This is a genomic window from Kitasatospora azatica KCTC 9699, from assembly GCF_000744785.1.
Lineage (GTDB): Bacteria > Actinomycetota > Actinomycetes > Streptomycetales > Streptomycetaceae > Kitasatospora > Kitasatospora azatica.
Genome location: NZ_JQMO01000003.1, coordinates 2,288,069 through 2,516,325 on the forward strand (window position 1 = coordinate 2,288,069; position 228,257 = coordinate 2,516,325).

205 protein-coding genes, 1 tRNA gene, 2 pseudogenes and 1 riboswitch (1 of these 209 cut by a window edge) are annotated in these 228,257 nt (G+C 71.8%); of the genes and pseudogenes, 121 read left to right on the forward strand and 87 right to left on the reverse strand.

Annotation, left to right across the window (positions count from 1 at the left end; translation table 11 throughout):
- The first annotated feature begins 166 nt into the window (after nt 1-166).
- Both mfd and BR98_RS20875 read left to right on the forward strand, forming a co-directional pair.
- Nucleotides 167-3,781, forward strand: a complete 3,615-nt coding sequence (mfd, locus tag BR98_RS20870) for a transcription-repair coupling factor (RefSeq protein WP_035846785.1) — start codon at nt 167-169, stop codon at nt 3,779-3,781.
- A 115-nt stretch (nt 3,782-3,896) separates the two neighbouring features.
- Nucleotides 3,897-4,583, forward strand: a complete 687-nt coding sequence (locus BR98_RS20875) for a spermidine synthase family protein (RefSeq protein WP_035846788.1) — start codon at nt 3,897-3,899, stop codon at nt 4,581-4,583.
- Between the two features lie 76 nt (nt 4,584-4,659).
- Here BR98_RS20875 and BR98_RS20880 read toward each other — a convergent pair whose 3' ends face one another.
- Entirely contained in the window at nt 4,660-4,845 is a 186-nt protein-coding gene (locus BR98_RS20880; RefSeq protein WP_035846791.1) for a hypothetical protein, read from the reverse strand.
- Between the two features lie 141 nt (nt 4,846-4,986).
- On the opposite strand from BR98_RS20880, the gene BR98_RS20885 reads away from it, so the two are divergent.
- The 3 genes from BR98_RS20885 to BR98_RS20895 all read left to right on the forward strand — a co-directional run bounded on the left by BR98_RS20885 (nt 4,987) and on the right by BR98_RS20895 (nt 7,374).
- Nucleotides 4,987-5,457: a hypothetical protein gene (locus tag BR98_RS20885; RefSeq protein WP_157537860.1), complete on the forward strand. Its 471-nt coding sequence runs from the start codon at nt 4,987-4,989 to the stop codon at nt 5,455-5,457.
- A gap of 108 nt (nt 5,458-5,565) precedes the next feature.
- Complete coding sequence (locus BR98_RS20890; RefSeq protein ID WP_051969998.1) at nt 5,566-6,198, forward strand: SurA N-terminal domain-containing protein; 633 nt, start codon at nt 5,566-5,568, stop codon at nt 6,196-6,198.
- Between the two features lie 180 nt (nt 6,199-6,378).
- Complete coding sequence (locus tag BR98_RS20895) at nt 6,379-7,374, forward strand: MazG family protein (RefSeq protein ID WP_035846794.1); 996 nt, start codon at nt 6,379-6,381, stop codon at nt 7,372-7,374.
- Between the two features lie 200 nt (nt 7,375-7,574).
- Here the strand turns inward: BR98_RS20895 and BR98_RS36510 are convergent, their stop codons facing one another.
- On the reverse strand, nt 7,575-7,991 hold the full coding sequence (locus BR98_RS36510; RefSeq protein WP_157537861.1) for an SDR family NAD(P)-dependent oxidoreductase: 417 nt from the start codon (nt 7,989-7,991) through the stop codon (nt 7,575-7,577).
- Nucleotides 7,992-8,136: 145 nt separating this feature from the next.
- On the opposite strand from BR98_RS36510, the gene BR98_RS20905 reads away from it, so the two are divergent.
- From BR98_RS20905 to BR98_RS20935, 7 genes are all read left to right on the forward strand, one after another.
- Nucleotides 8,137-9,411, forward strand: coding sequence for a cytochrome P450 family protein (locus BR98_RS20905; RefSeq protein WP_035846796.1), 1,275 nt, complete (start codon nt 8,137-8,139; stop codon nt 9,409-9,411).
- Nucleotides 9,412-9,622: 211 nt separating this feature from the next.
- Nucleotides 9,623-9,788: riboswitch (cyclic di-AMP (ydaO/yuaA leader) on the forward strand.
- Between the two features lie 3 nt (nt 9,789-9,791).
- Nucleotides 9,792-10,490, forward strand: a complete 699-nt coding sequence (locus BR98_RS42360; protein ID WP_035846799.1) for a transglycosylase family protein — start codon at nt 9,792-9,794, stop codon at nt 10,488-10,490.
- A gap of 216 nt (nt 10,491-10,706) precedes the next feature.
- Nucleotides 10,707-11,993, forward strand: a complete 1,287-nt coding sequence (gene eno / locus BR98_RS20915; RefSeq protein ID WP_035846800.1) for a phosphopyruvate hydratase — start codon at nt 10,707-10,709, stop codon at nt 11,991-11,993.
- Nucleotides 11,994-12,081: 88 nt separating this feature from the next.
- Nucleotides 12,082-12,525, forward strand: coding sequence for an FtsB family cell division protein (locus BR98_RS20920; RefSeq protein WP_051970000.1), 444 nt, complete (start codon nt 12,082-12,084; stop codon nt 12,523-12,525).
- 13 nt (nt 12,526-12,538) lie between these two features.
- Nucleotides 12,539-13,171 carry a DUF501 domain-containing protein gene (locus BR98_RS20925; RefSeq protein ID WP_035846805.1) on the forward strand — a complete coding sequence of 211 codons (633 nt, stop codon included), beginning with the start codon at nt 12,539-12,541 and terminating at the stop codon, nt 13,169-13,171.
- Complete coding sequence (locus tag BR98_RS20930) at nt 13,168-14,109, forward strand: Ppx/GppA phosphatase family protein (RefSeq protein ID WP_035846808.1); 942 nt, start codon at nt 13,168-13,170, stop codon at nt 14,107-14,109. The genes BR98_RS20925 and BR98_RS20930 overlap by 4 nt, the downstream gene beginning before the upstream one ends.
- Before the next feature lie 431 nt (nt 14,110-14,540).
- A complete protein-coding gene (locus BR98_RS20935; RefSeq protein ID WP_035846810.1) occupies nt 14,541-15,920 on the forward strand; it encodes an NAD(P)/FAD-dependent oxidoreductase in 1,380 nt (459 codons plus the stop codon).
- Nucleotides 15,921-16,145: 225 nt separating this feature from the next.
- On the opposite strand, the gene BR98_RS20940 is transcribed toward BR98_RS20935, so the two are convergent.
- Both BR98_RS20940 and BR98_RS20945 read right to left on the reverse strand, forming a co-directional pair.
- Nucleotides 16,146-18,707: an ABC transporter permease gene (locus BR98_RS20940; RefSeq protein ID WP_035846812.1), complete on the reverse strand. Its 2,562-nt coding sequence runs from the start codon at nt 18,705-18,707 to the stop codon at nt 16,146-16,148.
- On the reverse strand, nt 18,707-19,477 hold the full coding sequence (locus BR98_RS20945; protein WP_035846817.1) for an ABC transporter ATP-binding protein: 771 nt from the start codon (nt 19,475-19,477) through the stop codon (nt 18,707-18,709). The genes BR98_RS20940 and BR98_RS20945 overlap by 1 nt, the downstream gene beginning before the upstream one ends.
- Nucleotides 19,478-19,792: 315 nt before the next feature.
- Here BR98_RS20945 and BR98_RS20950 point away from each other — a divergent pair.
- Both BR98_RS20950 and BR98_RS20955 read left to right on the forward strand, forming a co-directional pair.
- Nucleotides 19,793-19,877, forward strand: a tRNA-Leu gene (locus BR98_RS20950).
- Between the two features lie 44 nt (nt 19,878-19,921).
- Nucleotides 19,922-20,302 carry a hypothetical protein gene (locus BR98_RS20955; protein WP_035846819.1) on the forward strand — a complete coding sequence of 127 codons (381 nt, stop codon included), beginning with the start codon at nt 19,922-19,924 and terminating at the stop codon, nt 20,300-20,302.
- 129 nt (nt 20,303-20,431) lie between these two features.
- Here the strand turns inward: BR98_RS20955 and BR98_RS20960 are convergent, their stop codons facing one another.
- The 3 genes from BR98_RS20960 to BR98_RS20970 all read right to left on the reverse strand — a co-directional run bounded on the left by BR98_RS20960 (nt 20,432) and on the right by BR98_RS20970 (nt 24,096).
- Nucleotides 20,432-21,397: a hypothetical protein gene (locus tag BR98_RS20960; protein WP_035846822.1), complete on the reverse strand. Its 966-nt coding sequence runs from the start codon at nt 21,395-21,397 to the stop codon at nt 20,432-20,434.
- 376 nt (nt 21,398-21,773) lie between these two features.
- Entirely contained in the window at nt 21,774-22,994 is a 1,221-nt protein-coding gene (locus tag BR98_RS20965; RefSeq protein ID WP_035846824.1) for an acetyl-CoA C-acetyltransferase, read from the reverse strand.
- A 46-nt stretch (nt 22,995-23,040) separates the two neighbouring features.
- Nucleotides 23,041-24,096 (reverse strand): SGNH/GDSL hydrolase family protein, encoded by a 1,056-nt coding sequence (locus BR98_RS20970; RefSeq protein ID WP_035846826.1) that lies wholly within the window; start codon nt 24,094-24,096, stop codon nt 23,041-23,043.
- Between the two features lie 158 nt (nt 24,097-24,254).
- Between BR98_RS20970 and BR98_RS20975 the strand changes: the two genes are divergently transcribed.
- The 9 genes from BR98_RS20975 to BR98_RS21015 all read left to right on the forward strand — a co-directional run bounded on the left by BR98_RS20975 (nt 24,255) and on the right by BR98_RS21015 (nt 34,261).
- On the forward strand, nt 24,255-25,655 hold the full coding sequence (locus BR98_RS20975) for a cystathionine beta-synthase (RefSeq protein ID WP_035846828.1): 1,401 nt from the start codon (nt 24,255-24,257) through the stop codon (nt 25,653-25,655).
- Nucleotides 25,656-26,196: 541 nt separating this feature from the next.
- The gene (locus BR98_RS20980; RefSeq protein WP_035846830.1) at nt 26,197-26,529 is read left to right on the forward strand and encodes a hypothetical protein; all 333 of its coding nucleotides are present in this window, start codon (nt 26,197-26,199) and stop codon (nt 26,527-26,529) included.
- 276 nt (nt 26,530-26,805) lie between these two features.
- A complete protein-coding gene (locus BR98_RS20985; RefSeq protein WP_083976786.1) occupies nt 26,806-28,005 on the forward strand; it encodes a L,D-transpeptidase in 1,200 nt (399 codons plus the stop codon).
- 77 nt (nt 28,006-28,082) lie between these two features.
- Nucleotides 28,083-28,568, forward strand: a complete 486-nt coding sequence (locus BR98_RS20990) for a DUF1203 domain-containing protein (protein ID WP_035846834.1) — start codon at nt 28,083-28,085, stop codon at nt 28,566-28,568.
- Nucleotides 28,569-28,744: 176 nt separating this feature from the next.
- Complete coding sequence (locus BR98_RS39485; RefSeq protein ID WP_035846836.1) at nt 28,745-29,797, forward strand: LPXTG cell wall anchor domain-containing protein; 1,053 nt, start codon at nt 28,745-28,747, stop codon at nt 29,795-29,797.
- A 159-nt stretch (nt 29,798-29,956) separates the two neighbouring features.
- Complete coding sequence (locus BR98_RS21000) at nt 29,957-31,111, forward strand: cystathionine gamma-synthase (protein WP_035846838.1); 1,155 nt, start codon at nt 29,957-29,959, stop codon at nt 31,109-31,111.
- Nucleotides 31,112-31,171: 60 nt separating this feature from the next.
- On the forward strand, nt 31,172-32,383 hold the full coding sequence (ilvA, locus tag BR98_RS21005) for a threonine ammonia-lyase (protein ID WP_035846840.1): 1,212 nt from the start codon (nt 31,172-31,174) through the stop codon (nt 32,381-32,383).
- 43 nt (nt 32,384-32,426) lie between these two features.
- Entirely contained in the window at nt 32,427-33,401 is a 975-nt protein-coding gene (locus BR98_RS21010) for a daunorubicin resistance protein DrrA family ABC transporter ATP-binding protein (RefSeq protein ID WP_035846848.1), read from the forward strand.
- Nucleotides 33,398-34,261, forward strand: coding sequence for an ABC transporter permease (locus BR98_RS21015; RefSeq protein WP_035846851.1), 864 nt, complete (start codon nt 33,398-33,400; stop codon nt 34,259-34,261). Before BR98_RS21010 ends, BR98_RS21015 begins: the two co-directional genes overlap by 4 nt.
- 61 nt (nt 34,262-34,322) lie before the next feature.
- Here BR98_RS21015 and greA read toward each other — a convergent pair whose 3' ends face one another.
- The gene (gene greA, locus BR98_RS21020) at nt 34,323-34,820 is read right to left on the reverse strand and encodes a transcription elongation factor GreA (protein WP_035846853.1); all 498 of its coding nucleotides are present in this window, start codon (nt 34,818-34,820) and stop codon (nt 34,323-34,325) included.
- 214 nt (nt 34,821-35,034) lie between these two features.
- A complete protein-coding gene (locus BR98_RS21025; RefSeq protein ID WP_035846856.1) occupies nt 35,035-35,454 on the reverse strand; it encodes a DUF4307 domain-containing protein in 420 nt (139 codons plus the stop codon).
- A gap of 120 nt (nt 35,455-35,574) precedes the next feature.
- Between BR98_RS21025 and mca the strand changes: the two genes are divergently transcribed.
- The gene (mca, locus tag BR98_RS21030) at nt 35,575-36,471 is read left to right on the forward strand and encodes a mycothiol conjugate amidase Mca (protein WP_035846859.1); all 897 of its coding nucleotides are present in this window, start codon (nt 35,575-35,577) and stop codon (nt 36,469-36,471) included.
- 69 nt (nt 36,472-36,540) lie between these two features.
- Nucleotides 36,541-36,735, forward strand: coding sequence for a hypothetical protein (locus BR98_RS21035; RefSeq protein WP_051970001.1), 195 nt, complete (start codon nt 36,541-36,543; stop codon nt 36,733-36,735).
- A gap of 82 nt (nt 36,736-36,817) precedes the next feature.
- Here BR98_RS21035 and BR98_RS21040 read toward each other — a convergent pair whose 3' ends face one another.
- The 4 genes from BR98_RS21040 to BR98_RS21055 are packed head-to-tail and all read right to left on the reverse strand — an operon-like array spanning nt 36,818 to nt 41,264.
- Entirely contained in the window at nt 36,818-38,158 is a 1,341-nt protein-coding gene (locus BR98_RS21040) for a GH1 family beta-glucosidase (RefSeq protein WP_035846861.1), read from the reverse strand.
- Between the two features lie 35 nt (nt 38,159-38,193).
- Nucleotides 38,194-39,036 (reverse strand): carbohydrate ABC transporter permease, encoded by an 843-nt coding sequence (locus BR98_RS21045; RefSeq protein WP_035846863.1) that lies wholly within the window; start codon nt 39,034-39,036, stop codon nt 38,194-38,196.
- Nucleotides 39,029-39,952 (reverse strand): carbohydrate ABC transporter permease, encoded by a 924-nt coding sequence (locus tag BR98_RS21050; RefSeq protein WP_051970002.1) that lies wholly within the window; start codon nt 39,950-39,952, stop codon nt 39,029-39,031. The genes BR98_RS21045 and BR98_RS21050 overlap by 8 nt, the downstream gene beginning before the upstream one ends.
- Nucleotide 39,953: 1 nt before the next feature.
- Entirely contained in the window at nt 39,954-41,264 is a 1,311-nt protein-coding gene (locus tag BR98_RS21055) for an ABC transporter substrate-binding protein (RefSeq protein WP_035846865.1), read from the reverse strand.
- A gap of 178 nt (nt 41,265-41,442) precedes the next feature.
- On the opposite strand from BR98_RS21055, the gene BR98_RS21060 reads away from it, so the two are divergent.
- Entirely contained in the window at nt 41,443-42,702 is a 1,260-nt protein-coding gene (locus BR98_RS21060; RefSeq protein ID WP_035846867.1) for an ROK family transcriptional regulator, read from the forward strand.
- A gap of 230 nt (nt 42,703-42,932) precedes the next feature.
- Nucleotides 42,933-45,476 (forward strand): discoidin domain-containing protein, encoded by a 2,544-nt coding sequence (locus tag BR98_RS21065; RefSeq protein WP_157538192.1) that lies wholly within the window; start codon nt 42,933-42,935, stop codon nt 45,474-45,476.
- A 95-nt stretch (nt 45,477-45,571) separates the two neighbouring features.
- Here BR98_RS21065 and BR98_RS21070 read toward each other — a convergent pair whose 3' ends face one another.
- Nucleotides 45,572-46,063 (reverse strand): Lrp/AsnC family transcriptional regulator, encoded by a 492-nt coding sequence (locus BR98_RS21070; RefSeq protein WP_157537862.1) that lies wholly within the window; start codon nt 46,061-46,063, stop codon nt 45,572-45,574.
- A 111-nt stretch (nt 46,064-46,174) separates the two neighbouring features.
- Between BR98_RS21070 and BR98_RS21075 the strand changes: the two genes are divergently transcribed.
- Together BR98_RS21075 and BR98_RS39490 are read left to right on the forward strand one after the other, a co-directional pair.
- Entirely contained in the window at nt 46,175-47,791 is a 1,617-nt protein-coding gene (locus BR98_RS21075; RefSeq protein WP_051970003.1) for a PLP-dependent aminotransferase family protein, read from the forward strand.
- Nucleotides 47,792-47,918: 127 nt separating this feature from the next.
- On the forward strand, nt 47,919-48,086 hold the full coding sequence (locus BR98_RS39490) for a hypothetical protein (protein WP_157537863.1): 168 nt from the start codon (nt 47,919-47,921) through the stop codon (nt 48,084-48,086).
- A gap of 80 nt (nt 48,087-48,166) precedes the next feature.
- Here BR98_RS39490 and BR98_RS21080 read toward each other — a convergent pair whose 3' ends face one another.
- Nucleotides 48,167-48,598 carry a hypothetical protein gene (locus BR98_RS21080; protein WP_157537864.1) on the reverse strand — a complete coding sequence of 144 codons (432 nt, stop codon included), beginning with the start codon at nt 48,596-48,598 and terminating at the stop codon, nt 48,167-48,169.
- A gap of 207 nt (nt 48,599-48,805) precedes the next feature.
- Complete coding sequence (locus BR98_RS21085) at nt 48,806-51,733, reverse strand: helix-turn-helix transcriptional regulator (RefSeq protein ID WP_035846871.1); 2,928 nt, start codon at nt 51,731-51,733, stop codon at nt 48,806-48,808.
- A gap of 213 nt (nt 51,734-51,946) precedes the next feature.
- On the opposite strand from BR98_RS21085, the gene lanL reads away from it, so the two are divergent.
- The 14 genes from lanL to BR98_RS21105 all read left to right on the forward strand — a co-directional run bounded on the left by lanL (nt 51,947) and on the right by BR98_RS21105 (nt 61,940).
- On the forward strand, nt 51,947-54,667 hold the full coding sequence (gene lanL / locus BR98_RS21090) for a class IV lanthionine synthetase LanL (protein WP_157537865.1): 2,721 nt from the start codon (nt 51,947-51,949) through the stop codon (nt 54,665-54,667).
- On the forward strand, nt 54,664-56,484 hold the full coding sequence (locus BR98_RS21095) for an alpha/beta hydrolase family protein (RefSeq protein ID WP_035846873.1): 1,821 nt from the start codon (nt 54,664-54,666) through the stop codon (nt 56,482-56,484). Before lanL ends, BR98_RS21095 begins: the two co-directional genes overlap by 4 nt.
- Nucleotides 56,485-56,490: 6 nt before the next feature.
- The gene (locus tag BR98_RS40400; protein WP_198042253.1) at nt 56,491-56,622 is read left to right on the forward strand and encodes an ALQxL family class IV lanthipeptide; all 132 of its coding nucleotides are present in this window, start codon (nt 56,491-56,493) and stop codon (nt 56,620-56,622) included.
- A 100-nt stretch (nt 56,623-56,722) separates the two neighbouring features.
- Nucleotides 56,723-56,857, forward strand: a complete 135-nt coding sequence (locus tag BR98_RS40405; protein ID WP_198042254.1) for an ALQxL family class IV lanthipeptide — start codon at nt 56,723-56,725, stop codon at nt 56,855-56,857.
- 48 nt (nt 56,858-56,905) lie between these two features.
- Nucleotides 56,906-57,040: an ALQxL family class IV lanthipeptide gene (locus tag BR98_RS40410; protein ID WP_198042255.1), complete on the forward strand. Its 135-nt coding sequence runs from the start codon at nt 56,906-56,908 to the stop codon at nt 57,038-57,040.
- Between the two features lie 45 nt (nt 57,041-57,085).
- Nucleotides 57,086-57,223 (forward strand): ALQxL family class IV lanthipeptide, encoded by a 138-nt coding sequence (locus BR98_RS39495; protein ID WP_157537866.1) that lies wholly within the window; start codon nt 57,086-57,088, stop codon nt 57,221-57,223.
- Between the two features lie 48 nt (nt 57,224-57,271).
- On the forward strand, nt 57,272-57,409 hold the full coding sequence (locus tag BR98_RS39500; protein WP_157537867.1) for an ALQxL family class IV lanthipeptide: 138 nt from the start codon (nt 57,272-57,274) through the stop codon (nt 57,407-57,409).
- A gap of 45 nt (nt 57,410-57,454) precedes the next feature.
- Nucleotides 57,455-57,589: an ALQxL family class IV lanthipeptide gene (locus tag BR98_RS40415; RefSeq protein WP_198042256.1), complete on the forward strand. Its 135-nt coding sequence runs from the start codon at nt 57,455-57,457 to the stop codon at nt 57,587-57,589.
- A 47-nt stretch (nt 57,590-57,636) separates the two neighbouring features.
- Nucleotides 57,637-57,759 carry an ALQxL family class IV lanthipeptide gene (locus tag BR98_RS40420; RefSeq protein ID WP_198042257.1) on the forward strand — a complete coding sequence of 41 codons (123 nt, stop codon included), beginning with the start codon at nt 57,637-57,639 and terminating at the stop codon, nt 57,757-57,759.
- Between the two features lie 44 nt (nt 57,760-57,803).
- On the forward strand, nt 57,804-57,929 hold the full coding sequence (locus tag BR98_RS40425; protein WP_198042258.1) for an ALQxL family class IV lanthipeptide: 126 nt from the start codon (nt 57,804-57,806) through the stop codon (nt 57,927-57,929).
- Nucleotides 57,930-57,979: 50 nt separating this feature from the next.
- Complete coding sequence (locus BR98_RS40430) at nt 57,980-58,096, forward strand: ALQxL family class IV lanthipeptide (protein ID WP_198042259.1); 117 nt, start codon at nt 57,980-57,982, stop codon at nt 58,094-58,096.
- Nucleotides 58,097-58,150: 54 nt separating this feature from the next.
- The gene (locus BR98_RS40435; RefSeq protein WP_198042260.1) at nt 58,151-58,267 is read left to right on the forward strand and encodes an ALQxL family class IV lanthipeptide; all 117 of its coding nucleotides are present in this window, start codon (nt 58,151-58,153) and stop codon (nt 58,265-58,267) included.
- Nucleotides 58,268-58,440: 173 nt separating this feature from the next.
- Nucleotides 58,441-60,177, forward strand: a complete 1,737-nt coding sequence (locus BR98_RS21100; RefSeq protein WP_051970005.1) for an ABC transporter ATP-binding protein — start codon at nt 58,441-58,443, stop codon at nt 60,175-60,177.
- Complete coding sequence (locus BR98_RS21105; RefSeq protein ID WP_051970006.1) at nt 60,159-61,940, forward strand: ATP-binding cassette domain-containing protein; 1,782 nt, start codon at nt 60,159-60,161, stop codon at nt 61,938-61,940. Before BR98_RS21100 ends, BR98_RS21105 begins: the two co-directional genes overlap by 19 nt.
- 12 nt (nt 61,941-61,952) lie before the next feature.
- On the opposite strand, the gene BR98_RS37105 is transcribed toward BR98_RS21105, so the two are convergent.
- Together BR98_RS37105 and BR98_RS21115 are read right to left on the reverse strand one after the other, a co-directional pair.
- Nucleotides 61,953-67,427: an AAA family ATPase gene (locus BR98_RS37105; protein WP_063774817.1), complete on the reverse strand. Its 5,475-nt coding sequence runs from the start codon at nt 67,425-67,427 to the stop codon at nt 61,953-61,955.
- Nucleotides 67,428-67,755: 328 nt separating this feature from the next.
- Nucleotides 67,756-70,200: an ATP-binding SpoIIE family protein phosphatase gene (locus tag BR98_RS21115; RefSeq protein ID WP_051970007.1), complete on the reverse strand. Its 2,445-nt coding sequence runs from the start codon at nt 70,198-70,200 to the stop codon at nt 67,756-67,758.
- Between the two features lie 147 nt (nt 70,201-70,347).
- Between BR98_RS21115 and BR98_RS38210 the strand changes: the two are divergent.
- From BR98_RS38210 to BR98_RS21135, 5 genes and pseudogenes are all read left to right on the forward strand, one after another.
- Nucleotides 70,348-70,479, forward strand: a pseudogene (locus BR98_RS38210) (DUF255 domain-containing protein); the annotation flags it as partial.
- 300 nt (nt 70,480-70,779) lie between these two features.
- The gene (locus tag BR98_RS21120) at nt 70,780-71,211 is read left to right on the forward strand and encodes an SRPBCC family protein (RefSeq protein WP_232247474.1); all 432 of its coding nucleotides are present in this window, start codon (nt 70,780-70,782) and stop codon (nt 71,209-71,211) included.
- Between the two features lie 160 nt (nt 71,212-71,371).
- Nucleotides 71,372-71,797, forward strand: coding sequence for a Uma2 family endonuclease (locus BR98_RS21125; protein WP_083977546.1), 426 nt, complete (start codon nt 71,372-71,374; stop codon nt 71,795-71,797).
- Nucleotides 71,798-71,928: 131 nt separating this feature from the next.
- A complete protein-coding gene (locus BR98_RS21130) occupies nt 71,929-74,007 on the forward strand; it encodes a thioredoxin domain-containing protein (protein ID WP_051970010.1) in 2,079 nt (692 codons plus the stop codon).
- Nucleotides 74,008-74,047: 40 nt separating this feature from the next.
- On the forward strand, nt 74,048-74,953 hold the full coding sequence (locus BR98_RS21135; RefSeq protein ID WP_035846877.1) for a GNAT family N-acetyltransferase: 906 nt from the start codon (nt 74,048-74,050) through the stop codon (nt 74,951-74,953).
- Here the strand turns inward: BR98_RS21135 and BR98_RS21140 are convergent.
- On the reverse strand, nt 74,934-75,899 hold the full coding sequence (locus BR98_RS21140) for a hypothetical protein (protein WP_035846878.1): 966 nt from the start codon (nt 75,897-75,899) through the stop codon (nt 74,934-74,936). The genes BR98_RS21135 and BR98_RS21140 overlap by 20 nt on opposite strands.
- Nucleotides 75,900-76,179: 280 nt before the next feature.
- Between BR98_RS21140 and BR98_RS21145 the strand changes: the two genes are divergently transcribed.
- The 3 genes from BR98_RS21145 to BR98_RS21155 all read left to right on the forward strand — a co-directional run bounded on the left by BR98_RS21145 (nt 76,180) and on the right by BR98_RS21155 (nt 78,456).
- Nucleotides 76,180-76,884 carry a papain-like cysteine protease family protein gene (locus BR98_RS21145; protein WP_083976797.1) on the forward strand — a complete coding sequence of 235 codons (705 nt, stop codon included), beginning with the start codon at nt 76,180-76,182 and terminating at the stop codon, nt 76,882-76,884.
- A 10-nt stretch (nt 76,885-76,894) separates the two neighbouring features.
- A complete protein-coding gene (locus BR98_RS21150; protein ID WP_232247475.1) occupies nt 76,895-77,812 on the forward strand; it encodes a hypothetical protein in 918 nt (305 codons plus the stop codon).
- A 209-nt stretch (nt 77,813-78,021) separates the two neighbouring features.
- Nucleotides 78,022-78,456 carry a hypothetical protein gene (locus tag BR98_RS21155; protein WP_157537868.1) on the forward strand — a complete coding sequence of 145 codons (435 nt, stop codon included), beginning with the start codon at nt 78,022-78,024 and terminating at the stop codon, nt 78,454-78,456.
- On the opposite strand, the gene trhA is transcribed toward BR98_RS21155, so the two are convergent.
- The gene (trhA, locus tag BR98_RS21160) at nt 78,352-79,041 is read right to left on the reverse strand and encodes a PAQR family membrane homeostasis protein TrhA (protein ID WP_035846882.1); all 690 of its coding nucleotides are present in this window, start codon (nt 79,039-79,041) and stop codon (nt 78,352-78,354) included. The genes BR98_RS21155 and trhA overlap by 105 nt on opposite strands.
- Before the next feature lie 289 nt (nt 79,042-79,330).
- Here trhA and BR98_RS21165 point away from each other — a divergent pair, with 289 nt between their 5' ends.
- Nucleotides 79,331-81,151 carry a phosphoenolpyruvate carboxykinase (GTP) gene (locus BR98_RS21165; protein WP_407639472.1) on the forward strand — a complete coding sequence of 607 codons (1,821 nt, stop codon included), beginning with the start codon at nt 79,331-79,333 and terminating at the stop codon, nt 81,149-81,151.
- Nucleotides 81,152-81,388: 237 nt separating this feature from the next.
- Here the strand turns inward: BR98_RS21165 and BR98_RS21170 are convergent, their stop codons facing one another.
- The 3 genes from BR98_RS21170 to BR98_RS21180 all read right to left on the reverse strand — a co-directional run bounded on the left by BR98_RS21170 (nt 81,389) and on the right by BR98_RS21180 (nt 87,371).
- A complete protein-coding gene (locus tag BR98_RS21170; RefSeq protein WP_035846885.1) occupies nt 81,389-82,603 on the reverse strand; it encodes a pyridoxal phosphate-dependent aminotransferase in 1,215 nt (404 codons plus the stop codon).
- 71 nt (nt 82,604-82,674) lie between these two features.
- Complete coding sequence (locus BR98_RS36515) at nt 82,675-84,960, reverse strand: protein kinase domain-containing protein (protein ID WP_051970012.1); 2,286 nt, start codon at nt 84,958-84,960, stop codon at nt 82,675-82,677.
- A 110-nt stretch (nt 84,961-85,070) separates the two neighbouring features.
- Nucleotides 85,071-87,371: a protein kinase domain-containing protein gene (locus BR98_RS21180; protein WP_035846887.1), complete on the reverse strand. Its 2,301-nt coding sequence runs from the start codon at nt 87,369-87,371 to the stop codon at nt 85,071-85,073.
- A 78-nt stretch (nt 87,372-87,449) separates the two neighbouring features.
- Here BR98_RS21180 and BR98_RS40440 point away from each other — a divergent pair, with 78 nt between their 5' ends.
- Nucleotides 87,450-88,160: a prepilin peptidase gene (locus BR98_RS40440; protein WP_063774818.1), complete on the forward strand. Its 711-nt coding sequence runs from the start codon at nt 87,450-87,452 to the stop codon at nt 88,158-88,160.
- A 43-nt stretch (nt 88,161-88,203) separates the two neighbouring features.
- On the opposite strand, the gene BR98_RS21190 is transcribed toward BR98_RS40440, so the two are convergent.
- Entirely contained in the window at nt 88,204-88,662 is a 459-nt protein-coding gene (locus BR98_RS21190) for a carboxymuconolactone decarboxylase family protein (RefSeq protein WP_035846889.1), read from the reverse strand.
- A 178-nt stretch (nt 88,663-88,840) separates the two neighbouring features.
- Between BR98_RS21190 and BR98_RS21195 the strand changes: the two genes are divergently transcribed.
- Nucleotides 88,841-89,695: an SGNH/GDSL hydrolase family protein gene (locus BR98_RS21195; protein ID WP_051970014.1), complete on the forward strand. Its 855-nt coding sequence runs from the start codon at nt 88,841-88,843 to the stop codon at nt 89,693-89,695.
- A gap of 12 nt (nt 89,696-89,707) precedes the next feature.
- On the opposite strand, the gene BR98_RS21200 is transcribed toward BR98_RS21195, so the two are convergent.
- Together BR98_RS21200 and BR98_RS39510 are read right to left on the reverse strand one after the other, a co-directional pair.
- Nucleotides 89,708-89,905, reverse strand: a complete 198-nt coding sequence (locus tag BR98_RS21200) for a hypothetical protein (protein ID WP_035846891.1) — start codon at nt 89,903-89,905, stop codon at nt 89,708-89,710.
- Between the two features lie 174 nt (nt 89,906-90,079).
- Nucleotides 90,080-90,250, reverse strand: a complete 171-nt coding sequence (locus BR98_RS39510) for a hypothetical protein (protein ID WP_157537871.1) — start codon at nt 90,248-90,250, stop codon at nt 90,080-90,082.
- A 196-nt stretch (nt 90,251-90,446) separates the two neighbouring features.
- Here BR98_RS39510 and BR98_RS21210 point away from each other — a divergent pair, with 196 nt between their 5' ends.
- Both BR98_RS21210 and BR98_RS21215 read left to right on the forward strand, forming a co-directional pair.
- Nucleotides 90,447-91,289 (forward strand): helix-turn-helix domain-containing protein, encoded by an 843-nt coding sequence (locus BR98_RS21210; RefSeq protein ID WP_035846894.1) that lies wholly within the window; start codon nt 90,447-90,449, stop codon nt 91,287-91,289.
- Nucleotides 91,279-91,485: a DUF397 domain-containing protein gene (locus BR98_RS21215; RefSeq protein ID WP_035846895.1), complete on the forward strand. Its 207-nt coding sequence runs from the start codon at nt 91,279-91,281 to the stop codon at nt 91,483-91,485. Before BR98_RS21210 ends, BR98_RS21215 begins: the two co-directional genes overlap by 11 nt.
- Nucleotides 91,486-91,541: 56 nt before the next feature.
- Here BR98_RS21215 and BR98_RS21220 read toward each other — a convergent pair whose 3' ends face one another.
- Complete coding sequence (locus BR98_RS21220; RefSeq protein ID WP_035846897.1) at nt 91,542-91,955, reverse strand: hypothetical protein; 414 nt, start codon at nt 91,953-91,955, stop codon at nt 91,542-91,544.
- A 193-nt stretch (nt 91,956-92,148) separates the two neighbouring features.
- Between BR98_RS21220 and BR98_RS21225 the strand changes: the two genes are divergently transcribed.
- Both BR98_RS21225 and BR98_RS21230 read left to right on the forward strand, forming a co-directional pair.
- A complete protein-coding gene (locus BR98_RS21225; RefSeq protein ID WP_035846898.1) occupies nt 92,149-93,408 on the forward strand; it encodes a sensor histidine kinase in 1,260 nt (419 codons plus the stop codon).
- Nucleotides 93,393-94,040 (forward strand): response regulator transcription factor, encoded by a 648-nt coding sequence (locus BR98_RS21230; protein ID WP_035846900.1) that lies wholly within the window; start codon nt 93,393-93,395, stop codon nt 94,038-94,040. The genes BR98_RS21225 and BR98_RS21230 overlap by 16 nt, the downstream gene beginning before the upstream one ends.
- On the opposite strand, the gene BR98_RS42595 is transcribed toward BR98_RS21230, so the two are convergent.
- Together BR98_RS42595 and BR98_RS21240 are read right to left on the reverse strand one after the other, a co-directional pair.
- Entirely contained in the window at nt 94,037-94,579 is a 543-nt protein-coding gene (locus BR98_RS42595; protein WP_407639474.1) for a Uma2 family endonuclease, read from the reverse strand. The two genes, BR98_RS21230 and BR98_RS42595, sit on opposite strands and share 4 nt — an antisense overlap.
- Nucleotides 94,474-96,072: a chitinase gene (locus tag BR98_RS21240; RefSeq protein ID WP_035846902.1), complete on the reverse strand. Its 1,599-nt coding sequence runs from the start codon at nt 96,070-96,072 to the stop codon at nt 94,474-94,476. Before BR98_RS21240 ends, BR98_RS42595 begins: the two co-directional genes overlap by 106 nt.
- On the opposite strand from BR98_RS21240, the gene BR98_RS39515 reads away from it, so the two are divergent.
- The 7 genes from BR98_RS39515 (at nt 96,071) to BR98_RS21270 (ending at nt 103,612) form a co-directional block, all read left to right on the forward strand.
- Nucleotides 96,071-96,256 carry a hypothetical protein gene (locus BR98_RS39515; RefSeq protein WP_157537872.1) on the forward strand — a complete coding sequence of 62 codons (186 nt, stop codon included), beginning with the start codon at nt 96,071-96,073 and terminating at the stop codon, nt 96,254-96,256. The genes BR98_RS21240 and BR98_RS39515 overlap by 2 nt on opposite strands.
- Nucleotides 96,257-96,435: 179 nt before the next feature.
- Nucleotides 96,436-97,230 (forward strand): isoprenyl transferase, encoded by a 795-nt coding sequence (locus tag BR98_RS21245; protein WP_198042261.1) that lies wholly within the window; start codon nt 96,436-96,438, stop codon nt 97,228-97,230.
- Between the two features lie 183 nt (nt 97,231-97,413).
- Complete coding sequence (locus BR98_RS21250; RefSeq protein WP_035846904.1) at nt 97,414-98,748, forward strand: PhoH family protein; 1,335 nt, start codon at nt 97,414-97,416, stop codon at nt 98,746-98,748.
- A gap of 392 nt (nt 98,749-99,140) precedes the next feature.
- On the forward strand, nt 99,141-99,860 hold the full coding sequence (locus tag BR98_RS21255; protein ID WP_035846907.1) for an aggregation-promoting factor C-terminal-like domain-containing protein: 720 nt from the start codon (nt 99,141-99,143) through the stop codon (nt 99,858-99,860).
- 210 nt (nt 99,861-100,070) lie between these two features.
- A complete protein-coding gene (locus BR98_RS21260) occupies nt 100,071-101,546 on the forward strand; it encodes an AI-2E family transporter (RefSeq protein WP_063774819.1) in 1,476 nt (491 codons plus the stop codon).
- A 9-nt stretch (nt 101,547-101,555) separates the two neighbouring features.
- Nucleotides 101,556-102,884, forward strand: coding sequence for an AAA family ATPase (locus tag BR98_RS21265; RefSeq protein WP_035846910.1), 1,329 nt, complete (start codon nt 101,556-101,558; stop codon nt 102,882-102,884).
- Nucleotides 102,881-103,612 (forward strand): HNH endonuclease family protein, encoded by a 732-nt coding sequence (locus BR98_RS21270; RefSeq protein WP_035846913.1) that lies wholly within the window; start codon nt 102,881-102,883, stop codon nt 103,610-103,612. The genes BR98_RS21265 and BR98_RS21270 overlap by 4 nt, the downstream gene beginning before the upstream one ends.
- A 15-nt stretch (nt 103,613-103,627) precedes the next feature.
- On the opposite strand, the gene BR98_RS21275 is transcribed toward BR98_RS21270, so the two are convergent.
- Nucleotides 103,628-104,161, reverse strand: coding sequence for an alkyl hydroperoxide reductase (locus BR98_RS21275; RefSeq protein ID WP_035846914.1), 534 nt, complete (start codon nt 104,159-104,161; stop codon nt 103,628-103,630).
- 5 nt (nt 104,162-104,166) lie between these two features.
- Nucleotides 104,167-104,718: a peroxiredoxin gene (locus tag BR98_RS21280; RefSeq protein WP_035846916.1), complete on the reverse strand. Its 552-nt coding sequence runs from the start codon at nt 104,716-104,718 to the stop codon at nt 104,167-104,169.
- Nucleotides 104,719-104,859: 141 nt separating this feature from the next.
- Between BR98_RS21280 and BR98_RS21285 the strand changes: the two genes are divergently transcribed.
- From BR98_RS21285 to BR98_RS21310, 6 genes are all read left to right on the forward strand, one after another.
- Nucleotides 104,860-105,813 carry a LysR substrate-binding domain-containing protein gene (locus BR98_RS21285; protein ID WP_035846918.1) on the forward strand — a complete coding sequence of 318 codons (954 nt, stop codon included), beginning with the start codon at nt 104,860-104,862 and terminating at the stop codon, nt 105,811-105,813.
- 185 nt (nt 105,814-105,998) lie between these two features.
- Complete coding sequence (locus tag BR98_RS39520; RefSeq protein WP_035846920.1) at nt 105,999-107,252, forward strand: phosphodiester glycosidase family protein; 1,254 nt, start codon at nt 105,999-106,001, stop codon at nt 107,250-107,252.
- A complete protein-coding gene (locus BR98_RS39525) occupies nt 107,249-108,190 on the forward strand; it encodes a decaprenyl-phosphate phosphoribosyltransferase (RefSeq protein WP_051970016.1) in 942 nt (313 codons plus the stop codon). The genes BR98_RS39520 and BR98_RS39525 overlap by 4 nt, the downstream gene beginning before the upstream one ends.
- Nucleotides 108,187-109,509, forward strand: a complete 1,323-nt coding sequence (locus BR98_RS21300; protein ID WP_035846922.1) for an FAD-binding oxidoreductase — start codon at nt 108,187-108,189, stop codon at nt 109,507-109,509. The genes BR98_RS39525 and BR98_RS21300 overlap by 4 nt, the downstream gene beginning before the upstream one ends.
- A gap of 17 nt (nt 109,510-109,526) precedes the next feature.
- Nucleotides 109,527-110,279 (forward strand): SDR family NAD(P)-dependent oxidoreductase, encoded by a 753-nt coding sequence (locus BR98_RS21305; protein WP_198042263.1) that lies wholly within the window; start codon nt 109,527-109,529, stop codon nt 110,277-110,279.
- A gap of 68 nt (nt 110,280-110,347) precedes the next feature.
- Nucleotides 110,348-111,916: an IS1182 family transposase gene (locus BR98_RS21310; protein WP_051969118.1), complete on the forward strand. Its 1,569-nt coding sequence runs from the start codon at nt 110,348-110,350 to the stop codon at nt 111,914-111,916.
- Nucleotides 111,917-112,017: 101 nt separating this feature from the next.
- Here BR98_RS21310 and BR98_RS42080 read toward each other — a convergent pair whose 3' ends face one another.
- The 3 genes from BR98_RS42080 to BR98_RS21325 all read right to left on the reverse strand — a co-directional run bounded on the left by BR98_RS42080 (nt 112,018) and on the right by BR98_RS21325 (nt 118,154).
- The gene (locus tag BR98_RS42080; RefSeq protein WP_035846925.1) at nt 112,018-113,916 is read right to left on the reverse strand and encodes an ATP-binding SpoIIE family protein phosphatase; all 1,899 of its coding nucleotides are present in this window, start codon (nt 113,914-113,916) and stop codon (nt 112,018-112,020) included.
- A gap of 38 nt (nt 113,917-113,954) precedes the next feature.
- Nucleotides 113,955-114,716 carry a class I SAM-dependent methyltransferase gene (locus BR98_RS21320; RefSeq protein WP_232247476.1) on the reverse strand — a complete coding sequence of 254 codons (762 nt, stop codon included), beginning with the start codon at nt 114,714-114,716 and terminating at the stop codon, nt 113,955-113,957.
- A gap of 465 nt (nt 114,717-115,181) precedes the next feature.
- Nucleotides 115,182-118,154, reverse strand: a complete 2,973-nt coding sequence (locus tag BR98_RS21325) for an AfsR/SARP family transcriptional regulator (RefSeq protein ID WP_035846928.1) — start codon at nt 118,152-118,154, stop codon at nt 115,182-115,184.
- Nucleotides 118,155-118,366: 212 nt separating this feature from the next.
- On the opposite strand from BR98_RS21325, the gene BR98_RS21330 reads away from it, so the two are divergent.
- The gene (locus BR98_RS21330) at nt 118,367-118,594 is read left to right on the forward strand and encodes a hypothetical protein (protein WP_035846930.1); all 228 of its coding nucleotides are present in this window, start codon (nt 118,367-118,369) and stop codon (nt 118,592-118,594) included.
- 301 nt (nt 118,595-118,895) lie between these two features.
- Nucleotides 118,896-119,219 carry a hypothetical protein gene (locus BR98_RS21335; RefSeq protein ID WP_035846931.1) on the forward strand — a complete coding sequence of 108 codons (324 nt, stop codon included), beginning with the start codon at nt 118,896-118,898 and terminating at the stop codon, nt 119,217-119,219.
- A gap of 7 nt (nt 119,220-119,226) precedes the next feature.
- On the opposite strand, the gene BR98_RS21340 is transcribed toward BR98_RS21335, so the two are convergent.
- Nucleotides 119,227-120,102 (reverse strand): LLM class F420-dependent oxidoreductase, encoded by an 876-nt coding sequence (locus BR98_RS21340; RefSeq protein WP_035846932.1) that lies wholly within the window; start codon nt 120,100-120,102, stop codon nt 119,227-119,229.
- A 101-nt stretch (nt 120,103-120,203) separates the two neighbouring features.
- On the opposite strand from BR98_RS21340, the gene BR98_RS21345 reads away from it, so the two are divergent.
- Entirely contained in the window at nt 120,204-121,502 is a 1,299-nt protein-coding gene (locus BR98_RS21345) for an Ig-like domain-containing protein (RefSeq protein WP_157537873.1), read from the forward strand.
- Nucleotides 121,503-121,568: 66 nt separating this feature from the next.
- On the opposite strand, the gene BR98_RS21350 is transcribed toward BR98_RS21345, so the two are convergent.
- On the reverse strand, nt 121,569-123,263 hold the full coding sequence (locus BR98_RS21350; RefSeq protein WP_035846938.1) for a fumarate hydratase: 1,695 nt from the start codon (nt 123,261-123,263) through the stop codon (nt 121,569-121,571).
- A gap of 139 nt (nt 123,264-123,402) precedes the next feature.
- Between BR98_RS21350 and BR98_RS21355 the strand changes: the two genes are divergently transcribed.
- Together BR98_RS21355 and BR98_RS21360 are read left to right on the forward strand one after the other, a co-directional pair.
- Nucleotides 123,403-124,062 carry a DUF1707 SHOCT-like domain-containing protein gene (locus BR98_RS21355; protein ID WP_051970019.1) on the forward strand — a complete coding sequence of 220 codons (660 nt, stop codon included), beginning with the start codon at nt 123,403-123,405 and terminating at the stop codon, nt 124,060-124,062.
- Nucleotides 124,063-124,381: 319 nt separating this feature from the next.
- Entirely contained in the window at nt 124,382-124,705 is a 324-nt protein-coding gene (locus tag BR98_RS21360) for a WhiB family transcriptional regulator (protein WP_035853301.1), read from the forward strand.
- Nucleotides 124,706-124,760: 55 nt separating this feature from the next.
- Here the strand turns inward: BR98_RS21360 and glpX are convergent, their stop codons facing one another.
- Entirely contained in the window at nt 124,761-125,801 is a 1,041-nt protein-coding gene (gene glpX, locus BR98_RS21365) for a class II fructose-bisphosphatase (RefSeq protein WP_035846940.1), read from the reverse strand.
- Between the two features lie 233 nt (nt 125,802-126,034).
- Here glpX and BR98_RS21370 point away from each other — a divergent pair, with 233 nt between their 5' ends.
- Nucleotides 126,035-126,544 (forward strand): DUF4245 domain-containing protein, encoded by a 510-nt coding sequence (locus BR98_RS21370; protein WP_035846942.1) that lies wholly within the window; start codon nt 126,035-126,037, stop codon nt 126,542-126,544.
- A 117-nt stretch (nt 126,545-126,661) separates the two neighbouring features.
- Here the strand turns inward: BR98_RS21370 and BR98_RS21375 are convergent, their stop codons facing one another.
- From BR98_RS21375 to BR98_RS21390, 4 genes are all read right to left on the reverse strand, one after another.
- Nucleotides 126,662-127,264 (reverse strand): malonic semialdehyde reductase, encoded by a 603-nt coding sequence (locus BR98_RS21375; protein ID WP_035846944.1) that lies wholly within the window; start codon nt 127,262-127,264, stop codon nt 126,662-126,664.
- 147 nt (nt 127,265-127,411) lie between these two features.
- A complete protein-coding gene (locus BR98_RS21380) occupies nt 127,412-127,648 on the reverse strand; it encodes an exodeoxyribonuclease VII small subunit (RefSeq protein WP_035846947.1) in 237 nt (78 codons plus the stop codon).
- A 4-nt stretch (nt 127,649-127,652) separates the two neighbouring features.
- Nucleotides 127,653-128,903 (reverse strand): exodeoxyribonuclease VII large subunit, encoded by a 1,251-nt coding sequence (gene xseA, locus BR98_RS21385; RefSeq protein WP_051970020.1) that lies wholly within the window; start codon nt 128,901-128,903, stop codon nt 127,653-127,655.
- A gap of 10 nt (nt 128,904-128,913) precedes the next feature.
- The gene (locus BR98_RS21390; protein WP_035846950.1) at nt 128,914-130,257 is read right to left on the reverse strand and encodes an APC family permease; all 1,344 of its coding nucleotides are present in this window, start codon (nt 130,255-130,257) and stop codon (nt 128,914-128,916) included.
- Between the two features lie 97 nt (nt 130,258-130,354).
- Between BR98_RS21390 and BR98_RS21395 the strand changes: the two genes are divergently transcribed.
- On the forward strand, nt 130,355-131,332 hold the full coding sequence (locus tag BR98_RS21395) for a 4-hydroxy-3-methylbut-2-enyl diphosphate reductase (protein WP_035846952.1): 978 nt from the start codon (nt 130,355-130,357) through the stop codon (nt 131,330-131,332).
- Nucleotides 131,333-131,410: 78 nt separating this feature from the next.
- Nucleotides 131,411-132,175, forward strand: a complete 765-nt coding sequence (gene ppgK / locus BR98_RS21400) for a polyphosphate--glucose phosphotransferase (protein ID WP_232247478.1) — start codon at nt 131,411-131,413, stop codon at nt 132,173-132,175.
- An 85-nt stretch (nt 132,176-132,260) separates the two neighbouring features.
- On the opposite strand, the gene BR98_RS21405 is transcribed toward ppgK, so the two are convergent.
- The gene (locus BR98_RS21405) at nt 132,261-132,848 is read right to left on the reverse strand and encodes a DUF6542 domain-containing protein (protein WP_157537874.1); all 588 of its coding nucleotides are present in this window, start codon (nt 132,846-132,848) and stop codon (nt 132,261-132,263) included.
- A gap of 202 nt (nt 132,849-133,050) precedes the next feature.
- Between BR98_RS21405 and BR98_RS21410 the strand changes: the two genes are divergently transcribed.
- Nucleotides 133,051-134,634 (forward strand): DUF4153 domain-containing protein, encoded by a 1,584-nt coding sequence (locus BR98_RS21410; protein WP_051970022.1) that lies wholly within the window; start codon nt 133,051-133,053, stop codon nt 134,632-134,634.
- A gap of 76 nt (nt 134,635-134,710) precedes the next feature.
- Entirely contained in the window at nt 134,711-135,784 is a 1,074-nt protein-coding gene (gene ychF / locus BR98_RS21415; RefSeq protein ID WP_035846955.1) for a redox-regulated ATPase YchF, read from the forward strand.
- 45 nt (nt 135,785-135,829) lie between these two features.
- Here ychF and BR98_RS21420 read toward each other — a convergent pair whose 3' ends face one another.
- The 6 genes and pseudogenes from BR98_RS21420 to BR98_RS21450 all read right to left on the reverse strand — a co-directional run bounded on the left by BR98_RS21420 (nt 135,830) and on the right by BR98_RS21450 (nt 139,236).
- Nucleotides 135,830-136,087, reverse strand: coding sequence for a Txe/YoeB family addiction module toxin (locus BR98_RS21420; RefSeq protein ID WP_035846957.1), 258 nt, complete (start codon nt 136,085-136,087; stop codon nt 135,830-135,832).
- A complete protein-coding gene (locus BR98_RS21425) occupies nt 136,084-136,341 on the reverse strand; it encodes a type II toxin-antitoxin system Phd/YefM family antitoxin (RefSeq protein ID WP_035846959.1) in 258 nt (85 codons plus the stop codon). Before BR98_RS21425 ends, BR98_RS21420 begins: the two co-directional genes overlap by 4 nt.
- Nucleotides 136,342-136,419: 78 nt before the next feature.
- A complete protein-coding gene (locus BR98_RS21430; protein WP_035846961.1) occupies nt 136,420-136,773 on the reverse strand; it encodes a DUF488 domain-containing protein in 354 nt (117 codons plus the stop codon).
- Between the two features lie 14 nt (nt 136,774-136,787).
- Nucleotides 136,788-137,441: an HAD-IA family hydrolase gene (locus BR98_RS21435; protein ID WP_035846963.1), complete on the reverse strand. Its 654-nt coding sequence runs from the start codon at nt 137,439-137,441 to the stop codon at nt 136,788-136,790.
- A gap of 46 nt (nt 137,442-137,487) precedes the next feature.
- Nucleotides 137,488-138,602 (reverse strand): annotated as a pseudogene (locus tag BR98_RS38225) (dihydrofolate reductase family protein).
- 52 nt (nt 138,603-138,654) lie between these two features.
- Nucleotides 138,655-139,236, reverse strand: coding sequence for a pyridoxamine 5'-phosphate oxidase family protein (locus tag BR98_RS21450; RefSeq protein ID WP_035853319.1), 582 nt, complete (start codon nt 139,234-139,236; stop codon nt 138,655-138,657).
- A 76-nt stretch (nt 139,237-139,312) separates the two neighbouring features.
- Between BR98_RS21450 and BR98_RS21455 the strand changes: the two genes are divergently transcribed.
- The 6 genes from BR98_RS21455 (at nt 139,313) to BR98_RS21475 (ending at nt 148,522) form a co-directional block, all read left to right on the forward strand.
- Nucleotides 139,313-140,134 (forward strand): methyltransferase domain-containing protein, encoded by an 822-nt coding sequence (locus tag BR98_RS21455; protein ID WP_035846970.1) that lies wholly within the window; start codon nt 139,313-139,315, stop codon nt 140,132-140,134.
- An 87-nt stretch (nt 140,135-140,221) separates the two neighbouring features.
- Nucleotides 140,222-141,442, forward strand: coding sequence for a DUF4190 domain-containing protein (locus BR98_RS36520; protein WP_051970023.1), 1,221 nt, complete (start codon nt 140,222-140,224; stop codon nt 141,440-141,442).
- A 644-nt stretch (nt 141,443-142,086) separates the two neighbouring features.
- On the forward strand, nt 142,087-142,254 hold the full coding sequence (locus tag BR98_RS40445) for an SPOR domain-containing protein (protein WP_198042264.1): 168 nt from the start codon (nt 142,087-142,089) through the stop codon (nt 142,252-142,254).
- A 41-nt stretch (nt 142,255-142,295) separates the two neighbouring features.
- Complete coding sequence (locus BR98_RS21465; RefSeq protein WP_035846972.1) at nt 142,296-142,691, forward strand: (deoxy)nucleoside triphosphate pyrophosphohydrolase; 396 nt, start codon at nt 142,296-142,298, stop codon at nt 142,689-142,691.
- A gap of 137 nt (nt 142,692-142,828) precedes the next feature.
- Nucleotides 142,829-145,564 (forward strand): SpoIIE family protein phosphatase, encoded by a 2,736-nt coding sequence (locus BR98_RS21470; RefSeq protein ID WP_051970024.1) that lies wholly within the window; start codon nt 142,829-142,831, stop codon nt 145,562-145,564.
- 270 nt (nt 145,565-145,834) lie between these two features.
- Nucleotides 145,835-148,522, forward strand: a complete 2,688-nt coding sequence (locus BR98_RS21475; RefSeq protein ID WP_083976813.1) for a SpoIIE family protein phosphatase — start codon at nt 145,835-145,837, stop codon at nt 148,520-148,522.
- On the opposite strand, the gene BR98_RS21480 is transcribed toward BR98_RS21475, so the two are convergent.
- From BR98_RS21480 to BR98_RS21490, 3 genes are read right to left on the reverse strand one after another with little or no spacing between them, the layout of a single operon-like run.
- Nucleotides 148,519-149,328, reverse strand: a complete 810-nt coding sequence (locus tag BR98_RS21480) for a succinate dehydrogenase/fumarate reductase iron-sulfur subunit (RefSeq protein ID WP_051970025.1) — start codon at nt 149,326-149,328, stop codon at nt 148,519-148,521. The genes BR98_RS21475 and BR98_RS21480 overlap by 4 nt on opposite strands.
- Nucleotides 149,318-151,180, reverse strand: coding sequence for a fumarate reductase/succinate dehydrogenase flavoprotein subunit (locus BR98_RS21485; RefSeq protein WP_035846975.1), 1,863 nt, complete (start codon nt 151,178-151,180; stop codon nt 149,318-149,320). Before BR98_RS21485 ends, BR98_RS21480 begins: the two co-directional genes overlap by 11 nt.
- A gap of 14 nt (nt 151,181-151,194) precedes the next feature.
- The gene (locus BR98_RS21490) at nt 151,195-151,965 is read right to left on the reverse strand and encodes a hypothetical protein (RefSeq protein WP_035846978.1); all 771 of its coding nucleotides are present in this window, start codon (nt 151,963-151,965) and stop codon (nt 151,195-151,197) included.
- Between the two features lie 122 nt (nt 151,966-152,087).
- Here BR98_RS21490 and BR98_RS21495 point away from each other — a divergent pair, with 122 nt between their 5' ends.
- The 7 genes from BR98_RS21495 to BR98_RS21525 all read left to right on the forward strand — a co-directional run bounded on the left by BR98_RS21495 (nt 152,088) and on the right by BR98_RS21525 (nt 161,602).
- Nucleotides 152,088-153,662, forward strand: coding sequence for an ABC transporter family substrate-binding protein (locus tag BR98_RS21495; protein WP_051970026.1), 1,575 nt, complete (start codon nt 152,088-152,090; stop codon nt 153,660-153,662).
- 132 nt (nt 153,663-153,794) lie between these two features.
- The gene (gene typA / locus BR98_RS21500; protein WP_035846981.1) at nt 153,795-155,663 is read left to right on the forward strand and encodes a translational GTPase TypA; all 1,869 of its coding nucleotides are present in this window, start codon (nt 153,795-153,797) and stop codon (nt 155,661-155,663) included.
- Nucleotides 155,664-155,845: 182 nt separating this feature from the next.
- Nucleotides 155,846-157,465 carry a peptide ABC transporter substrate-binding protein gene (locus BR98_RS21505; protein WP_035846984.1) on the forward strand — a complete coding sequence of 540 codons (1,620 nt, stop codon included), beginning with the start codon at nt 155,846-155,848 and terminating at the stop codon, nt 157,463-157,465.
- 78 nt (nt 157,466-157,543) lie between these two features.
- A complete protein-coding gene (locus BR98_RS21510) occupies nt 157,544-158,470 on the forward strand; it encodes an ABC transporter permease (RefSeq protein ID WP_035846987.1) in 927 nt (308 codons plus the stop codon).
- Nucleotides 158,471-158,552: 82 nt separating this feature from the next.
- A complete protein-coding gene (locus tag BR98_RS21515) occupies nt 158,553-159,467 on the forward strand; it encodes an ABC transporter permease (protein ID WP_157538196.1) in 915 nt (304 codons plus the stop codon).
- A gap of 19 nt (nt 159,468-159,486) precedes the next feature.
- Nucleotides 159,487-160,506: an ABC transporter ATP-binding protein gene (locus BR98_RS21520; RefSeq protein WP_051970027.1), complete on the forward strand. Its 1,020-nt coding sequence runs from the start codon at nt 159,487-159,489 to the stop codon at nt 160,504-160,506.
- Entirely contained in the window at nt 160,496-161,602 is a 1,107-nt protein-coding gene (locus BR98_RS21525) for an ABC transporter ATP-binding protein (protein WP_051970028.1), read from the forward strand. Before BR98_RS21520 ends, BR98_RS21525 begins: the two co-directional genes overlap by 11 nt.
- A gap of 266 nt (nt 161,603-161,868) precedes the next feature.
- On the opposite strand, the gene BR98_RS21530 is transcribed toward BR98_RS21525, so the two are convergent.
- The 9 genes from BR98_RS21530 to BR98_RS21570 all read right to left on the reverse strand — a co-directional run bounded on the left by BR98_RS21530 (nt 161,869) and on the right by BR98_RS21570 (nt 172,838).
- Entirely contained in the window at nt 161,869-162,966 is a 1,098-nt protein-coding gene (locus tag BR98_RS21530) for an ABC transporter ATP-binding protein (RefSeq protein WP_035846996.1), read from the reverse strand.
- Nucleotides 162,967-162,994: 28 nt separating this feature from the next.
- Complete coding sequence (locus tag BR98_RS21535; protein WP_035846999.1) at nt 162,995-164,065, reverse strand: ABC transporter ATP-binding protein; 1,071 nt, start codon at nt 164,063-164,065, stop codon at nt 162,995-162,997.
- A 55-nt stretch (nt 164,066-164,120) separates the two neighbouring features.
- Complete coding sequence (locus BR98_RS21540) at nt 164,121-165,101, reverse strand: ABC transporter permease (protein ID WP_035847002.1); 981 nt, start codon at nt 165,099-165,101, stop codon at nt 164,121-164,123.
- A gap of 161 nt (nt 165,102-165,262) precedes the next feature.
- The gene (locus BR98_RS21545; RefSeq protein WP_232247479.1) at nt 165,263-167,002 is read right to left on the reverse strand and encodes an ABC transporter substrate-binding protein; all 1,740 of its coding nucleotides are present in this window, start codon (nt 167,000-167,002) and stop codon (nt 165,263-165,265) included.
- Between the two features lie 170 nt (nt 167,003-167,172).
- A complete protein-coding gene (locus BR98_RS21550; protein ID WP_035847006.1) occupies nt 167,173-168,198 on the reverse strand; it encodes an ABC transporter permease in 1,026 nt (341 codons plus the stop codon).
- Between the two features lie 553 nt (nt 168,199-168,751).
- Nucleotides 168,752-171,169, reverse strand: a complete 2,418-nt coding sequence (locus tag BR98_RS21555; RefSeq protein ID WP_035847009.1) for a hypothetical protein — start codon at nt 171,167-171,169, stop codon at nt 168,752-168,754.
- Between the two features lie 139 nt (nt 171,170-171,308).
- Nucleotides 171,309-171,740 (reverse strand): DUF6113 family protein, encoded by a 432-nt coding sequence (locus BR98_RS21560; RefSeq protein ID WP_232247480.1) that lies wholly within the window; start codon nt 171,738-171,740, stop codon nt 171,309-171,311.
- Entirely contained in the window at nt 171,737-172,612 is an 876-nt protein-coding gene (gene mshB / locus BR98_RS21565; RefSeq protein ID WP_035847012.1) for an N-acetyl-1-D-myo-inositol-2-amino-2-deoxy-alpha-D-glucopyranoside deacetylase, read from the reverse strand. The genes BR98_RS21560 and mshB overlap by 4 nt, the downstream gene beginning before the upstream one ends.
- 31 nt (nt 172,613-172,643) lie before the next feature.
- Complete coding sequence (locus BR98_RS21570; protein WP_035847014.1) at nt 172,644-172,838, reverse strand: hypothetical protein; 195 nt, start codon at nt 172,836-172,838, stop codon at nt 172,644-172,646.
- 242 nt (nt 172,839-173,080) lie between these two features.
- On the opposite strand from BR98_RS21570, the gene BR98_RS21575 reads away from it, so the two are divergent.
- Nucleotides 173,081-174,835: a DPP IV N-terminal domain-containing protein gene (locus BR98_RS21575; RefSeq protein ID WP_051970029.1), complete on the forward strand. Its 1,755-nt coding sequence runs from the start codon at nt 173,081-173,083 to the stop codon at nt 174,833-174,835.
- Nucleotides 174,836-174,939: 104 nt separating this feature from the next.
- Here the strand turns inward: BR98_RS21575 and BR98_RS21580 are convergent, their stop codons facing one another.
- Nucleotides 174,940-175,842, reverse strand: coding sequence for a hypothetical protein (locus BR98_RS21580; RefSeq protein WP_035853337.1), 903 nt, complete (start codon nt 175,840-175,842; stop codon nt 174,940-174,942).
- Nucleotides 175,843-175,994: 152 nt separating this feature from the next.
- Here BR98_RS21580 and BR98_RS21585 point away from each other — a divergent pair, with 152 nt between their 5' ends.
- Together BR98_RS21585 and BR98_RS21590 are read left to right on the forward strand one after the other, a co-directional pair.
- Complete coding sequence (locus tag BR98_RS21585; RefSeq protein WP_035847016.1) at nt 175,995-177,170, forward strand: Glu/Leu/Phe/Val dehydrogenase dimerization domain-containing protein; 1,176 nt, start codon at nt 175,995-175,997, stop codon at nt 177,168-177,170.
- Between the two features lie 346 nt (nt 177,171-177,516).
- Nucleotides 177,517-177,774 (forward strand): DUF3073 domain-containing protein, encoded by a 258-nt coding sequence (locus BR98_RS21590; RefSeq protein ID WP_035847017.1) that lies wholly within the window; start codon nt 177,517-177,519, stop codon nt 177,772-177,774.
- 138 nt (nt 177,775-177,912) lie between these two features.
- Here BR98_RS21590 and purM read toward each other — a convergent pair whose 3' ends face one another.
- The 3 genes from purM to BR98_RS21605 all read right to left on the reverse strand — a co-directional run bounded on the left by purM (nt 177,913) and on the right by BR98_RS21605 (nt 181,645).
- Complete coding sequence (gene purM / locus BR98_RS21595; protein ID WP_035847020.1) at nt 177,913-178,986, reverse strand: phosphoribosylformylglycinamidine cyclo-ligase; 1,074 nt, start codon at nt 178,984-178,986, stop codon at nt 177,913-177,915.
- Between the two features lie 68 nt (nt 178,987-179,054).
- Complete coding sequence (gene purF / locus BR98_RS21600; protein WP_035847022.1) at nt 179,055-180,635, reverse strand: amidophosphoribosyltransferase; 1,581 nt, start codon at nt 180,633-180,635, stop codon at nt 179,055-179,057.
- 176 nt (nt 180,636-180,811) lie between these two features.
- A complete protein-coding gene (locus tag BR98_RS21605; protein ID WP_063774820.1) occupies nt 180,812-181,645 on the reverse strand; it encodes a diacylglycerol kinase catalytic domain-containing protein in 834 nt (277 codons plus the stop codon).
- A 126-nt stretch (nt 181,646-181,771) separates the two neighbouring features.
- Between BR98_RS21605 and BR98_RS21610 the strand changes: the two genes are divergently transcribed.
- Together BR98_RS21610 and BR98_RS21615 are read left to right on the forward strand one after the other, a co-directional pair.
- The gene (locus tag BR98_RS21610; protein WP_035847025.1) at nt 181,772-183,055 is read left to right on the forward strand and encodes an adenylosuccinate synthase; all 1,284 of its coding nucleotides are present in this window, start codon (nt 181,772-181,774) and stop codon (nt 183,053-183,055) included.
- A 141-nt stretch (nt 183,056-183,196) separates the two neighbouring features.
- Nucleotides 183,197-183,793, forward strand: a complete 597-nt coding sequence (locus BR98_RS21615; protein ID WP_035847026.1) for a GNAT family N-acetyltransferase — start codon at nt 183,197-183,199, stop codon at nt 183,791-183,793.
- Here the strand turns inward: BR98_RS21615 and BR98_RS21620 are convergent.
- The gene (locus BR98_RS21620) at nt 183,780-184,736 is read right to left on the reverse strand and encodes an NADP-dependent oxidoreductase (protein ID WP_232247482.1); all 957 of its coding nucleotides are present in this window, start codon (nt 184,734-184,736) and stop codon (nt 183,780-183,782) included. The two genes, BR98_RS21615 and BR98_RS21620, sit on opposite strands and share 14 nt — an antisense overlap.
- A 95-nt stretch (nt 184,737-184,831) precedes the next feature.
- Between BR98_RS21620 and BR98_RS21625 the strand changes: the two genes are divergently transcribed.
- Nucleotides 184,832-185,296: a winged helix-turn-helix transcriptional regulator gene (locus BR98_RS21625; protein WP_063774821.1), complete on the forward strand. Its 465-nt coding sequence runs from the start codon at nt 184,832-184,834 to the stop codon at nt 185,294-185,296.
- Here BR98_RS21625 and BR98_RS21630 read toward each other — a convergent pair.
- Nucleotides 185,209-185,691: an LURP-one-related/scramblase family protein gene (locus tag BR98_RS21630; RefSeq protein ID WP_035847031.1), complete on the reverse strand. Its 483-nt coding sequence runs from the start codon at nt 185,689-185,691 to the stop codon at nt 185,209-185,211. The two genes, BR98_RS21625 and BR98_RS21630, sit on opposite strands and share 88 nt — an antisense overlap.
- 75 nt (nt 185,692-185,766) lie before the next feature.
- Here BR98_RS21630 and BR98_RS21635 point away from each other — a divergent pair, with 75 nt between their 5' ends.
- Nucleotides 185,767-187,587 (forward strand): NHL domain-containing thioredoxin family protein, encoded by a 1,821-nt coding sequence (locus BR98_RS21635; RefSeq protein ID WP_035847034.1) that lies wholly within the window; start codon nt 185,767-185,769, stop codon nt 187,585-187,587.
- Nucleotides 187,588-187,652: 65 nt separating this feature from the next.
- Here the strand turns inward: BR98_RS21635 and BR98_RS21640 are convergent, their stop codons facing one another.
- Together BR98_RS21640 and BR98_RS21645 are read right to left on the reverse strand one after the other, a co-directional pair.
- Nucleotides 187,653-188,960 (reverse strand): M18 family aminopeptidase, encoded by a 1,308-nt coding sequence (locus BR98_RS21640; RefSeq protein WP_035847035.1) that lies wholly within the window; start codon nt 188,958-188,960, stop codon nt 187,653-187,655.
- Between the two features lie 121 nt (nt 188,961-189,081).
- The gene (locus BR98_RS21645) at nt 189,082-189,543 is read right to left on the reverse strand and encodes a helix-turn-helix domain-containing protein (RefSeq protein WP_083976817.1); all 462 of its coding nucleotides are present in this window, start codon (nt 189,541-189,543) and stop codon (nt 189,082-189,084) included.
- A gap of 221 nt (nt 189,544-189,764) precedes the next feature.
- Between BR98_RS21645 and BR98_RS21650 the strand changes: the two genes are divergently transcribed.
- On the forward strand, nt 189,765-190,118 hold the full coding sequence (locus tag BR98_RS21650) for a beta/gamma crystallin domain-containing protein (RefSeq protein ID WP_035847038.1): 354 nt from the start codon (nt 189,765-189,767) through the stop codon (nt 190,116-190,118).
- An 88-nt stretch (nt 190,119-190,206) separates the two neighbouring features.
- Nucleotides 190,207-191,127 (forward strand): hypothetical protein, encoded by a 921-nt coding sequence (locus BR98_RS21655; protein WP_035847040.1) that lies wholly within the window; start codon nt 190,207-190,209, stop codon nt 191,125-191,127.
- A gap of 73 nt (nt 191,128-191,200) precedes the next feature.
- On the opposite strand, the gene BR98_RS21660 is transcribed toward BR98_RS21655, so the two are convergent.
- Nucleotides 191,201-193,030, reverse strand: a complete 1,830-nt coding sequence (locus tag BR98_RS21660; RefSeq protein WP_035847042.1) for an acyl-CoA dehydrogenase — start codon at nt 193,028-193,030, stop codon at nt 191,201-191,203.
- Between the two features lie 208 nt (nt 193,031-193,238).
- Between BR98_RS21660 and BR98_RS21665 the strand changes: the two genes are divergently transcribed.
- The 3 genes from BR98_RS21665 (at nt 193,239) to BR98_RS21675 (ending at nt 195,574) form a co-directional block, all read left to right on the forward strand.
- Complete coding sequence (locus BR98_RS21665; RefSeq protein ID WP_035847044.1) at nt 193,239-193,787, forward strand: SseB family protein; 549 nt, start codon at nt 193,239-193,241, stop codon at nt 193,785-193,787.
- 169 nt (nt 193,788-193,956) lie between these two features.
- Nucleotides 193,957-194,907 carry a pirin family protein gene (locus tag BR98_RS21670; RefSeq protein WP_035847046.1) on the forward strand — a complete coding sequence of 317 codons (951 nt, stop codon included), beginning with the start codon at nt 193,957-193,959 and terminating at the stop codon, nt 194,905-194,907.
- An 82-nt stretch (nt 194,908-194,989) separates the two neighbouring features.
- A complete protein-coding gene (locus BR98_RS21675; protein ID WP_035847048.1) occupies nt 194,990-195,574 on the forward strand; it encodes a TetR/AcrR family transcriptional regulator in 585 nt (194 codons plus the stop codon).
- Here the strand turns inward: BR98_RS21675 and BR98_RS21680 are convergent.
- A complete protein-coding gene (locus tag BR98_RS21680) occupies nt 195,559-196,380 on the reverse strand; it encodes a protein phosphatase 2C domain-containing protein (protein ID WP_035847050.1) in 822 nt (273 codons plus the stop codon). The genes BR98_RS21675 and BR98_RS21680 overlap by 16 nt on opposite strands.
- A gap of 365 nt (nt 196,381-196,745) precedes the next feature.
- Between BR98_RS21680 and BR98_RS21685 the strand changes: the two genes are divergently transcribed.
- Nucleotides 196,746-196,970 carry a DUF5302 domain-containing protein gene (locus BR98_RS21685; protein WP_035847052.1) on the forward strand — a complete coding sequence of 75 codons (225 nt, stop codon included), beginning with the start codon at nt 196,746-196,748 and terminating at the stop codon, nt 196,968-196,970.
- An 88-nt stretch (nt 196,971-197,058) separates the two neighbouring features.
- On the opposite strand, the gene BR98_RS21690 is transcribed toward BR98_RS21685, so the two are convergent.
- Together BR98_RS21690 and BR98_RS21695 are read right to left on the reverse strand one after the other, a co-directional pair.
- On the reverse strand, nt 197,059-197,703 hold the full coding sequence (locus BR98_RS21690; RefSeq protein WP_051970031.1) for a TIGR03086 family metal-binding protein: 645 nt from the start codon (nt 197,701-197,703) through the stop codon (nt 197,059-197,061).
- Between the two features lie 66 nt (nt 197,704-197,769).
- Entirely contained in the window at nt 197,770-198,411 is a 642-nt protein-coding gene (locus BR98_RS21695) for a TetR/AcrR family transcriptional regulator (RefSeq protein ID WP_035847054.1), read from the reverse strand.
- Nucleotides 198,412-198,514: 103 nt separating this feature from the next.
- On the opposite strand from BR98_RS21695, the gene BR98_RS21700 reads away from it, so the two are divergent.
- Nucleotides 198,515-199,684: an acyl-CoA dehydrogenase family protein gene (locus BR98_RS21700; RefSeq protein ID WP_035847055.1), complete on the forward strand. Its 1,170-nt coding sequence runs from the start codon at nt 198,515-198,517 to the stop codon at nt 199,682-199,684.
- Here the strand turns inward: BR98_RS21700 and BR98_RS21705 are convergent.
- The 5 genes from BR98_RS21705 to BR98_RS21725 all read right to left on the reverse strand — a co-directional run bounded on the left by BR98_RS21705 (nt 199,675) and on the right by BR98_RS21725 (nt 203,441).
- Nucleotides 199,675-200,322 (reverse strand): FtsX-like permease family protein, encoded by a 648-nt coding sequence (locus tag BR98_RS21705; RefSeq protein ID WP_035847057.1) that lies wholly within the window; start codon nt 200,320-200,322, stop codon nt 199,675-199,677. The genes BR98_RS21700 and BR98_RS21705 overlap by 10 nt on opposite strands.
- Before the next feature lie 201 nt (nt 200,323-200,523).
- On the reverse strand, nt 200,524-200,760 hold the full coding sequence (locus BR98_RS21710) for a hypothetical protein (protein WP_051970032.1): 237 nt from the start codon (nt 200,758-200,760) through the stop codon (nt 200,524-200,526).
- Nucleotides 200,761-200,804: 44 nt separating this feature from the next.
- Nucleotides 200,805-201,866, reverse strand: coding sequence for an allantoicase (alc, locus tag BR98_RS21715; protein WP_051970033.1), 1,062 nt, complete (start codon nt 201,864-201,866; stop codon nt 200,805-200,807).
- 38 nt (nt 201,867-201,904) lie between these two features.
- Nucleotides 201,905-202,807, reverse strand: a complete 903-nt coding sequence (locus BR98_RS21720; protein ID WP_035847061.1) for a LysR family transcriptional regulator — start codon at nt 202,805-202,807, stop codon at nt 201,905-201,907.
- Nucleotides 202,808-202,817: 10 nt separating this feature from the next.
- The gene (locus BR98_RS21725; RefSeq protein WP_035847063.1) at nt 202,818-203,441 is read right to left on the reverse strand and encodes an ATP-binding protein; all 624 of its coding nucleotides are present in this window, start codon (nt 203,439-203,441) and stop codon (nt 202,818-202,820) included.
- 240 nt (nt 203,442-203,681) lie between these two features.
- On the opposite strand from BR98_RS21725, the gene BR98_RS21730 reads away from it, so the two are divergent.
- From BR98_RS21730 to BR98_RS21770, 9 genes are all read left to right on the forward strand, one after another.
- Nucleotides 203,682-204,536 carry a hypothetical protein gene (locus tag BR98_RS21730; RefSeq protein ID WP_051970034.1) on the forward strand — a complete coding sequence of 285 codons (855 nt, stop codon included), beginning with the start codon at nt 203,682-203,684 and terminating at the stop codon, nt 204,534-204,536.
- A 98-nt stretch (nt 204,537-204,634) separates the two neighbouring features.
- On the forward strand, nt 204,635-205,378 hold the full coding sequence (locus BR98_RS21735; RefSeq protein WP_083976821.1) for a YcnI family copper-binding membrane protein: 744 nt from the start codon (nt 204,635-204,637) through the stop codon (nt 205,376-205,378).
- A 70-nt stretch (nt 205,379-205,448) separates the two neighbouring features.
- Nucleotides 205,449-206,138, forward strand: a complete 690-nt coding sequence (locus BR98_RS21740) for an SCO family protein (protein WP_035847065.1) — start codon at nt 205,449-205,451, stop codon at nt 206,136-206,138.
- Nucleotides 206,138-206,620 carry a copper chaperone PCu(A)C gene (locus BR98_RS21745; protein ID WP_035847068.1) on the forward strand — a complete coding sequence of 161 codons (483 nt, stop codon included), beginning with the start codon at nt 206,138-206,140 and terminating at the stop codon, nt 206,618-206,620. The genes BR98_RS21740 and BR98_RS21745 overlap by 1 nt, the downstream gene beginning before the upstream one ends.
- A 7-nt stretch (nt 206,621-206,627) precedes the next feature.
- Nucleotides 206,628-208,673, forward strand: coding sequence for a copper resistance CopC/CopD family protein (locus tag BR98_RS21750; RefSeq protein WP_035847070.1), 2,046 nt, complete (start codon nt 206,628-206,630; stop codon nt 208,671-208,673).
- Between the two features lie 78 nt (nt 208,674-208,751).
- Nucleotides 208,752-209,966 (forward strand): iron uptake transporter deferrochelatase/peroxidase subunit, encoded by a 1,215-nt coding sequence (gene efeB, locus BR98_RS21755; protein WP_035847072.1) that lies wholly within the window; start codon nt 208,752-208,754, stop codon nt 209,964-209,966.
- Between the two features lie 119 nt (nt 209,967-210,085).
- Nucleotides 210,086-211,021 carry a prephenate dehydratase gene (gene pheA, locus BR98_RS21760; RefSeq protein ID WP_035847078.1) on the forward strand — a complete coding sequence of 312 codons (936 nt, stop codon included), beginning with the start codon at nt 210,086-210,088 and terminating at the stop codon, nt 211,019-211,021.
- Nucleotides 211,022-211,534: 513 nt separating this feature from the next.
- Complete coding sequence (serS, locus tag BR98_RS21765; protein ID WP_083976823.1) at nt 211,535-212,809, forward strand: serine--tRNA ligase; 1,275 nt, start codon at nt 211,535-211,537, stop codon at nt 212,807-212,809.
- Nucleotides 212,806-213,609: an HAD family hydrolase gene (locus tag BR98_RS21770; protein ID WP_035847085.1), complete on the forward strand. Its 804-nt coding sequence runs from the start codon at nt 212,806-212,808 to the stop codon at nt 213,607-213,609. The genes serS and BR98_RS21770 overlap by 4 nt, the downstream gene beginning before the upstream one ends.
- 50 nt (nt 213,610-213,659) lie before the next feature.
- Here the strand turns inward: BR98_RS21770 and BR98_RS21775 are convergent, their stop codons facing one another.
- On the reverse strand, nt 213,660-215,453 hold the full coding sequence (locus tag BR98_RS21775) for an LCP family protein (RefSeq protein WP_157537875.1): 1,794 nt from the start codon (nt 215,451-215,453) through the stop codon (nt 213,660-213,662).
- 284 nt (nt 215,454-215,737) lie between these two features.
- Here BR98_RS21775 and BR98_RS21780 point away from each other — a divergent pair, with 284 nt between their 5' ends.
- Entirely contained in the window at nt 215,738-216,472 is a 735-nt protein-coding gene (locus BR98_RS21780; protein WP_035847086.1) for a FadR/GntR family transcriptional regulator, read from the forward strand.
- A 54-nt stretch (nt 216,473-216,526) separates the two neighbouring features.
- Nucleotides 216,527-217,765: a CynX/NimT family MFS transporter gene (locus BR98_RS21785; protein WP_035847088.1), complete on the forward strand. Its 1,239-nt coding sequence runs from the start codon at nt 216,527-216,529 to the stop codon at nt 217,763-217,765.
- Nucleotides 217,766-217,857: 92 nt separating this feature from the next.
- Here BR98_RS21785 and BR98_RS21790 read toward each other — a convergent pair whose 3' ends face one another.
- The 9 genes from BR98_RS21790 to BR98_RS21830 all read right to left on the reverse strand — a co-directional run bounded on the left by BR98_RS21790 (nt 217,858) and on the right by BR98_RS21830 (nt 226,671).
- On the reverse strand, nt 217,858-218,574 hold the full coding sequence (locus tag BR98_RS21790; protein WP_035847090.1) for an ABC transporter permease: 717 nt from the start codon (nt 218,572-218,574) through the stop codon (nt 217,858-217,860).
- Between the two features lie 49 nt (nt 218,575-218,623).
- Entirely contained in the window at nt 218,624-219,541 is a 918-nt protein-coding gene (locus BR98_RS21795) for an ABC transporter ATP-binding protein (protein ID WP_035847092.1), read from the reverse strand.
- 9 nt (nt 219,542-219,550) lie between these two features.
- Nucleotides 219,551-220,438 carry an ABC transporter permease gene (locus tag BR98_RS21800; protein WP_035847094.1) on the reverse strand — a complete coding sequence of 296 codons (888 nt, stop codon included), beginning with the start codon at nt 220,436-220,438 and terminating at the stop codon, nt 219,551-219,553.
- Complete coding sequence (locus BR98_RS21805) at nt 220,431-221,357, reverse strand: ABC transporter ATP-binding protein (protein ID WP_035847096.1); 927 nt, start codon at nt 221,355-221,357, stop codon at nt 220,431-220,433. The genes BR98_RS21800 and BR98_RS21805 overlap by 8 nt, the downstream gene beginning before the upstream one ends.
- A gap of 180 nt (nt 221,358-221,537) precedes the next feature.
- Nucleotides 221,538-222,797 carry a hypothetical protein gene (locus BR98_RS21810; protein ID WP_035847097.1) on the reverse strand — a complete coding sequence of 420 codons (1,260 nt, stop codon included), beginning with the start codon at nt 222,795-222,797 and terminating at the stop codon, nt 221,538-221,540.
- Complete coding sequence (locus BR98_RS21815) at nt 222,794-223,696, reverse strand: hypothetical protein (protein WP_035847099.1); 903 nt, start codon at nt 223,694-223,696, stop codon at nt 222,794-222,796. Before BR98_RS21815 ends, BR98_RS21810 begins: the two co-directional genes overlap by 4 nt.
- Entirely contained in the window at nt 223,693-224,637 is a 945-nt protein-coding gene (locus BR98_RS36525; protein WP_051970035.1) for a hypothetical protein, read from the reverse strand. The genes BR98_RS21815 and BR98_RS36525 overlap by 4 nt, the downstream gene beginning before the upstream one ends.
- 43 nt (nt 224,638-224,680) lie before the next feature.
- Nucleotides 224,681-225,577, reverse strand: coding sequence for a hypothetical protein (locus BR98_RS21825; RefSeq protein ID WP_035847101.1), 897 nt, complete (start codon nt 225,575-225,577; stop codon nt 224,681-224,683).
- A 203-nt stretch (nt 225,578-225,780) separates the two neighbouring features.
- Nucleotides 225,781-226,671 (reverse strand): LLM class flavin-dependent oxidoreductase, encoded by an 891-nt coding sequence (locus BR98_RS21830; RefSeq protein ID WP_035847103.1) that lies wholly within the window; start codon nt 226,669-226,671, stop codon nt 225,781-225,783.
- Between the two features lie 85 nt (nt 226,672-226,756).
- On the opposite strand from BR98_RS21830, the gene BR98_RS21835 reads away from it, so the two are divergent.
- Entirely contained in the window at nt 226,757-227,068 is a 312-nt protein-coding gene (locus tag BR98_RS21835) for a hypothetical protein (protein WP_035847105.1), read from the forward strand.
- On the forward strand, nt 227,035-228,257 hold the 5' portion of the coding sequence (locus tag BR98_RS21840; protein WP_232247483.1) for a hypothetical protein. 109 nt of this gene lie beyond the right edge of the window; the window shows 1,223 of its 1,332 coding nt (coding positions 1-1,223); its start codon is at nt 227,035-227,037; the stop codon falls past the right edge of the window. The genes BR98_RS21835 and BR98_RS21840 overlap by 34 nt, the downstream gene beginning before the upstream one ends.

A 228,257-nucleotide genomic window follows, 5' to 3' on the forward strand; every position in this document is an offset into this window, starting at 1 on the left:
GACGGCGGCCGTGGCTGGCCGCGTCAGCGTCTGCCGCTCGGCGTACGCTGGACCCCTGACCCGGCCCCTGTGCACCGCGTGCCGGGCACATCAAGCTGCCCGGCCGCAGGAGCTGCTTCCGGTGCCGGGCGCGCCGCCGCGACGCCAACGGGACGAAGAAGATCGCATGAGTCTGACCGGTTTGCTCGATGTCGTGGTCCGCGACCCCGCTCTCGCCGAGGCGATCGAGGCGGCGGCCGGCGGACACCGTCCGCATCTGGATGTCGTCGGACCGCCCGCCGCCCGGCCGTTCGTGATCGCCGCGCTGGCCCGCTCGCTGGCGGACGGCTCCGCCACCGGCGGCCGCCCGGTGCTCGCGGTGACCGCGACCGGACGGGAGGCCGAGGACCTCGCCGCGAGCCTGCGCTCGCTGCTGCCGCCGGATGCCGTCGCCGAGTTCCCGGCCTGGGAGACCCTGCCGCACGAGCGCCTCTCGCCGCGCTCGGACACCGTCGGGCGGCGGCTCGCGGTGCTGCGCCGGATCGCCCACCCCGCCGCCGACGACCCGGCCGCCGGGCCGGTCCAGGTGGTCGTCGCGCCGGTCCGCTCGGTGCTGCAGCCGCAGGTCAAGGGGCTGGCGGAGCTGGAGCCGGTGGCGCTGCAGCGCGGTGGGTCGCACGATCTGGAGGAGGTGGCCCGCCGGCTCGCCGCGGCCGCCTACGCCCGGGTCGAACTGGTCGAGAAGCGCGGCGAGTTCGCGGTTCGTGGCGGCATCCTGGACGTCTTCCCGCCGACCGAGGAACACCCGCTGCGGGTGGAGTTCTGGGGCGACGAGATCGAGGAGATCCGCTACTTCAAGGTCGCCGACCAGCGCTCGCTGGAGATCGCCGAACACGGCCTGTGGGCGCCGCCCTGCCGCGAGCTGCTGCTGACCGATCAGGTCCGGGCCCGAGCCGCGGAGTTGGCCGAGGCCCACCCCGAACTGGCCGAGATCCTGGACAAGATCGCCCAGGGGATCGCGGTCGAGGGCATGGAGTCGCTGGCGCCCGTGCTGGTGGACGACATGGAGCTGCTGCTCGACGTGCTGCCGGCCGGCTCGGTCACGGTGGTCTGCGACCCGGAGCGGGTCCGCACCCGGGCCGCCGACCTGGTGGCGACCAGTCAGGAGTTCCTGCACGCCTCCTGGGTGGCGGCGGCCGCCGGCGGGGACCGGCCGATCGACGTGGAGCAGATCGACGTCTCGGCGGCCTCGCTCTGGTCGCTGGCGGACGTGCGCGAGCACGCGCAGCAGATCGGGCTGCCCTGGTGGTCGGTGAGCCCGTTCGCCACCTCGGACTCCGAGGTCAGCACGATTCTCGAATTCGACTCCAACACGCTGACCCTGGGCATGCACGCCGTCGAGGCCTACCGCGGCGACACCGCGCGGGCCATCGCCGACGCCAAGGAACGCCTCGCCGCCGACTGGCGGGTGGTCATGGTGACGGAGGGCCAGGGCCCGGCCTCCCGCCTGGCCGAGGTGCTCGGCAACGAGGGCATCCCGGCCCGGCTGGTGCACGACCTCGCCGAGCCGCCCACCCGCGACGTGGTCTACGTCAGCTGCGGCTCGATCGAGCACGGCTTCGTGGACGAGGCGCTCAAGCTCACCGTCATCACCGAGACCGACCTGTCCGGCCAGCGCTCCTCCACCAAGGACATGCGCCGGATGCCGTCGCGGCGGCGCAACGCGATCGACCCGCTGGCCCTGGCGGCCGGCGACTACGTGGTGCACGAGGCGCACGGCGTGGGCCGCTACGTCGAGATGGTGCAGCGCACCGTGCAGGGCGCCACCCGCGAGTACCTGGTGCTGGAGTACGCGCCGGCCAAGCGCGGCCACCCCGGCGACCGGCTCTTCGTGCCGACCGACCAGCTGGACCAGGTGACCAAGTACGTCGGCGGCGAGGCCCCGACGCTGCACCGGCTCGGCGGCGCGGACTGGGCGAAGACCAAGCAGCGGGCCAAGAAGGCGGTCAAGGAGATCGCCGCCGACCTGATCAAGCTGTACAGCGCCCGGATGGCCGCCCCCGGCCACTCCTTCGGCGCCGACACGCCCTGGCAGCGCGAGCTGGAGGACGCCTTCCCGTACGCGGAGACGCCGGACCAGCTGACCACCATCGCCGAGGTCAAGTCGGACATGGAGAAGTCGGTCCCGATGGACCGGCTGATCTGTGGTGACGTGGGCTACGGCAAGACCGAGATCGCGGTCCGCGCGGCCTTCAAGGCGGTGCAGGACGGCAAGCAGGTGGCGGTGCTGGTGCCGACCACACTGCTGGTGCAGCAGCACTTCTCCACCTTCGCCGAGCGGTACGCCAACTTCCCGGTGGTGGTCAAGGCGCTCTCCCGGTTCCAGACCGACAGCGAGGCGAAGGCCGTGCTGGAGGGGCTGTTCGACGGGTCGGTGGACGTCGTCATCGGCACCCACCGGCTGTTCTCCAGCGAGACCAGGTTCAAGGACCTCGGCCTGGTGATCGTCGACGAGGAGCAGCGGTTCGGCGTCGAGCACAAGGAGCAGCTGAAGAAGCTGCGGGCCAACGTCGACGTGCTGACCATGTCCGCCACCCCGATCCCGCGCACCCTGGAGATGGCGGTCACCGGCATCCGCGAGATGTCCACCATCACCACCCCGCCGGAGGAGCGGCACCCGGTGCTGACCTTCGTCGGACCGTACGACGAGAAGCAGATCTCGGCCGCGATCCGGCGCGAACTGCTGCGCGAGGGCCAGGTCTTCTACATCCACAACCGGGTCGAGTCGATCGACAGGGCGGCGGCCCGGCTGAAGGACCTGGTGCCCGAGGCCCGGGTGGCCACCGCGCACGGGCAGATGGGGGAGACGGCACTCGAGAAGGTGGTGGTCGACTTCTGGGAGAAGGAGTTCGATGTGCTGGTCTCCACCACGATCGTGGAGTCGGGCATCGACATCTCCAACGCCAACACGCTGATCGTGGAGCGCGGCGACACCTTCGGCCTCTCCCAACTGCACCAGCTGCGCGGCCGGGTCGGCCGCGGCCGCGAGCGCGGCTACGCCTACATGCTGTACCCGCCGGAGAAGCCGCTCACCGAGACCGCGCACGAGCGCCTGGCCACCATCGCCCAGCACACCGAGATGGGCGCCGGTATGTACGTGGCGATGAAGGACCTGGAGATCCGCGGCGCGGGCAACCTGCTCGGCGGCGAGCAGTCCGGGCACATCGCGGGCGTCGGCTTCGACCTCTACATGCGGATGGTCGGCGAGGCGGTGGCCGAGTTCCGCGAGTCGCTGGAGGCCGGCGGCGGCGAGCCGGAGGAGGAGCCGCTGGAGGTGAAGATCGAGATCCCGGTGGACGCCCACGTGCCGCACGACTACGCGCCCGGCGAGCGGCTGCGGCTGCAGGCCTACCGCTCGATCGCGGCGGTCAACTCGGAGGAGGACATCGAGCAGGTCCGGGCCGAGCTGACGGACCGTTACGGCAAGCTGCCGGAGCCGGTGGAGAACCTGCTGCTGGTGGCCGCGCTGCGGCTGTACGCGAGGCGCTGCGGGGTCGCGGACATCACGCTGCAGGGCGCCAACGTGCGGTTCGGGCCGGTGGAACTGCGCGAGTCGCAGCAGCTGCGGCTGAACCGGCTGTACCCGCGCAGCCAAGTGAAGGCGGCCACCCGGCAGGTGCTGGTGCCGCGGCCGAGCACCGCGCGGATCGGCGGCAAGCCGGTGGTCGGGCGGGAGCTGCTGGCCTGGTGCGGGACCTTCCTGACCACCATGTTCGAGGAGCTGGCGGCCGCGAAGAAGTAGTCCGGCGAGGTCTGTTGGAGGGGCGGTCGGCCGGGTGGCCGACCGCCCCTTGGACTAGAGTCGGTGGTCCACGATCGATGTCCACACCGCTACCGCTCACCAAGGGGGACGGCAGATGTCCGCGCTGCCCATCCGGGACCACACCGCCGAGGCCGTCGTGCTCGATCGGCGCGAAGGACCGTACGGGGAGGTGGTGTTGCGGCAGCGCGGCGGCGACTACGAGATCATCGCCAACGGCTGCTTCCTGATGGACACCGCCGACGGCCGCTCGGAGCGCCTGCTGATCGATGCCGCGCTGGACCGACTGACCGCCGAGCGGCCCGCGGTGCTGATCGGCGGCCTCGGGGTGGGCTTCTCGCTCGCGCATGCGGCCGCGCAGCCGCGCTGGGGGCGGATCGCCGTCGCCGAGCGGGAGGGCGCGATCATCGACTGGCACCGGGACGGGCCGCTCGCCGGCCACACCGCCGGGGCGTTGGCCGATCCGCGGGTGACCGTGCTGCACACCGACCTGGTCGAGTACCTCGCCACCACCGAGGACCGCTACGACGCGCTCTGCCTCGACATCGACAACGGCCCCGACTGGACGGTCAACGACGCCAACGACGCGCTCTACGGCCCGGCCGGCCTGGCTGCCGCCCGCAGCCGGTTGACCCCCGGCGGGATCCTGGCGGTGTGGAGCGCCCAGCCCTCCCCGTCCTTCGAGGAGGCGCTGCGCGCGGCCGAGTTCACGGACGTCCACACCCTGGAGGTGTCGGTCAGCCGGGGCGTACCGGACGTGGTGCACCTGGGCCGGCGGCCCTAGGACCGTCCGGCGCCGGGACCGTCCGGCCCCCAGGGTCTGTCCGGTCCTAGAGTCCGGCCCCAAGGCCTGCCCGGCCTTAGAGTCCGGCGGATCCGTCCCACTGCGGTCCGGAGAAGTTCTCGCCGGGGGTGCCCCCGCGCAGCAGGCCCAGCTCGATCGGCGACAGCGGGCGGTGGGCCCGCCCGCGGACCGGATGCCGGCCCGGCCAGAACCGCAGCGCCGCAGCCGTCAGGATGAGTAACCAGGCTGCCCCGGTGGTCACTTCAACGATCATCAGGTCTCGACCAGTCCCCCCTGCCCCGAGCCGCCGGCCCAGCACCGAGGCTACTCCCGGGTCGGGCGGGCGACCAGGGCGGTACGGTGACGGCCGTACCGCTGTCGCGTCGCCTGGGGGAGCACACCGATGACAGTCCGAACACCCGGGCCGCTGGGGGTGGGTACGAAGGTGCTGCTCTGCCTGCTGGTGGTGCTGACGGCGGGGCTGCTCGGGTTCGTGCCCGCGGGCGTGCTGGCCGTTCGGCGCAAGGCCGGGGTGGACCTGGCCGGGGCGGCGGTGGTGGGCGCGCTCTCGGTGCTGATGGTGGTCTGCGCGGTGGTCGCGGGTGCCGACAGGAGTGCCACGGCGGTCAGCGTGCTCGGCGAGGCCACCATGGCGCTGCTGGTCTTCGGGGCGCCGACGCACTACCTGCTGATGGACCGTCGCTCGGTCTGGGGCCGGCTGCGGCCCGCTCGGCAGTCGCCGCTGCTTCCCGGGCACCCGACCCCGCAGTCCGCGCAGTCCGCGCAGTCCGCGCAGTCCCCGCAGTCCCAGCAGTCCTGGCAGTCCCAGCAGGCGTGGCAGCGGACGCCCGGTGCCGGTCGCCCGTCCGGGTGACCTGTTCGGTTCAACCTCTGGGCAACCGGCGGCAGGGCTCCCTATTCTCGTGTCCCGTCAGGAGTAGGACGTCGTCACCGCAGCCCCATCCGGTCCGGGAGGCCCCGCGTGATCCGCAACAGCTCCATCCGCCGTACTCTGCCCGCCCTCGGCGCCCTGCTGGCCGCCCTCGCGCTGAGCGCCTGCGGAAGTCAGCCCGCGCACCCCGGCGCGGCGGCGGTGGTCGGCCAGGACCGGATCACCGTGGCGGCGGTGCAGGCGCGAGTGGCCGAGTTCCGGGCGCAGGCGGCGAGCCTGCCCACCGGGCAGTACCAGGAGCAGGCCGGACTGGTGGGCGCCACCGTCTCCGGGATGGTCTTCGGCGCGGTGGTGGACCACGCGCTGGCCTCGCACGAGCTGGCCGTCTCCGACTCCGAGGTGGCCCAGCTGCGGGCCCAGCAGGTGCAGGCCTGGGGCGGCGAACCGGCGCTGGAGCAGATGCTGCTGCTCAAGCACGCGGTGCCGGCTCCCGAGATCGACGCCTTCTACCGGCAGCAGCTCGGGCTGCAGAAGCTGGCCGCGCTGAACGGGCAGCAGATCGGCACCACGGAGGGCAACAAGACGGTCCATCAGCTGCTGGCGCAGGCCTCCGACGAGCTGAAGGTCACGGTCAACCCGCGGTACGGCAGTTGGGATCCGCAGCAGGCGGTGCTGGACAGCCCGACCGAAGCCTGGCTGCCCCAGTCCGGCGCGGCGGCCTGAGCGGCAGCGGCGTCTGACCGGACCGGTGATGGCCTGAGTGGTGATGGCCTGACCGGTGATGGCCTGAGTGGTGATGGCCTGACCGGTGATGGCCTGAGTGGTGATGGCCTGAGTGGTGATGGCCTGGCCGGCGGTGGGCTGGCCGGTCGGGGCCGTCCCGGGGGGCGGTAGGTTCGAGGGGTGGAGACTCCGAAGCTGACCCTGCTGACCACCACCCATCGGATCGCCCCCGGCCTGCTCAGCTGGCCCGCCTGGCAGGCGCTGCAGGCCGCGCCGCTGGTGCTGGCCGCCGATCCGGCGCATCCGCAGTTGGCCGCGTTGGCCCAGGCCGGTGTGGCGGTGGAACAGGTCGGTGGGCAGACCGCGCCGGCGCTGGCCCGGCTGCTGGTGCAGCGGGCGCCGCTGGTCTTCCTGGGCAGTCCGGACGGTGACCCGGGGCTGACCGACGCACTGGCCCGGATCGCGGTGGAGGAGGCCGGCGAGGCGCCCGAGATCGAGCTGCTGCCCGGCTCCTACGACCTGCCGGGCGCCCGGTTGCTGGACCTGGTGTCGGTGATGGACCGGCTGCGCTCGCCGGGCGGCTGCCCGTGGGACGCCGAGCAGACCCATGCCTCGCTGGTGAAGTACCTGGTGGAGGAGGCGTACGAGCTGGTCGAGGCGATCGAGGAGGGGGACCGGCAGACGCTGCGCGAGGAGCTCGGCGACGTGCTGCTGCAGGTCTTCTTCCACTCCCGGATCGCCGAGGAGCACGCCGACGACCCGTTCTCCATCGACGAGGTGGCCGGGGACATCGTGGAGAAGCTGATCTACCGGCACCCGCATGTCTTCGCGGACTCCGATGCGGCCACCACGGACCAGGTGGAGGCGAACTGGGAGGCGCTGAAGGCGGCCGAGAAGCAGGATCGCGAGTCGGTGCTGGACGGGGTGCCGAGTGGGCTGCCGGCGCTGGCGTACGCGGCCAAGCTGGTCTCCCGGGTGCGGCGCGCGGACTTCGACAAGGTGCCGGACGCGCCGTACGCGCTGCCGGGCGAGCTGACCGAGGAGACGGCCGGCGCGCTGCTGCTGGCCGTGGTGCAGCGCGCGCACGACGCAGGGGTGGATCCGGACGCGGCGCTGCGCGCGGCCGCACGGGCCTACCGCTCGGCGGTTCGCTCGGCGGAGGGGCTGGCTGACTGAGCGCTTGCTCGGGGAGACGAGGGGCTGGCTGACTGAGCGCTCGCTCAGGGCGGCGGAGGGGCTGGCTGACTGAGCGCTCGCTCAGGGCGACGGAAAGGTCGGCTGACTGAGCGCTCGCTCAGCGGGGCCGAGGGGCTGCCTGGGCGAGCAAGCGCTTGCTTAGTGAAAGCGAGGGGCCGGCTGGGTGAGCAAGCGCTTGCTCAGCGCGGCAAGCCCGCTGCGGGAGCCCTCCGCTGGGCCGGCAGCACCTCGCCGATAGCCTCGCCCAGCGGGTCGAGCAGCTCGGCCAGCCGGTCCAGGTCACCGGGGAGGTCGGCCAGCGCGACGATCCGCTCGCCGTCGGGGCCGGCCACGCAGAACAGGTCGATCCGGCCCAGGTGCTTCTCAGCGGTGTCGACCAGGGCGGCGATGTCGCTGGGCTGGTGGATGTCGGAGCTGACCCCGATCACCGGGCAGCCGGTCCGGTCCAGCGCGGCGGCCAGGTCCTCGGCCACTCCGGGACGCGGGTCGGCCACCAACAGACCGGCTGCACCCGCCGCGGTGAACCGACGGGCCGGCCCGTCCCCGTCGCCGCCGTCGAGTACTGCGATGACCACCACTGCCCCGGCTACTCGCATGGCCTGCTCCTCCCTGGGGGCGCGACCGCACCGTCGCCCACCAACACGTATCGGAGGATCGTAGGCGTCTCCTGACCCTCCGCAACAGGGATTACCCGTCAGGTGACCAGACTCACTCCTCCCGGCGACCGGATACCGTCAGGACATGCCGGACCAGCCCCAGAGCCCCCTCCAGCCCCCGATGCCGCCCCTGTTCAGCTGGGAGTTCGCGGCCGACCCGTACCCCGCGTACGCCTGGCTGCGCGAGCACGCCCCGGTGCACCGCACCACGCTGCCCAGCGGGGTGGAGGCCTGGCTGGTGACCCGGTACGCGGACGCCCGGCAGGCGCTGGCCGACGCCCGGCTCTCCAAGAACCCCACGCACCACAACGCGCATGCGCACCGCACCGGCCGGGTGGGCATCCCGGGCGAGCGCCAGGCGAACCTGATGACGCACCTGCTGAACATCGACCCGCCGGACCACACCCGGTTGCGCCGGCTGGTCTCCAAGGCCTTCACCCCGCGCCGGGTGGCCGAGTTCGAGCCGCAGGTGCAGCGGCTGACCGACCGGCTGGTGGACTCCTTCGCGGGGCGCGGTTCGGCGGACCTGATCCACGAGTTCGCCTTCCCGCTGCCGATCTACGCGATCTGCGACCTGCTCGGGGTGCCGCCCGAGGATCAGGACGACTTCCGCGACTGGGCCGGGATGATGATCCGACATGGCGGCGGCCCGCGCGGCGGGGTGGCGCGCGCGGTGAAGAAGATGCGGGCGTACCTGCTGGAGCTGATCCACCGCAAGCGCGGCGAGTTGGGCGAGGACCTGATCTCCGGGCTGATCCGGGCCAGCGACCACGGCGAGCACCTGACCGAGAACGAGGCCGCCGCGATGGCCTTCATCCTGCTCTTCGCCGGGTTCGAGACGACGGTCAACCTGATCGGCAACGGCATGTACACCCTGCTGAACCACCCGGAGCAGCGGGCCCGGCTGCAGGAGTCGGTGCAGCGTGGCGAGACCGCGCTGCTGGCCACGGCGGTGGAGGAACTGCTGCGCTACGACGGTCCGGTGGAACTGGCCACCTGGCGGTTCGCGACCGAGCCGCTGACCGTGGGCGGGGTGCGGATCCCGGTCGGCGACCCGGTGTTGGTGGTGCTGGCGGCGGCCGACCGCGACCCGGCCCGGTTCGCCGGGGAGAACACCCTGGACCTGGCCCGCCGGGACAACCCGCACCTGGGCTTCGGGCACGGCATCCACTACTGCATCGGGGCGCCGTTGGCCCGTTTGGAGGGCCAGCGGGCGCTGGCCGCCCTGCTGACCCGGCTGCCCGACCTCCAGCTCGCTGCCGAGCCGGAGGAGTTGCGTTGGCGCGGCGGTCTGATCATGCGTGGGCTGCGGGAATTGCCGGTCTCCTTTACGCCGGAAGTCGGCTCGGTCGATCTCTGACGGCGTGTCGCCAACCCTTGCCCGCAGGCGATCTGAATGCTCATCAATCAGGACAAACCTGATCCGTTAGTAGGCGATCCACAGTGGACCGTAATTCTCATGTGATGTAGGCGATATGAGCTTGTGATTGGTCTTCCTATCTGCCTACTCTCCCTGAAGTTCGCGGATGCGAACCCCGAGCGCGGTAACGCCGAATCCTGCCCACCGCGTCGCGGGACATCGACTCAACCCCGGGCAGGGGCGGGGGACCCAGGATTTTCTGCCGTCTCCCACGGCTAGGGGTGAAGCCGACCGCCGGAGCGATCCGGGCGGCCGGCCGGGCCATCCTCACCGGTCCGAACCCGACAGCTCACCTCGCAGGCGTGCGGAGAGGGACATCAATGCTGTTCTCAGGAACTGGCCGTCACCGTCGTCGCACCAATACCGAGAAGGCCATCGCCATCGCCGGCGTGGCCGGAGTCGGGCTCGCGATGCCGCTGCTCACCGCGACCGGCGCGCACGCCGCCTCGGTCTCCGTCTGGGACAAGGTCGCCAACTGCGAGAGCACCAACAACTGGTCGATCAACACCGGCAACGGCTTCTACGGCGGCCTGCAGTTCACCTCCTCCACCTGGGCCGCGTACGGCGGCACCCAGTACGCGGCGCAGGCCAACCAGGCGAGCAAGTCGCAGCAGATCGCGGTGGCCGAGCGGGTGCTGGTGGACCAGGGCCCGGGTGCCTGGCCGGTCTGTTCGGTCAAGGCGGGCCTGACCCGCGGCGGCGCCCCGGCGGTGGTGGACACCGCGGCCCCGGCCGGCGGCGCGCCGGAATCCCAGGCCACGCCCAAGGCCCAGCCCAAGCCGACGCAGCCCAAGGCCCAGCCCGCGCCGGCCCAGCCCACGCAGCCCCAGCCGCAGTCGCCGGCGACGCCGTCGACCGGCGCGCAGGACTACACCGTCAAGTCCGGCGACACGCTCTCCAATATCTCCCAGGCGCAGCGGATCCTCGGCGGCTGGCAGGCGCTCTACCAGGCCAACCGGTCGACGGTGGGCGGGGATCCGAACCTGATCCTCCCTGGCCAGGTCCTGCACCTGAGCTGACGCGCAGCTGACCCGCCGGCAGCACGCGCGGGGCAGCACCGGGGTGGTGCCAGGTGGCCCCGCGCGTGCATTCAGGTGAACTACCGGCAGGTAGCAGAGCCACACCGTGAGACGGTGCCGAGGCCCGGGTGGCTGGACCGGCCGGTGCGGTTAGGCTCTGGTCGTAACGCCTCCGTCATCCCTGTCCGCAGGACCGCTTCCGCAAGGAGATGCATAGTGCCGTCCATTGATGTCGTCGTAGCCCGTGAGATCCTCGATTCGCGCGGCAACCCCACGGTCGAGGTCGAGGTCGGCCTCGACGACGGCAGCACCGGCCGTGCCGCTGTCCCGTCCGGCGCATCCACCGGTGCCTTCGAGGCTCTGGAGCTGCGTGACGGCGACAAGAGCCGCTACTTCGGCAAGGGCGTGGAGAAGGCCGTCCTCGCCGTCATCGAGCAGATCGGCCCGGAGCTGGTCGGCTACGACGCCACCGAGCAGCGCTTGATCGACCAGGCGATGCTGGACCTGGACGCCACCCCGGACAAGTCCTCGCTCGGCGCCAACGCCATCCTGGGTGTCTCGCTGGCCGTCGCGCACGCCGCCTCCGAGGCCTCCGACCTGCCGCTCTTCCGCTACCTCGGCGGTCCGAACGCGCACGTGCTGCCGGTCCCGATGATGAACATCCTCAACGGCGGTTCGCACGCGGACTCCAACGTCGACATCCAGGAGTTCATGATCGCCCCGATCGGCGCGGAGTCCTTCTCCGAGGCCGTCCGCTGGGGCGTCGAGGTCTACCACACGCTCAAGGGCGTGCTGAAGGAGCGGGGCCTGTCCACCGGCCTGGGCGACGAGGGCGGCTTCGCGCCGAACCTGGACTCCAACCGCGAGGCGCTGGACCTCATCACCGAGGCCATCAAGAAGGCCGGCTACGTGCCCGGCAAGGACGTCGCGCTGGCCCTGGACGTCGCCGCCTCCGAGTTCTACAAGGACGGTGCCTACCAGTTCGAGGGCAAGGCGCTGACCGCCGCCGAGCTGAGCGCCTACTACGCCGACCTGGTCGCCAACTACCCGCTGGTCTCGATCGAGGACCCGCTGGACGAGTCGGACTGGGACGGCTGGAAGGCCCTCACCGACGAGCTGGGCGCCAAGGTGCAGCTGGTCGGTGACGACCTGTTCGTGACCAACCCGGTCCGCCTGGCCAAGGGCATCGAGACCGGCACCGCCAACGCGCTGCTGGTGAAGGTGAACCAGATCGGTTCGCTGACCGAGACCCTGGACGCCGTCGAGCTGGCCCAGCGCAACGGCTACCGCTGCATGATGTCGCACCGCTCCGGCGAGACCGAGGACGTCACCATCGCCGACCTGGCCGTCGCCACCAACTGCGGCCAGATCAAGACCGGCGCCCCGGCCCGCTCCGAGCGCGTGGCCAAGTACAACCAGCTGCTGCGCATCGAGGAGATCCTCGACGACGCTGCCGAGTACGCGGGCCGCGCCGCTTTCCCGCGGTTCAAGTACGAGGGCTGAGCCCAGCCGCATGGCATGACCGGTGCCCCGGCTCCCGCCCCGTAGGGTGGAGGCCGGGGCACCGGTGCGACGGAGGGGCGAAGAGAACATGGCAGCGTGGAAGTTCCCGGGCCGGCCGCGGTTCACCAGCCGGGCCACCGTCCTGGTCCTGGTGCTCTGCTCGCTGGTGGCGATCCTGGCCTATCCGACCCGGCAGTACATCAACCAGCGCGCCGAGCTCAACGCCCAGCGGGTCAAGGCCGAGCAGGCCCGCCAGCAGGTGGAGCGGCTGCGCACCGAGCGGGCCCGCTGGCAGGACCCGGAGTTCGTCAAGGCCCAGGCCCGCACGCGCCTGCACTACGCGATGCCGGGGGAGACCCCGTTCGTCGCCGTCGACCCCGCCCCGCCGCCCGGCGCCACCCCGCCGGTGGCCGGCTCCGCGCCGCAGTCCGCCCAGGCAGCCCAGGCAGTCAAGGCAGTCAAGCCCTGGTACGCCACCGTCTGGGACTCGGTGGACGCGGCCGCCGCCCCAACCCCCGCCCCCGCTCCCTGAGAAGACAGCACTGATGAGCACTGAGAACCAGCCCGTCGCCGACCGCGACCTGGCCGCCGTGGCGGCCCAGCTCGGCCGTGTCCCGCGCGGCACCCGGGCGGTCGCGCACCGCTGCCCGTGCGGCAACCCCGATGTGGTGGAGACCGCCCCGCGTCTGCCGGACGGCACGCCGTTCCCCACCCTCTACTACCTGACCTGCCCCAAGGCCGCCTCGCTGATCGGCACCCTGGAGGCGGACGGGGTGATGAAGGAGCAGACCGCTCGGCTCGCCGAGGATCCGGAGCTGGCCGCGGCCTACCAGAAGGCGCACGAGGACTACATCGCCCGCCGGGACGCGATCGAGGTGCTGGAGGGCTTCCCGAGCGCCGGCGGGATGCCGGACCGGGTGAAGTGCCTGCACGTGCTGGTCGGCCACTCCTTGGCGGCCGGCGAGGGCGTGAACCCGCTGGGCGACGAGGCGTTGGCGATGCTGCCCGAGTGGTGGCGCAAGGGCCCGTGCGTCAGCGAGCAGGACATCGAGGAGGGGGTGGCGGCGCTGCAGGCGCAGCGGGCCGAGGCCGCCGACCACGCCGCGGTGATCGCCGAGAAGGAGCGCAAGACCGCCGAGCGGGCGGCCAAGCGCGCCGCCGAGGAGGAGCAGAAGTGACCGCCACCCGGGTCGCCGCGATCGACTGCGGCACCAACTCGATCCGCCTGCTGATCGCCGACCTCGACCCTGAGACCGGCGAGATCGTCGACCTGGACCGGCGGATGCTGATCGTCCGGCTCGGCCAGGGCGTGGACCGCACCGGCCGGTTGGCGCCCGAGGCGCTGGAGCGCACCTTCGCGGCCTGCCGGGAGTACGCGGCCGTCATCGCCGAGCACGGGGTGGGCCCGGAGCGGACCAGGTTCGTGGCCACCAGTGCCTCCCGGGACGCCGAGAACAACGCGGAGTTCACCAAGGGCGTGCGCGAGATCCTCGGCGTCGAGCCCGAGGTGGTCTCCGGCGACGAGGAGGCCCAGCTCTCCTTCACCGGCGCCACCAAGGAGTTGACGGGCACTTCGGTGGCCGCCCCGTACCTGGTCTTCGACCTGGGCGGCGGCTCGACCGAGTTCGTGCTCGGCGGCCAGACGGTGCACGCCGCGCGCTCGGTGGACATCGGCTGCGTCCGGCTGACGGAGCGGCACTTCGCCGACTCCGAGGTGCCGACCCCGGGTCAGGTCGCGGCGGCCCGGGCGGACATCGAGACGGCGCTGGACCTGGCCGCCGAGGCGGTGCCGCTGACCGAGGCGGCCTCGCTGGTGGGCCTGGCCGGGACGGTCACCACGGTGGCCGCGATCGCGCTCCGCCTGACCGCCTACGACTCGGCGGCGATCCACCACTCGCGGCTCTCGCTGGCCCAGGTCCGCGAGGTGACCGAGCGCTTGCTCGGCGCCACCCACGCGGAGCGGGCCGCGATCCCGGTGATGCACCCCGGGCGGGTGGACGTGATCGGCGCCGGCGCCCTGGTGCTGCTCTCGATCATGGAGCGGACCGGCGCCCAGGAGCTGGTGGTCAGCGAGCACGACATCCTCGACGGCATCGCCTGGAGCATCGCCGGCTGAGCCCGGCGCGGACTGCAGGTCGACCCCTTCCGCACCCCGTCGCGGGGCCCGTTCCGGGGCCCTTCGGCGGGGTGTCGGCAGAAAGTTCGTGAATTTCTTCACATGGCGATCCGCCCGTTCTCAGTACCTCGGGGACCGCTTCGTCCGGAATACGGGACCTAAGGTCGCCCACCGCGCTCAGTCGATGGATCCCAGGCGGTGCTCCGGGCCGGCCGATGGAATCGAAACAATGCTCGGGGAACCCCGGTCGTGCCAGGATCGTTGCTGCTCAACCGGGCTGTGTCCGCCCAAACCTCGGCGTGCCGCCGTGATCGGTCCGGGAGTGACGCTCAGGCGGCCAAAGTGTGGCCGGGCAGTGTAGCAGGCCCTGTCCAGAGTCTTGTGACGGGCCTCACGAAGGGTGCTCCGAGGGGTGCTGGATACTTTCGGATATGAGCACCATGGAGCGTCCTCGCATCCTCATTGTCGGCGGTGGTTACGTCGGCCTGTATGCCGCGATGCGCATCCTCAAGAAGATGCGTTACGGCGAGGCGACCGTCACGGTCGTCGACCCGCGGTCGTACATGACGTACCTGCCCTTCCTTCCCGAGGCGGCCGGCGGCAACGTCGCGCCCCGCAACCTCGTCGCACCGCTGCGCAGCGCCCTGAAGAAGGCGGAGGTGCTCACCGGTCACGTGACCGGCGTGGACCACGCCCGCAAGGTCGCCACCATCGCGCCGCTGGCCGGCGACTCCTACGAGCTGCCCTTCGACTACCTGGTCGTCGCCACCGGCTCGGTCTCCCGCACCTTCCCGATCCCCGGCCTGGCCGAGCACGGCATCGGCATGAAGACGGTCGAGGAGGCGATCAGCCTCCGCAACCACGTCATGCAGCAGCTGGACAAGGCCGAGTCGACCGCGGACGAGAACGTCCGCCGCAAGGCGCTCACCTTCGTGGTGATCGGCGGCGGCTTCGCCGGCGTCGAGACGATCGGCGAGATCGAGGACATGGCCCGCGACGCGGCCAAGATCTACAAGACCGTCAGCCGTGACGACATGCGCTTCATCCTGGTGGAGGCGGCCAACCGCATCCTCCCGGAGATGGGCCCCGACCTCGGTCTGTGGACCAAGGAGAAGCTCGAGGAGCGTGACATCGAGGTCTTCATCGAGACCTCGATGGAGTCCTGCGTCGACCAGCACGTGGTGCTGAAGAACGGCGTCGAGGCCGACGCGTCCACCATCGTCTGGACCGCGGGCGTCAAGCCCAACCCGGTGCTGGCCAACTTCGGCCTGCCGCTGGGCCCGCGCGGCCACGTGGACACCGCCCCGACCCTGCAGGTGCACGGCTTCGACTACGTCTGGTCGGCCGGCGACAACGCCCAGGTGCCGGACCTCGCCGTCGGCGAGGGCGCCTGGTGCCCGCCGAACGCCCAGCACGCGGTGCGCCAGGCGCTCGTGCTCGGCGACAACGTGATCTCCGGCATGCGGGGCTTCCCGCAGCAGGAGTACAAGCACAAGAACCTCGGTGCGGTCGCCAGCGTGGGCCTGCACAAGGGCGTGGCGATCCTCTTCAACAAGTACAAGTTGAAGGGCCGTCCGGCCTGGTGGTTCCACCGCCTGTACCACGGCAGCCGGGTGCCGACCATGAACCGCAAGGTCCGGGTCTTCACCGACTGGACGCTGGCGATGTTCCTGAAGCGCGAGACCGTCGGCCTCGCGGAGATGGAGAAGCCGTTCGGCGCCTTCCAGGAGGCGGCCGCGCCGGCTCCCAAGCCGGTCGCCACCGTCCCCGCGCCCGCCGCCGAGGCGGACAAGGCGCTCGCGAGCAAGTAACCCAGCAGGAAGCGACTGACCCCGGCTCCCCTCATGCCGGGGTATGAGTCGGAGGCCCTCCGCCCGGCAGCGTCGCCGGACCACGACCTCCGTGGTGCTCAGCCGGTTGTGCGAACCGGGCGGAGTACAAGAACGAATGACGAAAGGGCCTCGGCCCGGTGGTGAGGACCCACCGGGCCGAGGCCCTTTCGGTTGCGCCGCTGACGCTCCGTCAAGCGCTCCTGATCAGCCGCTCTTGATGCTGTCCAGGATGTCCAGCCCGGCGGCCCGACGCGAGGGCCAGATCGCGGCCACCAGGCCGACCAGCCCGGCCAGGCCCAGGAAGAGCAGCAGCTTGGCGTAGGGCAGCACGGTGGTCAGACCCTCGATGCTGCTCTTCAGCGTGCCGTTGACCGCCCAGGCCAGGAAGCAGCCGAGCCCGAGGCCGAGTGCCGCCCCGAAGAGCGAGATCACCACCGACTCCAGTCGGATCATCCGCTTGATCCCGCTGCGGGCCAGGCCGATCGCCCGCAGCATCCCGATCTCGCGCTTGCGCTCGAACACCGACATCGCCATGGTGTTGACCACGCCCAGCACGGCGACCAGCACCGACATGGCCAGCAGGCCGTACATCATGTTCAGCGCGAAGGCGATCTGCGAGCTGACCTTGTCCCGCAGGTCCTGCTTGGTCTGCACCGTGATCAGCGGGTTGTCCCCGCCGGCGTCCACCAGCGCCTGCCGCAGTGCGCCGTCCTCGCCGGCCGCACCCCGGATCAGCACCGCGTTGGTGCTCGGTTCGGCGCCGTGCTGGACCAGCGCGGCGTTGCTCAGCACCAGCGGCTTGACCAGCTTGTTGTCGGCGTAGACACCGCCGACCGTCAGGGTGCCGCTACTGCCGTCCGGGAAGCCGGCCGCCACCTTGCTGCCGACGCTCAGCTGGTTGGTCCTGGCGAGGTCGGCGTCGACCAGCAGCTGCCCCTGGGCGAGCGCCGCCGTGGAGCCGCTGGTCATGCTCAGGTGCAGCACCTGGTCGACCGGGGCCGCGTCGATCCCGGTGACGACGCGCTTCTTGCCGGCGATCTCGAAGGAGGACTCGGTCAGCGAGGCGGCGGCCGTGACCCCGGGGGCGTGGGCGGCCCGGGCGGCGATCTCGGGGGAGACGCTCATGCCGTTGGAGAGCTCGATCGCGTAGTCGGCCCGCATGGTGTCGGTGACCGCCCGGTCCAGCACCCCGTTGATCGAGGCGCCGAGCACGGTGAGCGCGCTGACCAGGGTCAGGCCGATGGTGAGCGCGGCGGCCGTGGCGGCGGTGCGGCGCGGGTTGCGCACCGCGTTCTGCCGGGCCAGCTTGCCGGAGATCCCGAACAGCCGGCCCATCGCCGGGCCGATCAGCGCGATCACCGGCCGGGAGAGCAGCGGGATCAGGATGAAGGTGCCGATCAGTGCGGCGACCGCGCCACCGGCCACGATCCACTTCCCGTTGGAGCCCGCCGAGGAACCCCAGAGGATCAGGCCCAGGCCGGCGCCGCCGATCACCGTACCGACCGAGTTGCGCAGCACCAGGCTCTTCTGGCTGGCCGGCTGGTCGCCGCTGCTCATCGCGGCCACCGGGGCGATCCGCGAGGCCCGGCGGGCCGGCAGCACCGCGGAGAGCACGGTGACCAGAACACCCGTCAGCAGGGCCACCAGCACCGTGACCGGACTGATGATCAGCGGTCCGGACGGCGTGCTGCCCCCGGTGGAGAGCGCGCCGATCAGCGACTGCAGCCCGGCACCGATGCCCACGCCGGCGAGCAGGCCGGCCGCCGAGGAGAGCGCGCCGATCAGCACGGCCTCGACCAGCACCGAGCCGGTGATCTGCCCGCGGCTGGCCCCGATCGCCCGCAGCAGCGCCAACTCCTTGGTGCGCTGGGCGATCAGCATGGTGAAGGTGTTGGCGATGATGAAGCTGCCGACGAAGAGCGAGATGCCGGCGAAGGCGAGCAGCATGGTGCGAACGCCGCTCATCGCGCTGGAGACCTCCGCCTTCTCGGCGTCCTGCAGCTGACGGGCGGTCTTGGCGGTGATCTCGCCGCCCTGCGGCAGCACCTGGTTGACCTGGTCGAGCAGCGCGTCCTGGCTGCTGCCGGCCGCGCCGACCACCTGGATCCGGTTGAACTGACCCGGGGTCAGCAGCAGCTGCTGGGCGGTCGCGGTGTCGAACAGGACCAGCGGGTTGCCGGCGTTCACGCTCGGGTCGTCGGTGCTGAAGACGCCGGTCAGAGTGGTGTCCATGGCCGGGCCGTTGGTGGCCACCCGGACCTTGTCGCCGACCCGGTAGCCGCCCTTGTCGGCGGTCGTGCGGTCGAGCGCGATCTCGCCGGCGCGCTGCGGCCCGCGGCCCGGGGCCATCGGGTAGCGGGCGTCCTGACCGTTCGCGCCGGGCACGAAGTTGGAGCCGTTGGAGTCGCGGCCCTGGCCGATGCTCCTGCCGCTCCGGTCGGCGACCGCGGTGAAGCCGTCCACCACGCCGACCGAGCGGGCCACGCCGGGCAGTGCGGCGATCCGGTCGACCGAGCCGGCGGTCAGGTGCGGGGAGTCGGCCCCGGAACGGTCGGCAACCTCGGCGCCCGGCTGCGCGCCACGGTCGGTGACCTGGACCGAGAGGTTGGCGTAGTCCTTGGAGTAGCTGTTCTTCAGGGCCGAGCCGAAGGTGTCGGAGAAGATCATCGTGCCGGCCACGAAGGCGGTGCCGAGCAGCACGGCCAGGGCCGTCATCAGTAGCCGGCCCTTGTGGGCGAGCACGTTGCGCAGTGCGGTGCGGTACATCAGTTGGTCCGCCCCTTCGCGTCGAAGCGCCGCATCCGGTCGAGCACGGAGTCGGGGGTCGGGCCGGTCAGCTCGTCCACGATCCGGCCGTCGGCCAGGAAGACCACCCGGTCCGCGTAGCCGGCCGCGACCGGGTCGTGGGTCACCATCACCACGGTCTGGCCCAGTTCGCGCACCGAGTTGCGCAGGAAGGAGAGGATCTCGGCGCCGGAGCGGGAGTCCAGGTTGCCGGTCGGCTCGTCGGCGAAGATGATCTCCGGGCGGCCGGCCAGCGCGCGGGCGCAGGCGACGCGTTGCTGCTGACCGCCGGAGAGCTGGGAGGGACGGTGCGTCAGGCGCCCGGACAGGCCCACGGTGTCCACCACCGCGTCCAGCCAGGCCCGGTCCGCCTTGCGGCCGGCGATGTCCATCGGCAGGGTGATGTTCTCCAGCGCCGTCAGGGTGGGCAGCAGGTTGAAGGCCTGGAAGACGAAACCGATCTTGTCGCGCCGAAGCTGGGTCAGCTGCTTGTCCTTCAGCCCGACCAGCTCGGTGTCGCCGATGGTGGCCGAGCCCGAGGAGACCGCGTCCAGTCCGGCCATGCAGTGCATCAGCGTCGACTTTCCGGAGCCGGAAGGGCCCATGATCGCGGTGAACTCGCCCTGGCGGAACTCGACGCTCACGTTCTCCAGGGCGACGACCCGGGTCTCGCCCGCGCCGTACACCTTGTTCAGGCCAGTCGCACGGGCGGCCGCCCGGCCGGTGCCGACGGCAGCGGTCGTCGTGGTCATGGGGCAACTCCTGTCGGTCGACCGCCGTCGCTCGGCGGGTCGCTGGGGATACCTCCATGCTCCGGGCGGGCCGGCCCGGTTCTCGTCGGTCCGACGGACGGTTGGACGGCCAGCCGCGAGGCTTACAGCCGCCGGCTGCCCTCCTCCTGCGGGATGACGGGGACCCTGATGGCTGGAACCCGCTGGTCCATGTCCGAATCACGGACTGTTCGTCAGATGGCAAGGAAACATGACAACTTCCCCGCCCGGGAACATGCGAAAGGGGGAGCGGGACGACTAGGCTCAGGGTGGCCCACAACGGGCACAGCTGTTCCGGCCCGGATGGTGGAACGCAGACACGGGCAGCTTAAAACTGCTTGGCCGCGAGGCCGTGCCGGTTCGAGTCCGGCTCCGGGCACCATGGTTCGTGGCATTGGCCCGTTGCGGTCGAGTTAGGCTCGCCCCATGCCCGATCCCCTTGACCTGCAGGATGCCGTCGACGAGCTGGCGGACCGTTTCCGCGCGATGCCGCAGAGCCGGCTGCTCGGCGCGGTGCCCGGCCACCCCTCACGCGCGGCCGCCGCCCTGGCGCTGGCCCGCGAACTGGCGGACCGGGCCCAGCTGCTGGAGGAGGGGCCGGCCCGGGAACCCCGAGACTTCCCCGAGGCCGAGGCCTTCACTGTCGGGGACCAGCTGGCGGTGGCCGGGCACGACCTGGTCGGCGCGCTCACCGCGCTCGGCGGCGAACAGGTGATCGAACTGCGCGACGGCGCCCACCGCACTGCGGCCGACCTCCTGGCGGAGGCGGTCGCGGCGGTGGGCGCCGTCGGGAGGCTGTGCGGCTGAGTGCGCCGCTGTGAGGGGGTGTGCCGGTGTGAGGGGTGCGCAGCTGTGAGGGGTGTGCCGGTGTGAGGGGTGCGCAGCTGTGAGGGGTGCGCCGGTGCGGCCGAGCGCGCCGTGGCCGCTGAGACCGCGTCAGATACTGGCCACCACGCGGTCGGCCAGCACGTAGACGGTCTCCTCGGCGGTGGAGAAGGTCAGCGAGTACGAGCCGGAGAACCGCGAGCCGCCGAGCAGCCGGACGTCCTCGCCGGCCCGCACCGCGTCGATCAGCCGGTAGGCCGCCTCGCGGTCACCCGGGGCCACACAGAGCGTGGTGCCGTCGGCGAAGGCGTAGACGTCCAGGGTGCCCAGCGGCCCCGGGCGGACGTCGGTGAGCGCGATCCGCTCCTCGGCCAGAGCGGTCAGCCGGGTGTCGGTCCACTCGCGGGACGGGGCCTGGCTGGGCACGAAGTCCGGGTGCGAGGGGTGGCGGCGCGGGTCGGGGGCCGGGGCGGGCTCGGCCTCGGCGGCCGGGTCCGGGTCCAGCAGGCCGGCCTCGAGTCCGGTGGCCAGCAGGTCGGCCTCGCGGCGGGCCCGCTGGTCGCCCTCGCCACCCTGACCGGGGGCGCCGGGCGCGCTGGGGTGGCCGGTGGCCGGACCGGGCAGCGGGCCGCCGTCGTTGATCATCTCCTCCAGCGCCGAGCGCAGTGCCTCGCCGAAGGCCGGGTCCATGGTGCCCGCGTTGTCGACGGCCTCTTCCGGGCCGGTCGGGCGGGGGAAGAAGACCGGCCAGTTCTCCACCGGGCCCAGTCCGTGCAGGCCGCTCAGCCCGTGGCCCAACTCCCCGGAGGCGCTTGCGAACGGAGTGTCGAGCAGCGGGTCGTCCTCGGCCGCCCGGGCCTCCTGCTCGGCCCAGAACGCCCGGGCCTCACTGATCTCCCGTTCCCGGTCGGCGGCCAGCGCCTCGGTGACGGCGCGGCGTATCGCGGCCTCGTCCAGTACCGCCGGCGCGGCGGCCTCGGCGGCGGCCAACCGCCGGGAGAGGCCGCGCACATGGAGCAGGATCGCGGAGGTGACGGCGATCAGGATCAGCAGAAGGGTGACGTACACGGCGCTCACGGAACGTACTCCTCGCGCGGAGTGGAACGGGGGAACGTCTCCACATTGCCGTATGGGCGGGTGGTACTGCAGGGGAAGATGTCCGAAATGTCCGTGACGTTGGTCATTGTCCGAAAATCCCAAAGGTGCCTGGTGTACGCTGCGCAGTTGCATGACTCCGGGGGGTCGAATTCGGTGCCCCGGGAAACAAGTTGAGGGCCGAATCGGCACGTGCGATGCGATCCGACCCTCAACTACGTTGCGTAACTTTTTTCGCTGAGGTCTAGCTGAGTCTCAGCTCAGTCGCTCGAATTCTCTTTGGCCGCTTGGTGAGCTGCTCCTCCGCTGCGGGCGGGTGCCGCCTCGTTCCTCGGCGACCCCCACCCTCCGCTGCGTCTCAGCTCAGGCGCTCGATCACCATCGCCATGCCCTGGCCGCCGCCCACGCACATGGTCTCCAGACCGAACTGCTTGTCGTGCCACTGCAGGGAGTTGATCAGGGTGGTGGTGATCCGGGCGCCGGTCATGCCGAAGGGGTGGCCGACCGCGATCGCGCCGCCGTTGACGTTCAGCTTGTCCAGGTCGACGCCCAGGTCCCGGTAGGACGGGATGACCTGGGCCGCGAAGGCCTCGTTGATCTCCACCAGGTCGATGTCGCCGATGGTCAGCCCGGCCCGCTGCAGCGCCTGGCGGGAGGCCTCGACCGGCCCGTAGCCCATGATCTCGGGGGAGAGCGCCGAGACGCCGGTGGAGACCACCCGGGCCAGCGGCGTGATGCCCAGTTCGCGTGCCTTGGTGTCGGACATGATCACCAGGGCGGCGGCGCCGTCGTTCAGCGGGCAGCAGTTGCCCGCAGTGACCGTGCCGTCCGGCCGGAAGACCGGCTTGAGGCCCTGGACGGCCTCCAGGGTGACCCCGGCGCGCGGGCCGTCGTCGGTGGCGACCACGGTGCCGTCCGGGGTGGTCACCGGGGTGATCTCGCGCTCCCAGAAGCCGGCCTTGATCGCGGCCTCGGCCAGGTTCTGCGAGCGCACGCCGAACTCGTCCTGGTCGGCCCGGGTGACGCCCTTGAGCGCGGCCAGGTTCTCGGCGGTCTGGCCCATCGCGATGTAGGCGTCCGGCAGCAGCCCGTCCTCGCGCGGGTCGTGCCACTCTCCGCCGCCCTCGGCGGCCCGCTGCGCGGTGCGCGCCAGGGCCTCGTCGAAGAGCGGGTTCTGGGTGTTCGGCATGCCGTCCGAGGTGCCGTTGATGGAGCGCGAGACGGTCTCCACGCCGGCCGAGATGAAGACGTCGCCCTCGCCCGCCTTGATCGCGTGCAGTGCCATCCGGGTGGTCTGCAGCGAGGAGGAGCAGTAGCGGGTGATGGTGGTGCCGGGCAGGTAGTCCATGCCCATCTGGACCGCGACGATCCGGGCCAGGTTGTGGCCCTGCTCGCCGCCGGGCAGGCCGCAGCCGAGCATCAGGTCGTCGATCTGGCGCGGGTCCAGCTGCGGGACCTTGGCCAGCGCGGCCTGGATGATGTGGGCGGTCAGGTCGTCCGGGCGGACGTCCTTGAGCGAGCCCTTGAAGGCCCGGCCGATCGGCGAACGGGCGGCGCTGACGATGACGGCTTCGGGCATGACGGCTCCTCGGTAGTGTCGGGCTGCTACGGAGGGAAAGTTACTCTCAAGTAGCGCGGGCGTCACCTGGCTCGGGGTGTGAACTGGCTGACGCGGTCGCCTCGGCGGGGGTCGGCAGGCCGAACCGCAGCCGGTGCTTGACCAGGGCCCAGCGCCGCCCGCCCGCGCCCTCGGCGGCGGAGGCCACCTCGGTGCCGGACTGGCCGGCCGCCGTGGCCGCCGCGACCGCCATCGGCAGCACCGCCTCGCGCCGACCGGACGGCTCCGGCTCGGTGGCCTCCGGCCAGAGGTCGAGGGCCGCGCAGAGCGAGGGCAGCACCGCCATCGCGGCCGTGGCGTAGCCCTGGGCGGAGGGGTGGAAGCGGTCGGAGGCGAACATCTCGGGCCGGGCCGCGAACTCCGGGCCCAGCAGCGAACCGAGCGAGACGGTTCGCCCACCCGCCTCCACCACCGCGATCGTCTGGGCCGCCGCCAGCTGTCGGCTGACCCGCCGGGCGATCCAGCGCAGCGGTGGCCGGACCGGCTTGATCGTGCCCAGGTCCGGGCAGGTGCCGACGACCACCTGGCAGCCCAGCGTGCGCAGGTCCCGCACCGCCTCGCCGAGCAGCCGGACGGCTTGGGTGGGCGGGGTGTGCCGGGTGACGTCGTTCGCGCCGATCATGATCACCGCGATGTCGGGACGGGACGCCAGGGCGAGCCGCACCTGGCGTGCCAGGTCGTTCGAACGGGCGCCGGAGACCGCGACGTTGACCAGTCGGACCCGGCGCTCGGCGACCGAGGCCAGGCCGGCGGCGAGCAGCGCCCCCGGTGTCTCGCGGGCGCGGCGCACGCCCAGGCCGGCCGCCGTGGAGTCGCCCAGGAAGGTCAGCACCAGCGGCTGCTCGCCGTCCTGGGCCGGGTCGGCGAAGCCGTCCCCGTAGACGCCGTCCGCCTTCGGCGGGTCGCCCTCCAGGATGCCGACCGCGCGGATCGCCAGTCGGCTCTCGGTGATCAGCACGCCGGCCAGGCCGACCCCCAGCAGGCCGAGGCCACCCCCGCCGTAGGCCGCCGCGGTGGCGATCCGGCGGGCGACCCTGGCTCTCGACTGCTGCACCCCTGGCATTCGGCGACCCCCTTCGCGTGCGCGGTGTTCTTGACCGACAGTTTCCCCGCTGCGTGCATACCCCTGGACACCTTCGCGCTACCGGGAGGCATCGGCCATCTGGCGCCATAGGCTTGGGATACCGAAGAACGCCATGGCCACAGACCGGGAGGACCCCCGTGCGGTACCACAATTCGATCATCGACCTGGTTGGAAACACTCCTTTGGTGAAGCTCACCAAGGTGACCGAGGGCATCTCCGCCACGGTGCTGGCGAAGGTCGAGTACTTCAACCCCGGTGGGTCGGTCAAGGACCGCATCGCGATGCGCATGATCGAGGCCGCCGAGGCTTCCGGCGCGCTCAAGCCCGGTGGCACCATCGTCGAGCCGACCTCCGGGAACACCGGGGTGGGACTGGCGATCGTGGCCCAGCAGAAGGGCTACAAGTGCATCTTCGTCTGCCCGGACAAGGTCTCCACTGACAAGATCAACACGCTCCGCGCGTACGGCGCCGAGGTGGTGGTCTGCCCGACCGCCGTGGCCCCCGAGCACCCCGAGTCGTACTACAACGTCTCCGACCGGCTGGTCCGGGAGACCCCCAACGCCTGGAAGCCGGACCAGTACTCCAACCCGGAGAACCCGGCCTCGCACTACCACTCCACCGGCCCCGAGCTGTGGGAGCAGACCGAGGGGAGGATCACCCACTTCATCGCCGGCGTCGGCACCGGCGGCACCATCTCCGGCACCGGCCGCTACCTGAAGGACGCCTCGGGCGGCAAGGTGCAGGTGATCGGCGCCGACCCGGAGGGCTCGGTCTACTCCGGCGGCACCGGCCGGCCGTACCTGGTGGAGGGCGTCGGTGAGGACTTCTGGCCGACCGCCTACGACCGCACGGTGGCCGACGAGATCGTGGCCGTCTCGGACAAGGACTCCTTCCAGATGACCCGCCGCCTCGCCAAGGAGGAGGGCCTGCTGGTCGGCGGCTCCTGCGGGATGGCCGTGGTGGCCGCGCTCGAGGTGGCCCGCCGGCTCGGTCCGGACGACGTGGTCGTGGTGCTGCTGCCGGACGGCGGCCGCGGCTACCTGTCGAAGATCTTCAACGACGACTGGATGGCCGACTACGGCTTCCTGCCGACCGCCGCCGACGAGGCGCACATCGGCGAGGTGCTGGCCCGCAAGGACGCGATCGAGCACGAGGGCATCCCGCAGTTCGTGCACATGCACCCGGGCGAGACGGTCGGCGAGGCGGTGCAGGTGCTGCGCGACTTCGGCGTCTCGCAGATGCCGGTGGTCTCGCCCGGCGCCGGGCACCCGGACATCATGGCCGGCGAGGTGATCGGCTCGGTGGTCGAGCGCGACCTGCTGGCGGCGCTGTTCAGCGGTGGCGCGCAGCTCACCGACCTGCTGGAGCAGCACATGTCGCGGCCGCTGCCGGTGGTCGGCTCGGGCGAGTCGGTGACCGGGCTGATGAGTGTGCTGGAGCAGGCGGACGCCGCGGTGGTGCTGGTCGAGGGCAAGCCGCAGGGGATCGTGACCCGGCAGGACCTGCTGGCCTTCATGGCCGGGCGGGCGGCGCACTGACCTCCACCGCGCACTGGCCTCCATCGCGCACTGGCCTCCATCGCGCACTGGCCTCCATCGCGCACTGGCCTCTGGCGGGCGGGTGCTGACTATGTTTCAGGGAATCGTTCGTTTTCCGACCAAGTGGTACACCCGCGTCACCTGGGCGCAGCACTCGGTTAACAACGTTCCTGCATCGTATTGAGCACGGCAAGACGCCGAGCGCGATGGCGGTAGTGACCGGGAGCGGCTCCCCGGGCACTGCGGTCATCGGGACACACGGACCGGCCCTGACCCGGTGACCTGTGTCTCCCTCCGCCTTCGGGAGGAGGGGCCCCTCGTGGGGGTCGTCGTCGTCCCGCCCCTGTACCGGTCCTCGGCCGGGCGCAGGGTGCGGCGACTCCCACGGCACCTCGCGCCGTCATGGCGCGGCTCCGCGGCTCCCGGGTGGGGGAGCGAGGCGGAGCACCGGCAGGGCCGGTCCTGGGTCTCCCCGGGCCGGCCCTCGCCGTTGGGCAGGTGTGTTTGGGAAGTTGCCGGGGTCCTCCCCTACGCTCGCCCCATGACCAGCACCGAAGGCACCAACATCGAAGACACCGACGCCCCCCGCTACGTCCGCCTCAGCATCGAGCTGATCGCCGAGATCACCGACGAGGGGGCCCTGAAGGCCGCCGCGCTGGCGCAGGTCGAGGCCGACGAGTACCTGGACGACGAGGAGCGCGCCCAGTCCGTCGAGGCGATCGAGGTGGACCCGTCGGGTTCGCTAGCCCACTTCATCGACCCGGTCGCGCTGCTCGGCGACGTCCCGGGCATCGAGCTGACCCAGGCCACCTGGGAGTCCGCGCAGACCGCCTTCGACCCGGAGGACGACAGCTACGAGTTCGAGGTCGAGTAGTCGACTTCGGGCAGTTCGTCGGGTCGTCAGTCCAGCCCACTACTTTGCAAACTTTGCATACCGCCTTGCCGTGTGTCGGCTGGGCGGTATGTCCATTTTTGGCGCTATCTTTCATCGTCTCGTACGATCTGAACCTCTTCGTGGAACCGGGTTCGCCCAGGCTTGCGTCAGTAAGTCCGATATGACCCACCGGAGTCGGCAGCAGGGAGACGGAACGTGACGACACGGCAGGAGCAGGAGCGCGAAGCGATACCCGGGGGTTGGAGCCGGCGCGGCATGCTGGCCGGACTGATCGGTGCCCCGGTCCTGCTGCTCGCGGCCTGCAACGACAGCAAGGGCGGCAGCAGCTCCGCCGCCGGGCAGGCGGGGGCGGGTGGCGGCGCGAACCCCTCGCCCCGCACCTCCGCGGCCGTGATCACCGTCTCGCCCGCCGACGGCACCGCGGGCGCCGCCTTCACCGCGCCGGTCACCGTCGCCGTCGCCGCCGGCACCCTCAGCTCGGTCAAGGTCACCGACCCGACCGGCCGCGAGATACCCGGCCGGCTCGCCCCGGACGGGGCGAGCTGGACCACCACCGGGCCGCTCAGCAGCAGCACCAAGTACGCCGTGGCCGCCGTCGCCGCCGACAAGGACAGGCTCGCCGCCGACGCCACCACCAGCTTCACCACCGCCACCCCCGCCAGCACCTTCGTCGGCCACTTCAGCCCGGAGGACGGCTCCACGGTCGGGGTCGGCATGCCGGTCTCGATCACCTTCAGCACCCCGGTGACCGACCGCAGGGCCGTCCAGCAGGCGATCACCGTCCTCGCCGACCCGGGCGTCGAGATCGTCGGGCACTGGTACTCCAGCACCCGGCTCGATTTCCGCCCCGAGCAGTACTGGGCCAAGGGCACCAAGGTCACCCTGAAGCTGCGGCTCAAGGACGTCGAGGGCGCCAAGGGCGTCTTCGGCACCCAGTCCAAGGACGTGAACTTCACCGTCGGACGGGCCCAGACCTCGGTCGCCGACCTCGCCGCCGGCACCCTCACCGTCACCACCGACGGCCAGGTCAGCGCCGTCTGCAAGGTGATCGGCGGGGCGCCCGACCACCGGACCTGGGGCGGAAAGATGGTCATCTCCGAGCGCTTCACCCAGACCCGGATGAACTCCGCCACGGTCAACCTCGGTGACGAGTACGACATCCCCGACGTCCCGCACGCCCAGCGCCTGACCACCTCGGGCACCTTCATCCACGGCAACTACTGGTCCGCGCCCTCCGCCTTCGGCCACACCAACGCCAGCCACGGCTGCATAGCCCTGCGCGACGTCAAGGGCGCCGGCGACCCCGGCACCGACGCCGCGAAGTTCTACGCCTCCTCGATCACCGGCGACGTGGTCGAGGTCGTCAACTCCGGCGACCGCACGGTGGATCCGGCCAACGGCCTGGGTGACTGGAACATCGGCTGGGCCGACTGGAAGGCCGGCAGCGCAGTCTGACGGTGCGCCAGTCGCCGCTCGATCGCGGCGACCGAATCCCGCCAGCCCGCCGGCCCCCGGATCGGCAGGCTGGCGGTATGACCTACACCGTCAACCCGATTGCTCCCGCTGTCCTCGCCGAACTGCGCCGCCTGGACGACGCGGGCGACGTGCCGGTCCGGGTGCACACCGTTGAAGGCGGCGCCCCGCTGCGCTGCTGCCTGCGCCGCGCCGATCCCGGCGCCGACCTGCTGCTGCTCTCCTACGCCCCGCTGCGCCGCTGGGCCGACGAAGTGGGCGCCCACCCGGGCCCGTACGACGAACTCGGCCCGATCTTCATCCACGCCTGCCCGCAGGACTGCCCCGGTGCCGGCCCCGAGTACCCGACCGCCATGCACCAGGGCGACCGCGTCTTCCGCGCCTACGACCACAACGGCCACATCCTGCGCGGCGTGGTGGTCGAACCCGACCCCGCCCTCGCGGATGAGGTTCTCACCGCCATGCTCAGCGATCCCCAGGTCGCGGTCGTCCACCTCCGAGCGGTGGAGTTCGGCTGCTTCCAGCACGAGGTCCGGCGCGCCTGACGGTTGCTGCTGCCGACTTCGCGCCTGCCGACCTCGCGCCTGAGGCCGGCTCGACATTGCGGCCGGTAAGGGTAATTGGCTCGTCCGAACCGGTGATCCTTCGGTGCTGCATGCGACCCACCACTCTCGATAGGACGTAGACAGAAGATCGGTTTTTCCGATCTTCTAGGAGTGCCATGCGCGCCCGCATCACGAGTCTGCTCATCTCCGGACTCGCATCAGCCGCCCTCGTCTTGGCCGGCAGTAGTACGGCTCACGCCGCCACGGTCACCGAACAGTCCGCCGAATCCCAGCCGCTGGCGTTCCAGAGCGGGTGGCTCGACAGCTTCCTGCAGCTGGCCGCCGAGGGATCCGGGCCAGCGGCGGAGGACCAGCTCGCCGACCAGGGCCAGTCCGCCGACCAGGGGCAAGCCACCGACCTCATCCGCCCCGGCATGCGGGTCGACTCGGACAGCGACCGGTCCTCCGAGTTCGCCCTGCCGCAGGAGTTCACGGACTCCGCGGCGCAGCCGGCCGAAGTGGCCGCCCCGACCGGTGGGTTCGGCGCGCCGGGCCAGTCGCTGTTCGGCGGCCTGCCGATGGTGCAGCCGCAGGATGTCCCGCAGACGCTGGTGCAGGGGACGTCCGGCGAGCACGGCGGCAAGCCCGGCAAGGAGCACGGCGAGCACGGGACGAAGCCCGGCGAGCACGGCGCCAAGCCCGGCCCCAGCCAGGGTCAGGGCCAGGGTCAGGGTCAGAAGGACGACCAGGGCCAGCAGCAGGGCCAGGGTCAGAAGGACGACCAGGGTCAGCAGCAGGGCCAGGGCCAGAAGGACGACCAGGGTCAGCAGCAGGGCCAGGGCCAGAAGGACGACCAGGGCCAGCAGCAGGACCAGGGCCAGGCCCAGGACGTCTCGATCACGGTGATCGTGGAGAACAAGCAGGACAACAAGCAGGAGGTCAAGCAGGACAACAAGCAGGAGGCCAAGCAGGAGCAGGACAACAAGCAGGCTCAGGACAACAAGCAGGACAACAAGAACATCAACAAGATCGGCGTGTCGGAGGAGTCCCTGGCCCCCCACGCGGCCAAGCCGGGCCACCACCCGGCCCCGCCGCAGGCCGCCGCTCACCCGGAGAAGGGCGAGCTGGCCCACACCGGCGCCGACGTGCAGACGCTGATCCCGGTCACCGCCGCCCTCATCATGGCCGGCGGAGCGATGGTGCTGTTCACTCGCCGTCGGCGCGCGTAACGGCTGCCGCACTTCCTGAGCAGTGGTCAGACGGCCCCCACCAGGCAGGTGGGGGCCGTCTGCTGTCCGCTCGGGACGGTGCGACGACGAAAGGGCACCCTGCCGGCGCCACGCCGTCAGCCCGCGCCCCGGTTCCCCCTTGGCACTACTCTCAGGCGTATGACTGAGCACCAGCACCCTCAGGGCTTCGAGACCATCGCCATCCATGCGGGTCAGGAAGCAGACCCCCGGACCGGGGCGGTCGTCCCTCCCATCTATCAGGTGTCCACCTACAAGCAGGACGGGGTGGGCGGGCTGCGCGGCGGCTATGAGTACAGCCGGTCGGCGAACCCGACGCGGACGGCGTTGGAGGAGTGCCTGGCGGCGCTGGAGGGTGGGCAGCGCGGGCTGGCCTTCGCCTCCGGGTTGGCTGCCGAGGACACCCTGCTGCGGACGATCCTCAAGCCCGGCGACCACATCGTGATCCCGAACGACGCGTACGGCGGCACCTTCCGGCTGTTCGACAAGGTGCTGAGCCGCTGGGGGGTCAGCTTCGACGTGGCCGACACGCAGCACCCGGAGAAGGTGCGCGAGGCGATCAAGCCGAACACCAAGGCGGTCTGGGTGGAGAGCCCCAGCAACCCGCTGCTCGGCGTGACCGACATCGCCGCGGTGGCGCAGATCGCGCACGCCGCCGGGGCCCTGCTCGTGGTGGACAACACCTTCGCCAGCCCGTACCTGCAGCAGCCGCTGGCGCTGGGTGCGGACGTGGTGGTGCACTCGACCACCAAGTACATGGGCGGGCACTCGGACGTGGTGGGCGGCGCGCTGGTGGCGGCCGACGCCGGACTGGGCGACGAGCTGGCGTACCACCAGAACGCGATGGGCGCGGTGGCGGGCCCGTTCGACTCCTGGCTGGTGCTGCGCGGGATCAAGACGCTGGGTGTGCGGATGGACCGGCACAGCGCCAACGCCGAGCAGATCGTGGCGCTGCTGGCCCGGCACCCGAAGGTCACCCAGATCTACTACCCGGGCCTGGCCTCGCACCCGAACCACGAGGTGGCCGCCAAGCAGATGAAGGCCTTCGGCGGCATGGTCTCGTTCCGGGTCGCGGGCGGCGAGGAGGCGGCCGTCGCGGTCTGCAACAAGGCCAAGCTGTTCACCCTCGGTGAGTCGCTGGGCGGTGTGGAGTCGCTGATCGAGCACCCCGGCCGGATGACGCACGCCTCGGTGGCGGGCTCGCTGCTGGAGGTCCCGGCGGACCTGGTGCGCGTCTCGGTGGGCATCGAGTCGGCGGACGACCTGGTCGCGGACCTGGCGCAGGCGCTGGACTAGGGCCGGTTGCCAGTCGTCAATTGGGCGCTCCTGGTATCGGGAGCGCCCTAGGCTGGCCCCATGGACAGCTGGCCGATCACCGTGGACGACGTCCGCGGTGCTCAGAAGATGCTCGCCGGGGTCGCCCGGGTCACCCCGATGGAGAGCAGCCGGTACCTGGCCGCGCTGATCGGCGCGCCGGTCCATCTCAAGTGCGAGAACCTGCAGCGCACCGGTTCGTTCAAGCTGCGCGGCGCCTATGTGCGGATCGCCGGGCTGACGCCGGTGCAGCGGGCCGGCGGGGTGGTGGCGGCCAGCGCCGGGAACCACGCGCAGGGGGTGGCGCTGGCGGCCTCGCTGCTCGGGGTGCGCTCCACCGTCTTCATGCCGCGTGCCGCCCCGCTCCCCAAGGTGGCGGCCACCCGGGACTACGGCGCCGAGGTGCGGCTGCACGGCGCCACCGTGGACGAGGCGCTGGAGGCGGCGCAGCGGTTCGCGGAGGCCAGCGGGGCGGTCTTCATCCACCCGTTCGACCACGTGGACATCGTCACCGGCCAGGCCACCGTGGGCCTGGAGATCCTGGAGCAGTGCCCGGAGGTGCGCACCATCCTGGTCGGGGTGGGCGGTGGTGGGCTGCTGGCCGGGATCGCCGCCGCGGTCAAGCCGCTGCGGCCGGACGTACGGGTGGTCGGCGTGCAGGCGGCCGGCGCGGCCGCGTACCCGCCCTCGCTGGCGGCCGGGCGCCCGGTCTCGCTGCCCTCGTTCCACACCATGGCCGACGGGATCATGGTCGGCCGGCCCGGGGACATCCCGTTCGAACTGATCAACACGCTGGCCGACGGGGTCCGCACGGTCAGCGAGGAGTCGCTGTCGAGGGCCCTGCTGCTCGGCCTGGAGCGGCTCAAACTGGTGGTGGAGCCGGCCGGCGTCAGCCCGATCGCGGCGCTGCTGGAGCACCCGGACAGCTTCGAGGGGCCGGTGGTCGCGGTGCTCTCCGGCGGCAACATCGACCCGCAGCTGATGCAGCGGGTGCTGCGGCACGGCCTGGCGGCGGCCGGCCGCTACCTGTCGCTGCGGGTGCGGCTGACGGACCGTCCCGGGGCGCTGGCCAACCTGCTGGGCGTGCTCACCGCGGTGGACGCCAATGTGCTGGACGTGGCCCATGTCCGCACCGACCCGGCGCTCGGGCTGCAGGAGGTCGAGGTGGACCTGCACCTGGAGACCAAGGGGCCCGAGCACTGCCTCGCGGTGGTCGGCGAGTTGGGTGATGCGGGGTATGTCGTCTCGCGTTAGGTTCAAACGGACTAACACCTTTGCGAGGAGATGAGACAGTCCCATGGCGCCAGCCATCCAGGCCGAGAACCTGGTGAAGACCTTCGGCGACGTACGAGCCCTGGACGGAGTGAGCCTGGACGTCCCGGAGGGGACGGTGCTGGGACTGCTCGGGCCCAACGGTGCCGGCAAGACCACCACGGTCCGGGTGCTCACCACCCTGCTGCGCCCCGACTCCGGCAGCGCCACGGTGGCCGGGGTGGACGTGCTCAAGCACCCCAACGAGGTGCGCAGCCTGATCGGCCTGTCCGGTCAGTACGCCGCCGTGGACGAGTACCTGACGGGCCGTGAGAACCTGCAGATGGTCGGCGAGCTCTACCAGATGAGCGCGCGCGACGCCAAGGCCAGGGCCCGCGAGCTGCTGGACTGGTTCAACCTCGACGAGGCCGCCGACCGCACCGCCAAGACCTACTCCGGCGGTATGCGGCGCCGGCTCGACCTCGCCGCCGCCCTGGTGGTCCGGCCCCCGGTGATGTTCCTGGACGAGCCCACCACCGGTCTCGACCCGCGCAACCGGCTGGCGCTGTGGGAGGTGATCGAGACCCTCGTCGAGCAGGGCACCACGCTGCTGCTCACCACCCAGTACCTGGAGGAGGCCGACCGCCTCGCCCACGACATCGCGGTGGTCGACCACGGCAAGGTGATCGCCCGCGGCACCGCCGACCAGCTCAAGGCGCAGATCGGCGGCGAGCGGGTGGAGGTGGTGGTGCACGACCGCGAGCTGATCGCCTCCGCCGTCGAGGCGCTGAAGAGCTACGCGGTGGGCGAGCCCAGCGTGGAGAAGAACACCCGCCGGATCACCATCCCGGTCACCGGTGGCGCCAAGGTGCTGGCCGACGTGATCCGCGAGCTGGACTCCCGGGACATCGAGATCGACGACATAGGGCTGCGCCGGCCGACCCTGGACGACGTGTTCCTGTCGCTGACCGGGCACGCCACCCTCGTGGAGAACGGGGAGAACGAGGAGGGCCAGGAATGAGCAGCAGCACCGCCACCGAGCACGCGATCGGCGGCGCGGTACCGCGCCAGCGCCGCGGCATCGCGGCGATGGCGCACGACTCCTGGGTGGTCGCCAAGCGCAACCTGCGCCGGATGACCCGGATCCCGGAGATCGTCGTCTTCGGCCTGATGCAGCCCGTGATGTTCGTGCTGCTCTTCTCGTACGTGATGGGCGGCGCCATCCAGATCCCCGGCGCCGGGTCCAGCTCGAAGATCTACACCCAGTTCCTGATGTCCGGCATCTTCGCGCAGACGGTCACCTTCGCGGTGGCCGGCGCCTCGGCCGGGATCGCGGAGGACATGACCAAGGGGCTGGTGGACCGGTTCCGCTCGCTGCCGATGACCCGCTCGGCAGTGCTGGTCGGGCGGACCCTGGCTGACCTGGTGCAGACCGCCTTCACCCTGCTGGTGCTGGCCCTGGTAGCGGTGGCGGTCGGCTGGCGGATCCACAACGGGGTCCTCAGGATGCTGGCGGCCTTCGCGCTGCTCCTGCTGCTGGGCTACGCGTTCTCCTGGATCGGCGCGCTGATCGGGCTCTCGGTGCGCAGCCCGGAGGCGGCCACCTCGGCGGGCCTGATCTGGCTCTTCCCGCTGACCTTCATCTCCAACGCCTTCGTGCCGATCAGCAGCATGCCGGGCTGGCTGCAGCCGATCGCCTACTGGAACCCGTTCAGCGCGACGGTGCAGGCCTGCCGCAACCTGTTCGGCAACCAGATCGGGCCGGTGGACAGCGCCTGGCCGATGCAGCACGCGGTCGGCGTGTCGATCGCCTCCTCGCTGGTGGTGCTGGCGATCTTCTCCTGGCTGTCGGTGCGCAAGTACCGCTCCGCGGTCGGGTAGGACGATACGACGAAAGGGCCCCGCTCCGGTTCGGAGCGGGGCCCTTCCCATGGGTACTGGCTCAGCCGACGTACGGCTTCGCCTCCACGATCCGCACGGTGGCCTTCTTGCCGTTCGGCAGCTCGTAGGTGGCGTCCTCGTCGACCTTCTTGCCGTTGATCGCCTGGCCGAGCGGGGACTGCGGCGAGTAGACGTCCAGGTCGTCGCCGGCCACCTCGCGCGAGCCGAGCAGGAAGGACATGGTGTCGTCCATGTCGCCGTCGAAGGCCACGGTCACCACCATGCCGGGCGCGACCACGCCGGAGTCCTCGGGGGCCTCGCCGACCTGCGCGCGCTCCAGGAGCTGGGTGAGCTGGCGGATCCGCAGCTCCATCTTGCCCTGCTCCTCGCGGGCGGCGTGGTAGCCGGCGTTCTCCTTGAGGTCGCCCTCTTCGCGCGCCTGCTCGATCTTCTGGGTGATTTCGGAGCGTGCGGGACCGGTCAGGTACTCCAGCTCGTCCCTGAGCTTGTCGTAGCCGGATTGAGTGAGCCAGGTCACGTTCTCGCTGGTCTGGGTCACGGGTGCTCCTCGTCGGTGCTGGGCAATGCCGGGGGTGTACTGCTTGAGGGTTACTACAAAGGAACGCCCGCTTCCGGTGGATTGAGGCCCGGAAGGGGCGAAACCACGAGCCTAACAATCTCTGGCCGCCGACGGGAGTGGCGTTGGCGGCGCGTTAACGGCCCGTTTGGGTAGGACTGCCCGCTGGGCGCGGTAACCATGCCAGCCGGATGGGTTACTTCGTCGGCGTACAGCCCAGTAGCTCGGCCGTGGTGCCGCGGGCGGTGGTCCGGATGGTGACCACCTGGACGAAGCTGGAGCCGGCCTTGGGGACCTGGACGTCCAGCTGGCCGACCACCGAGCCGTCGGCGGCCTGGGAGCGGATGGTGCAGGTGCCGGCGGTGCCGGAGCTCTTGGTCACCGAGAGCTGGGCCTGCACCTCGCTGTCGGAGACGATCTGGAAGGTCGGCACGGTGCCGTTCAGCTTGGTCTCGCGCAGCAGGTAGGAGCCGCCGAGCCAGGCCACCAGGGCCACCAGCAGCACCGCGAGCACTCCGCCGACCAGCTTGAGCCTGCGGTCCGCCTCCTGGTCGCTGCGACCGCCGTAGCGGCCCGTGGGCGGGGCGCTCGGGCGGGTGTCGCTGCTGGCGGTCATGACGGATCAGTCCTCGGGGAATGTGTGAGCCTTCCAGTCCGTCACTATAGGGGGACGAGGCTGAGCCCCTGATGCTGAGCCGGTTTGCTGAGCCCGGACATTCCCGGAAGGAACCAGGCGTTGACTGAGCAGTTGCGGCTGATGGCGGTGCACGCGCACCCGGACGACGAGTCCAGCAAGGGTGCGGCCACCATGGCCATGTACGTCGCCCAGGGCGTTGAGGTGCTGGTGGCCACCTGCACCGGCGGGGAGCGCGGCTCTGTGCTCAACCCGAAGCTCCAGGGTGATCCGTTCATCGAGGAGAACATCCACGAGGTCCGGCGCAAGGAGATGGACAGGGCGCGCGAGATCCTCGGCGTGCAGCAGGCCTGGCTGGGCTTCGTCGACTCGGGGCTCCCGGAGGGGGACCCGCTGCCGCCGCTGCCGGAGGGCTGCTTCGCGCTGCAGGAGGTGGACGCGGCGGCCGAGCCGCTGGTGCGGCTGATCCGCGAGTTCAAGCCGCAGGTGATCACCACCTACGACGAGAACGGCGGCTACCCGCACCCGGACCACATCATGACTCACAAGATCACCATGCGGGCCTTCGACGCGGCGGGTGACCCGGACGCCTACCCCGAGGCGGGCGAGCCCTGGCAGCCGCTGAAGCTCTACTACAACCACGGCTTCCCGATGGGCCGGATCCGCGAGCTGCACCGGTACCTGACCGAGAACGGTCTGGAGTCCCCGTACGGCGAGTGGATCGCGGGCTGGGAGAAGAGCGGGCGCAAGGAGCGGGAGATCACCACCCGGGTGAACTGCGCCGACTGGTTCGAGACCCGGGACGCCGCGCTGATCGCGCACGCCACCCAGATCGACCCGGACGGCCCGTGGTTCCGGGTCCCGCTGGAGGTGCAGCGCGAGGTCTGGCCGACCGAGGACTACGAGCTGGCCCGTTCGCTGGTCGACACCGACCTGCCGGAGGACGACCTGTTCACCGGCCTGCGTGCGGCCAGCCTGGCGGGTGAGGGCGCCAAGTAGCCCGGCGCGCCGCCCGACACACCCCACCCCGGTGACCCGGCCGCAGGACGGCCGGGTCACCATGGAGGAATGAGCACCCCCGTGTACCTGACCCAGGCCGCCGCGAACCTCGCCCTGGACGAGACCAAGGTGACCCCCGGCCTGCTGGGCTTCGTGGTCTTCGCCGCGCTGGGCGTGGCCACCTGGTTCCTGCTGCGCTCGATGAACTCGCGCTTCAAGCGGATCGACTTCGAGGAGCAGCCGGAGGCGCCCAAGGGCGAGTGAGCAAGCGCTTGCTCACTGAGCGCTTGCTCAGCGCTCACCAAGCGCTTGCTCAGCCCTCACGACGCCCTTGCTCAGCGCTTGCTCAGCGCGCCCGGTGGGCGCGGATCACCTCGGCGTAGCGGTGCCCGCTGCGCTTGACGGTGCGCCGCTGGGTGGCGTAGTCGACGTGGACCAGGCCGAAGCGCTTGTCGTAGCCGTAGGCCCACTCGAAGTTGTCCAGCAGCGACCAGGCGAAGTAGCCGGCCAGCGGAGCGCCCTTGGCGACCGCGCGGGCGCAGGCGGCCAGGTGCTGCTCCAGGTAGCCGGCGCGTTCGAGGTCCTCGACCCGGCCGTCGGCGGTGACGGTGTCCGGGTAGGCGGCGCCGTTCTCGGTGACGTAGAGCTCGCGCGCGCCGTACTCCTCGGTCAGCCGCAGCAGCAGCTCCTCGATCCCGGGGGCGTGCACCTCCCAGTCCATCGCGGTGCGCTCGGGGTTCGGGCCGGGCACCTGGCGAAAGCGCGGGACCGGGCCTGACGGGTCGTCGGCGACGATCTGGCGGAAGTAGTAGTTGAGGCCGAGCCAGTCCAGCGGGGCGCCGATCAGCTCCAGGTCGCCGTCGCGGACCGGCAGCTCGACCCCGTAGAGCTCGACCATGTCCTGCGGGTAGCCGCGGCCGTGCACCGGGTCCAGCCACCAGCGGTTGATGTGGCCGTCGGCCCGCCGGGCGGCGGCCAGGTCGGCCGCGCTGCCGGTGGCGGGTTCGATGGTGCTCAGGTTGTTGGTCAGGCCGATCCGGGCGCCGGGGACGGCGGCGCGCAGTGCCTGGGTGGCCAGCCCGTGGGCCAGGTGCAGGTGGTAGGAGGTGCGCACGGCGGCGGTCAGGTCGGTCAGACCGGGCGCCATCTTCCCCTCCAGGTGGCCGATCCAGGAGGAGCAGAGCGGCTCGTTGAGGGTGCCCCAGTGGGTCACCCGGTCGCCGAGCCGTTCGGCCACCGCCGCCGCGTACTCGGCGAACCGCTCGGCGGTGGCGCGCTCGGGCCAGCCGCCGCGGTCCTGCTGGGCCTGCGGCAGGTCCCAGTGGTAGAGGGTGGGGAACGGGGTGATCCCGGCGGCCAGCAGGGCGTCCACCAGGCGGTCGTAGAAGGCCAGTCCGGCCGGGTTGACCCGACCGTCGGCCTGCGGTACCACCCGCGGCCAGGCGATCGAGAACCGGTAGGCGTCCAGGCCCAGCCGGCCGATCAGTCGGATGTCCTCGGGGTAGCGGTGGTAGTGGTCGCAGGCGGTGTCGCCGGTGTCGCCGTTGTCCACCGTGCCCGGGGTGTGCGAGAAGGTGTCCCAGATCGAGGGTGCCCGGCCGTCCTCGTGCACGGCGCCCTCGATCTGGTAGGCGGAAGTAGCCGCACCCCAGCGGAAGTTGGTCGGCAGCGCGTCGAGGTCGTTCACAGAGAGCCTTTCGTACGGCGGAAATTGACGATACGTCACTTGACCGCGCCGGCGGTCAGCCCGGCCACCAGGTATCGCTGCAGCAGCAGGAAGCCGGCCACCACCGGCAGGCTCACCACCAGCGAGGCGGCCATCACCTGGTTCCAGTAGACGTCGGTCTGGGTGGCGTAGCCCTGCAGGCCGACGGCCAGGGTGCGGGTCTGGTCATTGGTCATCACCGAGGCGAACAGCACTTCGCCCCAGGCGGTCATGAAGGCGTAGACGGCGACCGCGACGATGCCGGGGATCGCGGCCGGCACCACGATCTGCGCCAGGGTGCGCAGCGGGCCGCAGCCGTCCACCGCCGCCGCCTCGTCCAGGTCGCGCGGGATCGAGTCGAAGTACCCGACCAGCATCCAGATCGAGAACGGCAGCGAGAAGGTCAGATAGGTGAGGATCAGGCCGCCCCGGCTGCCGTAGAGCGCGAGGCCGGTGAAGTTGCCGATGTTGACGAAGAGCAGGAAGAGCGGCAGCAGGAAGAGGATGCCGGGGAACATCTGGGTGGAGAGCACGGTGACGGTGAACAGCCGCCGGCCACGGAACCGGTAGCGGCTCACCGCGTAACCGGCCAGCACCGCGATCAGCACCGACAGGCCGGTGGCGCTGCCCGCCACGATCAGCGAGTTGGTGAAGTAGCGGGCCAACGGCACGGTGGTCCAGATGTCCAGGTACGGGCGGAGCGTCAGGTGGCTGGGCACCCAGCGCCAGGGCCCCTGGACGTCCTGCAGCGGCTTGAGCGAGGAGCTCAGCATCACGGCCACCGGGGTGAGCGTGAAGACGGTCAGCAGCAGCAGGACCAGTCGGCGCAGCCGGCGGAACCAGGCGGGCGGGTTAATCATCGGCGCCCCTGCGGCGGTTGGTGGCGAACAGGTAGACCGCCGTCACCAGCAGCAGGAAGAGCAGCAGCAGCACGGACATCGCCGAGCCCGAGCCGAAGTTCCAGGTGACGAAGGAGGACTGGTAGATGTGGATGGAGATCAGGTCGGCGGCCTTCGGGGCCGCCTTGCCGAACAGCACGAAGGGGGTGTTGAAGTCGTTGAAGGTCCACAGGAAGAGCACCAGGACCAGCACCTGGTTGACCGGGCGCAGCGAGGGCAGGGTGATCCGGCGGATCTGCTGCCAGACCCCGGCGCCGTCCATCGCGGCGGCCTCGTAGAGCTCGCGCGGGATGTTCTGCAGGCCGGCCGTCAGGGTCAGGAAGGCGAACGGCCAGGAGCGCCAGACCGAGACGGTCAGCAGCGCCGTGAAGCTGTTGTCGCCGATCAGCCAGAACGGCTTCTGCTTCACCAGGTGCAGTTGGTCGTGCAGCACGTGGTTGATCAGCCCGGTGTCCCGCTGGAACATGAACGACCAGGTGATCACCGCCGCGAAGACCGGCAGCGCGTACGGCAGCAGGAAGGCGGCCCGCAGCAGGGCGCGACCGCGGAAGGCGTCCTGCATCATGATCGCCGCGGTGCTGCCGACCAGCCAGGACAGGCCGACCGAGAGCACGGTGAAGGCGCAGGTCACCCAGAAGGAGTTCAACAGGGCCTGGCCGACCGGGGCGTGGAAGTCCACCGCCATCCGGTAGTTGGCCGTCCCCGACCAGGGGGCCGTGGACCAGTCCCGGATGAAGAACTGGGTGAGCTGCTTGAAGCTCATCACGATGCCGACCACCATCGGCACCAGGTGGATCAGCAACTCCGCGGCCAGCGCGGGCAGCAGGAGCAGGTAGGGCAGCGCGGCGCGGCCCCTGGTTCGTCGAAGCTGCGCCACCTCAGCTGGCCGGCATCTGCTGCTGGGCCTTGGTCAGTTCGGCCTTCACCGAGGCCTCGGTGACCGGTTGGCCGGCGGCCGCCGCGGCGAGCAGGTTCTTCACCGCCGTGCCCACCAGGGTCTCGAACTGGCTCTCGCTGGCCACCTGCGGCAGCGGCGCGGCGCTGCCCTGCAGCACACCCGCCAGGGTCTTCAACTCCGGGGTGGCGAAGGCCGGGTCGGCCTGGACGGACTTGACCGGCGGGAGGTTGCCGTAGGTGGAGTTGAGCACCTTCTGCTCGTCGTCGCCGGTCATGAACTTCACGAAGTTCAGCGCGCCGTCGAGGTTCTTGGTGTTCTTGAAGACCGCCAGGTTGATGCCGGCCACCATCGAGCTGGTGGCCTGGGAGCCGGTGGCGCCGACCGGGACCGGGATCGGGGCCACCCCGTAGTCGTCGGGGTTCATGCCGTGCGACTTGAGGTTGGCGCCGGCGGCCTGCCACATCAGCATCGCGGCCTTGCCGGTGGCGAAGTCGGTGACCGACTGGTTGGCGGCGTACTCGGCGTTGCCGGGGGCGGCGATCTTGTCGGCGGCGATGAAGTCCACGTACTGCTTGACCGCGGCGACCGCCTGCGGGCTGTCGAACTGCGGCTTGCCGGCGGCGTCGTAGAAGCCGGTGCCGTGCTGCATGCCGAGGGTGAAGGCGTGGTGCACGTTCTCCGAGACGTTGCCGCCCTCGATCGCCAGGCCGTACTGCGAGCCGGTGGTCAACTTCTTTCCGTCGGCGACCAGTTCGTCCCAGGTGGCGGGCGGATTGGCGATCCCGGCGGCCTGGAAGAGCTTCTTGTCGTAGTACAGCCCGTAGGCCATCGAGTAGAGCGGCACGGCGGCCGGGTCCTTGCCGGCCGCGCCGGCCGAGGCGATGGTGGCGGGCAGGAACCGGTCCTTGCCGCCGATCTTGTCGAAGGTGGCCTGGTCGAAGGGCAGCAGCGCGCCGGTGGCCTGCAGCGAGGCGGACCAGGTGTTGCCGATGTTGAGCACGTCGGGGCCCTGGCCGGAGGCGGTGGCGGCGAGGATCCGGTTGAGCAGGTCGGACCAGGGGATCACCTCGAGGTTGACCTTGATCCCGGTCTGCTGCTCGAACTTTCTCAGCTCGGGTTCCAGTACCTGCTTGTCGTTCTCCAGGCTGGTGCCCTGGTTGGAGGCCCAGTAGGTGAGCGTCTTCGGGCTGGAGTTGGAACCGGCGCTGGTGGAGCCGCCGCCGCAGGCGGTGGCGGTCAAGGTGATCGAGGCGGTCAGGGCGAGGGCGGCGGGGAGCCGGTGGGTGCGCATGGGTGGGCCCCTCTCGGGCTGGGAGTGCGAGGACGAGGGGTGAGGGTCGCTGCGTGACGCACGGGCGCTGTCAACGGGGTGGCGGGGCCCGTAACTTCATGGCGTGATTTAACGTGTGAGAAAACCTGGCGTCAAGACCCTGCGCAAGGCAGGATTGGCCGGAAGGAGGGATTACCCGATGGCAGAACAAGGCAAGCAGACCGTTCGCGACCTGCGGCGGGCCAGCCGGTCCACGCTGCTGCGGCACCTGTACTTCGACGGGCCGCTGAGCCGGCAGGAGTTGGGCCGCAGCAGCGGACTGAGCGCGGGCTCGATCAGCAACGTGGTCGGTGAACTGCTGGCGGACCAACTGGTCGAAGAGTGCGGGTCGGTGGAGTCCGACGGCGGTCGGCCGCGGATCCTGCTGCGGGTCAGACCCGAGGCCGCGTACCTGGTCGGGGTGGACGTGGGGGAGACCCAGGTGCGGGTCGCGCTCTTCGACCTGGCGCTGACCGAGCTGGCCGCCAGCGACCACCCGCTCTCCGACTGCGGCCACGACGTGGGCCACGTGGTCGAGTTGATCCTCACCGGGCTGGCCGAGGTGCTGGCCGCCACCGGCGTGCCGCAGTCCGCGGTGCTCGGGGTCGGGGTCGGCGTGCCCGGCGTGGTGGAGCAGGTCGCGCCCGAAGCGGAGTGGGCCGGCGGGGAGGCCGGCGGCGCGGGAGCGGTGGTGCACGGGCCGACCGTCGGCTGGCGGGCGGTGCCGCTGGGCCGGCTGCTGCGGGCCGGCACCGACCTGCCGCTGTACGTGGACAACGGTGCCAAGACACTCGGCCAGGCGGAGATGTGGTTCGGTGCGGGCCGGGGTGCCCGGCACGCGGTGATCGCGCTCTTCGGCTCCGGCGTCGGAGCCTGCGTGATCGCCGACGGCGCGCGCTTTCGCGGTGCCACCAGCAGTGCGGGCGAGTGGGGGCACACCAAGGTGCATGTGGGCGGGCGGCGTTGCCGGTGCGGTGCGCGCGGCTGCCTGGAGGCCTACGTCGGGGCCGAGGCGCTGGTCGAGCGGTGGGGGCGGCAGGCGCCCGATGGCGAGAAGGCGGGGCTGGGCGAGCTGCTGACGGCGGCTCGGGCAGGCGAGCCGGAAGCCGTCGAGCTGCTGGCGGAGAGCGCCGAGTACCTGGGGGCGGCGATCGCCGACCTGATCAACCTGTTCAACCCCGAGCGGGTGGTGATCGGCGGCTGGGCCGGTCTGTTGCTCGGTCCGTACCTGCTGCCCGCGATCCAGGACGCGGCCACCCGCAACGCGCTCAGCTTCCCGCGCGAACAGACCGCCATCGGGCTCAGCAGCCTGGGGCCCGATGCGGTGACGACCGGGGCCGCGACCCTGCCGCTGACCCACTTCCTGGCCTCGGGCGGGGCCGTGCCGGACCGCATCAAGGCGGCTTGGGCGGCCAGTTGAGAAGTGGCGCAGTGTTGCGCGGGGGCTTGACGGGGGCTTTTCTCACGCGTTAAATCACGGCACGAAGTTATGGGGCGATGCTTCCCACCCTCGCCGCACGCCCATCGCCCCGCACCCTCACCCACCCCCACCTCCCATCGCAGGAGAAGCCCGTGAGGCTCACTTCAGCACGCCCTGGGGCCAGAGCAGCCGTCGGACGACGCGGCTCCGCCCTCCTCCTGAGCTTGGCCATGCTCTCCGGGGCCGCGCTCGCGCTGCCCACCATCTCGACGGCTGCCGTGGCCACCCCCACGGTCGCCGCCGCCAGTGCGGACACCCTGCTCTCGCAGGGCAAGGCGGCGACGGCCTCCTCCACCGAGAATGCCGGCACCCCCGCCTCGGCGGCCGTGGACGGTGACCCGACCACCCGCTGGTCCAGCGCCTTCAGCGACCCGCAGTGGCTGCAGATCGACCTCGGCGCCACCGCCACCGTGGCCAAGGTGGTGCTCAACTGGGAGGCCGCGTACGGCAAGGCGTACCAGCTCCAGACCTCGAACGACGGCAGCAACTGGGCCACCGTCTACTCGACCAGCACGGGTGCCGGCGGCACCGAGACCCTCAACGTCTCCGGCAGCGGCCGCTACGTCCGGCTGAACGGGACCGCGCGCGGCACCGCCTACGGCTACTCGCTCTACGAGTTCCAGGTCTACGGCACCCCGGGCGGCGCCTCCTGCGGCACCACCGACGCCGCCCAGGGCAGGGCGGCGACCGCCTCCTCCACCGAGAACGCCGGCACCCCCGCCTCGGCGGCCGTGGACGGTGACCCCACCACCCGCTGGTCCAGTGCCTTCAGCGACCCGCAGTGGCTGCAGGTCGACCTCGGCAGCACCCAGCAGATCTGCCAGGTGGTGCTCAACTGGGAGGCCGCGTACGGCAAGGCGTACCAGCTCCAGACCTCGAACGACGGCAGCAACTGGACCACCGTCTACTCGACCAGCACGGGTGCCGGCGGCACCGAGACCCTCAACGTCTCCGGCAGCGGCCGCTACCTGCGGCTGAACGGCACCGCGCGCGGCACCGCCTACGGCTACTCGCTCTACGAGTTGGCCGTGCACACCACCGGCTCCTCGGTCCCGCCGGTCCAGGGCGGCGGCGACCTCGGCCCGAACGTGCTGGTCTACGACCCGTCGATGAGCAGCACCAGCATCCAGGCCAGCCTGGACGGCGTGTTCAAGCAGCAGGAGAGCGCCCAGTTCGGCGACGGCCGGTACGCGCTGCTCTTCAAGCCCGGCAGCTACAGCGGGCTCAACGCCAACATCGGCTTCTACACCTCGATCGCGGGCCTCGGCCGCAACCCGGACGACACCCTGATCAACGGTGATGTCACCGTCGACGCCGGTTGGTTCAACGGCAACGCGACGCAGAACTTCTGGCGCTCGGCGGAGAACCTCGCGCTCAAGCCGGTCAGCGGAACCGACCGCTGGGCCGTCGCGCAGGCCGCGCCGTTCCGCCGGATGCACGTCGAGGGCGGCCTCAACCTGGCGCCCAGCGGCTACGGTTGGGCCTCCGGCGGGTACCTCGCCGACAGCAGGGTGGACGGCAGCGTCGGCAACTACTCGCAGCAGCAGTGGTACACCCGGGACAGCTCGATCGGCGGCTTCTCCAACGGCGTCTGGAACCAGGTCTTCTCCGGCGTCCAGGGCGCGCCCGCCCAGGGCTTCCCCAACCCGCCCTACACCACGCTGCCCACCACCCCGGTCTCCCGCGAGAAGCCCTACCTCTACCTGGACGCGGCCGGCAACTACCAGGTCTTCGTGCCCTCGCTGCGCACCAACGCGGCGGGCGTCTCCTGGGCGAACGGCGCCACCCCGGGCAGTTCGCTGCCGCTGAGCCAGTTCTACGTGGTCAAGCCCGGTGCCACCGCCGCGACCATCAACCAAGCGCTTGCTCAGGGCCTCAACCTGCTCTTCACCCCCGGCATCTACCACGTCGACCAGGCGATCGACGTCACCCGCCCCGACACCGTGGTGCTCGGCCTCGGCCTGGCCACCCTGGTCCCGGACAACGGGGTGACGGCCCTTCAGGTCGGCGACGTCAGCGGGGTCAAGCTGGCCGGCCTGCTGATCGACGCCGGCGCGGTGAAGTCCCCGGTGCTGCTGCGGATCGGCCCGCGCGGCGCCACCGCCGACCACAGCGCCGACCCGACCAGCATGCAGGACGTCTTCGTCCGGATCGGCGGCGCGGGCCCCGGCCTGGCCGGCACGGCGGTCGAGGTGAACAGCAACAACACCATCGTCGACCACACCTGGATCTGGCGGGCCGACCACGGCACCGGCGTCGGCTGGACGGTCAACCCGGCCGACTACGGCCTGGTGGTGCGCGGCAACGACGTGCTGGGCACCGGCCTGTTCGTCGAGCACTTCGAGAAGTACGACGTCGAGTGGAGCGGCGAGCGCGGAAAGACGATCTTCTTCCAGAACGAGATCGCCTACGACGCGCCCAACCAGGCCGCGATCCAGAACGGATCCACCCTGGGCTACGCCGCCTACAAGGTGGACGACACCGTCACCACCCACGAGGCCTGGGGAGTCGGCAGCTACTGCTACTTCAACGTCGACCCGACCATCCGGGTGGACCACGGCTTCGAGGTGCCGACCACCCCGGGCGTCAAGCTGCACGACGCCCTGGTGGTCTCGCTCGGTGGCGACGGGCAGTTCAACCACGTGGTGAACAACACCGGGGACCCGACCTCGGGCACCGGCACCACGCCGTCGACGGTGGTCTCCTACCCCTGACCCGCCCCGTGCGCTGATCGGCCCGGCCTGCTGCGGCGGGCCGGGCCGATCAACGGCGGCGGCATCGCTTTCCGGCAGCAGCGCCGGCGCGACCTCTACTGGTCCGGGAGCAGGTGCCGGCGCCCCGCGATCTGTTCGAAGATCAGGTTGGTCCGGGTCTGGGCCACCGCCGGGTGGGTGGTGAGGTGGTCGACCACGAAGTCGCGCAGCGCGTCGGGGTGGGCCAGCGCGACATGCAGCAGGTAGTCGTCGGAGCCGGCCATGTGGAACACCGCCACCACGCCGGGCAGGTCGGGGGCACTGGCCCGGAAGCTCTCGTTCTGCTCCCGGGTGTGCGCCCGGAGTCGTACCGAGATCATGGCCTGCAGCGGTAGTCCGATCGCGGCGGGGGCGATCTCGGCCCGGAACGCGCGGATCACCCCCTGCTCGCGCAGCGCGCGCACCCGGGCCAGGCAGGTCGAGGGGGCGATGCCCACCGCCTCCGCGAGCGCGTTGTTCGGGGTGCGGGCGTTGTCGGCGAGGATCCGCAGGATCGCCCGGTCCACGTCGTCGAGGGGCGCCCGCCGGGCGTGAGGAATATTCGGCACGAGGCTCAGGGTCGCTGCCCGGACCGATGATATGCAAGATGTGGCGGGCCGATTCCGAATCTTCTGCGGATTGCTTCCCTTCACGGCGCCACAGGTTCCATCCTGACGTCCATGATCCGAACCGACACCCTGCCCGCCCCCGTGAGCCACGACGAGCTGTCCCGGCCCGAGCCGGACGCCCGTGACTTCGCGATACCGGCGGGCGGGCTGGACGAGGAGCAGCGGCTGCGCGCCCTCAACCGGATGGACGAGTACCTGACCAGGAAGCGCCGCCACCTGCTCGGGTTCCAGGCCACCCAGGAGATGGGCGGCTCTGCCTTCGACCTCGGCCGGTTCATGCAGCACAACATCAACAACCTCGGCGACCCGTTCCAGAGCGGTGGCTACAAGCCGAACACCAAGGCCGTCGAGCGTGCCGTGCTCGACTACTACGCCGCCCTCTGGCACGCCGACGGGCCGCACGACCCGGCCGACCCCGAGTCGTACTGGGGCTACGTGCTCTCCATGGGCTCGACCGAGGGCAACATGTACGCGCTCTGGAACGCCCGCGACTACCTGAGCGGCAAGCCGCTGATCCAGCCCTCGGCCGGGTCGTCCGTCGTCGGGGCGGCCGGCCCGGTCAACCCCAACGCCCGCCGCCCGGTGGCCTTCTACTCCGAGGACACCCACTACTCCTTCGCCAAGGCCGTCTGCGTGCTCGGCGTCGAGACCTTCCACGCCGTGGGAACCGAGCAGTACCCCGGCGAGTGCCCGCTGCGCGGAGCTGCGGGGGAGCCGCTCGACTGGCCCACCGAAGTCCCCTCGCGCAGCGGCCCCTCGGGGCACGCCTGGGACGGCACCGGCGAGATCGACACCGACGCCCTCGCAGTACTGGTGGAGTTCTTCGCCGCCAAGGGCCACCCGATCTTCGTCAGCCTCAACCTCGGCAGCACCTTCAAGGGCGCCCACGACGACGTGCGCGGAGTCTGCGAGCGGCTGCTGCCGATCTTCGAGCAGCACGGCCTGGTCCGGGCGGCCGACGGGCGCCGCGGCTTCTGGATCCACGTGGACGGCGCCCTCGGGGCCGGCTACCTGCCGTTCCTGCGGATGGCCGGCGCCGACCCGGCGCGCTTCGGCTGGACCCCCGACACCGAACTGCCCGAGTTCGACTTCGGCATCACCCTGCCCACCCGGGAGTCCGGCGAGCTCGACATGGTCTCCTCGATCGCCATGAGCGGCCACAAGTGGCCCGGCGCGCCCTGGCCCTGCGGCATCTACATGACCAAGGTCAAGTACCAGGTCGCGCCCCCGTCCCAGCCGGAGTACACCGGCGCCCCCGACACCACCTTCGCCGGCTCCCGCAACGGCTTCTCACCGCTGGTCCTGTGGGACCACCTCTCCCGCCACTCCTACCAGGACCAGGTGGACCGGATCCGCCGCTCCCAGCAGCTCGCCGCCTACCTGGAGCAGCAACTGCGCCTGCTGGAACTGGAGAAGGGCATCGACCTCTGGCCGGCCCGCACCCCCGGCGCCATCACCGTCCGCTTCCGCAAGCCCAGCCCCGAGCTGGTGGCCAAGTGGTCCCTCTCCTCCCAGGACGTCCTGACCACCCCCGGCGACGAGACCACCCGCCGCAGCTACGTGCACGTCTTCCTGATGTCCTCCGTCGACCGCACCAAGCTCGACGCCCTGCTCGCCGACCTGGCCGAGGACCCGGTCATCCTCGGCGCGGCCGGCCCTGCCGCCTAGGGCCGGGCAGGCCCTGGGCTCACTCGTCGGCGAACGCGTGGGTCGCGCGGCGATACGGCTGGGACACGGCGGCCAGGCGCTGCGGGGGCCACAGGTCGGCCCGCTCGTTGAGTTGGGAGTCCTCGGCTTGACCCTCCTCGCGGCCGTACTGGGCGCGGCCTACCGGATGGCCGAGTGGAACCGTCCCGGTCTGCCGCTGCTCTCCCTGATCCCGGTCATCGCCTTTGGTGCGGTCATTGGCGTGGCCGGCGCGCTGGTGCTCTACGCCCTGGTCGCGTCCAGGCAGCGCGGGTGAGCGGCGCCTGACCACCGCCGCCCCGACACGCCGAAACGGTCCGCCGGCGAACCGGCGGACCGTCACGGAAGACGCAGAGGTCAGAGCGCGGCTTCGAGGAGCTGCTGGATGCGCTTGGTGCGCTCCTCGACGTGGTGGGTGTTGGTGTCCGACTTGTGGTCGATGGTCAGCACGCCGTCGGCGAAGGTGATCCCCGACTCGCTGAAGTACTCATCGGTGTTCCTGACGACGACCTTGGAGACCCCCTCGCGGAGCGCCTCCTTGCCCATGTCGTCGGCCCCGATCTCGCCAAACGCGGTCAGCAGCGGCTGGAAGTACACCTGGGGGAAGTACTCGGCGTAGCGGTCGGCGTAGTCGGGGACGGCCAGCTCGGACCACTCCACCTCGATCGGCACCTCGAACCCTGCCGCCTCGTCGATCTGCGACTTCCAGCCGGGGTAGTCCTCGTTCTTGAACCGCTCGGCACTGCGACGCTCGGCCAGGCCCATTCGAATCTCCAAATTGTCCGTCAAGTTCTGCTCTTCACAGCGAAGTGCTGACCGCCTCGACAAGCTCGCGCGGCAGCGCGCGGGGCGATCCGGGCCATGGGCCGGGTCGAGTTCTCCGCTTGCGGTGATCCTTCCGGTCGCAGACCCAGGAGGCATCCGTAAGGCCACGTAAATCCCCTACGCAGCACTCATGTCGGCCACGTCCGCAGGTTTGAACCGGGTCGTCGTCGCTCAGGCGGCTTCCAGGATGCCGAGGGCGGTGACCAGGCCGGACCGCGACGTGACATGGAGCTTGCGGAAGATGCGGGTCAGGTGTCCTTCGACAGTTTTGACGGAGATGAAGAGTTCGGCGGCGATGGCACGGTTGCTCCGGCCGGCGGCGACCAACTCGGCGATGCGGCGTTCCTGTTCGGAGAGTGCGGGATGGGCGGGGTGGGCGGGGGCGCGCCGGCCGGGGCGGGGACGGTGGCCGCCGATCCGCCGCTGGGCGTTGACGGCGAGGATGCCGAGGTGGGCGGCCCCGCAGTCGTCGGCGAGCTGCTTCGCCCGACCGACGGCGAGTGCGGCCTCGTCGAGCCGGTGACCGTCGGCGAGGCTGCGGCCGAGCAGCAGGCGGGCTTGGGCCTCGGCGGGGGACAGGCCCGCGGAGGCGAAGAGGTCGGCCGCGCAGCGAAGGAATTCCGCGGCGACATCGGGGTCGTCGGTCCGCACGAAGGCCTGGGCGAGCACGGCGTATCCGCGCTGGCCCGGCAGTTCCACGGTGTCGGCCGCCTCGGCGGCGGCCGCGGCCCAGTTGCGGGCCGCGGCGTGGTTGCCCCGGGCCGCCTCGGCCCGGGTGGCGGTACAGCACCACATGGCCCGCAAGGCGGGCAAGGGCACCGGACGGCCCGGTTCGACGATGGCGCGGATGAGGTCCAGGCAGTCGTCGGGGCGGCCCTGCTCCAGGCGCAGCGCGGCCAGCATGCCGGCGGACGCCTCCCAGAGCCGTCCGCGACGGGTGACGGCGCGAAGGGCCTGCTCGATGGTTCCGGCCGCCGAGGTGGGGCCGGTCCGCTGGGCGGTCGCCGCGGCTCGCAGGGTCAGCGCGAAGGCGACGAGGTTCGGCAGGGCGAGCTGATGCGCCGTCTCCTCGGCGCTTCCGGCCGAAGCCGCGCTGCCCTCCAGCTCGCCGGTCGCCTGCTGTGCGTACGACTGGCACAGCAGCAGATGGGGCAGCAGGTGGCTCTGCCCGGTCCGCCGGGCGAGGGCGACGCCGCGGGTGGTGTGGCGCAGGGCATCGTGGTGGCGCTCGGACAGCGCTTCGGCCCAGCCCAACTGGACGGCCCCGTCGAGGCAGCCGGCCAGTTCCCCGTCCTTCATCGCGTCGAACGAGGCTGCCGCTTCGGCCGCGTGCGTTCGGGAGGGCTCCAGGCGTCCGCTGTACGCGGCGCCCAGGGCGCGGCAGGCGGCGACGGCGGTGCGGATCCTGCGGTCGGAGGTGCTCACTCGGAGCGTGTCGAGCAGGCGCGCGGCCTCGTCGTACCTGCCCTGCGCCGTGCGCACGATGGCGAGTTGCAGCCGGAGCGGGTCGGCCCGGGAGTCGTGTTGCGGCCAGCGGGCCAGTTCGCGTTCCAGAACGGAGCCGTTCGACCGCGGGGTGAGGGTGCGTTCGACTGCCGACCCGACCGCCACCAGGGGTACCCGCAGCTCGGGTCGGCTGGGCGGCACCAGCTCGAGGGCCTGGCCCAGGCTGTCGCGACACCCGGTCAGGTCGCCGGTCATGGCGACGGCTTCGGCCAGCCCCAGCAGCATGCCGAGTCTGCGCGGGGCCAGATCCCCGGAGCGGTCCGTGGCGGACAGGCGCAGCGCGGCGCGCAGCCAGGTGGCGGCGGTGGCAGGGGAGAGGTGGCGGGTCGAGGCAGCCGCCTCGACCAGGACCGCGATCGCCTCCCGGTCCCCGGGGCGCGCCGAGCGCGCGACATGGGGGGCGCGTTCCACGGGGCCGGCCCCGCTGTCGCGCAGCGCCAGGTCGGCGCGGCGGTGCGCGGCCAGGGCCCAGCCCGGCGGGGTGTCCCTGGACACCGCCTCGCGCAGGACGAGGTGGCGTGACCGCAGCAGCCGGTGCAGGTCGGACGGCGGTCCCGCAGGGTTGGCGGCTCGGACGAGGTCGAGTGCGGACAGTCCGTCGAGGGCCTCCAGGGCCCGCTGCTCGGGGAGGTCGGCCACCGCCGCGAGCAGCAGCGGGTCGAAGGGGTCGCCGAGCACGGACGCGGCACGCAGCACGGCGAGTTCGTCGTCGCAGAGCACGGCGGTCTCCCGGATCAGGGCCGCCCGTACGGTCTCCGGCAGGCCCACGGCGGTGGTGCTGCTCGCCAGTTCGCCCAGCAGGCCCAGATACAACGGGTTGCCCTCGCCGGCCGTGCAGAGCCGGTCCCGCTGGTCGCGGGTGTGCCCGGGACCGAGCAGGGTTTCGCAGGCTTCCCGGTCCAGCGGCGCGAGCGGGAGGCGGACGACCCGGTAGTGCGCCGCCGGGTGCTGGAGCGCCGCCAGGAGTCGAGCCGGGGACTGCCGCGGCCGGTGACCGCAGGCAAGGATCAACGGTGTGCCGGGCGCTGCGCGAAGGAGTTCGTGCAGGAGGTCGAGCGTGGCTTCACCGGCCCAGTGCAGGTCGTCCAGGCACAGCAGGACCCCGCGGCCACGGTCGGCCGCCGCGAGGAGCTGGGCTAGTGCCGCGTCAGGCAAGTTTTGCCCGTCAAGGAGCGGCGTCCGGTGCGTGCTCTCGGCGTGCCGGCCGGAAGTCCTCGTACTGGACGTACTTGGGCTTTCGGCCGGTGCGGCGAGAGTGCGTGCCGGGCGTCGCGACGGGGCGAAGGTTGCCTGACGCGGCACTAGGCCCTGGCGCGGCAGGTGACTTCCGGACTGCTCCGGCGAGGCGGTCCGGAGCAGGTCCAGCACGAGGGGGCGGCGCGGTTCGAAGGCCGAGGAGCGGTCGGAGAGGACGGTCAGCCCCTCGGCCCGGGCGAGCTTCTCGAGTTCGGCGAGCAGGGCGGACTTGCCCAGGCCCGGGTCGCCGGCGATCTCGATGACGGTGGAGGCTCCGTCCGCGCATGCGGTGACGGCTGATTCCAGGACTGACATCTCGTGTTCCCGGCCGGTCAGCGGCGGGTTCTGTTCCCTCATAGGCATCCCCTCTGGCGTGCTGAGGCCCCGTGGAGTCGATCGTCAGCCATGGCCCGCCGCAGCAGCTTCCGTGGAACTACGTGAGCCCCTTACGCAACTGCCGGTGTCCAGGGGAGAAACGAGGGTCGCACCCTCATGTTGGGCCCCCGGTCCGCTGCCAGATTGGCCGTCAAGGTCGCTGCCGAGCGGCGGATCGATGGATGGGGTAGTCACATGCATGACTTTCGCTTGCAGTCGGTGGTGGAGGCGGTTCTCGCCGAGCGCGGGCTGGAGGGCTGGACGTTCAACGAGGACAAGGTCTGGTGCCGGGTGACACCGGCCGGCGACGGCGGGACCGACCGGATCCAGGGGTGGAAGCTCCACGTCTCCGCGACGCGGTTGTCCGCGCCGGAGGTGCTGTACCGGGTCGCCCACGTCCTGGTCCCGCGCGGGGTGGCGTTCAAGTTCTCCCGGAGCATCCGGATGGTCGAGGAGATGACCGGCGAGCGGTACGACCGGGCCCAGTGCGGGAAGATCATCGCCATCTACCCGTCCGACGAGGACCAGTTCCGGGAACTCGCCACGGCGCTGGACAAGGCCACGGCGGGGCTGCCCGGGCCGGCCGTCCTGAACGACCGGCCGGTGCGGCCCGGCAGCCTGGTGCACTACCGGTTCGGCGCGTTCCGGGGCGTGCCGGTCCTCACCGACGACGGGGTGTTCGAGATCCGGGTCGCCGATCCGGACGGGACCCCGGTCGAGGACGTGCGCAAGCCGTGGTTCTGCCCGCCGTCCTGGGCCGAACTGCCGTACCCCGCCCCGCCGAAGACGACCAAGCCCGGCGCGCTGCTCGCCGACCGCTTCGAGGTCCGCCAGGCGATCCGCCACTCCGCCCGGGGCGGCGTGTACAAGGCGCTGGACCACCGGACCGGCGCGGAGGTGATCGTCAAGCAGGCCCGCGCCTACGTGGGCGGGCGGCTGAACGGCGACGACTGCCGGGCCGGCCTGCGCAACGAGTGGGACGCCCTGACCGCCCTGGCCGGGATCGCCGCCGAGCCGGTCGACATCTTCGACCTCAACGGCCACACCTTCCTGGTGGAGTCCCTCGTCCCCGGGACGACCCTGGCCCAGTGGGTCGACGAGCAGTTGGCGGGCAACGACGGGCAGGCCGGCCTGGCACCGGCTCAACTGCTGGACATGGCCCGGAAGCTGACCGAGCTGATGGCCGAGGTTCACGCGCGCGGGCTGGTGTTCCAGGACTTCACCCCGCTCAACATCATGGTGACCCCGGACGGCGGGCTGAAGCTGATCGACCCGGAGATGGCCCGCGTCCCCGGCGAGTGGGGGGTCCGGGGCCACACGATCGGCTTCGCCGCCCTGGAGGTCGTGGGCCACCCCGGCGAGGGCTGGGTGCCGCAGCAGACGGCCGACCTGTACTCGCTGGGCGCCGTGCTGCAGTTCCTCGCGGTGGGGACGGCGCCGATGTTCGGCACGGACGCACCGAAGCCGCTCTCCGTGCACGACCGCCTCGCCGACGTGCTGCGAGTGGTCGGCCTGCGCAACGCCGCCGCGCGGATGGTGGCGCCGGCGGTGTCCGGTCTGACGGCCGACGACCCCGAGCAGCGCTGGTCGCTCGACCGGCTCCGGGAGTTCCTCGCCACCTGCACGGTGCCGGCGGCCGCGGCCGTGTCCGAGGAGGACATCGCGGCTGCGGACCGGCTCTCCGACGCCGACCGGCAGCGCTTCACCGACGACGGCCTCGCCCACCTGCTGGCGGCCATGGCCGCCCCCGGCGACGATGCCGGCCGGCTGTGGCCGAGCACCGACTTCGGCAACGGCACCGACCCCTGCAACGTCCAGCACGGCTCGGCCGGGGTCCTGGGCCTGCTCACCCTGGCCGACCGCCACCTGCAGCGGGACGACCTGCGCGCGGCCGTCACCCGGACGGCGGCCTGGACCGCGCAGCGGCGCGACGCGATCCCCCGGCTGCTGCCCGGCCTGTACTTCGGGCGCTCCGGCACCGCCTGGGCGCTCTTCGACGCGGCCCGCCACCTCGGTGACGAGGAGTTGGAGCAGCAGGCGGTCGACCTGGCCCTCGCCGTGCCGGTGGAGTGGCCCAACCCGGACGTCTGCCACGGAGTCGCGGGGTCCGTCCTGACCCAGCTCCACCTGTGGCGCCACACCGGCCGCGGCGAGTTCCTGGAGCGGGCGACCAAGGGCGGCGAGGCGCTGCTGGCGGCTGCCGAGCACACCGACGGCCAGGTCTACTGGCCGATCCCAGACGGCCTCGACTCGCTCCTGTCGGGCATCTCCCACCTGGGGTTCGCCCACGGCGTCGCCGGTGTCGGGTACGCCCTGCTGGCGATAGCCCAGGCCACGGGGGACGAGCGGTACCTGACGGCCGCGGTGGCCGCCGGGAACACCCTGGTCGCCGAGGCCGAGCGCGGACCGTCGGGGGCGCACTGGCGCAACGACCGCAGCGACGAGCCCGGCACGGGCATGCGCACCCACTGGTGCAGCGGCTCCTCCGGCGTGGGGACCTTCCTGCTGCGGCTGTGGCAGACGACCGGTGACGCCGAGTACCTGCACCTGACGGAGCAGGCGGCGCAGGCGGTCCGCCACGCCCGGTGGTACTCGGGCACCGCGGCCTGCCACGGCCTGGCCGGCAACGGCGAGTTCCTGCTCGACCTCGCGGACGCCGTCGGCGGCCCGTACCGCGGGTGGGCCGAGGAGCTGGCCTCCTCGATGGTGCTGCGCCACGGCGTCCGCGGCGGACTCCTGGTGATCCCCGACGAGTCCTCGCAGGGCGCGGCCGTCGACTACAACGTGGGCCTCAGCGGCACCGTGGGCTTCCTGCTGCGACTGGCGCACGGCGGGGGCCGGCCCTGGATGGCCGACGGGGCGGCGGAGCAGGCGGTCGACGGTGTCCACCGCTCGCTGCAGTTGGTGACGCGGTGACAACTCCCTGGCAGGGGTACCTCGACGACAGCACCGTGACGTCGAGGATCAGCTTCCGGTTCTCCGCCTGCGGCACCCGGGCCGCCTGCCTGGCCACCACCGAGTCCGGTCGGCAGCAGGCCGAGAGCTGGAGCCTGCGGGCGGACGGGCCGGTCCTGGACTTCTCCACCGAGCTGACCTGCGACCTCGCCTACACGATGGTCCTCCCGCTGGACGGCGAACGGCTGCTGGTCTCCCGGCACGGCTCCCAGGACACCCAGACCCTGGACCTGCTCCACCCGGACGGGCGGCTCACCGCGCTGGGCAGCACGCAGCACGCACCGCTCGCCCTGCTGGCCCTGCCGGCGGGATCCCCCGGCCTGGCACTGGCCTGGTCGGGCCGCGACGCCGGTGCGGGTGCGGCGGACCAGGAGACGGCGCTGTACCGGGTGACCACCGGTACCCCGTGGCTCCAGGAGCTGGTCCGGCTGCCGGGGCGGGTGCGGGACGCGACGATCTGCGGCCCCCGGATCCTGTTCGCCCTGGAAGCGGCGTCGGGCCGGGTGCGCCTGCTGGTCGATCCCCGCGACGGGACCGCCGTGCCGGTGACGTTCCTCGACGACACCGCCCGGGTGCTGGCCGGCACCGAGCACCACCTGCTGCTCGCCCTGCGCGGGCCGCAGGGGCCGGCGCTCGCCCGGGCGGACCTCGCCGACGGGAGCATCCGCGCGCTCGACCCGGGCGCTCCCCCGCGCGGGATCGTCTACCCGCTGACGCTGGACCCGACCGGGACGACGGTGGCCGTCCTGGAGACCGTCGGGGCACGTTCGCTGCTCAGCTGCTGGAACACCGAGACCGGGGCCGTGCAGCGGATCGTGGTGCCGGAGGGCGAACTCCTCCCGGTCGCGGCCTGGACCCCGGCGGGGCTCTGGCTCCCGCACTCCGACCCCCGACAGCCCCGGACCATGGCCTGGCTGCCACCGGGCGCGCCGGAACTCCACGTCCCCACCGCGCCGGTGGGGCCCTGGCGGCCCGGCCGGGTGGAGTCCTTCCCCGGGGCGGCGGGGCCGGTCGAGGCCGTGGTCTACGGGCCGGACTGGCGCACCAGCCGGCGGGTGGTGGTGGCCCTGCACGGTGGCCCCACCAGCCACTGGACGCTCGGCTTCAACCCGCTCTTCCAGCTCTTCGCGGCGGCCGGCATCGCGGTCGTGGCCCCCAACCAGCGCGGCAGCACCGGCTACGGGGCGGAGCACACGCTCTCGCTGGTCGGCGCCTGGGGCGTGCCCGACCTCGCCGACGTCTCGACCGTCGCGGCGTACGTCCAGGCCTACCGCGCGCCGGACCTGGACCGCCCCGCCGTCTTCGGCATCAGCTACGGCGGCTACCTGGCGCTGTTGGCCGCCGGCACCCGACCGGACCTGTGGTCCGGCTGCGTGGCCGTCGCCCCGTTCCTGTCCGGACCCCGACTGCACGCCGAGGGGTTCGTCACGGTGCGCGGCATGGTGGAGCGCCTCGACGGGCTCACCGAGGCGACCGACGCACTCGGGCCGCGTGACGTCACCCGGTTCGCGGCAGATCTGCGCGGCCGGCTGCTGCTGATCCACGGGGCCCGCGACGAGTCCACACCAGTGGAGCATTCCCGGTCCCTCGCCCGGCAGTTGGCCGATCTCGGCCGCCGCGAGGGCACGGACTTCCGGTATCTCGAACCCCCTGACCGCGGCCACGCCGCTCTCGGTGCTCACGTCCAGGACCCGATCGCCGCCTTGGTGGCCCGCTTCCTCGCCGAGGGCGAGTCGGCCGCCGACCCCGCCCGCGAACTCGTCCGTGAGAGGAGGTGATCGTTGATGGAATTCGACCTCAACGCTCTGCAGGAGCTGCCCGCCGAGGACGAGCAGGCCGGCTTCTGCCGCTTCACCTGCTCCCTCAGCTGCAGCGGGACCTGCCAGTCGACCTGCCTGGCCACCGGCAACCGGTGAGTCGCCGTTGCCGGCTGCGACGGGCCGTCACCTGTCGGGCAAGCCGCAGGTGACGGCCCGTCCGGCCCGCGTACCAGTCCGTGGAGGGAGGTGAACGCCCATGGAATTCGACCTCGACGCGCTGCAGGAGCTGCCCACCGAGGACGTGCAGGCCGGCATCGGTTGCCGCGTCAGCTGCAGCGTCAGCTGCGGCGGGTCCTGCCCGGCGACCTGCTGGGTCTCGAACAACCAGTGACCAGTCGTCACTTTCCTTGTGCCAGTCCGTGAGAGGAGGTGATCAATCATGGAGTTCGACCTCGATGCCCTGCAGGAGCTCGTCGCGCAGGAGGAGCAGGCGGTCGGCGCCTGCGAGTGGACCTGCGGCGCGAGCTGCCAGGTGACGGAGTGCCCGGCCACCCGCACGATGACCGGCGCCTGACGGCGCCTCGGTTCGTCGCCAGTCCCTGGAGGGAGGTGATCAATCATGGAGTTCGATTTCGACGCGCTGCAGGAGCTCGTCGCGCAGGAGGAGCAGGCCGTCGGTGTCTGCGAGTGGACCTGCGGCGTGAGCTGCCGGGTGACGGGATACTGCCCGGCCACCTGCGGGACCACCGGCGAATGACGGTCCGTTCGGCCCGTGTGCCAGTCCGCGGGAGGAGGTGATCAGTTCATGGACTTCGACTTCGATGCCCTGCAGGAGCTCGTCCCGCAGGAGGAGCAGGCCGTCGGCGCCTGCTCGTGGACCTGCGGCAGAAGCTGCCGCATAACGATCTGCCCGGCCACCTGCATCGGCACCGACGCCGACTAGGCCCCTCGATCCGTGTGCCAGTCCTGTGAGAGGAGGTGATCATTCATGGAGTTCGACCTCGACGCCCTGCAGGAGCTCGTTTCGCAGGAGGACCAGGCGGTCGGCGCCTGCGAGTGGAGCTGCACCCGCAGCTGCCAGGTGACGGTGTGCCCGGCCACCTGCCCGGTGACCACCGTCTGACAGTCCCTCAATCCGCCTACCGGTCCTCTGAAAGGAGGTGACCATCCATGGACTTCGACTTCGACGCCCTGCAGGAGCTCGCTCCGCAGGAGCAGCAGACCGTCGGCATCTGCAACCAGAGCTGCCGCCCGACGTACTGCACGGCCACCTGCACGATCACCGATCCGTGACGGCCGCTGCCATCCGCGCCGCACGCATCCCGGAAGGACCGCGTATGGAACTCGACCTCGACGCCCTGCAGGAACTCCCGGCGGAGGACGAGCAGGCCGCCTACTGCAGGTTCTCCTGCGACATCTCGACGAAGTGCCCGTCCTCCTGCTTCCAGAGCGGCGGCCAGTAGGACCCGGCCGGCCCCGGCACGGTCCGCCCCACACCAGAAAGGAACACCGCATGGAACTCGACCTCGACGCCCTGCAGGAGCTGCCCGCGCAGGAGGAGCAGGCCAGCTACTGCGGCCGCAGCTGCACCGGCACCTGTCCGGCGACCTGTCCCGTCACCGGGTTCTGACGGCCCACCGCCACCAGACCCGCTACCCACAGAACGCATAGAGAGGTGCCGCACATGGAGATCGACCTGGACGCCCTGCAGGAACTCCCCGCCGACGAGGAGTCGGCCGGACAATGCGGGCTGAGCTGCTCCGTCAGCTGCCCGTCCACCTGCCACTCGACGGGCGTCTGACCCCGCCCCGACGCACACCGTCGCCGGTCAGGCGACCGCCTGACCGGCGGGCGGCCGTCCGCCCGCCGGTGAGGTGCAGTGCGATCCCGCGGTGCCGGAGTGCCCCTGCTCCGGCACCGCGCCGGTCGCGGCCGTCGGCCTGCCACCACCCCCCTTCTCCTCCCGGAGGTTCCATGCCAGCCACCCCCGGTGGCCGACTGCTGGCCGCCACCGCGATCCGCCTGCGCCCGCGACTGATCCTGCTCACCGCCGCCCTCGGCACCCAGGTGGCCGCGGGGCTGGCCCTGCCGGTCCTGCTGGCCCGCGCCGTGGACGCGGTGCTGCGGCACGGCGACACCCTCGGGCCGGTCGCTGCGCTGGCCGCCGTGCTGGCCGCGGGCGCCATCGGCGAGACCGGCACCCTGCAGCTCTCGGTCTCGACGAACGCGCACGGCACCGCCTGGCTGCGGATGCTGACGGTGCGCCGGCTGCTCGGCCTCGGGCCGCGTTCGCCCTTCCCGGTCGGGGAGGCGGTGACGCAGGTGGTCCAGGCCGCCCCCCAGGCGGCCGCCCTGCCCGGCCAGGCGGCCGAATCCGCCGTCTCGACCGCCGGCTCGGCCGTGGCGCTGGTCGCGCTCTGGACCGTGGACTGGCGGGCCGGCCTGGTCTTCACCCTGCTGTTCCCGCTCACCGCGCTGGTGGCGCGCAGGTTCATCACCGAGGCCGGCGAGGCTGAGGCCCGCTACCTGGCCGCGCAGACCGGCATGGCGACCCTGCTGGTGAACGCGCTGGCCGGGGCCCGCACCATCCGCGCGGTCGGCACCCTGGCCGTCGAGACGGAACGCGTGGTCGCTCCGTTGTCGGAGCTGTCCGCCGCGGGCCGCGCGATGTGGCGCCTCCAGCGGGACGTGGTGTGGAAGCTCGGGCTGCTGATGCCGTTGACGCAGGTCCTGGTCCTGGCCACCGCGGGGCTGGACCTGGTCGCCGGGCGCATCAGCCCCGGCAGCCTGCTGGCCGTCACCGGCTACCTGACCCTGGCCTCCGGCCTGCTCGACCAGGTGGACGTGCTCATCGGCCTGGCGAGTGCCCGGGCCGGCGCGTCCCGGCTCGGCGAGGTCCTGGACCAACCCGTCGTCGAGGGCGGGCCGCTGCGCACGCCACCGCCGAGCGGGGCGCTGTCGCTGCGCGGCGTCACCGTGCACCGCTCCGGCACGGCCGTGCTGGACCGGCTCGACCTGGACATCCCCGACGGAGCCTCGGTGGCCCTGGTGGGCGCGACCGGGTCCGGCAAGAGCCTGCTGGCCGCGCTGCCGGGCAGGCTGGCCGATCCGGACGAGGGCGAGGTGCTCCTGGGCGGGGTGCCCGTTGCGGAACTGGATCTGCACACCCTGCACGAGGCGGTCGCCTACGCCTTCGAGCGCCCCGCGCTGCCGGGCGCCACCCTGCACGAGGCGATCGCCTTCGGGCGCCCCGAACTCCCGCGCCACGCGGTCGAGGACGCCGCCCGCGCCGCGCAGGCCGACCAGTTCGTGCGCCGCCTGCCCGACGGCTACGACACCGCGCCGGACCGCGCGCCGATGTCAGGAGGACAGCTCCAGCGCGTCGGGCTGGCCCGCGCGCTGGCCCGCCCGGCCCTGCTGCACGTGCTGGACGACGCCACGTCAGGGCTGGACACCGTGACCGAGACCCTGGTCAGCGAGGCCGTCACCGAGCGGCTCGGCGGCAGCACCCGACTGATCGTCACCCACCGCCCCACCACCGCTGCCCGCTGCGACCTGGTGGCCTGGCTGCACGACGGACGCATCCGCGGCTTCGCCCCGCACCTCGCGCTCTGGGCGGACCCCGCCTACCGGGCCGTCTTCGCCGACGCCACCGACCCCGCCGATCACGAGTTCCACGGTAAGGAGCAACGATGCGCAGCCGACCGCTGACCGGCCCGGCACCCGAACCAGGCACCGCCGCACCGCGGCCCAGGAGGGCACCGCGCCTGGGCCTGACGTCGACCGCGGCGGCGTTGCTCGCCGACGGCCTGCACGGGAGCCGCCGGCCGCTGCTGCGCATCGCCGCCCTGTCCGCGGTCGAGGCGGCCCCCGCGCTCGCCTCGGGCTGGGTGACCGCCGCCGCCCTCGACCACGGTTTCCTGGCCCACCGCCCCGGCACCGGACTGGCCTGGCTGGGCGTCCTGGCCCTGCTGTACCTGGTCCGCGCCTGCGCCGAGCGCGCCATGTTCGACTCACTGGCCGCCGTCGTCGAACCGCTGCGCGACCATCTCACCCGTCGGGTCGTCCACAACACCCTGCGCCAGGCGACCGAGTCGGGCCGCGACCCGGGCACGGCGAGCGTGTCCCGGCTCAGCAGCCAGATCGACTCCGCCCGCGGCCTGATCGCGTCACTGCTGCGCACGGCGCGCCCGCTGGCGGCCACTCTCCTCGCCGCGCTCGTCGGACTCGCCGGACTCGACCCGCTGCTGGCCGTCCTGGTGCTGGTCCCGCTCACCGCGGCGGTGGCGGTCTTCGTCTGGTCCATGCGCCGGCTGACCGTACTGCGCCGGGACACCCTCCTCGCCTCGGAGGAGGTGGCGCGCCAGGTCGGGGCGGTGCTCAGCGCCGCCCACGACATCACCTCCCTCGGGGCCGAGGAGCACGCGGCCTCGCTGGTCGAGGCGGAGTCGGACCGGGCCCGCCGCGCCCTGCTCCGCCTCGGTCGCGCCGTCACCCTGCGCATCCCCGTGGTGCTGCTCGGCGGGTACGTGCCGCTGCTGGGCCTGCTGCTGCTCGGCCCGCACCTGGTCGACGGTCGTTCGATCACCGTCGGTGCCCTGATCGGCGCGGCCGTCTACGTGGCGGGGTCCGTCGTCCCGGCGCTGCAGATGATGACCAGCACGGTCGGTGGCTACTGGAGCCAGCTGGGCGTGCTGCTGCACCGCCTCGGCGAGGTCGCACCGGAGCGGTCGGCGCCCGCCCGCCCGGGGCCGACCGAGTCGCCGCTCGACCGCTCCGCCGAGCCCTCGCCGACGCCGGACCTGACCGTCGACCGGCTGTGCTTCGCCTACGGTGTCGGCGCGGAGCCGGTGCTGCGTGACCTGAGCCTCACCGTTCCGTTCGGCGACCACCTGGTGATCACCGGAGCCAGCGGCATCGGAAAGTCCACCCTCGCCACCCTGCTCGCGGGCATCAACGAGCCGACCTCCGGCGCGGTCGCGTTCGCCGGTCGTCGGGTCACCGCGCTGCCGGAGGAGACCCGAACCCGCTTGGTCGTCCTCGTCCCGCAGGAGGCGTACGTGTTCCCCGGAACGGTCCGGGACAACCTGCGTTACCTCGCCCCGCTCGCCGATGACGCCGCCATTCTCCACGCCGCCGAGTGCGTCGGACTCCAGCCCCTGCTCACCCGGCTCGGCGGCCTCGACGCACAGCTGAGCGATCCGGCCGCCCTCTCCAGCGGGGAACGCCAACTCCTGGCACTCGTGCGGACCTATCTCTCGCCCGCACCGGTCGTCATCCTCGACGAGGCCACGGCCCACCTCGACCCGGCCGCCGAGGAGCGAGCGGAACGAGCCTTCCAGGACCGCCCCGGCACGCTCATCGTGATCGCCCACCGCGCCAGTTCCGCAGCCCGCGCCCGACGGATTCTCCATCTCGACGGCGAGGCACACCGGTTGACGGTCAATGAGCCCCTCGCCACCGTTGCGTCCTGAGCCGGCCGGCGCTCACCGGGACGACGGGGCGGCGGCGGCCAGTCGCGCCCGCAGGACGGCGGCATCGGCGGCCAGGCGTGCCGAGCCGCACTGGTCGGCCAGCACCGCGGCCCGCTGCAGCCAACCACCCACCGCATCGGTTCGTCCCGCGTCCAGCGACAGCGCCGCCGCCGTGAGCAGGGTGCGGACCAGCTCGATGCGGTCACCGGCCTCGGCGAAGTCCGCGATCGCCTCCCGGGCGCACCGCAGTGCGCTGTCGGTGTCCCCACGCAGCGCATGGGCCCGCATGCGGGCCCGCAGCGCGAAGCCCTGTCGACCCACTGAGGGGAGCTGGGCGACGCTCTCCTCGGCGAGCCGCGCCCAGCGGTCGGTGGCGGCCAGGTCGCCGTCCGCGGCCGCCACCTGCGCCAGGAGGTCGCACCAGCGGGGCCTGCGCCAGGCGGTGAGCCTCGGCAGCTCCTCGCCGCCCGCGGCGTCCAGCAGCTGCCAGCCGGCCCGGGCCGGGTCGCCCGTGTGCAGGATGAACTCGGCCTGGGCGCAGCGGGCGGAGACCGCCCACGAGGCCACCGCGCTGCCGACGGCCGCCCGGGCGCGTTCGGCCGCGGCGAGCGCCTCCTCCAGGTCACCGGGGCCGTCGCGCCAGAGCAGGGTCTCGGCCCGCAGCGTCAGCAGGATCGCCTCGACGCCGGTGTCGCCGATCCGTCTCACGTGCTGGTCGGCCTCGTCCAGCGTCGCCAGGGTGCCGGACAGGTTCCCCGCACGCAGTTGGGCGTTGCCGAGGACGGTCAGCATCTGCGGATGGATGTAGGTCTGCCCGGTGCGCCTGGACAGGTCCGCGCCGCGGGCGAGGTGGCGCTCGGAGTCGGCCAGCCGTCCCATCATCCCTTCCGCGAGGCCTACCTGGAACGTGGTTTCCAGGTAGGCCACGAGCATCGTGTCAGGGACGGTGTCCAGGATGTCGGCGGCCCTGGCCAGCGTCGCCAGCGCGCTGGCCTGGTCTGCGGTGAACAGGTGGCCGAGTGCCGCCTTGCCCAGGGCGTTGGCCTCGCCGACCGGGTCGAGGTGCTTACGCGCAAGCTCGGCGGCGGTCTCGGCGTGCTGTCGGCAGGTCTCGTAGTCCTGCACGTCGTAGGCGTGGTCGGCGAGTTCCGCGTGCAGGGCCGCGGCGGTGGCCGAGTCGTCGTCGGTCAGCGCGGCGAGTCCGGCGCGGGCGAGGGCACCGGCTTCGCTGTACCGGCCCATCCGCCGTTCGATCCGGCTGGAGTCGGCGAGCGCGGTCGCATCGCCGGCCGACCCGCCGGGAATCTCCGAGCGCAGCGCTTCGAGCAGCGCCCGGCTCTCCGAGGCGTCCCCGGTCAGCAGCCGGGCCCGCGCGAGCAGGACCTTCGCCTCGTACCAGTGCGCCCCGCCTTCGCGCAGCAGCGAAAGGGCGGCCTGCAGATGGCCCGTCGCCACGGCCGGAGCGGTGTAGAGCATGCCACGGGCCGCCGCGATCAGGGTGGTCGCGTGTTCCGGTCGCCAAGGGTCCGCGACCCGCGCGACATGGTAGGCGCGCTCTGCGATCGGCGCCGCCCGCCGGGCGAGTTCGGCCTCGGCGCGCTGGTGCAGGATGATGCGGCGGCTGGGCTCCAGCCGCTGGTAGACGACTTCGGCGACCGCTCGGTGACGCAGCGACAGCCGCGGCGCGGGCTCGGCCGGGCGGACCAGGTCGAGCCGGGTCAGCCCGTCCAACGCGGCCATGACTGCCTGCGGGTCCAAGTCCGCGACGGCGGCGAGGAGTTCCGGGTGGAAGTGATCGCCGAGGACCGCCGCGACCTGGACGACCAGTAGTGATACGGCGTCGAGGCCGTCGAGTTCGCCGAGGATCGCGGTCCCGGCGTCGGCCGCCGTCCCACCGTCGGCGGCCAGCACCTTGAGGTACTGCGGGTTGCCCTGCGCCGCGCCGTGGACCTCCTCCAGGTCCGGCCGGTCGCCGAGCAACTCGCGAGCCTGCTCCAGGGAGAGCGGCCCGAGGTCCCACACCTCCAGCAGCCCGGCGGAGGACGCACGGGAGAGCACCGCCGCGAGCGGGGACGAGAGCTGGCGCTGCCGATAGGCCATCAGGCACAGCACCGGACCGGTGACGGTGGCTTCCAACAGCCGCTCCACGTCCGCGATCCGCTCGGGCGCGAGATCGTGCAGATCGTCCACCACCGCCATGACGGCGGAGCGGTCGTCGGCGCGCGCCGCGAGCTCGTAGACGTCCACGATGTCGGGTCCGGCGGGCAGCGGAGGCAGGGGCGTGCGTTCGCCGCGGGCAGCGAGCACGGGGACGCCCTGGGACCGGGCGTGCGCGGTGGCCGCCCACAGCAGGGAGCTCTTCCCGATGCCCGGCTCGCCGACCAGCACGACCGCTCGGCCGACGCCCGCCTTCACGCCGTCCAACGCCTTTGTCAGCGAGTCGAGTTCGGCCTCCCGGCCGAGGAGCCGAGGCGCATCGGCCACGGCCCGCGGCGTCGCTGGCGAGAGCTCACCGGCTTCGGGACCGTCAGCCGGCAGCGGAACCTCGGGGGCAGGCCGACGCGTCTTGAGGTATGCCTGTTCCGGCCCGGTGTTGCGGCTCACGATGACGGCCAGCTCGGCGCGACTGGACACGCCGGTCTTGCGATAGATCCGGGCGATGTGGGATTCGATGGTCCGTGGGCTGAGCACCAGCTTGCCGGCGATCGCGGCGCTGGTCAGGCCCTTGGCGACCAGTTCGGCCACCTCCCGTTCGCGGGTGGTCAAGGAGACCAGCTCACCCGCTGGTTCGGCCGGGGCGGCGAAGACCACCGGACGGATGTGTTCGGCAAGGCCCGTGAGCAGGCGCGCCCCGCCCTCCGCAGCCAGCCGTGATCCCCGGTGCCACATCTCGGCCGCGCCGGTGCTGTCGCCGATGGCTCGCACGTGCGGAGCGGCGAGCAGCAGTGACTGTGCTTCGCGCAGCGTCGCCCGGGACCGGACGCTCTGCTCCGCCGCTGCGGTGAACATCCGGGCTGCCTCGGCCGCGTCGCCGTGGTACGCGGCGATCCGGCCGAAGCTGCGCAGCGCCGCGCCGTGCTGGGCCGGCAGGCCGAGTTGCTCCGCCTCCTTGCGGGCGCGCTCCGCCCAGCGCACGGCGGCGTCGGTGTCGTCGACCGCGAGGGCGGCGCCGCTGAGCATCTCCAGACAGTTGGGGCGCGTCGCGGGCTGCAGTCGGCACAGGTCACTTCCGCCGGCCCGCAGCAGGATGTCCGTCGCCCGGTGCGGATCGGCGGCATCGAGTGCGGCGGAGGCGAGCATGCTCTGGGCCAGGGTCGCCCACCAGTGGCCATTGCTGCCCGCCGCGGCCGCGGCCTCCTCCGCGACGGCCAGTGCGCTCCCAGGTGCCGGTCGGCCGGCCTGCTGAAGGATCTGCGACTGGAACGCCAGGGTGAAGGCGAGCAACTCGTCACTCCCCAGGGCGCGCGCTATCGGCTCGGCCTCCTCGGCCAGTTCCAGGGCGCTGGTGATCCGGCAGGTGCTGAAATGGATGTAGGCCTTCGCGGTCAGGAACTGCGGGACGAGCCAGACCTGGCCGGTACGCCGGGCGATCGCCAGCCCGCGGTCCAGCCGGCTTTCGGCACCGGCGTAGTCCTCCAGGAACGCCTCGGTCCAGCCCAGGGTGCACAGCGATTCGCACAGCTCGGCGAGGTCCGAGTCGGCCAGGGTCTCCGCGAGTGCGACCGCTGATTCGGCGAAGGTGCGGGCCGTGCCCATCTCGCCCTCGTAGGCCTCGCCCAGGGCGATCCGAGCCAGGGCACCCAGTTCGCCGATCTCGTCGCCGAGGGAACGCGCCGCAGCCAGAACCTCGTTGATGTCCGCACGGACCTCCGGATAGCGGGCGGCGGACAGGACGCAGGAGCACAGCTCCAGGCCGATCCTGACCGCTTGGGACGCCGACGGCCCGGGGGTGCGGGCCAGTTCACGGCGGAGCATCGCCTCGGCTTCCTGGTGGCGCCCGAGTTGCCGCTCCAACTGGCCGCGCAGCGTGGCCGCGGAGCCGCGAATGCCGTCGTAGCGGTCCGGGGCCGGCATGTCCATCACCTGCTCCAGGAGATCCCGGCCCTCCTGCAGTCCGCCGCTCACGCCGAGCGCGCGGGCGCTGAGGAGCGTCAGTTCGCGCCGCATGGCGAGGTGCTCCGAGCCGTCCGGGAGCAGTCGCAGGACGACGCCGAGCCAGTGCGCGGCGGCGGCCGGAGCGGTCGCGGCGCTCTGCTCGGCGGCCGCGACGAGTACACCGGCTGCCTGTGGATCCCAGTAGGTCACCGACCGCTCGACATGGTAGGCCCGCTCGATCACGGTGGCTCCGGCCGCGGCGGTCTCTGCCGCGGCCCGGCGGTGGAAGTCCTCCCGCAGCCAGGGGTCGATGTTCTCGTGGATGAGCTCCCGGACCAGCGGATGGCGCAGGGTCAGCCGTCCGCCGTGTCCTCGCCGCAGGAGATCGCGGTGCATCAATCCGCGCAGCGCCTGGGTGACCTCCTCGCAGCCGGACCCGGTCAGTAAGCCGATCATCCTCGGGGTGGCGTGGTCTCCCAGGACGGCGGCTGCCTCCAGGATCCGGCGTTCCACCTGGCTCAGCGGCGCCAACTCGTCGAGCAGCAGCGTGCCGAGCCCGACCGGCAGGCCGTCCGGTTCTCCGGACACCGCGCGGCCCGCGACGGAGGTGGTACGACCTGGTGCCTGGCGGGCCTCGCGGTGGGCCTGGAGGAGGGAGAGGAAGTACAGGGGGTTGCCGTCGCTCGCCGCGTACACCTCCGAAGCCTGCGCCGGCGGAAGATCCGCGGCCAGGCCCTCGACGCAGTCACGTTCGGCCAGCGGCCCCAGGCTGATCCGAAGCACGGCCCCGGAGTCCACGCCACGCGCGAGCGAGGTGCTCAGCATCGGCGGAGTCTGCCGGCCCCGGCGGGAGACGATCAGGAGGAGCGGAGCGGACACGGGATGGCGTACCAGGTGATCCACCAACTCCAGCGACGCCGGGTCCGCCCAGTGCAGGTCGTCCAGTACCACGACGAGCCGGTGCAGGCCGAGCCTGCCCAACAGGGCCGCGGTGGCCTGGTACAGCGCGAATCGGTTGCTGTCTCCAGGGGCGACCGGCGTCTCGGCGACGCCCCGCAGGGCCGGCGACAACTCCGCCAGCGCGGGGAAGCGGCGCAGCACCGTGGGGCTGAGGTCGGCGAAAGCATCGGCGAACGGCCTGAACGGGCTGTGCTGCTCGTACTCCGTGGCCTGCCCGCTCAGCACGGTCAGCCCCTGACTGCGGATCCGTGCGCTGAACTTGGCCAGTAGTCGGCTCTTGCCGATCCCGGCCTCACCCGTGACGTCGATGATGGCCAGTCCGCCACCCTTGAGCTGATCCAACACCGAGTCCAGCAGACCGACCTCGGCGGACCTGCCGACGAACGGCACCTGGCCGGCGCGCTCCGGTCGGCCGCCATACGCCTCGACCACGGGTGGCTCCCTTCAGCTGAATCCTCCGCAAGGCTCAAGGCGCCGAATTGCGAGAGCGGGCCGTAACCTCGGATCGTGGACACGGGATCTGCGGCTGGCAGCAGCGTAGTTGATGCTCCGTCGACAACTTGTTCGCAGGCGTTGGGGGCTCGGGCTGCCCGGCGCTGGGCGTCCGATCGCGCCGACCGAGCTGGATCGGCGTCGATGAGGAGGGTCAGCATAGCGAGGCCGGCGCCGGAACGCGTCCCGAGGATCATCATCCGGTCACCGGCCGCGCGTGCCGTCGTGACTTCGGACCGTCTGACGGAGATGCAGGCCGTGCCCGGTCTCAGGAGAGGGTCATCTCGGTCCAGATGGTTTTGCCGGTGAGGCTGTGCCGGGTGCCCCAGCGGTGTGCCATCTGGGCGACGAGCATCAGACCGCGGCCGCCCTCCTCCCAGTCACGGGCGCGGCGCAGGTGCGGGGCGGTGCTGCTGGCATCCGAGACCTCGCAGATCAGGACCTGGTCGCGGATCAGGCGCAACGTGATCGGCGGGGCCGCGTAGCGGATCGCGTTGGTCACCAGTTCGCTGACGATCAGTTCCGCCGGATAGATCTGCTCGCTCGCGCCCCACTCGGACAGCCGTTGCGAGACCGCCTTGCGGGCGTTGGCGACCGCGGACGGGTCGGACGGGATCTCCCAGGTGGCGACGTGGTCGTCGTCCAAGGCGCGGGTGCGCGCGATGACCAGGGCGACATCGTCACGGGGGCGCCCCACCACCAGGTCGTCGACGACCGCGTCGCAGGCGGCTTCCAGCGACGGCCCGGTGTGTGCGAGCACCTGGCACAGCCGTTGGTATCCCTCGTCGACGTCGCGCTCGCGGGTCTCGATCAGACCGTTGGAGAACATCGCCACCAGGCTGCCTTCCGCCAGTTCCACCACGGTCGCCTCGAAGGGCAGCCCGCCAACGCCGAGCGGCGCGCCGATCGGCATCCCGGCCGCAGCCGGCGTGCCCCCCGGCGTCACGATCACCGGTGGCGGATGCCCGGCACTGGCCATCGTGCACGTCCGGGACACCGGATCGTAGATGGCGTAGCAGCAGGTGGCCCCTATCTCGCCGACCTCCCCCGTGGCCCCGGCCTCCGACGACAGCCGCACCACGAGGTCGTCCAGTCTGGTCAGCAGCTCGTCCGGCGGCAGGTCCACGTCCGAGAGCGTGCGCACGGCGGTGCGCAGCCGGCCCATGGTCGCGGTGGCGCGGATGCCGTGGCCCACGACGTCGCCGACGACCAGGGCGATACGGGCGCCGGAGAGTGGGATCAGGTCGAACCAGTCACCGCCGATCCCGGAGCGGGTCGACGCCGGGATGTACCTGGAAGCCGCCTCCATCGCCGCCTGCTCCGGCATGCGCTGCGGCAGAAGGCTGTGTTGCAGGGAGAGCGCGGTCTCACGTTCACGGGTGTACCTGCGGGCGTTGTCGATCGCGACGGCGGCTCTGGCGGCCAGCTCATCGGCCAGCAGGAGATCGTCCCGCCCGAACCGTTCCATGCGCTCGGCGCGGCTGCGGCGGTAGAACACGGCGACACCGAGCGTCACCCCGCGGGCGCGCAACGGCACCGCCATCATCGAGTGGTAGCCCTGGTCCCGGATGATCGCGGCGCGGCGGCTGTCCACTTCCATCCAGTGGACGAATTCGGGGTCCTCGGCGTTGCAGAGCACGCCGGTGCCCGTCGCGAGCGCGCGCGCCGGCGGCGTGAACTCCGGATAGCTGTCGGTGGTGCCGATCTCCAGCACGGTCGGTAGCCGCGTGCCCGGGGCGAAGCGGTGCGCGATCCGCCGGAGCATCACACTGCCGGAGAGCTCGCTGTCACTCGGTTCGATGTCGGCTTCGAGAGCGGTGAGCAGGTCGACGCTCGCGAAATCCGCGAACTCGGGGACCGTCACCTCCAGCAGCTCACTCGCGGTTCGGCTGAGATCCAGCGTGCTGCCGATCCTGCTGGCGGCCTCGTTGAGCAGCACCAGGCGCTTGCGCGCCCAGAACTGCTCGGTCATGTCGTGGGCGACGAGGGCGACACCGTGCACCGTGCCGTCGGGGTCCTTCAGGGGAGCGAAGTCGACGGACCACGCATGGATCCGTCGCTGGCCCCCGGTGCGCTGGAAACTCTCCAGGTGCACCGGCTCGCCGCTCTCCAGCGCCCGGCGCAGTCCGTCGGCGAGCTTCACGGCCTGCGGCTGGGTGGTGATGTCGAGAATGCCCAGGCCACGCACCGCGCTGTCCGGCAGGCCGACCACAGGAACCATGGCCTGATTGGAGCGGCGGTACCTGAGCTGCGCGTCGTACAGCGAGACCGAGCAGCGTGGCGCCTGATCCCAGGCCCACCGTGCGAGGTCCTCGTCCTCGGGCCGGGGATCCGACCCCGTCAGAGCGCACACGACGCGCCAGCTGTCCAGCGCGTCATCCGGTGCACCGTCGCGAGCCACGCCGTGATGCGCGACCACCGTCACATCCACCCGCTGCCCGTCGCGGTGCCGCAGGGCGAGCGGGCCACTCAACCGTTCCGGGTTCCGGGCCAGAGCCCGTCGTACGTCCTCGTGTGTGACGGGCTCAACCAGCAGGTCCGCCGCAGGCCGCCCCACGACCTCGTCGGCGGGATAGCCCAGAAGCCGCTCGGCCTCGGCGTTCCAGCCCGTCACGTACCCGCGACCATCGACGATCGCCACCACCGTGCCCGTTTCGCTGCCGCCCCACGGGGTCGGCCCGCCCCCTGGAAGGCGCCCATCCTGGTTCGTCACGGCATGATCACTCACAGAATCGGGGAGCACCAGCCTAGCCCGGCCCGTCGACCAGCAACAACAGCGGGAAAGGGCCGGCCAGCTGTGAGAGGCCGGCGTACGTGACTCGCTCGGGCAGCGCGACCTCGCCTTAGCTGCTCCAGATCTGCTCCAGATCTGCTCCAGCACGCCGAGAATCCGGTCGACTGGTGGCGGTGGAGCCCCGAGGCGTTCGCGGAGGCGGAGCGGCGTGGGGTGCCGGTGCTGCTGAGCGTGGGGTATGCGGCGTGTCACCGGTGCCAGTGAATGTGCACAACCAGGCCAGCTGGCCACCTCATCCCCAGGGCAGCCCGCAAGCCGCCTCCTCGGCCGCCGTCTTCACCGCCGGCGCCGCCCTCGCCGCGACACCGTGTTGGACGCATGGCCGTGAACGAGGTGCGACTCGTCATCGTTCGATGAAGTGCGGGCCGCACGACCTGACTTGATGAGCTGTCGCGCCAGCGGCAAAATCGTGGTCATACCGTAGTGGCACCGTTCCCGGAACCGCGCCGACAGATGGGCAAGCGAACTCCCGTGAAAGCGACTCACTACTCCTATGCCGTGACGTCCCACTCGCCGGCGCAGCCCGCCGCCGTCTTCGCGCTGCTCCTGCGTGCGGGTACCTGGCCGTCGTGGTCACCAATCGACTCCGCCGAGATCGAGGGCGGGGGTGACCCGGGCGCCCTGCAACAGGTGGGCGACACCAGGGTGTTCCGCACCGGGCGGGCGGTCTCCCGGGAGCGCGTCGTCGAACTCGTCTCCGACCGCAGGTTCGGCTACGAGACGGTCGGCGGACCCTTCCGCTCCTACCGGGGCACCGTCGACCTCGCACCGGCGCCGCAGGGCGGTACCCACATCAGCTGGTCCGCTGTTTTCACCCCGAAACTCCCGCTGTCCGGCCGGTTCTGGCAGTGGTATCTGACGCGCTTCATGCAGCGCATGGCCGACGGCCTGGCCGCCGCAGCGCCCCGGTCCCGCGGCTCGGAGGTTTGAGCAGCCGCGTCCGGCCGTTCGGCGGTCGGCCGGACCGGCTGTCGCCGGGCGGCGTCCTCAGGGGCGGGTTGTGCCGGGTGAGGGCCCGTGTGAGGTGGGTGCCGTGGCCCCGCGGCGTCCGCTCCCGCTTCTACGACACAGCTCCAGCACCATCAAGTCGATGCAGATCGACTCGCTCTCGCTCGGCCGGCACGCGAAGACCGCCTCCGACGTCTACCTGGACTTCCCTGCCGACGAGAACTCCGCCCCGGACTTCGCGATCCTGCGGGAGGACGCGCAGCGGCAGGGCAAGCGCTTCACCTTCGAGGACGTGCTGCTGATCGCCGAGGTGGTGCCGGTCTCCTCCGCGCGCAAGGACTACGACGACTGCACGGCGAAGTACGGCCGCTACGGCATCCCGGTCTACGTGGTGGTGGACCCGAACGCCGCAGAGGTCGTCGTCCACACCCAGCCCACCGGCTCCGGCTACATCGCGGCGCACACGCACAAGTACGGCTCAGGCAAGCTGCCCATCGAACTGGCCGACGGGCGGACCTACACCCTCGACCCGGACGAGCTGCCCCGGCCCGAGGCGGATGCCCGCTGACGGCACCGGCTCGGCGTACAGGCAAGCGCGCACTGTCGGCCCGCTGGAAAGGCGCGCGGCGCTGGGACGACATCCGGTGCCCCCACGTGCAGGTCGCCGTGTGCAGCCAGTCGGCGTGAGAAGGTGAGCATGTGAATCGCCTCGCCGCTGCCACGTCCCCTTACCTCCAGCAGCACGCCGACAACCCCGTGGACTGGTGGGAGTGGTCCCCCGAGGCGTTCGCGGAGGCCGAGCGGCGCGGGGTGCCCGTTCTGCTGTCGGTCGGGTACGCGGCCTGTCACTGGTGTCATGTGATGGCGCATGAGTCCTTCGAGGACGTGGAGATCGCGGAGTACCTCAACGAGCACTTCGTCGCGGTGAAGGTGGACCGGGAGGAGCGGCCGGATGTGGATGCGGTGTACATGGAGGCGGTGCAGGCGGCCACGGGGCAGGGTGGGTGGCCGATGACCGTGTTCCTGACGCCGGAGAAGGATCCGTTCTACTTCGGGACGTACTTCCCGCCCCGGCCGCGGCACGGGATGCCCGGGTTCCGGCAGGTGCTGGAGGGGGTGGAGGCGGCCTGGCGGGAGCGGCGTGGGGAGGTCGGCGAGGTCGCGGGGCGGATCCGGGAGGAGTTGGCGGAGCGGGCGGGGCTGTACGGGGCCGGGGCGGGGGTGCCGGCGCCGGGGGAGCGGGAGCTGCACCAGGCGTTGGTGGGGCTCAGCCGTAGTTTCGACGCGACCCGCGGCGGGTTCGGCGGGGCGCCGAAGTTCCCGCCGTCGATGGTGCTGGAGTTCCTGCTGCGCCACCATGCGCGCACCGGGTCCGAGGTGGCTTTGGAGCAGGCGGGGCAGACGGCCGAGGCGATGGCCCGCGGCGGGATCTACGACCAGTTGGCGGGCGGCTTCGCCCGGTACTCGGTGGATGCCGAGTGGGTGGTGCCGCACTTCGAGAAGATGCTCTACGACAATGCCCTGCTGGCCCGGGTCTACCTGCACCTGTGGCGGGCGACGGGGGATTCGCTGGCCCGGCGGGTGGCGTTGGAGACGGCGGACTTCCTGGTGCGCGAACTGGGCACCGCCGAGGGCGGGTTCGCCTCGGCGCTGGATGCGGACAGCCTGGACGAGGCGAGCGGGAAGAGCATGGAGGGCGCCTACTACGTGTGGACGCCCGAGGAGTTGCGCGCGGCGCTGGGGGAGCAGGACGGGGACGAGGCCGCCGAGCTCTTCTCGGTGACCGAGAGCGGCACCTTCGAGGAGAGTCGCTCGGTGCTGCAGCTGCTGCGCGACCCGGCCGACCCCGAGGTCTACCAGCGCCTGCGGGCGGGCCTGTTGGCCGCGCGGGCCGAGCGTCCGGCGCCGGCCCGGGACGACAAGGTGGTGGCCGCCTGGAACGGGCTGGCGATCGCCGCGCTCGCCGAGTGCGGGGCGCTGCTGGACCGGCCGGACCTGGTGGCGGCGGCGGAGCGGGCGGCCGACCTGCTGCTCTCGGTCCATCTGACCCCGCAGGGGCGGCTGTTGCGGACCTCGCGGGACGGCCGGGCCGGCCAGAACGCCGGCGTGTTGGAGGACTACGCGGACACCGCCGAGGGGTTCCTCGCGCTGTACGCGGTGACCGGGGAGAGCTCCTGGCTGGACCTGGCGGGCGGACTGCTCGACACGGTACTGCTGCGCTTCACTGACGAGGCATCAGGAAGCCTGTACGACACGGCGGATGACGCGGAGGATTTGATCCGCCGCCCGCAGGACCCGACGGACAACGCCACCCCCTCCGGTTGGACGGCCGCCGCCCAGGCGCTGCTGAGCTACGCCGCCTACACCGGCTCGGAGCGCCACCGCACCGCCGCCGAGCGGGCGTTGGGCGTGGTCACCGCGCTCGCCGGGCAGGCGCCGCGGTTCATCGGCTGGGGCCTGGCCACGGCGGAGGCGCTGTTGGACGGTCCGTACGAGGTGGCCGTGGTCGGTCCGGCCGAGGATCCGCGGACGGTCGCGCTGCACCGCACCGCGCTGCTGGGGACGGCGCCGGGCGCGGTGGTGGCCCGTGGCGAGGCTGGCAGCACCGAGGTGCCGTTGCTGGCCGACCGGCCGCTGCTGGGCGGGGCGCCCGCCGCCTACGTGTGCCGGCACTTCGCCTGCGAGGCGCCGACGGCGGACCCGGCCGAGCTGGCGCGCAAGCTGGGGGCAGGAAGACAGCCGGCAGGCGGACAAGCAGGCGGACAAGCAGACGGATAAATCGGATGCACACGGCGCGGCGGTGGCCCAGGATCGGTGGATGACCTGGACTCTCACTGATTCGCTGGACGAGTTCCGTGCCCATGCCGGGGACTACCTGGCGGCCCATCCGGCCGAGAACACCGTGCTGCTGACCATCGTGAGCAACCTGGCCGGCGGGGGCACGGCCGGCGGGGATCCGAGCCGGCGTCCGCGCTTCGGCTGGTGGCGCGCGAGTGAGGACGCACCGGTGGCCGGTGCCTGGGCGCAGACGCCGCCGTTCCCGCTGCGGCTGGGCCGGATGCCGGTCGAGGCCGCCCGCGAGCTGCTCGACGCGCTGACCGAACACCGCGAGCTCGCCGGCGTGTCCGGCGGGGTGGTCGAGGCCCGCGCCTTCGCGGAGGCCTGGGCCGAGCGCACCGGCGGCACCGTCGAGATCCACGAGGAGCAGCGGCTCTACCGCCTGGGCGAGTTGACCCCGCCGGCCACCGCCGGACGGCTGCGGCCGGCCCGGCCCGCCGACCGTGAGCTGCTGATCGACTGGTTCGGGGACTTCTTCGCGGTGGTCGGAGTCCAGCCGCACGACGTCGAGAGCATCGTGGCCCACCGCGCCGCCCGTGGCGATCTGCACATCTGGGAGGACGAGGCGGGCCGCGCGGTCTCCTTCGCCGGACTCTCCCAGGTGACGGCCGGGATGACCCGGATCGGGCCGGTCTACACCCCGCCCGAGCTGCGGGGGAACGGCTACGCCAGTGCGGTGACGGCCGCGATCTCCGCTGTCGGGTGTGAGCGCGGGGCGAGCGAGGTGCTGCTCTTCACCGATCTGGCCAACCCGACCAGCAACTCGATCTACCAGAAGATCGGCTTCCGCCCGTTGGGCGACAGCGTCATCCTGAACTTCACCGCCGACCCTGCCCGGACTGCCACCCCCACAGTCAGCCCCGCCCTCAGTCCCAGTCCCAGCTGACGCCCAGCAGGCAGGGCCCGAGTCCGGTGGCGACCAGGTGCACGCAGTGGTGGCCGTCGAGGGTGAGCTCCTCGCTCTCGTACGGCACCGCGCCGGGTGCGCTGCTGGCGAACCGGTGACAGCGCACCGGTAGTGCGGCCGGGTCGAAGGTGGCCTGCAGGACGTACTGGCCGGTGCCGGAGTTGAAGCCGCGGACGTACTCGTTGCTCGGCGTCGGCGTGGGTGCGTCGTCGAAGCCGTAACCGAGCAGGTGGGTCTCGCCGGTGCGCAGCCGGCGGTCCAACAGCAGCTCGGCCATGACCAGTCGGGCGGACTGGTCGCGTCGGATCCGGCCCGGTCGGCAGTTCTCCTCGGCCCGGACCCGGACCCGGGAGACGTCGCACCCGGGATCGCCCTGGTAGATCGCCAGATAGCGGTCGATCCCGTCACGGTGTGCCCGGACGGCGTGCTGCGAGTCGCGGCGCAGCAGTTGACGGTCGGCGCCGAGCCGGATGCGTTCGATGTGCGCCACCGTGTGGACCCCGGTGTCGCGCGGTCCGGGGAGTTCGGCGAGCAGGCCGTCCACCGCGTCGGCGGGGGCGATCAGGTCGCGGTAGGGGCGGGTGGCCACGGTGGGGGTGAACTCATCACCGGAGCCTGAGCCTGAGCCGGAGCCGGCCCGACGGGGGCCGAGCAGCCGGGTCAGCGAGTGCGCGGGCAGCTCCAGCACCTCCTCCAAGACCCGTACCGCGCGCAGTGATTCGGCCCGCTCGGGGCGGCGCCGACCCTGCTGCCAGTAGCTGAGACTGGTCACTCCGACGTGCACACCGCGCTGTGCGAGGTGTTGCTGCACCCGGTGCAGGGCCAGGCCGCGGGCGGTGAGTGCGGTACGCAGTGCGAGGTGGAACGGACCGGTGCGCAGCACGGTGGCCAGCTCGGGCTGGACGGCGTGCGGACTGCGCGGCATGGCGACCTCCTCTCCCGTTCGGGCTGGGGGACCCGGGGCGGTGACGGTGGTGAATATTCACACGTCCGTGGCTCCTTGTCACCCTTCCGGTGGGCAGCGGCGGCCGCTGTTCACATACGGAGCGTGGCGTTCACACCGGGCCGCGCCCCGCCCGCACGGCCGTTGACCAGGGACGGTCAACAGCCTGATGCTCTCTCACACCCCGCCGCCGATCCGGACGGTGTCGGGACAGCGTGCCCCCCACTTCCTTTCCCTGCCTTCACCGCACGGAGGAAACGCCATGCCTTCTCCCGGAACGACTCCGAGAGCACCCCGAGCCCGGACGCGGCTGCGCAAGGCGCTCGCCGTCGCCGCGCTCGCCGCCCTCGGCCCGGCCCTGACCGTCGCGACGACCACCCCCGCCGCGGCCGCGACCACCCCCACGGTCAACGCCGCCAACACCAGCACCAGCAACACCGCCGGCACCAGCACCAGGACCAGCGCCAATGCCGCCACCGCCGGCGGTACCTGGCGCACGCTCAACATCACCATGCAGCAACAGCAGAACACCAACTGGTGCTGGGCGGCCAGCGGCGACACCATCGCCAGCTACTTCGGCTACAGCTACAGCCAGAACCAGTTCTGCAACGCCGCGTTCGGCCGGTCCATCGACTCCAGCTGCCCCAACAGCCAGGCCGCGCTGGACAACGTGCAGAACGCGCTGAGCTGGATCGGCATCAACCCGGGCAACTACGTCAGCGGGTACCTGTACTACAGCACCGTGCAGAACGAGATCAACAACAACCGTCCGGTGGAGACCAGGATCCAGTGGTCCTCCGGCGGCGGCCACATGGAGGTGCTGTACGGCTACGACACCGGCAACAACTGGGTGTACTGGGGCGACCCGTGGCCCTCCGACTACCGCTACAACTGGGCGGACTACTGGTACTACGTCAACAACAGCTCGTTCTCCTGGACCCACTCCCTCTACCAGATCGGCGCGTGAGGAGGCCATGATGACGATCCGTCAGATCCGTCAGATCGGCGTGGCCATGGTGGCCGTCGCGGCGGCCACCGCCCTCGCCGCCCCGCTCGCGGCCGCCGACACCGCGCCCGCAGCAGTCGCGGCGCCCGCCGCCGCGCCCGCTGCCGTGGCCCCGAGCAACCTGGCCCCGAGCGACCTGGCCGCCGCCCGGGGTGCGGTGCAGACCCCGGCGGTGCTCGACCAGCTGGGCCACTTCTTCGCCCGCAAGGGCGTTCCGCCCACCAAGCCGCTCCAGCTCAGCGCGGCGGCCGAGGCGCAGGCCGCCGCCCAGTCGGCCCCGCAACTGGTCGGCTCGACGGTCCCCGTCTACACCCTGGACCCGGGCTTCGTGGCCGGGACCGCCGGCGCACCGGTGGCCCGGGTGGACTTCGCCGCCACCAAGGTGGTCGCCGCCGACGGACAGCGCGCCTCGGTCTGGGCCGTGCAGCAGAACGGCAGTTGGCGGGTGGTGAACATCGCCTCCGGCAGCGACGAGACCGACTACGCGGCCCAGGGTGCGGCGGGAGGCGGTGGCACCGTCTTCCGGGAGCCGCAGCTCAACGCCTGGTACGTGCTGCGCGGCGGCCGGGTGCTGCCGTTGGACGCGGAGGCGCGCGGCTCGGTCGGCACCGGCGGCGTGACCCTGGCGGCGTACCAGCAGCTGGTGCACCAGCGGTACGGCGACAAGCTGCCCGGTTCGGCCTACGACAAGGCGGGCCTGGGCGGCGGCTTCTCGGTGAACCCGGTGGCAGTCGACCCGGTGGCGGCCAACCCGGTGCCGTTCAGCCCGGTGGCCGCCACGACCGGCGGTGGGTTGAACGTCCCGGCGGTCACCGCTGCCGCGACACTCGGTGTGACCGCGTTGGCGGGGGCGGGGCTGGCCGTCCGCCGTCGGCGGGTGCGCGACTGATCAGCTCAGTCACCAGCCGCACCACCAGTGCCCCCACGGCGACTTCCGTGGGGGCACTGCGTCAGGTCCGGGCACCTTAGGGCATTCAGTGCCGTTGGCGGCACCCGGAGTTGATGAAACATTGATGCATTGTTCGCCCGCCGTCGACTACGCCCTGTGACTGTCTGTGGATACGATATGCCGCTGGGTCAGGACGGGGAGAGGTGGCGATGGCCGTGAAGGACGCTCGGGACCTGCAGTTCTGGGGCACTGTCGCCGTGGTCGGCGCCGCGCTCGCGGTGGTGGCCGCCTACCTCGTCGACGGCGCCCCACTGGTCTGGGCGGTCGCCTCGGTGGAGGTGCTGCTGGTGATGGTCCATGTCGCGCGCCGGTTCCGGTCGGCGACCCAGGCGCACCACGCCCATCACGGCCGCCCGGACATCCGCCCGGACGCCGCGCACTGCGAGCGCTGCCGCCGGGCCCGCGAGCAGCGCAGCACCGCCGAGCGGACCGGTTCCGAGCGGACCGGTTTCGAGCGGACCGGTTCCGAGCGAGCCGGCTCAGGCGGTGGAGTAGGCCACCAGCGAGACGCCCACGTACTGCACGATGAAGGCCCCGAGGGTGAAGGCGTGGAAGACTTCGTGGAACCCGAACCAACGCGGTGACGGGTTCGGCCGCTTCAGCCCGTAGATCACGCCGCCCGCGCTGTAGAGCAGCCCGCCGACGATCATCAGGGTGATCACTGCGACCCCGCCGGTGCGCAGGAAGTCCGGCAGGAAGAAGACCGCAGCCCAGCCCAGCGCGAGGTAGCAGGGCGTGTAGAGCCAGCGCGGTGCGCCGACCCAGAAGACCCGGAACGCTATCCCGGCCAGCGCGCCGCCCCAGACCAGCCAGAGCAGCAGCTCCTGCCGTCCGCCCTTGAGCAGCAGGATGGTGAAGGGCGTGTAGGACCCCGCGATGATCAGGAAGATGTTCGCGTGGTCGAGGCGACGCAGTACGGCGTCGCCGCGCGGGCCCCAGTTGAACCGGTGGTAGACGGCGCTGACGCCGAAGAGCAGCCAGGCGCTCACCGAGTAGACCGTGCAGGCGATCCGCGCGGGGGTGGAGTCCGCCAGGCAGATCAGCACGATCCCCGCAGCCACCGAGGCCGGGAACATCCCCGCGTGCAGCCACCCGCGCCAGGCCGGCTTGACCAATGGAGGAGCAGGGCTCTCGGCAGCTTCGACTTGGTCCGCAGTCATGCTGCTCATGCTACCTACGGATGCGTAGGTTACTGACGGGTAGGAAGTGGCCTCCCTCACTTTTATCCATACTGGAGTGTTCGGGTGTGATCCAGGCGACTTTCGCCCCTGCCTCGACTGCCTCCGGATTGGCCAGTTTTTGTCCATCATGTAGCAAAAGTTGCTTCAAAACTGACGGCATGCCGTGTTGGCCCTTGAAGACCGGAGCTACGCTGCTAAGCACCCTCAACCCCCGAACGCCTGACTCATGGCTGAGTCGGCGTGAAACGGAGCGATCGTGTCGTCCGAGAACTCTGCCGTGAGCACGGCTGCCCCCACCCGCCACGCCCGCCTGGTGGCCTGGGTCAACGAGATCGCGGAGCTCACCCAGCCGGACCGCATCGAGTGGTGCGACGGCTCGGAGGAGGAGTACCAGCGTCTCGCCGACCTGCTGGTCGAGCAGGGCACCTTCAAGAAGCTGAACCCCGAGAAGCGCCCCAACTCCTACCTGGCGACCTCCGACCCGTCGGACGTCGCGCGCGTCGAGGACCGCACCTACATCTGCTCCGAGCAGGAGAAGGACGCGGGCCCGACCAACAACTGGAAGGCGCCCGCCGAGATGCGGGAGGTCTTCCAGGGTGAGAAGGGCCTGTTCCGCGGCGCGATGAAGGGCCGCACGATGTACGTCGTGCCGTTCTCGATGGGCCCGGTCGGCTCCCCGCTGGCCGCGTACGGCGTCGAGATCACCGACTCCGCCTACGTCGCCGTCTCGATGCGCGTGATGACCCGGATGGGCCAGGCCGTGCTCGACCAGCTCGGCGAGGACGGGGACTTCGTCAAGGCCGTGCACACCGTGGGCGCCCCGCTGGCCGAGGGTCAGGCGGACGTGCCGTGGCCGTGCAACACGACGAAGTACATCTCGCACTTCCCGGAGACCAAGGAGATCTGGTCCTTCGGCTCCGGCTACGGCGGCAACGCCCTGCTCGGCAAGAAGTGCTACGCGCTGCGCATCGCCTCCACCATGGCCCGCGACGAGGGCTGGCTGGCCGAGCACATGCTGGTGCTCAAGCTCACCGCGCCGAACGGCGAGGTCAAGTACGTCACCGCGGCCTTCCCGAGCGCCTGCGGCAAGACCAACCTGGCGATGCTCCAGCCGACCATCCCGGGCTGGAAGGTCGAGACGATCGGCGACGACATCGCCTGGATGCGCTTCGGCGCCGACGGGCAGCTCTACGCGATCAACCCGGAGGCCGGCTTCTTCGGCGTGGCCCCCGGCACCGGCGTGGACACCAACGCCAACGCGATCGAGACCCTCTGGGGCAACACCGTCTTCACCAACGTCGCGCTGACCGACGACGGCGACGTCTGGTGGGAGGGCCTGACCGAGGAGGCGCCGGCCCACCTGATCGACTGGCGCGGCAACGACTGGACGCCGGAGAGCGCTGCGGCACCCGGAGGGGGCCCGGCCGCCCACCCGAACGCGCGGTTCGCCGTCCCGGCCGCGCAGTGCCCGACCATCGCCCCCGAGTGGGAGGACCAGGCGGGCGTGCCGATCTCGGCCATCCTCTTCGGCGGCCGCCGGGCCACCGCCGTCCCGCTGGTCACCGAGTCCTTCGACTGGCAGCACGGCGTCTTCCTGGGCTCCAACATCGCCTCCGAGAAGACCGCCGCCGCCGAGGGCACCGTGGGCGAGCTGCGCCGCGACCCGTTCGCGATGCTGCCCTTCTGCGGCTACAACATGGGCGACTACTTCGCGCACTGGCTGAAGCTGGGCGCGCAGGCCGACGCGAGCAAGCTGCCGAAGATCTACTACGTCAACTGGTTCCGCAAGAACGCCGAGGGCAAGTTCGTCTGGCCCGGCTACGGCGAGAACAGCCGCGTGCTCAAGTGGATCGTCGAGCGCCTGCAGGGCACCGCCGAGGGCGTCGACACCCCGATCGGCGTGCTGCCGAGCCGGGACGCGCTGGACCTCGAGGGCCTGGATCTCTCGGACGCGGACCTGGAGCTGCTGCTCTCGGTGGACGCGGACATCTGGCGCCAGGAGGCCGCGCTCATCCCGTCCCACCTGGAGCTCTTCGGCGACCACACGCCGGAGGCCCTGTGGGAGGAGTACCGCGCGCTGCTGAAGCGCCTGGGCTGACGCCCGCGTGACCAGGTCTGGCCGCCGCTGCGGAGTGGCGCGGCGGCCAGACCGCTGAAAGCTTGGGCCACCGCCCGAAAAGCTGGACAGGTACGGCCGCAGTCTCAGGCTCGGCGATCCTCCCCGACCACGAGGGATCGCCGAGCTGCAGACTGCGGCCGTCGGCAAATCCGCGCCCGTCGGCACATCCCCGCCCGTCGGTACATCCCCGCATGTCGGTGGAGCAGCAGCGGCGGGTCAGACCTGCACGTACCCCGAGAGGAAGTCGCCGATCCGGGTCACCGCGTCCTCGATCTCCTCGGCGCGCGGCAGCGTGACCAGCCGGAAGTGGTCCGGCTCCGGCCAGTTGAAGCCGCTGCCCTGGACGATCAGGATCCGCTGCGAGCGCAGCAGGTCCAGCACCATCTGGGCGTCGTCCTTGATCTTGTACACCGAGGGGTCGAGCCGCGGGAACGCGTACAGCGCGCCCTTCGGCTTCACGCAGCTGACCCCGGGGATCTCGTTGAGCAGCCGGTAGGCCGCGTCCCGGGACTCCAGCAGTCGCCCGCCCGGCAGGATCAGGTCCTTGATCGACTGCCGACCGCCGAGTGCGGCCGCCACCGCGTGCTGCGCCGGCATGTTGGCGCACAACCGCATGCTGGCCAGCACGTTGAGGCCCTCGATGTAGCTGCGGGCCCGGTGCCGGTCGCCGGAGAGCACCATCCAGCCGGACCGGAACCCGGCCACCCGGTAGGCCTTGGACATCCCGTTGAAGGTGACGCAGAACAGGTCGGGGGCCAAGGTGGCCAGCGGCACGTGCACCGCGTCGTCGTAGAGGATCTTGTCGTAGATCTCGTCCGCGTAGACCACCAGCTTGTGCCGCCGGGCGATCTCCACGATCCCCTCCAGCACCTCCTGCGGGTAGACCGCGCCGGTGGGGTTGTTGGGGTTGATCACCACGATCGCCCGGGTCCGGTCGGTGATCTTGGCCTGGATGTCGGCCAGGTCCGGGTACCACTCGGACTGCTCGTCGCAGCGGTAGTGCACGGCGGTGCCGCCGGCCAGGCTGACCGAGGCGGTCCACAGCGGGTAGTCGGGTGCGGGGACCAGCACCTCGTCGCCGTCGTCGAGCAGCGCGGTCATCGCCAGCTGGATCAGCTCCGAGACGCCGTTGCCGAGGAAGACGTCCTCCACGGTCAGGCCGTGCAGCCCGCGCTCCTCGTAGTGCATCACCACCGCGCGGCGCGCCGAGAGCAGGCCCTTGGAGTCGCCGTAGCCGTGCGCGGAGGCCAGGTTGCGCAGGATGTCCTGGAGGATCTCCGGCGGCGCGTCGAAGCCGAACGCGGCGGGGTTGCCGGTGTTCAGCTTGAGGATGCGGTGCCCCTGGTCCTCCAGTCGCATCGCCTCGTCGAGCACCGGGCCGCGGATGTCGTAACAGACATTGGCGAGCTTGCTGGACTGGATGACCTGCATGGTCAAACTCTACGGGGCCGCCGCCGGAGGATGCGCGTGTTCTTTGCCACGAACTGGGCGGCCGCTGCTGCTCACGGGGCGGTCAGTGCGTACAGGGCCAGGCCGAAGCCCGCGTAGAGCAGGGTGCCGTCGGTGGCCAGCCGCCATTCGGCGCCGAACCGCGAGTCCGGCGCGAAGATCCCGTCCACCCGCTGCCGGCGCAGATCGACCCGGTACAGGTGCCCCAGTGCGCCGGGGACGAAGAGGCTGTCCCGCACCACCATCGGCCGGGCCGGCGCGGGCGGGGCCGGCAGCGGGCAGGTCCAGCGCAGCCGCAGGTCCGCCGCGTCGTAGGCGCGCAGCAGCGGTTCGCCGCAGGCGGTGAGCACCAGGTCCTGGTACACGGCGGCCGGGGTCCACGGTCCCTGGGCGCCGTGCGGCAGGTAGTCGTGGTGCAGTTCGCTGGAGTCCGCCGCGCCGAGTGACTGCAGCATCGACTCGTCCTGCCCGACCGGCAGGTAGAGCCGGCTGCCGTCCGGCGCGAGGGTGGCCCAGCTGGACCGGGTGACCGAGGTGGTGCCGGGCTGCCAGATGTAGCCGCGGGCCGGGTAGGCCCACAGCTTGCGGCCGTTGGCGGTGGCGCGGGCCACCAGGTGGCCGGTGTCGTCGGCGAAGATCAGCTGGTTGCGCGGGGTGAGGCCGCGGAAGGCCGAGGTGGTGTCGTAGATCAGGCCGGTCGGCGCGATCGGGTCGGTGAACGCCCACCGGGTCCGCTCGGTGGCCGGCGGCAGGGCGAACCAGGCGAAGCTGACCGGCAGCCCGACGACGGGGGCCTGGACCGGACCGCCGCCGTACACGGTGTAGTCGTCGGCGGCCAGCAGGGTGCTCGGCATGATGGTGCCGAGCTCCTCGCTCAGCAGCGGGCCGATCGCGGAGTTCAACGCGCCGTCCGGGACGCTGACGCAGAGCACCGAGCCGCCACTGAGCGCGAACGCGAGCTGGCCGCTGACCACCGGGTCGGTCATCAGCGAGTCGGTGGAGTAGGCCCAGACTTGCTGGCCGGACCGGCGGTCGAGGGCGATCAGTCTGGTCTCGTCGGTGTAGAGGACCAGGTGGTACGCCGGGGCGGGGGCGAACTGCAGCAGCGGCGGGGCGCTGCTCACCTGCCACAGCGGGTCGAGGAAGGGCGGCTTGCTCGGCGGTGCGGGTGGCTGCCGACGCGCCGCCGCCCAGCCGAGGCCGCCCGCCGCCGCTGCCACGGTCGCGCCGGTGAGCAGCACCGCGCGACGGGAGAGCCCGGGCCCGGTCTCCTTGGACAGCGCCCCGCCGAGCCGGATCAGGGCGCGCCCGAGCCCGGCCGTCGCGCTGGTGCGCCCGCTGCCGCCGGTGCCGCCGGTGCCGCCGGTGTCGCCGGTGTCGAGTGGGCGCGGGTCCGGCGGGCGCAGGTAGCCCTCGGCTGCGGCGCTGTCGCGCGCCAGCGCGGCCCGGACCGGCTCAGGCAGCCAGTCGGGCTCGAAGTCCAGGTCGGAGCCGCTCTGCCCGCTGGCGTCGCCTGCCAGCAGTCGGGCGCGCAGCAGTCGGGCGATCGGGCGGTCCATCGGGTCGTGCGCCATCAGTTCGCGCAGCAGCGGGCGCAGCGTGGCCGGCACCGCCCGCAGGTCGGGACCGCGTCCGCCGAGCCGGGCCAGCACCCCGGGCAGCACGGTGGAGGCGCCGAGCGGTCCGGGCACCAGGTGCGGCCCGCTGCCGGTGACCGCGTAGACCAGCACCGCGCCGAGCGCGTAGAGGTCCCCGGCCGGGCCGGCCCGGAAGCCGGCCGCCTGCTCGGGGGCCATGTAGCCGGGGGTGCCCAGCACCGCACCGGTCCGGGTCAGCGCCGGAGCCCCGGCGGCCCGGGCGATGCCGAAGTCGATCACCCGGGGGCCGTCCGGAGTCAACAGCACGTTGGCGGGCGTCAGATCGCGGTGCGCCAGCCCGGCCTCGTGGATCGCGGTCAGCGCCTCGGCGAGTCCCGCGCCTAGCTGACGCACCGTCAGTTCTGGCAGTGCACCGCACTCGTGGACCAAATCGCGCAGGGAGCCGCCGCGCACGTACTCGGTGGCGAGCCAGGGCGTCGGGCCTTCCGGGTCGGCGTCCACCAGGGCGGCCACGTACGGACTGCGCACCGTCCGGGCCGCCGTCACCTCGGCCCGGAACCGCGGCAGGTAGTCGCGGCCCCGGGCGTAGTCGGCGTCCACCACCTTGACCGCCACCGGCCGTCCGTCGTCCGGCGCCTGCGCCAGGTAGACCCGGCCCATGCCGCCGGAGCCGAGCCGGGCGAGCAGCTCGAACGGCCCGACGGCCGGCGGATCCTGTGGCCCGAGCGGTTGCGGCCCCATCGATGTGTGCCCCCGTGCGCCTCGTTGACGGTCGGTCAGATCACTACTGTGCTGGGCCGGCGGCCGGCTGGGAAGAGCCGACCGGGTGGCGGTCGGTTCGAGTCGGTCGGTCAGACCGGCGGCAGCGCGTAGACCGTCGAGGCGAAGGTCGCGTAGAGCCGTTCGCCGTCGGTGGCCAGGAACCAGTCGTCGCCGGTGTCCAGGCCGTTCTTGAAGGTCCAGCGGATCTTCGCCTGCTTGATGTCCACCGCGTACACCCCCTCGGCGCCCCGGCCCGGAACGAACAGCGTCTCATGCACCAGGACCGGCGGGACCAATCCCGAAGCCGGTCGGGGCAGCGGGCAACTCCACAGCGGCTTACCGGTCTTGGCGTCCCAGGCGGTGACCGCGCTGGTGCCGTCGCCGCCGTAGACCACACCGCCCGCCGCCGTCACGGGGGTGAACATCCGCTTCTCGCCGGCCGGCACCTTGATCTCCCACTGCTGGACGCCGTCGCTCAGCCGTACCGCCTGCAGGCCGGTGGACTCGGCCAGGCAGTACGCCTGGGTGTCGTCGGCGGCGGGCGGAAAGGCCGCCTTGGCGCCGGTGGTGGCGAACCAGACCTGCCGGCCGTCACCGCCGCTGCGGGCCACCAGGTTGTCCTGGTCGTCGGTGTAGTAGAGGTTGCCGCCGGCCACCAGGCTGTCGACCAGCGGGTCGGTGCCCTTCTTGCGCGGCTGGAACCAGACCTGGTCCTTGCCGTCGAGCGAGAAGCCGAACACGCCGTCGGTGCCGCTGGTGGTGACCTCTCCGGCGGGCAGCAGGGTGCCCAGCAGGAAGACGGTGTGGTCGTCGGCGCCCAGCAGGGTGCTCGCGCTGATCGTCCGGCCGTCCGGGAACTTGGTCACCGACTGCCAGTTGGGCACGCCGCTCCTGGAGTCGTAGCCCGCCACGCCGTTGAAGGTGCTGACGAACGCCCGGCCGCCGCCGCTGCCCAGGTAGGTCGCGCTGACCTCGCGGCGGGACCAGAGCACCGCGCCGGTGCTCGCGTCCAGCCCGACCAGCGCGTCACCGGGCGGGTGCAGCACGCCGTTCGAGATCCGCACGGGGGCGTAGGCGAGCCGGCCCTGCGCCGGGTACGTCCACAGCGGGCTCGGCGGCACGCCGTCCGGGCGGGCGCTGGTCGGGGCCGGGGCGGGCGTGCCGCTGGCAGTGGAGTTGGGGAACGAGGTGACCTGCGGGGAGGGCGAGGCCGGCGCGGTGGGGGAGCCGTTCGCGCTCGGCTTGCCGCCGCCGCTGCCGGAGAGCGCCCAGCCGGCGCCACCGGCCGCCGCCAGCGCGAGCACGCCGCCGCCGGCCAGCAGCAGGCCGCGCCGCGAGGGGCGGGACGCGGCGGGGGTCGTGGTGGTGGTGCCGGGGGTCGTGGTGGACGCGGTGCCGAGCTTCATCGTCCCCGGGTCGGCGGCCGGCCGACCGTCCGTCGCCGTCGGGGAGTACGCCGGGTGGACCGGGCCGGCGGTCGTCGCCGCGCGCTCGGGCGCCTCCATGTCCATCACCGAAGCCGCGTGCCGGGCCAGCGCGGAGGCCACCGGCGCCGGCAGCCAGCCGTCGCGCAGCAGCGCCTCCGGGCCCTCGGGCGCCAGCATCGCCGACAGCTGCTCGGCGGTGGGCCGCCGGGCCGGGTCCTTGGCCAGGCAGGCACCGACCGCTCCCCGCAGCTCCTCGGGCAGCACGCTCAGGTCCGGCTGGTCGTGCACCACCCGGTACAGCTGCGCCGCCGGACCCGACTCGCTCTCGAACGGGCCGTGCCCGGCCGCCGCGTAGAGCAGGACCGAGCCGAGCGAGAAGACGTCCCCCGCCGGGCCCATCGGCTGACCGGCCGCCTGCTCGGGCGACATGTACCCGGGCGAGCCGACCACGATCCCGGTCCGGGTCGTCTGGTCGCCGTCCAGCGCCCGCGCGATACCGAAGTCGATCACCCGCGGCCCGTCCGCCGCCAGCAGCACGTTGGACGGCTTGAGGTCCCGGTGCACCAGACCCGCCGCGTGCACCGCCGCCAGCGCCTGCGCCAACCCCGCACCCAGCGCCCGCACCGAGTGCTCCGGCAGCGGCCCGTGCTCGCCCACCGCCTCGCTCAGCGACGGCCCGAGCACGTACGAGGTGGCCAACCAGGGCAGCGCACCGGCGACTTCGGCGTCCACCACCGGCGCGGTGTACTTCCCGTCCACCGCCCGCGCGGCCGCCACCTCCCGGGCGAAGCGCGTCAGGAACTCGGGGTCACCGGCGAGTTCGGGGCGCACCACCTTGACGGCCACGGTCCGCCCGCCCGCCGAGCGCGCCAGGTAGACCCGGCCCATCCCGCCCACGCCGAGTCTGGCGAGCAACCGGTACGGGCCGATGGCCTCGGGATCAGTGACGTCCAACGGGTCCATGGGGCTCCCCCTTCGTACGGATCAAGCGAGCAGATCGTACGGGGCGTGGCCGACGCGCGGCAGGGTAAGGGGGGAGGCGTGACAGCTGAGATCTTGGGAGCGCTGGCCGGTTTGCTGGTCGCGCCGGTGCTGCGGGGGGCGGTGGCACGGTACGCGGTGGCGTACCGCGAGCCGGTCGCGGTGTGCGGCGGGTGCGCACGGGTGCCGCACTGGCTGCCGCCGACCGGGCGTTGCCCGGGGTGCGGGGCACGGTTCGGGGCGGCGCCGTTCGGGGTGGAGGCGGTGGCGGCCGCGGTGGGTGCGGGCGTCGGCGCGGGTGTTGGCGCGGCGGGGAGTTGGCCGATCGCGCTGGTACTGGCCTGGGTCGCGCTCTTCGGCGTGGTGCTCGCTTTCGTGGACGGCGCGGTGCACCGGCTGCCGGACGCCCTGACGCTGCCGCTCGGGGTGGGCGTCGCGGTGCTGCTCGCGGGCGCCGCACTGGTCGACCACCGGACCGGCGTGCTGACCAGGTGTCTGCTCGCCGCAGCCGTCTTCTTCCTGCTCTACGGCCTGCTGGCGCTGCTCGGCCCGATGGGCCTGGGCGATGCCAAACTCGCCCCCTCACTGGGCGCTTTGCTCGCCTGGTACGGCTGGCGCGCGGTATACCAGGGCGCCTTCGCCGGGTTCCTGCTGGCGGCGGCCTGGGGCCTGCTGCTGCTGGCGGCCAGGCGGGCGGGCCGCAAGGACCCGCTGCCGTTCGGGCCGTGCATGCTGCTCGGGGCGTTGGCCGGCGTGCTGGCGGGGGGTTGACCCCTCGGGTCGACCCCTGGGCCACCCCCCCGCCGGCACGGTGTCACCAGGCGCCGGCGAGCTGCTTGGTGCTGACGTTCAGGCGGTTGAAGAGGTTGGTCACGCCGATCATCAGCACGATCGCGGCGAGCTGCTCCTCGGTGTAGTGCCGTGCCGCCTCGTCCCAGATCGCGTCCGGAACCGGGTCCGGCCGGTCGGCGAGCCGGGTGGCCGCCTCGGCGAGGTCGAGCGCGGCCCGCTCGGCGTCCGTGTAGTACGGCGCCTCCCGCCAGACGGGGAGCGCGAAGAGCCGCTGGTCCGTCTCGCCGGCCTTCTTGGCATTGCGGGCGCCCCCGTCCACACAGGGGCCGCAGCCGTTGATCTGGCTGGCCCGCAGGTGCACCAGTTCCATGGTGATGCCGGGGACACCGCCTTTCTCGGCGGCCTTGAGGACGCCGAGGATGGCCGGCATCGCGTCGGGGATGATCACGGCGGGGTTCTGCATACGCGGCTGGGGCTGCATGGTGGCTGTCTCTCCGGTGTGTTGGGTGTTCTCGCTGCGTCGTACACAGCACTGACGGAGGGCGGGGCGGAAGTGTGACAGCGGACTGGGATCCCGATCTCGCGTGTCGTGCCCCGTGACGGACCGTGCTCCGTGCGTCACTGTCACAGACGGAGACGACTCGAAGAGGAGAGGCCGCATGGACCCGCTGACTTGGGTGGCGCTGGGGGACTCGTACACCGCAGGGGTGATCGTGACCGCTGGGGAGACCTTCGAAATCCCGCGCGACGGCTGTCAGCGCACCACGCTCGCCTATCCGCAGGTGCTGGCCCGCAGGCTGGAGGAGCAGGTCGAGCTGGTCGACGTCAGCAGCGGGGGCGCCACCATCGCCCACATCGCGCAGCACCCGCAGGAGCCGGCGGGCAGCCAGTTCCCGCCGCTCAGCACCGACCCCGACTACCCCTACCAGCCGGTGCCGCCGCAGATCGAGGCGGTCTCCGAGAAGACCGACGTGATCACGGTGGGCGCCGGAATCGCGACCCTCGAATTCCTTCCGATGCTGATGGAGTGCATCACGCTCGGTCAGGACTCCGGCAACAGGGGTGCGCCCGGTCGCGATGCGCTCCAGGACGGCCTGCCGGCCCGACTGGCGGTGACGGCCGACGAGTTCAGTGAGATGCTCGCGGCCCTGCACGAGCGTGCGCCCTTCGCGCGCGTCATCACGGTCGGCTACCCGAGCATCTTCCCCGCCGATGCGGCTGCCGCCTCCTACGACAGCCCGACCCAGTACCTCTCGCTGACCCACGGCGACCTGGCCTGGCTGCGTGACGAGGTGTTGTTTCCGCTCAACCGCTTGATCGAGGAGGCGACCGCCGCCTCCGGGGACACCTTCGTGGACCTCGCCAAGGTGACCAGCGGGCACAGCGCGAGCGACCGCGACCGGTGGATCGAGGGCATGCTCCTCGACGATTTCAAGCCCGGCCTACTGCTGCCCAACGCCCGTGGACACGCCGCCGTCGCGCAGGCACTGCAGGACGCGCTCCTCAACAGCTGAGCGTCAGCGTCATCAGACCAACTGCCCCTGCTGCTCGCCGGACGCGACGCAGCGGGGGCAGCGGCATGCGGGCCACTCGCCGGTGATCGGACGGGTGTAGGGCTCGCCGAGCCGGACGGTCTGCCGGGAGCGCGGGATACGGCGGCCGGTGGGGGTGACCCGGTAGACGCGCAGGGTCATCCGGCTCGTGCGGGGGTTGCGGTTGCTCATCGTGCTTGCCTCAGTTCGTGGTGCAGAAAGGGCAGTTGGGCCAACCCAGCGGGCAGGGCATGGGCCGACGGCGGGCGGCGGCGGAGATGGCGGAGGGGGTGGAGGGGGTGGAGGGGGTGGAGCGGCCGGAGGGGCGGATGAGGGCGCGCAGTCGGCGTGCGAGGGCGCGGACGATCAACTCTGCGCACGCTTACGCGCCTTGAGCCCGTCGCGGAGCAGGTCGGTCAGCTCGTGCGCGACCTCCGGGCGGATTCGGCCCAGCTCCACCAGGACGTCCCCGGTGAAGCGGCCCTCGTACCAGTCCACACAGGCCGAGGGGAAGGCGATCCCGGCCAGGCTGGCCACGGCTCTCAAATCCTCCAAGGCATCGTCGGCCACCTCACGCTTCGTCCGGATGATCCTCGTCAGGCGAGACGGTTCGCTGCTCTTTGTCACCGGTTGACTCCCTTCTGTTGCCATTTCACTCCCAAGCATCGGCATCTGTGCTTACGATCGGAAGGACTTCTAGCTTCCACTTCGGCCATGAGGACTTGGGGTAACTGTGGTCAACCAGAAGAAGCTTGATCCGACGTCGGGCCCGTATGCCGCCTTCGGCGTGCAACTCCGCAGGTTGCGCAACGAGAAGGGGTGGACGCAGACCCAGCTCGGGAAGCGGATGGGCTTCTCGGACACCCATGTCTCGGCGGTGGAAACGGCGCTGAAATCCCCCACGCGGAAGTTCGCACAGCTGGCCGATCAGGCGTTGGGTACGGGCGGGACGCTGCTGCTGATGTGGCATCAGGCGCAGCACGGGGCGTTGATGGAGGGGTACACAGAATTCACTCAGCGCGAGGCGGAAGCCATCGCGATGAGGCTGTTCGAGATCAATGTGATTCCCAGCCTGCTTCAGACTCCGGAGTACGCGCAGGCGTACCAGAACGCAGAGGTCCGACGCGGCCGCATCACGCAGGAGCAGGCGGATGAGCGCGTGGCGATCCTGCTTGCCCGCCAGCGGTGCCTCGATCGAGCGCCCGTGCCGACCATCCACGCTGTCCTCGACGAAGCCTGCCTGCGGCGACCGATTGGCGGCCGGGAGGGGATGATCAGGCAGCTGGGCCATCTTGAGACCCTTGCGCAGCGTCCGGGGATCACCATGCAGGTTGCGCCATTCGAGTTGGGCGAAGATCGTCCCTTCGCCTATCCGGTAAGGCTGTTGACCCTGCCGCACCGCGCAATGGTTGGTTACGTGGAGACGCTTAAGCGCGGGTACCTCGAGCGAGATGTGGAGACTGTGGCCGGATGGGCCAGGGACTACGATCACCTGCAGGTTGAGGCGCTCCCGCGGGCCGCGTCCCTCCGCTTCATCCGGGATGTACGAAAGGACTTTGAGAACCATGCACAGTGACCTGTCCGGCGCTTCGTGGCGCAAGAGTTCGTACAGCCAGCAGGGTGGAGAGTGCATCGAGGTCGCCGACGGCTTCGCCGCCGTCACCCCCGTCCGTGACTCCAAGGACCCCGAAGGCCCCGCCCTCGTCTTCCCCGCCGAAGCCTTCGCCGCCTTCGTCGCCGCAGCCAAGTCCGGTGCTTTCGACCTCCTCTGACGCACAGTCCTGGGAGGCCCCGGGTCAAAGCCGGGGTCTCCCAGGACTTGGGCGGGTCAGCGCGCCCTGGCAAAGGCCGCGCGGAGCCCGGATCCGTTGACGATGAACGCCGCTGGGGCGAGCGCGAGCGCGGCGGCGACCTGCATGGCTATGAACCACGGCGGGAGGATGCCGGGGATCAGGTCGATGGCAAGGATGGCGATCGGCGCGACGACCGAGATGATGCGGACCCGCAGGAAGGCCGATCGCGATCCCCGGGCGGCGCGGCCCGTCAGCCAGTAGGCCACCACGGCACTCGCGAGCACTCCGGCGGTCCGCCCCCACATGAACGAGGTCGGCTCCCTTCCGGTGACCGAGAGCACGACGTCCACGACCAGGACGGCGGCGCTGAGTGCGCCGTAGGCGGCGACGAACTTCCTGACCCTGCCGAAGGCTTGGTGGGTGAGCTGCCGGTGGCTGGCGGTTTCCATGTCTCTCTTTTCCCCTCGTACGTCGAGCCGTCTGACGTGCTTTCGATGCTAGGGAGCCGCCCGGGGACGCGGTATGGGCCTGGACGCACAGAGGGGTGGGGCCAGACCCACTTCGGAGCCGATGGAGGCGGAATCGGGCTCCGCGCGGTGCAGAGTGGCATCAGCAAGCCGCACCGGCAGGAGGGAGTGGGTCATGCGACAGGTCGTCTCGTGGGTGACTGATGCCTGCGTGGGGTTCGTACGGGCGTGCATCGTGGTGGCCGTCAGCATGCTGGTCCCGGCGGTGTGGGCCGCCGCCGTGGCGCTGGGGATCTGGTGGGGAGCCGGGAACCCGTGGTCCTGGCTGGCGCCGTCGGTGCTGGTCTGCGTGGGCACGATCGTGCTGTCCCGCCCGGTCTGCCGGCTGGTCCGCCTCCTCGTCGCGCGATGGACCGCCACCGTCATCCCGGCCGGATACCGGCAGGCGGGGCCGGTGACGCAGCTGTCCACCGGGTACTGGTGGAACGGCTTCAGCTACGAGCGCACCAGCCGCGATGCCCTGATGGACCAGAAGTGGCGGCTCCGCTGGGGCGATCCGGCCACCTGGCGCGACCTGCGGTTCACGGGGATCGTGCCGTTCACGGCGGGCGTGGTCGCGGCCGTCCCGCCGGCCGGAGCGGCGCTGGCGGTCCTCGGGCTCAGCCAATCCGTGCTCGCCATGCGCCTGTTCGGGCTGCTCGGCCTGGTCGTGGCCGTCGCGGCTGCCCCGTATGCCTGGCGGTCCGTCGAGCCGGTGGCCGTCCGCTTCCTGCGCCCGTCGCGAGCGATGGCGCTGGCGGAGCGGGTGGACGAGCTGACCGCCCAGCGCGCGGACACCACGATCGCGCAGGCGGCCGAGATCCGCCGGATCGAGCGGGACCTGCACGACGGGGCGCAGGCCCGCCTGGTCGCACTCGGGCTCTCACTGGCGACGGCGGAGAAGCTGATGGAGACCGACCCTGCCCGGGCGCGGGCGCTGATGCGGGAGGCGCGCGCCGGCGCGGCCACCTCACTCACCGAGCTCCGCGATCTGGTCCAAGGCATCAACCCGCCGGTGCTGAACGACCGAGGGCTGATCGACGCGGTGCGCGCCCTCGCCCTGGACAGCCCGCTCGAAGCGGCCGTCAGAGCCGAGGTCCAGCTTCGCCTGGACCCGCCGATCGAGTCCGCCCTCTACTTCGGAACCGCCGAACTGCTGACCAACGCGGCCAAGCACGCCCGTGCGACCCGGGCGCTGATCTCCATCGCCCGGAACGACACCCACATCCTCGTCGAGGTCGAGGACAACGGGCGGGGCGGCGCCGACCTGCGAGCCGGCGGCGGACTGGCGGGGCTGCGCCGCCGCCTCGCGGTCTTCGACGGCACCCTGGAGATCACCAGCCCGGCAGGAGGACCGACCCACGCGAGGATGATGGTGCCGTGCGAATCGTCGTAGCCGAAGACCTCTATCTCCTGCGTGACGGGATGGTCCGCCTCATCGAGGCATGCGGCCACCAGGTGGTGGCGACGGCAAGCACCGGACCCGAGACGCTCGACGTGCTGCTGACCTGGCGGCCCGACGTCGCCGTGGTCGACGTCCGGATGCCGCCGACCCAGTCCGACGAGGGCCTGCGCGCCGCCCTCGCCGCCCGCCGCGAGCTGCCCGGACTACCGGTCCTGATCCTCTCCCAGTACGTCGAGCAGTTGTACGCCCGCGAACTCCTGGCCGACGGCGCCGGTGGCATCGGCTACTTCCTCAAGGAGAGCGTGTTCGACGCCGACCAGTTCATCGACGCCCTGGAACGCGTCGCCGCCGGCGGCACCGCCATGGACCAGGCCGTCATCGCCAAACTGCTGTCCAACGGCTCCTCGAACCGCCGCCTCGCACAACTCACCGAACGCGAACACTCCGTGCTCAGCCTGATGGCCGAAGGACTCTCCAACCAGGCCATCGCCCAGCGGCTCTTCCTCAGCGAGAGCGCCATCAGCAAGTACACGACCTCCACCTTCGGCAAACTCGGCATCACCGACGACGACAACAACAACCGCCGCGTCCTCGCCGTCCTCGCCTACCTGAACGAGTCCTAGCGGGCGAACTCCTTGAGCTCCTCGGTCTCCAAGGTGATGCCCAGCCCGGGCAGTTCAACGGTATGCCCGTACGCCAACGTGACAACGCTCCGATACCTACCACCCGCCGGCTCGCTGTACACGGTGACCGAGTAGATCTCCCGATCCACCAGCAGGTAGACCGGGATCCCGGTCTCGGCGTACGCCGCCGGCTTCTCGATCCGGTCGCGACGGTCGGTGTCCGCATCGAAGGAGGTGACCTCGGCGACCATCAGGACATCGTCCGCCCAAGGGGTGGCCCTGCCACGGTACCGAAAGCCCGGTCCAGGATCCGTACAACGCCGCGAGGCCCGCCGCACCTGCTCGGTGGGGCGGGCCTCGCGGGGGCGCTCAGGCCTCTCCCTCAAGAGGCGTGGGGCGCCGCGATGGTGGTGCGGGTCAGCGGATGGAGGGGTTACTGCATGCCGTGGGCGTGGTTGCCGACGTTGGTGGAGAAGTCGTTGCCGTTCTTCGCGTCCCAGTTGGTGGACCAGGCCATCGCGCCGCGGATGGTCGGCCACTTGGCCGGCGGGACGAAGGACCCGCAGTTGCTGCCGGTGGCCAGGCAGTCCAGGGCGTTGTTGACCACGGTGGAGTTGACGTAGCCGCCGCCGGCCGCCGAGGCGGAGGCGGGGACGCCGATGCCGACCTGGGCCGGGCTCAGACCGCCCTGGATGTAGGTGCAGATCTGCGAGGTGATGAAGTCCTCGGTGCCCTGGTTGTAGTTCTTGCCGTCACAGCCGGGCATGCTGCCCGAGTTGTAGAACTGGGTGTTGACGACCGACAGGATGTCCTTGACGTTCAGCGACAGCTGGAAGTAGGCGCTGGTGCTGGTGTACATGCCCATGGTCTCGGGGGCCATGGTGAGCACGAAGTTGCTGCCGACCTTGCCCGCGAGGCTGTGCAGGGCCTGCGCCATGTAGGTCGGGTTGACCCCGTTCTCCAGGTCGATGTCGACGCCGTCGAAGCCGTACTGCTGGATCAGCGTGTAGGCGCTGTTGGCGAAGTTGGTGGCCGAGGCGCTGTCGCCGACGGTGATCGCACCGTTCTGGCCGCCGACCGAGAGCACGACCTTCTTGCCGGCCGCGTGCTTGGCGGCGATGTCGGCCTTGAACTGGGCGTCGGTGTAGCCGCTGAGGTTCTTCGCCAGGGTCGGGTCCAGCGTGAAGCTGATCGCGCCCGAGGTGGTGGTGGCGTCGGCGAAGGACACCGCGATGATGTCGTAGTTCGCCTGGACGTCGGCGAGCTTCTGGTCGGTCGCGCCGTTGTCGAAGTTCTGCCAGTAGCCCGTGATGACGTGCTTGGGCAGGCCGGTCGCCGGGGGAGTGCTGGTCGACGTGGGCGTCGGCGTGGGCGTGGGTGTCGGCGTCGGAGTCGAGGTGGGAGTCGGGGTGGGTGTCGGGGTGGGTGTCGGTGTGGGCGTCGGGGTGGGGGTCGGCGTAGGCGTGGGGGTGGGCGTGGGCGTCGGAGTCGGGGTGGAGGACCCACCCGGCCCCGTCAACGTCACGTCGTCCGCTCCGTAGGCCCCCTGCCCGTACCACCCGTGCAGGTACACCGTCACGCTGGTGGTGCTCGCGCCCGTGGTGAAGCTGGTGCTCAGCTGGTTCCAGCCGGTCTGGCTGGACCAGGTGCTCGGGTCGGTGCCGCCGGTGCCGGTGGCGCCCAGGTACACGTACGGGCCCTGGACCCAGGCGGCCAGCGTGTAGCTGGAGTTCGGCTGCACCGGGATGGTCTGGGTGCACTGCGCCGTGTCCGCGCTGCTCGGCGTGGCCAGCAGCGCGCCGGTGCCGCTGTGCACCGGCGAGGAGACGGCGGCGGCGGTGCCGGTACAGCTCCAGCCGGTCAGGCCGCTCTCGAAGCCGCCGTTGCTGGTGAGGTTGCCGACCGCGGCGCTGGCACCGCCGGCGAAGAGCGCCAGGCCGGTGCCGGCCACGGCGAGGGCGGTGGTACCGGCGGCGAGCGCGGGCAGCGCGCGGCGGCGACGGCGGTGAGTGGGGGCGACCGTACGGGCCATGGCGAAACTCTCCTGGGGGAGGAGGAGAGGAGCCGCCGCGGTGGGGGTCGCGGCGGCCCCGTGTGGGGGAGGGAAGGACGGCAGAAGGAAGACAGGAAGAGGGCAGGACGAAGGCAGAAAGGAAGACAGAAAGGAAGGCAGAAAGCAGGCAGAGGGAAGTCAGGGCGAGGTGGCCGGCGGTTGAACCGGCGACTGCTTGTCGAACAAGCTGGACTAGACCATTGGCATGCGTCAAGCAGTCGTTCGCCGACTTACGGAATCTTTAAGGATCCGGAGACCTCTCCGTGTCCAGTAGGCTGCCTCAGGACCCGTGGCAGCCAGGGCCGGGGACCAGGGGGTCATAGCTCGGAGGGGCTGAACGTGATGGGTCTGCGCGATCTCGTCGAGCGCACGCCGGGACTGCGGTCGCTGCTCGGTGGGATGTACCGCCTCTACGGCCAGCGGGTCGAGGTCCATCTGGCCCGCACCCCGCACCATGTCGGCGTGATCATGGACGGCAACCGCCGCTGGGCCAAGGCCGCCGGCGGCACCACCGCCTTCGGCCACCAGCGCGGCGCGGACAAGATCGCCGAGTTCCTCGGCTGGTGCGACGAGACCAACATCGAGGTCGTCACCCTCTGGATGCTCTCCACCGACAACCTCTCCCGTCCGGCGGACGAGCTGGTCCCGCTGCTCGGCATCATCGAGGACGCGGTGACCGGCCTGGCCGAGCTCAAGCGGTACAAGATCAACCCGATCGGCACCCTGGACCTGCTGCCGGCCAAGACCGCCGGGATCCTGAAGGGCGCGGCCACCGCCACCGAGCACCTCGAGGGCATCACGGTCAACGTCGCGGTCGGCTACGGCGGCCGGCACGAGATCGCCGACGCCGTCCGCTCACTGCTCCAGGAACACGCCGACCGCGGCACCTCGATCGAGGAGCTGGTCGAGATCCTGGACGTGGAGCACATCGCCGAGCGGCTCTACACCAAGGGCCAGCCGGACCCGGACCTGGTGATCCGCACCTCCGGCGAGCAGCGGCTGTCCGGCTTCCTGCTCTGGCAGAGCGCGCACAGCGAGTTCTACTTCTGCGAGGCCTACTGGCCGGCCTTCCGCAAGGTGGACTTCCTGCGGGCCCTGCGCGCATACGAACAGCGACACCGCCGTTACGGGGGCTGACCTCGGATCACTCGGTGAACCGGGGTTACCGAGAATTCACCGGAACTGATCCACGACTTGGCTTCGCGGGGCATGCTCGACGCACCGTCAGGGCATACACATGGCAGACCGGCACCCTGCCGACAGGGGTCGCGGGGGCCGGTGAGCCGCGGGTGACGCAGGGTCACCCGCCCTGGAGGCCTAGTGGTCAGTACCAAGAGCCGCCGGACACCAGACCGGCGCACGTACGTCCTTGACACCAGCGTGCTTTTGGCCGACCCGCTCGCCATGACGCGGTTCGAGGAGCACGAGGTGGTGCTCCCGGTGGTCGTGGTCACCGAGCTGGAGGCCAAGCGGCACCATCCCGAACTGGGCTACTTCGCCCGCCAGGCCCTGCGCCTGCTCGACGACTACCGGGTCCGCTACGGCCGACTCGACGAGCCCATCCCCACCGGGGAGATCGGCGGCTCCATCCGCGTCGAGCTGAACCACTCGGACACCTCGGTGCTGCCGGCCGGCTACCGGCTGGGCGGCGGCGAGGCGGACACCCGGATCCTGGCGGTCGCCCGCAACCTGCAGGCGGAGGGGTACGACGTCACCGTCGTCTCCAAGGACCTGCCGATGCGGATCAAGGCCAGCGCGGTCGGTCTGCTCGCCGAGGAGTACCGGGCCGAGCTGGCGATCACCTCCGGTTGGACCGGAATGTCCGAACTGCCGGTCTCTGGTGACCAGGTGGACGAGCTCTTCGGCGCGCCGCACGACGCCGCCGTGGAGATCGACGGCGCCGAGGACCTGCCGGTGCACACCGGACTGGTGCTCAGCTCCGAGCGCGGGCGGGCGCTGGGCCGGGTCACCGTGGACGGCCGGGTGAAGCTGGTGCGCGGCGACCGGGAGGCGTTCGGGCTGCGCGGGCGCAGCGCCGAGCAGCGGGTGGCGTTGGACGTGCTGCTCGATCCGGAGGTCGGCATCGTCTCGCTTGGCGGGCGGGCCGGTACGGGCAAGTCCGCGCTCGCGCTCTGTGCGGGCCTGGAGGCGGTGCTGGAGCGCCAGCAGCACCGGAAGGTGATGGTCTTCCGCCCGCTGTACGCGGTCGGCGGGCAGGAGTTGGGCTACCTTCCGGGCAGCGAGTCGGAGAAGATGAGCCCCTGGGCGCAGGCGGTCTTCGACACCCTGTCGGCCGTCACCACGCCGGCGGTGATCGAAGAGGTGATCTCCCGCGGGATGCTGGAGGTGCTGCCGCTCACCCATATCCGGGGCCGCTCGCTGCACGACGCCTTCGTGATCGTGGACGAGGCGCAGTCGCTGGAACGGAACGTGCTGCTCACGGTGCTCTCCCGGATCGGCCAGGGGTCGCGGGTGGTGCTCACCCACGACGTCGCCCAGCGGGACAACCTGCGGGTGGGTCGCTACGACGGAGTGGTGGCGGTGGTGGAGAAGCTGAAGGGGCATCCGCTCTTCGCGCACATCACCCTCACGCGCTCCGAGCGCTCCCCGATCGCCGCACTGGTGACCGAGATGCTGGAAGACATCCAGCCGTAAGAGCGATCAGCATGTGATCGAACGATCCGCCCGGCGACTGGGTTCGGCCCGCCGCCGGGCGGATCGTCAGCACATCGCACCGCACCCTGTCCATCGATCGGTCAGTTTCCCTGTCGGGTGGGGATGTGAGCTTCGCCACGCAATCGGGAATTGCGCACCCGCGTCCTCTTGCGGCATGGTGAGGTCTCTGTCAGGCCCCGCGTACGGCCCTCTGGTTGGGCGTCAACTGAATAACGACGGACCGTACGCCGCCCGATCTTCTCGCCCGCACCGGCTCGCCGGGGCGGACGCCGGGCCCGTGTCTCCCGTGACCAGCAGCAAGGTGGAGGCCAGTGACCAGGGGCATGTTGCGTCCCCACGGTCACGCGGGGGCGACGCTGGAAGGAAACCATGTGACTCGGATCTCGGTCCGGGGAGTTGCCGTGGCCTCCGCCACCGCCGTCACCGCTGTCGGTGCCGTCGTGGGTGTGGCCTCGGGCAGCGAGGCCAAGTCGAATCAGCCGGTCGACGTCGCGGGTGCCACGCTGCTCGCCGACATCCCGTCAGCTTCGCAGGCACAGACCGTCAGTGACGACATCGGCCGCCAGGCCACGGCTCAGCAGCAGTCGGCCGACGAGGCCGCCAAGCGCGCTGCCGCCGAGGCCGCGCGCCTGAAGGCCGCCGCCGACGCGCAGGCCAAGGCCGACGCGGAGAAGGCAGCGGCCGACGCCGCCGCCAAGGCCAAGGCTGCCGCCGACGCGCAGCAGGCCGCCGCGAACCGGGCCAAGGCCCGCTCCCAGCTTGCCGTCACCACGGACTCCGCGCCCGCAGCCGCCTCGTACAGCCCCGGGTCGGTCCAGGCACTCGCGGCCGGGATCATAGGCAATGACACCCAGTTCCAGTGCTTCAGCAACATCGTGAAGCGCGAGAGCGGCTGGGACTACACCGCCCGCAACCCCTCCGGGGCGTACGGCCTGGTGCAGGCGCTGCCCGGTTCCAAGATGGCCTCGGCCGGCGCGGACTGGCAGACCAACCCCGCGACCCAGATCAAGTGGGGCCTGGGCTACATGAACGACCGCTACGGCAGCCCCTGCGGCGCCTGGTCGTTCTGGCAGGCACACAGCTGGTACTAAGCACCGCCGGTACTAGGAACAACTGGTACCGAACCGGGCGAAACCGGTAGAAAGCCCTCGGCCACTTCGGCCGAGGGCTGAGACCGCCCCCCAATCGACGGGCGGTCTTCGCCGTTTTCGGGCCCGGTGCGCCGGACGGGTGAAGGTCCCGGGTAGCGTCGTACCGCACAGCCGTGGCGAGGCCGCGGCCGACGGGAGGACGGAACGCCGATGGCACGGGGTGAGCAGCGCGACCGAACGGTGTCCAGGCTCGGCCGCTGGGGCGCGGTGCTCACCGACGCGCTGGCGAAGCGCCGCCGGGCGGCCGCCGCCGAGCCGATCCCCGCGCCGCGCGAGGAGGTCCGCGAGGCGGCCCGTGCGGTGCCGGCCCCTGAGGCGCCGGTCCGTGAGGTGGTGGTGCGCGAGGTGGTGCGGATCGAGCCCGCGCCGGCCCCCGCCCCGCGCCCCGTCGAACTCCGTGACCCGCCCCGCCCCCGCGACCCGCACCCGCACCGTCCCGCCACCCCCGCCGAGGCGGTGCCCTGGGGCCTGCGGGTGGCCGCCGAGTCCACCTGGCGGCTGCTGCTGCTCGGCCTCGCGCTCTACGTGGTCTTCAGGGTGGTCGACACGCTGCGGCTGGTCGCCTTCGCGCTGCTGGCCGGCGTGCTGATCTCGGCGCTGCTCGAACCCACCGTCTCCTGGCTGCGCCGGCACGGCGTGCCCCGCTCGCTGGCCGCGCTCGGCACCTTCCTGGCCGGGCTGGCCGGCATCGGCCTGGTCGGCTGGTTCGTGGTCTGGCAGGTGACCACCAACATCTCGGACGTCTCCGCCAAGGCCCAGAAGGGTGTGCAGACCCTGCACGACTGGCTGGTCCAGGGGCCGCTGCACCTGACCCCCCAGCAGCTGACCGACTTCACCAAGCAGCTGCAGAACGCGATCGGCTCCAACACCGAGCAGATCACCTCCTTCGGCTTCACCACCGTGGGCATCGTGATCGAGGTGCTGACCGGCGTGCTGCTCGCCGCCTTCACCACCTACTTCCTGCTCTACGACGGTGCCCGGATCTGGAGCTGGGTGCTGCGCGCGCTGCCGCAGCAGTCCCGGTACGCGATGGCCGGGGCCGGGCCGAAGGCCTGGACCACGCTGACCGCCTATGTCCGCGGCACGGTGGCGGTGGCCTTCATCGACGCGCTCTGCATCGGGATCGGCATCCAGCTGCTCGGGGTGCCGCTGGCGATGCCACTGGCGGTGATCATCTTCCTGGGCGCCTTCGTGCCGCTGGTCGGCGCGCTGGTCACCGGGACCCTCGCGGTGCTGGTCGCGCTGGTGACCAACGAGAACCACAGCCTCTACACCCCGCTGATGGTGCTGGTGGTGCTGGTCGCCGTGCAGCAGCTCGAGGGCCACCTGCTGCAGCCGCTGATCCTGGGCCGCGCGGTGCGGGTGCACCCGCTGGGCGTGGTGCTCGGCGTGGCCGCCGGGTCGATCATCGGCGGGATCGGCGGGGCGATCGTCGCGGTGCCGCTGATCGCGGTGACCAACACCGTGGTCGGCCATCTGCGCCGACGCAACGCGGCCGCCGACGAGGTCTTCGTGGCGTTGGAGATCGCCCAGGAGGCCGCCGACGAGGCCGCCCAGGAGGCGGCGCAGGAAGCAGCCGCGGATGCTTCGTCCGACCCCTCCCCGGAGCGCACCGCCACGTCCTAAGCTGCCGTCATGTATGTGACCAGGCTGGGCATCTCGGGCATCCGGGGGTTCACGCCGTCCCGCGAGGTCCGGCAGTTGGAACTCCCGCAGGCGGGCTGGACGGTGCTGGCCGGGCGCAACGGCGCCGGCAAGACCACCCTGCTGCGCGCGCTGGCGCTGGCGCTCGGCGGCCCCTCGGTCTCGCGCAGCCTGGTCAGCGACTTCTCCGGCTGGCTCAGTGCCGGTGAGCGGACCGGCTGGGTGCAGGCCTTCGTCCGCCCGGACTGGTCGGTGGACCGGCTGGCGGGCAGCGGCAAGGCGCCCAAGTACGACCTCAAGCTCGGCCTGCGCTGGACGCTCCCCAGGCCTCCGGCCGGCGGCACGCCCATGGCCGGCGGCTCGCGCCCGGAGCTGGAGGCCTTCGGTTCGGCCAGCCCCGAGCGCGGCCCGTGGGCGGAGAACCCGCGCGGCTGGTTCTTCGCCGGCTACGGCCCGTTCCGCCGGCTGCTCGGCGGGGCGGGGGAGAGCCAGCGGCTGATGCTCTCGGCCGGCCCGGTCGGCCGGCTGGCCACCCTCTTCCACGAGGAGGCCTCGCTCGCCGAGGGCGTCTCCTGGCTGATCGACCAGCACGTGCGCCGGCTCGAGGGTCGCCCCGGCGCCCAGCAGGTCCTGGACGTGGTCACCGGCCTGCTCTCCGACGGCCTGCTGCCGGACGGCTACCGGGTCTCCAAGGTCGACTCCGACGGGCTGTGGATCCACCGGGCCGGCGGCCCCGGCTTCCCGCTGCGCGAGCTGAGCGACGGCTACCGCACCGTCGCCGCCCTGGTGCTCGACCTGGTCCGCCAGTTCCAGAACTGCTACGGCAGCCTGCCGCAGGACGAGGCCGGCGCGATCACGCTGCCCGGCGTGGTGCTGATCGACGAGATCGACGCCCATCTGCACGTCAGCTGGCAGCAGCGGATCGGGCCCTGGCTCAAGGCGCACTTCCCCCGGGTGCAGTTCATCGTCTCCACCCACAGCCCGTACATCTGCCAGGCCGCCGACCCCGGCGGGCTGATCCGGATAGCGGGCCTGGACGAGGACGTGCCGCCGCAGCCGGTCAGCGAGGAGCTCTACCGGCGGGTCGTCTACGGCAGCGGGGACGACGCGGTGCTCTCCGAGCTGTTCGGCTTGGAGTCCCCGTACTCCGCCCGGGCCGAGGACGCCCGGCGGCGGATCGGCGACCTGGAGGGGCGGGTGCTGGCCGGCGACTCGACCGACGAGGAACTGGCGGAGTACCAGGAGCTGACCGACCGGCTGATGAGCTCGCTGTCGGCCCGGGTGGACGAGGTGTCGGCCAGACTCGGGCGCCCGAGATGATCCCTTTGCAGCGCGGGCCGTTACCGGAGGAGCTGATCGCGCGGATGGCGGCCCGGTCCGAGCGGATCGGGGACCACCGGGGCGGGGCGCGGGAGTCCTGGCGGGACGCCCGCACCATCCGGCGCGACCTGACGGTGCACCTGGTCGCGATGGCGGCCGGACTCTCGCGCTGCATGTACTGCGGGGACAGCGAGGGCACCAGCATCGACCATTTCCAGCCGATCGCGATGGCCCCGCAGCGCGCCTTCGACTGGTTCAACCACCTGTGGGCCTGCGCCTTCTGCAACAGCAACCAGAAGCGCGACCTCTACCCGACGGACCGGCACGGCGAGCCGCTGCTGATCGACCCGACCAGCGACGAACCGGCCGACCACCTGGACCTGGTGCTGGTCACCGGCGCCTACCGGGCCCGCACCGCCAAGGGCCGCGAGACGATCCGGATCTTCGGTCTGGACCGCCCGGTGCTGGAACGCGGCCGGGCGCACGCCTACGTCCGCTGCCGCTCGATGCTGCGCGACCTGGCCCGGTTGGCCGAGCACCAGGAGCACGCCGAGGCGCTGGCGGTCGGGCACGCGCTGGCGGTGCAGCCGTTCGCCGACGTGCTCTACGAGATGCTGCGGCTGCGCACCGCGCCGCGGGCCGCGCTGGTCTTCGGTGCGGAGACGGTGGCGGGCCTGAACATGCTGACGGGGCCCCACTTCGCGAAGTGGGGCCCCGTCGGGCGTTAGGCAGCCGACCCTGGGTCAGGCCAGCGCGGCCTCGGCGTCCAGCACCGAGGCGACGGCCTGGATCACGGCGGCGATCCGGATCGCGACCTGGATGGTCTCGCGGTCCACCCCGGCCTTGCGCAGCACCTGCTCGTGCGAGTCCAGGCACTGGCCGCAGCCGTTGATCGCGGAGACGGCGAAGCTCCAGAACTCGAAGTCCAGCTTCTCCACGCCGGGGTTGCCGATGATGTTCATCCGCAGCCCGGTCCGCAGCTTCGCGTACTCCTCGTGGTCCGAGAGCAGGTGCGTGGTGCGGTAGTACACGTTGTTCATCGCCATGATCGCGGCAGCGGCCTTGGCGGCGGTGTACGCCTGCTCGGAGAGGATGCTCTTCGCCTGCGGCTCCAGCTCGCGCAGCACCGGCTTGCTGGCGGTGGCCATCGCGCAGGACAGCACGGTGCCCCAGAGCTGCTGCTCGGGCAGGTCCGAGTTGCCGATCACCGCGCTCAGGTTGAGCTTGAGGTCCTTGGCGTACTCGGGGAGGGCGGCCTTGAGTTCGTCCAGTGCCATCGGGATCAGCCGGCCAGCAGGGTGCCGGCGTCCAGGGTGGCCTCGCCCTTGTTCCAGTTGCACGGGCACAGCTCGTCGGTCTGCAGGGCGTCCAGCACCCGCAGGACCTCCTTGGGGTTACGGCCGACCGAGCCGGCGGTCACCATGACGAACTGGATCTCGTTGTTCGGGTCCACGATGAAGACCGCGCGCTGGGCGGTGCCGTCCGCGCCCTCGACGCCGCAGGCGCGCATCAGCTCGTGCTTGATGTCGGCCAGCATCGGGAAGGGCAGGTCGCGCAGGTCGGCGTGGTCCTTGCGCCAGGCGTGGTGCACGAACTCGGAGTCGCCGGAGACGCCGAGGATCTGCGCGTCACGGTCGGCGAACTCCTCGTTCAGCTTGCCGAACGCGGCGATCTCGGTGGGGCAGACGAAGGTGAAGTCCATCGGCCAGAAGAAGACGATCTTCCACTTGCCCTCGTAGGTCTTGTGGTCGATGTCGGCGAATGCGTTCGCGGCGTCCAGGTCGACGCAGGCCTTGAGGTCGAACTCGGGGAACTTGTCACCGATCGTGAGCACGTTCGCTTCTCCTGGGTGTGGAAAATGAGGGTGTTTGCCCGGATCGCCTATGATTCGACGGATCCCGACGTGATCCACAGTGGCATGACGCGCACTGATCACGGAAATAGCTAGACTCGATCCCTCTGATCGGAGAGAGCTATCAGTACCCAGAACCTCAGGCCCCGCACCCCCACGGTCGCCCAGCTGCGGGCCTTCCTCGCGGTCGCCGAGCATCTGCACTTCCGCGATGCCGCGGCGGCCGTCGGCACCAGTCAGCCGGCGCTCTCCGGTGCGCTCGCCGCGCTGGAGGAGTCGCTCGGGGTCCAGCTGGTGGAGCGTACGACACGCAAGGTCATCATCACCCCGCTGGGCGAGCGGGTGGCCGGACACGCCCGTCGGACGCTGGCCGCGCTGCACGAGCTGACCGAGGAGGTCGAGGCGGCCCGCCGACCGTTCACCGGGCCGCTGCACCTGGGAGTGATACCGACCGTCGCACCGTACCTGCTGCCCGCCGTGCTGCGACTGGTCCGCGACCGCTACCCGGACCTGGAACTCCACGTGCACGAGGAGCGCACGCCCTCGCTGCTGGAGGGGCTGGCGGCCGGGCGGCTCGACCTGCTGCTGCTCGCGCTGCCCGCCGGGGGAGCGGCGCCGACCCGGGACATCCCGCTCTTCGACGAGGACTTCGTGCTGGTCACCCCGCCCGAGCACGAGCTGGCCGGCCGCACCGACGTGCCCCGGGAGGTGCTGCTCGACCTGGAGGTGCTGCTGCTCGAGGAGGGCCACTGCCTGCGGGACCAGGCACTGGACCTGTGCCGGGAGGTCGGCGCCGAGCAGGGCGGCGGCAACACCCGGGCGGCCGGGCTCTCCACCCTGGTCCAGCTGGTGGCCGGCGGCCTCGGGGTCACCCTGCTGCCCGCCACCGCGCTGGAGGTGGAGGCGGGCCGCACCGACCGGTTGGCCGCCGTCCACTTCGCCGAGCCGGCTCCCGGCCGCCGGATCGGCCTGGCCACCCGCCCCGGCTCGGCCCGGGCCCCCGAGTACGACCGGTTCGCCGACTCGCTGCGCGCCGTTCTCGCCGAGCTCCCGGTGCGGCTCGTCCCGGGGAGCTGAACCCCCGTCCGCGTGCGGCTGATCGGGTGATCCCCCGAGCCGCCGTCAGCTCCGCCAATCTGCTTGTCATACAAGCGGATTGGCGCTCCCTCGCCCCCTCGCGCCGCCCTCTCCCTCGCCTCGCCGACTCCCCGCCCCCGAGGTGAGCTGGATGCGGCCGAAGAGCGAGCGAGAGGGAGAGTCGCGTGGCACCGCAGACCGATACCGAGACCGGGCCGGACGAGGAGATCGAGGGTGGTGAGCCCTTCCCGCCGGTCAAGCGACCCGGTCGTCGGCTGCGCCGCTTCCTCCACCGCCGCTCAGTACGGGTCGTGCTGGCCCTGTTCGCAGTCTTCCTGACCTGGCTCAGCTGGTCGGTCGGCTCGGCGCTGCTGGGGCCGGGCAACGACTCCACGGTCGCCCGGCTCGCCGAATGGGCCCGCGACCACCACCTCGGACCGGTGGTCACCGGCCTGGAGACCGCCCAGTACAAGATGAACCCGCCCAAGGTCGGCGGTCGCCCCACCATCGCCCTCGGCCCGATCGGCCCGGCCCCCTCCGCGGTCTCCTCCGCCGCGGCCGCCGCCAGGGCCGACGAGAGCAAGCACGTCCAGATGCCGACCATCGCCCCGATCAACCCCGCGCCGCTGGTCTCCCCGGCCGGCGACCCGATCCCCGGCGAGGGCGCCTGGAAGGTGATCGGCAGCGCCAGGGGCGTGGCCGCCGTGCAGGCCGCCATGCTGCGCCCCGACAACGAGCACACCTCCTACCTGGCCGGTGTGGTCTCGATGGACCAGCGCCTGGTCCGCTTCCAACTGCACCCGGGCACCGACGACCCGGGCCCCGACAACTGGGGCGTGCCGCCGAACATCCCGTCCGACGCCAGGAACGGCCTGCTGGCCAGCTTCAACGGCGGCTTCAAGGTCGGCGAGGCCAGGGGCGGCTTCTTCCTCAACGGCGTCACCCACGGCACCCTGACCGACGGCGCCGCCTCGCTGGTCTTCTACAAGGACGGCCACGCCACCGTCGGCACCTGGGGCGGCGACGTCTCGATGACCCCCGAGGTGGTCGGCGTCCGGCAGAACCTGCGCCCGATCGTCAGCAACGGCCAGGTGGCCCCCGACGTCGACCAGGCCATCGAGAGCGGCTGGGGCCTGACCATCGGCGGCAAGTTCTTCGTCTGGCGCTCCGGCGCCGGGGTCACCCAGGACGGCCGACTGATCTACGCCTACGGCCCCGCGCTCTCCGTCCGCACCCTGGCCGAGCTGCTGCACCAGGCCGGCTGCGTGCAGGCGATGCAGCTGGACATCAACCCGGCCTGGATGTCCTTCAACTACTACGAGCAGACCAAGGACCCGGTCAACCCCAACGCGGTCAAGCTGCTGCCCGACCAGGAGCGGCCCGCCGACCGGTACTTCGAGCCGACCAGCCGCGACTTCACCGCGGTGTACGCCCGATGACCGCCCAACCCCCGGTGCTACCGGCTCCCGAACTGGAGCCGGTGCCCACCGCGGCCGCCGCCACCCGCGCGATCGGCTGGCCGCGCGCCGTGCTGCGCACCTCGCGCCCCCGCCAGTGGCCGAAGAACCTGCTGGTCTTCGCCGCCCCGGTGGCCGCCGCCGACCGCGGCCGGATCGTCGGCATGGACTACGCGCTGCTGGCCTTCGTGGTCTTCACCCTCGCCTCCTGCGCGGTCTACTTCGTCAACGACGTGGTCGACGCCGAACGCGACCGCCGCCACCCCGCCAAACGGACCCGCCCGGTCGCCGCCGGTGACCTGACCGAGCGTCACGCCCTGCTGCTCGCGGTGGCCTGCATGGTGCTGGCCGAGGCCGGCGCGGTGGCGATCAGCAGCGCCGGCCTGGCCGCCTGCGTCACCGGCTACCTGGCCCTGTCCTTCCTCTACTCCTCCACCCTCAAGCACCTGCCGGTCCTCGAACTGACCATGGTGGCCTCCGGGTTCGTGCTGCGCGCGCTCGGCGGCGCGGCCGCCGCCAAGGTCGAGCCGTCCGGCTGGTTCGTGCTGGTCTGCAGCCTCGGCGCGCTGCTGGTGGCGATCTCCAAGCGGTACACCGAGCTCTCCGGACTCGGCGCGGCCGCCGTCAGCCACCGCCCCTGCCTGGGCCGCTACACCCTGGGCGGCCTGCGCACCGCCCAGCGCACGATCAGCGTCGCGATGATCGCCGCCTGCCTCGGCTGGGCGGTGCTCAACGGCTCCCCCTGGGGCGTCGGCTGCCACCTGCTGACCGTGCTGCCGCTGGCGGCGGCGCTGCTGCGCTTCGACTGGCTGACCGGGCGGGCTGCCCTGAGCCGGGTCGAGGACCTGATCACCCGTGACCGGGTGATGCTGCTCTGCGAGTTGGTATGGCTGCTGCTCTTCACCGCAGGGACGGCATGAGGTCCGGTGTGCTGCTCCAGGGCTGGGGCCGCAGCACCGGCAGCCGCAGCGCCGTCCTCGGTCCGCTCACCACCCTCGCGCTGCGCGAGCTGGTCACCGGGCGGCCGGCCGGCGGCGTGCTGGCCCGCGGCGCCGGCTGCAGCTACGGGGACGCCGCGCAGAACGGCGGCGGGGTGGTCCTGGCACCCGCCACGGTGCCCGAGATCCAGGTCGACGCGGACGCCGGCACGGTCCGCGCGGCCGGCTCGGCCCGGTTCGCCCAGGTACTGGCCCGCACCGTGCCGCGCGGACTGCTGCTGCCCGTGCTGCCCGGCACCAGCCGGCTCACCGTCGGCGGCGCCGTCGCCGCCGACGTGCACGGCAAGAACCAGCGCACCGACGGCAGCCTCGCCGCCTGGCTGGACAGCATCGAACTGCTGGACGGCACCGGACAGGTCCGCCTGCTGACACCCGATCAGGAGGAGTTCCGGGCCACCGTGGGCGGCATGGGACTCACCGGAGTGGTGCTGGCCGCGACCATCCGTCTGATCCCGATCAGCGGGACCAGACTGCGGGTCGGCTCGCACCGGGCCGCCGACCTGGACGCGCTGCTCACCGCGATGGACACCGCCGCCGGACGGTACGCGGTGGCCTGGATCGACACCACCGCGACCGGGCGGGCACTCGGGCGCGGGATCGTCGACGTCGGGGACCACCTGGACGAGCCCGACGGCGCGGACGAGCTCAAGTACGCCCCCGCGCGGGCGCCGCGCGCGCCCCGGCTGCCGGTCGGGCCGTTCACACCACTGACCGCCCGCGCCTTCAACGAGCTCTGGTACCGGCGGGCGCCGCGCGAACGCAGCTCGGTGCAGCGGCTGCCGGAGTTCTTCCACCGGCTGGACGCGGTGCGCGAGTGGAACCGGGCCCTCGGACCGCGCGGCTTCCTGCAGTACCAGTTCGCGGTGCCGGACCCGGCCGTCGGACTGATCGCGCAGGCACTGGAGTCGCTGCGCCGGGTGGGCGCCGCGCCGTTCCTCGGCACCCTCAAGCGGTTCGGCCCCGGCAGCGGCTGCCCGCTCTCCTTCCCGCTGCCCGGCTGGTCGCTCGCCGTCGACATGCCGGCCGGCGGCCGCCGCCTGGACGCCGTGCTCGACGTGCTGGACCGCCGGGTGGCCGAAGCCGGCGGCCGGGTCTACCTGGCCAAGGACGCCCGACTCGGCCGGACCGCCTTCGAGGCGATGTACGGACCACTGGACGACTGGCGCGCCGCGCGCGCCCTGCTCGATCCGGATGACACCATGCGATCCGATCTGGGACGGAGACTGGGACTGTGTCGGTAGATTCTGAGGTTCTGTCAGTGACGGCCGCCGGACGGGTGCGCCGGCCCGGCCGGATCCTGCTGCTCGGCGGCGGCAGCGAGATCGGGCACGAGATCCTGCGGGCGCTGGACGCGCCGGCCGGCTCCGAGGTGATCCTGGCCGGCCGGGACGAGCAGCGGATGGCCGAGCTGGGCGCCTCGCTGCCGTACTCGGTGCGGACGGTGCCCTACGACGCCACCGACCTGGACAGCCACCGGCGGCTGGTGGACGACCTGTTCGCCGCCGGGCCGATCGACCTGGTGGTCTCGGCCGCCGGGGTGCTCACCCCGCAGGCCGAACTGGACCAGGACCCGCGGGCCGCCGGGGCGCTGATCGAGACCAACCTGACCGGGCACGTCACCACCCTGCTCGCCGCCGTGCCGCACCTGCGGGCGCAGGGCCGCGGGCTGATCGTGGTGCTCTCCTCGGTGGCGGCGGTGCGGCCCCGGAAGGCCAACTTCGTCTACGGGGCGGCCAAGGCCGGGCTGGACGCGTTCGCCCGCGGGCTCGCCGACTCGCTGCACGGCAGCGGGGTACGGGTGCTGCTGGTCCGCCCCGGCTTCGTGATCGGCCGGATGACCGCGGGGATGCCCCCGGCACCCGCCTCCAGCACCGCGGCCGAGGTCGGCGCTGCGGTCGCGGCTGCGGTCTCCTCGGGCGCCTCGGTGGTCTGGATCCCCCGCAAGCTCGGCCCGCTCTCCGCCGTCCTGCGCCTGCTCCCCCGCCCGCTCTGGCGCCGCCTCCCGCGCTAGAAGGCTGATGAAGATGTTGGGTTCTGGCCCCACCGAGCAAGCGGTGGGGCCAGACTCGTCTTGTGGCGATGGGGGAATGGGCCGGGGAGACGGTCGGGCCGGATGTGTGGGAGACCTGCCGGGAGTTGATCCCGGTGGGCAGTGTGTTCGCGTTCCTGGCCGAGCATCGTGGCCGGGTGTTTCCAGTGGAGATGTTCGCGGACATGTATCCGTCGGCGAACGGCCGCCCGAGCATGCCTCCGCAGATCCTGGCCGCGGCGATCACGCTGCAGGCCCTGCACGGCTTGTCCGACTTCGAGACGGTGCAGGAACTACGGTGTGACCTTCGTTGGAAGGCCGCCTGCGGGCTGGGCCTGTACGACACGGCGTTCGACCCGTCGCTGCTGTCCTACTTCCGCCGCCGGTTGGCCCGTTCTGCCCAGCCCAACCGGGTGTTCGAGGCCGTGCGGGAGGTCGTGAAGGCGACCGGGGTGTTGAAGGGCCGCCAGAAGCGAGCGCTTGACTCGACCGTGCTGGACGACGCGGTCGCCACTCAGGACACCGTCACCCAGCTGATTGCCGCCGTCCGGGCGGTGATCCGCGAGGTCCCCGGCGCCGAGGCGGTCGCAGCCGTGCAATGCACCGCGCACGACTACCGCGATCCGGGCAAGCCCCGCATCGCCTGGAACGACCAGCAGGCCCGGGCCGATCTGGTGGACGCCCTGGTCGGCGACGCGCTGCGGCTGCTCGGGCACCTGCCCGAGCAGCAACTGGGCGAGAAGGCAGCGAACGCGGTCGGGATCCTGGCCCTGGTCGCCGGGCAGGACGTCGAGCCGGCCGACGGCTCCGACGGGCGTGACGGGCGCTGGCGCATTACCCAAGGGACGGCACCTGACCGCGTCATCTCCACCGTCGATCCCCAGGCCCGGCACGTCCACAAGACCCGCACCCGACACCAGGACGGCTACAAGGCCCACCTCGCCGTCGAACCCGAGACCGTGATCTACACCGACGTCGAGCTCACCCCCGGTAGCGGCAGTGAACACCACGAGGCGGCCGTCGCTGCCGAGTTACTCGCTGCCGAGACCGAGCCGGTGGAGGCGTTCGGCGACACCGCGTACTCCACCGGAGGGACCCGCCAGGCCCTGGCCGGCCACCGCCTCTACTTCAAGCCGGTGCCGCAACGACCCGCTGTTGCGGGCGGGTTCGTCCTGGACGATTTCCGCATTGATACCGCCGGGGGCACGGTCGCCTGCCCAGCCGGCACGACCGTTGCGCTCTCGCGCGATCGAGGCCCTGACCTTCCCCGCTCGGCAAACTTCGGGGACCGGTGCACCGGCTGCTGGCTCCGTGAGCGGTGCACGACCTCCAAGACCGGCAAGGCCCTGCGGATCCAGCCCGGCTACGACCTCCAGCGCGCCGCACGGCAACAAGCCGCCGATCCCGCCTGGCAGGCCGCCTACCGCCGATGGCGGCCCCCGGTCGAACGAGCCGTGGCCTGGCTCGTCGGACACGGAAACCGCCGACTGCGCTATCGAGGAACGATCAAGAACAACGCCTGGCTCCACACCCGCGCTGCCGCCCTCAACCTCCGAACACTCATCAACCTCGGACTCGACCACAACGGCACCACCTGGCACATCCGGGCCACCGCCTGAGGGCAGCCGCCCGGATCACACCAAGATCTTCATCAGTCTTCTAGGGCCTGTCCGGCCGATCTTGCCGGGCGCGACGCCGGGCAAGACCGACCGGACAGGCCCTAGCCTCTCCGCGGCGGCAGGCGCTGTTCGAACCAGACCACCTTGCCGCCGCCCAGCCGGGTGGCGCCCCAGCCGTCGGCGCACTTGGCCACCAGTTCCAGGCCGCGGCCGCGTTCCTCCTCGGGACCGGCCTTGCGGCGGCGCGGGAGGGCGGGACTGTCGTCGCCGACCTCGCAGCGCAGCACCGAGGTGCGGACCAGCCGCAGCGTGACCGGCTTCTTGGCGTGCTGGACGGCATTGGTGACCAGCTCACTCACCATCAGCTCGGTGTTCGCCGCGAGCGACTCCAACCCCCAGCGCCGCAGCGCGTGCCCGGCCAGCCGCCGAGCCCGCCCGGGCGTCTCGCTGCGCGGCTGCAGGTACCAGTACGCGACGTCCTCCGCCGGGATCCCGTCGAAGGCCGCCGCCAGCAGCGCGATGTCGTCCGCCCGGTCCTCCGGCGGCAGGATCCGCAGCGCCTCCTGGCAGATCTGCTCGGGGGAGTGCTGGTGCGCGTGCGAGAGCCGCTTGCGCAGCCGTTCCAGACCGGTGCTGATCGGTCGGCGCGGATTCTCCACCAGCCCGTCGGTGAAGAGCAGCAGCGCCGAACCGGGCGGTGCGTCCAGCTCCTGGGAGGCGAAGTCCACCCCGCCCACCCCGATCGGCGCGCCGGCCGGCAGGTCCTCCAGGAGCTCGGCCCGCCCGTCCGGGTGGATCAGCGCGGGCGGCATGTGCCCGGCGTTGGCCACCACGATCCGGTTCGCGATCGGGTCGTAGACGGCGAACACACAGGTCGCCAAGTGCTCCTCGCGGCCCAGGCGTTGGGCCTGCTCGTCGAGGTGGTAGAGGACTTCGTGCGGCGGCAGGTCGAGGGCCGCCAGGGTCTGCGCGCTGGTCCGCAGCTGGCCCATCACGGCCGCCGAGGTCAGCGAGTGCCCCATCACGTCCCCGACGATCAGCGCCACCCGGTTGCCCGGCAGCGGGATCGCGTCGTACCAGTCGCCGCCGACCTGCGCCTCGCTCTCGCCGGGCAGGTAGCGGTGCGCGAGCCGTACCCCGTGCGGCTGCGGCAGGTGGGTGGGCAGCATGCTGCGCTGCAGGCTGTTGGCGATCTCCGACTCGCGGGTGTAGCGGTGCGCGGTGTCCACCGCGAGCCCGGCCAGGGTGGCCAGGTGGGCCGCGGTCTGGGTGTCGGCCGGATCGAACCGGGCCGGTTCCTTGCGCTCCTGGTCGGTCTGCGGCCGCCGGATCAGCACCAGCAGCCCGAGCGCGGTGTCGTCGTCCTTCTCCCCGCGCCGACCGCGCTTGGCCCGACCGTACAGCGGCAGTGCGAGCAGCGCGGTGCCGCGGGCCAGACCGGCCAGCGCGCGGGCGCCGTACAGCTCGACGAAGAACGGGCGCAGCCGCTCGCCCTCGGCGGTGCCGAGCACCACCGGGCCGGCCGCGGCCTGGCTGTGCAGCGCCCGGTCCAGTGCGCCGCCGGGCTGCGCGGTGACGGTCCGTCGGGCGTGGCCGAGCCTGGTCCCCTCGGCCCGGTGCAGCCGCAGCTCGACCGGGGCCCGGCGGTCCCGGTCCCGGCCGGCGTCGGGGGTGCGTTCGCGCAGGTGGACCAGGGCGGCGTCGGCCAGCGAGGGGACCAGCACCTTGACCAGGCTGCGCACCGTGACGGCCGGGTCCAGGCTGGTGTTGATCAGTCGGGTGGCGTTGTTGAGGTAGGCGAGCCGCTCGGTCAGCGCCTGACGGACCCTCATGTTCAGCGGGGCACCACCGGCGGGCGCGGGGACGGGCGCGGGCACGGCCGGGGCGGGCACGGTCGGTGAGGGGCCGGCGGGCGCGGGGTTGCGGGCTCCGGGCGGCGGGTGGCGCTGGGTCGGGACGGCGGGCGGCCGGCCGGCCTGGGGGGAGGGAAGGTCGCGCACGGGTGCCCGTTCTTACTGGTCGGGGTGGGACGGGTTGATCAGGGGGTTCGACGGCAGTGCAGGAAGAGTTGCTCCTCCGGCGGCAGCGCCGTACACGCCGGCGCGTACGGCCGGCCGTTCAACGCCTCCACCGTGAAGCCGGTCTGCCGCAGCACCTCGGTCAGCTCTTCGCGCAGGAAGCCGCTGATTCTGATCTCCTGGCCGAGGAAGACCATCGGATAGTCGTCCAGATCGGCCTCGACCAACCCCAGCGCCAGCAGCCCGCCCGGCCGCAGCAGTGTCCTGATCCGCCCCAGCGCCACCCGGATCTCGTGCTGCGGCAGCAGGATCAATGAGAAGAACGCGGTGGCGGCGGCAAAGGTGCCCGCCCCCGCGGGACCGAGCGCGGGCAGCCCCCAGGCCGTCTCGGCGCGCTCGGTGGCCAGGTCGAACAAGTCCATCCGGTGGTACTCGGCGGCCCCGGGCAGTGCCTGCCTGGCCAGCGACAGCATGCCGTCGGAGAGGTCCACCGCGGTGACCGCGAGCCCGCCCGCAGCCAGTTGACGGGTGGTCGGATCGCCGATGCCGCAGCCGATGTCGAGCACCTGGTCACCCGGCGCCAGCTCGTCCAACAGCCGTCGGCCGGCGGCCAACTGGCCCGCCTTGGCCGGGAACGCCTCGCTGTACCGAGTGCCGATCGCGTCGAAGGCCAGTGCCTGCAGGGTCCGTTCGGCACTGCGGCAGGTCGGTGCGGTCCCGGTGGACGCAGTGGTCCCAGCGGTCCTGCCCCGGGCGGGGTCCGATATCTGTCCCGTCGTCACGATTGAGAGGCACCTTTCCCGCGCCGCACCGCTTGTCGAGCCCACTCCATCCGCGTTGTCCGGGGCACCGCCCTCCCGCACGTGCCACCTGGCCTTTGAGAATATGCGCGATCACGATGCTGTGGAGGCCGTTTCCGGCCAACTCGTCCGGGTCAGGACCAATACGGCTGGTCAGCGGCGGCTCGACGGAAGCGCAGCGGGGCGGGCAGGGGTGGTGAGCGCCGGTCCCGCACGCCCGTCCGGCCGACCCGACGGGTCCGGTCAGCACAGCCCCGCCCCCGTTTATTGGATGTCAATCGCCGACTGTCACAGTCTTGTCAGCGCCGGGGAAGCGCAGAGAGGTGCTCCCGCAGCCGGGGGGCTGCGGGGTCACCGCTTGATCGGGGGATCAGCGCTTCCCACATCGGGGGGACACCGGGGCACGGGGGAGCGGGGAACGGGGCCCCGCGGGGGGAGCCCCGGTGGCTACGGCGCGAACGGGGAGTCGGGCTCGGTGTGCTGTTCGTCGATGAGGCCCCGCACGGCTTGGGCCTCCGGCACACCGAGCCGGGTGAAGATCTCGTGCGCCTCGGTGAGGCAGGTCAGACCGCGGCCGGGGTGACCCAGGCGGAGCAGCGCTTCACCGAGGGCGGCGTTGGCCAGGCCCTGGCAGTAGGCCGTGTCCATCTCGGTGGCAATGGTGAGCGCCTCCTCGGCGGCCTTCGCGGCCTCGGCCAGCTGACCGTCCGCCAGCAGGCACCCGGCCAACCGGGCCAGTGAGAGACCCTCCCAGAGCCGCTGCTGCTGGTCCTGGTAGAGCTGGTGCGCCTCGCTGAGCTGGGCCGCCGCCTCGGCTGCCGATCCGGTGGCGCGCAGCACGACACCGAACTGGTAGAGGGTGTCGGCCAGGCAGCGAACATTGCCGGAGGCACGCGCGGTGGCGACGGCGGACACGGCGGATTCGACGGCCTCGTCCCACTGTTCGAGCTTCAGATGGACCCGGGCGATGTTCCCCTGGATGCGGGCCGAGCTGCCCATCGCCGCGAGGGCGTTGGACAGGTCGCGGGCTTCCACGAGGAACGGCAGCGCTTCGGCGGGACGGCTGGCGGTCAGGACACTGCCCAGCGCGCTGCTCGCGGCGGAACGCAGGCCCGGTGTCTGAGTACCGACCAGGTCGAGGCAGTCACGGAAGCACTGCTCGGCCTCGCGGTAGTCGCCGGTCATGTAGGCGAAGAAGGCCAGGGCGAACCGCACCCGGGCCAGTGCGGCGTCGTCCGAACGGCCGCTGGCCGCCGTGTCGGCGATGGCCAGGGTCCGACGGATCCGCTCCGCGTGGTTCGGCTCGTCCGCCACGGTGTTCAGGGTCACCAGCAGATCGATCGCCAGTCGGAGCAGGTCCGGTGTGCCGTCGATCGACTCGTCGATGGCGCCGAGAATGAGCGCCAGCTCCGACCGCAGCCAGCCGCGTGCCGCGTCCGCACCGCTCAACGGCTCCCCGGGGTGGGTCAGCAACTGGAGCGGCTCGATCAGCTGGTCGTCCGGCTCCAGGATCTGGGCGGCGTTGCGGACCGTCGAGACCAGCAGCGCCAGCAGCCGCAACAGGGCAGCCTGAGTGTCCGCCAGGTCCGCGACCTTCTCCCGCTGCTTCTGCGCGAAGAGCCGCAGCAGGTCGTGGTACCGGTACCGGCCGGGGGTGAAGCACTCCAGCATGTTCGCCTCGACCAGCGCCTCGGCCACCTCCTCGGCCTCGTCCTCGGAGGTGCCGAGCAGCGCGGCCACGGCGGACAGCGGCAGATCGGGGCAGTCGACCAGGGCGAGCAGCCGGAAGGCACGCGCCTCGGTGGGCCGCAGCTGGCCGTAGCCGAGGCCCAGGGTGGTCTCCACCGCCAGGTTCCCCAGCTGCAGTTCGTCCAGCCGGCGCCGCTGGTCCGCTAACCGCCTGGCCAGGTCCGCGACCGTCCACCGGGGCCGGCTGGCGAGGCGGGCGGCGGCGATCCGGACCGCGAGCGGCAGGAAGCCGCAGGAGGTCACCACGGCGAGTGCCGCCTCTGGTTCGGCCTCGACCCGGTGCCGTCCGGCGATCGCGCCGAACAGCTCCAGCGCCTCCGCGGGCGTCAGCTCCTCGACGTCGAACAGGTGGGCGCCGGGGATCCCGGCGAGCCTGGAGCGGCTGGTGGCCAGCACCGCGCAGCCGGCCACCCCGGGGATCAGCGGGGCGATCTGCTGCGCGTCATGGGCGTTGTCCAGCATGATCAGCATCCGCCGGTCGGCCAGCACCGAGCGGTAGAGCGCGACCCGCTGGTCGAACGGTTCCGGTGCCTCGGTCACCCCGAGGGCGAAGAGGAAGTCGCCGAGCACCACTGCGGGATCGGCGGGCGTCGGGCTGACCCCGCGCAGGTCCACGTAGAGCTGACCGTCCGGGAACTCGGCGCGCACGCTGTGCGCGACATGGACGGCCAGGGTGGTCTTCCCGACCCCGCCGATGCCGGCCAGTGAGGTCACCACGACGGCTTGGCCCGAGGCCCGTCCCAGTACCTCGCGCAGGTCCGTGACCAGGGCCGCGCGACCGCTGAAGTCCGAGACGTCGGCGGGCAGCTGGGCGGGCGGGGTGGGCACCGGGACCGGCCCGCTCTCGCTGACCGGAATTCCTGGTTCCGTTGTGGAATTCATCAACGTCGGATCAGCCGAGAGGATCCGTGAGTGCATCGCGGCCAGGCTCGCACCGGGCTCGACACCGAGTTCCTCGATCAGCAACTTCCGGGTGGCCGAGTAGACGCTGAGCGCCTCGGCCTGTCGCCCGCTGCGATATAGCGCGAGCATCAGGAGTTCCCGCAACCGCTCGCGCAACGGGTGTTCCGCCGTGAGGTGGCTCAATTCGGAGACGATTTCCGCGTGCATGCCGATTTCGAGCGCAGTCGCGCTGCGTTCCTCGCGGGCCGCGACATGATGCTCCACCAGACCCTGCCGCTGGGCCTCGGCGTACGGGCCCGGAATCCCGGCCAGCGGCTGGCCGCTCCACAGGGCGATCGCCGAGGTCAGCAGCTGGTGCGTCTTCTCGGGACTGGCGTTCTGCCGGGCCTGCGCGGCCTCGGCGAGCAGTGAATCGAAAACCGAGAGATCGAGCGCTTCGTCCGGAATGCGCAATGCATAACCGTCCCGCACCGAGATCAGCAGCTCGGCGGGCGCACGGACTTCGCGCCCGGGCTCGATCACCGAGCGCAGGCGCGAGACGTAGGTCCGCAGCGCGGCCACCGCCTGCGGCGGTGGGCGGTCGCCCCAGAGGCCGTCGACCAGCTCCTGGGTGGTCACCGGACGGCCGCGGTGCAGCAGCAGGGCGGTCAGGATCGCCTGCTGCTGCGGTGATCCCAGCGCGAGGGGTTGCTCGTCGCGCCAGGCCTGGACGGGTCCGAGCACCTGGAAGCGCAGCACGGCATTGTGCGGCGTTGCCTGAAGCTCCATAAGGGTCCCCCGATGGCCTGTTACTTCGAACCTCGAAGTGTCGCCCCCCATGCTCCGGATGCAATGCCTGGTCAGGAAGGGCAAATCGGGCAGTTTGTGCACTTGGAGGGCTGTTTATAAGACATTTAACGACCCCTACGATACTGTCCCCACGCCGCGGTCAGACCGACCGGGGCGGTTCAGTACAGGCGCCCCTGAGAGGTGGTTCGGCCATGGCCGACAACGAGACTCCGATCGCTGCTCCGGAGCAGACCGATGAGCTGGACGACTTCCTCGTCGAGGCTGTCCAGCCCACGGCGCAGGCGGCCGACCAGCACACGGAGCCCGGCCCGACCCCGGCGCTCCCGTCCGACTCGACCGCCGTCCCGACTCAGACGCCGCTCCAGGCCGGCGACGGCGGTACTGCTCAGCCGACCGGTTCGATAATCAACACCCACTGAAAAGCAGGGGCGGCCGCCCCTCACTTTGGCTTGATTTCACCAGGTAGCTGTCCGGTGGCACTACGCGGAGACCCTCCGCCGCCCCCGCAGAGCCCCCGACGACCCCGGGGGCTCTCGCCTTGTGCGAGGCGCAGGCCCGGCGGGTGCTGACGGCGATCGGCTCCGGTGAACGCACCCCTCCAAGGAGACCCGCTACCTGGTCGCCGATCCCCAGGTGGGCGCGCCGGTGATCCTCGGTCGCCATTCGATCACCCTGTGTAAGAGTGGTGATGGCAGTCGACCCGTCCCCGAGGAGCCTTCCATGCCCATCGCCGTCGCCAAGCTCTCCGACCCGACCGTCCGTGCGCTGGTCGCCGCGATCAACGGCAACGACCGAGACGCGTTCACCGCGCTGCTGACCCAGGGCGCGACCATGTCGGACGACGGGTCGGACCGGGATCTGTACGACTGGATCGACCGGGAGATCTTCTCCTCGCACGGGCACATGGAGGTGCAGACCGAGTCCGACGGCGGACGGGCGCTGATCGCGAGCTTCCGCAACGAGACCTGGGGCGAGATGCGCACCACGTGGAGGTTCGAGATCGAGGACGGCAAGGTGAGCCGCTTCGAGACCGGGCAGGCCTGACCCTCGGTCAGCCGATCCCGGCGGCCGCGGGCAGGATCCGCTGCGCGAGCTGCTCGACGAACTCCGCCGGGTGGCCGCTGGGCGTCACCTGGACCTCGGTGACGCCCAGTTCGGCGAGCCGGGCCAGCTCGGCGAGGAACTCGTCCGGCCGGTCGAGCACCGGGCGGCGGCTGTACATCACGGTCTTCTCGATGGCCTGGTAGTCGCGCTCCTCGGTGGCGCAGTGGGCGCGCAGCACGTCGAGCTTGTGGGCGACCTCGTCCACGTCGGTGCCGAAAAGGTTGCAGGCGTCCGCGTACCGGGCGACCAGCCGCAGGGTCTTCTGCTCGCCCCCGCCGCCGATCATGATCGGCGGTCGCGGTCGGCTGAGCGGGGCCGGGACGCAGAGCGTCTCGGCGAGCTGGTAGTGGCGTCCCTGGTAGGGGCCGTTGTTCTCGCTCCACATCTGCAGGCAGATCTGCAGCGTTTCCTCCAGCCGGTCGAACCGCTCGGCCACCGGGACCCACGGGACGCCGAGACCGCGCTGCTCCCGCTCGTACCAGGAGGCGCCGAGGCCGAGCCGGGCCCGCCCGCCGGAGAGCACGTCCAGGGTGGTCACGATCTTGGCCAGCAGGCCGGGGTGGCGGTACATCACCCCGGTGACCATCAGCCCGAGCGTCATCCGCTCGGTCAGCGCCCCGAGGTACCCGAGCGTGGTGTAGCCCTCCAGCATCGGTTCCTCGGCGGTGAAGTCCTGGAACTCCATCTGGAAGTAGTGGTCCATCACGGTGAACGAGGCGATCCCGGCCTGCTCGGCGGTCCGCGCCGTACGGGCCAGGGTGGGGGCGATCTGCGCGGGGTCGGCGGGGGTGGAGTAGTTCCAGTAGTGCAGGCCGAGCTTCACGTTGGGCTCCAGGTAAACGGGTGAACTTTGCCGACAACGGAGGAGATCCGACCGTTCGTGAGCTGACTATAAGTCAGAAAGCCACTACGGGAGGTCACCCCATGCTCCACTTGCGAAGGCGCGTGCTCGCGCTCCTCGCGACGATGCTCGGCCTGCTGCTCTCGATCGGTCTGCAGCCGCAGCCCGCGGCCGCCGACCCGCCGCAGTACACGATCACCGTGGAGCCGGTGGCCCAGACCCAGATCGCCGGGAAGTGGGCCTACCTCACCACGCACGTCCGGTCCGCCAGCAGATCGGTCGACCACGTGCGGGTCGATATCAAGATCGTGTCCGGGCCGAACACCGGCCCGTTGGCCTCCTCGTGGACCGACCCTTCGGGGGACACCACCGAGGAGATCTCCTACGCCTACGGTTCCGTCCAGCAGCTCCAGATGAGCGTCACCGAGGACAACGGCGCGGTGGACACCGCCGAGCCGATCACCGTCACCTGGCTGCCCGCCGCCACGATCAGCCTCGCACCCCAGGCGCAGACGGCGTACCTGGGCCGGCCGGCGGCGCTGACCGCGACGGTGACGGTGCCGGACGGCGGCACGCTGCCGTCGAGCGTGGACTTCGCGATCCAGGGCGCCAACTCCGGCCAGTCCGGCTCCAAGCCGCTCGTGGTGGACAGCCCCACCTCGGGGCACGCCGACTTCGGGTACACCAGCCAGAGCCTCACCAGCGACACCGTCACGGCGAGCGTCTTCGACTCGGCCTGCGTGACCGACCAGTCCGCCGCGGTCACCGTCGACTGGCAGCCGCCGTTCGCCGCCACCCTCGCCCCCGCGACCCAGTCGGCGTTCACCGGTCGCACCGCCTCGGTCACGGCCACCATCGCCCAGGACGGCGCGCCGTACTCCGGCGGCCCGGTGGAGTTCACCGTCACCAGCGGTCCGAACGCGAGCCGGACCGGCAGCGCCACCACGGACGCCGACGGCCACGCCGTCTTCCGGTACAGCGGCAGCGCCGCCGGCCGGGACAGCATCGAGGCGAGCTTCACCGACCCGGCGGGCGCCACCCACCGCACGAACACCGTGACCGTCGACTGGGCCGACGCGCCGATCACCGCCACCGGTCAGGACCTGGCGGAGCGCGAGTGCCGCCGGTTCACCGCAGCGGTCGCCGGCTTCACCGTGCCCGACCCGCAGGCCGCCGCGACCGAGTACGCGGCCGTCGTGGACTGGGGTGACGACACCCGGAGCTCCACCGGCACCGTCACCGGCCCGACCGGCGGCCCGTTCACGGTCAGCGGCAGCCACCGCTACATGTGGGCCGGCGACTACACGGTCACCGTGACGATCACCGCCGTGGCCCACCCGTCCGACCACGCCACGGCGACCACCCGGGTCAGGGTCGGCTAGGGCCCGTCCGGTAACGCGTCAGGGCCGCTCACCGAGGACGGTGAGCGGCCCTGATCACGTGTCAGCTCACTGCTTCGAGCGCACCGGGATGCTGGTGATCAGCGGCGCGGCGCCGGTGGTCTCGGCGAAGAAGTCGTTGCCCTTGTCGTCCACCACGATGAACGCCGGGAAGTCCTCCACCTCGATCCGCCAGACCGCCTCCATGCCGAGCTCGGCGTACTCCAGCACCTCGACCTTCTTGATGCAGTCCTGGGCCAGCCGGGCGGCCGGGCCGCCGATCGAGCCGAGGTAGAAGCCGCCGTGCTGGGCGCAGGCGTCGGTGACCTGCTTGGAGCGGTTGCCCTTGGCGAGCATCACCATCGAGCCGCCGGCCGCCTGGAACTGGTCCACGTAGGAGTCCATCCGGCCCGCCGTGGTGGGGCCGAAGGAGCCGGAGGCGTAGCCCTCGGGGGTCTTGGCGGGGCCGGCGTAGTAGACCGGGTGGTCCTTGAGGTACTGCGGCATGCCCTCGCCCGCGTCCAGCCGCTCCTTGATCTTGGCGTGCGCGATGTCGCGGGCCACCACCAGGGTGCCGGTGAGCGACAGGCGGGTCTTCACCGGGTACTTGGAGAGCTCCGAACGGACCGTCGACATCGGCTGGTTGAGGTCGATCCGGACCACCGAGTCGTCCAGGCCCGCGGCGGAGCCGCCAGTCAGCGCAGTGTCGGTGGTCTCCGGCAGGTACTTGGCCGGGTCGGTCTCCAACTGCTCCAGGAAGACACCCTCAGCGGTGATCTTGCCCAGCGCCTGGCGGTCGGCCGAGCAGGAGACGGCCATCGCGACCGGCAGCGAGGCGCCGTGCCGGGGCAGCCGGATCACCCGCACGTCGTGGCAGAAGTACTTGCCGCCGAACTGGGCGCCGATGCCGATCTTCTGGGTCAGCTCGGTGACCTTGGCCTCCAGCTCCAAGTCCCGGAAGCCGTGGCCGGTGGCCGCGTCGCCGCTGGTCGGCAGCTCGTCCAGGTAGTGCGCGGAGGCGTACTTGGCGGTCTTCAGCGCGAACTCGGCGCTGGTGCCGCCGACCACGATCGCCAGGTGGTAGGGCGGGCAGGCCGCGGTGCCGAGCGAGCGGATCTTCTGCTCCAGGAAGGCGAGCATCGAACGCTCGTTGAGGATCGCCTTGGTCTCCTGGTACAGGTACGACTTGTTGGCGCTGCCGCCGCCCTTGGCCATGAAGAGGAACTTGTACGCGTCGCCGTCGGTCGCGTACAGCTCGATCTGCGCGGGCAGGTTGGAGCCGGTGTTCTTCTCGTCCCACATGGTGACCGGGGCCATCTGCGAGTACCGCAGGTTGAGCTTGGTGTACGCGTCGAAGACGCCGCGGGCGATCGCCGACTCGTCGGCGCCCGCGGTCAGCACGTTCTGGCCGCGCTTGCCCATCACGATCGCGGTGCCGGTGTCCTGGCACATCGGCAGGATGCCGCCGGCCGAGATGTTGACGTTCTTCAGCAGGTCCAGCGCCACGAAGCGGTCGTTCGGGCTGGCCTCCGGGTCGTCCAGGATCCGCCGCAGCTGGGCCAGGTGCGCCGGGCGCAGGTAGTGCGAGATGTCGTGCATGGCGGTCGCCGTGAGCAGCCGCAGCGCCTCCGGCTCGACCTGCAGGAAGCGACGCCCGCCCGCCTCGAAGGTGCTGACGCCCTCCGAGGTCAGCTTGCGGTACGGGGTGGGGTCGGCCCCGAGCGGGAGCAGGTCGGAGTAGGCGAAGTCTGGCGTGGATGCCATGCGAGGTCCTTCACGGGATTGGTGGTGCTGCGTCGGCGAAGCGCCCTCCAGGGTAGATCCAGGCTCCCCCGTCCGGGGGTGCACCCCCTAGGCTGTGACGGTGGACACTACGCCGTCTGGGGCCGACCAGCCCGTACCCATGAAGAAGGCCGAGCAGCCCGCGACCCGGGTGGCCGAGGCCGAGCTGCGTGCCTCGGACGCCGACCGGGAGCGGATCGCCGATCTGCTCCGGGACGCGTACGCCGAGGGCCGACTGACCGTGGACGAGCACGCGGAGCGGATCGAGGCGGCGTACACCGCCAGGACGCTGGGCGAGTTGGCCCCACTCACCCGTGACCTGCCGACCCACCGGCCGCTCTCGGTCTCGATGGAGAAGCCGGTGGCCGCACCGCCGACCCCGCCGCTGCCGCCGGCCCGCGAGGAGTCGGCCAACCTGGTGGCGATCTTCGGTGGCGCGGTCCGCAAGGGCCGCTGGCGGGTCGGCACCCACATCCGGGCGACCGCGGCCTTCGGCGGGGTCGAACTGGACCTCACGGACGCCGTCTTCGAGTCGCCCGAGGTGCTGATCGAGGTCTCGGCGCTGTTCGGCGGGGTGTCCATCCGGGTGCCGGAGAACGTCACCCTGGTCGGCGGCGGAGTGGGCATCTTCGGCGGCTTCGACGTGCGCGAACAGACCGCTCCCGACCCCTACGCACCAGTGGTCCGGGTCAAGGGCACCGCGATCTTCGGCGGCTGCGACGCCAAGGCCCGCCGCGGCAAGAAGGTCAAGGAGTGGGTCCGCCGGCAGCTCGACGGCTGACCGACCGGAGCCTCACGTTCCGTCAACTCCATGACCGGCACTCATGGTTGGCACGAGTGCAGGCTGTTGCCGGGTGAACACGGTGTGCATGAACCGGGATCGCGCGGGGTAATTCCTGGGGCACATCGTTTTTGAACGGCTGCGGTCAGACGGCGTCGTAACTCACTCAGGGCGGCAGCCGGGCAGTGACGCGAGCCTTTCCCGAGCTGTGTCAGGAGTCGCCGTGCTGCACCCGATCGAGCCCAGCACCACCGCCGTGAGCCACGCCGCCAGCGGGCGGCGCGGCCTCGGGAGCGCTGCGCGCAGCGCCCCGGTCGCGGTGCGCTCGCTCGACCCGTCGGAGGACAACCCCTGGCACACCCTGGCGGCCTGCCGCCGGGACGAGGCCGGACTCTTCTTCGCCCCCTCCAAGGAGCCGACGGCCGCCCGGCTGGCCCGGGAGGAGCACGCCAAGCGGGTCTGCGCCGGCTGCCCGGTGCTGCTCTCCTGCCGCGAGCACGCCCTCGCCCAGCCGGAACCGTACGGGGTCTGGGGCGGGCTGACGGCTGCCGAGCGCCGGGTGCTGCTGGCCCGCCGCCGGCGCCGCGCGACCGAGAGCACCCTGGTACCGGTCCAGCTCGAACGGGGCCGGATAGCGGGCTGAGCCCGCCGTCCGACCCCGTTCGGTCAGTGCTGTTCCGCGCCTGGTCGCTCCGCGCTCAGTTGGCGCGGTCGAAGTCGATCGCGCTGTACGCCCGCAGCTTGGCGAGCTTGTGGGTGGAGTCGATCTGGCGGATGGTGCCGCTCTTGGAGCGCATCACCAGGGAGCTGGTGGTGGCGGTCTCCTGGCGGTAGTGGACGCCGCGCAGCAGTTCGCCGTCGGTGATGCCGGTGGCGACGAAGAACACGTTCTCGCCACTGACCAGGTCGTTGGTGCTGAGCACCCGGTTGAGGTCGTGGCCGGCGTCCAGGGCCTTCTGCTTCTCGGCCTCGTCCTTGGGCCACAGGCGGCCCTGGATGACGCCGCCCATGCACTTCATCGCGCAGGCGGCGATGATGCCCTCGGGGGTGCCGCCGACGCCCATCAGCAGGTCGATGCCGGTGCCCTCGCGGGCGGCCATGATGGCGCCGGCCACGTCGCCGTCGGAGATGAACTTGATCCGGGCGCCCGCCTCGCGGATCTCCCGGACCAGGTCGTTGTGGCGCGGGCGGTCGAGGACCACCACGGTGACGTCCTCGACGGCGCTGCCCTTGGCCTTGGCGACCCGGCGGATGTTGACGGCGGCGGGGGCGGTGATGTCGACGTAGTCGGCGGCTTCGGGGCCGCAGACCAGCTTGTCCATGTAGAAGACGGCGCTGGGGTCGAACATGGTGCCGCGGTCGGCCACGGCGAGCACCGCGACGGCGTTGTTCATGCCCTTGGCGGTCAGCGTGGTGCCGTCCACCGGGTCCACGGCGACGTCGCACTCGGCGCCGGTGCCGTCGCCGACCCGCTCGCCGTTGTAGAGCATCGGGGCTTCGTCCTTCTCCCCTTCACCGATGACGACGACGCCGTTCATCGAGACGGTGGAGACCAGGGTGCGCATGGCCTTGACGGCCGCGCCGTCGGCGCCGTTCTTGTCGCCACGGCCGACCCAGCGGCCGGCCGCCATGGCCGCTGCCTCGGTGACCCGGACGAGCTCCAGGGCGAGGTTCCGGTCGGGGGCCTCCGGGGCGACCTCCAGCGAAAGCGGGAGGTGGGAGGTGTGCTGCGTGGTCATCGTCGTTACCTCTCTGTACGCGACGGCCAGTCAGCGGTCGACTACTGTCAGGTCGAGCGCTGCGATGAGGGTCCCCCGATCGTATCTGTCGATGGAATGACTGTCTGTGGCGCGGGTCCCGCCCACCTGCGGTTCTGCAATGGTTTGGGCGTTATGCGGCCTCGGGCGGCACCCCGGTGGTCAGGTACTTCGGCACGATGGGTCACCATGTTGGGGTGGCAGGCAAAGGTGGCATGAGAGGGCGGCAGACGGTACGGGACATGGTCCTGTCCATGCTCGCCGTCATGGGTGTGGCCCTGGTGGCGTATCTGACGATCCCGCACAGCAGCAGTGGTGACGGGGTTCACGTCGTGGACTACGGTGCGGAGCTCGCCTCCGCCAAGCGCGCGGCGCCGTACCCGGTGCTGGCGCCACAGGGGCTGTCGGACAAGTGGCGGGCGACCTCGGTGCACTACCGCAAGGACGCCGACGGCCACGCCGGCTGGCACCTGGGCTTCGTCACCCCGGACGGCAAGTACGCCTCCGTCGAGCAGAGCGACGCACCCAGGAACGACCTGCTCAAGGTCGTGGTCACCGGCTACGCGCCGGACGGCAGCTCGACCATCGACGGCCAGCCCTGGGCCCGCTACCAGGGCGACCACTACCGCAGTGTGACCGAGAGCACGGGCGCGGCCACCACGGTGGTCGCCGGCAGCGCCTCGTACCAGGAGCTCGACCAGCTGGCGCAGGCGCTCAAGCCCTGACCCGGGGCAGCCTCGATCCGGAGCCGAGACGCCGGAGGACCCGGGAGACGGCGAAGGACCCGGAAGACGCCGAAGGACCCGACCCCCGAGGGGCCGGGTCCTTCGGCGTCTGCGGCATCAGACGGTGGTGACGACCTCGTCGTAGGCCAGCCGCGGGCTGCGCGGGTACCAGGCGTCCGCGCCCGGCTTGCCGATGTTCACCACGGCCAGCACCGAGTGGTCACCGTCGGCGAAGAACTCCTTGTTGATGCCCTCGGCGTTGAAGCCGGTCATCGGGCCGGCCGCCAGGCCGGCGGCGCGCACGCCGATGACGAAGTAGCCGACCTGCAGCGCACCGTTGAACGCCGCCGAGCCCTCGCGGACCGGGCGCTCCGAGAAGAAGAGGTCCTTGGCCTGCGGGAAGGCCGGGAACTGGGCCGGCAGCTCCTCGTGGAACTCGTTGTCGGCGGCCAGGACGGCGACCAGCGGGGCCGAGCCGGTCTTGGCCTTGTTGCCGTCCGCCATGTGCGACACCAGGCGCTCGCGGGCCTCGGCGGAACGGACCAGGACGACGCGCAGCGGCTGCTGGTTGAACGCGGTCGGCGCGTACTTCACCAGGTCGTAGATCGCCTGGAGCTGCTCGTCGGTGACGGGCTCGTCGGTGAAGGTGTTCGCGGTGCGGGCCTCGCGGAAGAGCAGGTCCTGGGCGGCGGCGTCGAGAACGAGCGCGTTGTCGGTCATGGTGCAGCACCTCTTGGCTGGTCGGTACGGATCATGCGGCGAAGGCCGCGCACACCGTCCAACCTAGGTGAATTTTCAACTATTCCTCAAGCGGCTGTGATCAACATCACTCTTGATCGCTCCGCCCGGGTACTCGCTCCGGCCGGGCTACTCGCCCCCGCCCGGCTCGGCCCGCTGCTCGGCCGCCAGCGCCGCGTCCAGCCGCGCCCTGGCCCCGTCCAGCCAGCGCTGACAGACCTTGGCCAGCTCCTCGCCGCGCTCCCACAGGGCCAGCGACTCCTCCAGCGTGGTCCCGCCGGTCTCCAGCTGCCGGACCACCTCCATCAGCGCATCCCTGGCCTGCTCGTAACCCAGCTCGGTGGTCGCGGTCTGCTCGTCAGCCATGCGTTCAGCCTAGGGGCTGGTCCGGACATTCCGGCTGCGGATCGGGCGCCGGCAGCTGACCGACCGTCACCTCGAAGCCGCCGCCCGCCACCCGGGCGTGCAGCGCGGCGCCCTCGGTGAGCTGCACCGGATCGGTCACCACCTGCCCGTCGGCCCGCTGCAGCACCGCGTACCCGCGCTCGAGCGTGGCGGCGGGGGAGAGCGCCACCACCCTGGCCAGGGTGTGCCCGAGGTCCGACTCGGCCCGGTCCAGGCGGTGCCCGAGGGTTCGCCGGGCCCGGTCGAGCAGCGCGGTCAGCTCCTGCTCGCGCTCGCCGAGCAGCCGGTGCGGCGCGGCCAGCACCGGACGACTGCGCACCCCGGCCAGCCCGGCCCGCTCCCGCTCCACCAGACCGGTGATCATCCGGCGGGCCCGGTCGCGCAGCTGGCGCACCCGGGCCTGCTCCTCGCCGACGTCCGGCACCACCCGCTTGGCGGCGTCGGTGGGCGTGGCGGCCCGCAGGTCGGCGACGAAGTCCAGCAGCGGCTGGTCCGGTTCGTGGCCGATCGCGCTGACCACGGGCGTGCGGGTGGCGACCACGGTGCGGCACAGCTCCTCGTCGGAGAACGGCAGCAGGTCCTCCACGCTGCCGCCGCCACGGGCCACGATGATCACGTCCACCTCGGCGTGCTGGTCCAGCTCGCGCACCGCCCGGGCCACCTGGCCGGCCGCCTGCGGGCCCTGGACCAACACGTTGCGCACCTCGAAACGGACCGCGGGCCAGCGCCGGCGGGCCACCTCCAGCACATCCCGTTCGGCCGCCGAGGCCCGCCCGGTGACCAGCCCGATGCAGTGCGGCAGGAACGGCAGCGGACGCTTGCGCTCGGCCGCGAACAGCCCCTCGTCCGCCAGCTTGCGCTTCAGCTGCTCCAGCCGGGCCAGCAGCTCACCGAGCCCGACCAGCCGGATCTCGGTGGCCCGCAGCGAGAGCGTGCCACGCGCGGTGTACCACTCGGGCTTGGCGTGGAGAATCACCCGGGAGCCCTCGTGCAGGGTGTCGGCCAGCGGCTCGACCACCGAGCGGAAGCAGGTCACGCTCAGCGAGACGTCCTTGTCCGGGTCACGCAGCGTCAGGAACTGCATCCCGGGCCGGCGGCTCAGCTGGGTGATCTGGCCCTCCACCCAGATCGCCCCCAGCCGGTCGACCCAGCCGCCGATCAGCTGGGACACCTTGCCGACCGGGAGCGGCGCTTCGGGGGAGCTGGGATTGGCCATGCGTACGAGGCTATCCCCGCCCGCCCACAGCGGTGGGCCGCTGGACGAAGGCCACCAGGAGCCCCACGGCCAGCCAGGCCAGCCCGACCAGCTGCGCGGTGTGGGTCGCCTTCCAGACCACCGCGACGATCACCGCGATCCCCAGCACCGGCACCACCAGGTGCCGCAGCCAGTCCCGCGAGCCCTGCCGGACCACGTACCAGCCGATCACCGAGGCGTGCAGCAGTGTGAAGGCGGTCAGCGCCCCGATGTCCACCACCGAGGTCAGCTGGTCCAGGCCGTCGCTGCGTCCGGCCGCCCAGCCAGCCGCCGCCAGCGTCACCAGCGCCGCCAGCAGCAGCGCCCGGCGCGGCACGCCCGAGTCCGGGTCCACCCGGCCGAGCCCGCGCGGCAGCCGGCCCTCGCGCCCCATCGCGAAGAGCAGCCGGCCGGCCGCGGCCTGCCCGGCCAGCGCCGCGAAGGCCGCCCCGATCGCCTTGCTCACCGCGACCAGGGTGTGCAGCCAGTGCCCGATCGAGGTCTCCACGGTGTCGTAGAAGGCGGAACCCTGGGCGGCCGGCTGCTCGGTCAGCTGCTGCGGGGTGAGCGGTTCGAGCAGCGCGGCCAGGTAGCTCTGCGCGACGAACAGCCCACCGGACAGCAGCAGGCAGAGCAGCACCGCGCGGGCCACCGCCCGGGAGGCGCCGACGGCCTCCTCCACGAAGGAGGCGATCGCGTCGAAGCCGAGGTAGGAGAGCACCGCCACGCTCACCGCGCTCAGCACCGCGCCCAGGTCGAAGCCCCCGATGCCGGTCAGCGGCGAGAGCACCGGCCGCACCGTGCCGTCCCTGGCCAGCACCACCACCGCGCTGACCACGAAGACCGCCAGCACCGCGAGCTCCATCGCCAGCACCCCGAAGCCGACCACCGCCGCGGTGCGCACCCCGGCCAGGTTGAGCGCGGTGGTGACCAGCACCGCCAGCACCGTCCAGGCCCACCGCGACACGCCCGGCACCAGGGCGTGCAGCGCGATGCCGGAGAAGAGGTAGGCGACCGCCGGGATCAGCAGGTAGTCCAGCATCGCCATCCAGCCCGCGACGAAGCCGCTCCGCTCGCCCAGGCCGGCCCGCGCATAGGCGAAGACCGAGCCGGTCTGCGGCACCGCGTGCACCATCTGGGCGTAGGAGAAGGCGGTGAAGCCCATCGCGACGGTGGCGGCCAGGTAGACGGCGGCCACCGCGCCGTGGCTCTTGGCGTCCAGCACCCCGAAGATCCCGACCGGGGCCATCGGCGCGATGAAGAGCAGACCGTAGACCACCAGGTCGCGCAGGCCCAGGCTGCGCCGCAGGCCGTTCGGCTCGGGTCGTTCGTTCACCCGTCAGATTTGACCACCTGACGCAGCGTCCGCGCCGGAAGTGACCAGGTCTCGGCGCGGCATCCCCGCCCCGGCAGCGCGCCCGTACGATAGGGGCATGTCGACCACCGCTCAGCGCCGCGTCCTGCTCGCCGCCCCCCGGGGCTACTGCGCGGGCGTCGACCGCGCCGTCATCGCCGTGGAGAAGGCCCTCGAGCAGTACGGGGCGCCGATCTACGTCCGCAAGCAGATCGTCCACAACAAGTACGTCGTGCAGACCCTGGAGAAGCAGGGCGCGATCTTCGTCGACGAGACGGAGGAGGTGCCCGAGGGTTCGATCGTGGTCTTCTCCGCGCACGGCGTGGCCCCCGCGGTGCACGACGAGGCGAAGGCCGGCAAGCTCGCCACCATCGACGCCACCTGCCCCCTGGTGACCAAGGTGCACAAGGAGGCCGTCCGGTTCGCGGACGAGGACTACGACATCCTGCTGGTCGGCCACGAGGGCCACGAGGAGGTGATCGGCACCATGGGCGAGGCCCCGGAGCGGATCCACCTGGTGGACGGCGCCGAGGACGTGGCGAACGTGCAGGTCCGCGACGAGTCCAAGGTCGTCTGGCTCTCCCAAACCACTCTTTCGGTGGACGAGACCATGGCCACCGTCGGCGAGCTGAAGAAGCGCTTCCCGCTGCTGGTCTCGCCGCCCAGCGACGACATCTGCTACGCCACCCAGAACCGCCAGGTGGTGGTCAAGCAGATCGCCGCCGAGACCGACCTGCTGATCGTGGTCGGCTCCAAGAACTCCTCCAACTCGGTCCGCCTCGTCGAGGTCGGCCTGGAGTACGGCGCCAAGGCCGCGCACCTGGTGGACTTCGCCGAGGAGCTGGACGAGGCCTGGCTGGAAGGCGTCTCCACGGTCGGCCTGACCAGCGGCGCCTCGGTGCCGGAGATCCTGGTGCAGGGCGTGCTGGAGTGGCTGGCCGAGCGCGGCTTCGGTCAGGTCGAGACGGTCCGCACGGCCGAGGAGACGCTCACCTTCTCGCTGCCCAAGGAGCTGCGCCGCGACCTGCGCGCCGAGGCGGCCGGCAAGCTCGCCTGACGCTGTGGCAGGTTCCGGGCTGCTTTCCGCTCCCACCTCCCCTACGGTGAAGGTCGGGACTCGAAGAGGAGCAGCGACGTGACCACACCCTCCGTGCCCTCCGGCGTTTTCGGCGTGGACATCGGCGGCTCGGGCATCAAGGGCGCCCCGGTCGACCTCGACCGCGGGGCGCTCGCCGAGCCCCGGCACAAGGTGCTCACACCGCACCCGGCCTCCCCGGAGGCCGTGGTCGCCGCGGTCCGCGAGGTGGTCGAGCACTTCGAGCACCGCGGGCCGGTCGGCCTGACCTTCCCCGGCGTGGTGGTCGACGGCCACACCCGCACCGCCGCCAACGTGGACCAGGGCTGGCTCGGGCTGGACGCCGAGGGCCTGTTCCGCGAGGCGCTGGACAGCCCCGCCGTGCTGCTCAACGACGCGGACGCGGCCGGCCTGGCCGAGGCCGCGCACGGCGCGGGGCGGGACCAGGGCGGGGTGATGCTGGTGCTCACCTTCGGCACCGGGATCGGCAGCGCGCTCTTCGTGGACGGGGCGCTGGTCCCCAACACCGAACTGGGCCACCTGGAGCTGCGCGGCAAGGACGCCGAGCGCCGGGCCTCGGCAGGCGCCCGTGAGCGGCACCAGCTGACCTGGGCCGAGTGGGCGGTCCGGGTGGACGAGTACCTGGACTTGGTGGAGCGGCTCTTCTCGCCGCAGTTGGTGATCATCGGCGGCGGGGTCAGCCGCAAGCACGAGAAGTTCCTGCCGCTGCTCAAGGAGCGGTCGGCCCGGGTGGTCCCGGCCGAGCTGCGCAATGACGCGGGCATCGTGGGTGCGGCGATGGCGGCGGCCAAGTACAGCCGCTGACCGTTCGTCACACGCGTGGCCGCTGACCGTCCGTCACACGAGCGGCCGCTGACGGCTCGGCACGCCTCGGGCCGCTGACCGCCCGCTACCTGTTCCGGCGGATCCGGCGCTGGGCGAGGAACCGCGCGCCGACGATCGCGGCCGCCAGACCGGTCCCGGCGAACAGCCAGCCGGCCCGCAGTGCGAGGCCGCTGCAGAGCGCCAGCACCTGCCCGATCACTCCGGGCACCGTCACCGGACCGAGCAGCGCCACCGCCGCCGCGAAGGAGATCGGCCCGCTGATCGGTGCCGACGGCAGGTCGGCCAGCCGGACCCGCACCGCGGTCTGGAAGCAGACGAAGACGAACCCGAGGCCGAAGAGCACCCCGAGCCCGCCGAAGAGCAGTTGGTCCAGCAGGCCGAAGCCGAGCGTGCCGACCACCGAGAGCACCCCGGTGCCCACCCCGGTCAGCCGGGTCGGCGGCCCGGAGCGCTTGCCGCCGGCCCCGCCCAATCGTCGGCGCAGCCGGGCCAGCACCGCCGGTCCGCCGCCGGCGGGCCGCAGTCGGGACGGCCGCGCGGTGACGGCATCGCGGGGCGAGGCCGGCCCAGGTACGGCGGGCTCGCGGCCGGTGCCGCCGGCCGGCGGTCGGGATCTGGGCCCGGGTGGCTGGGTACGGATGCTCTGCTCCACGCACCCAACGTACGGTCCGATTTACATCACCTTGGGTAATGAACCGTCAAGACGCGTCCGTGTCCCGGTCCGGGACAGCCCTGTGACATTTTTGAATCTGTTCAAAACAGCCCCGGAGTCACTAAGGTGTGCTCGGGCCGCCTCCCGCAGCGGAGCCGCAGGCCCGTCAATTCCCGCTGCTCGCACCTCCTGGGGGACACCCATGTCCGAAACCACGTCAGCCGACCCGAACGGTCAGCCGGGTTGGGCGCAGCCCGGGTACGTCTACGCCGCCAACCCGTACCGGGCGCCGGTGAAGCCGGGCCCCGCGCCCTGGCGGATCGCGGTCAGCCCGCGCACCGCGGCCGACCCGCGGCCCTCGGTGCTGCTCGGCGCACTCGGCGCGGGTCTGCTCTGCGCGCTGCTGCTCAACGGTGGCCTGGCGCTCAACCTGCTGATCCTCGCGCTGGCGGCCGCCGTGACCGCCGCGCTCTCGGCCCGGGCGAGCGGGCGCCGGGTACGGCCGTGGACGGTGGTCTGGGCGCTCGGCGCGCTGGCGCTGCTGGCCGTCCCGGCGATCAGCGACGCCGGCTGGCCCACCACGCTGGCGGTGCTCGGCGCGCTGGCGCTGGCCTCGCTGGCCTTGCACGGCGGACGGACCTGGGCCGGGGTGCTGTTCGGCGCCGCGGGCCTGTGCTGGCAGCTCTTCCCCGCCCTGCCGGGCGCCACCCGCACGCTGCGCGCACAGGCGACGCCGGACCGGGCCAAGTGGCTGCCGCTGGCCCGCGCGGCGCTGGTCGCCGTGGTGCTGCTGGCCGTCTTCGGTTCGCTCTTCGCCGCCGCCGACCCGGCCTTCGGCGATCTGCTGTCCGGCCTGTCGCCGCAGCTGCCGCGCGGCTGGGACCTGATCCTGCGGGTGCCGGCCTTCGCCGCCGGCCTGCTGTTCGCCCTCGGCGCGGCCCGGACCGCCGCCGCCCCCTGGCGCTGGGACCGGCTGCCGGTCAAGGCCGCCAAGCCGCGCCGGCTGCTGGAGTGGGCGCTGCCGCTGGCCCTGCTCGACCTGCTCTTCGTCGCCTTCATCGCCCTGCAGCTCGCCGTGCTCTTCGGCGGCTACCGGCGGCTGATCAAGGAGACCGGCCTGACCTACGCGGAGTACGCCCGCCAGGGCTTCTGGCAACTGCTCTGGGTCACCCTGCTGACCCTGCTGGTGGTCGCCGTCGCCCAGCGCTGGGCACCGCGCGCCACCGCCGGCGAGCGGGCCGTGGTGCGGCTGCTGCTCGGTGTGCTCTGCACGCTGGCGCTCGGCGTGGTCGGCGCGGCGCTGCTGCGGATGCAGCGCTATGTGGACGCGTACGGGCTGACCCGGATGCGGGTCTGGGTGACCGGTGTGGAGCTGTGGCTGGCGCTGCTCTTCGTCCTGCTGCTGGTGGCCGGCGCGGTGGGCCGCTCCGGCTGGCTGCCGCGCGCGGTGGTGGCCAGCGCCGCGATCGCCACCCTGGCCTACGGGCTGGCCTCGCCGGACGCGCTGGTCGCCCAGCAGAATGTGGACCGTTTCCAGCAGACCGGCCGGATCGACCTGGCCTACCTGCGCGACCTGTCCGCCGACGCGGCGCCCGCGCTCGACCGGCTGCCCGTGGACTTCCGCAGCTGCGCGCTGAGCCGGATCGGCGGCGAGCTGGACGCCCGGACACCCTGGTACGCGATCAGCCTGCGGGCCGCCGAGGCGCGCCGGATCCTGGCGGACCGCCCGCTGGAGCCCAACCCGTCCGGCTGCCCGTCCGACGACCCGGTCGACGCCATGCGATAGGGCGCGGGCCTTTAGACTTGGCGGTCGGCCCGTACGGTGCCGCTCCACGCCCTCCAAGCCCACGGGATCTCGCTTCATGTCGCTCACGATCGGAATCGTCGGCCTGCCGAATGTCGGCAAGTCGACCCTGTTCAACGCCCTGACCAAGAACGACGTCCTGGCGGCCAACTACCCGTTCGCCACGATCGAGCCGAACGTCGGCGTGGTCGGCGTCCCGGACCCGCGGCTGGCGGTGCTGGCCAAGATCTTCGGCTCGGAGCGGATCCTGCCCGCCACCGTCGACTTCGTGGACATCGCCGGCATCGTCCGCGGCGCCTCCGAGGGCGAGGGCCTGGGCAACAAGTTCCTCGCCAACATCCGCGAGTCCGACGCGATCTGCCAGGTGATCCGGGCGTTCCAGGACCCGGACGTGGTCCACGTGGACGGCAAGGTCTCGCCCAAGGACGACATCGAGACCATCAACACCGAGCTGATCCTCGCCGACCTGCAGACCATCGAGAAGGTGCTGCCCCGGCTGCAGAAGGAGGCCCGCCTCAAGAAGGACTCGGCCGCCGCGCTGGTCGCCACCGAGGCCGCCCAGAAGATCCTGGAGTCCGGCAAGACCCTCTTCGAGGTCGGCTTCGACGCCTCCTCGCTGCGCGAGCTGCACCTGCTCACCACCAAGCCCTTCCTCTACGTCTTCAACGTCGACGAGGACGAGCTGACCGACGAGCCCTTCAAGGACACCCTGCGCGAGCTGGTCGCCCCCGCCGAGGCGATCTTCCTCAACGCCAAGATCGAGTCCGAGCTGATCGGCATGGACGACGAGGACGCCCTCGAGCTCCTCCAGTCGATGGGCCAGGAGGAGCCCGGCATGGCCACCCTCGGCCGCGTCGGCTTCGACACCCTCGGCCTGCAGACCTACCTCACCGCCGGCCCCAAGGAGGTGCGCGCCTGGACCATCAAGAAGGGCGCCACCGCCCCCGAGGCCGCCGGCGTCATCCACACCGACTTCCAGCGCGGCTTCATCAAGGCCGAAATCGTCTCCTTCGACGACCTGGTCGCCTGCGGCTCCATCCCCGAGGCCCGCGCCAAGGGCAAGTCCCGGATCGAGGGCAAGGAGTACGTCATGCAGGACGGCGACGTGGTGGAGTTCCGCTTCAACGTCTGAGCGCGCACGCAGTGATGGGGTCGCCTCCGCCGGGAGTCGACCCCATCACTCGTAGTGGTAGCGGCACTGGGCGATCAGGATCGAGTCCTCGGTGACCTTGTAGATCAAGCGGTGCTCGTCGTTGATCCGACGTGACCAGTAGCCCTGGAACCCGTGCTTGAGCGGTTCCGGCTTGCCGATCCCTTCGTTGCCGTTGCTCGCGACATCGGCGAGGAGCGTATTGATCCGCTTGAGGATCTTGCGGTCCTGGACTTGCCACCACAGGTAGTCCTCCCAGGCCCGGGAGGCGAAGGTGATCTTCACTCCGGATCCGCCAACTCCCGTACGGTCCCTCCGCCGCTCTCCAACTCCTCGATGGAGGCCAGCAGGCGGCGGGCGTTCGCGGGACTGCGCAGGAGGTACGCGGTCTCCTTGAGGGACTGGTAGTCCTCCAGGGACACGATGACCACCGGTTCGCGTCCGGCGCGGGTGATCACTATCTCCTCGCGGTCGTCCGTGACTGCATTGAGCACCTCGGCGTAGCGGGCGCGGGACTCCGAGTAGCTCATCGTCTTCATGGCTCGACTCCTCCGATAGGTACAAGAAACTGTACGCGCCCAGTCGGGTGGCGCCAAGGGCACGAAGAGGTCGGCCGCTCAGCTGCTCAGCAGCTCCGCCAGCACCCCCGCGTGCAGCGCGTCCGGATCCTTGTTGGCCGTCAGCAGGGTGAGCGTTCCGTGTGCCCGCAGCGCGGCGAGCTGTTCGCGTGCCCCGGGGGTGTCCAGCTCGGCCCGGTAGCGGGTGGCGAACTCCTCGGCGCGCTCGTCCGGGGACTCGTGGAGCCAGTGGCGCAGCTCGGTGGACGGGGCCAGGTCCTTGGCCCATTCGTCCAGGGCGGCCCGTTCCTTGCTCAGGCCGCGGGGCCAGAGGCGGTCGACCAGGACGCGGTAGCCGTCGGCCGGGTCGGGCGGGTCGTAGACGCGGCGGGTGCGGATCGGGGAGCGGGTCATGGGGCCAGTGTGGATCAGGCGGTGACCAGCAGGGTGCCGTCCGCGCCGCGGGTGACCCGGACGGTGGTCAGGTCGGGGACGTGCGCGGTGGGGCGGTGGGCGGCGGCGCGGGGGCCGATGCCGAGGACCCGCATCCCGGCCGCGCGGCCGGCGGCGATCCCGGCCTCGGAGTCCTCCAGGACCAGGCAGTCGGCGGGGTCGACGCCCAGGGCGGCGGCGGCCTTGAGGAAGCCCTCGGGGTCGGGCTTGCTGGCGCCGACGGACTCGGCGGTGACGGCCAGCTCGGGGAAGGGCAGACCGGCGGCGGCCATCCGGACCCGGGCGAGGGCCAGGTCGGCGGAGGTGACCAGGGCGTGCGGGTGCCCGTCGAGCGAGGTGAGGAAGGCGGCGGCGCCGGCGACCGGGACGACGCCCTCGGTGTCGGCGGTCTCCTCGGCGAGCATCAGGCGGTTCTCGGCGAGGTTCTGCTCCATCGGCCGGTCGGGCAGCAGGATCGCCATCGACAGGTGGCCCTGGCGGCCGTGCACCACGCTCATCACGGCGTCCCCGTCCAGGCCCTGGCGGTCGGCCCAGCGGCGCCAGCAGCGTTCCACCACGGCGTCGGAGTTCACCAGGGTCCCGTCCATGTCGAGCAGCAGGGCACGGACGGACAGCTCGGTGGCGGGCATGCCGACTCCTCGGGCAACAGGCAGCGGGACCTTATGTTCGCCCAGGCTACAAAAGGTGCGCGTTGACCTCCCGGGCGGCCCCGGCCAGCTCCGGCAGCTCCACCACCTCGACCCCGGCGGCGGTCAGCAGGGCGATGCCCTCGCAGCCGGTGACGAAGAGGTCGGGCTCGCGCCAGGCGACCACCACGCGCGGGATCCCCGCGGTCAGGATCAGCTCGGCGCACGGGTGCGGGCGGGAGGCGCGGCGGCTGCACGGTTCGAGCGAGCTGTAGATGGTGGCGGTGCGCAGCCGCGGGTCGTCGGCCGGCAGCTTGGCGAGCGCGGACTCCTCGGCGTGCACCAGCGGGTCGCCCTCCCGGCTGTACCCCTCGCTCAGCACCGCCCCGTCCGCGCCGACGATCACCGCCCCGACCGAGAAGGCGCTCTCGGCGGGCGGGCAGCGCCCGGCGAGTTCGATGGCGCGCAGCATGAAGGCGCGGTCCGAGGTCATGCGGACTCCTTGGGGGCGTAACGGAGCAGGACGACGTCACCGACGGTACGGGCCTCGAGCAGCCGCAGCCGCCGGGTGCTGCCGCCCGGGAAGGCGGCCGGGTTGACGAAGCGCGGCGCCCCGGCGTCCCCGACCAGCAGCGGCGCGACGGCCAGCTGCAGTTCGTCGGCCAGTCCCTCGGCCAGGAACTGCGTGTGCACCGAGCTGCCGCCCTCCACCATCAGCCGTCGCACCCCGCGCCGGCCGAGGTCGTCCAGCACGGCCGGGAGCGAGACCTGCGGGCCCAGCGGGACCACCTCCGCCAGCCCGTCCAGGGCGTCCAGCCGCGCCGCCCCGTGGTCCGTGGTGTACACCAGCTTCGCGTCGCCGGTGTGCCAGAACCGCAGCTCGGGCGCCAGGTCGCCGCGCGCGCTGAGGGTCACCTTCAACGGGTTCGCCGGCCGCCCGCTGGCCACTCGGGAGGCCCGGCGGTCGGCGGAGTTGACCAGCAGCCGGGGGTTGTCGCGGCGCAGTGTGGTGGAGCCGACCAGGATGGCGTCGCAGCCGGCCCGCAGCTCGTCCACCCGGTCGAAGTCGGCCGGGTTGGAGAGCAGCAGGCGTTCGGGCGAGGCGTCGTCCAGGTGTCCGTCGATCGACATCGCGGCGCTGAGCAGCACGTAAGGGCGGGTCACGCTCCTACCGTACGGGGGCGCCGTCGGCGGGTGCTGGCTGAGGCCGGTCGCTCTACGGTCGCGGCGGGAGCGGCAGCGGCAGGGCGGGCAGACCGTCCACGCTGACGCCCACGTAGTCCTTCTTCGCGCAGTACGCGGCGAACTCCTCGTCGGTCTTTCGGTCGAAGTACTCCTCGTGCAGTGCGCGGTCCTCGCGGTAGTCCATGAACGGGACGGCGAAGCCGCAGGAGTCGCTGATCCGCTCGGCGCGCACCAGCACCACCGCGCGCAGCCCGGAGCCGTCGGCCTCGGGGGCGAAGTGGCCGAGCAGTTCGGCGAACCGCGGGTCGTCGCGGAAGACGGCCTCGCCGGTGCCGTGCACCCGCACCACGGTGGGCGGGCCGGTGAAGGCGCACCACATCAGCGTGATCCGGCCGTTCTCCCGCAGGTGGGCGATGGTCTCGGCGGTGCTGCCGCCGAAGTCCAGGTAGGCCAGGGTCAGTTCGTCCAGCACAGCGAGGGTGCCGGCGCGGCCCTTGGGGGAGACGTTCACGTGGCCGTCGCCGGCCAGCGGGGCGGTGGCGGTGAAGAAGATCGGCTGCGCCTCGATGAACGAGCGCAGTCTGCCGTCGATGCGTTCGTAGCTCTTTCCCATGCCGGCCATCCTAACTCCGTCTCGCATAGCAAGACATACCTTCTCACTTCCTGAGACGCCTACTAGCCTCGGGGACATGACGAATCCTCAGAACCAGCAGGCCGTCTACACGCACGGCCACCAGGAGGCGGTGCTGCGCTCGCACCGCTCCCGCACCGCCGCGAACTCCGCCGGCTACCTGCTGCCCGCGCTGCGCCCGGGCCTGCGGGTGCTGGACGTCGGCTGCGGGCCGGGCACGATCACCGCAGACCTGGCCGAACTGGTCGGCCCGCAGGGCACGGTGGTGGCTGTCGACACCTCGGCCGAGGTGCTGGAGCAGGCGGCCGAGTACGTCGCCGGGCGCGGCATCGGAAACGTCGATTTCGCGGTCGCCGACGTGCACGCACTGCCGTACCGGACAGCGGAGTTCGACGTGGTGCACGCGCACCAGGTGCTGCAGCACCTGGCCGACCCGGTGGCGGCGCTGCGCGAGATGCGCCGGGTGACCGCGCCCGGCGGTGTGGTGGCCGCCCGGGACGCCGACTACCAGGCCATGACCTGGTACCCGGAACTGCCCGAACTGGACGCCTGGTTGGACCTGTACCGCCGGTCGGCCCGGGTCAACGGCGGCGAGCCGGACGCCGGACGGCGACTGCTGGCCTGGGCCCGCGCGGCCGGGTTCACCGAGGTCACCGCCGCCAGCTCCAGCTGGACCTACGCGACCCCCGGCGAGCGGCTCTGGTGGGGCGAGTCCTGGGCCGACCGGACCACCGGTTCCGGCCTGGCCCGCGCCGCTCTGGCCGAGGGCTTCGCCGACCCGGCGGAGCTGGCCGCGATCGCCGAGGGCTGGCGGCGCTGGGCCGTCGAGCCGGACGGCTGGTTCGCCGTGCTGCACGGAGAGGTGCTGGCCAGGGGCTGAGCGCCGGGAGGTCGGCCGAGTGGGCTAGAGTCCGCGCCATCCATCGAACTGGTGCACAAAGGGTGCGGGCGGGGTGCAGGGGGCCTGATGACGGCGGAGAACGAGCGGGACGAGCAGCGGGCGGCGGAGCCGCCGAACCCGTATGCGGTGGCGGGTCAGCCCCCGCATCCGGGTGCGGCGCAGCCTGCCGGCTACCCGCCGTACCCCGGCCAGCCCCACCCGCATTCCCACCCGCAGCCCCAGCCCAGCGGCTACCCGCCCTACCCCGCCCCCTACACCGCCTGGGCCGCCCCCGTCCCGCAGCCCCAGGCCACCGGCACCAACGGCTTCGCCATCGCCGCCCTGGTCACCGCGCTGACCTGCTTCCTGTGGCCCGTGGCGATCGCCTTCTCGGTCACCGGCCTGATCCAGGTCCGCAAGCGGAACCAGCGCGGCACCGGCCTGGCGGTCGCGGGCCTGGTGATCTCGATGGTCGGCCTGATCGCCACCATCGGCATCGCCTCGCCGAACGCCTTCAAGGGCCACGGCGGCTTCGCGCTGCGCACCGGCAGCAGCTCCACCGCGAACCTGTACACCGGTGACTGCTTCGACCGGGCCGGCGGCGACGTCCGCAAGGTGCCCTGCAGCTCCCCGCACGACGGCGAGGTGGTCGGCTCGATGCGACTGCAGGGCATGTCCTATCCGGGCGAGGACGAGCGCAAGCGGCAGGCCGGACCGGTCTGCCAGCAGTACTCGCGGGACTACTCGATGGACGACTGGGCCATCCCGGAGAGCATGGTCGTGCACTACTTCTACCCGCAGCGGGACGAGTGGGACACCGGCGACCGCGAGACCACCTGCTTCCTCACCGACCCCGACGCCAAGCACAGCGGTTCGCTGCGCAAGGACGTCAGCAACACCACCAGCGCCCAGTTCCGCTACCTGAAGGCGATGGACGCGATCGACGAGGCCGGCAGCAAGCGGCCGACCGGCTCGGTCGCCGACGACCCGGCCGGCTACCGCGAGTGGGCCGCCACCATGGCGACGGTGCTGCAGACCCAGACCTCGGCGCTGGAGGGCGGCGACTGGGAGCCGGCGGTGCGCACCGCCGTGGACGCCCAACTGGCCGAGCTGAAGCAGCGGATCCCGGCGCTGCAGCGGGCCGCCCAGCCCACCGGTGCGGAGGACCTCGCCCGCGCGATGTCGGAGGCCGACCACCACCACGGCTACGACCAGCAGAAGGCGGTCCGCAAGCTGCTGGGACTCTCCACCGACGACTCCTGGTTGAACCAGCCGGCCCGCAGCGACGGGGCACCGAAGAGCGTCTGACGCACCGTCACCCCGATGCCGGTGCGCACCGACTCGGCACAGTACGGACTTGGCACAGTACGGACTTGGCACAGTTCGGACTTGGCACAGTACGAACGGGTCCGGCCGGTGGTGGCCGCGGCGTGGCTCGTGAGCTCCGCCGCGAGCCGGCCGGGCACGAAGGACCCGGCCGGGACCTTGCGCCGAGGCGGCAGCCGGTCCACCCTTGCGATAGTCGTCATGTGAGGTGTTCGCATCGGGAGCATCCGAGCGGATCGCGGTGCCACGGGCGCGATCGGCCCCGGCCGGCGCGGTGGAGCCTCACAGCACGACCCAACGGGGGCAGGGGGCAGGGGTGCGAAGCAGTAGGCGAAGGCACGGTGCGCGGTCCGCACCGTCGACGTCCGTCGGGTGCGAATCATCGGGTCACGGCTGTCGGGCGCGGGTCTGAGCCGCGTCGACTCCGTCACTTACCTGCCGTTAACCCGGCGCCACACGGGTGTGACGGCACCGAAACCTCGTCCGTACCTCCCGGTAGCGGGCCGTCCCTAGGCTTTGGGGACGGCCACACCCTGCGGACCCGACTCGACCCCCACCGAGCCGGGCCCGCAGGGTGCTTCCCTGAGCGGGCCTGTCGCCAGGGCGCGCCGCGCTACGCTCCCGCCATGACCGCACCCCGCACCCCCACCTGGCGGGTGATGCGCCAGGACGACAACGGCAACCGCTACCTGGTGGCCCGTGAGCTCCCGAAGGCCGAGGCCGAGCGGCTGGCCGCCGAGTTGGAGGCGCGCGGGCACAAGCAGCTCTACTGGACCGAGCCCGAGCAGGCCTGAGCACGCCCGAGCAGGGCCCGGCGGGCTACTAGGCTCCCCGCATGGAGAACCGGATCGTGGTCGGCGGCGCGCTGATCCACCAGGGGCGGGTGCTGGCGGCCCGGCGCAGCGCGCCGGCCGAGGTGGCGGGGCGCTGGGAGTTCCCGGGCGGCAAGGCCGAGCCCGGCGAGACGCAGCAGCAGGCGCTGGAGCGCGAGCTGTACGAGGAACTCGGCGTGCGGGCCCGGGCGCTGACCCGGCTGCCGGGGGAGTGGCCGATCCGGGCCGGCCTGGTGCTGCGGATCTGGGCCGCCGAGTTGCTCGAGGGTGAGCCCCAGCCGTTGGAGGACCACTCCGAGGTGCGCTGGCTCGGCCCTGACGAACTCTCAGCCGTGGACTGGCTGGACCACGACCGCGAGGTCCTCCCCGAGGTGGCCCGGCTGCTCGGCGAGCACTGACGGGCTCGCACGGCCGCCGCGTCCGTGAGCCAATCGGAAAAGATGACCCAAACGCTGCGGTAGCGCAGGTTTGGTCTGGGTATGTCACAGTTCGGCATGAACCGTCACGCTTGGTAGGTCACAGGGAGGCCCGGTCGGTGGCGAGCACGGGGAGCGGCGGCAGAGCGCGGCGCCAGGCCACCCGGCCGGGTGGCGCCGCCGCCCGCGCGCGACTGCGGGCCCGCGGCCCGGCCGCGCACCCCGCTCCCGCCCCGGCCGCCCCGACCCGCCCGCCCGCCCCGCTGCGCCCGGAGCCCGCCGCGCACCCCGGCGGCCGGGCCCAGGCCGCGGCGCCACCTGGGACCGGCGTCCGCGGCATCCCCGCCGAGCCCTTCCCCACCGGCGACCGGACCCGCGGCCTGCTGATCGGCGAGCACACCCAGGGCAGCCTCTTCGACGTGGTCAAGGTGGCCATCGCGATGCTCGACACGGCCGGCCGCGTGGTGCTGTGGAGCCCGGCCGCCGAGGAGTTGCTCGGCTGGCCCAGCGAGGTGCTGGTGGGCCGTCGGATCGAGGAGCTGCTGGTCGACGAGCAACTGGCCACCGCCACCCGCGAGGCGTTCCGGGTCGCGCTGCGCAGCGGCGGTTGGAAGGGGCTCACCCAGCTGCACCACCGGGACGGCCCCACGGTCCCGGTGGAGGCCCGGATCTCGCCGCTGGTGGACGGCGACGGCACCCCGTTCCTCCTGGTGGCGCTCGCCGAGGCGCTCGCCCTGCAGGCCGTCGAGCGCGACCTGGCGGTGCGCGACGCGCTCTTCGAGCAGTCCCCGCTGGGCATCGCCGTACTCGACACCGAGCTGCGCTACACCGCCGTCAACCACACCCTGGCCGAGATGAACGGGGTGGCCGCCGAGGAGCACGTCGGTCGCACCACCGGCGAGACGCTGCCCGAACGGGCCGCCGACGAGATCACCGTGATCCAGCGTCAGGTGCTGGCCACCGGCGATCCGGTGATCGACGTGACCCTCACCTCGCCGATGACCGCGCGCTCCGGCTTCCGCTCGATCTCGTACAGCCGGCTCACCGACCGCGGCGGCAAGGTGCTCGGCATCTCCGGCACCGTGATGGACGTGACCGAGCGGTACCGGGCGGTGGCCAAGGTCGAGCACGCCCGCCGCCGGCTCGCCCTGCTGAACGAGTTCGGCTCCCGGATCGGCGACCTGCTGGATGCCTCCCGGATCGCCCAGGAGCTGGCCAGCGCGGTGGTGCCCAGGCTGGCCGACTTCGCGGCGGCGGTGCTGCTGCAGGCGGTGGCGCACGGCGACGACCTGCCGCGGCACGCGCACGACCGGCGCACTTCGCTGCTGCAGCTCGGGGTGGCGGCCACCCAGGACGGCGAGGAGGTCGAGGTGATGCTCCGGCGGGGCGCCAGGATCAGCTTCGCCGAGGAGTCCTGCTACGGCCGGGTGTTGCGCACCGGGGTGCCCGAACTCCTCTCCGGTGCCGATGAGTTGGAGGATGCCACCTATCCCGGTGATCCCAAGGTACGGGCCGCGCTGGCCCTCGGCACGCATTCCATGCTGGTGGTCCCGCTGCGGGCCCGGGGGATCGTGATCGGGCTGCTGGTGCTCAGCCGGGCCGGCCGCCGGGAGGGCTTCGACCGGGACGACCTGGCCTTCTCGGTGGAGCTGGCCGACCGGGCGGGCAGCTCGCTGGACAACGCCCGGCTGTACGTCCGCGAGCGCACCGCCGCGCTCACCCTGCAGCGCACCCTGCTGCCCCAGCAGGTCCCGCAGCCCACCGGCATCGAGGTGGCCTACCGCTACGTGCCGGGCAGCATCGGCACCGAGGTGGGCGGCGACTGGTTCGACGTGATCCCGCTGCCCGGCGACCGCACCGCGCTGGTGGTCGGCGACGTGATGGGCCACGGCCTGCGGGCGGCCGCCACGATGGGCCGGCTGCGCACCGCGGTACGGGTGCTGGCCGCCCTCGACCTGCCGCCGGGGGTGCTGCTGCGGCACGTCCACGAGCTGGCCGACGACCTCGCCCAGGGCCCGGACGAGGCGCTCTTCGCCACCTGCGTCTACGCCGTCTACGACCCGGCCACGGCCCGCCTGACGGTGGCCAAGGCGGGCCACATCCCGCCGATCCTGGTCCATCCGCCGACGCCGGGACCGGCCCGCACCGGCAGCCCGCTGCCCGGCGGCGAGGGCCGGGTGCTGGACCTGCCCTCGGGTGCGCCGCTCGGGGTCGGCGGGGTGCCGTTCGAGGCGGTGGAACTCCTGGTGCCGGAGGGCAGCGTGCTGGCGCTCTGCACGGACGGCCTGGTGGAGTCCCGGGACAAGGACCTGGACGTGGGCCTGGGCCGGCTGCAGTCGGTGCTGGAGAAGCCCTACCCGTCGATCCAGCACGCCTGCGAGGCGGTGCTGGACACCATGGAGCAGGGCCGCGAGCCGGACGACGTGGCGCTGCTGCTGGCCCGGCTGGGCCGCGGCGAGGAGGGGGCCCGGACCGTCGGCTGGACCCTGCCGGCCGAGCCCACCGCGGTCTCCCGGGCCCGTCGACTGGTCCGCGGCGTGCTGCAGGAGTGGGTGATCGAGGAGCTCACCGATGTGGCCGAACTGCTGGTGAGCGAGCTGGTGACCAACGCGGTGCGGTACGCCAGTGCCCCGATCGGGGTCCGGCTCACGCTCGGCGAGACGCTGCTGGTGGAGATCTCCGACCCGCTGCCCGACCCGCCGAGGGAGCGCCACGCGGCCGAGGCGGACGAGGGCGGCCGGGGGCTGGAACTGGTCCGGCGGCTGGCACTGCGCTGGGGCGCCAGGGCCGAGGGAATGGGCAAGGTGGTCTGGTTCGAGCAGGAATTGCCGGGGAAGGAAGCGAATCGGGAATGAACCGAGCGGATTGATCGCGCAGGTCTTCGATTTTCGGGGCGCGATCGGTGGCGATGCGGGGACTGTGCATGACAATAGTTCGAGCGGGCGCACGGAAGCGGACCAGGGGCGCGAGCGTGGCAGGCTGGTAGCGCAAGACCGGGAACAAAAACCTTCGCTCGATTTGATGTTGTGATGTCAGGGGCGTGTGCGCCCGCCCCTGGATGATGAATACTCGGTCTTCTCGACATCCGGATGGTCGCGGGTTGGAGGGGTCGGTCCTTGAACAGCATGCCGGCGCGGGAAGCGCTGACTGGCAGCGGTCATGCCGCCGTGCCCGGACAGTCCGGCGCACCGGCAGCCGTACCCCTGGCGGCCCGCGAGCCGGCCCGCCAGCAGAGCCCCGGGCAGGGCCGTGAGCAAGCCCGTGAGCGGGCCCGCAAAAGGCCCTCGGCGCCACTGCCGGAGCCGGCCCGCTGGGGCGACGCCGACCCCGGGTCGATCTACGCCTACATCCGGGTGGCCACCTTCGCGATCGGCCCCGACGGCCGGATCAGCCAGTGGAGCGACCGGGCCGCCGACTTCTTCGCGCTGCCCGCCGCCGAGGCGGTCGGCGCCGACCCGGTCACCACCTTCGTCCCGCGCGAGCACTGGCAGAAGGGCCGGGCCCGGCTGGAACGCACGCTGGCCGGCGAGGAGTGGGTCGGCACCGCGCCCTACCGCGACCGGGACGGCGCCGAGGGCCTGGCCGAGATCTACCTGATGCCCGCGGCCGGCGCCGCCGGCGTCGACGGATCCGCCGAGGACACCACGTCCGGCGCGCTCTGCCTCGCCGTCGACCTCGGCAAACTGCGCCGGATCGAGACCGACCTGGCCGCCTCCGAGGCGGTCTTCGGCCAGACCCCGAGCGGATTCTTCCTGTTCGACCGCGACCTTCGGCTGCAGCGGGTCAACCAGGCCTTCGCCGACGCGGTCGGCGTCGAGCAGGAGGAACTGGCGGGCGTCACCGCGCACGAGCTCTTCTCGACCGCCGAGGCCGAGCGGCTGCAGGCCGCGCTGCGCCAGGTGCTGGACAGCGGCGACCCGGTGGTCGACCTGCGGTTCAACAGCGCGCTGCCGAACCGGGCCGGCGAGCGCCGCTGGGCGATCTCGCTCTACCGGCTGACCGGCCCCGGCGAGCGGCCGATGGGCGTGGCCGGGCAGGTCAACGACGTCACCAGCCGGCACGTGGCCGAGCGCGAGGCCGCCGGGGTGCGGCGCAACCTGGCCCTGGTCAACGAGGCCAGCGCGCACATCGGCTCCACCCTGGACCTGGAGACCACCGCCAAGGAACTGCTGGACGTGGTGGTCCCGCAGTTCTGCGACCTGGCCACGGTGGACCTCTACTCGGCGCTGCTCTCCGGTGAGACCGGCCCGTCGCTCTCCGGCGCCAACGGCAACCCGTACGACGGCAGCGGCGAACTGCGCCGGGTCGCCGTCTCCAGCGTGGTCGGCGGCGCCGCCGCGGTGCTCGGCGGCGATCCGCAGGCCTACGGCCAGCACGGCTACAGCTCGCACCTGGCCGCCGCCGAGGCCGGTGGCACGCTCTGCTACCCGCCGCGCTCCCCGCACGCCCGCGCGCTGCGCACCGGGCGCAGCGCGATCCCCGACCCCGGCCCCGACCCGCTGCTGCGCAGCACCCTGGTGGTGCCGCTGGTGGCCCGGGACGTGGTGCTCGGCCTGATCCAGCTCTCCCGGGCGATCGGCAGCGAGCCGTTCGACGCCCGGGACGTGGCGATCGCCGAGGAGATCGCCGCCCGGGCGGCCGTCTGCGTGGACAACGCCCGGCTCTACCGGCGCGAGCACGAGCGGGCGCTGATCCTGCAGCGCAGCCTGCTGCCCCCGGGCAACCCGGAGGCCAGCGGCCTGGAGATCGCCTGCCGCTACCGGCCCAGCAGCAACAACACCGAGGTCGGCGGCGACTGGTTCGACGTGATCGCGCTGCCCGGCCACCGCACCGCGCTGGTGATCGGCGACGTGATGGGCCGCGGCCTGCGGGCCGCCGTCGCGATGGGCCAACTGCGCACCGCCGTGCGCACCCTGGCCATGCTGGACCTGGAGCCGGCCGAGGTGCTCGGCGCGCTGGACGACATCGCCCGGGGCCTCGGCGACCCCGGCCCGGGACCGCTGCCCGGCTACGGCCGGCACGGCCAGGTGGACGAGGAGGCCGTCGAGGTCTACCTGGCCACCTGCGTCTACGCGGTCTACGACGCCGTCACCCGGCGATGTACCTTCGCCAACGCCGGGCACCTGCCGCCGGTACTGCTCAGCCCGGACGAGCCGGCCCGGATGCTGGACGTGCCGCCGGGTCTGCCGCTGGGCGTCGGCGGCGAGCCCTTCGAGGAGGTCGAGCTGACCCTCCCGGACGGCGCCCTGCTCGGCCTGTACACCGACGGCCTGGTGGAATCCCGCAAGCACCAGCTGGACGAGGGCCTGCTGGCCTTCCGGACCGCGCTGCAGAACGGCGGCCCGGTCCTGGAGACCCTCTGCGACCAGGTGCTCAGCGAGCTCGACCCGCACCACGGCGAGGACGACATCGCGCTGCTGATGGCCCGGGTCCATGCCTTCCCCGAGGACGCGGTGGGCGACTGGCAGCTGCCGCCCGAGCCGACCTCGGTGGCCAAGGCCCGCGAGCTGGCCTGCGGCTGGCTGCTGGTACGCGGTCTGGACGAGCTGGTCGACACCACCGAGCTGCTGGTCAGCGAGCTGGTGACGAACGCGCTGCGGCACGGCCGCGGCGAAATCCGGCTGCGCCTGCTGCGCGACACCACGGTGGTCTGCGAGGTCTGGGACGACGGCTACGCCCAACCCCGCCAGCGCCGCGCCCAGGAGACCGACGAGGGCGGCCGCGGCCTGCAGTTGGTCAGCCTGCTGGCCGAACGCTGGGGCAGCCGCCGCACCCCGCACGGCAAGATCGTCTGGTTCGAGCTGGGCTTCTAGTCGGTCTGCTCCCCAGAGCCCTTGGAGTCCCCGGAGTCCTTGGAGTCCCTGGGGCGCAGCCCGATCTTGTTGCCCAGCCAGACCAGCGGGTCGTACTTGCGGTCGGCGACCCGTTCCTTGAGCGGGATCAGCGCATTGTCGGTGATCTTGATGTGCTCGGGGCAGACCTCGGTGCAGCACTTGGTGATGTTGCAGTAGCCGAGGCCGTGCAGCTCCTGGGCGTCCTTCTTGCGGTCCAGCCCGCTCTCGGCCGCGGCGTCCAGCGGGTGCATGTCCAGCTCGGCGACCCGCATCAGGAAGCGCGGACCGGCGAAGGCGGCCTTGTTCTCCTCGTGGTCGCGCACCGCGTGGCAGGTGTCCTGGCAGAGGAAGCACTCGATGCACTTGCGGAACTCCTGCGAGCGCTGCACGTCCTGCTGCCGCATCCGGTACTCGCCCGGCGCCAGTCCGGGTGGCGGCACGAAGGCCGGGACCTCGCGGGCCTTGGCGTAGTTGAACCCCACGTCGGTGACCAGGTCGCGGACCGGGGGGAAGGCCCGCAGCGGGGTGAGCACCACCGGCTCGCCGGGCGGCAGCACCGACATCCGGGTCATGCAGAGCAGCCGCGGCCGCCCGTTCACCTCGGCGCTGCAGGAGCCGCACTTGCCCGCCTTGCAGTTCCACCGCACGGCCAGGTCGGGCGCCTGGGTGGCCTGCAGCCGGTGCACCACGTCGAGCACCACCTCGCCCTCGTTGACCTCGACCTGGTAGCTCACGAACCCGCCCTGGCCGGCTTCCCCGCGCCAGACCCGGAACTCATAGCTCATCGGACAGCTCCTCCGGTGTGAAGTACTTCGCCAGCTCGGTGCGGTCGAACAGGGCCAGCAGGTCGGCGCGGAACGGCGGGTTGGCCTGCCGGACCACCTCGACCTGCTGGTCCGTCAGCGAGCAGACCAGGTTGACCCGGCGCCAGTCGCGGTCCATGCCCGGCCAGTCCTCCCGGGTGTGGCCGCCGCGGCTCTCCCGGCGCAGCAGCGCGGCGCGGGCCACGCACTCCGAGACCAGCAGCATGTTGCGCAGGTCCAGGGCCAGGTGCCAGCCGGGGTTGAACTGGCGGTGGCCCTCCACGGTGACCTCGGCGGCCCGTCGGCGCAGCACCGCGAGCCGGTCCAGGGCCTGCTTCATCTCGCCGGCCCGCCGGATGATGCCGACCAGGTCGTTCATGGTCTGCTGGAGCTCCTGGTGCAGCGCGTACGGGTGCTCCCGGCCCTCGCCGAACGGTGCCAGCGCCTCGGCGGCGGCCGCGTCCAGTTCGGCCCGCTCGGGCACCGGGCGCCCGCCCAGGCCCCGCGCGTACTCGGCTGCGTGCAGCCCGGCCCGGCGGCCGAAGACCAGCAGGTCGGAGAGCGAGTTGCCGCCCAGCCGGTTGGAGCCGTGCATCCCGCCGGCCACCTCGCCGCAGGCGTACAGACCGGGCACCGAGGGGCTGGCCGCGGTGTCGGGGTCCACCTCGACGCCACCCATCACGTAGTGGCAGGTCGGCCCGACCTCCATCGGCTCGCGGGTGATGTCCACGTCCGCGAGCTCCTTGAACTGGTGGTGCATCGAGGGCAGCCGCCGGATGATCTCCTCGGCCGGCAGCCGGCTGGAGACGTCCAGGTAGACCCCGCCGTGCGGGGTGCCGCGCCCGGCCTTGACCTCGGAGTTGATCGCCCGGGCGACCTCGTCGCGGGGCAGCAGCTCGGGCGGGCGGCGGTGGGCGGCCGGGTCGGCGTACCAGCCGTCGGCCTCCGCCTCGGTCTCGGCGTACTGGCCGCGGAAGACCTCGGGGACGTAGTCGAACATGAACCGCTTGCCCTCGCTGTTGCGCAGCACCCCGCCGTCGCCGCGCACCGACTCGGTGACCAGGATCCCCTTCACCGAGGGCGGCCAGACCATGCCGGTCGGGTGGAACTGGATGAACTCCATGTTGAGCAGCCGGGCGCCGGCGAGCAGTGCGAGCGCGTGCCCGTCGCCGGTGTACTCCCAGGAGTTGGAGGTCACTTTGAAGGACTTGCCGATCCCGCCGGTGGCCAGGATCACGGCGGGTGCGGCGATGGTGAAGAACTGGCCGCTCTCGCGCCGGTAGCCGAAGACGCCGGCGACGCGTTCACCGTCTTTCAATATTCGCGTAACCGTATATTCCTGAAATACCTTCAGGCCTGATTCGTAGTCGCCCGATTCCCGGTGGTCCCGCTGTTGCAGCGCCACCACCTGCTGCTGCAGGGTGCGGATCAGCTCGAGTCCGGTGCGGTCGCCGACGTGGGCCAGCCGCGGGTACTCGTGCCCGCCGAAGTTGCGCTGGGAGATCCGGCCGTCCTTGGTCCGGTCGAACAGCGCACCCCAGGTCTCCAGCTCCCAGACCCGGTCCGGCGCCTCCTTGGCGTGCAGTTCGGCCATCCGCCAGTGGTTGAGGAACTTGCCGCCGCGCATGGTGTCGCGGAAGTGCACCTGCCAGTTGTCCGCGCTGTTCGCATTGCCCATCGAGGCGGCGATCCCGCCCTCGGCCATCACGGTGTGCGCCTTGCCGAAGAGCGACTTGCAGATCACCGCGACCCGCAGCCCCTGCTGCCGGGCCTCGATCGCGGCCCGCAGTCCGGCCCCGCCGGCGCCGACCACCACGACGTCGTACTCCTCCATACGGGGGCTCCCTCTCAGAACAGCTTCGGATCGGCGAAGACGCCCGACGAGACCAGGTACACGTACAGGTCGGCCAGCCCGACCGAGGCCAGCGAGCACCAGGCGAGCAGCATGTGACGGACGTTCAGCCGACCGACCAGCTGCCAGGCGCGGTAGCGCACCGGGTGCTTGGAGAAGTGCCGCAGCCGCCCGCCGACGATGTGCCGGCAGGAGTGGCAGGAGAGCGTGTACGCCCAGATCAGCACCACGTTGGCGAGCAGCACCAGGGTGCCGAGGCCGGCGTGCCCCCAGTTCCCGGCGGCGTCCCGGAAGCCGAGCACCGCGTCGTAGCTGAGGATCCCGGCGACCGGGATGGCCAGGTAGAAGAAGTACCGGTGCAGGTTCTGCAGGACCAGCGGGAACCGGGTCTCGCCGGTGTACTTGGCGTGCGGCTCGGCCACCGCGCAGGCCGGCGGCGAGGACCAGAAGGCCCGGTAGTACGCCTTGCGGTAGTAGTAGCAGGTCAGCCGGAAGCCGAGCGGGAAGACCAGCACCAGCAGCGCCGGCGACAGCCGCCACCAGTCGCCGACCACCGCCCAGTCGGCGCCGGCCCGCATCGGCACGCAGTCGGCGGCCAGGCAGGGGGAGTAGAACGGGGAGACGTACGGCGCCGCGTAGTAGTGCGCGCCTTCGAAGGCCCGCCAGGTCGAGTAGGCGATGAAGACCAGCAGACCGGCCGCCGTCGTCAGCTGCGGCAGCCACCAGCGGTCGGTACGGAGGGTACGTTCCGGGATCGCTAAGGTCATCCTGCGAGTGTGACGTTGATCACAATCCCGGGGAAGGGTTCTGACGAGACCTGTTCGGCCAACCGAGTGTCAGCTTGTCGTGCCGTCAGCTTTTCTGCACCGGGCCGGAGTTGAGTGGTCCCATGAAGCGACTGCTCGCCGCCGTGCTGCTGCTCGGCACACTGTCGGCCTGCTCCGGCGGACCGGCCCCCGCCCCGTCCGCCCAGGCCGCCCGGGACCTGACCCCCGTCGACCGCGGCGCGGTCCGCGACGGCGGCACGCTGCGCTGGGCGGTGGACGAGGTGCCCGCCTCGCTGGACGTGTACGCCGCCGACGCCCCGGCGGACACCGCGCTGATCGCGCACGCGCTGCTGCCCAGCCTCTACCGGCTGGACGACCACGCCCGGCCGTTCGCCGACCCCGACTACCTGGCCGGTGCCCAGGTCGCCGACCGGACCGTCACCTACCGCCTGAACCCCAAGGCGGTCTGGAGCGACGGCACCCCGCTGACCGCCGCCGACTTCACCGCCCAGTGGACGGCGCTGCGCGCCAACCACCCCGGCTACGCGGCGATCGAGTCGGTCGCCCCGGGCGCGGACCCGCACCAGGTGAAGGTGGTCTTCCGGCAGCCGTACCCCGAGTGGCAGGCGCTGTTCAGTCCGCTCTACCCGGCCGCGACCGGCTTCGCCGGCACCCCGCTGAGCGCCGGGCCGCTGACGGTCAAGTCGCTGGACGCCAAGGGCGGGAAGGCCTCGCTGGTGCGCAACCCGCGCTGGTGGGGCGATGCGGTGAAAGTCGACGGGATCGACTTCCTGGCCACGCCCAACCGCCTGGACGCGCTGGACCAGAACCAGGTCGACGTGGCCGCCCTGGAGGGCGCCGTCGACCACCCGCCGCTGGCCAAGTCCGCCGACGCGCTGGACTCCTCGGTGCAGGCGCTGAAGCGGGCCGAGGCGCTGCCCGGCATCACCCTGCACCGGGCCGCCGCTCCCGCCTGGACCCAGCTCACCCTGAACGGCGCCCGCGGCCCGCTGGCGGACGCCGCCGTGCGCCGCGCGATCGCCGCCGCCGTGGACCGCAGGAAGCTCGCCGAGGCCGCGCTCGCCCCGCTCGGCCTGCCCGCCACCACGCTGGGCAACCACCTGCTGATGGCCGATCAGGAGGGCTACCGCGACAACAGCGCGGCGCTCGGCGCCAGCGCCAAGGAGCTGCACCTCGAGCTGAACCTGCTCTACCCGGACGGATCGGCCACCGCCCGCCGGACCGCCGACGCGCTGACCGCCCAGCTGGCCACCGCCGGCGTGACCCTGCACCCGCAGGCGGTGCCCGCGGCCGGCTTCGTCCACGACCACCTGGCCGGCGGCGACTGGGACCTCGCGCTCTTCTCCTGGCCGGCCACCGCCTTCCCGGCCGTGGACGAGCGCCCGCTCTACGCCAAACCGCGCCCGGGAACCGACGGCAAGCCGGTGGCCGGCCTGAACTTCGGCGGGACCGGCACCGACGAGATCGACCAGCTCTTCGACCGGGCCGCCGCCGAACCCGACCAGGTCAAGCGCACCGCGCTGCTGCAGCAGGCCGACGCCCGGATCTGGGAGCTGGGCCACTCGGTCCCGCTCTACCAGCGCCCCGAGCTGGTCGCGGTGCGGTCCTCCGTGGCCGGTGCGGGCGCCTACGGCTTCGGCTGGCCGCGCTTCCAGGACCTCGGGTTCCAGCGCTGAGCAGGCCGTCCGCTTCGCGGGACCCGTCGGCGGCCACGTACCATAGGACAAGCCGTGGCATGTTACGCCCGGCGGGTGGACCGGGACAGGCCGGGGCGCCACAACCCACGACTCCGGGAGAGTTCGCTCCGCATGCCCACGCGCAATGACATCCGCAACGTCGCCATCGTCGCCCACGTCGACCACGGCAAGACGACCCTGGTCGACGCGATGCTCAAGCAGGCCGGCGCCTTCGCGGCCCACCAGCACCTTGACGACCGCATGATGGACTCGAACGACCTGGAGCGCGAGAAGGGCATCACCATTCTCGCGAAGAACACCGCGGTCAAGTACCACCCCAAGGAGGGTGGCGCGCCGATCACCATCAACATCATCGACACCCCCGGCCACGCCGACTTCGGTGGCGAGGTCGAGCGCGGCCTGTCCATGGTGGACGCGGTCGTGCTGCTGGTCGACGCCTCCGAGGGCCCGCTGCCGCAGACCCGCTTCGTGCTGCGCAAGGCGCTGACCGCCAAGCTGCCGGTCATCCTGTGCATCAACAAGACGGACCGCCCGGACTCCCGGATCGACGAGGTCATCAACGAGACCTACGACCTGTTCCTGGACCTGGACGCCACCGAGGACCAGATCGAGTTCCCGATCGTCTACGCCTGTGCCCGTGACGGCGTCGCCTCGCTGACCAAGCCGGAGAACGGCACCGTGCCGGCCGACAGCGACTCGCTGGAGCCGTTCTTCTCCACCATCCTCGAGCACGTCCCGGCCCCGGAGTACGACGAGGACGCCCCGCTGCAGGCGCACGTCACCAACCTGGACGCCGACAACTTCCTCGGCCGCATCGCGCTCTGCCGCGTCGAGCAGGGCGAGCTGCGCAAGGGCCAGCAGGTCGCGTGGATGAAGCGGGACGGCTCGATCCAGCAGGTCAAGATCACCGAGCTGCTGATGACCGAGGCGCTCACCCGCAAGCCGGCCGAGGTGGCCGGCCCCGGCGACATCTGCGCCGTCGCCGGTATCCCGGACATCATGATCGGCGAGACCCTGGCCGACCTGGAGAACCCGGTCGCGCTGCCGCTGATCACGGTGGACGAGCCGGCCATCTCGATGGTCATCGGCACCAACACCTCGCCGCTGGTCGGCAAGGGCGGCAAGGGCCACAAGGTCACCGCCCGGATGGTGAAGGACCGCCTGGACCGCGAGCTGATCGGTAACGTCTCGCTGCGCGTGCTGCCGACCGAGCGTCCCGACGCCTGGGAGGTGCAGGGCCGTGGTGAGCTGGCGCTGGCCATTCTGGTCGAGACCATGCGCCGGGAGCTCTTCGAGCTGACCGTCGGCAAGCCGCAGGTGGTCACCAAGGTCATCAACGGCAAGGTGCACGAGCCGGTCGAGCGGATGACGATCGACAGCCCCGAGGAGTACCTCGGCGCGATCACCCAGCTGATGGCCGTCCGCAAGGGCCGCATGGAGACCATGACCAACCACGGCTCCGGCTGGGTGCGCATGGAGTTCATCGTTCCCTCGCGTGGCCTGATCGGGTTCCGCACCCAGTTCCTGACCGACACCCGCGGCACCGGCATCGCGCACAGCATCTTCGAGGGCCACGAGCCGTGGTTCGGCGAGCTGCGGATGCGCAACAACGGCTCGCTGGTGGCCGACCGCGCGGGCGTCGTGACGCCGTTCGCCATGATGGGCATCCAGGAGCGCGGCACGCTCTTCGTCGAGCCCACCACCGAGGTGTACGAGGGCATGATCGTCGGCGAGAACTCGCGCCAGGACGACATGGACATCAACATCACCAAGGAGAAGAAGCTCACCAACATGCGTGCGGCCTCCTCCGACACCACCGAGAACCTGGTGCCGCCGCGCAAGCTCTCGCTGGAGCAGTCGCTGGAGTTCTGCCGCGAGGACGAGTGCATCGAGGTCACCCCGGAGACCGTGCGCATCCGCAAGGTCGTGCTGGACCAGAAGGAGCGCGGTCGCACCGCCTCCCGGGCCAAGAAGAACTGACCCGCGCCTTCTCACACACCGTCAGCCGGCTTCCTCCGCGAGGGGGGAGCCGGCTGACGGCGTTCTTGCTCACCCGTTCGGCGGCACCGCGCGCTCGTGTGGCCCTGCTGCGGGTGCGTCGCCTGGGCGGCTCCCTTCGAATGGGGTGTGATGCGACACACACCCCATGAGGAGGGACCTCCATGCCTGGAGCCACTCGCGTTCGTTGGGCTTTGGCCTGTGCGACGGCGGTCGCCCTGGTCGCGACCGGTTGCAGCAGCAGCGGCGGCGGTAGCAGCTCGTCCAATGCCAACGCGACCTTCACCTACCAGAGCGGCGAGCCGCAGAACCCCCTGCAGCCCGCCAACGCCAACGAGACGAATGGCGGCCGGGTGGTGCAGAACCTGTTCCGCGGCTTGGTCGACTACGACCCGGCCAACGGACAGCTCCGGATGCAGGTGGCCGACAAGATCGACACCAGTGACTCGCAGACCTTCAACGTCACGCTGAAGTCGGGCTGGACCTTCCACGACGGCACGCCGGTCACGGCGAAGAGCTTCGTCGACTCCTGGAACTGGTCGGCCAACATCAAGAACAACCAGATCAACTCCGACTGGTTCTCCGACATCCAGGGGTACACCGACGTGCACCCCAAGGCCGGCAACCCGGCCCAGGGCCAGATGTCCGGGCTGACCGTCACGGACGACACGCACTTCACGATCAAGCTGGCCAACAAGGTCTCGTACTTCGAGTACAAGCTCGGCTACGTCGCCTTCTCCCCGCTGCCGGCCGGGTTCTTCAACGACCCGACCGGCTTCGGCCAGAAGCCGATCGGCAACGGCCCCTACCAGTTCGTCAGTTGGGACCACAACTCGCAGATCGTCACCAAGGCGTTCGCCAACTACGCGGGCGTGGACAAGCCGAAGAACGGCGGGGTGGTCTTCAAGGCGTACAGCACCGCCGAGGCCGCCTACGCCGACCTGCAGTCCAACAACCTGGACGTGATGGACCAGGTGCCGCCCTCGGCGCTGGCCACCTACAAGAACGACCTCGGCTCCCGGGCCATCGACTCCCCGCAGGGCGCCATCCAGACCATCGCCTTCACGCTCTACCAGCCGGACTGGTCGGGCGCGAACCTGAACAAGGTCCGCCAGGGCCTGTCGATGGCGATCGACCGGGACACCATCACCAAGACGGTGCTGCAGGGCTCCCGCGCGCCGGCCAGCGCCTGGACCGCCCAGGGCGTCGCCGGCTACAAGGCCGGCACCTGCACCGCCTGCAAGCTCGACGTCGCGCAGGCGAAGACGCTGATCCAGGAGGGCGGCGGGGTGCCCGGCAACTCGCTGAAGATCACCTACAACGCCGACGGCGGCCACAAGGAGTGGGTGGACGCGGTCTGCAACAACATCCGCCAGAACACCGGCGTGAACTGCACGGGTGACCCGAAGCCGGACTTCAAGACCTTCCGCGGGGCGGTCACCAGCCACTCGCAGCTCGACGGCGCCTTCCGCAGCGGCTGGGTGCAGGACTACCCGCTGAACGCCAACTTCCTGGCGCAGCAGTACCGCACCGGTGCCTCCTCCAACGACACCGGCTACAGCAGCGCCCAGTTCGACCAGCTGGCCAAGCAGGCCGACGAGGCGCCGACCGTGCAGGACTCGGAGACCGGCTACCAGCAGGCCGAGGGTGTGCTGGCGGTCGACATGCCGTCCATCCCGCTCTGGTACTACCGGACCAACTCCGGCTACTCCACCAAGGTGCAGAACGTCTCCTTCGACACGTTCGGCAACCCGGTCTGGACCCAGGTCCAGGTCAAGGGCTGACGCCCACTCCAGCCGGCCCCGCCCTCCCGCTCGGAGGGCGGGGCCAAGCCACTAGGCCCCACCGAGGACGGAGGAGCGATGGGCACCTATGTGCTCCGGCGGATCCTGCAGATGATCCCGGTCTTCATCGGCGCGACGCTGCTGATCTTCCTGATGGTCTACACCCTGCCGGGCGACCCGATCGCCGCGCTCTACGGCGACAAGGCCGCGGACCCGGCCCAGGTGGCCCAGCTGCGGCACCTGTACTACCTCGACCAGCCGATCTGGAAGCAGTACCTGCACTACATGTCGAACCTGCTGCAGGGGAACTTCGGCACCAGCTTCACCGGTCGGTCGGTCACCTCCCTGATGGGCGACGCCTTCCCGGTGACCATCCGGCTCGCCCTGGTGGCCTTCTTCTGCGAGATCTTCATCGGCATCCCGCTGGGCCTGCTCTCCGGGCTGTACCGGGGAAGCATGCTGGACAGCCTGGTGCTGATCCTGACCCTGGTCGTGATCGGCATCCCGGTCTTCGTGCTGGCCTACATCGCCCAGACGATCTTCGCGACCAATCTGGGCTGGGTCACACCGACCGTGCAGGACTCCACCGACATCACCCAGCTGATCCTGCCGGGCGTGGTGCTCGCCTCGCTCTCGCTGGCCTTCGTGGCCCGGCTGACCAGGACCTCGATCGGCGAGAACAGGCGCGCCGACTACATGCGCACCGCCATCGCCAAGGGCCTGCCGCAGCGCACCGTGATCACCCGGCACCTGCTGCGCAACTCGCTGATCCCGGTGGTGACCTTCCTGGGCACCGACCTCGGGGCGCTGATGGGCGGGGCGATCGTCACCGAAGGCATCTTCAACATCAAAGGTGTCGGCAACCTGCTCTACCAGGCGATCAGCCACAAGGAGGGGCCGACCGTGGTCGGCGTGGTCACCGTGCTGGTGATCGTCTACCTGGTCGCCTCCCTCGTCGTCGACCTGCTCTACGCGGTCCTGGACCCGAGGATCCGGTATGCCTGAGCCCGAGCCCTTCGACCCGAACAACCCGACCCACACCCGGTTGCCGGACACGCACGCGCTGGACTTCGCGGGCAGCCAGGGCATGACGGTCGAACAGGACCAGCTGCTGGAGGTGGATCCGGAGAAGCGGGAAGAAGCCCGGAGTCTCTGGCAGGACGCCTGGCGTGACCTGCGCCGACGGCCGATCTTCATCATCTCGGCGTTCCTGATCGTGCTGCTGGTGATCATCGCGATCTTCCCCGGCCTGTTCACCGACGCCGACCCGCGCAAGGCCGACCTGGTCAACAACTACCTGAAGCGGCCGAACTGGACCGACTTCTTCGGAGCCGGCTGGTTCGGCTACGACGGTCAGGGCCGTTCGATCTACGCCCGGGTGCTGTACGGCGCCCGGGCCTCGATGACGGTCGGCATCTGCGTCACCCTGGCGGTGGCGATCACCGGCGGGCTGGCCGGCATGGTCGCGGGCTACTTCGGCGGCTGGATCGACGCGGTGCTCTCCCGTCTGGTCGACATCTTCTTCGGCATCCCGCTGCTGCTCGGTGCCCTGGTGATCCTGAACTCCTTCACCCACCGCACGGTGTGGAGCGTGGTCTTCGCGCTGGCCTTCCTGGGCTGGACCCAGATCGCCCGCGTGATGCGCGGCGCGGCGCTGACGGTCAAGCAGGCCGACTACGTCACCGCGGCCAGGGCGCTGGGCGCCGGTACCGGGCGGATCATGCTGCGGCACATCCTGCCGAACGCGGTCGCGCCGGTGATCGTGGTGGCCACCATCGCGCTCGGCGGCTACATCGCGGCCGAGGCGACGCTCAGCTACCTGGGCATCGGCCTGCAGGACCCGACCATCTCCTGGGGCATCGACATCTCCTCGGCCCAGCGGGTGATCCGCACCGCGCCGTTCGTGCTGTTCTTCCCGGCCGCCGCCCTCTCCATCACGGTGCTGGCGTTCATCATGCTCGGCGACGCGGTGCGCGACGCCCTCGACCCGAAGCTGCGCTGAGAGAGAGGGGCTCCGCATCATGACCACCACCGTCGGCACGCCCTTGCTGGACGTCCGGGACCTGCACGTGGAGTTCAAGACCCGGGACGGCGTGGCCAAGGCCGTCAACGGGGTCAACTACAACGTCAGCGCGGGGGAGACGCTCGCCGTGCTGGGCGAGTCGGGCTCCGGCAAGTCGGTCACCGCGCAGGCCATCATGGGCATCCTGGACATGCCGCCGGCCCGGATCCCGCAGGGCCAGATCCTGTTCCGCGGCGAGGACATGCTCGCCATGGACAAGGAGACGCGTCGCAAGATCCGCGGGCAGAAGATCGCGATGATCTTCCAGGACGCGCTCTCCTCGCTCAACCCGGTCCTCAACGTGGGCTTCCAGCTGGGCGAGATGTACCGCGCGCACCGGGGCACCTCACGCAAGGACGCCAAGGCCAAGGCGATCGAGCTGATGGAGCGGGTGCGGATCCCGGCCGCCGCCCAGCGGGTCAACGACTACCCGCACCAGTTCTCCGGCGGCATGCGCCAGCGCATCATGATCGCGATGGCGCTGGCCCTGGAACCCGACCTGATCATCGCCGACGAGCCGACCACCGCCCTGGACGTCACCGTGCAGGCCCAGGTGATGGACCTGCTCGCGGAACTGCAGGCCGAGTACCACATGGGCCTGATCCTGATCACCCACGACCTCGGCGTGGTCGCGGACGTGGCCGACAAGATCGCGGTGATGTACGCCGGGCGGATCGTCGAGACCGCCCCCGTGCACGAGCTCTACGCCAGCCCCGCGCACCCGTACACTCGCGGCCTGCTCGACTCGATCCCGCGGCTGGACCAGAAGGGCCAGGAGCTCTACGCCATCAAGGGCCTGCCGCCCAACCTGCTGCGGATCCCGCCCGGCTGCCCGTTCAACCCGCGCTGCCCGCGCGCCCAGGACATCTGCCGGGTGACCCTGCCCCCGCTGCTCACGGTGACCGACGACAGCGGAGCGGCGCAGCCCGGGCGGGCCAGCGCCTGCCACTTCTGGAAGGAGACGCTCCATGACGAATGACGGCGCCACCGCGCTCGGCGCGGCCCAGCCGGAGGTGGCAGCCTTCGCCCAGCCGGTCTCCAGTGGCGAGCCGATCCTGGAGATCCGGGACCTGATCAAGCACTTCCCGCTCACCAAGGGCGTGGTCTTCCGCAAGCAGGTCGGCGCGGTCAAGGCCGTCGACGGCGTCTCCTTCGACCTGATGAAGGGCGAGACGCTGGGCATCGTCGGCGAGTCGGGCTGCGGCAAGTCGACGCTGGCCAAGGTGCTGATGAACCTGGAGCCGGCCACCGGCGGCTCGGTCCGCTACAAGGGCGAGGAGATCTCCCGGCTGAGCGGCGGCGCGCTGAAGGCGGTGCGGCGCAACATCCAGATGGTCTTCCAGGACCCGTACACCTCGCTCAACCCGCGGATGACGGTCGGTGACATCATCGGCGAGCCGTACGAGATCCACTCCGAGGTGGCGCCCAAGGGCGACCGCCGCAAGGCCGTGCAGGACCTGCTGGACGTGGTCGGGCTCAACCCCGAGTACATCAACCGCTATCCGCACCAGTTCTCCGGCGGTCAGCGGCAGCGGATCGGCATCGCCCGCGGCCTGGCGCTCAAGCCCGAGGTGATCATCTGCGACGAGCCGGTCTCCGCGCTGGACGTCTCGGTCCAGGCCCAGGTGATCAACCTGCTGGAGCAGCTGCAGGGCGAGTTCAACCTCTCCTACATGTTCATCGCCCACGACCTGTCGATCGTGCGGCACATCTCCGACCGGGTCGGCGTGATGTACCTCGGCAAGCTGGTCGAGCTCGGCTCGGACGCCGAGATCTACGAGCACGCCACCCACCCCTACACCCAGGCGCTGCTCTCCGCCGTACCGGTGCCCGACCCCACCGCGCGCCAGTCCCGCGACCGGATCGTGCTCACCGGTGACGTCCCGTCACCCGCCAACCCGCCCTCCGGCTGCCGCTTCCGCACCCGCTGCTGGAAGGCCCAGGAGAAGTGCGCCGTCGAGGTCCCGCTGCTGGCCGCCCCGCCCTGGCTGGACGGTCTCGCCGCCCACGACTCGGCGTGCCACTTCGCGGCGGAGCGGGCGGCGGACGACCGGGGGAGCGCGGAAAGCACGTGAGCATCCAGCAGGATCGGGCGGCGTCCGCCCCACTGTCACCGCCGGCCGCCCCACCGCGCCGGCTGCCCGCCCCGCCGAGGACAGCCAACACCGCAGCGGTGCCCGGGCCCTGGCGATGGTCCTCGCCACCCTGGTGCAGTTGTCGGCCCTGGCGCCGGGGGTCGGCGCGGTCCGGGTGCTGCTGGACGGCCGGCCGGTAACGCCGCAGGGCCCCTCCCGGAGGAGGGGCCCTGCGTGCTGCTCGGCTGAACCACCAGGGGACTGGCTCAGCCCTGGGTGCTGCGCTGCTCGGGGAGCGCGTCGGCGGCCGCCGGGCGGCGGGTGGTGTCGCCCTCCTCCGGGAAGTGGCAGGCCGTCAGGTGGCCGGGGGCGTTGCCGCTGAGCTGGATCAGCGGCGGCTCCTCCGTGGCGCACTTCTCGGTGGCCTTCCAGCAGCGGGTGCGGAACCGGCAGCCGGACGGCGGGTTGAGCGGCGAGGGGACGTCGCCGGTGAGGCGGATCCGCTCGGCCGAGACGTTGTCCGGGTCGGCGTCCGGCGCGGCCGAGAGCAGCGCGTGGGTGTACGGGTGCCGGGGCTTGGTGTACAGCGAGTCGCGGTCGGCGACCTCCACCACCTTGCCCAGGTACATCACCGCGACGCGCTGCGAGAAGTGCCGCACGATCGACAGGTCGTGGGCGATGAAGACGAAGGCGATGCCCATCTCGCGCTGCAGGCCCTGCAGCAGGTTGACCACCTGGGCCTGGATCGACACGTCGAGCGCGGAGACCGGCTCGTCGGCCACGATCAGCTTCGGGTTGAGCGCGAGCGCGCGGGCCACGCCGATGCGCTGGCGCTGGCCGCCGGAGAACTCGTGCGGGAACCGGTTGTAGTGCTCCGGGTTCAGGCCGACGATCTCCAGGAGCTCCTTGGCCCGGGCGGCGCGGCCGCCGGTCGGGTTGATCCCGTTGATCTCCATCGGGTTCTCGATGATGGTCCCGACGGTGTGCCGCGGGTTCAGCGAGGAGTACGGGTCCTGGAAGATCATCTGGATCTCGGACCGGATCGGCGCCAGCTCCTTGCGGGAGGCGTGCGCGATCTCCTGCCCCTGGTACTTGATCGAGCCGCTGGTGGGCTCGTAGAGGCGGGTGATCAGCCGGCCGGTGGTCGACTTGCCGCAGCCGGACTCACCGACCAGGCCCAGGCTCTCGCCCTCCGCCACGTTGAAGCTCACACCGTCGACCGCCTGCACCGCGCCGACCTGCCGCTTGAACGGGAAGCCGCCCATCACGGGGAAGTGCTTGGTGAGGCCGTTGACCTCCAGCAGGGTGGCGCCGGGTACGGGGGCCGCGCCCTGCGACTTGGTCAGAGTCTGCTCTGCGCTCATGGGATTTCCTTGGCTCCTTTACCGAGGCTCAGCTGCTCAGCCGGGGCAGGATCTGCTCGGTGAGGATGGACTGCTTCTGCGCGGGGGTGAGGTGGCAGGCCGACAGGTGGCCGTTGGCCAGCTCCAGCGGCGGGCGCTCGGTGCTGCACTTGTCGCCGACCACCAGCTCACGGTACGTGCAGCGGGGGTGGAACGCGCAGCCGCTCGGCGGGTTCAGCAGGGACGGCGGGGTGCCCGGGATCGGCTCCAGCGGGACGTCCACCGCGGCGTTGATCCGCGGGATCGAGCTCAGCAGGCCCCAGCCGTACGGGTGCTGCGAGGTCTTCAGCACCTCGCGCATGGTGCCGCGCTCGACCGCCCGGCCCGCGTACATCACCAGCACGTCGTCGGCGATCTCACGGATCACGCCGAGGTCGTGGGTGATGAAGATGATCGAGGTGCCGCTCTCCTGCTGGAGGTCCTTGAGCAGGTCGACGATCTGCGCCTGCACGGTGACGTCCAGGGCGGTGGTCGGCTCGTCGGCGATCAGCAGCTCGGGGTCGCAGACCAGGGCCATGGCGATCATGGCGCGCTGGCGCATACCGCCGGAGAACTGGTGCGGGTAGTCGTCCACCCGGCGGTCCGGCTGCGGGATGCCGACCCGGCGCAGCATCTCGATCGCGCGCTCGCGGCCCTCGCGCTTGTTCGCGCCGGTGTGCTTCATGAACGGCTCGGCGATCTGCCGGCCGATCGTGTAGTACGGCGAGAGCGCGGCCAGCGCGTCCTGGAAGATCATCGCCATCTTGTTGCCGCGGAGCTTCTCGAGATCCTTCTGCGAGGCCGCGAGCAGGTCCTGGCCGTCGAGGTTGATGGAGCCCTCGATGGTGGTGTTCTTCGGGTTGTGCAGGCCCATCACGGCCAGGTTGGACACCGACTTGCCGGAACCCGACTCACCGACGATCCCGAGGGTCTTGCCCTTCTCCAGGTCGAAGGTCAGGTTGTTGACGGCCTTGACGATGCCGTCCTCGGTGCGGAAGCGGACCTGCAGGTCGCGCACCGAGAGGAAGGCGGAGCCGGCCTGGGGTGCGGTACCGGTCGCGGACTTGGTGAGGGTGCTCACGGTCGGATCTCCTCGGGGGCGGGGTGGTGCGGAACAGTCACGGATGCGGTGGGGGTCATCCCAGCCGGACCCGGGGGTCGAGGAGACCGTAAGCGGCGTCGACGATGATGTTGAAGAGCAGGATCGCGGTCGAGCTGAAGATCAGCACGCCGAGCTCGAGGTACAGGTCGGCCTGGCTGACCGACTTCACGGCCAGGTAGCCGAGGCCGTGGATGGTGAAGGTGACCTCGGTGATGATCGCGCCGGAGAAGACGGCGCCCAGGTCGATACCGAAGATGGTGATGATCGGGGCCATCGCGCCGCGCAGCGCGTAACGCCACCAGACGTAGCGGTTGGACATGCCCTTGGCCCGGGCCGCCCGGATGTGGTCCTCGGAGAGCTGCTCGAGCATCAGCGAGCGGACCTGGCGGGTGTAGTTGGCCCAGAAGATGATCGACATGACCAGCCAGGGGAGGATCATGCCCATGAAGCAGCCCCAGGGGTCCTCGGTGAAGGGGACGTACTGGGGGCGGTCCAGCCACTTGAGGTTGTAGACGAAGAGCGCCATCGCCAGCGGGCCGACGAAGTAGATCTGGGTGGACTGGCCGACCAGCGAGACGGAGCTGGCGATCCGGTCCAGGACGGTGCCCTGCTTCCACGCCGAGAGCATGCCCAGGCCCACGCCGATCGCCAGGAAGCAGACCGCGCCGCCGATCGCCAGCACGAAGGTGGCGGGGTAGTTGGCCGCGATCCGGTCCCAGACGAACTGCTGCGCGTTGTACGAGTAGCCGAAGCAGGGGGCGGCGCAGTGGCCGGCCGAGCCGAAGTCCTGACCGACGAAGAGGCCGCTGAAGTAGTGCCAGAACTGCTGCCAGACCGGTTCGTTGAGGTGCATGTTCTGGCGGATCTGCTCCAGCAGCTGCGGGGTGCAGCCCTTCGGGCAGTTCATCGCGGCCGGGTCGGTGGCGCCGGAGAAGAACGCGAAGTAGGTGAAGCAGATCAGCAGGAAGATGATGACGATCGCGCCGAGCGCCCGGCGGATGAGAAATCGGAGCATGGATGGGCTCTTCCGAGAGAGGGCGCCTGCGGCGGCCACGTCGTGGAGTGTGCGACCGCTGGATCACAGGCAGTCAACACGCGGCCCGGGCAGGGCCACCCGAAGTGGGTGGCCCCGCCCGGGGGAGTCGGCCCGGAGGCCGACTCCGGTCCCGGCTTTCGTTACTTGATGTACACGCTGGAGGGGTCGATGCAGCCGAGGACCTGGTTGTAGGCGACACCGCCCAGGCCGGCACCGTAGACCTGGAAGAACTTGTCGTAGGCGGCCGGGATCTTCGGCACGTCGGTCGACAGGATCTTGTCGGCGAGCTTCATCCACTCGTCGGCGGCCTGCTTCTGGTCCGTGATCTTGGCGATCCGGTCCATCTCGGCGTCCATCGCCGGGTTCTCGTAGTGCGAGTAGTTGGTCGCACCGTCAGCGATGGTGCGGCCGTCCAGGGTCGGCGGAACCACGGTGGAGCTGGACGGCCAGTCCGCGCCCCAGCCGGTGCGGTACAGGTCGAAGCCGTTGTCCTTCTTGCCGATCTGCGTGTAGTAGGAGGTCGGGTCGATCTCCTTGCGCTCGGCCTGGAAGCCGGCCTGGTTCAGCGCGTCCACGACGGTCGCGGAGACCTTCTGCCAGCGCGGGGTGTTCGAGTAAGCCAGGACGATCTTGTAACCGGTCTTGCCGGCGTCCGCCAGGATCTTCTTGGCCGCCTCGGGGTCACCCTCGGGCTTGGCCTTGATGCCCAGCGGGTCGGTGTTCTGCCAGCCGGAGACGGTCGGGCTGACCAGGTTGCCCGCGATGTCACCGGTGGTCGCGCCACCGAGCTGCTTCTGCACCGCAGCCGCCGGGAAGGCCTTCGCCAGCGCCTTGCGGACGTTGACGTCGGTGACCCGGGTGTTGTTGATGTCGAAGGTGTCGACGTACGGCTGGAACTCGCTCAGGGTGCGGCTCGCGTACTGCGGGTCGTCCTGGATCGACTTGATCTGGCCGGCGTCCGCGTTGGCGGTCAGCGACAGCGCGTTCTTGTCGTCACCCGCGCCACCCATCAGACGCTGGGTCAGCTGCGGGTTCTGCACGCCGAGCTCGAAGACCCAGCTGTCCACGTACTGGTGGCGCAGCGGGTCGCTCTTCGGGTCCCAGTTCTCGTTCTTGACGAGGGTCAGGGACTTGTCCGGCTGGTAGTCCTTGATCTTGTAAGGACCGATCGAGACCGGGTGGTTGTTGTACTTCTCCTTGTCGTCCTTCGACTTCTCGATGGCCGTCACGTTCGGCATCGCGGCCGCGTAGGCGGCGTCGGTGTGGACGTCCTGGAAGTGGAAGGTGATGGTCTTCGGGTCCGGCGTGCTGATCACGCTGTCCGGCAGGTCGCCGGCGTCCGGGCCCTTGTAGACCTTGCGGTAGTCCTGGCCGGAGAGCCAGGTCGGGAAGTAGGTCGGACCCTGGGTCTGGTAGTCCGCGTAGAGGCGCTCGACCGCGTACTTGATGTCCTTCGAGGTGATCGGCGTGCCGTCCTCGAACTTCAGGTTGTCCTTGAGGGTCCAGGTCCAGGTCTTGCCACCGTCGGTGGTGCTACCGGTGTCCGTGGCCATGTCGCCGACCAGGATGGTCTTCTTGGTGGTCGGGTCGGTCTTGTACGCGGTCAGCTGGCGGCTGAACAGCATGCCGACGGCCTGGTACTCGTTGACGTACATCTGGCTCGGGTCCAGGTAGTCGAAGCCCGCGGCCTCGATACCGTGCGCGGTGCCACCCGGCTTGGCGCCGGCGACGTCCTTGGCCGGACCGGTCGAGTCGGCCTTGGTGCCGATGCCGAAGTTCTGGACCTCCGAGGAGGGACCCTGGTGGTCACCCGAGGTTGCCTTGCCGCCCCCACCGCAAGCAGTCAGCGTGAGGGCGCTGACCGCCACGAGCGCCGGCATGATTGCTGCCTTGCGAAGTCTCATTGGTTCCTACCTGTCACTGGTCATGTGTTGTCTGGCCAGCGCGGACCGGCGGGGCGGCATTGCCCCGGGGTGGCCGGTGCTGGGGGGAGCGGGGTCGAACAACTGGTGGAGCGGGTGACGCAAGGGGTGACACAGGGTGGTGCGGCCTAGCGGATGGTCTTGGGGTCCAGCGCATCGCGGATCGCGTCACCGAACTGGTTGAACGCGATGGCGAAGATCATCAGGGAAACACCCGGGACCATCAGGTACGTCAGGTCGTCCTTGTAGTTGGCGACCGCGTCCTGGAACATCAGCCCCCAGTCGGGGGTCGGCTCGACCATGCCCACGCCGAGGAAGGAGAGACCTGCCTCCGCGGTGACCATGGCCGGCAGCGTGAGGGTGACCTGCACCAGGATGGTGGTGGCCAGGTTGGGCATCAGCTCCTTGAAGATGATGCGCCAGGAGGAAGCCCCGGAGATCTTGGCGGCCTCGATGTACTCGCGCTCGCGCAGGCTCAGCGAGAGGCCGCGCAGCAGACGGGCGGTCGCCATCCAGCCGAGGAAGCTCTGGACCAGCACGATCGCGATCACTCGCATGTAGACCGGGGTCTCACGGTTCATCGGGACGAACCAGACCAGCACGATCGGAGTGAAGGAGATGAAGAAGAGCTGGGTCGGCAGGCCGAGCAGCAGGTCGGTGAAGCGACCCACCAGGTAGTCGAACTTGCCGCCGAGGTAGCCCTGGGCCACACCGATGACGATGCCGAGGACGCTGGACACGATGGTGACCAGCAGGCCGATGCCGAGCGAGGTCCGGATGCCGTAGATCAGCTTGGCCAGGATGTCGTACCCGGTGGACGGTGTGAGGCCGAGCCAGTGGGTCGCGCTCATCCCGCCGTTGGCGCCGATCGGCAGACCGCTGTCATCCAGCAGGCTCAGGTCACGGGTGCCGTAGGGAATGTACGGCGACTGTCCGTAGAGCCCGGTGATCACTGGCGCGAAGATCGCGACCAGGATGTAGAGGATCACGATACCGGCGCAGAACACACCGATGCGGTTGCGCTTGAAGCGGCTCCAGGCAATCTGGCCCGGGGTGCGCCCGAGGAGCTCGGCCGGCTTGTTGCCGCCGTCTCCTGTCGCGGACGCGACGAGGACCGGTTCGGTCTCGGTCGTGTCCTCTGTTGGCGTCGTCATGGTGCGAAAGCTCCCGCCGGTGGTCTGTGCAGCAGCAACGAAGAAGAAGTTGGTCGAACGGACTCTCGCAACTCGTTTATCGAACGTCAAGAGTTTCTCTGTGGCTGGACTGCCGGTTTTGGCATCGTTCTGGAATGTCCACCAGGTTGTAGCTTTCAACCACTTGACAGCCCTCCTGCAAGACAGGATGAATCGGACATTAGGGTACGAAACGCGTTCATGAGTTCGTAACGAGCGCTTAGTGACACCGGTATGTGAACGCGACGTCCCGGTGTTTGTGAGGTTGACGCGCGTAGACGTGCCTGTCCGTTTTGCCCGTAACTGGGGGGATTACCTGTCGGTTTTCGGCGTCCGATAGTCGGACGGATTTGGCGGGAAGCCGCCGCTGGCGACTATTCGTCAGCCATTAAGCAGCCTCTCGGTAATCCGTCGGGAGAGGAGTTGCCCATGACCGATGACAGTTACACGCCACTGGCGGGATGTCGCCGAGAATGACGACGAAGCCCCGGAACGCTGGCGTTCCGGGGCTTCGGTCAGTGCATTTTTGACATGCTCACAGGCGGAACTTGAATGTGCGCTCCGCGACGCTGCTCTTGTCGTAGACCGAGGCGATCGCGTCCGCCACGTCCTGGGTGGTGATCGGCGCCAAACTTCCGTCGCTCTTGCGGAACTTCAGCTTGTCGAAGGTCGTTCCAACCAGGTTGCCCAGTTGGTCCAGATCCCACTTCGGGCCGATCGCCCCCGTCGCGGCGTCCGGGACCAGGGTCAGCGTCTTGCCCGTCATCGCCTTGGTGAAGACGAACTTCTTGGTGCCGGCCTGTACCGTGACGCTGCCGCTGGCGATCGCCTTGCCCAGCCCGTCCGCGGCCTGCTGCAAGGCCTGGGTGGAGATCTTCGGCTGAGCGGCCGTCACCGCCAGGGTGATCGGCTGGTCGGCCTTGCCGGCCGCCCGGTCCTGGTAGCTCTGCGCCACCTGGTCCACGGCGGCGCCGCCGTCCACCACCTGCCCGGCCTGGCCCGGCACCACGGTCGGGTCGCCGCTGTCGCCGAACTGGACGAAGCCCTCCTTCAGCCCGTGCGCCGAGCTCGCCGCGAGGCCGTCCAGCGCCACCTTGAGCTTGGCCCGGTCGATGTGCACCACCGGGGGCACCGCCTTGCTCCCGCCGGTCAGCGAGGAGAGCACGTCGGAGGGGTTGTAGCTGTGCTTGGTCAGACCGTCCACGGTGGCCGTGGGGTCGAAGCTCAGCCCGGCGGTGGCCGGGTCGAGGGTCAGCGCCTGGTCGCCGATCTTCAGCTGGATCGGCTGCTGGCCGATCTTGCCGACCGTGCTGTCGAGCTGGTGGACCGCCTGGTCGCGGCTGTCACCGCCGATGTCGGTGCCCAGCACGGTGGTGCCGCGCGGCACGTCGGACTGATTGAGCATCAGGCCGGTGCCGTAGACCGCGGCGCCCAGGAAGAGCACTCCGCCGGTGCCGGTGACCAGCAGCTTCTTCGCCTTGGAGCGCCCCTTGGGCTTCCCGGCGGCCTTCGGGGCAGCGGGCTGGGCGGCCTTCGGGGTCGACTGCGGAGCCGGCGCCGGCTCACCGCGAAGCTCGCCGGCCGCGGCGACCGGCTGCGGAGCGGTCGCGGTCGCGCCACGCGGGGCGGCGGGCGCGGCGCCGTACTGGCCGGCCACCGGCAGGCCCGGTATGGCCTCGGCCGGGAGCTCGCCGGTGATCGGGTCGAAGCCGCCGATCTGGGTGGACTCCCCGTCCGCCGGGAGTGGCTGGGCCTGCGGCGGGCCGGCCGGGTACGGGCTGACCGGGGGTTGGTTGCGCGCGAACCGCCCGGGGGCGCCCGGGGTACCGGTGGGGCGGGCGGCGCCAGGGCCCGCGCCCTGGCCGCCGGCGCTGCCGAACGGGTCGGCCGGTCCGCCGGTGCCGAACGGATCGGCGCTGCCGGCGGGGTACGGACCGGAGTTGTGCTGGGCCTGACCGCCCTGGGCCTGACCGTTCTGTGCCTGACCGTTCTGCGGCTGACCGCCCTGTGCTTGACCGCCTTGGGCTTGACCGCCTTGGGCCTGACCGCCCTGTGCTTGACCGCCTTGGGCTTGACCGCCCTGGGCCTGACCGCCCTGTGCCGGCTGCGGCCCGGCGTTGTTCTGCGCCGGGTACGGCCGGCCCGGCTGGGCGCCGTTGCCCGCCGCGTACGGGTCGGCCGGGTAGCCGCCACCCTGCGGGGCGCCGAACGGCGATGCTGGTGCGCCGGTCGGGCGGGGCAGCGGGGTCTGCTGGCTGGTCTGCGCGGAGAACCGCGGCGCGGCCGGCTGCTCGCCGCCCCGCTCACCGCCCTGCCCAGGGCGCGGACCGCTCTGCTGGTACGGCGAACCGGTGGCCGGCCCGGTCGGGGCCGGCGCCGGCGCGGGAGCCTGCGCTGCCGCACCCGTGGGCCGCGGTGCACGGGTGGTGGGCGCGGCCGGGCTGCCCACCGGCTCCGGGCGGCCCTTCTGGCGCGGCCGGAACCACTCGCCGGTGGACTCCGCCTCGGAAGCCCCCGGACCTGCCGTCGGCGTCTGCCACTCCGGCGGCAGGTCCGGCGGGGTGGCCGGCCGGCCACCCTGGTCCATCACGCCGAGCACCGGCGAGGCCGACGGCGCCGAGCGGTGCCGCGGCCCGGCGGGTGCGGCCGGGGTCTCGGGCTCCGGCTCGCCGGGGCCCGAGCGCTCGTCAGGCTTGACCGAGCTGCGGACCACCACCGGCGGGATCGGGCGCGAGCCCGGGATGTTGATCGAGATCCGGGTGGTCAGCGTCGTCTCGGTCTTGGGGACCTCCGGCTCGGCCTCCTCGTGCGGGGCACCGAACTGGTCCCCCGGCCCGAAGCCGTTGCCCAGGCCCGGAATGCCGTACGGCGGAGTGCCCGACGGGTAGGCGTCGGGTCCGTTGGACCCCCGACGCGAGGACGGGTTGGCGCTGTCAGATTCGCGGCTGCTCAATGCTGCTCTGCTCCGGGTTCGCGGCCGGACGGCTCGTCCGACGGTGCTGCGGCACCACCATACTGGGAACGCCTGGACGGCGAACTGCTTCCTATAGAACCCGATACGTCCGGTTCCTCACCGCCGAGACTACGGGCAGTCAGTCCCGTTGGCGCGGGATGCCGAAGGCGAACGGCGCCCTGGTGGGCAGCAGCCCGCAGACCAGTCCGAGGGCCAGTCCGCCCAGCAGGTAGATGTAGGAGTTGGCTGCGGCCGCCAGCACGAAGTCGCCCTCGGGCCGAGGGGCCAGCAGTACCGTCATCATCAGGAACCAGCCGGTGAAAGGGAATGCCGTGCCCAGCTTGGTGCCGGTCACCCGCAGGCCGCCGTAGAAGACCGCGGCGACGCCCGCCAGTGCCAGCAACAGCCCGATCGGGCTCCACAAGGCCTGCACGAAACAACCGCAGAGCGCGACCAGGGCGCCCAGGACGAAGAGCGCCACGTACCAGAGCTCGCGGACCCGCTTGGCCGGCAGCGGCTCGGCCAGCCGCTGCGCCTGGGTGCCGAACAGCATGTGCAGAGGATTGTTCACGAGGCTTCGACTCCCGCGAAGAGGTCGGTCTCCGGACGGTCCGGGCCGGGTGCGCCGTGCACCAGCTGGTAGTACTCGTCCACCACCAGTGGCTGCCAGCGGTCGTTGCTCAGGGCGAAGAAGCCGCCGTCCACGGTGATCTGGGTGGCGTGCGCGCGCATCGCGGCGGCCTTGCGGTCGGCGTACTTCGCGCCGTCCAGCACCGCGTCGACCAGTTCGTCGGCGACCACGCCGGGGACGTCCTCGGGGGCGGCGACCAGCGGGTGGCGGTCGGCGGCGGCCGTCAGGCCGGCCAGCAGGACCGAGCGCGGCATCCGGTTCCAGTAGACCTTGACGATCCGCCAGGCCGGGCCCAGCTCGGGGCGCCAGCTCGGATCGGCGGCCAGTTCGAAGGCCCGCATCGCGATCCGGTGCGCCTGGATGTGGTCGGGGTGGCCGTAGCCGCCGTTCTCGTCGTAGGTGACCAGCACCTGCGGCCGGACCTCGCGGATCACCGCGACCAGATGGCCGGCCGCCTCGTCCTGCTCGGCCTGCCAGAAGCAGCCGGGCCGGTCGTTGTCGGGCACGCCCATCATCCCGGAGTCCCGGTACCGGCCCGGACCGCCCAGGAAGCGGAAGTCGGTCACGCCGACTTCCCGCATCGCGGCGGTCAGCTCCCCGATCCGGTACTCGCCCAGGGTGTCGGTCCGGTCGGCCGTCAGTTCGGCCAGCTCCGGACCGATCACCTCACCGCCCTCGCCGAGGGTGCAGGTCACCAGGGTGACCTGCGCGCCCTCGGCGGCATAGCGGGCCATGGTGGCGCCGTTGCCGATCGACTCGTCGTCGGGGTGGGCGTGCACCAGCAGCAGGCGGCGGTCGGCGGCAGCGGTCATGGGGAGCAGCCTAGACCGGGCGCCGTGACGGTCAGAGCTTCAGGCCATTGATCATCCCGGCGAGGTTGCTGGTGACCTCCTGGATCGACGGCGCGATCGACGTGGAGGCGAGGTAGAACCCCAGCAGCGCGCAGACGAGCGCGTGGCCGAACTTCAGACCGGAGCGGCGGATCAGCACCACCACGATCACCAGCATCAGCATGGCGGCGGAGACGGACAGGGCCATAACGGCTCACACCCCTTCTCGGGTGCGCCGCCCGGGTGGGCGGCGGTTGGGTCGCTGAACACAGGAATACCCGATCGGTGAGGGTGGCATTACTTTCCGTGAGTCGGTGCGGAGCTGGTGTCGGGGGCATTCGACGGGCCCAAGGGCCGGTGGGAGGGGGTGCGAGGGGCCGTGCGGACCAGTTCTGCGCGCTGCGCCGAACGAGTGATCAAGAACGAGGAGACGACGTAGGGTGCGGTGCCATGACCTTTGAAGCTCCCTCAGTCACCCCCGAGGACACCTTCCCCCGGCAGTACGCGCGGACCCTGCGCTACACCGTCGGCCAGCCGCGCTCCTTCGCCGTGGCCCCCGACGACTCACGGGTCGTCTTCCTGCGGTCCCGGGGCGGCTCCGACCGGGCCAACCTGCTCTGGACCCTCGACCCGGCCACCGGTGCGGAGGCCGTCGCGGCCGACCCGGTGGCGCTGCTCGGCGGTGGCGAGGAGGACCTCTCGCCGGCCGAGCGGGCCCGCCGCGAGCGCAGCCGCGAGAGCTCGGCCGGGATCGTCGGCTACGCCCTGGACCGCGCCGCCCGGCTGGCCGTCTTCGCGCTCTCCGGCCGGCTCTTCGCGGCCGACCTGGCCGAGGCCGCGGTCCGCGAACTGCCCGCCGCCGGGCCGCTGCTCGACCCCCGCCTGTCGCCGGACGGCCGCTGGGTGGCCTACCCCACCACCGCCGGCGCGCTGCGCCTGGCCGCCGCCGACGGCAGCGCGGACCGCGCGCTGGTCGAGCCCGAGGCCGCCGGAGTGATCTGGGGCCAGGCCGAGTTCATCGCCCAGGAGGAGATGAGCCGGGACCGCGGCCACTGGTGGTCCCCGGCGAGCGACCGGCTGCTGGTCGCCCGGGTGGACGACACGCCCGTGCAGCGCTGGTGGATCGCCGACCCGGCCAACCCGGACAGTACTCCCGCCGAGATCGCGTATCCGGTGGCGGGCAGCGCCAACGCCGAGGTCACCCTCTGGCTGGTCGACCTGGACGGCCGGCGCACCGAGGTGGTCTGGGACCGGGCCGCCCACCCCTACCTCGGCCGGGTGCACTGGTCGGCCGGCGGCCCGCCGCTGCTCCTGGTGCAGTCCCGCGACCAGCGCAGCCAGCTGCTGCTCACCGTCGACCCCGCCACCGGCGCCACCAGCACCCGGCTGGCCGAGCAGGACCCGGCCTGGCTGGAGCTCTTCGCCGGCGTGCCCGCCTGGGCGCCGGACGGCCGGCTGGTGCGGATCAGCGACGAGCCGGGCCACCGGGCGCTGTTCGTCGACGACCACGCGCTCACCGACGACACCCTGCACCTGCGGGCAGTGCTCGCGGTCGGTGCCGAGGAGGTGCTCTGCACGGCCAGTGCCGGCGAGGGCGCCGAGGACCAGACGCCCGGCCTGACCGGCCTGTACGCGGTGCCGCTGGACGGCTCGGGCCCGCGCCTGCTGCGCCGTGGCGCGGCGTTGGACGCGGTGCGCGGCGAGCGGGTCAGCGTGGTCTCCGCCTCCTCGCTGGCGTACCCGGGCCGGCGGGCCGAGGTGCTGCGGGACGACGTGTCGGTGACCGTGGTCGCCTCGCACGCGGAGCAGCCGGTGCTGACGGCCCGTCCGGTCTTCCGGCTCGCGGGGGAGCGCCGGATCCCGGCCGCCGTGCTGCTGCCCACCGGCTACGACCGCGAGCGGGACGGCCTGCTGCCGGTGCTGATGGACCATCCGTCCAGCCCTATCGACCAAACCGCCAAAATTGGCCCCTCACGGGTTCAAGAGCGACGGAAGGCGATGGACCACCCCATAGCGGACAGTCACCATATCGTGACAACCGGTTATGGAGAGCCCAGATCCATCGTTTCCCCCCAAAGGGAACACCGACCCCAGATCCACCCAAAAGTGGGCAGGGGCGAGGAGACTTGGGCTTCTTGTCCTATTTTTACTATTCGGTGCGAGTTCGCGTCAACGGTGAGTAGTGTCACGTTGGGCAGGTATTGACCCGAACCGGGACCTTGGTCCCAAGAGTCCCGAACATCCTTCCGACACCCCCGCACGTCCCCCGCCTCCCCCGCCACCCCGTCGATCCCCCCACTGACTCCCGGTCAGTTCGCCTGCCGCAGCGCCAGTACCCGCCGCCAACGCTCCGTCACCGCCTGGTATGCCCGCCCGGCCCGCTCGGCGTCCCCGTCCCGCAGCGCCGCCACCCCGTCGGCCACCTCGGCCGCCGACTGGTCGGCCGCCAGCTCGCGCTCCCCGATCGCGTGCACCAGGCCGCCGTAGTCCAGCTCCACCAGCGAGCGCGGATGGAACTCCTCCAGCCAGCGCCCCACCTCCTCGGCCCCCAGCGCCAGCGCCGAGCCGCCCAGCCGCTCGCGCAGCACCCGGTAGCCGCGCGCCACCCGCCGCCTGGCCTGCGCCATCGAGGTCAGGTAGAACAGCGCCGCCGGAGCGGCCGGCTCCTCCCCCTCGGCCGGCTCTGCCGGCAGGTAGCGGCGGTCCTCCGAGCCGAACGGCAGGAACCAGCGCACCGGCACCTCCCAACGACTGGTCAGGATCCACGGCCGGGCGTCCGGGTGCTCGGCCCGCCAGCGCTCCTGGGCGGCCAGCGCGTCCTGCCGCACGGCCTGCGGCAGCACCGTGTCCAGCAGCGCCACCGGCAACGACTCCCGCAGCTCCTCCAGCGCCTGCCAGCTGCGCAGCCTGGTCGCCCACGGGCAGACATAGGTGACCGCGTCGACCACCCGGACGAAGGCCTGCTCGCTCTCCCTCTCCGGCAGGGCGCGCGGTGTCCGGGCCAGCAGCTCGGCGAGCGCCCCCCGCTGTGCCTCCAGCGCCGCCCGCGCCACCGGATCACCCGCCGAGGCGGCGTCCGGCCCCCGCTCGGCCGCGTAGGCCTGCCAACGGGACCGCTCCGGCTCGGGGTACGCCGCGAGCGGCTCGTACACCCGCAGGTGGGCGGCGTAGGGCGGCAGCACGGAGGTGCGCACAGCGGTCACGTCCTGCATCGTCGCACGGGCCACCGACACAACGGGAGGGCTGCGCGCGGGAGTCCGCCCGATCCGCAGCAGGGGGGAGCCCCGGGGCCGGATCCCGGACTACGCTTCGCGGTAGATGCCCGCACCACAGCAGCGGGCCCGCAGATACTGGAGTCACCACAGTGACCGACGTACGCACTGCATCCGTGACGCACCCCGCACAAGGCGTGCTGAGCAGGATCTTTGGTACCGACAACGACGCCTCGCCGGGCGACGGGCACGAGCAGGTCGTGCTCTGCCACGACCGGACCTCCGGCCTCAAGGCGATCATCGCCATCCACTCCACCGCGCTGGGCCCCGCCCTCGGCGGCACCCGGTTCCACCAGTACGCCTCCGAGGAGGAGGCGCTGGAGGACGCGCTGCGGCTGTCCCGCGGCATGAGCTACAAGAACGCGCTGGCCGGGCTGGACCTCGGCGGCGGCAAGGCCGTGATCATCGGCGACCCGAAGGCCAAGGCCGAGGGCGGCGACAAGTCCGAGGCCCTGCTGCGCGCCTACGGCCGCTTCGTGCAGTCGCTGGCCGGCCGCTACATCACCGCCTGCGACGTGGGCACCTACGTCCAGGACATGGACGTGGTGGCCCGCGAGTGCGACTTCGTCACCGGCCGCTCGCCCGAGCAGGGCGGCGCCGGCGACTCCTCGATCCTCACCGCCTTCGGCGTCTTCCAGGGCATGCGCGCCTCCGCGCAGGCCCGCTGGGGCCAGCCGACGCTGCGCGGCAAGCGGGTCGGCGTCGCGGGCGTCGGCAAGGTCGGCCACTACCTGGTCGGCCACCTGGTGGCCGACGGCGCCACGGTCGTCATCACCGACGTCTCCGAGGCCGCCGTCAACCGGGTCCGGGCCGCCCACCCGGACGTCGAGGTGGTCGCCGACTCCCAGGCCCTGCTGGCCGCCAAGCTGGACGTGTACGCCCCGTGCGCCCTCGGTGGCGCGCTGGACGACGACACGGTGGCCCAGCTGACCACCGCCGGCACCGCGGTGGTCTGCGGCGCGGCCAACAACCAGCTGGCCCACCCGGGCGTGGAGAAGGACCTGGCCGACCGCGGCATCCTCTACGCGCCCGACTACCTGGTGAACTCCGGCGGTGTGATCCAGGTCGCCGACGAGATCGACGGCTTCAACTTCGAGCGGGCCAAGAACAAGGCCACGAAGATCTTCGACACCACGCTGGAGATCTTCACCCGGGCCACCGCCGACGGCGTGCCGCCCGCGGTGGCCGCCGACCGGCTCGCCGAGCGCCGGATGCGCGAGATCAGCGCGCTCCGTTCGGTGCTGCTGCCGGGCGCCCGCAAGGGCTGATCGGACCGGACGCATCCGGATCACAATGTGGAACCGGATTGTCGGTTGTCCCCCGATCGGGCGCTGTACGCGCCACGGTCGGGGGATAATCGGTCGCAGAACGACGGTCCCGGCCTCCCACCGGGCACCCTGTGAACTGCCCGGAATGCCCTGTCCGACCAGGAGAGACCTGGTCCCGGGGGGCGACTGTGCGCGCCACGTCACACCGGCGACGTACCGTCCGGGGGCGGAAACAGGTACCGTTGATGCTCCAAGGGACGGCTCTCCCGCTTCGGGCAAGCCGCTCCTGATCATGAACACGTGTCAGACTCGGGGCCGTGAGCCCCATCGTTGAGGGGGTCGACCCATGGGGCGCGGCCGGGCCAAGGCCAAGCAGACGAAGGTCGCCCGCGAGCTGAAGTACAACAGCGGCGGGTTCGACGCCAACCGTCTGTCCAGCGAGCTGGGCGTTTCACCCGTTCCTTCCATCAACCCTGAGCCGGTTGAGGAAGAGGACGAGGACGACGACCCCTACGCCGCTTACGCGGACTACTACAACGACGACGACGAGGACGAGGACCAGGAGGCCGACGCCGGCCACCACCAGTCCCGCCGCCGCGTTTGAACCGCAGCCCCTGACCGGCCTGCGCGTCCCCCGAGGACGCCGGGCCGGTTTTCGGCGTGCTCCGGAAAATTTTTTGCTCCTCCCCGCCCGGGTGCGCGGGCGGGGAGGAGCAACAGGTCGGAACCGGGCGGGACGGCCCTAGCCGGCGTACTCGCCGTAGAGCGCCGCACCGTCCGCGTGCTCGGCACCGCGGTCCACGATGTCGCCGAGCAGCCAGGCCTCGACGCCGCGGTCCTCCAGGATCGCCAGCACCACGTCCACCGACTGCGGCGGGACCACGGCGACCATGCCGATGCCCATGTTGAGGGTCTTCTCGATCTCCAGCGTCTGCATCCTGCCGACCTGGGCGACGGTCTGGAAGACCGGCATCGGGGTCCAGGTGCCGCGGTCCAGGCGGGCGTGCAGGTGGTCCGGGACGACCCGGGCCAGGTTGGCCGCCAGGCCGCCTCCGGTGACGTGCGAGAAGGCGTGGATCTCGGTGGCCCGGGTGAGCGCCAGGCAGTCCAGCGAGTAGATCCGGGTCGGCTCGAGCAGCTCCTCGCCGAGGGTGCGGCCGAACTCGGCCACCTCGCGGTCCAGCTTCCAGCCGGCCTGGTTCAGCAGCACGTGGCGCACCAGCGAGTAGCCGTTGGAGTGCAGGCCGGAGGCGGCCATCGCGATCACCACGTCGCCGACCCGGACCCGGTCGGCCCCGAGCAGCGCGTCGGCCTCGACCACACCGGTGCCGGCGCCCGCCACGTCGTACTCGTCCGGGCCCAGCAGGCCCGGGTGCTCGGCGGTCTCGCCGCCGACCAGCGCGCAGCCGGCCAGCACGCAGCCCTCGGCGATGCCCTTGACGATCTGCGCGACCCGCTCGGGGTGGACCTTGCCGACGCAGATGTAGTCGGTCATGAAGAGCGGCTCGGCGCCGCAGACCACCAGGTCGTCGACGACCATGCCGACCAGGTCGTGGCCGATGGTGTCGTGCTTGTCCATGGCCGCGGCCAGCGCGACCTTGGTGCCGACCCCGTCGGTGGCGGAGGCCAGCAGCGGGCGCTCGTAGCGCTTCAGGGCGGAGATGTCGAAGAGCCCGGCGAAGCCGCCGAGGCCGCCGACCACCTCGGGGCGGTTGGCCTTCTTCACCCACTGCTTCATGAGTTCCACCGCGCGGTCGCCCGCCTCGATGTCGACTCCGGCGGCGGCGTAGGTGGCGCCGATCTCGTTGCTGGTCACTGCGTGCGGCCCTTTCGGGTCTGTGGGGGTGAACGACAGTGGGGCCCCGACTGGGGCCCCACCAGGAACTACGGTCGGCGCAGCGCGTCGGCGGCTCCGTGACCGCCGAGCAGGGACTGCACCCCGTCGAGGTCGGAGCTGGTCGGCTTGCCCCGGGTGGCGGGCGGCTGCTGGCTGCCGGCGATCTCGGCCTCCAGCAGGAGTTTGCCGAGCAGCGCCGGGTCCGGCAGCTCCATCGGGTACTCGCCGTCGAAGCAGGCCCGGCAGAGCCTCTCCTTCGGCTGCTTGGTGGCCTCGATCATGCCGTCGATCGAGATGTAGGCGAGCGAGTCGGCGCCCAGGGTGCGGCCGATCTCCTCCACCGTCATGCCGTTGGCGATCAGCTCCGCGCGGGTGGCGAAGTCGATGCCGAAGAAGCAGGGCCACTTCACCGGCGGCGAGGAGATCCGGATGTGCACCTCGGCGGCGCCCGCCTCGCGCAGCATCCGGACCAGGGCGCGCTGGGTGTTGCCGCGGACGATCGAGTCGTCCACCACGACCAGCCGCTTGCCGGCGATGACCTCGCGCAGCGGGTTGAGCTTGAGCCGGATGCCGAGCTGGCGGATCGTCTGGCTGGGCTGGATGAAGGTGCGGCCCACGTAGGCGTTCTTCACCAGGCCGGAGCCGAACGGGATGCCGCTGGCCTCGGCGTAGCCGATCGCGGCGGGGGTGCCCGACTCGGGAGTGGCTATCACCATGTCGGCCTCGACCGGGGCCTCGGCGGCCAGCCGGCGGCCCATCTCGACCCGCGACAGGTGCACGTTGCGCCCGGCGATCGTGGTGTCGGGGCGGGCCAGGTAGACGTACTCGAAGACGCAGCCCTTGGGCTTGGCCTCGGCGAACCGCGAGCTGCGGATGCCGTTCTCGTCGATCGCGATCAGCTCGCCCGGCTCCACCTCGCGGATGAAGGAGGCACCGCAGATGTCGAGGGCCGAGGTCTCGGAGGCGACCACCCAGCCACGCTCCAGCCGACCGAGCACCAGCGGGCGGATGCCCTGCGGGTCGCGGGTCGCGTAGAGGGTGTGCTCGTCCATGAAGACCAGCGAGAAGGCGCCCTTGACCTGCGGCAGGATCTGCCGCGCGGTCTCCTCGATGGAGAGGTCGGGGTGGCCCGCGAGCAGCGCGGTCAGCAGGTCGGTGTCGTTGGTCGCGGCGGTGCGGCCGGAGCGCGAGATGTGCTCCTCACCGGGCAGCTTGGCGACCATCTCCGCGAGTTCGGCGGTGTTGACCAGGTTTCCGTTGTGGCCGAGGGCCAGCGAACCGTGAGCGGTCGCCCGGAAGGTCGGCTGGGCGTTCTCCCAGACCGAGGACCCGGTGGTCGAGTAGCGGGCATGTCCGACGGCGATATGCCCGTGCAAGGATCCCAGCGAGGCCTCGTCGAAGACCTGGGAGACGAGTCCCATGTCCTTGAAGACGAGAATCTGGGAGCCATTGCTGACTGCGATGCCCGCGGATTCCTGTCCGCGGTGCTGCAGGGCATAGAGGCCGAAGTACGTGAGCTTGGCGACCTCCTCGCCGGGAGCCCAGACACCGAAGACGCCGCAAGCGTCCTGGGGGCCTTTCTCGCCGGGAAGAAGATCGTGGTTGAGTCTTCCGTCACCACGTGGCACGCCTTCGAGTCTAGGGCAGTTGGCACAGGCTTCCCGAACGGGGGAGTGGGTGCGAGCTGGCGGATTCGCTGGCGACGCGCGTAGAACAGGCCCCTTACCACACCGCTCGGGCAGGCAGGGCGGGGATCCCGGGAGTCGCTGGTGAGCTGCCTCACGTCGCGCCCCGGGTTCGTTTCTCAGGTCGCCGGGAGCAGCAGTCGCCAGGCGGCCGGGTGCGCGGTCCAGGTGCGGGCCGGCACCGGGCCGGCCGGGCAGCCGTCCGCTTCGTAGCCGAAGGCCCGGCCCGCCACCGTGACGCTGGAGGCCCGCGCCCGCAGCAGCGCGCCGCCGGGGCCGCAGGGGCGCACCACCACCTCGGCCGCCGCCGAGCCGGCCGGCAGTCGCAGGGCGACCAGTCGCAGCGGACGGTCCGCACCGCCCAGCGGACGTCCGTCGGCCTCGACCCGCAGTCGCTCGCCCTGCGGGTCCACCTGCTCGGCCGTAATCAATTTCGCCCAGAGCGAACGCCAGCCGCCCGAATGGCCGTGCCGCCGTCCGGGGATCCGGACCTCGCCGAGCACCACCCCGTCGCCGTCGTCCAGCAGCAGCCCGAGCCGCCGGGGCGTTCCGGCGAGCACCGTGCGGGCCGCCGCCACCGGCTCCACCGGCACCCCGAGCGAGCGAGCCAACGCCACCTCGCGCCCCTGCCCGACCGGCACCAGACCGACCGCCACCGCGCCCAACTCGCTCTGCTGGTGCAGCGCCTGCACCACTCGCTGCAGCGCCAGGTCGGATCCGACCACCACCGGACGGCGCTTCCCCCGATGCGAAAGCACCCGGTCCAGCTCGGCCGCGCTCTCGGGCACCACCACCTTGACGTCCGCGCCCCCCGTCAGGACGTCCCGGGCGATCCGCACCGCCTCCCCGTCCGCCTCCCGCGCGGCCGGGTCCAGCAGCACCAGCAGCGGGGTGTGACCCGGCGGCTGCGGCGCGTCGGCGGGCGGGGGTACGGACGTGGACTGGAACGACACGACCGGTCCTTCCTCAGGTAATCTCTCGGTGCAAGAGCCCCTTGCGCTATTGCGCCAGGGGCTTCGTCTATCTCGGGGCAGACTGCGGCCTACGCAGGATGCCCCAACCGGAAGGGGTGTACGCCTGTGCCGGCACTCGTGCTCGTTGGCGCCCAGTGGGGAGACGAGGGCAAGGGGAAGGCCACGGACCTCCTCGGTGGCTCCGTCGACTACGTCGTCCGCTACCAGGGCGGCAACAACGCCGGCCACACGGTGGTCATCGGCGACCAGAAGTACGCGCTGCACCTGCTGCCTTCCGGCATCCTGAGCCCGAACGTCGTGCCGGTGATCGGCAACGGCGTGGTGATCGACCCGGGTGTGCTGCTCTCCGAGCTTGCGGGTCTGAACGAGCGCGGCATCGACACCTCCAAGCTGCTGATCTCGGGCAACGCCCACCTGATCACGCCGTACCACCGCACCCTGGACAAGGTGGTCGAGCGCTTCCTCGGCAAGCGCAAGATCGGCACCACCGGGCGCGGCATCGGCCCGGCCTACGCCGACAAGATCAACCGGATCGGCATCCGGGTGCAGGACCTCTTCGACGAGTCGATCCTGCGCCAGAAGGTCGAAGCCGCGCTGCACGACAAGAACCAGATCCTGGTCAAGCTCTACAACCGGCGCGCGATGCCGTCCGAGCTGGTGGTCGAGGAGTACCTGGGCTACGCCGAGAAGATCCGCCCCTACCTGGCCGACACCACCCTGGTGCTCGACCAGGCGCTGAAGGCGAACAAGGTGGTGCTGCTCGAGGGCGGCCAGGGCACCCTGCTGGACGTGGACCACGGCACGTACCCCTTCGTGACCTCGTCCAACCCGACCTCCGGTGGCGCCTGCACCGGCGCCGGCATCGGTCCCACCAAGATCGACCGGGTGATCGGCATCCTGAAGGCGTACACCACCCGGGTCGGCTCGGGCCCGTTCCCGACCGAGCTGCTGGACGCCGACGGCGAGGCGCTGCGCCGGATCGGCGGCGAGCGCGGGGTCACCACCGGCCGTGACCGCCGCTGTGGCTGGTACGACGCGGTGATCGCGCGGTACGCGACCCGGGTCAACGGCCTGACCGACTTCTTCCTCACCAAGCTGGACGTGCTGACCGGCTGGGAGCAGATCCCCGTCTGCGTGGCGTACGAGATCGACGGCAAGCGGGTCGAGGAGCTCCCGTACAACCAGTCGGACTTCCACCACGCCAAGCCGATCTACGAGAACCTGCCCGGCTGGAGCGAGGACATCAGCAAGGCGCAGACCTTCGCCGACCTGCCGAAGAACGCCCAGGCCTACGTGAAGGCGCTGGAGGAGATGTCGGGCGCGCCGATCTCCGCCATCGGCGTCGGCCCGGGCCGGACCGAGACGATCCAGATCAACTCGTTCATCTAGTTCATCCGGTCCATCTGCTTCATCCAGCGTGTGGGAGAGCCCCCGGCGGCCAGCCGCCGGGGGCTCTCCCACATCTGCCCATCATTGCACTAGTTCAATATCCTATTGCACCTAGTGCGTAATGCGGCTACCGTTTCGATCATGACCGCGAAGACTCCCGCACCCGTCACCCTGACCGGCCGGCACATCCGCCTGGAGCCGCTCGCCCGCACCCACACCGCCGAGCTGTTCCAGGCGGCGGGCAAGGACGAGGAGGTGTTCCGCTGGCTGGCGTGGGCCGCGCCGCAGACCGAGCCGGAGATGGCCACGATCATCGAGGGCTACCTGGCCCTCGCCGGCTGCGAACCCTTCGCGGTGATCGAGGCCGGCTCCGGGCGCGCGGTGGGCATCAGCTGCTTCTACGACGCCAACCCCGGCGACGAGTGGGTGGAGATCGGCGGCACCTGGTACGCCCGCTCGGTCTGGCGGACCGCGGTGAACACCGAGGCCAAGCTGCTGCTGCTGACCCACGCCTTCGAGGAGCTCGGCATGGGCCGGGTGATGTGGAAGACCGACATCAGGAACGAGCGCTCGCAGAACGCCATCAAGCGGCTCGGCGCGCAGTACGAGGGCACCTTCCGCCGGGCCCGCCGCCGCCCGGACGGCAGCTGGCGGGACAGCGTCTACTTCTCGATGCTGATCGACGAGTGGCCGGCCGCCAAGGCCCGGCTGACCGAGCGCCTGCTCAGCGGAGCGTGAGGACCACCTTGCCCTGAGTGCGGTTGCCGCCGACCAGCCGGAACGCCTCCGCCACCTGCTCGAACGGCAGCTCGGCGGCCACCTCCACCCGCAGCCGGCCCGCCTCGATCAGCTCCAGCAGGCCGAGCAGACCGATCTGGTCCGGCTCCACCAGCACATCGGTGATCCGGCGCCCGGTCGCCGCCGCCTGCTCGGCCGCCTTCGGGTCCACCCCGCCCGGCACCGCGACCAGCAGCCCGCCCTCGCGCAGCACCGCCAGCGAGCGCAGCTGGTGCTCGGGGTCGCCGATGTTGTCGACCACCACGTCGACCTCGCCGACCTGCTGCTCGAAGGGCGCCACGGTGTAGTCCACCACCTGGTCCACGCCGAGGCCGCGCAGGAACTCGTGCTTGCCGGCACTCGCCGTCCCGATCACGAACGCGCCCCGGGCCTTGGCGATCTGCACCGCGAGGTGCCCCACCCCACCAGCCGCCGCGTGCACCAGCACCCGCTGGCCGGCCGTCACCCCGGCCGTGTCCACGATGATCTGCCAGGCCGTCAGGCCGGCCAGCGGCAGTCCGGCCGCCTCGGCGTGGCTGAGCCCGGCGGGCTTGCGGACGAAGTGGCGCGAGGGCGCGGTGACGTACTCGGCGAAGCCGCCGGCCAGTCGCGGGAAGCTCGGCATCCCGAGCACCTCGTCACCAGGCTTCAGGATGGTGACACCGAAGCCGACCGCCTCGACCGTGCCGGAGACGTCCCACCCCAGCGTGTAGGGCGGCTCGCCGTAGAACCAGGCCAGCCCCTCGCCCTTGCTGGTCTTCACATCGACCGGGTTGATCCCCGCCGCGCGCACCCGCACCAGCACCTCGGTCGGGCCCGGCTCCGGGCGGGCGACCGTGGCGATCCGCAGCACCTCGGGGCTGCCGAAGGTGTCCTGGGTGACCGTCTTCATCTCGTTCGTCATGCGTCCCAGCCTGGCCCCCGGCCGGGCGACCCGACAGACGGCACCTCCAGGTAACCGCCGGAATAGCCGGCGCGGCCGCCTCGGTTGCCCCAGGCATGACGGACGACCGCTGCCCCTGCCGCCCGCTGCTGGACCGACTCGGCGACCGCTGGTCGGTGCTGCTCCTGGTCATGCTGCAGGACGGCTCCTCCTGCTACGGCGGCCTGCAACGCCGGATCGGCGACATCAGCCGCAAGGTGCTCACCCAGACCCTGCGCAGCCTGGAGCGCGACGGCCTGGTCATCCGCACCGTGATCGACGGCCCGGTGGTCCGGGTCCGCTACGAACTGAGCGAGCTCGGCCACAGCCTGGCCGAGCCGCTGAGCGTGATCCGCGGCTGGATCGACCAGCACCAGCCCTCGGTGGAGGCCAACCAGCGCGCCTACGACGCCCGGAGCACCGAGACCCCGGGCGTCACCGAACTGCGCCGCCGTCAGTCCTCCTCGGCCAGGTGGTCCACGCAGACCGCGACCGCCAGGAGGAGGCCGGCGTCCGCGCCGTCGGCGATCTTGACCCCGTAGCTGTCGCGCATCCGGAACCACTTGCGGGAGATCTCGGCGATCTTGTCGCCGTGCGACTCGATCTTGTAGTCCTTCTCGATCAGGTTGCCGTGGATCTCCAGCTCACCGCCGTCCCGCAGCTCCACGTGGTACTTGTCGCGGAACGGGGTGAAGAGCTTCTTGCGCACGGTGGCGATCACCTCGCCCCGGTGGTCCTCGATCTTCATCGCGTCCCGGATCGACAGCGCCTTGTGCTTGATCACCGCGACCACTCGGCCGCTGTAGTCCTTCAGCTCGAACGTCTCCCGGATCCGCAGCACCTTGGCGTCGACCAGGAACGCCTTCTCGCCGTCCTCGTCCTCGATCCAGAAGTCCTCACCGATCGAGAACAGCTTCTCCCTGACCTGGTACTTCATCGCACCCTCCCGAACGTTCGCGGCGCCACAGCGGCTGCGGAACACTCTGCCACCCCCATGCTGTTTGATGACGGTATGGCTTCTCGTGCACGCGTCCGCGCCCCCGAACTGATCGGTGAGGGCGGCTGGCTGAACACCGGCGGCAAGGATCTGACCCTGGCGGACCTCAGGGGCAAGATCGTGATCGCCGACTTCTGGACCTTCTGCTGTATCAACTGTCTGCACGTCCTGGACGAGCTGCGCGAACTGGAGGAGAAGCACCGCGACACGGTGGTGATCGTCGGGGTGCACTCGCCGAAGTTCGTGCACGAGGCGGACCATCAGGCGGTGGTGGACGCGGTGGCGCGCTACGAGGTGGCGCATCCGGTGCTGGACGATCCGCAGCTGGTGACCTGGAAGCAGTACGCGGTGCGGGCCTGGCCGACTCTGGTGGTGATCGACCCCGAGGGGTACGTGGTCGCCCAGCACGCCGGTGAGGGGCACGCGCACGCGATCGAGCGGCTGGTGGAGGAGCTGGAGGCGGAGCATGCCGCCAAGGGCACGCTGCGCCGGGGCGACGGTCCGTATGTGGCTCCGGAGCCGGTGGCGGGGGCGCTGAAGTTCCCCGGCAAGGCGGTCCGGCTGCCCGGGGGCGGGTTCCTGGTCGCCGACTCGGGCCACCACTCGCTGGTGGAGCTGGCCGAGGACGGCGAGACGGTGGTGCGCCGGATCGGCGACGGCGAGCGCGGGTTGCTGGACGGCGCCGCACCGCGGTTCAGCGAGCCGCAGGGGCTGGCGCTGGTGCCGGCGGGGCTCGAGCTGGGCTACGACGTGGTGGTCGCCGACACGGTGAACCACGCGCTGCGCGGCGTCCGGCTCGCCGACGGTGTGGTGACCACGCTGGCCGGTACCGGCAAGCAGTGGTGGCAGGGCTCGCCGACCAGCGGGGCGGCCCGCGAGGTGGACCTCTCCTCGCCCTGGGACGTGGCCTTCTTCGACGGCCGGGTGTGGATCGCGATGGCCGGGGTGCACCAGCTCTGGGCCTTCGACCCGGCGGCGGGGACGGTCGAGGTCGCGGCCGGCACCACCAACGAGGGCCTGGTGGACGGGCCGGTGGCCGAGGCCTGGTTCGCCCAGCCGTCCGGGCTCGCGGTCTCGGCGGACGGCGAGAAGCTCTGGGTCGCGGACAGCGAGACCTCGGCCGTCCGCTGGGTTTCACGTGAAACCGGCGAGGTGCACACCGCGGTGGGCACCGGCCTCTTCGACTTCGGGCACCGCGACGGTGCCGCTGAGCAAGCGCTTCTTCAGCACCCGCTCGGCGTCACCGTGCTGCCCGACGGCTCGGTCGCGATCGCCGACACCTACAACCACGCGCTGCGCCGCTACGACCCCGCCACCGGCGAGGTCAGCACGCTGGCCACCGACCTGCGCGAACCCTCCGGCGCGGTGCTGGTGGACGAGGACATCGTGGTGGTGGAGTCGGCCCGGCACCGGCTGACCCGGCTACGGCTGCCCGAGGAGGCGGTGCGGGTCGAGTCCGTCGCGCACCGCACCCAGCGCGCCGCGACCGAGGTGGCACCGGGCGCGCTGCGCCTGGACGTGGTCTTCACCGCGCCCAGCGGTCAGAAGCTGGACGAGCGCTACGGCCCGTCCACCCGGCTGCTGGTCAGCTCCACGCCGCCCGAGCTGCTGGTCTCCGGCGCGGGCGCGGACACCGCGCTCTCCCGCGAGCTGGTGCTCTCCGCCGAGCTGACCGAGGGCGTGCTGCACGTCTCGGCGATGGCGGCCTCCTGCGACGACGACCCGGCGATCGAGTACCCGGCCTGCCACGTGCACCAGCAGGACTGGGGCGTGCCGGTGAAGCTGGTGGCCGGCGGGGCCGAGCGGCTGCCGCTGGTGCTCGCCGGCATGGAGTAGCGCCGCCGGGTACTGCTACTGAGAGGTCGTCAGGGCCGACGTCCGACATCGGCCCTGACGGCCTCTCATCCTTCCAGGAAGGACTTGATCGCCGAGGCCAGCAGGTACGGGTCCTGCGCGCCGCACAGCTCGCGGGCCGAGTGCATGGAGAGCGCGGCGATGCCGCAGTCCACCGTGGTGATGCCGAGCCGGGCCGCGGTGATCGGGCCGATGGTGGTGCCGCAGGGCATCGCGTTGTTGGAGACGAAGGTCTGCCACGGCACACCGGCGCGCTCGCAGGCCGCGGCGAAGACGGCCCGGCCGACGCCGTCGGTGGCGTACCGGTTGTTGACGTTGACCTTGAGGATCGGGCCGCCGTTGGGCACCGGCTGGTGGCCGGGCTCGTGCCGCTCCGAGTAGTTCGGGTGCACCGCGTGGCCCATGTCGGAGGAGAGGCAGATGGTGCCGGCCAGCGCACGGGCCCGGTCCTCGTCCGTCCCGCCGCGGCTGAACACGCTGCGCTCCAGCACCCGGCCGAGCAGCGGCCCCTGCGCACCGGTGTCCGACTCGCTGCCGGTCTCCTCGTGGTCGAAGGCGGCCAGCACCGGGATGTACGGCAGCTGGTCGGCGCCCTCGGCGGTGACGGCGGCGGCCAGCGCGGCGGTGGCGGCGTGCACCGAGAGCAGGTTGTCCAGCCGGGGCGCGGCCAGCAGCTCGCGGTCCCGACCGAGGTAGGACGGCGGCTGGACGTCATGGGTCATCAGATCCCAACCCATCACCTCACCCGCGTCCACCTGGGCGCGCTCGGCGACGTAGGAGATCAGGCCGCCCTCGTCCACCGGGCCCAGACCCCAGACGGGGGTCAGGTGCCGTTGCTTGTCCAGCTTCAGCCCGTCGTTGACCTGTCGGTCCAGGTGGATCGCCAACTGCGGCACCCGCAGCAGCGGCTCGTCCAGCTGCACCAGCCTCGTCGACCCGTCGCGCAGCACCAGCCGGCCGGAGAGCCCCAGATCCCGGTCCAGCCAGGTGTTGAGCGGCACCCCGCCGTAGATCTCCACCGCCACCTGCCGCCACCCCGCCGTGCCGGTGTCCGGCACCGGCTTGACCCGCAGGTTCGGCGAGTCGGTGTGCGTCCCGACCACCCGGAACGGGGTCGCCGCCAGCGCCGACTCGGGCACGTACCAGGCGATCAGCGCCCCGCCCCTGATCACGTAGCGTCCACCGGTCTGGCCGTCCCACGCGTCGGTCTCGACGACCTGCCGAAAGCCCGCCTTCTCCAGCCGCTCGGCCGCACCGGCCACCGCGTGGTACGGGGAAGGGGCGGCGGCCAGATAGGCGATCAGGTCGTCGGTGTGGGTCCGGTCGAAGAAGACCGGTCGATCGGCGGTCGACATGCTGCTCCTGGGTCGAGGGATTGCGGAGAGCCGGTGGGGTGGGGCTTCCCACCCGAGCATATGCCCGTACACCGACAGGACGGTCAAGTCTTGGTATCCGCTTCCGCCTCTGTCCGCCCGCTCAGACCGCGACTTCGAGACCCTCCAAGTACTCCGCCAGTACCGGCAGTGACACCTCGGGATGGGTGGCGAGCACCGCCCCCGCGAGCCGCACCGCCGGCACCGAGCCGGCACAGGCGCGGAGCAGCGTCCCGCGCACGTCCGCGTCCCAACTCCCCGGGTCCACACCACCGAGATCCCCCAGCAGGTTCAGCACCTGCCGGTCCGAGAGCGCTTCGCGCCCCAGCCCCTCCCAGGCCCGCCGCGCGGCCGCCTGCAGCTCGTCCCCCTCGTGCTCGGCCAGTTCCAGCGCCTGTGCGAGCAGCTCCACCGAGGTGGTGCGCGGCCGGCAGCTGCCCCGCTCCAGGCTCCCGATCGACCGGGCGCTCAGCCCCGCCCGCTCCGCCAGCCGCTCCTGGCTCAGTGCCGCCCGTGTGCGCAGCCTTCGCAGTAACTCTCCAAACCCGCCTGCCCCTTGACGCACTGAAACCCCCCAGGGTGACGACAGTGAGCACGCTCCACTCTAGCTGTGTACAAACTCCGCATCCATAGGGTCGGGCAGATCGCCAGGGCCGGCCCGCCGCCGCCCGCCGCCGAAACTTCCGGCTGAACTTCCTGGTCCAACGCCCCGTCCCAGGTGAGGATCTGACCGCTCGACGATCGGCATCACCCACTGCGTGCTACGACCGAAGGAGCCACCGCACCATGACACTTCGCAAGCGCCTGGCCGCCCTCGCACTGGCGGGATCCGCCGCCCTCACGGCGGGCCTGGTCACCGCGTCGCCGGCATCCGCGATCGACCGGGTGGACGACGCCACCTGCGGCGGCCACTACGACTTCTACACGGTCTACAACGAGGGCAAGCTCTGCTTCGCCAACGACGGGTCGACCGGCGTCGCGATCTACGACGTCTGGGAGCTCGACTCGGGCAACAACACGTCCAGGACCGGCGTGACCCAGAACGGCAGCTCCTTCATCGTCAATCTGGGCAGTTGGCAGGGCCGGCAGTTCACCAACGGCTTCCTGACCGTGAACTGGATCGACATCACCGGACGCTGAGCCCCGGGCGGTCGGGTTCCGGGCCACCGGGCCCGACCGCCGTCCCGCCGTCCCGCCGTGTGGCCACGGACATCCGCCAGGAGAGCCCATGACCGTTTCGCCGAGGACCCGCCCGCTGCTCACCGTGCTCGGGCTGACCGGCCTCCTGCTGCTCACCGGGTGCGGCGAGTCGCACCCGGGTGGGGCGACGGCGACCCTGCCGCCGCTCGGTGCCGTCCCGGTGGTGACCGATCCGCAGCAGATCACCTTCCCCACCGACCCGTACGTCCTCACCGTCGCCCAGCTCAGGCAGCTGGACCGGGCGCAGAACGCGGTGACGGTCCGTTGCATGAAGGGCTTCGGCTTCACCAGCAAGGGCGTGACCGCGGTCGGCCTGGACCAGGAGGCCGCGGTCAGGCTGTCGCGCAACCCGGTGTTCGGGGTCTTCAACCCGGCCCAGGTGGCCGCCAAGGGCTACGACTACTTCGTCGCCATCCCGCCCGCCGACCCCGCCGGCGGCCCGGTCCCCTCCGCCGAGGAGCAGACCGCGCTGAACGGGACCGATGCCACCGGCCGGCCCGTCGACAGCGTCAACGGCATGCCGCTGCCGCCCGGCGGGTGCGCGAAGAAGGGGCGGGACGCGGTCGGCGGGAAGGCGCCGGTGATCGCGGACTCCGCGCTGCCCGACGGCGGCCCCAGGACCCCGCCGAGCGACCCGAGGATCGCCGACGCCTACGCCAAGTGGGCCGCCTGCATGCACGGCAAGGGCTACACCTATCCGGACCCGACCGCGGCGGTCAGCGATCCGAGGTGGAAGAAGGACGCCACCGGCGCCTCCCCCCAGCAGATCGCCACCGCCGGCGCCGACGTCCAGTGCAAGATCGAGAACAACACCGTCGGCGTCATCGTCGCCGTGGAGTCCGCCTACGGCAGGCTGTACATCGACTCCCACGGGTCGGCCCTCACCGCGTACCGGCAGCGGCTGGACGAGACGCTCGCCAAGGCGGCCGGGCTGGTCGCCCAGGGGTGAACAGCACTGTGGGGCCCGGTAGGCACGGGCCCCACAGTGCTGAGGGTGGGTCAGGCAGTCAGGGTGAAGCGGCTCAGAACGCGTCCTCGGCCAGCTCCATGACGTCCAGGTCGACGCCCTCGGCGATCAGGCGCTGCGCACTCAGGGCGGGCAGCACGTTGCGGGCGAAGAACCGGGCGCCGGCCACCTTGCCCTGGTAGAAGGCGAGGTCCTTGCCGGTGGCGCCGGCGTCGATCTTGGCCTGGGCCACGACAGCCTGGCGCAGCAGCAGCCAGCCGACCACCACGTCGCCGGAGGCGAGCAGCAGGCGGGTGGTGTTCAGGCCCACCTTGTGCATGTTCTTGACGTCCTGCTCGACCGCGGACAGGTCGGCCAGGGCCTTGCCGACGATGGCCTCCAGGTCGCCGGCCGCCTTGGCCAGGAACTCGCGCTCGGTGGCCAGGGCCTCGCCGCCCTCGCCCGCGGCGAGGAACTTCTGGATCTGCTCGGAGACCGCGGTCAGCGCCTGGCCGCCGTCCTTGACGATCTTGCGGAAGAAGAAGTCCAGGCCCTGGATCGCGGTGGTGCCCTCGTAGAGGGTGTCGATCTTGGCGTCCCGGATGTACTGCTCGATCGGGTACTCCTGCAGGTAGCCGGAGCCACCGAAGGTCTGCAGGGACTGGGCGAGCTGCTCGTAGGACTTCTCCGAGCCGTAGCCCTTGACGATCGGCAGCAGCAGGTCGTTCAGGCGCTCGGCGGCCTCGTCCTTCTCACCGCGCAGGCGGGCGGCGAGCATGTCGTCCTGCACCGAGGCGGTGTAGAGGACCAGGGCGCGCATGCCCTCGGCGTAGGCCTTCTGGGTGAGCAGCGAGCGGCGCACGTCCGGGTGGTGCGTGATGGTCACGCGCGGCGCGTTCTTGTCCATGAAGTTGGCGATGTCCGCGCCCTGCACGCGCTCCTTGGCGTACTCCAGCGCGTTCAGGTAGCCGGTGGACAGGGTGGCGATGGCCTTCGTGCCGACCATCATCCGGGCGAACTCGATGATCTTGAACATCTGGCGGATGCCGTCGATCTTCTCGCCGACCAGCCAGCCCTTGGCCGGGTGCTTGGCGCCGAAGGTCATCTCGCAGGTGTTGGAGGCCTTCAGGCCCATCTTGTGCTCGACGTTGGTGGCGTAGACGCCGTTGCGCTCGCCCAGCTCGCCGGTCTCCCAGTCGAAGTCGAACTTGGGGACGATGTAGAGGCCCAGGCCCTTGGTGCCCGGCTTGCCGCCCTCGGGGCGGGCCAGCACCAGGTGGATGATGTTCTCGGACATGTCGTGCTCGCCCGAGGTGATGAAGCGCTTCACACCCTCGATGTGCCAGGAGCCGTCCTCCTGCTTGATCGCCTTGGTGCGGCCGGCGCCCACGTCGGAGCCCGCGTCGGGCTCGGTGAGCACCATGGTCGAGCCCCAGAGGCGGTCGGTCATCCGCTGGGCGACCTTCAGCTGCTCCTCGGTGCCCTCCTCGGCGATGACGCCGGCGAAGGCCGGGCCGGAGGAGTACATCCAGATCGCCGGGTTGGAGCCGAGGATCTGCTCGGCGAAGGCCCAGATCAGCGAGTTCGGGGTGACCTGGCCGCCGATCGACTCCGGGATGCCCAGGCGCCACCACTCGGCGTCCATGAAGGTCTGGTAGCTCTTCTTGAAGCTGGCCGGGATGGGCGCGGTGTTGGTCTCCGGGTCGAAGACCGGCGGGTTGCGGTCGGCGTCGACGAAGGAGGCGGCCAGGTCGTTCTCGGCCAGCCGGGAGATCTCGCTGAGGATGTTCTTCGCGGTCTCGACGTCCATGTCGGCGAACGGACCGGTGCCGTACACCTGGTCGCGACCGAACACCTCGAAGAGGTTGAACTCCACGTCCCGCAGGTTGGACTTGTAGTGACCCATGGCCGTTTCTCCGGTTCGTCGCTTCCGGGTGCGCTTCCCACGCCCCTTACCCGCCAGTAGACATCATGATGCTACCCGTTAGTAACTTCTTCAAGCCCTTCGCTGTGAATCCGGCGTGAACGTAGTCACGTCCGGACAGCTCCATCCCAGGCCTTCTTGTCCGATCCGGCCGCCGCACAAGGCCCCCTCGGCCCGCTAGCCTGTCCGTGTGTACGGCTATGAGCAGAGCCCCGGTGGGGGCTACCCCGGCGACCCCTACCAGCAGGCTGGGCAGCAGGGCGGGTACGGGCAGCAGGCGTACGGCGCCCAGCCCGGCCCCGGCATGGGTGCTCCCGGCATGAGTGCAGGGTACGGCGAGCAGGCGCAGACTGCCGGGCAGTCGCTCTACCCCGAGCCCTCGCCGCCCTCGCTGGCGGACGCCGTACGCGCCTTCACCACCGGCTCGATGCCGGTGGAGGACTTCCAGGCCATCTTCATCACCTCCAAGGTGCACTGCCCGCGCGGCGACCGGCCGGGCTTCCTGGCGCTGCACAACACCCCCACCCCGGTGATCCCGATGTTCAGCTCGCTCAAGGAGCTGCGGCGGTACGCGGGCAAGGAGTCCAAGTACTTCACCGTCTCCGGGGCCGAGGTGCTGGACCTGCTGCCGACCGGGTACGGCTTCGCGCTGGACATGGAGGGCGAGCACCGGATGGTGTTCGACGCCAAGGCCGTGGAGCAGATGGTGGACTTCACCATGCGGCGGATGTACGGCTGACGCCGACTTCGTAGACGGCTGACGCCGACTCCGTAGACGGCTGACGCACCCCGAGGGATCGGCCGCCGCCGCCCCTCGGAGACATAGTTCAATCTTCAACTTGCTTCTTGTTGAGGATTGAACTAATCTCGCGGTTGTAGGCCAGAACACCCAGACCAAGGAGGCCGACATGCCCGCCGTGACCGTCGAAAACCCGCTGACCCTCCCCCGCGTCGCCACCCCCGACCCCGCCGTCACGGCGCCGCGCCCGGTCCTGGCGGTCGCCACCGCGCCCGAGGGCTTCGAGGGCGAGGGCTTCCCGGTCCGCCGGGCCTTCGCCAAGATCAACCAGAAGTACCTCTCGCCGTTCATCATGATGGACCAGATGGGCGAGGTGGAGTACGCGGCCGGGGAGCCGAAGGGCACCCCCTGGCACCCGCACCGCGGCTTCGAGACGGTGACCTACCTGATCGACGGCGAGTTCATCCACAAGGACTCGCACGGCGGCGGCGGCCACCTGGGCGGCGGTGACACCCAGTGGATGACGGCCGGCTCCGGCATCCTGCACATCGAGACCCCGCCGGAGTCGCTGGTGCTGACCGGTGGCCTGTTCCACGGCATCCAGCTCTGGGTGAACCTGCCGGCGGCGGACAAGATGACCGCCCCGCGCTACCAGGACATCCACGGCGGGCACGTCAAGCTGCTCGCCACCCCCGACGGCGGCGCGATCCTGCGCCTGATCGCCGGCGAGCTGGACGGCCACCAGGGCCCCGGCTCCACCCACACCCCGATCACCCTGCTGCACGCCACCCTGACCCCGGGCGCGCAGCTGACCATCCCGTGGCGCAAGGACTTCAACGCTCTCGCCTACGCGCTCAACGGCGCGGGTACGGCCGGCGCCGAGGCCCGTCCGTTCCACACCGGTCAGGCGGTGGTCTTCGGCGAGGGCGACACCCTGACCATCAAGGCCGACACCCAGCAGGAGTCGCGCCACCCGAACCTGGACGTGATCATCCTGGGCGGGCAGCCGATCCTGGAGCCGGTCGCCTGGTACGGCCCGTTCGTGATGAACAGCCACACCGAGCTGCAGCAGGCGATGGAGGACTTCCAGTCCGGCAAGTTCGGGCACCCGGTGGCCTAGGGCCGCCCGTCCGGCCCCGGGGAGCCCCGAGCCGACTGCCTAGAATGGTTAGGCAAGGCTCGGGACCCCAGGGGAGCAACGGATGGCGCGCGCCGGACTGACGACCGACCGGGTGGTGACCGCCGCCGCCGACCTGGCGGACGAGATCGGTCTGGAGCAGGTCACCGTCTCCGCGCTGGCCCGCGGCTTCGGAGTGAAGGACCCGAGCCTGTACTCGCACGTCAGGAACCTGGACGAGCTGCGCGCCCGGGTCTCGGTGCTGGCCACCGGTGAGCTGGTCGACCGGCTCACCGCCGCGGTGGTGGGCCGGGCCGGGCGCGAGGCACTGGGCGCCTTCGCGGACGCCTACCGCGGCTACGTCCTGGCCCACCCGGGACGGTACGCGGCCGCCCAGCTCCAGATCCCCGCCGAGACGCCGGGCGCCGAGCTCGCACACCGGCGGGCCGGCGAGATCACCCTCGCGGTCCTGCGCGGCTACGGCCTGGCCGAGCCCGACCTGACCGATGCCGTCCGGCTGCTGCGGGCCACCCTGCACGGCTTCGCCGTGCTGGAGGGCGCCGGCGGCTTCGCCCACTCCAGGCCGGCGCAGGCCTCCTGGGAGCGAACGGTGGACGCCCTGCACACGGCGCTGACCGACTGGGCGGGTCAGGGTCAGAGGCGCGCGTAGACGGCTGTCGCGTCGTCGTGCGTCTTGCCGCGCGGCCAGCGTGCGCAGCGCGGGTCACCGGTCTCCGCCTCGCGCACCCGGGCGATCAGCGCGGCGGGGCCGCCCTGCGCCATCAGCCGCAGCGCCTCGGTCCAGTCGCCGAGCGCGAACCGCTCGGTGTAGCGGCTGGCGCCGTCGGTCAGCGCGGCCACCGCACGCAAGGTGTCCAGCCGGACGAAGCCGGTCTCGGCGTGTGCTGCCGCCTTGGGACTGGCGGCGGCGATCCACGGGCCGTGCCCGGTGTTGCGCACGGCACGCAGCGCGAGCGAGTAGCGCAGGTGCAGCGCGGTGCGCTCCTCACTGCCCGGCTCGGCCGCGCGCATCGCCTGCCGCAGCTCCTCGCCCTCGGCGTAGTGCTGGTTGTCGCCGACCACCCTGGGCCGGCCGCTGGTCGGTTCCAGCACCAGCAGCGAGTCGCCGAGCACCAGGTACTCCAGCGAGGCGCCGTGCAGCCGCGCCGCCACCACCATGGCGGCCGGGGTATTGGGGTGGGCCAGGTCGCAGCGGCCGCCGTGCAGGGCGGCGGTCTCCACGATCGCGTCGGCCAGGCACTCGGCGATGGACCGGTCCGAGCGGTCGGTCAGCCGGGCCAGCAGGTGCACGCCGAGCCGGCGGACGTACCAGGCGGTGCCGTGCCGGCAGCCGGACTCCATGCCCAGTGGCGAGCTCGATCCGTCGAGCAGCACCAGGGCCTCGGGGGTGGCCGAGGCGAAGTCCTCGCTCTCCCGCCCCGGTTGCTCGGCCTGCGCGGCCAGCTGTACCTGCATGCCGCCAGTGTGCGGTGCGCGGGCCGCCCGGGGACAGCCCCCGGCACGGGTTCGCCCGTACGGGGGGCGACGGCGGGTCGGATTGGCGGGGCGTTCGAATTTCACCTAGCGTCACATACATCGCTTAACAGACAATTCGCCAGGATGGGGCAGGCATCATGTGGTGGCAGGCGCTCTTGGTCTCGCTGGCTGCGTTCGGGTTTCCGACCCTGGCCCTGCTGTACCTCATCGGTGGGCCGAACTACCGCGACCAGCGCGGGCCGGCCCGGCACGCTCGGCAGGCCGGAAACTGACCGCACGTCGGCCGCCCGGCATGACAGAGTGGCACCGGTATGACCAGGCACATTCCCGTCCAGGAGGTTCCGATGACCAGCAGCGACGCAGCAGCGGTGGAGCAGGGCGAGGGCTCCGAGCCGCCCGCGGCCGACGCGCAGGACGACGTGAAGGCGAAGTTCCTGGCCGCCCTGCAGCGCAAGCAGGGCGGCAAGGGCGAGGGCGCGGCCGGCGGTCCGGGCGGAGACTCCAAGATCCACGGCACCCATGGGGCCGCCGGGGGCAAGCGCACCTTCCGCCGCAAGAGCGGCGGCTGACGGAGCGTTGTCCGTCGTACGGAGGGGGCCGGCGCCATCGGGCGCCGGCCCCCTCCGGCATGTCGTCCCGCCGCGCCGGGCGGGGTCGCTAGGCCCGCCAGGCGGGGTCGCGGCCGAGCAGGCGCAGCGCCTGCTCGAACGGGCCGGCGGCGTCGGGGATTTCGGTGGCTTCGGCGGTTCCGGCGGTTCCGGCCTCGGGCAGCACGGGCGCGAAGGACCGCCCCGGGGCGCGGGTGGCGGGGTCGGCGGGGACCTGCTGGGCGACCCGCAGCAGTGGACGGGCCAGCTCGGGCGGGCAGTCGAACGGCAGGTCGAGGGTGACGGCGAGGTCCCAGCCGTGCACCAGGGTGTCCAGCAGGTGGAAGCCGATCGCGTGAGTGGCCGGGAAGTCGACGCCGCGCCGGATCTCCGGCAGCGCGAAGGCGCGACCGGTGGTCTCGGCGGCCTCGAAGGACTCGACCAGCTCGGCGGCGGAGTCGGCGAAGCCGGCCAGGGCGGTGAAGGCGACGCCCGGCGCGTCGGGCAGCGGGCGGTCGGCGAAGACGCCGGGCCGCTCGCCGTCGCCGCGGGCGGCGGCCGCGAAGCCGTACTGCTGGCCGATCAGGTGCTCCAGCAGGCGGCGCAGGTCCCACCCCGCGCAGGGGGTGGGACGACCGAGGTGCTCGCGCCGGACGGCGGCCACCACCGGGGCGACGAGCGCGAGCGCTTGGGCGTGGGAACGCGAGATGCTCATGACTCGGACGCTAGCACGATCGTTCGGTCAGTTTTCGGCCAAACCCGAGACCGGGCCGACCGGCACTCATTCCGACGGCAGCAAGGACTCGTCGACGGCCTCCGAGCGGAGCAGCAGCAGCACCGAGCGGCGAGCCCGGGCGTAGGGTGCGTCGCCGCCGTGCAGCAGGGACAGCGCGTTGGCGTACTCCAGGAAACTGCCCAGCTCGAAGGTCAGCTGACCGAGGTCCGCGTCCTGGCGCAACTCCCCTGCCGCGCGGGCGGCTTCACAGAGTTCCAGGAGCAGCTTGTGCCAGCCCTCACTGCTCTGGGCCAGTGCGTCCCGCACCCGCCCCGGCTGGGCGTCGTACTCGGCGCCCACCGCGTAGAAGAAACAGCCGCCGGCGAACACCCGGGTCCGCGAGTACTCCAGCCAGCCCTCCGCCAGCGCCCACAACTGCCCGACCCCGGGCGGGAGTCGGCGCACCGGGTCGATCACCGTCTCACGGTAGATCCGCTGCGCCGCCCGGACGGTGGCCAGTTGCAGCTCCTCCTTGGAGCCGAACAGCGCGAACACCCCGCTCTTGCTGAGCTCCAGCTCGGCGGCCAACCGCCCCAGCGACAGCCCGCCCAGCCCTTCGACCGAGGCGATCCGCACCGCCCGGGCCAGCACCAGCCGCCGCGTCTCGTTGCCCTTCTGCACCCGGCCGTCCGTCGTGGGATCCGTCACCGCCCAGCACCGTCCTCCCTGTGACCGTCGCTCCTTCCCAGTCAGCGTAAAGGCTGATACGGATGGTTCCGCTCACGAACCCCACACCCTCAGGAGCCCTGGAATGTCCGGACCCGACCCGATCGACCTGCTCGCGGTGGGCGAGCTGCTGACGGACGAAGAGCGGCTGATCGGTGACACCGTGCGGCGGTTCACCGAGGACCGGATCCGCCCGCGGCTGGCCGACTGGTTCGAGCAGGGCGTCTTCCCGGCCCGCGAACTCGCCCCCGAGCTCGGCAAGCTGGGCCTGCTCGGCATGCACCTGGAGGGCTACGGCTGCGCCGGGGCCGGCGCGGTCGCCTACGGGGTGGCCTGCCTGGAGCTGGAGGCGGCCGACTCGGGCCTGCGCAGCTTCGTCTCGGTCCAGGGCTCGCTGGCGATGCGGGCGATCCACGCCTTCGGCTCCGAGGAGCAGAAGCAGCGCTGGCTGCCGGGCATGGCGGCCGGCGAGCTGATCGGCTGCTTCGGCCTGACCGAGCCCGACTTCGGCTCCGACCCGGGCAACATGCGCACCACCGCCCGCCGCAAGGGCGCCGACTGGGTGCTCTCCGGCTCCAAGATGTGGATCACCAACGGCTCGATCTCCGACGTCGCGGTGGTCTGGGCGCGGACCGAGGACGGCGTGCGCGGCTTCCTGGTCCCGCGCGGCACCCCGGGCTTCACCGCCACCGACATCCACGGCAAGCTCTCGCTGCGCGCCTCGGTCACCAGCGAGCTGCACTTCGACGAGGTCCAGCTGCCCGCCGACGCGGTGCTGCCCGGGGTCAGCGGCCTGCGCGGGCCGCTCTCCTGCCTCAACGAGGCCCGCTACGGCATCCTGTGGGGCACCGTCGGCGCGGCCCGGGACTGCTACCAGTCGGCCCTGGAGTACGCGAAGACCCGGATCCAGTTCGGCCGCCCGATCGCGGCCTTCCAGCTGACCCAGGAGAAGCTGGTCGAGATGGCCCTGGAACTGGAGAAGGCCCATCTGGCGGCCTGGCGGATCGGGCGGCTCAAGGAGGAGGGCAGGGCCAGGGCCGCGCACATCAGCTTCGGCAAGCTGAACAACGTGCGCACGGCCCTGGAGATCGCCCGCAGCGCGCGGACCATCCTCGGCGCGAACGGGATCACCACCGCGTACCCGGTACTGCGGCACGCCAACAACCTGGAGTCGGTGCTCACCTACGAGGGGACCAGCGAGATCCACACCCTGGTGCTCGGCGAGGCGATCACCGGGGAGTCGGCCTACCGCTGAACCCCTGACCGCTGGGCCTTCAGCGCGAGCCGTCCCGGCAGCGCGGTGCCCGCCAGCACCAGCGCCCCCGCCAGGGCCAGCACCGCCGCGTACCCGGGCCACTGCCACCCGGGCGCGGCGGTGCCGGTCATCCCGGCGCTGAAGGCGGTCAGCACGGCGAGCGCGATCGCACTGCCCAGCAGCAGTCCGACGGCCAGCAGGCCCAGGCCCTCGAAGCGGAGCATCCGCAGCACCTGGCGCCGGCTGGTCCCGGTCAGCCGCAGCAGTGCGAACTCCTTGCCCCGGCCCGCGGTGGACATCGCCAGGGTGTTCACCACCGCGATCGCGGCGAAGGCCAGCACCAGCACCATGGCCAGTTCGTTGACCTCGGCGTTGCTCTGCTCGGCCGTGGCCCCGACCTCGCGGGACTGGGCCCGGTCCAGGACCGCGACACCGGGGAACGCGCCGACGGCCCGGGTCAGTGCCGCCCGGGTCGGCGTCCCGTCGGTGGCGACCAGCACGGCCGAGGCCAGCGGGTCGTCCAGGTGCGGGGCGAGCAGCGCCCGACCGACCGTCAGGTCACCGAAGCCCAGGCCGCGGGAGTAGACGGCGCGCACGGTCAGGGTGACCGGGGTGCCGTCGCCCAGCACCAGCTTCACCGGGCCGCGCAGAACAGCGCGAGGAAGGCGCCGAGGAAGGCGCCGCGGCGGTGGCGCAGGGTCTGCCAGGCGTAGCCGAAGAGCATCAGACCCACCCGCCGGACAGCTCGGTTCTCGTCATGCCCGCAAGCGTGGCCGAGCGGGGTGGTCGCGCACATTGCGGCGGACCGCCCGACTGGGCGGGGGGTTAACCCCCGGGCGCTATGGCAGGTAGTCCTTGCGTTCGTGCTCGTCGGCCAGGAAGGGCACCGACTGGAACCAGTTCACCCCGCAGGACTTGCAGCACTTCTCCGCGGTGCGGCCCCACTCGGTGGAGTCCAGGGTCGCCGCGTCCTCGGGCAGGTCCCGTCCGCACAGGCCGACGTGCTCCTCGTCCACGACCATGTGCCACTGCTTCACTGGGCCGGAGCGGCCCTCGTCGCCGTACTCGGCGTGCATCCGATGCAACATAACTCCACAGTGCTCCCGGGCCGGGGCCGACGCTAGGCGAGCGAGCCGTGCAGGCGCAGCCGGGCGATGCCGCCGTCGGGGAAGACGTCCAGCCGGGCGTGGGTGGCGGGGCGGGCGTCGGTCGGCACGAAGCGGTGCAGGGCGTCGGGCTGCAGCTCGGTGCGCCCGACCAGCTCGAACCAGCCGGGGGCCGCCGGGTCGGCCGGGTCGCCGGCCTGCGGGTCGGCGGCGTCGAAGCCGAGCACGGCGGCCCAGCCGGCGGCGTTGCCGACGTAGTTGGCGGTGTCGATCTCCACCGCGCGCACGCTGCCCCGGCCGGCCAGCCGCAGGCGCACCCAGTCGTGGCCCTCGTCGCGGCGGCGGCGGTTCTCCCAGCCCTCGCCCATCTCACGGGAACGGCCGGGCAGGATCAGGTTGACCGGCGGGGAGAAGAAGCGGTCGGAGGCGTCCTCGATCCGGCCGCCGTGCTCCAGCGCGGCCAGGTCGAAGCTGCCGAGCGCGGCCAGCCAGGCGGCGTCCGGGCGGCCCTCGCCGTGCACCCGCAGCCGGGCGATGCCACCGTCCGGGTACTGGTTGAGCCGCAGGTGGGTCCAGCGGCGGCGGTCGGCGACCGGGAAGCCGTTGGCGGCGTGGCCCTGGACGGGACTGGGCGGGACCAGCTCCGTCCAGTCGGCGGCGAGCAGCTGCTCGGGGCCCGGGGTGCCGGGCAGCTCGGTGGCCTCGACGCTGATCCGCTGCGGGTAGTTGCCGCGGAAGTGCGCGGTGTCGACCACGATGCCGTGCACCACGCCCGGCAGGCCGAGCCGGATCAGCGCCCAGTCGTGGTCGGTGGTGCCGGCGTGCGGGCGGGCGGCGGTGCCGCGCCGGCGGCGGGTCTCCCAGCCGTCCATCAGCTGGCCCTTGGGGCCGAAGGTGTGCGGCTGGAAGACGGCCGGCTCGGGGCGGAGCAGGTTCTCCCGCTCGGCGAAGAGCTCGTCGTTGGCGGCGAGCACGCCGGCGCCGAGGCGGCGGTCGGCGAGGTCGGGCAGGTCACGGTAGCCGTGGTCGGCGGCGAGGTCCTGGTAGTCGGCGTAGCCGACGTCGTTGGTGGTCATGAGTCCACTGTGCGCGCCGATAATTGTTCAGGTCCATCTCAAATAACTGACTGAAACGTTGAGGCAGCCTTAACGATTTCCCGGACCAGCCGACGGACCGGCGGCGCCCCCTCGGTCCCGGCCCGGACCGCCGCCACCACTCGACGGCTCGGCCGGTCGGCCGGCAGCGTGCGGACCACCACCCCCCGACCGCCGCCCGCCAGCAGCCTGGGCACCAGCGCCACCCCGAGGCCGGCGCCGACCAGCGCCAGGATCGCCGACCAGTCGGCCGCGGTGTGCGCCCGCTCCGGGACGAACCCGGCCTCCGCGCAGGCGCCCAGGGTGATCTCCCGCCACGGCCCGGAGCTGCCGAAGATCCACGGCTGGTCGGCGAGTTCGGCCAACCGCAGCTCCCGCTGCCCGACCGCCGGATGGTCCTGCGGCAGCGCGATGTCCAACGGGTCGTCAAGCAACCGGCGCTGCACGAACCTCGGATCGGCCCCCTGCACATTGAGCGAGACCGAGACGTCCACCTCGCCCGCCGCCAGCAGCTCCACCGCCTCCCCCGCCTCGGCCTCCACCACCCGCACCCGCAACCGCGGCGCCCGCTCGCGCAACCGGGCCACGGCCGGCACCACCAGCCCGGTGATCGCGGTGGCGAACGCCCCGACCCGCACCTCCCCGGCCTCCCCGTGCAGATACCCCGCCAATTCCGCCTCGGCCTGCTCCAGTTGGCCGAACACCCGATCCGCGTGCCGCAGCAGCAGGCGGGCCGCCCCGGTCAGCCGTACCCGCCGCCCGTACGCCTCCAACACCGGCGCCCCCACCTGCCGCGACAGCGTCGCCAACTGCTGGGACACCGCGGAGGGCGTGAGGTTCAGGTGCGCGGCGGCCGCGGTCACCGTGCCGTGCTCGTCGAGGGCTTGCAGGATGCGGAGCTTCTTGAGGTCCCAGTCGGTCACCCGCGCAAGGCTAGGACGCCACCCGCAGGACCGCGTCGTCGCGGCGCTTGAGGAGCTTCTCGAAGCTGACGATGGCGCCGCGTTGGGGGTGGTTGTGCAGGTGCACGTGGTCGGTGAGGGCGCGGATCAGGAAGAGGCCGCGGCCGCTCTCGGCGGTGAGGTCGGGGATCCGGTCGAGATCGGGGAGGCGGGGGCCGGCCGGGAGCGGGCGGCCCGGGGGGAGGACGTGGGTGTCATAGGCGGTCGGACGGGAGCGGCGGGCCGGGCCCAGCAGTGCCGGGAGCGAGGCCCGGCCACGGCGCCGGCGCGGCCGCGGACCGCCGTGCGCGACCAGCGGGCGGGCCGGTGCCGGGCGGCGGGCCGCAACCAGGTGCGGGGCGACCGGCAGGCCAGGGCCGGAGTCGACCACCTCGATCCGCAGCAGGTCGCCGTCCAGCACGGCGGTGACCTGGAAGCCGCTGCCGCCGCCGGCGTGCTCGACCGCGTTCGCGCAGGCCTCGGTCAGCGCCAGGCCGAGGTCATGGGCGATCTGCGGGTCGACCCCGGCGCTCTCCATGGTGCCGAGCAGGATGCGTCTGGCCAGCGGAACGCTGGCCAGCTCGCGCTTGAGGTGCAGAGTCCACCAGATGTCCACGATCGGTCCCTCCTGGCTGGGGCTCCACATACAACTAGGTATTGCCTGACGATCGGGCCATGAACCGTCCACCGACAACCGGTCCCCCCATTCGGCGGATGGACCAGCGCGGCACGGTGTGCGCTGCGGCGCGTGCCGCAGCCCGCACGCCGGGGCCGAAAGAGTCACCGAGCAGGGGCGCGACAACATCGCCCACCCCGGACCGGCGGGGTCGGGGGCCGGTGAGATGATGGCTCGGCCATGACCAGCCTCCACCCCGCCGCACCACTGGGCGCCGCCGACCGGGCCGCCCGGCCGTTCGGCGTGGCCGGGTGGGACCTGCGGGTGGTGCGGGCGGTGCCGTTCGCACTGGTCTGCACGTTGATCGCCGCGCTCGGGCACTGCGTGGCGGGGGGTGCCGCGCTGCCGCTGTCGACGCTGGCGCTCGGCTTCGTCGCGGTCTGCGCGGTGGCGGCCCTGCTCGGCGGCCGGGAGCGCTCGCTGGCCGGGATCGCCGGGGCGCTCGGCATCGGCCAGCTCGGCCTGCACCTGCTCTTCCACAGCGCCGGCCACACAGCGATGGCCGGGATGACCGGGATGACCCGGCCGCTCGGCGCCGCCGGGACCGCCGGACTGACGCTGGAACAGGTCGCCGGACGGCTGCTCTGCAACGACGCCCCCGGCGCGGCGCGGATGCTGCCGCCCGGAATCAGCGCCGAGCAGTTGGTCGGCGACGCCGGCCTGGACCCGCAGGCCTACCACTCGACGCTGGCCGCCGGCCCCTGGTGGGCCTTCGGCCTGACCCCCGCGATGCTGGCCGGCCACCTGGTGGCCGCTGTGCTGGCCGGCTGGTGGCTGCGGCGCGGCGAGGCCGCGCTGTGGCGACTGGTCCGGCTGACCGGTCGCGCCGCCGCCCGCGAGCTGGGCGAGTGGACCGCTCCGCTGCACCGGGCACTGGCCCTGGTCGCGGCAGTGCTGCGCGGGCTGCTGGGCGCGGCCCGGCTGCGGGTGCGCACCGCGCGCCCGGACTCCGGGAGCGACCGGCTGCCGTTGGCGGCCGCGCTGCGGCACAGCGTGATCCGGCGTGGTCCGCCGGTGGCGGCCTTCGCGCACTGACCCCTCCGTCTAAGCGGTCGGGTCGCGCGTCCAGTACGTCGTCACCCCACCCAGTACCAGGGCAGTGGACTGCCCTGCACCCGATGGAGACCGCACCCATGCGTTCGCTTCCTGCCCGCCGCCTCGCCACCACCACCGCCGTTCTGCTCGCCGCGGGCACCGTACTGGCCACTGCCGGCCCCGCCTTGGCGCACGTCACCGTGCAGCCGGGCACCGCCCAGCAGGGCGGCTACACGGCCGTCTCGTTCCGGGTCCCGGACGAGAGCGACACCGCCAGCACCACCAAGGTCGAGGTCAACTTCCCGACCGACCACCCGGTCGCCTCGGTCAGCACCCAGCCGCTGCCGGGTTGGACCGCCACCGTCGAGAAGTCCAAGCTGGCCACCCCGATCAAGACCGACGACGGTGACAGCATCACCGACGCGGTTTCCAAGATCACCTGGACTGCCGACGCCACCGGCAAGATCGGCCCCGGCCAGTTCCAGGAGTTCAAGGTCTCGCTCGGCCCGCTGCCCACCGACACCGACCAGCTGGTCTTCAAGGCGCTGCAGACCAAGGACGACGGCACCGTGGTGCGCTGGATCGACGAGGCCAAGGACGGCCAGCCCGAGCCGCAGCACCCGACCCCCGTGCTCAAGCTCACCAAGGCCGGCGCCGCCGCCTCGCCCGCCGCCGACAACCACCAGATGACCGCCTCGCAGGACAGCAGCAAGTCGGCCGCCGCGAGCAGCGCCTCCTCCGACTCCACCGCCCGTACCCTCGGTGTCGTCGGCATCGTGGTCGGTGTGATCGGTGCCGCGCTGGGCGTGGCCGGCCTGCGCCGCAAGGGCGCCTCCTCCTGAACGCACAACCCGCCGGGGCGGTAGGCAGCTGCCGCCCCGGCGGGCCCGGCCACACCGATCGGATCCCGTCATGCCCCGTACCCCCCGCCGTCGGACCTCCCGCCGAGTGGCCGGCGCCGCCGCCCTCGCCCTCGCCGGCGCGCTCGCCCTGACCGGCTGCGGCTCCGGCGCCGCCGGCTCCGCAAACTCCGGCAGCGCCGCCGCCGTCTCCAAGGAACCCAACAACTCGCCCTACCAGGGCACCCCGCTGGCCCGGCACTTCGACAAGCCGGACCTGGTGCTCACCGACACCAGCGGCCAGCCCTTCGACCTGCGCCAGCGCACCGCCGGACGCACCATGCTGCTCTTCTTCGGCTACACCAGCTGCCCGGACGTCTGCCCGACCACCATGGGCGACATCGGCGTGGCGCTGCAGAAGCTGCCCGCCGAGGAGCAGAAGAAGATCGACGTGGTCTTCGTCTCCACCGACCCGCAGCGCGACACCACCAAGGTGCTGCGGACCTGGCTGGACTCCTTCGACAAGGACTTCATCGGGCTGACCGGCGACCTGGACAAGGTCAAGGCCGCCGCCAAGTCGCTGGGGATCCTGGTCGAGGACCCGGTGGTCAACAAGGACGGCTCGGTCACCTCCTCGCACGGCGCCCAGGTGCTGGCCTTCCTGCCCTCCGACGACAAGGCGCACGTGCTCTACCTGAGCAACACCGCTCAGCAGGTCTTCGCCCACGACCTGCCGCTGCTCGCCAAGGGGGTGGCCGCCTGATGGCCGCCGCCCTCGGCTTCCGCCGGCTCTCGCTGGCCGGTGCCGCGCTGGCGGCCGCACTGACCGCGACCGTGATAGTCGTCGCCTGCGGCGGCGGCCCGGGCGGCCGGGCGGGCGCCGTCCTGCGGGTCGACGACTCCTACATCCCGCTGCCGGCCGGGGACGGGATGGCGGCCGGCTATCTGACGGTCAACAACATCGGCGACCACGCCGACAAACTGGTCCGGGTGACCAGCCCCGGCGCCAGCTCGGTGACCATGCACCGCTCCACCGAGACCAGCATGGAGGCGGTGCAGAGCCTGGAGGTGCCGGCCGGCGGCGCATTGAAGCTGGCCCGCGGTGGTATCCATCTGATGATCATGGGCTGGCAGAAGCCGCCGGCCGTCGGTGACCAGCTGGAACTCGACCTCACCTTCGAGCGCGCCGGCACCGTCGCCGTCCAGGTACCGGTCAAGCCCCTCACCTACCGCCCCGGGAGCTGACCCACCGATGCGCAAGCTCGTCCTCAGCTGGCTCACCACGGTCGGCGCCCTGCTGGTACTGCTGCTCGGCACCGCCGGTCCGGCCTCCGCGCACGCGGCGCTGGTGCGCACCGACCCCGGGCAGAACTCGGTGGTCGCCACCGCGCCCGAGGCCGTGACCCTGACCTTCAGCGAGGGCGTGACGCTGGCCGAGGACTCGGTACGGGTGCTCGACCCGAGCGGCAGACAGGTGGACACCGGGAACCCCGGGCATGCCGACGGCAAGGGCGACACCGCCCGGGTCGGGCTGCGCAGCGGGCTGGCGAACGGGACCTACACGGTGGCCTGGCGGGCCGTGTCGGAGGACTCGCACCCGGTCGGCGGGGCGTTCACCTTCTCGATCGGCGCCGCCTCGGACACCTCGGTCAAGGCCTCGCAGGTGCAGGGCGAGAACGCCGACAGCGTGGTGGCCGCGCTGTACGGGACCGGCCGGGCGGTGGCGTACGGGGCGTTCGCGCTGCTGGTCGGCGTCGCGGCGTTCGTGCTGCTCTGCTGGCCGGGCGGGGCGGCGACCCGGGCGGTGCAGCGGCTGCTGATGGGCAGTTGGGTCGCGCTGCTGCTGTCGACGGTGGCGGTCCTGCTGCTGCGCGGACCCTACGAGCGGGGCACCGGGCTGAGCCAGGCCTTCGACCTCTCGTTGGTCCGCGGCACCCTGGACGAGCGGCTCGGCACCGCGCTGGCGGCGCGATTGCTGCTGCTCGCGGCGAGCGGGGTCTTCCTCTCGCTGCTGGTCGGCCAGCTCGGGCAGCAGCCCGAGCCCACGACCGAGCAGCCCGCCACCGAGCAGCCCGCGACCGAGCAGCGGTCCGGCGACGCCGAGGAGGACGAGCTGCGCCGACTGGAGCGCCGGGCCGCCGAGCGCCCGCAGCGTGAGGCGCGCCTGGCGCTGGGCGTCGGCGGGCTGCTGCTGGCGCTGGCGTTGGCGGGCACCTGGGCCGGCGCCGACCACGCGGCCGTGGGCATCCAGGTCTGGCTGGCGCTGCCGTTCGACCTGCTGCACCTGGTCGCGATGGCCTGCTGGCTGGGCGGTCTGGTCACCCTGCTGGTCGGGCTGCGGCACGGCGCGGGGACGGCCGTCGCCGACCGCTTCTCCAAGGTCGCGCTGACGGCGGTGGCGGCGCTGGTGGTGACCGGGCTCTACCAGGCCTGGCGCGGGATCGGCTTCTCCTGGTCCGCGCTGGTGGACACCCGCTACGGGCAGCTGCTGCTGGTCAAGGTCGGCCTGGTGCTGGCGATGCTCGCGGTGGCCTGGTTCTCCCGCCGCTGGACCGGCCGGCTGCGCGCGGCGCCCGCGGCAACCGACGCCGAGGCGCTGGAAGTCGAGACACCGGAAGTCGAGGCACTGGAAGTCGAGGCACTGGAAGTCGACCAGGGCGACGTTGCGCGCACCGGTACTCCCGAGCAGGCCGACCCGGTCCGGCGCGCGCAGCTGGCCCGGCAGCGGGCAGCCGTGACCCGGGCCAAGCAGCAGCGGGTGCGCGAGGGCTCGCCGGTGCAGGCGGGGCTGCGCCGCTCGGTGCTGATCGAGGCCGGGATCGCCGTCGCGGTGCTGGTGGTGACCACCATGCTGACCAACTCGCCCCCCGGCCGGGTGGCCGCAGCGGTGGCCGCGAGCAGCGCCCAGAACCCGGCGGCGGGCAGCGCGCCGGGTGCGCCGACGGTCCCCGGGCGGACCGTCGAACTCGCCCTCCCGTACGACACCAAGGGCAGGACGCCGGGCGCGAAGGGCACCGCCAAGCTGACCCTCAACCCGGCCCGCACCGGCGCCAACCAGCTCACCCTGCTGCTCACCGACACCGCCGGGCAGCCGGTGGACGTGCCCGAGGTCCAGGTCTCCTTCACCCTGCCCGACCGCGACCTCGGCCCGCTGCCGGTGACCCTGACCAAGTCCGGGACCGGCAGCTGGACCGGCACCGCCAGCCTCTCGCTGGCCGGTGAGTGGGTGGCCGAGGTCGTGGTGCGCTCCTCGGACATCGACCAGGACACCGAGACCAAGCAACTCACGATCGGCTGAGAACCAGATGGGCAAGGCACGGACCCGATGAAGGCACTGACCCGATGAAGGCACTGACCCGATGAAGGCACTGACCCGATGACTGAGTACGCCGGTTTCTCCCGTCGGGCGCTGCTCGGCGGCACCGCCGCGGGCCTCGCGGCCGGCGCCACCGGCGGGGCGCTGGCCCGGGCCGCGGCGGTGCCCGCGCTGCCCCGGGCGACCCCGCTGGGCGCCGCCCGGGTGGACTTCCACGGCCCGCACCAGGCGGGAATCCTGCAGCCGCAGCAGGCCCGGGTGCAGCTGGCCGCCTTCGACCTGGCGCCGGGCGCGGGCCGCCAGGGGCTGCAGAAGCTGCTGCAGCTCTGGTCGCAGACCGCGGGCCGGCTGGCGCTGGGCGAGCCGGCCGGGCCGCACGAGAACCAGATCGCGCTGGACGCCGGGCCCAGCTCGCTGACCGTCACGCTCGGCTTCGGTGCCCCGCTCTTCGACAAGACGGGCCTGGCCGCCCGGAAGCCGCCGGCGCTGGCCCCGCTGCCCGAGTTCCCGCAGGACGCCGTCGACCGGGCCCGCAGCGACGGCGACCTGTTCGTGCAGATCGGCGCGGACGACGCGCTGGTGGCCTTCCACGCACTGCGGGTCCTGCAGCAGCAGGCCGCGGGCACCGCCGCGATCCGCTGGCAGATGGCCGGCTTCGCCCGCACCCCGGGCGCCACCGCCCAGCCCCGCACCGGCCGCAACCTGATGGGCCAGATCGACGGCACCAACAATCCCAGGCCCACCGATCCCGACTTCGCCGCCCGGGTCTTCGCCGCCGGCCCCGACTGGCTGGCGGGCGGCTCGTACCTGGTCTTCCGCCGGATCCGGATGCTGCTCGACGACTGGGAGAACCTGTCGACGGACCGTCAGGAGCGGTTCGTCGGACGGCGCAAGTCGGACGGCGCCCCGCTCTCCGGCGGCACCGAGCGCACCCCGGTCGACCTGGCCAGGCAGAACCCGGACGGCACCCTGGCGATCCCGGCCGACGCGCACATCCGGCTCGCCGCCCCGGCGGCCAACGGGGGTGCGGCGATGCTGCGGCGCGGCTTCTCCTACGCCGACGGTTCGCTGCCGGACGGGTCGCCGGACGCCGGCCTGCTCTTCCTCGCCTTCCAGGCCGACCCGGCGCGCGGCTTCGCCCCGGTGCAGCGCGCGCTCTCCCGCGGCGACGGGCTGTCGCGGTTCCTGCGGCACGAGGCCAGTGGCCTCTACGCGATCCCGCCGGGCGTGCCGTCCGGTGGGGGGTACCTGGGCCAGGCCCTGTTGGAGGGCTGAGACCGGACCCCAATTGCCGGCCGGTCCGGTCCACGCACTGGGACCGTGGCTCCGGCGGGCCACAGAAGTGGCTATCGTGGCAGGTCTGGTATCGCTACGGGACGCACGGAGGCGCGGACATGTCGGCAACCCGCTACACCTACCTCGGGCCCGCCGGCACCTTTACCGAGGCCGCCCTGCACACCCTGCCGGAGGCGGCGACCCGTGAGCTGGTGCCGCTGGCCTCGGTGCAGGCGGCGCTGGACGCGGTGCGCGCCGGCGAGGCCTCGGCCGCCTTCGTGCCGATCGAGAACTCGGTGGAGGGCGCGGTCACCGCGACCGCGGACGAGCTGGCCACCGGCGCCCCGCTGATGATCTATCGCGAGGTGCTGCTGCCGATCACCTTCGCGCTGCTGGTCCGCCCCGGCACCGAGCTGGCCGACATCAAGACCGTCACCAGCCACCCGGTGGCCCAGCCGCAGGTGCGCCGCTGGCTGGGCACCCACCTGCCGGACGCGGTCTGGGAGGCCGCCTCCTCCAATGCGGAGGGTGCCCGGCTGGTCCAGGACGGCCAGGTGGACGGCGCCTTCGCGGGCGAGTTCGCGGCTCCGCTGTACGGGCTGCAGGCGCTGGTCTCCGACATCCACGACGCGCAGAACGCGACCACCCGGTTCGCCCTGGTGGGCCGCCCCGGGCGGATCGCCTCGCCGACCGGCGCGGACAAGACCTCGATGGTGGTCTGGCTCGGCGACAACCACCCGGGTGCCCTGCTCGAGCTGCTGCAGGAGTTCGCGGTGCGCGGGGTCAACCTGATGCGGATCGAGTCCCGGCCGACCGGCGAGGGGCTGGGGAACTACTGCTTCCTGATCGACTGCGAGGGGCACCTGACGGAGCGTCGGGTGGGCGAGACGCTGATGGGACTGCGGCGGATCTGCCCGCAGATCCGTTTCCTCGGCTCCTATCCGCGGGCCGACCTGCGCGAGCAGACCCCGCGCCAGCCGGGCACCTCGGACCAGGATTTCGATCAGGCCGCCGACTGGCTGGCCCGCTGCCTCGACGGGCGTGGCGAAGTCTGATCAAGCCTTCTCGGAATTGATCGGGAAGCGGTCTGGACCGACCGTTTCCCGATCGTTCATTTTGGCCCCATTCGGGTGACATGCATTCCACCCCGAGCGACCGGACGGTCCCGGACCGTCATCCACAGGCCGCTGACCCGGCCTTCCACTCATCCACAGCCCCCTGGGGACGCCAGTTATCCACAGGCCTGGGGAGGAGTCGACAAAACGGCATAGCCACTCCCAGGGTCGATCGGATCATCTGCTAGCGGACCAGATCGGACCAATCGCACCAGAGTCACCCTTCTGCCGATAAGTCACCCGACCGAGTGGCGGAATTCCCTCAGCCGGGACGGCGGACCCAGGTTTGAAACCTGGAAAAGCCGATTTCGCACCGGCCATTCGCCGGGGCGGCAACAATCCACAGGCTGGCTCGACCCCCTGTGGACAAAGCTCCACCGAAGATCGTCCCCACTGAGTTATCCACAGGAAAACCCCGGTTATCCCCACCCCCCGCCCTGTAGGCTTGCCCCCGTGATTGACCTTCGCCTGCTTCGTGAGGACCCTGACCGAGTGCGCGCCTCGCAGCGTGCCCGTGGCGAGGACGTCGACCTGGTCGACGCCCTCCTTGCCGCCGACGAGCGGCGCCGGTCCTCGGGCAGTCGCTTCGACGAGATGCGCAACGAGCAGAAGGGGCTGGGCAAGCAGGTCGCCAAGGCCCAGGGCGAGGAGAAGACCGCCCTGCTGCAGCGCACCAAGGAGCTGGCCGCCGAGGTCAAGGCCGCCGACGCCGAGCAGGCCGCGGCGAAGGAGGAGGCCGAGCAGCTGCTGCGCCGGCTCTCCAACCTGATCGACCCCGCCGCCCCGATCGGCGGCGAGGAGGACTTCGTCACGCTCGAGGAGATCGGCACCCCGCGCGACTTCGCGGCCGAGGGCTTCGAGCCCAAGGACCACGTCGAGCTGGGCCAGATCCTCGGCGCCATCGACACCGAGCGCGGCGCCAAGGTGGCCGGCTCGCGCTCCTACTACCTGACCGGTCAGGGCGCGCTGCTCGAGCTGGCCCTGGTCAACATGGCGATGGCCCAGGCCACCGCCGCCGGCTTCACCCCGATGATCACCCCGGCGCTGGTCCGCCCGGCCGCCATGGACGGCACCGGCTTCCTCGGCCAGGCCGCCGAGAACGTGTACTACCTCGAGCAGGACGAGCGGTACCTGGTCGGCACCAGCGAGGTCCCGCTGGCGGCGTACCACATGGACGAGATCATCGACGTGGATCAGCTGCCGCTGCGCTACGCCGGCTTCTCCTCCTGCTTCCGCCGGGAGGCCGGCACCTACGGCAAGGACACCCGCGGCATCATCCGGGTGCACCAGTTCGAGAAGGTGGAGATGTTCGTCTTCACCACCCCCGAGGAGGCGCAGGCCGAGCACCGCCGCCTGCTGCAGTGGGAGAAGGACTTCCTCACCGCCCTCGAACTGCCCTACCGGGTGATCGACCTGGCCTCCGGCGACCTGGGCTCCTCGGCCGCCCGCAAGTTCGACATCGAGGCCTGGATCCCCACCCAGGGCAAGTACCGCGAGGTCACCTCCACCTCCAACTGCACCGAGTACCAGTCCCGTCGACTGTCCATCCGGATGCGCGAGGAGGGCAAGGTCCGCCCGCTGGCCACCCTCAACGGCACCCTGGTCGCGGTGCCCCGGGTGATCGTGGCGATCCTGGAGAACCACCAGCAGGCCGACGGCACCGTGGTGCTGCCCGAGGCGCTGCGTCCGTTCCTCGGTGGCCGGGCCACCCTGGACCCGGTCAAGTGACCGCCGGGCTGCCGTACCGACTGGTCGCGACCGACCTGGACGGCACCCTGCTCACCCCTGCGGAGACCGTCTCGCCGCGCACCCGTGCCGCCCTGGCCGCCGCCACGGCGGCCGGGGCCGTGCACATCGTGGTCACCGGCCGCTCGGCCTCCTGGAGCCGCCCGGTCTTCGACGCGATCGGCTACACCGGCCTGGCGGTCTGCGGCCAGGGCGCCCAGGTCTACGACGCGGGCGCGCACAAGCTGCTCACCTCGATGACCCTGGACCGCCGGGTCGCCGCGCTCGCGCTGGCCAAACTCGAGGCCGAGCTCGGCCCGTTGGCGGCCGCCGCGAGCCAGGACGGCTTGGACGGCGCGGTGCTGGCGCTGCCCAGCTACCGACTGGTCAGCGAGCTGCCGGTGACGCGGGTGGAGACCACCGCGGAGCTGTTCACCGAGCCGATCAGCAAGCTGTACATCCAGCACCAGGGCCTGACGGACGATCAACTGGCCGACACCGCCCACCGGGTGGTCGGCGATCTGGTCGGCGTGACGCTGGCCGGGCCGGGCATCGTCGAGCTGCTGCCGCTGGGGCTGTCCAAGGCCGCCGGGCTGGCGATCGCCGCCCGTCGGCTCGGCCTGCGCGCCGGCGACACCATCGCCTTCGGCGACATGCCCAACGACCTGCCGATGTTCCAGTGGGCCGCGCACTCGGTGGCGATGGGCAACGCGCACGGGGAGCTGCTGGCGGTCGCCGACGAGGTCACGGCGAGCAACGCCGAGGACGGCGTCGCGCTGGTGCTGGAGCGCCTGTACGGCTGACGCCTGGTCAGCCGTACAGGGTTGTACAGGGTTGCCGTCCTGACGCTTCCTCAGCCGTTGTACGACACGTTGGCGCACGGGTCGTCGTCGGCCGAGCGGGCGTTGTTGCTGATGCTCGACGGCAGCGGGGCCGGCGCGGCGGAGGCCGCCCCACCGGAGCCGCTCGCGCCCGCGGCGGCACCTCCGTTGGCGGCGGCGTAGTCCTTGCCCAGGATCACGCTCAGTCCGGGCGAGCTGCTCTTCTCCAGCGTGGCGCCGGGGAAGAGCTGGGCCAGCTCCTGGGCCGCCTTGGCTTCGGCGGAGCTGTACTGGATCACCGTGGTGTCGTGGTTCTGGGCGGCCGCGTTGGCCGTCCCGGTCACGGTGAACTTGGCGTCCTTCAGCTTGGCCGAGGCGGAGACGGTCAGGCCCTTGGTCGCGGTGCCGTTGTAGACCATCACCCGGGCGCCGGCGCCGTTGACCGAACCGGCCGGGACGGCGGGGGCCGCCGGTGCGGCGGAGCTGGGCGCGGCCGAGGGGCTGTTGGCGTCCGGGGCGTCGGGGCGCTGGCCGCCGCTGGCGTCCTGGCCGTCGAGGGTCCGGTCGGCCTTGAGCGCGGCCCACAGGTTGTCGACGTCCGGGTGCACCCAGGCGACCCGGGGGCCCTCGAAGCGCCAGGGGGTGGTGATGAACTTGATGTTGTGCAGGTCGATGGCCTTCATCGACATCGCGAAACTGAGCAGCTTGTCGGCCGAGGCGAGGTCCGGGTCGACGGTCAGCGACTTGGTCGCGGCGTCGGCCAGCGGCAGCAGCGTGGTCGGGTCCATGCCGGCGCCCTTGACCTTCTTGATCATCGCCGACAGGAAGGCCTGCTGGCGCTGCATCCGGCCGATGTCCGAGCCGTCGCCGATGCCGTGCCGCACTCGCACGTAGTCCAGCGCCTTCTGGCCGGAGACCTCCTGCACGCCCTTGCTGAAGATCAGGCTGCCCTTGTGCCCCAGGTTGGGGTTGAGGTCGCCCTCGTAGACGGCGTTCGGCAGGCAGACGTTCACGCCGCCGATCGCGCTGGTCATCGAGGCGAAGCCGTTGAAGTCGACCACCAGGGTGTGGTCCACCCGCATGCCGGTCAGCTTCTCCACCGTGTTCTGCGTGCAGGCGGGGTTGCCCTTGTCCGTGTTCCCCATCGAGAACGCGGAGTTGAACATGGTGTTCGGCTGGGCCTTGGACCACTTGCCGTTGACCAGGCAGGGCGGGATCTCGACCAGCGAGTCGCGCGGGAAGGAGACGCCCACCGCGTGCTTGTGGTCGGCGTAGACGTGCAGCAGGATCGTGGTGTCCGAGCGCGCGCCGTCGTCGCCGCCACCGCCGAGGTTGCTGTTTCCGCTGCCACGCGAGTCGGAGCCGATCAGCAGCACGTTGACGGGCTTGTTGCCGTTGGCGTCCGCGGTGGCCGCCGGCGGGCGGTCGGAGGCGATGCCGGCCTTGTCGAAGCTGTTGATGTTGCCGTTCAGCTTCAGGTAGACGGCGCCGCCGGCCGCGGCGACCAGGACCACGGCCGAGGCGGCGCTCCAGGCGATGATCTTCTTCTTGTTCGGCTTCTTGCCCGGCTTCTTGCGGCCGCGACCGGCCGGGCCGGCGGGGCCACCGCCGTTGCCGCCACCACTGCCACCGCGACCGCCCTTGGCCTGGGCACGCCGCGCCTCGGCCCGGCCGCCGGTGCGCGGCGGCTCGGCCGCCGCCTCACGGGCAGCGCGCCGCCCGCCCTCGCGCGGGGCCGCGTCGGAGGGGGCCGCGTTGTGGGAGGCGTCCACGCCACGCCGATAACCGGCGTCGCGGTCGGACGCTCCCGCCCTGTGGCCTGACATACGTACACCCTTCACCGGCGGCGGACTCAGCCTCGCGCGGTAGACCCACCACGCGCAGAGGCAACGCTCGGCGTCCCCCGGATGTGCCGCGATGCCCGGGTGACACCGCTCTCATCACGTGCAGACACGTTGAAGCATTCAGCGGAGCATATAAAGGCATCATTGCGAAGTCACTGGTAGGGCTCCCTCTTGCAGCTTTCACCAAGGCCCGAGCAGTTGTAGGATGACCGGGCAAGTAGGGGTTCGAGTGCGGTTCACTACGGTTCCAGGGCGGGAGGTGGCGGATGACCAGCGCGGCAGCGGGCGGTCTGCAGGCCGCCGGCCGACGTTCCCTGGTGGACGCGGCGATCGAGCAGCTCCGGGCCCGGCTGGCCGAGGGTGCCTGGGCGGTGGGTGAACGCATCCCCACCGAGCACGAACTGGCCGAGCAGCTGCAGGTCGGCCGCAACACCGTGCGGGAGGCGGTCCGGGTGCTGGTGCACGCGGGGATGCTGGTCACCCGGCAGGGTGAAGGCACCTTCGTGCGCAGCACCACCGATCCGGCCTCGGTGCTGCGCGGTGTGCAGCGCTCCGGCGTGCGCGACGTGCTGGAGGTGCGCGCCGCCCTGGAGGCCGAGGCCGCGCGGCTGGCCGCCGTCCGGCACACGCCCGAGGACCTGCGGCGGATGCGGGCCGCGCTGGCCCGCGAGGCCGAGGTGATCGCCGCGCACCCCGAGCGGGTCGGCCGCGAGGCCACCGTCGAGCACGACCTGGAGTTCCACACCGCGGTCGTCGAGGCCGCCCACAACCCCGCCCTCACCGAGGTGTACCGCTACTTCGGCGCCTCGGTGCGGGAGGCGATGCGCACCGCCTTCGGCGACCACGAGATGCCCGAGGTGGTCGTCGCCACCCACGCGGCACTGGTCGACGCGATCGCGAGCGGCGACCCGGAGCGGGCCGAGACGGCCTGTCGCGCGCTGCTGGCCGAGCCGACGGCGGCGGTCGAGCAGCTGCTCGCCGAGTTCGCGGCGCGCAAGTAGTACCGCGGCCCCGCCCCGCCGCCCTCGCCCGTTCCTTCAGAAAGCCGCACCACCATGTCCGTCACCCGGGCCCAGCAGTCGCTGCGCACGCCGGTCGTCCCTGTCCGAACCAAGCTCGCGCACCCCGCGCTGCTGCTGACCGGCATCGTGCTGGTCGCGTTGAACATGCGGGCCTGCCTGGCCGCGATCTCCCCGATGGTCGGTGAGATCCAGCGCACCTTCGGCCTCTCGGCCACCGCGAGCGGGCTGATCACCACCGTCCCGGTGCTCTTCCAGGGGGTCGGCGCGCCGCTCACCCCCAGGCTGACCCGGCGGTTCGGCACCGAGCGGGTGGTGCTCGGCGCGGTGCTGGTGCTGGGCGCGGGCGTACTGCTGCGGGTGCTGCCCTCAGTGGCGGCGCTGTACGCCGGGTGCGTGGTGATCGGGGTGGCCATCGCGGTGCTCAACGTGTCGATGCCCGGGCTGGTCAAGCGCGAGTTCCCGCACCGGGCGCCGGCCATGACCGGGGTCTACTCGACCACCATGCTGGTCGGCGCGACCCTGGCGGCCGGCAGCTCGGTGCCCCTGGAGCACGCGCTGGGCGGCGGCTGGCGGGCCTCGCTCGGCGCCTGGTCACTGCTGGCGCTGGTCGCCGCGGTGGCCTGGCTGCCGCAGGTACTGCGGGGGCGTCAGGAGCAGCTCGGCGCCGCGGCGGTGCCGACGCGGCAGCCCAAGCCGATCGCCGGCCTCTGGCGGCTGCCGCTGGCCTGGCAGATCAGCCTCTTCATGGGCATCTCCTCGCTGATGGTGTACACCCTGGTCGCCTGGCTGCCGACGATCCTGGCCGACCACGGGATGAGCCGGGACCAGGCCGGGCTGGTCTTCGCCTTCTCCAACCTGGTGCAGGTGGCCGGCGCCTTCCTGGTACCGCTGGCGGCCGGGCGGATGACCCGGCAGCGCGGGCTCGCCGTCGCGATGGCCGCGCTCAACGCCGTCGGCGTGGCAGGCCTGCTGATCGCGCCGGTCTCCGGGGCCTGGGTGTCGGCGACCGTGCTGGGGCTGGCCCAGGGCGGCTCGCTCGGGCTGGCGCTGGCGTTCATCGTGCTGCGCACCGGCAGCGCCGCGGGCGCGGCCCAGCTGGGCGGGATGAGCCAGGCCGTCGGCTATCTGATCGCCGCGGCCGGGCCGGTCGGCGGCGGTGCGCTGCACCAGCTGACCGGTGGCTGGACGGCGGTCCTGGTGGTGCTGCTGGTGCTGGCCGCGGCCGCCGCGCTGGCCGGTTGGGGCGCGGGGCGCAACACCACGCTGGGCTGACCCCGGCCGGCCGACCCGCTCAGTCGGCGGGGCTCAGTCGGCGGGGCCCAGTCGTCCGAGGCTCAGTCGTCCGGGGCTCAGTCGTCCGGGGCTCAGTCGTCCGAGGCCAGCGTCAGGCCGGCCAGGCGGTTGGCGGCGAACAGCGTGGTCGCGGCGGTGACCAGCAGCAGCAGCGGGATCGCCGCCCCCAGCGCCACGTCGGCGCTGATCGCACCGGGCGAGGCCACGGCCTTGGCCACCGACAGCCCCCACTGCTGGACGCTCAGCGTGCGCGCGCCCTTGACGAAGTTGCCCACCAGGCTCTCCCAGACCAGCGCGTACGCCAGCCCGACCACCACGGCGTTGCGGGTGACCACGCCCAGCAGCAGGAAGAGCGCACTGTACGCGGCCCCGGCCAGCAGCGTCCCGACGAAGTAGCCGAGCGCCACGCCGTCCTTCGTCCCGTTCAGGATCAGCCCGGCCAGCAGGGTCGGGACGGCGGCGAACAGCCACGTGGTCACCACGGCCACGGCCAGCTTGCTGGTGACGATCCGCCACCGCGGCAGCGGCTTGGCCAGCAGGTAGACGATCGAGCCGTCGTCGATCTCGGTGGCGATCACCCCGGTGCCCACCACCAGGCCGAGGATCGGGACCAGGGTGCCCAGGCCCAGGGTGCCCAGCAGGTTGACGGTCAGCTGGTGCTTGTCGCTGCCCAGGGCGCTCGCCAGCACGGACAGCAGCAACAGCAGCGCCGGGACGACCAGCAGCAGGATGCCCCGCCGCCGGCCGAGCAGACCGCGCACGGTCAGCCGGACCACGGTCAGGTTCACGGAGGTCAGCCTTTCGTTCAGGAAGCAGCGTCAGGAGGAGACCAGGTCCTCAGGAGGACACCAGGTAGGAGAAGACGCTCTCCAGCGACTCGTCCGCCGGTGAGACGGTGAGCAGCCGGATGCCGGCCTCCTTGGCGACCCTGGGCAGCAGGGTGGTGAACCCGTGGAAGTCGATCGCCTGGACGCGCAGCGCGCGCTCCTTCCAGTCCAGCTCGATCCCGGCGGTCGAGCCGTCGGCGATCAGCGCGGCCGCCAGCCGCCGGTCGTCGCTGGAGCGGACCAGGTAGCGGTGCGGACGGTTCGTCATCAGCCGGCGGATCCGGCGGAAGTCGCCGGAGGCCGCGTGCCGGCCGGCCACCACCACCTCGATGTGCCGGGCCAGTTGCTCGACCTCCTCGAGGATGTGCGAGGAGAAGAGCACCGTGCGCCCCTCGGCGCCGAACCGGCTCAGCAGCTCCATCAGCTGCATCCGCTGGCGCGGGTCCATGCCGTTGAACGGCTCGTCCAGCAGCAGCACCGCAGGGTCGTGGACCAGCGCGGAGGCCATCTTGATCCGCTGCTTCATGCCCTTGGAGTAGGTGCCCGCCCGGCGCTCCTGGGCGTACTCCATCTCGACCAGCTGCAGCGCCCGCCGGGTCGCCGCGCCCGGGTCGGGCAGGCCGTGCAGCTCGGCGTTGGCGAGCACGAACTCCCAGCCGGTCAGGTAGTCGTACATCGACTCCCGCTCGGGGACCAGGCCGATCCGGCGGTACACCTCCTGGTTGCGCCAGATCGGCGCACCGTCGAGCGTGACGCTGCCGGCCGAGGGCGCCAGGAAGCCGCTCATCAGGTGGATGAGGGTCGACTTGCCGGCCCCGTTCGGCCCCAACAGGCCGGTGACGCCCGGGCCGATCGACATCGAGACGTCGTTGACGGCGACCACGTTGCCGAACCAGCGGGAGACCTTGTCAATCGCGATGACTGCCATGACGACCCCTCAGATCTTCCGGTAGCGGCGCAGCAGCAGGCCGTACGCACCGAGGACGATGACCAGCAGCTCCAGGCCGAAGACCACCGCGCCCAGCACGCCGGGCGTACCCTCCGAGCCCGTCAGGCCGCAGACCTGGTTGACGAAGCGCGACACCAGTTGGGCGGGCGCGATCAGGTAGGCCCACCGCGCCGAGACGGGCGCGTCGGGGTGCAGGCCGCCGCCGAGGCCGAAGACGATCTCCGCGACGATCGCCGAGACCACCAGCACGCCCATGATCGCCGCCACGCCGAAGCCGCGCCGCGGGGTGGACGCCGCGATCAGCAGGCCGACCGCCGAGAAGACCAGCGAGTAGAGCACCGCGGCGAGCAGCCCGAAGCCCAGGTGCGCGCTCTGGTGGCCGATGTTCATCCCGGCCAGCAGCGCGCCCAGGAAGAGCACCAGCAGCGGCAGCACGGTGACGATCAGCATCGCGCAGACCATCGCGGCGCACTTGGCCCGCACGTAGTCGCCGCGGGTGATCGGACGGGAGAGGTAGAGCGGCATGGTCGCGTACCGCAGGTCGCGGGAGAGCAGCACCGGGGCCTGGGCGGCCACGAAGATCTCCATGAAGAGCAGGCCGACCCCGCTGAGGTACTGCGGGTAGTCGGTGGGCAGTTGGTCGTTGCCCTGCACGATCGCCAGCGCCACCACCACGCCGGCCGGCAGCACCATGGCCGCCAGCATCAGCATCGGCAGCACCTTGGACTTGGCCGAGCGGCCCAGGCCGAAGGCGCCGCGCAGGCCCTGGACGAAGAGCGAGCGGGTGGCGTAGCCCCGGCCGAGCCGGGGGCCCTGGTAGCCGCGGTAGCCGATGTCGTGGATGACGCCGCTGCTTGCCGTCGGAGTCTCAGACATCGGCGGCCTCCTGGTCCTTGGTGAAGATCTCGGAGACCCGGTGCCGGCGCTGCTCCAGCCGGACCAGGCCGAGCCCGAGGTCGGCGACGGTGTCGCGGATGGTGTCGTAGGTGGACTCACCGGCGATCTCGACCAGCAGCACGTGCCCGCCGTCGGCGGAGACGGTCAGTCCGGCGGCGGTGAGGCGCTCGCGCAGCAGGGCGTCCGAGGTGCCGTCGGCGTTGTCCGTGACCTCGACCGCGAGCAGTTGGGTGGCCTCGGTGAAGGAGGCGGTGGAGGAGGAGCGCAGCAGCCGGCCGCCGTCGATCACCACCAGGTGGTCGCAGGTCCGCTCCAACTCGCCCAGCAGGTGCGTGGTGACCAGCACCGAGATGCCGAACTCGCTGTGCACCCGGCGGATCAGGGCGAGCATCTCGTCCCGGCCGACCGGGTCGAGGCCGTTGGTCGGCTCGTCCAGCAGCACCAACCGCGGGTCGTGGACCAGTGCCTGAGCGAGCTTCACGCGCTGCTTCATGCCGGTCGAGTAGCCGCCCATCGGGCGGTACCGCTCCTCGTACAGGCCGACGTGGCGCAGCACGTCGGCGGTCCGCTCGCGGGCGGCGGTGGCCGGCAGGCCGGACATCCGGGCCATGTGCACCACGAACTCGGTGGCGGACACGTCCGGTGGCAGGCTGTCGTGCTCGGGCATGTAGCCGACCCGCTCACGGATCGCCGAGCCCTGGGTGGCGATGTCCAGCCCGAGCACCTCGCCGCGGCCGGAGGTGGCCGGGGCGAGGCCGAGCAGGATCTTGATGAGCGTGGACTTGCCCGCGCCGTTGGCCCCCACCAGCCCCACCACGCCCTGGCCCACCTCAACGGTGAGCTGGTCGAGCGCGGTGACGGCGGGGAACCGCTTGGTGAGGGCTTCCGTTCTGATCACGGGAGGCGTTCGGGTCACGGGGGGTGCGGTGGACACCCCTCGAACCTAGTGCCTGCGAGGTCCGCTGTGACCTGGCCGGAGGTGGGCGCTGCTCTCGTCCTACGGGATGACGGGAGAGCGCCAACCCCTAGGGGGCACCGGTCAGTCGAGCCGATCGGTCGAGCCAGTCGGTCGAGCAGCTCAGTCGAGCAGGTCCGACTGCAGCGTGACCACCTGGTGGAAGGCCTGGCTGGGGACGCCCTTCGGGTTGGTCATCAGCACGGTGGCCACCACATCGCCGGCCTGCAGGTAGACCACCTTGCCGGACGGCTGCTCGGTCCTGGCCACGTTGCTGGTGCGGGTGTACGCGAGCTGGTCGGCGGCGAGGGTGAAGTCGTTGATGCCGGTGGTCTCCTGGGGCATCGACTTGGGGCTGCCGTTGGCCGAGAGGTCGTCGTAGAACTGGCGGCCCTCGTCCTCGGAACCGAAGCGGAGCAGCCAGATCTCGGTGCGGGTACCGTCCTTGGCCGTCCAGCTGCGGGTGGTGGCCGCGCGGCAGGCGTTGGTGGCGAGCAGCACCGGGACGTTCGCCCCGGCCTCGTGGAGCTTGGCGTAGTCGGCGCAGTCGGCGGTGGCGGCGAGCGGGACGACGGGGGTGCTCGGGCTCTTTGCCGCGGCGGCGGACGGGCTGCCGGTTGCCGAGGGGCTACCGCTGGCCGAGGGGCTGCTGCTCGCCGAGGGGGTGGCCGAGGCGGCCGGGCTGCCGCTCGCCGACGGCGCGGCGGTGCCGGTCGCGCCGATCGGGGCGGGCAGCACCAGGGCACGCAGGTCCGCGTAGTGGCGGTGCTTGGCCGCCGAGTCGGACGGGACCGGCTTGCCGGAGGGCAGCTGAGGCAGCGCCAGCGGGGCGAAGGCGTAGCGGCCGTCGTTGGGCGTGGCCAGGCCCGGGATCTTGGTGCGCTCGGGCGTGGTGACGGCCACGGCGGCGGCCGTGCCGGTGGCGGCGAGCACCAGGGCGAAGGCCGTCCAGCGCAGCACGCTGGCCGCCCGCGGGCGCTGGCGCGGCGGGCGGGGGGAGGCCAACACCTCGGCGCCCCAGGGGGCGACGGGCTGGCCGGGGGCGGGGGCGGAGCCGGGCGCCGACGCGAAGTCGGGCACCGCCCACGGGTCGGCCGGCGGCGCGGCGGGGAGCGCGGGAGCCTCTGGTGCCTCCGCGGCCTCCGGGGCCTGCGCGGCCGCCACGGCGGCGGGGGTCGCGGGGGCGGGTGCCTCGGGCGTCACGGCGGCCGACGCGGGCTCGGGCTCGGGCGTCACAGGGGCCGCCACAGGCTCGGCGGCCTGCGGGACCGGCGCGGGCTCGGTGGCCTCCGGGGCCGCCGCGGGTTCGGCGGCCTGCGGCGGGTCCACGGGCTCCGGCGGCTGCACCGGGTCCGGGGTCGCGGGGGGAATCTGCTCGGTCATACGGACGCTCCGGGAAGGGCCAGCCGCTCCAGCTGCTGACGGAAGATGGACACGGCCTCGCTCTTCGGCAGCGGCGCGACCCCCTCGACATGCATGGTCACCAGCAGGTCGCCGATCGCGGCCGTGCACTCCAGCTCGTCGATCGGCTCACTGGGCTTGGCCGGCGGCAGGAAGCAGCGCGCGTCCTGGTGCCCCGGGACCTCGGGCCCCTGGCGGAACAGCCCGGACTCCGATCCCCAGGCGCCCTGGAAGGCGTTCTCCACCGCCACCGACTTCTGGTTGAACTGGTCCAGCCAGAGGGTGACCACCATCTTGGAGTCCGCCGCGCGGTAGCTGCGTACGCCCGCGCCCTTGTGGCCCTCGGCCTTCAGCGCGTTCTTCACCTTGTCGCGCTGGTCCTTGGGCAGGTCCTTGACCCGGTCGTCCAGGTAGGTGTTGATGGCGTCCTGGCTCAACTCGGTGTCGTTGCCGTACACGTCGTCGTCCGGGCCCAGCACGTACCCGGCCGGCATCGGCAGCAGCAGGTCGCGCATCGCACCGAAGTGGGTGCCGTTGGACTGCGCACCGTACGCCGGGCCGGAGGGCGCGGGGGCGCCGGAGGGCGCGGCCGAGGGGGCCGGCGCCGCGACCGGCGTGGTGTCGTCCTGGTACTTCACCTGGATGATGCCGACGCCGATACCCACGCCCGCCAGTACGGCGGCGGCCACCGCGGCGGTGGCCTTCAGCGCCAGGCCGCGGCCGGCGGGCTTGGCCGGCTGCGGGGCCCCGAATGCCTGCGGCTCCGGGGCCGCGAAGGCGTCCGGCTGCCCGACCGGTTCTGGGGTCGCCGTCGCTTCCGGCGTCCCGACCGGCTCCGGGGTCCCGGTCGGCTCCGGGGTCTCGCTCACGAGCTCGTTCATGCCAGCCGCTCCCACTGCTGCTTGGCCAGGTCCTTGACCAGGTCGGCGTTCACCTGCGCGCTGCCGAAGGCCTCCACGCGCACCAGCACGTCACCGCGCCGGGTCAGCGCCGAGCCGTAGTAGAACTCCTCGTTGGTCTCCGCGTACTTCTCCGACTTCGACGGCGCGTCATAGGCGCCCTCCATCCCGCCGGGGAAGTCGTGCGCACCGCCACCGCGGGCGTTGAGCGCCGCGGTGTAGGCCGAGCGGGCGTTGTCCGAGAAGTACTGGATCAGCTCGACCCGGTACTTGACCCCGTCCTTCTGCCAGGTGCTGATCGCGGCCCGGCGGAAGCCGGCGGTGAGCAGTCGCTGGAACACCGACGCGGATGCGCCCTTGGCGCGGGCCATCTCGCCGGCCGTCTCGTACTCGCCCGAGTCGGCGTAGCCGAAGTCGTCCCAGTCCTGGGCGCCGTCGGGCTTGGTGAGCAGCAGCTTGCGCAGGTCGCCGTCGATCGGCAGCGGCTTGGGCGCGGCGGCGGCCGCGGCCTTCGGGTCGAGCGCTCCGGCCTGGTAGCTGGGCAGCACGGCGGGCTGCAGCGGCGGCAGCGGCGTGGGCGGGCGGTTGGCCTGGATCGCGTAGCCGATGCCGCCACCCACCAGCGGGCCGAGCAGCAGCGCGCCGACCAGCAGCAGCGCGGTGCGGGAGCCGCGCACGGGACGCCGGGGGGCGAGCTCGGCCGGCTCAGCGGGCAGGCCGACGGGCTGGTCTGCGGGCTCAGCGGCGGGCTCGGCGAGCTCGGCAGCGGGCTCGGCGAGCTCGGCAGCGGGCTCGGCAGCGGGCTCGGCGAGCTCGGCAGCGGGCTCGGCGGCGGGCTCGGCGGCGGGCTCGGCGGCGGTCGCCGGTGCCTGATCGGGTATCAGTGGCGCCTGCTCGGGCACAGGCGGGACTTCGGTGCTCACAGTGGACTCCAGCAGAGAGGTCGGGTCAGCGGGCTCGGCGGGCTCAGCCACCGCTGCCCAGCCGGTCGCGCTGACGCTTCATCGCATCCGCGAGCAGCGCCTTGTCCGGGTCGCCCTTCACGTCGACGGTGACCTCGTACTCGACGTCGCCGACGTAGGAGATCCCGATCAGCTCACCGGTGAACGCCTGCTGCTCCGGCTTGAAGACGTAGCCCTTGGCCTCGCTGTCGCCGTCCACGTCGACCTGGTCGCCCTTGGAGAAGGTGGCGCCCTGGGCGAAGGCCTTGGCGTTCTCCCGGGAGGAGAACCGCAGCAGCCGGGTGGACACCTCCATCCGCCCGTCCGCGGTGCGGTACTGGCGGTAGACGGCCTCCTGGTAGCCGTACGAGTCCAGCACGCCCTTGATGTCGGTGGACTTGCTGTACTCCTTGGCCAGGTCGTCCGTGGTGAGGTCGGTGCCGTCCGGGGAGCCGTAGGACTCGCCGCCGTCCGGGATCGGCAGCAGGAAGTAGCGCAGGTCGCCGCCGTGGGTGTTGCCGTTGACCGTGCCGTGCACGGTGCTGCTGGGCGCGGGCGCCAGCGAGAGGCTGGGCACCGGCACCGGGGTGGGGCTCGGGCTGGCGCTCGGGGCGGTCGCGGCTGCCGACGGGGTGGCGCTGGCGCCCGCCTTCGCGCTCGGCGAGGCGCCGGGGGCCAGGGCGACGGTCCGGTGCTGGTGGTCCGGCTTGCCGACCGCCACGGTCACCGTGGCGCTGGCCGCGGTGATGGCGAGCAGGCCGATGGTGGCCAGGGTGACCGTGACGGCACGCGGGGTGCGACGCGGAGCCGGCGCGACGGTCGGCTCGACGGCCGACTGATCCGTCGGCTCGACGGCCGGCTGGTCCGTCGGCTGGTCCGTCGGCGGCGGTACTGGAATTGACGCAGGGTCGACCGGGTCCACAGGATCAGCGGGGCCGGCGACGGGATCGGGCGCGGACAAAGGAGTCCCCCAAGGAGCGAACCGTCAGTCAGCAGGAAGTATGAGAGATCATCAACCAAGCCAACAACGCGGCATTTCACCCCACTCACCCATTGTTTCACCAATCGGACACGCCGTGATCGAACCGCAACAGGCGGTCGCCCCGGTCGTCCCCCGCGCGTGGCTCAGCTGCCCAGCTGGGCCAGCCCCTCGGTGGCGATCCGCTCGAACACCGCCTGGTCGTTCTCGAAGATCGAGTCGGCGACCGGCCAGTGCACGACCAGCTCGGTGATGCCCAGCTCCTGGTAGGTGCCCGCCCAGTCGACGAAGGCGTCCAACGAGGCCAGCGGCCGCTCCGCGGTGGACCCCTGGAGCAGCACCTTCTCGAGTTCCCGCGGATCGCGCCCCTGGGCCGCACAGGCCTCGCCCAGCTTCGCCAACTGACCGGCGATCACGGCCGGCGCCTGCTCGACCGGGACGTCCGCCGGGCCCTTCGGGTCGCCGTAGGTCACCCAGCCCTGCCCGTACTCCGCCGCCAGCCGCAGCCCGCGCGAGCCGGTCGCCGCAACGTAGAACGGCACCCGGGGCCGCTGCACACAGCCGGGGATGTTCCTGGCCTCCACCGCCGAGTAGTACCGGCCGGTCTCGGTGGTGGCGTCCTGCCGCAGCAGCTTGTCCAGCAGCGGCAGGAACTCGCCGAACCGGTCGGCCCGCTCCTTCCCGGTCCAGGCCTCCTGGCCGAGCGCGGTGGCGTCGAAGCCGATCCCGCCGGCCCCGATCCCGATCGTCAACCGCCCGCCCGAGACGTCGTCAACCGTCACCGCCTCCTTGGCCAGGGTCACCGGGTGCCGGAAGTTCGGCGAGGTCACCAGCGTCCCCAGCCGGATCCGCTCGGTGGCGGTGGCGGCGGCGGTCAGGGTCGGGATGGCCCCGAACCACGGCGCGTCGCGGAAGGACCGCCAGGAGAGGTGGTCATAGGTGTACGCGGCATGGAACCCGAGGTCGTCGGCCCGCCGCCAGATCTTCTGTCCCTCGCCCCACCGGTGGATGGGGAGGATCACGGTACTCAAGCGCATGGCTCCGACCCTACGCTTACGCTCTGGCGGGTGAGGTTCGGGCAACTCGTGGCGACGTCACCTGCGTGACCGCTAACGTGCCGCCATGGGTTCTCTGGGCAAGGCCGAGCTTGAGGCCATGATCGATGAAGCGACCGTCGATGCCTACGGTGAGGCCGAGGAGCTGACCGGCCTGTTCACCGTGATCGAGGAGAACCTCGCGGTGCCGTTCAGCACGATGGTTCTGGGGGTCGAGGTGACCGTGCGCGGTGTCGACCTCTCCCGGGACGGCCGGATTGTCGCATTGTGTTCTCGTGGCCCTGTTCGACAGGAGATCGGGATCCTGGACCTGCCGATGCCAACACCTGCCCCGGACGGCGCCGAGTGGATCGAGGCATACCGCTACTGGTCCGGCTGACGTCAAGCAGCTCACACATCATTTCGGCAAAGGCATGCAGGGAGCAGGTCATGGCGATCGCCGTTCGGGATGCGGATCACGGCGAGCGCTCGCTCGCCGATCTCATCGAGCGCAGTGCTGAGTTGAAGGGAGAGCTGGTCACCTTCGCGCAGAGCGCGCGCTTCGACCGGTGGTTGACTCCCCTCCTGCTGGCGGCCGCGGGCCCTGATCGGCGGCTGGACGAGGGTGAAGCGGTCCGGATCATCGACCACTTCATTCTGCGGTACCGTCTGCCGGACAGTGCGACCGTGGTGGATCGATTCGTCGCTTCACGACGGGACTTGAGTGAGGCCGACCGGGAGATGCTGCTCGGCTGGCGTGACCCGGTCGAGGGCATCTTCGAGATCCGGCGCAAGGACGGGGATTCCGTCGTCCTGCTGAACCTGGTCGACGACCTGGAGTACCGGGTGTACTCGAACGTCGGGCCGGGGGCCTTCCGTGGAGTGGCCAAGGGCGGATTCCTTCTCGCCTGCTTGGTGCCCCTCCGCTCGGCCGACGGTATGTGGCTGATCTCTGGGGTGATGTCGTCCTACCCGAAGTCCACTGCCACCGAGGTCGCCCGGGCCGCACTCCAACTGGCCACCAGCCAACCCGAACTGGCCTTCCGCAACCCTGAGAAGATCAAGCAGGGATGGGAGCGGATGCGTGAGGACCGGGCCGCGTTCATCGAGTTCTGCGGCGCCGATGAACTGGTCCTTCCCCCTGCAGAGGCCGAAGAGCAGCTCAACGCCTACTACCGGCACCGGCAGGAGGCCGCTGTCGCCGAGCAACCCGACCGTGCCCGAGGCAGGCGGCTCCCAGGCCTGGACCTGCCGTTCTTCGAACTGCCACCGGATCTCGCGGACTCGGACACCATCGGCGTCATCTACGACGAAGTCGACGGACTCAACTTCTACGCGGACTACGGACTCTTGCGGGACCTCTTCGCCAACCCGTCCCTCACGGGCCGCAAACCGCACCAGGACCTCCTGCGCACGTACCTGCGCGAGGAGTCGATCGCGCCACTGCCGATCCGCCGCCTGGCCGCCACCTATCCGGAGACAGTCGACGCAGTCTTCCGGAAGCTGCTGCGGAAGCCCGGCTTCACCTGGAGCGAGTATGGCGAGGAACTGCTGCGCCGACGCAAGCCCTGGTACTACGAGCAGGAACC

Coding starts and splice junctions, on each gene's coding strand:
- mfd (WP_035846785.1), top strand. CDS start 167: ATGAGTCTGACCGGTTTGCTCGATGTCGTGGTCCGCGACCCCGCTCTC.
- BR98_RS20875 (WP_035846788.1), top strand. CDS start 3,897: ATGTCCGCGCTGCCCATCCGGGACCACACCGCCGAGGCCGTCGTGCTC.
- BR98_RS20885 (WP_157537860.1), top strand. CDS start 4,987: ATGACAGTCCGAACACCCGGGCCGCTGGGGGTGGGTACGAAGGTGCTG.
- BR98_RS36510 (WP_157537861.1), bottom strand. CDS start 7,991: ATGCGAGTAGCCGGGGCAGTGGTGGTCATCGCAGTACTCGACGGCGGC.
- BR98_RS20905 (WP_035846796.1), top strand. CDS start 8,137: ATGCCGGACCAGCCCCAGAGCCCCCTCCAGCCCCCGATGCCGCCCCTG.
- BR98_RS42360 (WP_035846799.1), top strand. CDS start 9,792: ATGCTGTTCTCAGGAACTGGCCGTCACCGTCGTCGCACCAATACCGAG.
- BR98_RS20920 (WP_051970000.1), top strand. CDS start 12,082: ATGGCAGCGTGGAAGTTCCCGGGCCGGCCGCGGTTCACCAGCCGGGCC.
- BR98_RS20925 (WP_035846805.1), top strand. CDS start 12,539: ATGAGCACTGAGAACCAGCCCGTCGCCGACCGCGACCTGGCCGCCGTG.
- BR98_RS20935 (WP_035846810.1), top strand. CDS start 14,541: ATGAGCACCATGGAGCGTCCTCGCATCCTCATTGTCGGCGGTGGTTAC.
- BR98_RS20940 (WP_035846812.1), bottom strand. CDS start 18,707: ATGTACCGCACCGCACTGCGCAACGTGCTCGCCCACAAGGGCCGGCTA.
- BR98_RS20945 (WP_035846817.1), bottom strand. CDS start 19,477: ATGACCACGACGACCGCTGCCGTCGGCACCGGCCGGGCGGCCGCCCGT.
- BR98_RS20955 (WP_035846819.1), top strand. CDS start 19,922: ATGCCCGATCCCCTTGACCTGCAGGATGCCGTCGACGAGCTGGCGGAC.
- BR98_RS20965 (WP_035846824.1), bottom strand. CDS start 22,994: ATGCCCGAAGCCGTCATCGTCAGCGCCGCCCGTTCGCCGATCGGCCGG.
- BR98_RS20970 (WP_035846826.1), bottom strand. CDS start 24,096: ATGCCAGGGGTGCAGCAGTCGAGAGCCAGGGTCGCCCGCCGGATCGCC.
- BR98_RS20980 (WP_035846830.1), top strand. CDS start 26,197: ATGACCAGCACCGAAGGCACCAACATCGAAGACACCGACGCCCCCCGC.
- BR98_RS20985 (WP_083976786.1), top strand. CDS start 26,806: ATGCTGGCCGGACTGATCGGTGCCCCGGTCCTGCTGCTCGCGGCCTGC.
- BR98_RS20990 (WP_035846834.1), top strand. CDS start 28,083: ATGACCTACACCGTCAACCCGATTGCTCCCGCTGTCCTCGCCGAACTG.
- BR98_RS39485 (WP_035846836.1), top strand. CDS start 28,745: ATGCGCGCCCGCATCACGAGTCTGCTCATCTCCGGACTCGCATCAGCC.
- BR98_RS21000 (WP_035846838.1), top strand. CDS start 29,957: ATGACTGAGCACCAGCACCCTCAGGGCTTCGAGACCATCGCCATCCAT.
- ilvA (WP_035846840.1), top strand. CDS start 31,172: ATGGACAGCTGGCCGATCACCGTGGACGACGTCCGCGGTGCTCAGAAG.
- BR98_RS21010 (WP_035846848.1), top strand. CDS start 32,427: ATGGCGCCAGCCATCCAGGCCGAGAACCTGGTGAAGACCTTCGGCGAC.
- BR98_RS21015 (WP_035846851.1), top strand. CDS start 33,398: ATGAGCAGCAGCACCGCCACCGAGCACGCGATCGGCGGCGCGGTACCG.
- BR98_RS21025 (WP_035846856.1), bottom strand. CDS start 35,454: ATGACCGCCAGCAGCGACACCCGCCCGAGCGCCCCGCCCACGGGCCGC.
- BR98_RS21035 (WP_051970001.1), top strand. CDS start 36,541: ATGAGCACCCCCGTGTACCTGACCCAGGCCGCCGCGAACCTCGCCCTG.
- BR98_RS21045 (WP_035846863.1), bottom strand. CDS start 39,036: ATGATTAACCCGCCCGCCTGGTTCCGCCGGCTGCGCCGACTGGTCCTG.
- BR98_RS21055 (WP_035846865.1), bottom strand. CDS start 41,264: ATGCGCACCCACCGGCTCCCCGCCGCCCTCGCCCTGACCGCCTCGATC.
- BR98_RS21060 (WP_035846867.1), top strand. CDS start 41,443: ATGGCAGAACAAGGCAAGCAGACCGTTCGCGACCTGCGGCGGGCCAGC.
- BR98_RS21065 (WP_157538192.1), top strand. CDS start 42,933: ATGCTCTCCGGGGCCGCGCTCGCGCTGCCCACCATCTCGACGGCTGCC.
- BR98_RS21075 (WP_051970003.1), top strand. CDS start 46,175: ATGATCCGAACCGACACCCTGCCCGCCCCCGTGAGCCACGACGAGCTG.
- BR98_RS21085 (WP_035846871.1), bottom strand. CDS start 51,733: ATGAGGGAACAGAACCCGCCGCTGACCGGCCGGGAACACGAGATGTCA.
- lanL (WP_157537865.1), top strand. CDS start 51,947: ATGCATGACTTTCGCTTGCAGTCGGTGGTGGAGGCGGTTCTCGCCGAG.
- BR98_RS40400 (WP_198042253.1), top strand. CDS start 56,491: ATGGAATTCGACCTCAACGCTCTGCAGGAGCTGCCCGCCGAGGACGAG.
- BR98_RS40405 (WP_198042254.1), top strand. CDS start 56,723: ATGGAATTCGACCTCGACGCGCTGCAGGAGCTGCCCACCGAGGACGTG.
- BR98_RS40410 (WP_198042255.1), top strand. CDS start 56,906: ATGGAGTTCGACCTCGATGCCCTGCAGGAGCTCGTCGCGCAGGAGGAG.
- BR98_RS39495 (WP_157537866.1), top strand. CDS start 57,086: ATGGAGTTCGATTTCGACGCGCTGCAGGAGCTCGTCGCGCAGGAGGAG.
- BR98_RS39500 (WP_157537867.1), top strand. CDS start 57,272: ATGGACTTCGACTTCGATGCCCTGCAGGAGCTCGTCCCGCAGGAGGAG.
- BR98_RS40415 (WP_198042256.1), top strand. CDS start 57,455: ATGGAGTTCGACCTCGACGCCCTGCAGGAGCTCGTTTCGCAGGAGGAC.
- BR98_RS40420 (WP_198042257.1), top strand. CDS start 57,637: ATGGACTTCGACTTCGACGCCCTGCAGGAGCTCGCTCCGCAGGAGCAG.
- BR98_RS40425 (WP_198042258.1), top strand. CDS start 57,804: ATGGAACTCGACCTCGACGCCCTGCAGGAACTCCCGGCGGAGGACGAG.
- BR98_RS40430 (WP_198042259.1), top strand. CDS start 57,980: ATGGAACTCGACCTCGACGCCCTGCAGGAGCTGCCCGCGCAGGAGGAG.
- BR98_RS40435 (WP_198042260.1), top strand. CDS start 58,151: ATGGAGATCGACCTGGACGCCCTGCAGGAACTCCCCGCCGACGAGGAG.
- BR98_RS21100 (WP_051970005.1), top strand. CDS start 58,441: ATGCCAGCCACCCCCGGTGGCCGACTGCTGGCCGCCACCGCGATCCGC.
- BR98_RS21105 (WP_051970006.1), top strand. CDS start 60,159: ATGCGCAGCCGACCGCTGACCGGCCCGGCACCCGAACCAGGCACCGCC.
- BR98_RS21125 (WP_083977546.1), top strand. CDS start 71,372: ATGCAGATCGACTCGCTCTCGCTCGGCCGGCACGCGAAGACCGCCTCC.
- BR98_RS21135 (WP_035846877.1), top strand. CDS start 74,048: ATGACCTGGACTCTCACTGATTCGCTGGACGAGTTCCGTGCCCATGCC.
- BR98_RS21140 (WP_035846878.1), bottom strand. CDS start 75,899: ATGCCGCGCAGTCCGCACGCCGTCCAGCCCGAGCTGGCCACCGTGCTG.
- BR98_RS21145 (WP_083976797.1), top strand. CDS start 76,180: ATGCCTTCTCCCGGAACGACTCCGAGAGCACCCCGAGCCCGGACGCGG.
- BR98_RS21150 (WP_232247475.1), top strand. CDS start 76,895: ATGACGATCCGTCAGATCCGTCAGATCGGCGTGGCCATGGTGGCCGTC.
- BR98_RS21155 (WP_157537868.1), top strand. CDS start 78,022: ATGGCCGTGAAGGACGCTCGGGACCTGCAGTTCTGGGGCACTGTCGCC.
- trhA (WP_035846882.1), bottom strand. CDS start 79,041: ATGAGCAGCATGACTGCGGACCAAGTCGAAGCTGCCGAGAGCCCTGCT.
- BR98_RS21170 (WP_035846885.1), bottom strand. CDS start 82,603: ATGCAGGTCATCCAGTCCAGCAAGCTCGCCAATGTCTGTTACGACATC.
- BR98_RS36515 (WP_051970012.1), bottom strand. CDS start 84,960: ATGGGGCCGCAACCGCTCGGGCCACAGGATCCGCCGGCCGTCGGGCCG.
- BR98_RS21180 (WP_035846887.1), bottom strand. CDS start 87,371: ATGGACCCGTTGGACGTCACTGATCCCGAGGCCATCGGCCCGTACCGG.
- BR98_RS21190 (WP_035846889.1), bottom strand. CDS start 88,662: ATGCAGCCCCAGCCGCGTATGCAGAACCCCGCCGTGATCATCCCCGAC.
- BR98_RS21195 (WP_051970014.1), top strand. CDS start 88,841: ATGGACCCGCTGACTTGGGTGGCGCTGGGGGACTCGTACACCGCAGGG.
- BR98_RS21200 (WP_035846891.1), bottom strand. CDS start 89,905: ATGAGCAACCGCAACCCCCGCACGAGCCGGATGACCCTGCGCGTCTAC.
- BR98_RS21215 (WP_035846895.1), top strand. CDS start 91,279: ATGCACAGTGACCTGTCCGGCGCTTCGTGGCGCAAGAGTTCGTACAGC.
- BR98_RS21220 (WP_035846897.1), bottom strand. CDS start 91,955: ATGGAAACCGCCAGCCACCGGCAGCTCACCCACCAAGCCTTCGGCAGG.
- BR98_RS21225 (WP_035846898.1), top strand. CDS start 92,149: ATGCGACAGGTCGTCTCGTGGGTGACTGATGCCTGCGTGGGGTTCGTA.
- BR98_RS39515 (WP_157537872.1), top strand. CDS start 96,071: ATGGCGAAACTCTCCTGGGGGAGGAGGAGAGGAGCCGCCGCGGTGGGG.
- BR98_RS21240 (WP_035846902.1), bottom strand. CDS start 96,072: ATGGCCCGTACGGTCGCCCCCACTCACCGCCGTCGCCGCCGCGCGCTG.
- BR98_RS21245 (WP_198042261.1), top strand. CDS start 96,436: ATGGGTCTGCGCGATCTCGTCGAGCGCACGCCGGGACTGCGGTCGCTG.
- BR98_RS21260 (WP_063774819.1), top strand. CDS start 100,071: ATGGCACGGGGTGAGCAGCGCGACCGAACGGTGTCCAGGCTCGGCCGC.
- BR98_RS21265 (WP_035846910.1), top strand. CDS start 101,556: ATGTATGTGACCAGGCTGGGCATCTCGGGCATCCGGGGGTTCACGCCG.
- BR98_RS21270 (WP_035846913.1), top strand. CDS start 102,881: ATGATCCCTTTGCAGCGCGGGCCGTTACCGGAGGAGCTGATCGCGCGG.
- BR98_RS21275 (WP_035846914.1), bottom strand. CDS start 104,161: ATGGCACTGGACGAACTCAAGGCCGCCCTCCCCGAGTACGCCAAGGAC.
- BR98_RS39525 (WP_051970016.1), top strand. CDS start 107,249: ATGACCGCCCAACCCCCGGTGCTACCGGCTCCCGAACTGGAGCCGGTG.
- BR98_RS21300 (WP_035846922.1), top strand. CDS start 108,187: ATGAGGTCCGGTGTGCTGCTCCAGGGCTGGGGCCGCAGCACCGGCAGC.
- BR98_RS21310 (WP_051969118.1), top strand. CDS start 110,348: ATGGGGGAATGGGCCGGGGAGACGGTCGGGCCGGATGTGTGGGAGACC.
- BR98_RS21325 (WP_035846928.1), bottom strand. CDS start 118,154: ATGGAGCTTCAGGCAACGCCGCACAATGCCGTGCTGCGCTTCCAGGTG.
- BR98_RS21330 (WP_035846930.1), top strand. CDS start 118,367: ATGGCCGACAACGAGACTCCGATCGCTGCTCCGGAGCAGACCGATGAG.
- BR98_RS21335 (WP_035846931.1), top strand. CDS start 118,896: ATGCCCATCGCCGTCGCCAAGCTCTCCGACCCGACCGTCCGTGCGCTG.
- BR98_RS21345 (WP_157537873.1), top strand. CDS start 120,204: ATGCTCCACTTGCGAAGGCGCGTGCTCGCGCTCCTCGCGACGATGCTC.
- BR98_RS21350 (WP_035846938.1), bottom strand. CDS start 123,263: ATGGCATCCACGCCAGACTTCGCCTACTCCGACCTGCTCCCGCTCGGG.
- BR98_RS21355 (WP_051970019.1), top strand. CDS start 123,403: ATGAAGAAGGCCGAGCAGCCCGCGACCCGGGTGGCCGAGGCCGAGCTG.
- glpX (WP_035846940.1), bottom strand. CDS start 125,801: ATGACCACGCAGCACACCTCCCACCTCCCGCTTTCGCTGGAGGTCGCC.
- BR98_RS21370 (WP_035846942.1), top strand. CDS start 126,035: ATGAGAGGGCGGCAGACGGTACGGGACATGGTCCTGTCCATGCTCGCC.
- BR98_RS21375 (WP_035846944.1), bottom strand. CDS start 127,264: ATGACCGACAACGCGCTCGTTCTCGACGCCGCCGCCCAGGACCTGCTC.
- BR98_RS21380 (WP_035846947.1), bottom strand. CDS start 127,648: ATGGCTGACGAGCAGACCGCGACCACCGAGCTGGGTTACGAGCAGGCC.
- xseA (WP_051970020.1), bottom strand. CDS start 128,903: ATGGCCAATCCCAGCTCCCCCGAAGCGCCGCTCCCGGTCGGCAAGGTG.
- BR98_RS21395 (WP_035846952.1), top strand. CDS start 130,355: ATGTCGACCACCGCTCAGCGCCGCGTCCTGCTCGCCGCCCCCCGGGGC.
- BR98_RS21410 (WP_051970022.1), top strand. CDS start 133,051: ATGTCCGAAACCACGTCAGCCGACCCGAACGGTCAGCCGGGTTGGGCG.
- ychF (WP_035846955.1), top strand. CDS start 134,711: ATGTCGCTCACGATCGGAATCGTCGGCCTGCCGAATGTCGGCAAGTCG.
- BR98_RS21425 (WP_035846959.1), bottom strand. CDS start 136,341: ATGAAGACGATGAGCTACTCGGAGTCCCGCGCCCGCTACGCCGAGGTG.
- BR98_RS21430 (WP_035846961.1), bottom strand. CDS start 136,773: ATGACCCGCTCCCCGATCCGCACCCGCCGCGTCTACGACCCGCCCGAC.
- BR98_RS21435 (WP_035846963.1), bottom strand. CDS start 137,441: ATGCCCGCCACCGAGCTGTCCGTCCGTGCCCTGCTGCTCGACATGGAC.
- BR98_RS21450 (WP_035853319.1), bottom strand. CDS start 139,236: ATGGGAAAGAGCTACGAACGCATCGACGGCAGACTGCGCTCGTTCATC.
- BR98_RS21455 (WP_035846970.1), top strand. CDS start 139,313: ATGACGAATCCTCAGAACCAGCAGGCCGTCTACACGCACGGCCACCAG.
- BR98_RS36520 (WP_051970023.1), top strand. CDS start 140,222: ATGACGGCGGAGAACGAGCGGGACGAGCAGCGGGCGGCGGAGCCGCCG.
- BR98_RS40445 (WP_198042264.1), top strand. CDS start 142,087: ATGACCGCACCCCGCACCCCCACCTGGCGGGTGATGCGCCAGGACGAC.
- BR98_RS21465 (WP_035846972.1), top strand. CDS start 142,296: ATGGAGAACCGGATCGTGGTCGGCGGCGCGCTGATCCACCAGGGGCGG.
- BR98_RS21475 (WP_083976813.1), top strand. CDS start 145,835: ATGCCGGCGCGGGAAGCGCTGACTGGCAGCGGTCATGCCGCCGTGCCC.
- BR98_RS21480 (WP_051970025.1), bottom strand. CDS start 149,328: ATGAGCTATGAGTTCCGGGTCTGGCGCGGGGAAGCCGGCCAGGGCGGG.
- BR98_RS21485 (WP_035846975.1), bottom strand. CDS start 151,180: ATGGAGGAGTACGACGTCGTGGTGGTCGGCGCCGGCGGGGCCGGACTG.
- BR98_RS21490 (WP_035846978.1), bottom strand. CDS start 151,965: ATGACCTTAGCGATCCCGGAACGTACCCTCCGTACCGACCGCTGGTGG.
- BR98_RS21495 (WP_051970026.1), top strand. CDS start 152,088: ATGAAGCGACTGCTCGCCGCCGTGCTGCTGCTCGGCACACTGTCGGCC.
- typA (WP_035846981.1), top strand. CDS start 153,795: ATGCCCACGCGCAATGACATCCGCAACGTCGCCATCGTCGCCCACGTC.
- BR98_RS21505 (WP_035846984.1), top strand. CDS start 155,846: ATGCCTGGAGCCACTCGCGTTCGTTGGGCTTTGGCCTGTGCGACGGCG.
- BR98_RS21510 (WP_035846987.1), top strand. CDS start 157,544: ATGGGCACCTATGTGCTCCGGCGGATCCTGCAGATGATCCCGGTCTTC.
- BR98_RS21515 (WP_157538196.1), top strand. CDS start 158,553: ATGACGGTCGAACAGGACCAGCTGCTGGAGGTGGATCCGGAGAAGCGG.
- BR98_RS21520 (WP_051970027.1), top strand. CDS start 159,487: ATGACCACCACCGTCGGCACGCCCTTGCTGGACGTCCGGGACCTGCAC.
- BR98_RS21525 (WP_051970028.1), top strand. CDS start 160,496: ATGACGAATGACGGCGCCACCGCGCTCGGCGCGGCCCAGCCGGAGGTG.
- BR98_RS21530 (WP_035846996.1), bottom strand. CDS start 162,966: ATGAGCGCAGAGCAGACTCTGACCAAGTCGCAGGGCGCGGCCCCCGTA.
- BR98_RS21540 (WP_035847002.1), bottom strand. CDS start 165,101: ATGCTCCGATTTCTCATCCGCCGGGCGCTCGGCGCGATCGTCATCATC.
- BR98_RS21545 (WP_232247479.1), bottom strand. CDS start 167,002: ATGCCGGCGCTCGTGGCGGTCAGCGCCCTCACGCTGACTGCTTGCGGT.
- BR98_RS21550 (WP_035847006.1), bottom strand. CDS start 168,198: ATGACGACGCCAACAGAGGACACGACCGAGACCGAACCGGTCCTCGTC.
- mshB (WP_035847012.1), bottom strand. CDS start 172,612: ATGACCGCTGCCGCCGACCGCCGCCTGCTGCTGGTGCACGCCCACCCC.
- BR98_RS21570 (WP_035847014.1), bottom strand. CDS start 172,838: ATGGCCCTGTCCGTCTCCGCCGCCATGCTGATGCTGGTGATCGTGGTG.
- BR98_RS21575 (WP_051970029.1), top strand. CDS start 173,081: ATGACCTTTGAAGCTCCCTCAGTCACCCCCGAGGACACCTTCCCCCGG.
- BR98_RS21580 (WP_035853337.1), bottom strand. CDS start 175,842: ATGCAGGACGTGACCGCTGTGCGCACCTCCGTGCTGCCGCCCTACGCC.
- BR98_RS21590 (WP_035847017.1), top strand. CDS start 177,517: ATGGGGCGCGGCCGGGCCAAGGCCAAGCAGACGAAGGTCGCCCGCGAG.
- BR98_RS21615 (WP_035847026.1), top strand. CDS start 183,197: ATGACCGCGAAGACTCCCGCACCCGTCACCCTGACCGGCCGGCACATC.
- BR98_RS21620 (WP_232247482.1), bottom strand. CDS start 184,736: ATGACGAACGAGATGAAGACGGTCACCCAGGACACCTTCGGCAGCCCC.
- BR98_RS21625 (WP_063774821.1), top strand. CDS start 184,832: ATGACGGACGACCGCTGCCCCTGCCGCCCGCTGCTGGACCGACTCGGC.
- BR98_RS21630 (WP_035847031.1), bottom strand. CDS start 185,691: ATGAAGTACCAGGTCAGGGAGAAGCTGTTCTCGATCGGTGAGGACTTC.
- BR98_RS21635 (WP_035847034.1), top strand. CDS start 185,767: ATGGCTTCTCGTGCACGCGTCCGCGCCCCCGAACTGATCGGTGAGGGC.
- BR98_RS21640 (WP_035847035.1), bottom strand. CDS start 188,960: ATGTCGACCGCCGATCGACCGGTCTTCTTCGACCGGACCCACACCGAC.
- BR98_RS21650 (WP_035847038.1), top strand. CDS start 189,765: ATGACACTTCGCAAGCGCCTGGCCGCCCTCGCACTGGCGGGATCCGCC.
- BR98_RS21655 (WP_035847040.1), top strand. CDS start 190,207: ATGACCGTTTCGCCGAGGACCCGCCCGCTGCTCACCGTGCTCGGGCTG.
- BR98_RS21660 (WP_035847042.1), bottom strand. CDS start 193,030: ATGGGTCACTACAAGTCCAACCTGCGGGACGTGGAGTTCAACCTCTTC.
- BR98_RS21670 (WP_035847046.1), top strand. CDS start 193,957: ATGCCCGCCGTGACCGTCGAAAACCCGCTGACCCTCCCCCGCGTCGCC.
- BR98_RS21675 (WP_035847048.1), top strand. CDS start 194,990: ATGGCGCGCGCCGGACTGACGACCGACCGGGTGGTGACCGCCGCCGCC.
- BR98_RS21680 (WP_035847050.1), bottom strand. CDS start 196,380: ATGCAGGTACAGCTGGCCGCGCAGGCCGAGCAACCGGGGCGGGAGAGC.
- BR98_RS21685 (WP_035847052.1), top strand. CDS start 196,746: ATGACCAGCAGCGACGCAGCAGCGGTGGAGCAGGGCGAGGGCTCCGAG.
- BR98_RS21690 (WP_051970031.1), bottom strand. CDS start 197,703: ATGAGCATCTCGCGTTCCCACGCCCAAGCGCTCGCGCTCGTCGCCCCG.
- BR98_RS21700 (WP_035847055.1), top strand. CDS start 198,515: ATGTCCGGACCCGACCCGATCGACCTGCTCGCGGTGGGCGAGCTGCTG.
- BR98_RS21710 (WP_051970032.1), bottom strand. CDS start 200,760: ATGCACGCCGAGTACGGCGACGAGGGCCGCTCCGGCCCAGTGAAGCAG.
- alc (WP_051970033.1), bottom strand. CDS start 201,866: ATGACCACCAACGACGTCGGCTACGCCGACTACCAGGACCTCGCCGCC.
- BR98_RS21730 (WP_051970034.1), top strand. CDS start 203,682: ATGACCAGCCTCCACCCCGCCGCACCACTGGGCGCCGCCGACCGGGCC.
- BR98_RS21735 (WP_083976821.1), top strand. CDS start 204,635: ATGCGTTCGCTTCCTGCCCGCCGCCTCGCCACCACCACCGCCGTTCTG.
- BR98_RS21740 (WP_035847065.1), top strand. CDS start 205,449: ATGCCCCGTACCCCCCGCCGTCGGACCTCCCGCCGAGTGGCCGGCGCC.
- BR98_RS21745 (WP_035847068.1), top strand. CDS start 206,138: ATGGCCGCCGCCCTCGGCTTCCGCCGGCTCTCGCTGGCCGGTGCCGCG.
- BR98_RS21750 (WP_035847070.1), top strand. CDS start 206,628: ATGCGCAAGCTCGTCCTCAGCTGGCTCACCACGGTCGGCGCCCTGCTG.
- efeB (WP_035847072.1), top strand. CDS start 208,752: ATGACTGAGTACGCCGGTTTCTCCCGTCGGGCGCTGCTCGGCGGCACC.
- pheA (WP_035847078.1), top strand. CDS start 210,086: ATGTCGGCAACCCGCTACACCTACCTCGGGCCCGCCGGCACCTTTACC.
- BR98_RS21775 (WP_157537875.1), bottom strand. CDS start 215,453: ATGTCAGGCCACAGGGCGGGAGCGTCCGACCGCGACGCCGGTTATCGG.
- BR98_RS21780 (WP_035847086.1), top strand. CDS start 215,738: ATGACCAGCGCGGCAGCGGGCGGTCTGCAGGCCGCCGGCCGACGTTCC.
- BR98_RS21785 (WP_035847088.1), top strand. CDS start 216,527: ATGTCCGTCACCCGGGCCCAGCAGTCGCTGCGCACGCCGGTCGTCCCT.
- BR98_RS21795 (WP_035847092.1), bottom strand. CDS start 219,541: ATGGCAGTCATCGCGATTGACAAGGTCTCCCGCTGGTTCGGCAACGTG.
- BR98_RS21800 (WP_035847094.1), bottom strand. CDS start 220,438: ATGTCTGAGACTCCGACGGCAAGCAGCGGCGTCATCCACGACATCGGC.
- BR98_RS21810 (WP_035847097.1), bottom strand. CDS start 222,797: ATGACCGAGCAGATTCCCCCCGCGACCCCGGACCCGGTGCAGCCGCCG.
- BR98_RS21815 (WP_035847099.1), bottom strand. CDS start 223,696: ATGAACGAGCTCGTGAGCGAGACCCCGGAGCCGACCGGGACCCCGGAG.
- BR98_RS21830 (WP_035847103.1), bottom strand. CDS start 226,671: ATGCGCTTGAGTACCGTGATCCTCCCCATCCACCGGTGGGGCGAGGGA.
- BR98_RS21835 (WP_035847105.1), top strand. CDS start 226,757: ATGGGTTCTCTGGGCAAGGCCGAGCTTGAGGCCATGATCGATGAAGCG.